This is a genomic window from Paenibacillus salivarius (assembly GCF_051307165.1).
Classification (GTDB): Bacteria; Bacillota; Bacilli; order Paenibacillales; family Paenibacillaceae; genus Fontibacillus.
On sequence record NZ_CP195592.1, the window covers coordinates 3,393,358 to 3,624,043 of the forward strand.

Annotated in this window: 232 protein-coding genes, 1 tRNA gene, 1 pseudogene and 3 riboswitches (1 of these 237 cut by a window edge); of the genes and pseudogenes, 29 read left to right on the top strand and 205 right to left on the bottom strand. The window is 48.1% G+C overall.

What is annotated here, in order from left to right:
• The 33 genes from ACSFXJ_RS15460 to sucC all read right to left on the bottom strand — a co-directional run.
• Positions 1-796: the 5' portion of a MinD/ParA family protein gene (locus tag ACSFXJ_RS15460; RefSeq protein ID WP_435921230.1), read on the bottom strand. Its footprint begins 95 nt before the window's first position; 796 of the gene's 891 nt are visible here — the first part of the coding sequence; the start codon lies at positions 794-796; its stop codon lies off the left edge, out of view.
• Entirely contained in the window at positions 793-2,172 is a 1,380-nt protein-coding gene (gene flhF / locus ACSFXJ_RS15465; RefSeq protein WP_435921231.1) for a flagellar biosynthesis protein FlhF, read from the bottom strand. Before flhF ends, ACSFXJ_RS15460 begins: the two co-directional genes overlap by 4 nt.
• On the bottom strand, positions 2,169-4,205 hold the full coding sequence (flhA, locus tag ACSFXJ_RS15470) for a flagellar biosynthesis protein FlhA (RefSeq protein WP_435921232.1): 2,037 nt from the start codon (positions 4,203-4,205) through the stop codon (positions 2,169-2,171). The genes flhF and flhA overlap by 4 nt, the downstream gene beginning before the upstream one ends.
• A gap of 23 nt (positions 4,206-4,228) precedes the next feature.
• The gene (gene flhB / locus ACSFXJ_RS15475; protein WP_435921233.1) at positions 4,229-5,317 is read right to left on the bottom strand and encodes a flagellar biosynthesis protein FlhB; all 1,089 of its coding nucleotides are present in this window, start codon (positions 5,315-5,317) and stop codon (positions 4,229-4,231) included.
• Between the two features lie 17 nt (positions 5,318-5,334).
• Positions 5,335-6,123 (bottom strand): flagellar biosynthetic protein FliR, encoded by a 789-nt coding sequence (gene fliR / locus ACSFXJ_RS15480; protein ID WP_435921234.1) that lies wholly within the window; start codon positions 6,121-6,123, stop codon positions 5,335-5,337.
• 12 nt (positions 6,124-6,135) lie between these two features.
• Positions 6,136-6,405, bottom strand: coding sequence for a flagellar biosynthesis protein FliQ (gene fliQ, locus ACSFXJ_RS15485; protein ID WP_435921235.1), 270 nt, complete (start codon positions 6,403-6,405; stop codon positions 6,136-6,138).
• A gap of 53 nt (positions 6,406-6,458) precedes the next feature.
• Positions 6,459-7,223 (bottom strand): flagellar type III secretion system pore protein FliP, encoded by a 765-nt coding sequence (fliP, locus tag ACSFXJ_RS15490; protein ID WP_435921236.1) that lies wholly within the window; start codon positions 7,221-7,223, stop codon positions 6,459-6,461.
• A complete protein-coding gene (locus ACSFXJ_RS15495; protein WP_435921237.1) occupies positions 7,220-7,765 on the bottom strand; it encodes a flagellar biosynthetic protein FliO in 546 nt (181 codons plus the stop codon). The genes fliP and ACSFXJ_RS15495 overlap by 4 nt, the downstream gene beginning before the upstream one ends.
• Positions 7,766-7,770: 5 nt before the next feature.
• Positions 7,771-8,136 (bottom strand): response regulator, encoded by a 366-nt coding sequence (locus tag ACSFXJ_RS15500; protein ID WP_435921238.1) that lies wholly within the window; start codon positions 8,134-8,136, stop codon positions 7,771-7,773.
• Positions 8,137-8,163: 27 nt separating this feature from the next.
• On the bottom strand, positions 8,164-9,396 hold the full coding sequence (gene fliY, locus ACSFXJ_RS15505; protein ID WP_435921239.1) for a flagellar motor switch phosphatase FliY: 1,233 nt from the start codon (positions 9,394-9,396) through the stop codon (positions 8,164-8,166).
• Positions 9,386-10,384 (bottom strand): flagellar motor switch protein FliM, encoded by a 999-nt coding sequence (gene fliM / locus ACSFXJ_RS15510; RefSeq protein WP_435921240.1) that lies wholly within the window; start codon positions 10,382-10,384, stop codon positions 9,386-9,388. The genes fliY and fliM overlap by 11 nt, the downstream gene beginning before the upstream one ends.
• 44 nt (positions 10,385-10,428) lie before the next feature.
• Entirely contained in the window at positions 10,429-10,899 is a 471-nt protein-coding gene (locus tag ACSFXJ_RS15515; RefSeq protein ID WP_435921241.1) for a flagellar basal body-associated FliL family protein, read from the bottom strand.
• The gene (locus ACSFXJ_RS15520) at positions 10,896-11,120 is read right to left on the bottom strand and encodes a flagellar FlbD family protein (RefSeq protein WP_435921242.1); all 225 of its coding nucleotides are present in this window, start codon (positions 11,118-11,120) and stop codon (positions 10,896-10,898) included. The genes ACSFXJ_RS15515 and ACSFXJ_RS15520 overlap by 4 nt, the downstream gene beginning before the upstream one ends.
• A 59-nt stretch (positions 11,121-11,179) precedes the next feature.
• On the bottom strand, positions 11,180-12,001 hold the full coding sequence (gene flgG / locus ACSFXJ_RS15525; protein ID WP_435921243.1) for a flagellar basal body rod protein FlgG: 822 nt from the start codon (positions 11,999-12,001) through the stop codon (positions 11,180-11,182).
• 93 nt (positions 12,002-12,094) lie between these two features.
• Positions 12,095-12,478, bottom strand: a complete 384-nt coding sequence (locus ACSFXJ_RS15530; protein WP_435921244.1) for a TIGR02530 family flagellar biosynthesis protein — start codon at positions 12,476-12,478, stop codon at positions 12,095-12,097.
• Positions 12,475-13,020 (bottom strand): flagellar hook capping FlgD N-terminal domain-containing protein, encoded by a 546-nt coding sequence (locus tag ACSFXJ_RS15535; protein WP_435921245.1) that lies wholly within the window; start codon positions 13,018-13,020, stop codon positions 12,475-12,477. The genes ACSFXJ_RS15530 and ACSFXJ_RS15535 overlap by 4 nt, the downstream gene beginning before the upstream one ends.
• A gap of 18 nt (positions 13,021-13,038) precedes the next feature.
• Positions 13,039-14,430, bottom strand: coding sequence for a flagellar hook-length control protein FliK (locus tag ACSFXJ_RS15540; protein ID WP_435921246.1), 1,392 nt, complete (start codon positions 14,428-14,430; stop codon positions 13,039-13,041).
• An 18-nt stretch (positions 14,431-14,448) separates the two neighbouring features.
• Positions 14,449-15,378, bottom strand: a complete 930-nt coding sequence (locus ACSFXJ_RS15545) for a magnesium transporter MgtE N-terminal domain-containing protein (protein WP_435921247.1) — start codon at positions 15,376-15,378, stop codon at positions 14,449-14,451.
• A gap of 35 nt (positions 15,379-15,413) precedes the next feature.
• Positions 15,414-15,857 (bottom strand): flagellar export protein FliJ, encoded by a 444-nt coding sequence (fliJ, locus tag ACSFXJ_RS15550; protein ID WP_435921248.1) that lies wholly within the window; start codon positions 15,855-15,857, stop codon positions 15,414-15,416.
• A 10-nt stretch (positions 15,858-15,867) separates the two neighbouring features.
• Entirely contained in the window at positions 15,868-17,187 is a 1,320-nt protein-coding gene (gene fliI / locus ACSFXJ_RS15555) for a flagellar protein export ATPase FliI (protein WP_435921249.1), read from the bottom strand.
• The gene (locus tag ACSFXJ_RS15560; RefSeq protein WP_435921250.1) at positions 17,174-18,031 is read right to left on the bottom strand and encodes a FliH/SctL family protein; all 858 of its coding nucleotides are present in this window, start codon (positions 18,029-18,031) and stop codon (positions 17,174-17,176) included. The genes fliI and ACSFXJ_RS15560 overlap by 14 nt, the downstream gene beginning before the upstream one ends.
• Positions 18,024-19,040, bottom strand: a complete 1,017-nt coding sequence (gene fliG, locus ACSFXJ_RS15565; protein ID WP_435921251.1) for a flagellar motor switch protein FliG — start codon at positions 19,038-19,040, stop codon at positions 18,024-18,026. Before fliG ends, ACSFXJ_RS15560 begins: the two co-directional genes overlap by 8 nt.
• Before the next feature lie 11 nt (positions 19,041-19,051).
• Entirely contained in the window at positions 19,052-20,650 is a 1,599-nt protein-coding gene (fliF, locus tag ACSFXJ_RS15570; RefSeq protein WP_435921252.1) for a flagellar basal-body MS-ring/collar protein FliF, read from the bottom strand.
• Positions 20,651-20,682: 32 nt separating this feature from the next.
• A complete protein-coding gene (gene fliE / locus ACSFXJ_RS15575) occupies positions 20,683-20,964 on the bottom strand; it encodes a flagellar hook-basal body complex protein FliE (RefSeq protein ID WP_435925779.1) in 282 nt (93 codons plus the stop codon).
• A gap of 58 nt (positions 20,965-21,022) precedes the next feature.
• Complete coding sequence (gene flgC, locus ACSFXJ_RS15580) at positions 21,023-21,472, bottom strand: flagellar basal body rod protein FlgC (protein ID WP_435921253.1); 450 nt, start codon at positions 21,470-21,472, stop codon at positions 21,023-21,025.
• A 5-nt stretch (positions 21,473-21,477) separates the two neighbouring features.
• Positions 21,478-21,885 (bottom strand): flagellar basal body rod protein FlgB, encoded by a 408-nt coding sequence (gene flgB, locus ACSFXJ_RS15585; RefSeq protein WP_435921254.1) that lies wholly within the window; start codon positions 21,883-21,885, stop codon positions 21,478-21,480.
• A 377-nt stretch (positions 21,886-22,262) separates the two neighbouring features.
• Positions 22,263-23,666: an ATP-dependent protease ATPase subunit HslU gene (hslU, locus tag ACSFXJ_RS15590; protein ID WP_435921255.1), complete on the bottom strand. Its 1,404-nt coding sequence runs from the start codon at positions 23,664-23,666 to the stop codon at positions 22,263-22,265.
• 19 nt (positions 23,667-23,685) lie between these two features.
• Positions 23,686-24,228, bottom strand: a complete 543-nt coding sequence (hslV, locus tag ACSFXJ_RS15595) for an ATP-dependent protease subunit HslV (RefSeq protein WP_435921256.1) — start codon at positions 24,226-24,228, stop codon at positions 23,686-23,688.
• A 78-nt stretch (positions 24,229-24,306) separates the two neighbouring features.
• Positions 24,307-25,626 (bottom strand): methylenetetrahydrofolate--tRNA-(uracil(54)-C(5))-methyltransferase (FADH(2)-oxidizing) TrmFO, encoded by a 1,320-nt coding sequence (trmFO, locus tag ACSFXJ_RS15600; RefSeq protein ID WP_435921257.1) that lies wholly within the window; start codon positions 25,624-25,626, stop codon positions 24,307-24,309.
• 33 nt (positions 25,627-25,659) lie between these two features.
• A complete protein-coding gene (gene topA / locus ACSFXJ_RS15605; RefSeq protein ID WP_435921258.1) occupies positions 25,660-27,765 on the bottom strand; it encodes a type I DNA topoisomerase in 2,106 nt (701 codons plus the stop codon).
• 73 nt (positions 27,766-27,838) lie between these two features.
• Positions 27,839-28,927 carry a DNA-processing protein DprA gene (gene dprA / locus ACSFXJ_RS15610; protein ID WP_435925780.1) on the bottom strand — a complete coding sequence of 363 codons (1,089 nt, stop codon included), beginning with the start codon at positions 28,925-28,927 and terminating at the stop codon, positions 27,839-27,841.
• A 110-nt stretch (positions 28,928-29,037) separates the two neighbouring features.
• Positions 29,038-29,967, bottom strand: a complete 930-nt coding sequence (gene sucD / locus ACSFXJ_RS15615; protein WP_435921259.1) for a succinate--CoA ligase subunit alpha — start codon at positions 29,965-29,967, stop codon at positions 29,038-29,040.
• A 57-nt stretch (positions 29,968-30,024) separates the two neighbouring features.
• Positions 30,025-31,185: an ADP-forming succinate--CoA ligase subunit beta gene (gene sucC, locus ACSFXJ_RS15620; RefSeq protein ID WP_435921260.1), complete on the bottom strand. Its 1,161-nt coding sequence runs from the start codon at positions 31,183-31,185 to the stop codon at positions 30,025-30,027.
• Between the two features lie 386 nt (positions 31,186-31,571).
• On the opposite strand from sucC, the gene ACSFXJ_RS15625 reads away from it, so the two are divergent.
• A complete protein-coding gene (locus ACSFXJ_RS15625) occupies positions 31,572-33,158 on the top strand; it encodes a YifB family Mg chelatase-like AAA ATPase (protein ID WP_435921261.1) in 1,587 nt (528 codons plus the stop codon).
• 162 nt (positions 33,159-33,320) lie between these two features.
• On the opposite strand, the gene ACSFXJ_RS15630 is transcribed toward ACSFXJ_RS15625, so the two are convergent.
• The 8 genes from ACSFXJ_RS15630 to ACSFXJ_RS15665 form a co-directional block, all read right to left on the bottom strand.
• Positions 33,321-33,734: a YraN family protein gene (locus ACSFXJ_RS15630; RefSeq protein WP_435921262.1), complete on the bottom strand. Its 414-nt coding sequence runs from the start codon at positions 33,732-33,734 to the stop codon at positions 33,321-33,323.
• Positions 33,727-34,032 carry an EscU/YscU/HrcU family type III secretion system export apparatus switch protein gene (locus ACSFXJ_RS15635; RefSeq protein ID WP_435921263.1) on the bottom strand — a complete coding sequence of 102 codons (306 nt, stop codon included), beginning with the start codon at positions 34,030-34,032 and terminating at the stop codon, positions 33,727-33,729. Before ACSFXJ_RS15635 ends, ACSFXJ_RS15630 begins: the two co-directional genes overlap by 8 nt.
• Before the next feature lie 18 nt (positions 34,033-34,050).
• The gene (locus ACSFXJ_RS15640) at positions 34,051-36,096 is read right to left on the bottom strand and encodes a flagellar hook-length control protein FliK (RefSeq protein ID WP_435921264.1); all 2,046 of its coding nucleotides are present in this window, start codon (positions 36,094-36,096) and stop codon (positions 34,051-34,053) included.
• Positions 36,097-36,159: 63 nt separating this feature from the next.
• The gene (locus ACSFXJ_RS15645) at positions 36,160-36,777 is read right to left on the bottom strand and encodes a ribonuclease HII (RefSeq protein WP_435921265.1); all 618 of its coding nucleotides are present in this window, start codon (positions 36,775-36,777) and stop codon (positions 36,160-36,162) included.
• 312 nt (positions 36,778-37,089) lie between these two features.
• Positions 37,090-37,953 carry a ribosome biogenesis GTPase YlqF gene (gene ylqF, locus ACSFXJ_RS15650; protein ID WP_435921266.1) on the bottom strand — a complete coding sequence of 288 codons (864 nt, stop codon included), beginning with the start codon at positions 37,951-37,953 and terminating at the stop codon, positions 37,090-37,092.
• Between the two features lie 46 nt (positions 37,954-37,999).
• Positions 38,000-38,623 carry a signal peptidase I gene (gene lepB, locus ACSFXJ_RS15655; protein WP_435921267.1) on the bottom strand — a complete coding sequence of 208 codons (624 nt, stop codon included), beginning with the start codon at positions 38,621-38,623 and terminating at the stop codon, positions 38,000-38,002.
• A gap of 100 nt (positions 38,624-38,723) precedes the next feature.
• The gene (rplS, locus tag ACSFXJ_RS15660) at positions 38,724-39,068 is read right to left on the bottom strand and encodes a 50S ribosomal protein L19 (RefSeq protein ID WP_435921268.1); all 345 of its coding nucleotides are present in this window, start codon (positions 39,066-39,068) and stop codon (positions 38,724-38,726) included.
• A 235-nt stretch (positions 39,069-39,303) separates the two neighbouring features.
• Positions 39,304-46,872, bottom strand: coding sequence for a pullulanase (locus ACSFXJ_RS15665; RefSeq protein WP_435921269.1), 7,569 nt, complete (start codon positions 46,870-46,872; stop codon positions 39,304-39,306).
• A gap of 324 nt (positions 46,873-47,196) precedes the next feature.
• Between ACSFXJ_RS15665 and ACSFXJ_RS15670 the strand changes: the two genes are divergently transcribed.
• From ACSFXJ_RS15670 to ACSFXJ_RS15685, 4 genes are all read left to right on the top strand, one after another.
• Positions 47,197-47,868, top strand: a complete 672-nt coding sequence (locus ACSFXJ_RS15670) for an SOS response-associated peptidase (RefSeq protein ID WP_435921270.1) — start codon at positions 47,197-47,199, stop codon at positions 47,866-47,868.
• Between the two features lie 210 nt (positions 47,869-48,078).
• Positions 48,079-48,462 (top strand): hypothetical protein, encoded by a 384-nt coding sequence (locus tag ACSFXJ_RS15675; RefSeq protein WP_435921271.1) that lies wholly within the window; start codon positions 48,079-48,081, stop codon positions 48,460-48,462.
• 608 nt (positions 48,463-49,070) lie between these two features.
• Positions 49,071-49,147 (top strand) — tRNA-Pro (locus ACSFXJ_RS15680).
• Between the two features lie 127 nt (positions 49,148-49,274).
• Positions 49,275-50,195 (top strand): tyrosine-type recombinase/integrase, encoded by a 921-nt coding sequence (locus tag ACSFXJ_RS15685; RefSeq protein ID WP_435921272.1) that lies wholly within the window; start codon positions 49,275-49,277, stop codon positions 50,193-50,195.
• 117 nt (positions 50,196-50,312) lie between these two features.
• Here ACSFXJ_RS15685 and istB read toward each other — a convergent pair whose 3' ends face one another.
• From istB to ACSFXJ_RS15785, 20 genes are all read right to left on the bottom strand, one after another.
• Positions 50,313-51,098, bottom strand: coding sequence for an IS21-like element helper ATPase IstB (istB, locus tag ACSFXJ_RS15690; RefSeq protein ID WP_435921273.1), 786 nt, complete (start codon positions 51,096-51,098; stop codon positions 50,313-50,315).
• Positions 51,095-52,306, bottom strand: a complete 1,212-nt coding sequence (gene istA / locus ACSFXJ_RS15695) for an IS21 family transposase (protein WP_435921274.1) — start codon at positions 52,304-52,306, stop codon at positions 51,095-51,097. The genes istB and istA overlap by 4 nt, the downstream gene beginning before the upstream one ends.
• 137 nt (positions 52,307-52,443) lie before the next feature.
• Positions 52,444-53,565: an Ig-like domain-containing protein gene (locus tag ACSFXJ_RS15700; protein ID WP_435921275.1), complete on the bottom strand. Its 1,122-nt coding sequence runs from the start codon at positions 53,563-53,565 to the stop codon at positions 52,444-52,446.
• Positions 53,566-53,576: 11 nt separating this feature from the next.
• On the bottom strand, positions 53,577-53,921 hold the full coding sequence (locus ACSFXJ_RS15705) for a hypothetical protein (protein ID WP_435921276.1): 345 nt from the start codon (positions 53,919-53,921) through the stop codon (positions 53,577-53,579).
• A 94-nt stretch (positions 53,922-54,015) separates the two neighbouring features.
• Entirely contained in the window at positions 54,016-54,675 is a 660-nt protein-coding gene (locus tag ACSFXJ_RS15710; protein ID WP_435921277.1) for a hypothetical protein, read from the bottom strand.
• 116 nt (positions 54,676-54,791) lie between these two features.
• Positions 54,792-55,376, bottom strand: coding sequence for a hypothetical protein (locus ACSFXJ_RS15715; protein ID WP_435921278.1), 585 nt, complete (start codon positions 55,374-55,376; stop codon positions 54,792-54,794).
• Between the two features lie 559 nt (positions 55,377-55,935).
• Positions 55,936-57,180 carry a phage portal protein gene (locus ACSFXJ_RS15720; RefSeq protein WP_435921279.1) on the bottom strand — a complete coding sequence of 415 codons (1,245 nt, stop codon included), beginning with the start codon at positions 57,178-57,180 and terminating at the stop codon, positions 55,936-55,938.
• Positions 57,180-58,772, bottom strand: a complete 1,593-nt coding sequence (locus ACSFXJ_RS15725; RefSeq protein WP_435921280.1) for a DNA packaging protein — start codon at positions 58,770-58,772, stop codon at positions 57,180-57,182. The genes ACSFXJ_RS15720 and ACSFXJ_RS15725 overlap by 1 nt, the downstream gene beginning before the upstream one ends.
• Before the next feature lie 15 nt (positions 58,773-58,787).
• Positions 58,788-59,171, bottom strand: a complete 384-nt coding sequence (locus ACSFXJ_RS15730; protein WP_435921281.1) for a hypothetical protein — start codon at positions 59,169-59,171, stop codon at positions 58,788-58,790.
• Positions 59,172-59,216: 45 nt separating this feature from the next.
• Positions 59,217-60,533 carry a hypothetical protein gene (locus tag ACSFXJ_RS15735; RefSeq protein ID WP_435921282.1) on the bottom strand — a complete coding sequence of 439 codons (1,317 nt, stop codon included), beginning with the start codon at positions 60,531-60,533 and terminating at the stop codon, positions 59,217-59,219.
• 2 nt (positions 60,534-60,535) lie between these two features.
• Entirely contained in the window at positions 60,536-60,721 is a 186-nt protein-coding gene (locus tag ACSFXJ_RS15740; RefSeq protein WP_435921283.1) for a hypothetical protein, read from the bottom strand.
• Positions 60,718-60,906 carry a hypothetical protein gene (locus tag ACSFXJ_RS15745; RefSeq protein WP_435921284.1) on the bottom strand — a complete coding sequence of 63 codons (189 nt, stop codon included), beginning with the start codon at positions 60,904-60,906 and terminating at the stop codon, positions 60,718-60,720. Before ACSFXJ_RS15745 ends, ACSFXJ_RS15740 begins: the two co-directional genes overlap by 4 nt.
• A 278-nt stretch (positions 60,907-61,184) precedes the next feature.
• Positions 61,185-62,048, bottom strand: a complete 864-nt coding sequence (locus tag ACSFXJ_RS15750) for an SU10 major capsid protein (protein WP_435921285.1) — start codon at positions 62,046-62,048, stop codon at positions 61,185-61,187.
• A 25-nt stretch (positions 62,049-62,073) separates the two neighbouring features.
• Entirely contained in the window at positions 62,074-62,487 is a 414-nt protein-coding gene (locus ACSFXJ_RS15755) for a hypothetical protein (protein WP_435921286.1), read from the bottom strand.
• Between the two features lie 142 nt (positions 62,488-62,629).
• Positions 62,630-64,003 carry a hypothetical protein gene (locus ACSFXJ_RS15760; RefSeq protein ID WP_435921287.1) on the bottom strand — a complete coding sequence of 458 codons (1,374 nt, stop codon included), beginning with the start codon at positions 64,001-64,003 and terminating at the stop codon, positions 62,630-62,632.
• Between the two features lie 380 nt (positions 64,004-64,383).
• A complete protein-coding gene (locus ACSFXJ_RS15765) occupies positions 64,384-65,040 on the bottom strand; it encodes a hypothetical protein (RefSeq protein WP_435921288.1) in 657 nt (218 codons plus the stop codon).
• 112 nt (positions 65,041-65,152) lie between these two features.
• Positions 65,153-65,458 carry a hypothetical protein gene (locus ACSFXJ_RS15770; protein ID WP_290408403.1) on the bottom strand — a complete coding sequence of 102 codons (306 nt, stop codon included), beginning with the start codon at positions 65,456-65,458 and terminating at the stop codon, positions 65,153-65,155.
• Positions 65,451-66,107 (bottom strand): hypothetical protein, encoded by a 657-nt coding sequence (locus ACSFXJ_RS15775; protein ID WP_435921289.1) that lies wholly within the window; start codon positions 66,105-66,107, stop codon positions 65,451-65,453. The genes ACSFXJ_RS15770 and ACSFXJ_RS15775 overlap by 8 nt, the downstream gene beginning before the upstream one ends.
• 147 nt (positions 66,108-66,254) lie before the next feature.
• Positions 66,255-66,449, bottom strand: coding sequence for a hypothetical protein (locus ACSFXJ_RS15780; RefSeq protein WP_435921290.1), 195 nt, complete (start codon positions 66,447-66,449; stop codon positions 66,255-66,257).
• 41 nt (positions 66,450-66,490) lie between these two features.
• Positions 66,491-66,895: a hypothetical protein gene (locus tag ACSFXJ_RS15785; protein ID WP_435921291.1), complete on the bottom strand. Its 405-nt coding sequence runs from the start codon at positions 66,893-66,895 to the stop codon at positions 66,491-66,493.
• A gap of 173 nt (positions 66,896-67,068) precedes the next feature.
• On the opposite strand from ACSFXJ_RS15785, the gene ACSFXJ_RS15790 reads away from it, so the two are divergent.
• Positions 67,069-67,296 carry a helix-turn-helix domain-containing protein gene (locus ACSFXJ_RS15790; RefSeq protein ID WP_435921292.1) on the top strand — a complete coding sequence of 76 codons (228 nt, stop codon included), beginning with the start codon at positions 67,069-67,071 and terminating at the stop codon, positions 67,294-67,296.
• 365 nt (positions 67,297-67,661) lie between these two features.
• Here ACSFXJ_RS15790 and ACSFXJ_RS15795 read toward each other — a convergent pair.
• The 4 genes from ACSFXJ_RS15795 to ACSFXJ_RS15810 all read right to left on the bottom strand — a co-directional run bounded on the left by ACSFXJ_RS15795 (position 67,662) and on the right by ACSFXJ_RS15810 (position 71,074).
• A protein-coding gene (locus tag ACSFXJ_RS15795; protein ID WP_435921293.1) for an IS3 family transposase occupies positions 67,662-68,806 on the bottom strand; the annotation gives its coding sequence in 2 pieces (ribosomal slippage) (positions 67,662-68,533 and positions 68,533-68,806; 1,146 coding nt in all).
• Positions 68,807-69,045: 239 nt separating this feature from the next.
• Complete coding sequence (locus ACSFXJ_RS15800) at positions 69,046-69,168, bottom strand: hypothetical protein (protein WP_435921294.1); 123 nt, start codon at positions 69,166-69,168, stop codon at positions 69,046-69,048.
• A gap of 347 nt (positions 69,169-69,515) precedes the next feature.
• On the bottom strand, positions 69,516-70,337 hold the full coding sequence (locus ACSFXJ_RS15805) for a glycosyltransferase family 2 protein (protein ID WP_435921295.1): 822 nt from the start codon (positions 70,335-70,337) through the stop codon (positions 69,516-69,518).
• A 35-nt stretch (positions 70,338-70,372) separates the two neighbouring features.
• A complete protein-coding gene (locus ACSFXJ_RS15810) occupies positions 70,373-71,074 on the bottom strand; it encodes a class I SAM-dependent methyltransferase (RefSeq protein WP_435921296.1) in 702 nt (233 codons plus the stop codon).
• Between the two features lie 233 nt (positions 71,075-71,307).
• On the opposite strand from ACSFXJ_RS15810, the gene ACSFXJ_RS15815 reads away from it, so the two are divergent.
• The gene (locus tag ACSFXJ_RS15815) at positions 71,308-72,231 is read left to right on the top strand and encodes a polysaccharide deacetylase family protein (protein ID WP_435921297.1); all 924 of its coding nucleotides are present in this window, start codon (positions 71,308-71,310) and stop codon (positions 72,229-72,231) included.
• Here ACSFXJ_RS15815 and trmD read toward each other — a convergent pair.
• The 19 genes from trmD to ACSFXJ_RS15910 form a co-directional block, all read right to left on the bottom strand.
• Complete coding sequence (gene trmD, locus ACSFXJ_RS15820) at positions 72,216-72,980, bottom strand: tRNA (guanosine(37)-N1)-methyltransferase TrmD (RefSeq protein ID WP_435921298.1); 765 nt, start codon at positions 72,978-72,980, stop codon at positions 72,216-72,218. The two genes, ACSFXJ_RS15815 and trmD, sit on opposite strands and share 16 nt — an antisense overlap.
• A 2-nt stretch (positions 72,981-72,982) precedes the next feature.
• Positions 72,983-73,501 carry a ribosome maturation factor RimM gene (rimM, locus tag ACSFXJ_RS15825; protein WP_435921299.1) on the bottom strand — a complete coding sequence of 173 codons (519 nt, stop codon included), beginning with the start codon at positions 73,499-73,501 and terminating at the stop codon, positions 72,983-72,985.
• Positions 73,502-73,730: 229 nt separating this feature from the next.
• The gene (locus ACSFXJ_RS15830; protein ID WP_091226369.1) at positions 73,731-73,961 is read right to left on the bottom strand and encodes a KH domain-containing protein; all 231 of its coding nucleotides are present in this window, start codon (positions 73,959-73,961) and stop codon (positions 73,731-73,733) included.
• A gap of 22 nt (positions 73,962-73,983) precedes the next feature.
• Positions 73,984-74,256, bottom strand: a complete 273-nt coding sequence (rpsP, locus tag ACSFXJ_RS15835) for a 30S ribosomal protein S16 (RefSeq protein WP_435921300.1) — start codon at positions 74,254-74,256, stop codon at positions 73,984-73,986.
• A 61-nt stretch (positions 74,257-74,317) separates the two neighbouring features.
• On the bottom strand, positions 74,318-75,694 hold the full coding sequence (gene ffh, locus ACSFXJ_RS15840) for a signal recognition particle protein (RefSeq protein ID WP_435921301.1): 1,377 nt from the start codon (positions 75,692-75,694) through the stop codon (positions 74,318-74,320).
• A 46-nt stretch (positions 75,695-75,740) separates the two neighbouring features.
• The gene (locus ACSFXJ_RS15845) at positions 75,741-76,094 is read right to left on the bottom strand and encodes a putative DNA-binding protein (protein WP_435921302.1); all 354 of its coding nucleotides are present in this window, start codon (positions 76,092-76,094) and stop codon (positions 75,741-75,743) included.
• A 230-nt stretch (positions 76,095-76,324) separates the two neighbouring features.
• The gene (trhA, locus tag ACSFXJ_RS15850) at positions 76,325-76,972 is read right to left on the bottom strand and encodes a PAQR family membrane homeostasis protein TrhA (protein ID WP_435925781.1); all 648 of its coding nucleotides are present in this window, start codon (positions 76,970-76,972) and stop codon (positions 76,325-76,327) included.
• Between the two features lie 70 nt (positions 76,973-77,042).
• Complete coding sequence (gene ftsY, locus ACSFXJ_RS15855; protein ID WP_435921303.1) at positions 77,043-78,044, bottom strand: signal recognition particle-docking protein FtsY; 1,002 nt, start codon at positions 78,042-78,044, stop codon at positions 77,043-77,045.
• Between the two features lie 24 nt (positions 78,045-78,068).
• Positions 78,069-81,641, bottom strand: a complete 3,573-nt coding sequence (gene smc, locus ACSFXJ_RS15860; protein WP_435921304.1) for a chromosome segregation protein SMC — start codon at positions 81,639-81,641, stop codon at positions 78,069-78,071.
• 612 nt (positions 81,642-82,253) lie between these two features.
• Positions 82,254-82,949 carry a ribonuclease III gene (rnc, locus tag ACSFXJ_RS15865; RefSeq protein ID WP_435921305.1) on the bottom strand — a complete coding sequence of 232 codons (696 nt, stop codon included), beginning with the start codon at positions 82,947-82,949 and terminating at the stop codon, positions 82,254-82,256.
• A gap of 12 nt (positions 82,950-82,961) precedes the next feature.
• Positions 82,962-84,200 (bottom strand): beta-ketoacyl-ACP synthase II, encoded by a 1,239-nt coding sequence (gene fabF / locus ACSFXJ_RS15870; RefSeq protein WP_435921306.1) that lies wholly within the window; start codon positions 84,198-84,200, stop codon positions 82,962-82,964.
• A 109-nt stretch (positions 84,201-84,309) separates the two neighbouring features.
• Entirely contained in the window at positions 84,310-84,543 is a 234-nt protein-coding gene (acpP, locus tag ACSFXJ_RS15875) for an acyl carrier protein (protein ID WP_009222968.1), read from the bottom strand.
• Between the two features lie 71 nt (positions 84,544-84,614).
• Positions 84,615-85,364, bottom strand: a complete 750-nt coding sequence (gene fabG / locus ACSFXJ_RS15880) for a 3-oxoacyl-[acyl-carrier-protein] reductase (protein WP_435921307.1) — start codon at positions 85,362-85,364, stop codon at positions 84,615-84,617.
• A gap of 28 nt (positions 85,365-85,392) precedes the next feature.
• Entirely contained in the window at positions 85,393-86,346 is a 954-nt protein-coding gene (fabD, locus tag ACSFXJ_RS15885; RefSeq protein WP_435921308.1) for an ACP S-malonyltransferase, read from the bottom strand.
• 34 nt (positions 86,347-86,380) lie between these two features.
• Positions 86,381-87,367: a beta-ketoacyl-ACP synthase III gene (locus tag ACSFXJ_RS15890; protein WP_435921309.1), complete on the bottom strand. Its 987-nt coding sequence runs from the start codon at positions 87,365-87,367 to the stop codon at positions 86,381-86,383.
• Positions 87,364-88,365, bottom strand: coding sequence for a phosphate acyltransferase PlsX (plsX, locus tag ACSFXJ_RS15895; RefSeq protein WP_435921310.1), 1,002 nt, complete (start codon positions 88,363-88,365; stop codon positions 87,364-87,366). Before plsX ends, ACSFXJ_RS15890 begins: the two co-directional genes overlap by 4 nt.
• 20 nt (positions 88,366-88,385) lie before the next feature.
• Positions 88,386-88,958 carry a transcription factor FapR gene (fapR, locus tag ACSFXJ_RS15900; protein ID WP_435925782.1) on the bottom strand — a complete coding sequence of 191 codons (573 nt, stop codon included), beginning with the start codon at positions 88,956-88,958 and terminating at the stop codon, positions 88,386-88,388.
• 388 nt (positions 88,959-89,346) lie between these two features.
• On the bottom strand, positions 89,347-89,520 hold the full coding sequence (rpmF, locus tag ACSFXJ_RS15905; protein WP_018750828.1) for a 50S ribosomal protein L32: 174 nt from the start codon (positions 89,518-89,520) through the stop codon (positions 89,347-89,349).
• 52 nt (positions 89,521-89,572) lie between these two features.
• Positions 89,573-90,091, bottom strand: a complete 519-nt coding sequence (locus ACSFXJ_RS15910) for a YceD family protein (RefSeq protein ID WP_435921311.1) — start codon at positions 90,089-90,091, stop codon at positions 89,573-89,575.
• 148 nt (positions 90,092-90,239) lie between these two features.
• Between ACSFXJ_RS15910 and ACSFXJ_RS15915 the strand changes: the two genes are divergently transcribed.
• Positions 90,240-91,475, top strand: a complete 1,236-nt coding sequence (locus ACSFXJ_RS15915) for a nucleotidyltransferase (RefSeq protein WP_435921312.1) — start codon at positions 90,240-90,242, stop codon at positions 91,473-91,475.
• Position 91,476: 1 nt separating this feature from the next.
• Here the strand turns inward: ACSFXJ_RS15915 and ACSFXJ_RS15920 are convergent, their stop codons facing one another.
• Positions 91,477-92,505 (bottom strand): SepM family pheromone-processing serine protease, encoded by a 1,029-nt coding sequence (locus ACSFXJ_RS15920; protein ID WP_435921313.1) that lies wholly within the window; start codon positions 92,503-92,505, stop codon positions 91,477-91,479.
• 110 nt (positions 92,506-92,615) lie between these two features.
• Here ACSFXJ_RS15920 and ACSFXJ_RS15925 point away from each other — a divergent pair, with 110 nt between their 5' ends.
• On the top strand, positions 92,616-93,845 hold the full coding sequence (locus ACSFXJ_RS15925) for a nucleoside recognition domain-containing protein (RefSeq protein ID WP_435921314.1): 1,230 nt from the start codon (positions 92,616-92,618) through the stop codon (positions 93,843-93,845).
• A gap of 19 nt (positions 93,846-93,864) precedes the next feature.
• On the opposite strand, the gene coaD is transcribed toward ACSFXJ_RS15925, so the two are convergent.
• The 7 genes from coaD to gpmA form a co-directional block, all read right to left on the bottom strand.
• Complete coding sequence (coaD, locus tag ACSFXJ_RS15930) at positions 93,865-94,368, bottom strand: pantetheine-phosphate adenylyltransferase (protein ID WP_435921315.1); 504 nt, start codon at positions 94,366-94,368, stop codon at positions 93,865-93,867.
• Positions 94,369-94,400: 32 nt separating this feature from the next.
• Positions 94,401-94,964: a 16S rRNA (guanine(966)-N(2))-methyltransferase RsmD gene (rsmD, locus tag ACSFXJ_RS15935; protein ID WP_435921316.1), complete on the bottom strand. Its 564-nt coding sequence runs from the start codon at positions 94,962-94,964 to the stop codon at positions 94,401-94,403.
• Between the two features lie 470 nt (positions 94,965-95,434).
• Complete coding sequence (gene tnpA, locus ACSFXJ_RS15940) at positions 95,435-95,908, bottom strand: IS200/IS605 family transposase (RefSeq protein ID WP_148450401.1); 474 nt, start codon at positions 95,906-95,908, stop codon at positions 95,435-95,437.
• 198 nt (positions 95,909-96,106) lie between these two features.
• Entirely contained in the window at positions 96,107-96,883 is a 777-nt protein-coding gene (gene murI / locus ACSFXJ_RS15945; RefSeq protein WP_435921317.1) for a glutamate racemase, read from the bottom strand.
• A 111-nt stretch (positions 96,884-96,994) separates the two neighbouring features.
• Positions 96,995-97,390, bottom strand: coding sequence for a hypothetical protein (locus tag ACSFXJ_RS15950; protein WP_435921318.1), 396 nt, complete (start codon positions 97,388-97,390; stop codon positions 96,995-96,997).
• Between the two features lie 199 nt (positions 97,391-97,589).
• The gene (locus ACSFXJ_RS15955) at positions 97,590-98,303 is read right to left on the bottom strand and encodes a glycoside hydrolase family 73 protein (protein ID WP_435921319.1); all 714 of its coding nucleotides are present in this window, start codon (positions 98,301-98,303) and stop codon (positions 97,590-97,592) included.
• Positions 98,304-98,376: 73 nt separating this feature from the next.
• Positions 98,377-99,126, bottom strand: coding sequence for a 2,3-diphosphoglycerate-dependent phosphoglycerate mutase (gpmA, locus tag ACSFXJ_RS15960; RefSeq protein ID WP_435921320.1), 750 nt, complete (start codon positions 99,124-99,126; stop codon positions 98,377-98,379).
• A gap of 115 nt (positions 99,127-99,241) precedes the next feature.
• On the opposite strand from gpmA, the gene ACSFXJ_RS15965 reads away from it, so the two are divergent.
• Both ACSFXJ_RS15965 and ACSFXJ_RS15970 read left to right on the top strand, forming a co-directional pair.
• Entirely contained in the window at positions 99,242-99,715 is a 474-nt protein-coding gene (locus ACSFXJ_RS15965; protein WP_435921321.1) for a hypothetical protein, read from the top strand.
• Positions 99,716-99,884: 169 nt separating this feature from the next.
• On the top strand, positions 99,885-100,559 hold the full coding sequence (locus ACSFXJ_RS15970) for a tetratricopeptide repeat protein (protein ID WP_435921322.1): 675 nt from the start codon (positions 99,885-99,887) through the stop codon (positions 100,557-100,559).
• 102 nt (positions 100,560-100,661) lie between these two features.
• On the opposite strand, the gene ACSFXJ_RS15975 is transcribed toward ACSFXJ_RS15970, so the two are convergent.
• The 8 genes from ACSFXJ_RS15975 to ACSFXJ_RS16010 form a co-directional block, all read right to left on the bottom strand.
• On the bottom strand, positions 100,662-103,808 hold the full coding sequence (locus tag ACSFXJ_RS15975) for an MMPL family transporter (protein ID WP_435921323.1): 3,147 nt from the start codon (positions 103,806-103,808) through the stop codon (positions 100,662-100,664).
• A complete protein-coding gene (locus tag ACSFXJ_RS15980; RefSeq protein WP_435921324.1) occupies positions 103,805-104,254 on the bottom strand; it encodes a MarR family winged helix-turn-helix transcriptional regulator in 450 nt (149 codons plus the stop codon). Before ACSFXJ_RS15980 ends, ACSFXJ_RS15975 begins: the two co-directional genes overlap by 4 nt.
• A 155-nt stretch (positions 104,255-104,409) precedes the next feature.
• Entirely contained in the window at positions 104,410-104,844 is a 435-nt protein-coding gene (locus ACSFXJ_RS15985) for a GNAT family N-acetyltransferase (protein WP_435921325.1), read from the bottom strand.
• 18 nt (positions 104,845-104,862) lie between these two features.
• A complete protein-coding gene (rpiA, locus tag ACSFXJ_RS15990; RefSeq protein ID WP_435921326.1) occupies positions 104,863-105,534 on the bottom strand; it encodes a ribose-5-phosphate isomerase RpiA in 672 nt (223 codons plus the stop codon).
• A 203-nt stretch (positions 105,535-105,737) separates the two neighbouring features.
• Entirely contained in the window at positions 105,738-106,418 is a 681-nt protein-coding gene (locus ACSFXJ_RS15995; protein ID WP_435921327.1) for a DsbA family protein, read from the bottom strand.
• A gap of 81 nt (positions 106,419-106,499) precedes the next feature.
• Complete coding sequence (locus ACSFXJ_RS16000) at positions 106,500-107,762, bottom strand: MFS transporter (RefSeq protein ID WP_435921328.1); 1,263 nt, start codon at positions 107,760-107,762, stop codon at positions 106,500-106,502.
• A gap of 87 nt (positions 107,763-107,849) precedes the next feature.
• Positions 107,850-110,195 (bottom strand): RNA polymerase recycling motor HelD, encoded by a 2,346-nt coding sequence (gene helD / locus ACSFXJ_RS16005; RefSeq protein WP_435921329.1) that lies wholly within the window; start codon positions 110,193-110,195, stop codon positions 107,850-107,852.
• A gap of 241 nt (positions 110,196-110,436) precedes the next feature.
• Positions 110,437-111,459, bottom strand: coding sequence for an FUSC family protein (locus tag ACSFXJ_RS16010; protein ID WP_435921330.1), 1,023 nt, complete (start codon positions 111,457-111,459; stop codon positions 110,437-110,439).
• Positions 111,460-111,628: 169 nt separating this feature from the next.
• Between ACSFXJ_RS16010 and ACSFXJ_RS16015 the strand changes: the two genes are divergently transcribed.
• Positions 111,629-112,144 carry a hypothetical protein gene (locus tag ACSFXJ_RS16015; RefSeq protein ID WP_435921331.1) on the top strand — a complete coding sequence of 172 codons (516 nt, stop codon included), beginning with the start codon at positions 111,629-111,631 and terminating at the stop codon, positions 112,142-112,144.
• Positions 112,145-112,208: 64 nt separating this feature from the next.
• Here ACSFXJ_RS16015 and ACSFXJ_RS16020 read toward each other — a convergent pair whose 3' ends face one another.
• Positions 112,209-113,270 (bottom strand): AI-2E family transporter, encoded by a 1,062-nt coding sequence (locus ACSFXJ_RS16020; protein WP_435925783.1) that lies wholly within the window; start codon positions 113,268-113,270, stop codon positions 112,209-112,211.
• Between the two features lie 503 nt (positions 113,271-113,773).
• Here ACSFXJ_RS16020 and ACSFXJ_RS16025 point away from each other — a divergent pair.
• A pseudogene (locus ACSFXJ_RS16025) lies at positions 113,774-114,625 on the top strand (bifunctional 3-deoxy-7-phosphoheptulonate synthase/chorismate mutase); the annotation flags it as partial.
• 19 nt (positions 114,626-114,644) lie between these two features.
• Here the strand turns inward: ACSFXJ_RS16025 and ACSFXJ_RS16030 are convergent.
• Positions 114,645-115,727, bottom strand: a complete 1,083-nt coding sequence (locus ACSFXJ_RS16030) for a lactonase family protein (RefSeq protein WP_435921332.1) — start codon at positions 115,725-115,727, stop codon at positions 114,645-114,647.
• A gap of 150 nt (positions 115,728-115,877) precedes the next feature.
• Between ACSFXJ_RS16030 and ACSFXJ_RS16035 the strand changes: the two genes are divergently transcribed.
• Complete coding sequence (locus tag ACSFXJ_RS16035) at positions 115,878-116,240, top strand: LytTR family transcriptional regulator DNA-binding domain-containing protein (RefSeq protein WP_435921333.1); 363 nt, start codon at positions 115,878-115,880, stop codon at positions 116,238-116,240.
• A gap of 75 nt (positions 116,241-116,315) precedes the next feature.
• Here ACSFXJ_RS16035 and ACSFXJ_RS16040 read toward each other — a convergent pair whose 3' ends face one another.
• Positions 116,316-117,311, bottom strand: a complete 996-nt coding sequence (locus ACSFXJ_RS16040; RefSeq protein ID WP_435921334.1) for an aldose 1-epimerase — start codon at positions 117,309-117,311, stop codon at positions 116,316-116,318.
• A gap of 105 nt (positions 117,312-117,416) precedes the next feature.
• Positions 117,417-118,661 (bottom strand): MFS transporter, encoded by a 1,245-nt coding sequence (locus tag ACSFXJ_RS16045; protein WP_435921335.1) that lies wholly within the window; start codon positions 118,659-118,661, stop codon positions 117,417-117,419.
• A gap of 149 nt (positions 118,662-118,810) precedes the next feature.
• On the opposite strand from ACSFXJ_RS16045, the gene ACSFXJ_RS16050 reads away from it, so the two are divergent.
• The 4 genes from ACSFXJ_RS16050 to ACSFXJ_RS16065 all read left to right on the top strand — a co-directional run bounded on the left by ACSFXJ_RS16050 (position 118,811) and on the right by ACSFXJ_RS16065 (position 124,501).
• Positions 118,811-119,725, top strand: a complete 915-nt coding sequence (locus ACSFXJ_RS16050; RefSeq protein ID WP_435921336.1) for a C40 family peptidase — start codon at positions 118,811-118,813, stop codon at positions 119,723-119,725.
• A gap of 192 nt (positions 119,726-119,917) precedes the next feature.
• On the top strand, positions 119,918-120,808 hold the full coding sequence (locus ACSFXJ_RS16055; protein WP_435921337.1) for a molecular chaperone DnaJ: 891 nt from the start codon (positions 119,918-119,920) through the stop codon (positions 120,806-120,808).
• A gap of 69 nt (positions 120,809-120,877) precedes the next feature.
• A complete protein-coding gene (locus ACSFXJ_RS16060; protein ID WP_435921338.1) occupies positions 120,878-121,930 on the top strand; it encodes a LacI family DNA-binding transcriptional regulator in 1,053 nt (350 codons plus the stop codon).
• Between the two features lie 129 nt (positions 121,931-122,059).
• The gene (locus tag ACSFXJ_RS16065; RefSeq protein WP_435921339.1) at positions 122,060-124,501 is read left to right on the top strand and encodes a GH36-type glycosyl hydrolase domain-containing protein; all 2,442 of its coding nucleotides are present in this window, start codon (positions 122,060-122,062) and stop codon (positions 124,499-124,501) included.
• Positions 124,502-124,557: 56 nt separating this feature from the next.
• Here ACSFXJ_RS16065 and ACSFXJ_RS16070 read toward each other — a convergent pair whose 3' ends face one another.
• Complete coding sequence (locus ACSFXJ_RS16070) at positions 124,558-126,033, bottom strand: DHA2 family efflux MFS transporter permease subunit (RefSeq protein ID WP_435921340.1); 1,476 nt, start codon at positions 126,031-126,033, stop codon at positions 124,558-124,560.
• Between the two features lie 132 nt (positions 126,034-126,165).
• Between ACSFXJ_RS16070 and ACSFXJ_RS16075 the strand changes: the two genes are divergently transcribed.
• Entirely contained in the window at positions 126,166-127,416 is a 1,251-nt protein-coding gene (locus ACSFXJ_RS16075) for a methyl-accepting chemotaxis protein (protein ID WP_435921341.1), read from the top strand.
• Between the two features lie 47 nt (positions 127,417-127,463).
• On the opposite strand, the gene ACSFXJ_RS16080 is transcribed toward ACSFXJ_RS16075, so the two are convergent.
• Positions 127,464-129,167, bottom strand: coding sequence for an ABC transporter substrate-binding protein (locus ACSFXJ_RS16080; protein WP_435921342.1), 1,704 nt, complete (start codon positions 129,165-129,167; stop codon positions 127,464-127,466).
• 154 nt (positions 129,168-129,321) lie between these two features.
• Between ACSFXJ_RS16080 and ACSFXJ_RS16085 the strand changes: the two genes are divergently transcribed.
• A complete protein-coding gene (locus ACSFXJ_RS16085) occupies positions 129,322-130,185 on the top strand; it encodes a helix-turn-helix domain-containing protein (protein ID WP_435921343.1) in 864 nt (287 codons plus the stop codon).
• 82 nt (positions 130,186-130,267) lie between these two features.
• On the opposite strand, the gene ACSFXJ_RS16090 is transcribed toward ACSFXJ_RS16085, so the two are convergent.
• Positions 130,268-131,779 (bottom strand): glycoside hydrolase family 43 protein, encoded by a 1,512-nt coding sequence (locus tag ACSFXJ_RS16090; protein ID WP_435921344.1) that lies wholly within the window; start codon positions 131,777-131,779, stop codon positions 130,268-130,270.
• Positions 131,780-132,004: 225 nt separating this feature from the next.
• Between ACSFXJ_RS16090 and ACSFXJ_RS16095 the strand changes: the two genes are divergently transcribed.
• Entirely contained in the window at positions 132,005-132,898 is an 894-nt protein-coding gene (locus ACSFXJ_RS16095) for a sigma-70 family RNA polymerase sigma factor (RefSeq protein ID WP_435921345.1), read from the top strand.
• Positions 132,899-133,000: 102 nt separating this feature from the next.
• The gene (locus tag ACSFXJ_RS16100) at positions 133,001-133,456 is read left to right on the top strand and encodes a carboxymuconolactone decarboxylase family protein (RefSeq protein WP_435925784.1); all 456 of its coding nucleotides are present in this window, start codon (positions 133,001-133,003) and stop codon (positions 133,454-133,456) included.
• 47 nt (positions 133,457-133,503) lie between these two features.
• Here ACSFXJ_RS16100 and ACSFXJ_RS16105 read toward each other — a convergent pair whose 3' ends face one another.
• From ACSFXJ_RS16105 to ACSFXJ_RS16135, 7 genes are all read right to left on the bottom strand, one after another.
• Positions 133,504-134,133, bottom strand: a complete 630-nt coding sequence (locus tag ACSFXJ_RS16105; RefSeq protein WP_435921346.1) for a GGDEF domain-containing protein — start codon at positions 134,131-134,133, stop codon at positions 133,504-133,506.
• 29 nt (positions 134,134-134,162) lie between these two features.
• Complete coding sequence (locus ACSFXJ_RS16110; RefSeq protein WP_435921347.1) at positions 134,163-137,123, bottom strand: hybrid sensor histidine kinase/response regulator; 2,961 nt, start codon at positions 137,121-137,123, stop codon at positions 134,163-134,165.
• Between the two features lie 191 nt (positions 137,124-137,314).
• On the bottom strand, positions 137,315-137,959 hold the full coding sequence (locus tag ACSFXJ_RS16115; protein WP_435921348.1) for a class D sortase: 645 nt from the start codon (positions 137,957-137,959) through the stop codon (positions 137,315-137,317).
• 152 nt (positions 137,960-138,111) lie between these two features.
• A complete protein-coding gene (locus ACSFXJ_RS16120) occupies positions 138,112-141,945 on the bottom strand; it encodes a collagen binding domain-containing protein (RefSeq protein ID WP_435921349.1) in 3,834 nt (1,277 codons plus the stop codon).
• 279 nt (positions 141,946-142,224) lie between these two features.
• Positions 142,225-143,585 (bottom strand): IS1182 family transposase gene (locus ACSFXJ_RS16125; protein WP_435921350.1). Its coding sequence is split into 2 segments (ribosomal slippage): positions 142,225-143,015 and positions 143,015-143,585, totalling 1,362 coding nucleotides; the frame shifts between segments, so codons are not numbered across the junction.
• A 156-nt stretch (positions 143,586-143,741) separates the two neighbouring features.
• Positions 143,742-144,911, bottom strand: a complete 1,170-nt coding sequence (locus ACSFXJ_RS16130) for a response regulator (RefSeq protein WP_435921351.1) — start codon at positions 144,909-144,911, stop codon at positions 143,742-143,744.
• A 155-nt stretch (positions 144,912-145,066) separates the two neighbouring features.
• Positions 145,067-147,259: an alpha-galactosidase gene (locus ACSFXJ_RS16135; RefSeq protein WP_435921352.1), complete on the bottom strand. Its 2,193-nt coding sequence runs from the start codon at positions 147,257-147,259 to the stop codon at positions 145,067-145,069.
• Positions 147,260-147,807: 548 nt separating this feature from the next.
• Positions 147,808-147,898: riboswitch (cyclic di-GMP riboswitch) on the top strand.
• Between the two features lie 100 nt (positions 147,899-147,998).
• Positions 147,999-148,085: riboswitch (cyclic di-GMP riboswitch) on the top strand.
• Between the two features lie 95 nt (positions 148,086-148,180).
• Between ACSFXJ_RS16135 and ACSFXJ_RS16140 the strand changes: the two genes are divergently transcribed.
• On the top strand, positions 148,181-148,834 hold the full coding sequence (locus ACSFXJ_RS16140) for an anthrax toxin lethal factor-related metalloendopeptidase (protein WP_435921353.1): 654 nt from the start codon (positions 148,181-148,183) through the stop codon (positions 148,832-148,834).
• 61 nt (positions 148,835-148,895) lie between these two features.
• On the opposite strand, the gene ACSFXJ_RS16145 is transcribed toward ACSFXJ_RS16140, so the two are convergent.
• The 3 genes from ACSFXJ_RS16145 to ACSFXJ_RS16155 all read right to left on the bottom strand — a co-directional run bounded on the left by ACSFXJ_RS16145 (position 148,896) and on the right by ACSFXJ_RS16155 (position 158,612).
• On the bottom strand, positions 148,896-155,090 hold the full coding sequence (locus tag ACSFXJ_RS16145) for a MucBP domain-containing protein (RefSeq protein ID WP_435921354.1): 6,195 nt from the start codon (positions 155,088-155,090) through the stop codon (positions 148,896-148,898).
• Between the two features lie 149 nt (positions 155,091-155,239).
• Positions 155,240-155,327: riboswitch (cyclic di-GMP riboswitch) on the bottom strand.
• Positions 155,328-155,594: 267 nt separating this feature from the next.
• Positions 155,595-156,677, bottom strand: coding sequence for a DUF4349 domain-containing protein (locus tag ACSFXJ_RS16150; RefSeq protein WP_435921355.1), 1,083 nt, complete (start codon positions 156,675-156,677; stop codon positions 155,595-155,597).
• Between the two features lie 156 nt (positions 156,678-156,833).
• The gene (locus tag ACSFXJ_RS16155) at positions 156,834-158,612 is read right to left on the bottom strand and encodes an ABC transporter ATP-binding protein (protein ID WP_435921356.1); all 1,779 of its coding nucleotides are present in this window, start codon (positions 158,610-158,612) and stop codon (positions 156,834-156,836) included.
• A gap of 142 nt (positions 158,613-158,754) precedes the next feature.
• Between ACSFXJ_RS16155 and ACSFXJ_RS16160 the strand changes: the two genes are divergently transcribed.
• Positions 158,755-159,675: an AraC family transcriptional regulator gene (locus ACSFXJ_RS16160; protein ID WP_435921357.1), complete on the top strand. Its 921-nt coding sequence runs from the start codon at positions 158,755-158,757 to the stop codon at positions 159,673-159,675.
• 724 nt (positions 159,676-160,399) lie between these two features.
• On the opposite strand, the gene fabF (ACSFXJ_RS16165) is transcribed toward ACSFXJ_RS16160, so the two are convergent.
• On the bottom strand, positions 160,400-161,638 hold the full coding sequence (gene fabF / locus ACSFXJ_RS16165; RefSeq protein ID WP_435921358.1) for a beta-ketoacyl-ACP synthase II: 1,239 nt from the start codon (positions 161,636-161,638) through the stop codon (positions 160,400-160,402).
• A gap of 152 nt (positions 161,639-161,790) precedes the next feature.
• Here fabF (ACSFXJ_RS16165) and ACSFXJ_RS16170 point away from each other — a divergent pair, with 152 nt between their 5' ends.
• On the top strand, positions 161,791-162,627 hold the full coding sequence (locus ACSFXJ_RS16170) for a helix-turn-helix transcriptional regulator (protein WP_435921359.1): 837 nt from the start codon (positions 161,791-161,793) through the stop codon (positions 162,625-162,627).
• Positions 162,628-162,908: 281 nt separating this feature from the next.
• On the opposite strand, the gene ACSFXJ_RS16175 is transcribed toward ACSFXJ_RS16170, so the two are convergent.
• The 22 genes from ACSFXJ_RS16175 to ACSFXJ_RS16280 all read right to left on the bottom strand — a co-directional run bounded on the left by ACSFXJ_RS16175 (position 162,909) and on the right by ACSFXJ_RS16280 (position 175,983).
• Positions 162,909-163,460 carry a GNAT family N-acetyltransferase gene (locus ACSFXJ_RS16175; RefSeq protein ID WP_435921360.1) on the bottom strand — a complete coding sequence of 184 codons (552 nt, stop codon included), beginning with the start codon at positions 163,458-163,460 and terminating at the stop codon, positions 162,909-162,911.
• Positions 163,461-163,556: 96 nt separating this feature from the next.
• Positions 163,557-164,081, bottom strand: coding sequence for a GNAT family N-acetyltransferase (locus tag ACSFXJ_RS16180; protein WP_435921361.1), 525 nt, complete (start codon positions 164,079-164,081; stop codon positions 163,557-163,559).
• Between the two features lie 14 nt (positions 164,082-164,095).
• Positions 164,096-164,908, bottom strand: a complete 813-nt coding sequence (locus ACSFXJ_RS16185; RefSeq protein ID WP_435921362.1) for a phosphotransferase family protein — start codon at positions 164,906-164,908, stop codon at positions 164,096-164,098.
• A complete protein-coding gene (locus ACSFXJ_RS16190; protein ID WP_435921363.1) occupies positions 164,905-165,801 on the bottom strand; it encodes a hypothetical protein in 897 nt (298 codons plus the stop codon). Before ACSFXJ_RS16190 ends, ACSFXJ_RS16185 begins: the two co-directional genes overlap by 4 nt.
• 18 nt (positions 165,802-165,819) lie before the next feature.
• A complete protein-coding gene (gene yqeK, locus ACSFXJ_RS16195; RefSeq protein ID WP_435921364.1) occupies positions 165,820-166,938 on the bottom strand; it encodes a bis(5'-nucleosyl)-tetraphosphatase (symmetrical) YqeK in 1,119 nt (372 codons plus the stop codon).
• Positions 166,922-167,767, bottom strand: coding sequence for a class I SAM-dependent methyltransferase (locus ACSFXJ_RS16200; RefSeq protein WP_435921365.1), 846 nt, complete (start codon positions 167,765-167,767; stop codon positions 166,922-166,924). The genes yqeK and ACSFXJ_RS16200 overlap by 17 nt, the downstream gene beginning before the upstream one ends.
• Positions 167,764-168,330 (bottom strand): histidine phosphatase family protein, encoded by a 567-nt coding sequence (locus tag ACSFXJ_RS16205; RefSeq protein ID WP_435921366.1) that lies wholly within the window; start codon positions 168,328-168,330, stop codon positions 167,764-167,766. The genes ACSFXJ_RS16200 and ACSFXJ_RS16205 overlap by 4 nt, the downstream gene beginning before the upstream one ends.
• A 22-nt stretch (positions 168,331-168,352) precedes the next feature.
• Positions 168,353-168,904, bottom strand: coding sequence for an N-acetyltransferase family protein (locus ACSFXJ_RS16210; RefSeq protein WP_435921367.1), 552 nt, complete (start codon positions 168,902-168,904; stop codon positions 168,353-168,355).
• Between the two features lie 37 nt (positions 168,905-168,941).
• Positions 168,942-169,451: a GNAT family N-acetyltransferase gene (locus ACSFXJ_RS16215; protein WP_435921368.1), complete on the bottom strand. Its 510-nt coding sequence runs from the start codon at positions 169,449-169,451 to the stop codon at positions 168,942-168,944.
• A gap of 120 nt (positions 169,452-169,571) precedes the next feature.
• Positions 169,572-169,919: a hypothetical protein gene (locus tag ACSFXJ_RS16220; protein WP_435921369.1), complete on the bottom strand. Its 348-nt coding sequence runs from the start codon at positions 169,917-169,919 to the stop codon at positions 169,572-169,574.
• Between the two features lie 7 nt (positions 169,920-169,926).
• Positions 169,927-170,076, bottom strand: a complete 150-nt coding sequence (locus tag ACSFXJ_RS16225; RefSeq protein WP_435921370.1) for a hypothetical protein — start codon at positions 170,074-170,076, stop codon at positions 169,927-169,929.
• On the bottom strand, positions 170,073-170,420 hold the full coding sequence (locus tag ACSFXJ_RS16230) for a hypothetical protein (protein WP_435921371.1): 348 nt from the start codon (positions 170,418-170,420) through the stop codon (positions 170,073-170,075). The genes ACSFXJ_RS16225 and ACSFXJ_RS16230 overlap by 4 nt, the downstream gene beginning before the upstream one ends.
• 2 nt (positions 170,421-170,422) lie before the next feature.
• Entirely contained in the window at positions 170,423-171,016 is a 594-nt protein-coding gene (locus tag ACSFXJ_RS16235) for a GNAT family N-acetyltransferase (protein WP_435921372.1), read from the bottom strand.
• Positions 171,017-171,033: 17 nt separating this feature from the next.
• Entirely contained in the window at positions 171,034-171,501 is a 468-nt protein-coding gene (locus ACSFXJ_RS16240; protein ID WP_435921373.1) for a hypothetical protein, read from the bottom strand.
• Between the two features lie 16 nt (positions 171,502-171,517).
• Complete coding sequence (locus tag ACSFXJ_RS16245) at positions 171,518-171,919, bottom strand: hypothetical protein (RefSeq protein WP_435921374.1); 402 nt, start codon at positions 171,917-171,919, stop codon at positions 171,518-171,520.
• 24 nt (positions 171,920-171,943) lie between these two features.
• Positions 171,944-172,237: a hypothetical protein gene (locus ACSFXJ_RS16250; protein WP_435921375.1), complete on the bottom strand. Its 294-nt coding sequence runs from the start codon at positions 172,235-172,237 to the stop codon at positions 171,944-171,946.
• A gap of 179 nt (positions 172,238-172,416) precedes the next feature.
• On the bottom strand, positions 172,417-173,343 hold the full coding sequence (locus ACSFXJ_RS16255) for an AraC family transcriptional regulator (protein ID WP_435921376.1): 927 nt from the start codon (positions 173,341-173,343) through the stop codon (positions 172,417-172,419).
• Positions 173,340-173,507: a hypothetical protein gene (locus ACSFXJ_RS16260; protein WP_435921377.1), complete on the bottom strand. Its 168-nt coding sequence runs from the start codon at positions 173,505-173,507 to the stop codon at positions 173,340-173,342. The genes ACSFXJ_RS16255 and ACSFXJ_RS16260 overlap by 4 nt, the downstream gene beginning before the upstream one ends.
• 36 nt (positions 173,508-173,543) lie before the next feature.
• On the bottom strand, positions 173,544-174,065 hold the full coding sequence (locus ACSFXJ_RS16265) for a hypothetical protein (protein ID WP_435921378.1): 522 nt from the start codon (positions 174,063-174,065) through the stop codon (positions 173,544-173,546).
• Between the two features lie 71 nt (positions 174,066-174,136).
• Positions 174,137-174,661 (bottom strand): hypothetical protein, encoded by a 525-nt coding sequence (locus tag ACSFXJ_RS16270; protein WP_435921379.1) that lies wholly within the window; start codon positions 174,659-174,661, stop codon positions 174,137-174,139.
• Between the two features lie 95 nt (positions 174,662-174,756).
• Positions 174,757-175,476 (bottom strand): HEAT repeat domain-containing protein, encoded by a 720-nt coding sequence (locus ACSFXJ_RS16275; protein ID WP_435921380.1) that lies wholly within the window; start codon positions 175,474-175,476, stop codon positions 174,757-174,759.
• Between the two features lie 3 nt (positions 175,477-175,479).
• Positions 175,480-175,983: an HIT family protein gene (locus tag ACSFXJ_RS16280; RefSeq protein WP_435921381.1), complete on the bottom strand. Its 504-nt coding sequence runs from the start codon at positions 175,981-175,983 to the stop codon at positions 175,480-175,482.
• 104 nt (positions 175,984-176,087) lie between these two features.
• Between ACSFXJ_RS16280 and ACSFXJ_RS16285 the strand changes: the two genes are divergently transcribed.
• On the top strand, positions 176,088-176,255 hold the full coding sequence (locus ACSFXJ_RS16285) for a hypothetical protein (protein ID WP_435921382.1): 168 nt from the start codon (positions 176,088-176,090) through the stop codon (positions 176,253-176,255).
• Positions 176,256-176,259: 4 nt separating this feature from the next.
• Here the strand turns inward: ACSFXJ_RS16285 and ACSFXJ_RS16290 are convergent, their stop codons facing one another.
• The 4 genes from ACSFXJ_RS16290 to ACSFXJ_RS16305 are packed head-to-tail and all read right to left on the bottom strand — an operon-like array spanning position 176,260 to position 178,799.
• A complete protein-coding gene (locus ACSFXJ_RS16290) occupies positions 176,260-176,883 on the bottom strand; it encodes a GNAT family N-acetyltransferase (protein WP_435921383.1) in 624 nt (207 codons plus the stop codon).
• Positions 176,884-176,911: 28 nt separating this feature from the next.
• Positions 176,912-177,259 (bottom strand): N-acetyltransferase family protein, encoded by a 348-nt coding sequence (locus ACSFXJ_RS16295; protein ID WP_435921384.1) that lies wholly within the window; start codon positions 177,257-177,259, stop codon positions 176,912-176,914.
• 26 nt (positions 177,260-177,285) lie between these two features.
• Positions 177,286-177,927 carry an HAD family hydrolase gene (locus ACSFXJ_RS16300; protein ID WP_435921385.1) on the bottom strand — a complete coding sequence of 214 codons (642 nt, stop codon included), beginning with the start codon at positions 177,925-177,927 and terminating at the stop codon, positions 177,286-177,288.
• The gene (locus ACSFXJ_RS16305) at positions 177,924-178,799 is read right to left on the bottom strand and encodes a serine/threonine protein kinase (protein ID WP_435921386.1); all 876 of its coding nucleotides are present in this window, start codon (positions 178,797-178,799) and stop codon (positions 177,924-177,926) included. Before ACSFXJ_RS16305 ends, ACSFXJ_RS16300 begins: the two co-directional genes overlap by 4 nt.
• 89 nt (positions 178,800-178,888) lie before the next feature.
• Here ACSFXJ_RS16305 and ACSFXJ_RS16310 point away from each other — a divergent pair, with 89 nt between their 5' ends.
• Complete coding sequence (locus ACSFXJ_RS16310) at positions 178,889-179,203, top strand: DUF3889 domain-containing protein (RefSeq protein ID WP_435921387.1); 315 nt, start codon at positions 178,889-178,891, stop codon at positions 179,201-179,203.
• A 27-nt stretch (positions 179,204-179,230) separates the two neighbouring features.
• On the opposite strand, the gene ACSFXJ_RS16315 is transcribed toward ACSFXJ_RS16310, so the two are convergent.
• The 43 genes from ACSFXJ_RS16315 to ACSFXJ_RS16525 form a co-directional block, all read right to left on the bottom strand.
• Positions 179,231-179,605 carry a VOC family protein gene (locus ACSFXJ_RS16315; RefSeq protein WP_435921388.1) on the bottom strand — a complete coding sequence of 125 codons (375 nt, stop codon included), beginning with the start codon at positions 179,603-179,605 and terminating at the stop codon, positions 179,231-179,233.
• Between the two features lie 87 nt (positions 179,606-179,692).
• Entirely contained in the window at positions 179,693-180,151 is a 459-nt protein-coding gene (locus tag ACSFXJ_RS16320; RefSeq protein WP_435921389.1) for an NUDIX domain-containing protein, read from the bottom strand.
• A gap of 18 nt (positions 180,152-180,169) precedes the next feature.
• Positions 180,170-180,703 (bottom strand): GNAT family N-acetyltransferase, encoded by a 534-nt coding sequence (locus ACSFXJ_RS16325; RefSeq protein WP_435921390.1) that lies wholly within the window; start codon positions 180,701-180,703, stop codon positions 180,170-180,172.
• 39 nt (positions 180,704-180,742) lie between these two features.
• Positions 180,743-181,435: an HAD family hydrolase gene (locus ACSFXJ_RS16330; RefSeq protein WP_435921391.1), complete on the bottom strand. Its 693-nt coding sequence runs from the start codon at positions 181,433-181,435 to the stop codon at positions 180,743-180,745.
• A 125-nt stretch (positions 181,436-181,560) separates the two neighbouring features.
• A complete protein-coding gene (locus tag ACSFXJ_RS16335; protein ID WP_435921392.1) occupies positions 181,561-182,241 on the bottom strand; it encodes a class I SAM-dependent methyltransferase in 681 nt (226 codons plus the stop codon).
• A 151-nt stretch (positions 182,242-182,392) separates the two neighbouring features.
• Entirely contained in the window at positions 182,393-182,875 is a 483-nt protein-coding gene (locus ACSFXJ_RS16340; protein WP_435921393.1) for a DinB family protein, read from the bottom strand.
• 16 nt (positions 182,876-182,891) lie between these two features.
• Complete coding sequence (locus ACSFXJ_RS16345) at positions 182,892-183,329, bottom strand: GNAT family N-acetyltransferase (protein WP_435921394.1); 438 nt, start codon at positions 183,327-183,329, stop codon at positions 182,892-182,894.
• A gap of 64 nt (positions 183,330-183,393) precedes the next feature.
• Complete coding sequence (locus tag ACSFXJ_RS16350) at positions 183,394-184,131, bottom strand: metallophosphoesterase family protein (RefSeq protein ID WP_435921395.1); 738 nt, start codon at positions 184,129-184,131, stop codon at positions 183,394-183,396.
• 54 nt (positions 184,132-184,185) lie between these two features.
• The gene (locus ACSFXJ_RS16355; protein ID WP_435921396.1) at positions 184,186-184,677 is read right to left on the bottom strand and encodes a hypothetical protein; all 492 of its coding nucleotides are present in this window, start codon (positions 184,675-184,677) and stop codon (positions 184,186-184,188) included.
• Between the two features lie 296 nt (positions 184,678-184,973).
• Complete coding sequence (locus tag ACSFXJ_RS16360) at positions 184,974-185,282, bottom strand: LysE family translocator (RefSeq protein WP_435921397.1); 309 nt, start codon at positions 185,280-185,282, stop codon at positions 184,974-184,976.
• A gap of 35 nt (positions 185,283-185,317) precedes the next feature.
• A complete protein-coding gene (locus ACSFXJ_RS16365) occupies positions 185,318-185,752 on the bottom strand; it encodes a hypothetical protein (protein ID WP_435921398.1) in 435 nt (144 codons plus the stop codon).
• Positions 185,753-185,789: 37 nt separating this feature from the next.
• Positions 185,790-186,188, bottom strand: a complete 399-nt coding sequence (locus ACSFXJ_RS16370; protein ID WP_435921399.1) for a DUF6508 domain-containing protein — start codon at positions 186,186-186,188, stop codon at positions 185,790-185,792.
• 24 nt (positions 186,189-186,212) lie between these two features.
• Positions 186,213-187,148 carry an acetamidase/formamidase family protein gene (locus ACSFXJ_RS16375; protein ID WP_435921400.1) on the bottom strand — a complete coding sequence of 312 codons (936 nt, stop codon included), beginning with the start codon at positions 187,146-187,148 and terminating at the stop codon, positions 186,213-186,215.
• A gap of 600 nt (positions 187,149-187,748) precedes the next feature.
• Entirely contained in the window at positions 187,749-187,976 is a 228-nt protein-coding gene (locus ACSFXJ_RS16380) for a DUF5316 domain-containing protein (RefSeq protein WP_435925785.1), read from the bottom strand.
• 64 nt (positions 187,977-188,040) lie between these two features.
• Complete coding sequence (locus ACSFXJ_RS16385; RefSeq protein ID WP_435921401.1) at positions 188,041-189,066, bottom strand: NAD(P)-dependent alcohol dehydrogenase; 1,026 nt, start codon at positions 189,064-189,066, stop codon at positions 188,041-188,043.
• Between the two features lie 253 nt (positions 189,067-189,319).
• A complete protein-coding gene (locus tag ACSFXJ_RS16390; RefSeq protein ID WP_435921402.1) occupies positions 189,320-189,787 on the bottom strand; it encodes a VOC family protein in 468 nt (155 codons plus the stop codon).
• A 17-nt stretch (positions 189,788-189,804) separates the two neighbouring features.
• Positions 189,805-190,221, bottom strand: a complete 417-nt coding sequence (locus tag ACSFXJ_RS16395; protein WP_435921403.1) for a GNAT family N-acetyltransferase — start codon at positions 190,219-190,221, stop codon at positions 189,805-189,807.
• A 145-nt stretch (positions 190,222-190,366) separates the two neighbouring features.
• Positions 190,367-191,572 carry an S-layer homology domain-containing protein gene (locus ACSFXJ_RS16400; protein WP_435921404.1) on the bottom strand — a complete coding sequence of 402 codons (1,206 nt, stop codon included), beginning with the start codon at positions 191,570-191,572 and terminating at the stop codon, positions 190,367-190,369.
• 113 nt (positions 191,573-191,685) lie between these two features.
• Entirely contained in the window at positions 191,686-192,702 is a 1,017-nt protein-coding gene (locus ACSFXJ_RS16405) for a serine hydrolase domain-containing protein (RefSeq protein ID WP_435921405.1), read from the bottom strand.
• A gap of 18 nt (positions 192,703-192,720) precedes the next feature.
• The gene (locus ACSFXJ_RS16410; RefSeq protein WP_435921406.1) at positions 192,721-193,497 is read right to left on the bottom strand and encodes an alpha/beta fold hydrolase; all 777 of its coding nucleotides are present in this window, start codon (positions 193,495-193,497) and stop codon (positions 192,721-192,723) included.
• A 71-nt stretch (positions 193,498-193,568) separates the two neighbouring features.
• The gene (locus ACSFXJ_RS16415; protein ID WP_435921407.1) at positions 193,569-194,054 is read right to left on the bottom strand and encodes a hypothetical protein; all 486 of its coding nucleotides are present in this window, start codon (positions 194,052-194,054) and stop codon (positions 193,569-193,571) included.
• A 125-nt stretch (positions 194,055-194,179) separates the two neighbouring features.
• Positions 194,180-194,383 (bottom strand): zinc ribbon domain-containing protein, encoded by a 204-nt coding sequence (locus ACSFXJ_RS16420; protein ID WP_213654923.1) that lies wholly within the window; start codon positions 194,381-194,383, stop codon positions 194,180-194,182.
• A 128-nt stretch (positions 194,384-194,511) separates the two neighbouring features.
• A complete protein-coding gene (locus ACSFXJ_RS16425) occupies positions 194,512-195,360 on the bottom strand; it encodes a formylglycine-generating enzyme family protein (protein WP_435921408.1) in 849 nt (282 codons plus the stop codon).
• A 195-nt stretch (positions 195,361-195,555) separates the two neighbouring features.
• Positions 195,556-196,194 (bottom strand): glycoside hydrolase family 11 protein, encoded by a 639-nt coding sequence (locus ACSFXJ_RS16430; protein ID WP_435921409.1) that lies wholly within the window; start codon positions 196,192-196,194, stop codon positions 195,556-195,558.
• A gap of 36 nt (positions 196,195-196,230) precedes the next feature.
• Complete coding sequence (locus ACSFXJ_RS16435; protein WP_435921410.1) at positions 196,231-197,295, bottom strand: polysaccharide deacetylase family protein; 1,065 nt, start codon at positions 197,293-197,295, stop codon at positions 196,231-196,233.
• A gap of 292 nt (positions 197,296-197,587) precedes the next feature.
• Positions 197,588-197,950 carry a DUF3139 domain-containing protein gene (locus tag ACSFXJ_RS16440; RefSeq protein WP_435921411.1) on the bottom strand — a complete coding sequence of 121 codons (363 nt, stop codon included), beginning with the start codon at positions 197,948-197,950 and terminating at the stop codon, positions 197,588-197,590.
• 17 nt (positions 197,951-197,967) lie between these two features.
• Positions 197,968-198,369 carry a hypothetical protein gene (locus tag ACSFXJ_RS16445; protein WP_435921412.1) on the bottom strand — a complete coding sequence of 134 codons (402 nt, stop codon included), beginning with the start codon at positions 198,367-198,369 and terminating at the stop codon, positions 197,968-197,970.
• A gap of 40 nt (positions 198,370-198,409) precedes the next feature.
• Positions 198,410-198,691 (bottom strand): hypothetical protein, encoded by a 282-nt coding sequence (locus tag ACSFXJ_RS16450; RefSeq protein ID WP_435921413.1) that lies wholly within the window; start codon positions 198,689-198,691, stop codon positions 198,410-198,412.
• Positions 198,684-199,076 carry an RDD family protein gene (locus ACSFXJ_RS16455; RefSeq protein ID WP_435921414.1) on the bottom strand — a complete coding sequence of 131 codons (393 nt, stop codon included), beginning with the start codon at positions 199,074-199,076 and terminating at the stop codon, positions 198,684-198,686. Before ACSFXJ_RS16455 ends, ACSFXJ_RS16450 begins: the two co-directional genes overlap by 8 nt.
• 78 nt (positions 199,077-199,154) lie before the next feature.
• Complete coding sequence (locus ACSFXJ_RS16460; RefSeq protein ID WP_435921415.1) at positions 199,155-200,216, bottom strand: DUF1835 domain-containing protein; 1,062 nt, start codon at positions 200,214-200,216, stop codon at positions 199,155-199,157.
• Positions 200,213-200,653 (bottom strand): GNAT family N-acetyltransferase, encoded by a 441-nt coding sequence (locus ACSFXJ_RS16465; protein ID WP_435921416.1) that lies wholly within the window; start codon positions 200,651-200,653, stop codon positions 200,213-200,215. Before ACSFXJ_RS16465 ends, ACSFXJ_RS16460 begins: the two co-directional genes overlap by 4 nt.
• Positions 200,654-200,858: 205 nt before the next feature.
• Positions 200,859-201,941, bottom strand: a complete 1,083-nt coding sequence (locus ACSFXJ_RS16470) for a glycoside hydrolase family 11 protein (protein ID WP_435921417.1) — start codon at positions 201,939-201,941, stop codon at positions 200,859-200,861.
• A 320-nt stretch (positions 201,942-202,261) separates the two neighbouring features.
• Positions 202,262-204,589, bottom strand: a complete 2,328-nt coding sequence (locus tag ACSFXJ_RS16475; protein ID WP_435921418.1) for an ABC transporter permease — start codon at positions 204,587-204,589, stop codon at positions 202,262-202,264.
• A 1-nt stretch (position 204,590) separates the two neighbouring features.
• On the bottom strand, positions 204,591-205,295 hold the full coding sequence (locus tag ACSFXJ_RS16480; protein WP_435921419.1) for an ABC transporter ATP-binding protein: 705 nt from the start codon (positions 205,293-205,295) through the stop codon (positions 204,591-204,593).
• 281 nt (positions 205,296-205,576) lie between these two features.
• Complete coding sequence (locus tag ACSFXJ_RS16485; protein ID WP_435921420.1) at positions 205,577-206,002, bottom strand: hypothetical protein; 426 nt, start codon at positions 206,000-206,002, stop codon at positions 205,577-205,579.
• 9 nt (positions 206,003-206,011) lie between these two features.
• Complete coding sequence (locus ACSFXJ_RS16490) at positions 206,012-206,593, bottom strand: GNAT family N-acetyltransferase (protein ID WP_435921421.1); 582 nt, start codon at positions 206,591-206,593, stop codon at positions 206,012-206,014.
• A gap of 248 nt (positions 206,594-206,841) precedes the next feature.
• A complete protein-coding gene (locus ACSFXJ_RS16495; RefSeq protein WP_435921422.1) occupies positions 206,842-207,702 on the bottom strand; it encodes a hypothetical protein in 861 nt (286 codons plus the stop codon).
• Positions 207,703-207,839: 137 nt separating this feature from the next.
• On the bottom strand, positions 207,840-208,472 hold the full coding sequence (locus ACSFXJ_RS16500) for a hypothetical protein (protein WP_435921423.1): 633 nt from the start codon (positions 208,470-208,472) through the stop codon (positions 207,840-207,842).
• Between the two features lie 378 nt (positions 208,473-208,850).
• On the bottom strand, positions 208,851-209,897 hold the full coding sequence (locus ACSFXJ_RS16505; protein ID WP_435921425.1) for a DUF418 domain-containing protein: 1,047 nt from the start codon (positions 209,895-209,897) through the stop codon (positions 208,851-208,853).
• A 28-nt stretch (positions 209,898-209,925) separates the two neighbouring features.
• Positions 209,926-211,860 (bottom strand): ABC transporter permease, encoded by a 1,935-nt coding sequence (locus ACSFXJ_RS16510; protein WP_435921427.1) that lies wholly within the window; start codon positions 211,858-211,860, stop codon positions 209,926-209,928.
• Positions 211,835-212,605, bottom strand: coding sequence for an ABC transporter ATP-binding protein (locus ACSFXJ_RS16515; RefSeq protein ID WP_435921428.1), 771 nt, complete (start codon positions 212,603-212,605; stop codon positions 211,835-211,837). Before ACSFXJ_RS16515 ends, ACSFXJ_RS16510 begins: the two co-directional genes overlap by 26 nt.
• 395 nt (positions 212,606-213,000) lie before the next feature.
• Complete coding sequence (locus ACSFXJ_RS16520; protein WP_435921429.1) at positions 213,001-214,008, bottom strand: sensor histidine kinase; 1,008 nt, start codon at positions 214,006-214,008, stop codon at positions 213,001-213,003.
• Positions 214,005-214,709 carry a response regulator transcription factor gene (locus ACSFXJ_RS16525; protein ID WP_435921430.1) on the bottom strand — a complete coding sequence of 235 codons (705 nt, stop codon included), beginning with the start codon at positions 214,707-214,709 and terminating at the stop codon, positions 214,005-214,007. The genes ACSFXJ_RS16520 and ACSFXJ_RS16525 overlap by 4 nt, the downstream gene beginning before the upstream one ends.
• A 1,017-nt stretch (positions 214,710-215,726) precedes the next feature.
• On the opposite strand from ACSFXJ_RS16525, the gene ACSFXJ_RS16530 reads away from it, so the two are divergent.
• On the top strand, positions 215,727-217,028 hold the full coding sequence (locus ACSFXJ_RS16530; RefSeq protein WP_435921432.1) for an IS1380 family transposase: 1,302 nt from the start codon (positions 215,727-215,729) through the stop codon (positions 217,026-217,028).
• Between the two features lie 373 nt (positions 217,029-217,401).
• Here the strand turns inward: ACSFXJ_RS16530 and ACSFXJ_RS16535 are convergent, their stop codons facing one another.
• On the bottom strand, positions 217,402-218,199 hold the full coding sequence (locus ACSFXJ_RS16535; protein WP_435921434.1) for a hypothetical protein: 798 nt from the start codon (positions 218,197-218,199) through the stop codon (positions 217,402-217,404).
• Positions 218,200-218,380: 181 nt separating this feature from the next.
• Complete coding sequence (locus ACSFXJ_RS16540) at positions 218,381-218,845, bottom strand: VOC family protein (protein ID WP_435921435.1); 465 nt, start codon at positions 218,843-218,845, stop codon at positions 218,381-218,383.
• Between the two features lie 203 nt (positions 218,846-219,048).
• Here ACSFXJ_RS16540 and ACSFXJ_RS16545 point away from each other — a divergent pair, with 203 nt between their 5' ends.
• Positions 219,049-219,423 (top strand): hypothetical protein, encoded by a 375-nt coding sequence (locus tag ACSFXJ_RS16545; protein WP_435921436.1) that lies wholly within the window; start codon positions 219,049-219,051, stop codon positions 219,421-219,423.
• 384 nt (positions 219,424-219,807) lie between these two features.
• Here ACSFXJ_RS16545 and ACSFXJ_RS16550 read toward each other — a convergent pair whose 3' ends face one another.
• From ACSFXJ_RS16550 to ACSFXJ_RS16625, 16 genes are all read right to left on the bottom strand, one after another.
• A complete protein-coding gene (locus ACSFXJ_RS16550) occupies positions 219,808-220,038 on the bottom strand; it encodes a hypothetical protein (protein ID WP_435921437.1) in 231 nt (76 codons plus the stop codon).
• A gap of 36 nt (positions 220,039-220,074) precedes the next feature.
• Positions 220,075-220,707: a hypothetical protein gene (locus tag ACSFXJ_RS16555; protein ID WP_435921438.1), complete on the bottom strand. Its 633-nt coding sequence runs from the start codon at positions 220,705-220,707 to the stop codon at positions 220,075-220,077.
• A 122-nt stretch (positions 220,708-220,829) separates the two neighbouring features.
• Positions 220,830-221,219 (bottom strand): hypothetical protein, encoded by a 390-nt coding sequence (locus ACSFXJ_RS16560; protein ID WP_435921439.1) that lies wholly within the window; start codon positions 221,217-221,219, stop codon positions 220,830-220,832.
• Between the two features lie 399 nt (positions 221,220-221,618).
• Complete coding sequence (locus ACSFXJ_RS16565) at positions 221,619-222,914, bottom strand: IS110 family transposase (RefSeq protein WP_435921440.1); 1,296 nt, start codon at positions 222,912-222,914, stop codon at positions 221,619-221,621.
• A 490-nt stretch (positions 222,915-223,404) separates the two neighbouring features.
• On the bottom strand, positions 223,405-223,629 hold the full coding sequence (locus tag ACSFXJ_RS16570) for a hypothetical protein (protein ID WP_435921442.1): 225 nt from the start codon (positions 223,627-223,629) through the stop codon (positions 223,405-223,407).
• 10 nt (positions 223,630-223,639) lie between these two features.
• Positions 223,640-223,837, bottom strand: coding sequence for a hypothetical protein (locus tag ACSFXJ_RS16575; RefSeq protein ID WP_435921443.1), 198 nt, complete (start codon positions 223,835-223,837; stop codon positions 223,640-223,642).
• 44 nt (positions 223,838-223,881) lie between these two features.
• Complete coding sequence (locus tag ACSFXJ_RS16580) at positions 223,882-224,562, bottom strand: hypothetical protein (protein ID WP_435921444.1); 681 nt, start codon at positions 224,560-224,562, stop codon at positions 223,882-223,884.
• Positions 224,563-225,177: 615 nt separating this feature from the next.
• The gene (locus ACSFXJ_RS16585; RefSeq protein ID WP_435921446.1) at positions 225,178-225,711 is read right to left on the bottom strand and encodes a hypothetical protein; all 534 of its coding nucleotides are present in this window, start codon (positions 225,709-225,711) and stop codon (positions 225,178-225,180) included.
• A gap of 130 nt (positions 225,712-225,841) precedes the next feature.
• On the bottom strand, positions 225,842-225,964 hold the full coding sequence (locus ACSFXJ_RS16590) for a hypothetical protein (RefSeq protein WP_435921448.1): 123 nt from the start codon (positions 225,962-225,964) through the stop codon (positions 225,842-225,844).
• Positions 225,965-226,043: 79 nt separating this feature from the next.
• Complete coding sequence (locus ACSFXJ_RS16595) at positions 226,044-226,457, bottom strand: kinase (RefSeq protein WP_435921450.1); 414 nt, start codon at positions 226,455-226,457, stop codon at positions 226,044-226,046.
• A gap of 176 nt (positions 226,458-226,633) precedes the next feature.
• Positions 226,634-227,356: an endonuclease/exonuclease/phosphatase family protein gene (locus ACSFXJ_RS16600; RefSeq protein WP_435921451.1), complete on the bottom strand. Its 723-nt coding sequence runs from the start codon at positions 227,354-227,356 to the stop codon at positions 226,634-226,636.
• Positions 227,357-227,479: 123 nt separating this feature from the next.
• Complete coding sequence (locus ACSFXJ_RS16605) at positions 227,480-227,905, bottom strand: NUDIX hydrolase (RefSeq protein ID WP_435921453.1); 426 nt, start codon at positions 227,903-227,905, stop codon at positions 227,480-227,482.
• Positions 227,902-228,306, bottom strand: a complete 405-nt coding sequence (locus ACSFXJ_RS16610) for a hypothetical protein (RefSeq protein ID WP_435921454.1) — start codon at positions 228,304-228,306, stop codon at positions 227,902-227,904. The genes ACSFXJ_RS16605 and ACSFXJ_RS16610 overlap by 4 nt, the downstream gene beginning before the upstream one ends.
• A gap of 606 nt (positions 228,307-228,912) precedes the next feature.
• Positions 228,913-229,488, bottom strand: a complete 576-nt coding sequence (locus ACSFXJ_RS16615) for a dihydrofolate reductase family protein (RefSeq protein WP_435921455.1) — start codon at positions 229,486-229,488, stop codon at positions 228,913-228,915.
• A 16-nt stretch (positions 229,489-229,504) separates the two neighbouring features.
• Positions 229,505-230,080: a histidine phosphatase family protein gene (locus ACSFXJ_RS16620; RefSeq protein ID WP_435921456.1), complete on the bottom strand. Its 576-nt coding sequence runs from the start codon at positions 230,078-230,080 to the stop codon at positions 229,505-229,507.
• 14 nt (positions 230,081-230,094) lie between these two features.
• The gene (locus tag ACSFXJ_RS16625) at positions 230,095-230,601 is read right to left on the bottom strand and encodes a nucleoside deaminase (RefSeq protein ID WP_435921457.1); all 507 of its coding nucleotides are present in this window, start codon (positions 230,599-230,601) and stop codon (positions 230,095-230,097) included.
• Between the last annotated feature and the right edge of the window lie 85 nt (positions 230,602-230,686).

A 230,686-nucleotide genomic window follows, 5' to 3' on the forward strand; every position in this document is an offset into this window, starting at 1 on the left:
CCAATCGCTTGATATCCCGGGCAGCCGCACAGCCTGGGAACTCGGCGGTAAAAGGGGTTTGCTTTTTTACCGCCTGCATGACATGCGCATCGTCACTCAAATACCCAAGAGTCGGAATGTCTATGTCCATAAACTGTTTGGCAACCAATGAAATCTTGTTTGACACCTGCCGTGCTTCTTCTTCTCCCGTGACCCGGTTCACCACCAAGCGAAAGGATACGTCATTTTGTATACCATGTACGACCTTGATCAGTGCATACGCGTCGGTGATGGATGTCGGCTCCGGAGTCGTCACGACCAAACATTCGTCGGCTGCAGTAATAAATTTCAAAGTTTCTTTGGAAAGGCCGGCCCCGGTATCGAAAATGATCAAGTCCATCTCGTCCGTTACTTTTTCAATCTGGGACGTGAAATAGTTGAGATCACTTTCCGATAGCGTGAACAAATCCGCCAAGCCGGAGCCTCCCGCTACAAACGGAAGGCCGTTCGTTCCCGACTCGATGATTTCCATGATATCCCGTTCGCCTTTTAACAAATGATAGAGATTGAACCTCGGCCGGACTCCCATCAAAACATCGATATTGGCCATTCCGATATCCGCGTCGAAAATGAGCACTTTTTGTCCCATCGACTGCAGCGTTAGCGCGAAATTCAATGTGAAGTTGGATTTGCCAACTCCGCCCTTGCCGCTGCTTACCGTGATGACACGGGCAGAGCCTTTCTTTTCCGGTTTCCGGTCAAGTGAGCCGTTCCAAGAAGATACGAGTTGTCTTAATGCTTGTGCCTGGTCCGTCATGAGAAGCGTTCTCCCAATATCAGACTCATCATCAATTCCACATCGGCAACGAGCAAGTCATCGGGTACGTTTTGTCCGTTAGCGATGTAAGAAACCTTAAGCGGGTATTCATGAAGCAAATTGTACATCGGTCCAACGCTTTCGGTTTCGTCGAGCTTGGTAAAAATCACTTTATCCAGTCCGTAGCGGCTGAAATGTTCCGTAATCTTCCTCATGTCCTGCGATTTGGACGTGAGGGACAACACCAGATACGTTTCGCTGTTCTCCTCTTTGCCGAACATGCTGTGCAACTCGGCAACATAAATCTCATTGAGATAATTTCTTCCTGCGGTATCCATTAAAATCAGATCACAGTGGGAAAGACGCTGAAGCGCTCTCTGAACATCTCCCGGCGATTGTACGACTTCGAGCGGCACGTTCAAAATCGAAGAGTACGTTCGCAACTGTTCAATAGCGGATATCCGGTACGTATCTGCCGTAATGAATCCTACCTTTTTACGGGCCCGGAAGATTTGGTCGGCTGCCAGCTTGGCGATCGTCGTCGTCTTGCCGACGCCGGTAGGGCCTGCGATATAGACGATCCTCGTCGTATCGCGGATTCCTGCTCCGATCCGTTCCTTCAAAAAGGACTCCACTTCGGATCTCAGGATTTGTTGCAATGCTTCGGGCGAAGCGGTCTTCCCGGATTCAACCCACTCCTTGTAAGCGGCATCCACCCACATCTCAATCAAATCGCCGGACAACTCCTGGCTTTTCAGCCTGCTTTTTATTTCAGGCAAAGGTTCGGGCAAATCGCGGTTCTCATGCTGCTGCTTCGCCAATTGCCCGATCCAGGCTTTCATTTCCCGGATTTCTTCCAGCAAACGCTCTTCCTTTTGATGTAGAGATAAATGTGCCGTCTCCTTGGGGGGAGCAGGAACGCTTCTTTGTTCCAACGAAGCTTGCCGGATCGCCTCGTTAAACCGGGTGGCCGCTATTTCGTCCAGCGACTGGACCTCTACTCGCTCCTGAGATCCTGCCGCTTGAAGGGGCTCTTCCGAATCGGTCGGTAACGGAGGAGATGGAGGCGGAGCCGCCTTCGGTCCTGCGGATGAAGCCCCCAGCATTTCCGAGGATCGCTTGTACACATCCGGCAATGCTTGACGAGCCATCGGGGCGACGGGAGAACGAGCCGGCTTCGGGTCGGGCTTGGCCGCCTTTTCCTCTTCGCCCTCCGTTGCGGCGATAACTTCGATTTTCTTTTTGCCGAACATCCCCATGAACCCGCCGACCTTGATATCCTTGGTGCTCAAAATAACAGCGTCTTTACCAAGGTCGGTACGAATTTTGGACATGGCATCCGGCATGGTGTCGACGATATAGCGTTTTACTCTCATAGATTCACCACTCCGACACTCTGAATTTCAACATTGGGTTCAAGTTCACTGTAGGACAGCACCGGGATATCCTGCATGCTTCGCTCGATCACTTGACGCAGATACATTCTGATCGTCGGCGAAGTCAGGACGATCGGCTGTTGTCCGGACTGCAGAAGGCGGTTAATTTGCTCCGAAAGCTTCTGGAACAACGTCTGGGTAGATACCGGATCAAGCGCAAGATAACTGCCCTGCTCCGTCTGTTGAACACTCTCCGCGATTTTCTTTTCCAACGTCGGCCCTACGGTAATTACGCGCATCGTTTCTCCTTGACGGCTGTATTGCTGCGTAATTTGCCTGGAGAGCGCCTGCCTTACGTATTCCGTCAATACTTCCGGATCTTTCGTATAAGTCCCGTAATCGGCAAGCGTCTCGAAAATGGTCACCATATCGCGGATGGAAATCTTTTCGCGAAGCAGTTTGGCCAGTACTTTCTGCACATCCCCAATCGACAGGACGGATGGAATCAGTTCGTCGACAAGAACCGCGTAGTTCTCCTTGAGATTGTCGACCAGCGCTTTCGTTTCCTGTCTTCCAAGCAATTCGTGAGCGTGCTTCTTGATCAATTCCGTCAAATGGGTGGCGACGACGGATGGCGGATCCACAACCGTATATCCGGATAATTCGGCACGGTCCTTCGTCGATTCGTCGATCCAAAGTGCCGGTAGGCCGAACGCCGGTTCCTGGGTCTCAATCCCCGTAATCGACTCGTCATCCACCCCGGGACTCATCGCCAAGTAGTGATTAAGTAATAATTCACCGTCACCGACGACATTTCCTTTAATTTTGATGACATATTCATTCGGTCTTAGTTGAATATTGTCGCGTATGCGAATGACCGGTACGACCAGCCCGAGTTCAAGGGCGCACTGCCTTCGAATCATGATGATGCGGTCAAGCAGGTCTCCGCCTTGAGCCGTGTCCGCGAGAGGAATAAGTCCGTAACCGAATTCGAATTCGATCGGGTCAACCTGAAGTAAATTGATAACACTTTCCGGGCTTCGAACTTCCTCGATCTGCTGTTCTTCCTCCTGGATTTCCTGCTCGATTTGCTTTCGATCCATATTCTTTTGCATTCGAATCGCGGCGAATATCAATAATCCGGCAAACGGGAGGGTTGTCCATGGACCGATCGGCGTGAACAATCCAAGTAACGTTACGGTACCCGCTACGATATAAAGCAGTTTAGGGTACGCAAACAGTTGTGAAGTAATATCGTCCGCCAGATTCCCTTCCGAGGAAGCGCGCGTCACGATAAGGCCGGCAGCCGTGGAAATCAAAAGCGCCGGAATTTGGCTGACGAGGCCGTCCCCGATCGTCAATAGGGAGTAGGTACTAAGCGCATCGGCAAAACTCAACCCATGGATGGTCATCCCGATAATAAATCCGCCGATCAGATTGATCAGGAGAATGACAATACTCGCGATCGCATCCCCTTTTACAAATTTACTCGCACCGTCCATCGCCCCGTAGAAATCGGCTTCGCGTTCAATTTTGCTGCGCCGTTCACGAGCCTGCTGTTCGTTGATCAAGCCGGCGTTAAGGTCCGCGTCGATACTCATTTGCTTACCCGGCATCGCATCGAGCGTAAACCGTGCAGCGACTTCGGCTACGCGTTCCGAGCCTTTGGTGATTACGATAAACTGCACAACCACCAAGATCAGGAAGACGATAAATCCGATAACGGGCTGTCCGCCGGAAATCCATGATCCGAAAGTCGCTACCACGTGACCTGCGTTAGCCTGTCCCAGAATCAGTTTGGTCGTCGATATATTAAGCGCCAACCGAAACAGGGTCGTAACGAGCAGCATCGCCGGAAAAATGGAGAACTGCAACGCTTCCTTCGTGTTCATCGCTACGAGCAAAATGATCAATGCCAACGATATATTTATGACGAGAAGTATATCGAGGAGCAGTGTCGGGATCGGGACGATCATTAGCAGAACAATACCGATAATACCGACTAGGATGAATAAATCTTTGTATTTCTTCACCGGTTCTTCCTCCGATCCCGATCTTATTTCACTTTACCTTGCAATTTGTATACGTAAGCCAAAACTTCGGCAACAGCCTGAAACAAATCGCCCGGAATCGTATCTCCGATTTCCGCTCTTTGAAACAGCGCCCTTGCCAGCGGCTTGTTTTCTATGGTTACAACGCCGTGCTCCTTGGCGATCTCCTTGATCCGGAGAGCGACAAAGTCCTGGCCCTTGGCCACGACCTGGGGAGCTTCCATTTGCGAGCCGTCATACTTGAGCGCAACTGCGAAATGCGTCGGGTTTGTAATGATGACGTCCGCCTTCGGCACTTCCTGCATCATTCGCTGCAGGGCCATACGGCGCTGTCTTTCGCGGATTTTGCCTTTGATAAGCGGATCGCCTTCCATTTTTTTGTATTCGTCCTTGATATCCTGCTTGGACATCCGCATTCCCTTTTCATACTCGTATCTTTGATAGATATAATCGAACACCGAAAGTACAAACAAAGCTATTCCGATTTTCAATCCCAAATTCATCGTCAGTTTCGCGGTATAGTGGAACACTTCTTCGACAGGGATCTGGCTGAGCTTCGAGATTTGGGATCGCTCCCCCCAAAGCGTCGAGTATACAAGATAGCCGATAATGACGATTTTCAAAACGGACTTCAGAAACTCGACCAAGGAACGCATCGAAAAGATTTTTTTGAAGCCTTGGATCGGATCCAACTTGTTAAACTTCATCTTCAGTGGTTCACCCGTCAGCAAAAAACCGACCTGAATATAATTGGAAACCACGCCCATAACGATCACGACGAGAAATATCGGAGCCAGCAACAAAAGGATTTGGACTGCATATTCACCGAACATCGTCATTACGTTCTCACTCGTTACATCTGTTGTCAAACGGTGATAGAACACATCGGTGAACAAGGCGACCAGACGTTCCTTGATATACCCGCCGAAGACCATCAGACACAGGAAGGAGGCCAGCAAAACTACCGCGCCCGCAAGTTCCTGGCTTTTCGCGACTTGACCCTTTTTTCTTTCGTCCTGACGTTTCTTGGGCGTCGCTTTCTCCGTTTTTTCTCCGGCAAACATCTGTAAATCCAATGGATACCGATACGTCACGAAACGATCCTTCCTTCCTACGACGGCCGATTCCCGAGCGCACCGAACAAATTGTGCAAAGCATTGAACATGGTTTCGAAGAGATGCTCGAACGCATAAATAAAACCGGGTATCAAAATTAACAAAACGGCAAAGCCCAGAAGGATCTTCAAAGGTATGCCAATAACAAATACGTTGAACTGCGGAGCCGTTTTGGCCAGAAAGCCGAGCGCGACATCCGCCAAAAACATGGCCACCACGAGCGGCGCCGCCATTTGCAAAGCAATGGTGAACGTATTGCTGAATGTACTGGCCAGAAAATCCCCAAGATTCCCATGATAGATTCTCTGAAATACATCATTGGAAAGAGGGATCCAGTTGTAGCTGCGAATCACTCCGTCGATCAGATAATGATGACCGTTGATGCTAAGAAAGACCAGAACCGCGATAATATATTTGAAATTACCGGTTATCGGTGCGGTTGTTCCCGTCATCGGATCCAGAACGTTCGCCATACTCAAACCCATTTGCAAATCGATAAAGGAGCCCGCCATTTGAATGACCGTAAAAAACAGGTTTGCCACGAACCCCATGAGAAGTCCGATCAATACTTCCCGAAAAATATATAAAATGTATCCCAAATCGCCCGGTAAAGTTTGATCCGTTCCTTGAATCATCAAGATAATGAAAGCGATCATCGCCGAAAGCCCGATCTTGAAAGGAGCCGGAACGCCTCGGGTTGAAAATATAGGTGCTGTTACAAAAAACGCCGACATTCGACAAAAAATAAGCAAGTAAATTGAAAAACCGTGCAGTAAGGTCTCCATAATTTCTTAGCCCTAGCCGATATAATTAGAGAGATTGTTCAGAATGCCATACGTGAAATCCACGAGCGTCGAAAGAATCCACGGCCCAAACAGCAGCAAGGCAAGCAGCACGGCGACGATTTTGGGAACGAAGGCAAGCGTTTGCTCCTGAATCTGGGTTGTCGCTTGAAAGACGCTTATGATGAGACCGACAACCAGCGCAATCACCAGCATGGGGGCGCTGAGCTTCAAAATGGTATAAACGGCTTGTCCGGCCAAACCAATAATAAACTCCGAACTCATACCGTCTCCCCCTCCCGTTTTCAAATTAATATAGTCCACCACATGATTTCAGGTTATGGGTTAAAGCTGACCAGCAGCGATTTCACGACCAAATACCAACCGTCTACCAAAACGAACAGCAATATTTTAAACGGCAGCGAAATCATGACGGGAGGCAGCATCATCATACCCATGGACATGAGCACACTGGAAATGACCATGTCGATAATCAAAAACGGAATGAAAATCATAAAGCCCATCTGAAAAGCTGTCTTTAATTCACTGATGGCGAACGCCGGAACCATAACGGTGAGCGGAATGTCTTCATAGCTCTTCGGCCTTTCCATCTTCGTGTAGCTCATAAATAATTGAAGGTCCTTATCCCGCGTATGCTTGTACATAAATTCCTTCATCGGCACGGCAGCCTTGTCCAGCGCCTCGGTTTGGGATATCTCTCCTTTGATATAAGGCTGCAGGGCAACCTCATTGACCGTTGAAAGAGTCGGGCTCATGACAAAAAGGGTCATAAATAGGGCCAAACCGACAAGCACCTGGTTGGGTGGCATTTGGTTCGTCCCCAAAGAGCTGCGCACAAATCCGAGTACGATGACAATTCGGGTAAAACTGGTCATTAAAATAAGGATGGCCGGAGCGACGCTTAAGACCGTGATAATCAAAATCAAGGATAGCGAGCTCGTGCCGGATGCTGAACCCGACTCCCCGCCAATCTGAATGCCAATGCTCGGAATCGGGTCGACCGGTTCGGCGGATGCGACGGTAACCGCAAGTACGCTCCATAGCGCTAGGAGTAAGGTCACAATTAGGACTTTGTTCTTCATGAATCCCTCAACCGATCTTTAGATTGTTGTTCGCCATCCTTCAGCAGCTGCTCCATCTGGCGTTTTCGATTCGGCATATTTTGCAGTTTCGCATGAAACACCTCATGAAAAGATGTCTCCTGAAGTTCCTCGGATTCAGGCGGCGGCTCTTTACGGAATCGGGAGACGAAACCGGACAACATCGTAGCCACACCGTCAAACTCCGTCCCCACATTCTCAAAAGCCTGCTGCAACTGAACCACTTCTTCGGGATCGGAAATTTTGTCGATTAAGGTAATATCCTCGCCTACGCCGACAAGATAGATACTGTTTCCGATTTCCACCACCTGCAGAGACTTGTTGGGCCCCAGGCCCACTGCCCCCATCGTGCGGATCGCATTGTTTTGCGAAAAGAACCGGTTCTTCTTCCCAAGGAAACGAATCAAAAAGATAATCAGGAAAATGATGATCGCAAGTACGACGATGACCGTAACCAGGTTTCCCCATATACTGACATCCCCGCTGCCAAAGTCTGGGACGTCCGTTTGTGATAAGGTCATCATTTCCCTTACAATCCGAGCGTTTTATTGATGGCTTCGATAACCCGGTCGGACTGGAACGGTTTGACGATAAAATCTTTGGCCCCCGCCTGGATCGCATCGATAACCATGGCCTGCTGACCCATTGCCGAGCACATGATGACTTTAGCGTTCGGGTCCAGCTTCTTGATTTCTTTCAATGCGGCGATACCGTCCATTTCCGGCATCGTGATGTCCATCGTGATCAGGTCCGGACGCAATTCCTTGAATTTCTCGATCGCTTGTGAACCGTCCTGTGCTTCGCCAACGACTTCAAACCCGTTCTTGGTCAAAATATCGCGGATCATCATTCTCATAAATGCTGCGTCGTCTACGATTAGAATTCGGTTTGCCATTGATTTAAAATCCTCCCTAAACTTCTACTATTGTAATTTTTGAATGCGGTCCCATTGACTGACTATATCCGTGACGCGAACACCAAAGTTTTCATCGATGACAACAACCTCGCCTTTCGCGATCAGTTTGTTGTTCACCAAAATGTCCACCGGTTCACCGGCCAGCTTGTCCAGCTCAATAATCGAACCTTGGGACAATTCCAGGATATCTTTGATCTGTTTCTGGGTCCTCCCTAATTCTACGGTGACTTTAAGGGGAATGTCCATCAGTAAATTTAAGTTGTTTGCGTCAGCTGCTCCAAGCCCGGCATTCCCAAGGTTGGCAAACTGTACAGGCTGTACGTTCACGTTCCGCCCTGGCGCCGATCCATAGTGTTGAGGCTCGTTGTAAGGACGGTCTTGCGGCGGATAATAATATCCCTGCTGCGGCTGCATCGGCGGTTGCATCGGAGGCTGCATCATCGGCGGAGCTGCCGATACCGGCGGCTGCTGATAAGCCGGAGCCGGCGGTTCATATGCAGGAGCCGGAGCATCGTAAAGCGCGGATGATGCCGCTGCCGCCACTTCCTCGACGGTTTCAGCCGAAGAGCCGTTGATCAGACTATCCACCATTTCTTTCGAAAATTTCACGGTCAACAGCTGCATGATCGTGGAATCAATAAGATCTCCGATCGTCAGTCTGAACGAAATTTTTATGAGCGTTTCCTCGGACGGCAAACTTGCTACGCCGGAACCGTCCGTCATGTTCAGAATGTCGATTCCCGGCGGGGAGATATTAACGAACCGGTTGAATATCGTCGACATCGATGTGGCTGAAGAGCCCATCATCTGGTTCATGGCTTCCTGAACCGCGCTGATATGAATCTCATTCAGCTCCTCGTCGGCAGGATTCCCTTCGCCGCCGAGCATCAGATCGGCGATGACCTGCGCATCCCGCGTCTTGATGACCAGGGAGTTCATGCCTTCGAAACCGTCCACGTATTCCACGTGAACCGCCACATGCGGCTTAGGGAACTCCGTTTCAAACTGGGAACGCGTAATAATAGAAACTTTAGGGGTCGTGATATCCACCTTTTTATTAAGCAGGGTCGACAATGCCGTTGCCGCACTTCCGAACGTGATGTTCCCGATCTCGCCCAGAGCATCCTGCTCAAGCGGGGTCAAATAATCGGATACTGTCGGTTCAGGGGCCGAGTCTGCGCTCGATTGTTTCAGCAAGGCATCAATCTCTTCCTGGGACAAATAATCTTTACTCGTCAAGTTCCTCAACTCCTTCGCTGACAATTTCATCAATTTGAACGGCTATCCGGTCTTTCAAAGTACCCGGACTTCCGATGTATTTCAACCGGTCGCCAACCCGAATAGACAGTCCATCCTGAACCGGCTTGTTCAGAGAAATCACATCGCCTACAGACAATTCCAGAAATTCCTGTACCGTGATCTGCGATTCGCCGAGTTCCGCGATAATCGGAAGCTTGGCTTTGTTCACGCGATGCCGGAGCGCATCGACTTCTTCCGGAACACGGGATTTTTTCTGGGATACGAACCAATGGTGTACCGACAATTTGGGCATGATCGGCTCAATGACCACATGCGGAATACAAAGATTGATCATTCCCGACGTATCCCCGATTTTAGTGCTCAACGAAATAAGCGCAATCGTTTCATTCGGAGAAACGATCTGCATAAATTGAGGATTCGTTTCCAACGCCTCCAGACGAGGTTGAATGTCGATCACCGTTTTCCAGGCTTCCTGCAAGCTCTCAAAAGCACGGCTGAAGATTCGCTCCATGATAATCGTCTCGATTTCGGTCAAAGAGCCGATTTTGGACGGTGCCGTCCCTATACCGCCAAGCAATCTGTCCAGCATGGCGAAGGCCACGTTAGGGTGAACCTCCAATACCATTCTGCCTTCCAGCGGCTCGGCTTCGAATATATTAAGAATCGTCATTTTCGGAATCGAACGAATAAATTCATCATAAGGCAGCTGCTCTACTTGAACGACGTTAATCTGCACAAACGTTCTTAACTGTGCCGAAAAATACGTGGTCAAAAAACGGGCAAAGTTTTCATGGATCCGCGTCAAACTGCGAATATGGTCTTTCGAAAACCTCACCGCTCTTTTGAAATCATAAGTTCGGATTTTACGCTGCGTTTCTTCCTTTTTCAATTCCTCGGCGTCCATTTCGCCGGACGACAACGCGGCGAGCAAGGCGTCGATCTCATTTTGCGACAATACATCTACCAAACAATTCACCCCCTTGAAAGAAGTTCGATTTTATCGATATATTCTTAGATCGTTGTCATAACAAAGTACGTGATATCGATTTGAATCAGTTTCCCTTCCGGCAGTGTCTTGTTGATCAGATTGGTCAACTTGGAGCTCAAATTATCCTTGCCTTTGGCTCCTGTCAGTTCTTCCGGCTTTGTATCGGCCAATGTTTTGATAATGATCGGTTTCACTTTGAAATCCTTGATTTTGTCGAAAGCCTCTTTGGAAGTTTCCTTGTCGAGTTGGAAAGCGAAATTCATCACTACGACATAGTTTGGATCCGACAGGTTTGTCTTAATGTCATCGATCGTCGAAGTAACCTTAACGATTTCATCGGCTGACAAGTGCTTCGGTGCTACATCTTCTGTAGCGGCCTTTACCTCACCGCCGGAAGCAGGACCGGTCATTTGATTTACCAGCAAAAAGGCGGCCAGTACGATCAAAGTAATCGCGAGCATAATCGTAATTAGCCATGGCGCCATCTTTTTCATGACAATTCCTCCGTTTGTTGCACTTTAATAGTTGCTGCGTGGATACCGATTTCGCCATAGTACTCATTAACCATCGCGATCACTTCGGCCGCCTTCTCCAGCACGATTATACGTTTGCCTGTTATGAGCGTTACGTATGTATCGGGTGTCTCCTCCACGGTTTCGATCATCATCGCGTTAAGCCACATTTTCGAACCGTTTAGTTTGGTTACTGAAATCATGATTAACCTCCTGCGAAAGACAGGGGAAGGAAGGATCCCCTCCCCCGCTATCCTTTAACCTAGCGCTTCAGGTTGACGACTTCCTGCAACACTTCATCGGATGTGGTAATAATCCGGGAGTTTGCCTGGAAACCGCGTTGAGCGACGATCATCTCCGTAAATTCGCCGGTCAAATCGACATTAGACATTTCAAGCTGTCCGGCAACAATAGCACCTGTTCCAGCCTCGGCGTTATTAGCCGTCGTATATTCAAGTTCTCCCTCAGGGGAGGCGTTCAGGGTTACCCGGTAGAGATTACCACCGATTTTCTCCAGACCTTCCGGATTTACTACCTTCGTTACCCCGATTTGGGCACCCGGCTCCGTCTCGCCCGTATCCAGCTTTTGTACGATTGTACCATCGGCCGAAATCGAGAAAGCCGTAACGTTATCGCCAATCGGTTCGAGAATTTCCCCTCCGGCATCGCATACGAGCAAGCCGTCGGAAGTTACGATTTGACGGGAAGCATCAAGGTGAAAATCCCCTGCCCGAGTCAGGAATGGAATTTCCTGGTCAGGAGACAATTTGACGAGGAAGAAGCCGTCCCCGTCGATCCGCAAATCCAGCGGATTGTTCGTCGTCATCGCGCTGCCGGCGGTGTGCAACGTATCGATCGAACCGATCGACACCCCGAGACCGATTTGCTTGGCGTTGATACCGCCGCTTTCGCCATCCACAGGCGCTGTAACGCCGGAAACCGTCTGACTCATAATGTCTTTGAACATAACGCGGCCGGCTTTGAAACCTACGGTATTGACGTTGGCGATGTTGTTGCCGATGACGTCAAGCTTCGTTTGAAACCCGCGCATACCGGAAACCCCTGAGTACATGGATCTTAACATTCACTTATTCCTCCCTGGAATCCTGATTTATGATTGGACCGCATCAGTCGTTCTGCGGGCCGGAGTGGCTTTCCGAATCCGGGCCAGCCACGATTACGAAATAATTACGGCGCTGTCAATTTGGGTAAACACATTATCTTTCATGCTGTTTCCGTCCATCGCCGTGACGACGGTCCGGTTCTTCACATTCACGATAAGGGCCATATCCTTCATTAATATAAGTGAATCTTTGGCGCCTTTGGCTTCGGCGCTGTTGATGGCCGACTCGATTTGACTCAGCTGTTCCGGTTTAATCTCGATGCCTCTTTGTTCCAACCTCTTCACCGCATGGTTGCTGAACTGCAGAATCGAATTGCCGAGCAACTCTTTGAAACTACCGTCCTGCGTCTTAGTCGAAGAGGCATTCCTGCCCGGTGTTAACGTTCCGGGTTGGATGCGTCCGGGATAAAGAGCGCCAATGCGAATGGGATCACTCATGGTGTATCCGCTCCCTGCTCCGACGGTACGCTTGCAGAACTCGCATCCGTCTCCTGGCCGGTCTCGGTTACAGGTTCAGGCGCATTTTCAACCTGAATGACTTTGGAAAGTTCGATTTCCTTGTCGCCGACCTTTAGATAATGAACCCCGCTGCGGACGATAACGGAATCTACCAAACCGCTATCCACGGTTTGAATGACTTCGGCTTGTCCTGTGTTAATATCATAGTTCCCCGTCTTGGTTTCTCCGGACCAACTGACGATTTTACCAATCAAGCCTGAACTGCTTCCTAGAGATTGGCTCATTGCGGTTAACTGATCTTTGATGTTGGCAAGCTGTTCGACAGAAGTAAATTGGGCCATCTGAGCGATCATTTGCGTGTTATCCATCGGTGACAACGGATCCTGATATTGCAATTGAGCTATCATCAGCTTCAAAAAATCATCCTTACCCAATTCGCCGCCATTCTTCTTGCTTGCCTTGGTTACATTTTCCGTGGAATAGTTAGGCCAATTCACCCCGGTTGACATAATATCGGCCATGATCTTGCCTCCTTTCCGTTAAGCTTTAGCAACAAAGGAACTTCCCGTTTCTCTGCTTCTAACTTCGGAAATCCAATCGTTCCATTCTTCGTTCAAATCATTGATTTCCAAAAAGTCTTCTTCCGGAAGCATCTCCCGGCGTTTGCCGTTCTGCTGCTGATTTGCACCGTTTCCGGATTGTCCTCCATCATGGTACATATGGGATGACAATGAAGCGTTTTGGGTTACCTCGAGCTTCCCGACTTGCAATCCCTGAGATTGCAGCGCTGCCCTCAGTTGTGCCATTTGCGCCTCCAGCGACTCCTTGGCAAAGGAATGTTCGGTCATAAATTGAGCTACCATGTGTCCGTTCTGCATCGTGATTTTCACATCCACCTGTCCCAAATGTTCGGGAAAGAGTGAGATTTTCGCTTCGGACAAAGAACCGGATTGGATGATTTCAAGTTTGCTCACCAGGAATCTTCCCATTTCCTGACCGAATTTCTCCACGGGAACCGGGGGGGCTGACGCTTTTAAGGGAGCTGCCGCTCCTTCTCGAATCGCCAGTTGTCCGGCCGTGACGATATTTCCGGATTGCAACGGATTATTGCTATCCGCGTTTTCCGCGCTTGCCTCCGATCCGGATTCACCGTTTTGCACCAATGCGTTCATGTTCGCCTGAACCGTATTGGCACCGGAGTCCGTTCTTGTAGCGGCTTGGAGAATCGACGGATGGGCTGCGGATTTCACTGCCGCTTCGTAGACGGTACCGGCTTGCGCCGCTTCCTTGCCGTTAACAGCTCCTTGCCGCTTCGTCATTTGCTCCGTTGATTTGCCTTCGCCGTTCAACTGAAAAGCGGATGTCATAATTCCTTGCAAGGAATCCATCAATGCTTTCGCTTGAGATGGGTCCGCCATCAGCCCAGAGACCGCCTTTGAGCCTGCGGCCGCATTTGCCAGTTGAAGCAAAGCGTCCTGCACGGCAAACCGTATCGTTTGCGGATGTTCGGCAATTTCAGGAAGCGATGTTTCTATCCCGTCATTTTCCGCAGCTTGACCGGATCCCCCGAACTGCAAGAATGATTGCACGTTTTGAATCCATGCTTGCAAATCAGCCAACAATTCCGGATGATCGGCGAGAGCCTGGTCCAATTGATCCAATTGCTCCAGCAATCCTTGCAAAAGCGCTCCGAGATCGGTGACGCCTTCCTCCGTGGTTTGTCCTTCGGCCGCTTCAATCAGTCCCGAAAGGAGTGCCAATTGACCGGACAGTACTCCTTGCTGCGACTTTCCTTCACCGGCAAGCATGGCAACCAACGTCTGGTCGAACGTAACGCCATTCCCTTGAACGGAACCGCTTTTGCCGACAGAACCGTACCAAAGCCCGGATGCGGAAGATCCCGAAGAAACACTCGATAAAGTCTGACTCATATTTTCACCTCCTTTCTCTTATTTTCCGACCAGCTGGTTCACGATTTTGACCGTAAGCTTTTCATCCGCTTTCGTCATGGCGTCCAATATTTTGGACCGGGTGGTGCCATCCACCGCTTTTAATATTTTCAGCGCCTTGTCCGGGCTGATTTTATAAGTCTGAATAATCAATTTCGATGCCGCATCGGCCGACATGGAGGAGAATGTTTGCGCAAGCTGCTGATCGTCCAATGTCGAGCTCGTCGTTTGCGTCTGGGCATCTCCCGCCGCTTCTTTCTTAAGCCGGGATTGCAATGCCGCAATCGCCAAGTCTTCAGCCGGTTTGGCATCTTTGAGCCTGATCGAAATCGCGGCCGCTTTTTCCGGGTCCATCTTCTCCAAAATCGCGACCTTGCTTTCGTTGCCCATGACGCTAAACATCTGAAGCGTTTCTTCCGTCGTCAGCTTATCGAAAATCGCCGCTGCTTTACTCGGACTCATCTCGGAATAGATTTGCGCCAATTTTTTGACTTCCTTTTGATAGGCCGCTTGCTCTTCTGCCTGCTGTTCCTCTTGGGCCGTTTGCTCAGCGGTATCCAATTGGGTCTCCAATTCTTTGACCTTGCCCTCCTGCTCGGCAGCTTTCTGGTTTGCTTCATCTAATAGGGCCGCTTGCTTTTCGACCTGTTCCTTCAATTCCTTTACTGTAGCTTCCGTGCTGGCCTGCTGTTTCTTCTCATCGACTTTCTTCTCTTCCGTGCCCGGAACTTCCGGGTCCGGAATAAAGTTTTTGACGATCGGGATTTTATTCCCCAAGTCGAAAATCGCATCCCTGATATTGACGTTAAACAACGTCAAAAGTACGCCCAGCAGTACGACAGTAAACAGAATCGGAGTCATAAAGAATAGGAAACGGGAAAACCCGCCGCCGGATTCTTCCAACTCTTCTTCCAATTCAGTCTGTGCCATCTCCATTCCTCCTTCGCAAACCGATCCCGACTCCTTTAACGGGCTCTCATGGCGAACCGGACTGTTGCCATTTCATCCAGTTCGTTTTGTTCCCGAAGAAGCATTTCCTGCTGAAATTTGGCTTTTGCCTTTTCTTTCGCTTTCAACCATACTTTTTCATCCAGCATTTTACCGCTCAAGATCGTCTTCTTGTGATCCACGTTCACTTCCGCCCGTCGCACGTCTCCGATTTTACGGATAATGCTGTCTTCGATATAATCCATATACCGCTGAAGCTCCTGCAGCTTGACCATAGAGGCGCAACTTTCCATTTCGTCCAGGATCATCGCATGAATTCGGGCTTTTTCTTCCTGAAGCTGTTCCAGGGAGCATTGCTCGGATTGAAGTTCTCCGATTGCGGCCGACAACATCCACTCAGCCTGGGTTTTCTCATTGGACTTCAAGTCCACGACTTTCTGGTATACGTAGCGGAATTTCATTCCTTACCCGTCATCTCCTTGCAAACTCGGAAATTAGTCTTTCCTGGGACTCCGACAGCGTCACTTTTTCGTTCACTTTCTGTCTGGTGTAGCTCCAAATGCTTTGGATATAACTAAGGGCTTCATCAATCTCGGCATTGCTGCCCTGCTGATATGCGCCGATATTCACGAGATCCTCGGATTCCCTATAGACTGCGAGCAGACGTTTCAAGTTCTCGGCCGCATCGTTCTGCTCATCCTCAACGATATCCTTCATCACCCGGCTGATGCTGGCCAGAATGTCGATCGCCGGAAAATGGCCTTTATTCGCGATACCGCGATTCAAAACGATGTGTCCGTCAAGTATCCCCCGCACCGCATCCGCGATCGGCTCGTTCATATCATCGCCGTCGACGAGAACCGTATAGAAAGCGGTAATCGAACCAACCGGGCCGGTTCCGGCGCGTTCCATCAATTTCGGCAATGCCGCGAAAACCGAAGGGGTATAACCGCGCATCGCGGGTGGTTCGCCGATCGCGAGACCGACTTCCCGGAGCGCCATGGCATACCGGGTCACCGAATCCATCATCAGCATGACATTCAGACCTCGGTCCCGAAAATACTCGGCGATCGAGGTGGCGATGAGTGCGCCTTTCATGCGAATCAATGCCGGTTGGTCGGAAGTTGCCACGATGACAACCGAACGTTCCAGGCCTTCCGGCCCCAGATCGCGCTCGATAAAATCAAGCACCTCACGTCCGCGTTCCCCGACAAGAGCGATCACGTTGACGTCGGCAGATGTGTTTCGGGCAATCATCCCCATCAAAGTACTCTTCCCGACCCCCGAACCGGCAAAAATCCCGACCCGCTGGCCTTTGCCGATCGTCAGCAATCCGTCGATGGCTCTTACTCCGATACTGATCGGCTCGGCTACGCGAGGCCGGTTCAACGGATTCATCGGTTTGTTCAATGTAGAGTAATGTCCCATCCTGGAAGGCAGGACAGACCCGTCCAACGGTTGCCCGAGGCCGTCAAGCACTTTACCGAGCAATTCCGACCCTACCTGGACGGTCAAGGGCTTTCCTGTGCCGACAACATCGCAGCCGGGGCCGATCGAAGTAAGTTCCCCGAGCGGCATCAAAAGCACCTTATTATCCCGGAAACCGACCACTTCCGCCTGTAAAGGCTGTGATGATTTGCTCGGATAGATATAGCAGACATCTCCGATGCTTGCGTCCGGCCCTTCGGATTCCACCATCAGCCCGATGACTTGGGTCACTTTGCCGTTAATCCGGACCGGATCCACCTGCCGAAGATGATCGAGATAACGCCCCAAATCAATGTTCGTCATTCGTCATTCCCCGTTCATCGGTCTGCCGCGAAATGCGCAGCAGTTCCTTTTTGATTTCCGCGAGTTGCGTATCGATTCTGGCATCCACGCTTCCGAACGAGGAGCGGATAACGCAACCCCGGTCTTGTACGGTAGGGTCCGGCAAAATCTGAAGTTCTGCCTGGGAATCGATCACCAGGCTAAGCTCCTCGCGGGCGGATTGCACGAAATCAAACTGGGAAGGCGCAACGCATAAGGTCAAGATGCCTTGCTCCCTTTTACGCGCCAAACTGCTCTTGATCAATTCCACCGTGAATTCCGGTTCGATGGACAATTGTTTATCGATAATTTTTTCGGCAATGGAACAGCTAAGGGCTACTAAAAACGGTTCGGCTTCCTGAATGATCCGTTCCTTTTCCACATATGCTTGTTTCAATACCGAGCTGGCTTCATTCATCATTTCGTCGATTTTGGATTTCAATGCGATTTCAGCCTGCTGTTTTCCTTCTTCAAAACCTTCATTGAACGCTTCGGATTTTACGGCTTCCACCAAATGCTCGTCCTGCTCCCTGCGTTCATTCCACCAGGCTTCGATCTGCTCCTTGGCTTCAAGCAGCATTTGTTCGGCCTGTTCAGAGGCCGCTCGGACCTGGCTTTCCGCGAATTCCTTGGCATCGCTCAGCATCTGCTGCCTTGCTTCCTCTGCAGCCGCATCCTGGGCCGATTTAACGCGGTCCCATGATTCTGCCGCAGAATTATCTTCATCTGATCGTTGTTCCTCGAGTGTCTCATACGTTTTGGCTAAATTGAGCTGCTTAAGAATGTCTACCGGCACGTATTGGGATACTTTGATCAAATTAGACAATGATGTCATCTCCTCCGCCGCGGGCAATTATAATCTCACCGGCATCTTCCAATCTACGGATCGTAGCTACGATGCGGGTTTGAGCTTCTTCCACGTCACGCAGCCGCACGGGCCCCATGTATTCCATTTCTTCCTTGAACGTATCGGACATCCGTTTCGACATATTTCGGAAAACCGCCTCGCGGACTTCTTCGCTCGCCACCTTGAGGGCAAGCTGCAAATCCGCATTTTCGATATCGCGAATAATCCGCTGAATGGAACGGTTGTCGATGTTGACGATGTCTTCGAACACGAACATCCGCTTTTTGATTTCTTCGGCCAGTTCCGGATCCTGTATTTCCAGGGAATCCAGAATGGTGCGTTCCGTACCGCGGTCGACGCCATTCAAAATTTGAACGATCGCCTCGATGCCGCCTGCAGTCGTATAGTCCTGCGTTACCGTTGCCGACAGCTTTTGCTCGAGAACTCTCTCGACTTGAGAAATCACTTCCGGAGAAGTGCTGTCCATCATCGCGATTCTGCGGGCGACCTCCGCTTGTTTCTCCTGAGGCAAGGAGGACAAGATCACCGCCGCTTGCTCAAACTGGAGATAGGAGAGAACGAGAGCAATCGTCTGGGCGTTTTCGTTTTGAATAAAGTTCAAAATCTGGTTCGGATCCGCTTTGCGGGCGAAATCGAACGGCCTTACTTGCAGGGTTGCCGTTAGCCGGTTAATGATATCGATCGCTTTGGATTGACCAAGCGCCTTCTCCAAAATTTCCTTGGCGTACGTAATGCCACCCTGCGTGATATATTCCTGGGCGAGACAGATCTGATGAAACTCGGCCATGATCATGTCTTTCTCCGTACTGTCCACTTTTCGCACATTGGCGATTTCCAGCGTCAGTTGTTCAATCTCATCCTCACGCAAATGCTTGAAGATCTGGGCCGAAACTTCCGGGCCCAATGTAATCAATAAAATAGCCGCTTTTTGTCTGCCGGTTAAACCTTGATTCGTTGTTTTCGACAATGCGTTCACCTCTATTCGTCAGCCAGCCATGTGCGAAGCAGGTTGACAAATTCATCCGGCTTCTTCTTGGCCAGTGTCTCCAGCTGTTTGCGCACTTGGTTCTCATTCGTAACGGATTCCAGATTAATCGAAGGGAATTCCGGCGTAAGCGGCAACGGGATATCCTCTTCCACTTGCTCTTGTTGTCTGCCTCTTCTGCGAATCAACAAGAAAATAATTCCTGCGATCGCCAGCAATGCGACAGCTCCAACGCCCCATACCACAGGGCTTGAGAGGCTCAAGCCAGAAGATTTTTCTTCCGAGCTGTGAAAAGGTTGAGCGAAAACGGAAACTTTTCTCTTCAAATCATCGTCTGTATAAGTAGCACCTGAATCTGCAAGATAAGATCCGACGACATTCTTCAAAATGTTCTCGATTGCCGTCTGAATCGTAGAATCCAAAGTTTGTTGTCCATTCGGTGGTTCAACTGCAACATTAATGGTTAAATCTTTTATAACGTATGGACTGGCCACGATGTCCTTGGTAATTCGGTTGACATCGTAATTGATCGTTGACGAAGATTCTTCGGAAGTGGAACTTCCTCCTTGCGAATCGCTTGCAGGGTAGTTGGTCACGTCGCTTTGACCCGTGCCTGCCACGCCGCTGTCGGGACTCGCCTGTCCGGTATAGCTCTTCTGGATTTTCTGGGCGCTGATTTCTATGCCCTTCATGTTCTCCGTGTCGACTGGAGTAACGAGATTTTCCTTTTGGCTAACCTGATCGAAATTCAGCTTCGAGGTTACCAAAACCTCGACCTTGTCCTGCCCCATCAGCTTGGCAAGGAATTGCTTCACGCTTTGTTTTACGTCGCTCTCGAACTTTTTCTGCAGAGCCATATTTTCCTGCACGGCCGATGTCAGCGATCCCGCCGAGCCGCCGACTCCGTCCTGCCCCGTAGGCAGAAGCATGGTATCGTCGCTGGAAGATAAGGAAATATTCTCGACCGGCAAATTCGGCACCGATGTTTTCACGAGATTGAAATAGCCGTTGACCGCTTCCTGATTCGGGCGATATCCCGGTTTGAACGTCAGAACGACGGATGCGGATGCTTTTTCCTGCTCGTCGGGACTAGCGAACACATTGTCTTCCGGCAGGTTGATCAGCACTTTTGCATCTCTGACCCCTTGCATTCTTTTCAGGAGCTGTTCGACTTCGCCGCTCAATGCGCTTCTGTATTTCACGCCGAACTCGTTGTCCGTCATGCCGATTAGGGACGAGCCTTCATTAAAGGAATCCCAGCCGATCGAACCGTTTCGTACGATCCCTTGCGATCCTACATCCACTTTGATGCGGGACGCTTCTTTACTCGGGACCGAAATGCTGCTGCCGTCAGCTCCCAGCTTGTAAGGAATACCGCCGGTCTCCAAGTAGTTGATGATTCCTGCCGCATCCGTCGAATCGAGATTCGTAAAGGCGACCTCATACTCCGTCTTGGAGAACTGTATCGTCAGAAGAACCACAGCCAACAAAATGATGGCAAGCGTCGAAATCAATAAAGTTTTCTGTTTTTTGCTAAAATGATTCCAGTAGCCGGTAAATTTATCCCGGTACTGGGCAATTCTTTCGTTCACAACGTCACCTCATCCGAAGCATGCTAATTTGTTTAAATTTGCGTACGCATTATTTCTTGGTAAGCCTCAATCACTTTGTTTCTCACTTGCGTAGTCAACTGCAAACTTAACATAGCCTGCTCAGAAGCGATCATCACTTGGTCGGCGCTAACTTCTCCCAAAAGGAATTTACTGTTCATCGCCTGAACGTTTTGTTCCTGTGCGGCTACCCCTTCAAGGGCATCAGCCAAATAGGAACCAAAGTTTTTAATGGATTCTGCGGGCGTAGAGGCAGAAGGTTTATTTATTTGCGCAGCCCCTTCGAGCGCATTCATCTGATTCAAATTCATCGCTTGTATCAAAGACCAACACTCCTAACAACTGATTTGGTTTCTACTTTCCGATTTGCAAAGCTTTGCTGTACATCGCTTTGGAAGCATTCAATGCGGTAACGTTCGCTTCATACGACCGTGTTGCAGACAACATGTCCACCATTTCCTTCAGCACATCTACGTTCGGCATATACACATAACCTTCGCTATCCGCATCCGGATGTGTCGGGTTGTATACCGGCTTAAGCGGGGACGTGTCTTCTTTAATTTGCGTCACTTTAACTCCCCGGCTCGCCTGGCCGCCTCCCATCGCAGAACTCAGGGCCGCCCCGAATTCCGTCTTCATCGGTTCCATGACTACCATCTTGCGGCGGTATGGCACGGCTTTGCCGTCAACTACCTGTGCCCGTGTCGTCTCGGCGTTCGCAATATTCGAGGAGATGACATCCATTCTCAGACGTTGGGCAGTCAATGCGGAAGCACTCGTACTGAAACTGTTACTGATATTCAAGATTTTTATCTCCCTTCTACCGCAGTGCGTTTCATCTTGATCTGGTAATTGACTTGTTCTATGTAGGCGTTGTAGCGAAGCTGGTTCTCGGCAAGCTGAGTCATTTCGCTATCAATATCTACGTTGTTTAAATTGTTGTTCATCACGGTAGACTGTTCCGTCTGAACCGCCGGTTGAGGAATTTGGGTCGATGGTCCTATGCGGAAATGTTTCTCATTCGTCCGGCGTCCTTCCAACGCCTTAGTCCCCCCGCTCATCTCATTTTGCAGCAAGCTTTCAAAAGCTACGCTAGAGCGCTTGTAATAAGGGGTATCCACGTTCGCAATATTGTTGATAAGCACCTCTTGTCTAAGATTTGCCGCTTGCAAAGCGGATTCCAGTCTTTGAAACCCGATCCCGTTCAATAACTGCATTCTGTCTCCTCCCAGACCCGTAAAATTGCTAATACAAGGTATTCAACAAGCTCGCGGTAATTCCTCTTTTTTCGACAAAATCACCCGTAAGTTACGTCTTTCGAACGTCCTATTGTTGAATAACATAGTAGAATGTCATATATCCTAAGTTTCATAGAGAATGAAAATTATTACAATAAGAAAAAAGCACTATCTTTGACGATTTTAGCGATATTTTTAGCATTAATGTAAATATTTTCATGAAATATCTGAAATTTCGACAAAAATTTAAATTGTTAAATTTTGATTAAAATAATCGGAATAACGACTAAAGGCCGTAAAACCCAGTTTTTACATTGGGTCTTACGGCCTTTTCGTTGAAATATGAAGGTCCTATTTTACAAAATATACTGGCTTAAATCGCGATCTTTGGCGATATCTCCGAGTTTTTCCCGAACATATTCGGGAGTAATCGTCATTTTCTCCAAGGTCAGTTCGGGAGCTTCGAACGAAAGGTCTTCCAAAAGCTTCTCCAGTATAGTATGAAGTCTTCTTGCACCGATATTTTCGGTATTGGCGTTCACGTTCGCGGCAATGGCGGCAATTTCCCGGATTGCCTCGGGCGAAAACTCGATCTCGATCTCTTCTGTGCGCAGCAATTCGGTGTATTGCTTGGTCAGCGCGTTTTTAGGCTCCGTTAAAATCGATACGAAATCATCCAGCGACAAGCTGTTCAGTTCCACTCGGATCGGAAACCGGCCCTGAAGCTCAGGAATCAGATCCGACGGTTTGGCAATATGAAACGCCCCGGCAGCGATAAACAAAACATAATCCGTTTTGACCGGACCATATTTCGTCATGACCGTAGAACCTTCCACGATCGGCAAAATATCGCGCTGAACGCCCTCGCGTGACACATCCGGCCCGGATCCTTGACCACGACTTGCCACCTTGTCGATTTCATCGATAAAAATAATTCCCGATTGCTCAGCTCGCTCGATAGCTTCTTGGGTAAGATCATCCTGGTCGATCAATTTCGCCGCTTCTTCCTGGGTCAACACTTTGCGGGCTTCCTTGATCGACAGTTTTCTCTTTTTCGTCCGGCGCGGAATCAGGTTCCCGAACATTTCCTGCATATTCATGCCAAGCTGATCGTTCCCTTGCCCGGCAAACATATCCATCATATTCGGCGCGTTATCCTCCACATCGATTTCGACGATGTCGTTCTCCAACTGGCCGGACAGCAATTTAAAGCGAACCTGCCGGCGCCGTTCGGCCAGATTTCCGTCCTCTTCCGTTTGTTCCTGTGCCGGCTTGTCTCCGGCATTCGAATTGCCGAACAGCATTTCAAAAGGATTTCGGACATTTTTGCCTTTGTTTTCGGACGGTACGAGAATATGCACCAACCGTTCATTAGCCAGTTCCTCTGCCTTATCCTTTACCTTCTCGGTACGCTCCGCTTTCACGGTTCGGATGGCAACCTCCACCAGATCGCGGACCATCGATTCGACGTCTCTCCCGACATAACCGACTTCCGTGAACTTGGTCGCTTCCACTTTCACGAAAGGAGCGCCTACCAGCTTGGCCAGCCGGCGGGCGATCTCCGTTTTCCCTACCCCTGTGGGGCCGATCATGAGTATGTTTTTCGGTACGATTTCATCCTGGACTTCTTCGCTGAGCAAACTGCGGCGGTATCTGTTGCGGAGCGCCACAGCGACGGACTTTTTGGCTTGCTTCTGCCCGACGATATATTTATCCAGCTCGGCGACAATTTGTCTTGGCGTCAAATTCGCGTTTGGCATGTCCATCGTCCCTCCCTAATCACAATTCTTCGACTATGATGTTACCGTTCGTGTACACGCAAATCTCCGATGCGACTTTAAGCGCTTCATAGGCGATTTCTTTCGCTTCCAGTCCGGTTGCATGGCGTTTTAAAGCCCGGGCTGCCGAAAGCGCAAAGTTCCCGCCAGAGCCGATCGCAAGCACGTCATCGTCCGGCTCGATGATTTCGCCGCCTCCGGAAATAAGCAGCATCCCCGACTGGTCCATGACGATCAGAAGCGCCTCCAGCTTACGAAGAACCCGATCCTGCCGCCAATCCTTGGCAAGCTCAACCGCCGCTCTTTGCAAGTTTCCGTGGTGCTCCTCCAGCTTTCCTTCAAATTTCTCAAACAACGTGATGGCATCCGCCACAGACCCGGCGAACCCGGCCAATACCTGGCCTCTGTACAACCTGCGTACCTTTTTGGCCGTCTGCTTCATAACGACGCTTTCGCCGAAGGTCACCTGTCCGTCTCCCGCGATCGCTCCTTTGCCGTTATGGCGGACCGCACAAATGGTGGTAGCGTGAAAACTAGGAACCATGAATATCGCTTCCTTCCTTTCGTAATTCACCAAATGACACGAATCATCGCCTTTATCATGTTATGTTCAGATTCGAGACTATAAACCCTCGCTTTGAATAAAAGAAGACAGGCTGTCCAACGCCCGGCGGGCGAGCGCCTCATTCTTCTCGGCTTTTTTACGGTAGCGGGTATCCAGCTTCGGGAACAGCCCGAAATTGGCGTTCATCGGCTGAAAATGCTGAAAGTCGGCCGTCGTGATATAGCGCGCCATACTTCCAAGCGTCGTATCTTCCGGAAATACGATGCCTTCCTTTCCGGCATAAGCCAGCGCGGCATTGATGCCTGCAATGAGGCCCGAAGCCGCCGATTCCACATAACCCTCAACCCCGGTCATTTGTCCCGCAAAAAAGAGCGTACCGCGCTCTTTCAACTGATAAGTCGGTTGCAACAGTTTAGGCGAGTTGACGAACGTATTCCGGTGCATCACTCCATAGCGGACAAATTCCGCATTTTCCAGCCCGGGAATCATCGAGAATACCCGTTTCTGTTCTCCCCATTTCAAATGGGTCTGAAAACCTACCAAATTGTACAGCGTACCCGCGGCATTATCCTGGCGCAGCTGAACGACCGCGTGCGGAAGCTTGCCCGTATGCGGGTTTACAAGTCCGACCGGCTTCATCGGCCCGAACAGCGCCGTTTGTTTGCCCCGGCGCATCATAATTTCGATCGGCATGCAGCCTTCGAAGTAAACTTCTTTTTCAAATTCCTTCAGCTGCGTCACCTCTGCGGTGATCAAAGCGTCATAGAATGCGTCAAACTCCTGCTCCGTCATCGGGCAGTTCAAATAAGCGGCTTCTCCCTTGTCGTACCGGGAAGCCAGATACACCTTGCTCATATCGATGGATTCCTTCTCCACGATCGGAGCGGCGGCATCATAAAAGTAAAAATAATCTTCCCCGGTCAGTTTCCGGATTTGCTCGGACAGGGCCGGCGAGGTCAGCGGGCCTGTCGCGATGATTACGATTCCGTCCTGCGGGATCTCCTGGATTTCCTCATTCACAACCTCAATGAGCGGATGTTCATGGAGCGTCCTTGTAATCTCGCCGGAAAAACCGTCCCTGTCGACGGCAAGAGCTCCGCCGGCCGGCACGGCATTGCGGTCGGCGGAGCCAAGAACGAGCGAATTCAGCATCCGCATCTCTTCTTTGAGTACGCCGACAGCGTTGGTTAACCCGTTTGCCCGCAAAGAGTTACTGCAAACGAGCTCGGCAAACTTATCGGTATGATGAGCCGGCGTCTTGACGACCGGACGCATTTCGTATAAGGTCACGGGTACGCCCCGGCTCGCGAGCTGCCAGGCGGCTTCACTGCCTGCCAGCCCCGCGCCGATAACGGTTACCCTGTTTGTTTCTGTCACTTTGAATTCCCCCTAGATCTGGCTGTGTATCAATCATTCATCGGTCGCGTCGTCATCCTGCTCCTCGATCTGCTCCACAAAGTCGCAAGAAGTGCACTGCAGCTTTCCTCCCTGTTTGTTTCGCTTCTCAACGAGCATAGAACCGCATTTCGGGCAAGGCTTCGGCGAAGGCTTATCCCAGGACACAAAATCGCATTCCGGGTAACGATCGCAGCCGTAGAATATGCGTCCCTTTTTGCTGCGGCGCTCCACGACATGCCCTTCCTTACATTTCGGACACGTAACCCCGATATCCTTGATGATCGGCTTCGTATTCCGGCAGTCCGGAAAGCCGGAGCAGGCCAAAAATTTACCGAACCGGCCAAGCTTGTAAACCAGCGGTTTACCGCATTTCTCGCAAATCTCGTCCGAAACCTCGTCTTCGATTTCGATTTCTTTCATTTCTTCCTCGGCAACCATGAGACGCTTTTCAAAGGTTTCATAAAAGTCGCCCAAAACCCGGACCCAATCCTCCGAGCCTTCCTCCACATGGTCGAGATCATCCTCCATGTGTGCGGTAAACTCCACATCCAGAATTTCCGGGAAAAATTGTTCCATTTGTTCAATGATCAATTCGCCCAGCTCGGTAGGCATAAACTTCTTGTCCTCAATAGCCACATAGCCTCGCTTCTGGATCGTTTCCAGCGTTGGGGCATACGTACTCGGACGGCCGATTCCAAGCTCTTCGAGCGTCTTCACGAGTCTGGCCTCGGTATATCGCGGAGGCGGCTGCGTAAAGTGCTGCTTCGGTTCGATTTCTTCCTTCTTTAGCCGGTCGCCCTTTTGAAGCGGCGGCAAAAACTTTTCGTCTTCGTTAACCGTCCCGTCGTCGCTGCCTTCCACATAAACCTTCATAAATCCAGGGAAGCGGATTTTGGACCCGACGGCACGGAACACGGCATCGCCGGCGGCGATGTCCACGGACATCGTATCCAAAACCGCGGATGACATTTGGCTGGCCATAAAGCGTTCCCATATCAGTTTGTACAGTCGGTACTGATCCCGGCTTGTAAAGGCCTTGACCGATTCGGGATCGCGGAGTGCGGAGGTCGGACGGATCGCCTCATGGGCGTCTTGTGCGCCCGCAGCCTTTTTGGAATATTGTCGCGGCGTTTCCGGCACATAGCTGTCACCGTATTTATCCGTGATATATTCTTTCGCCTCATCTTGGGCTGTCGTGGAAATTCTCGTGGAATCCGTACGCATGTAGGTGATCAAACCGACCGTGCCTTCTTTCCCGAGATCCACCCCTTCATAAAGCTGCTGGGCTACCGACATCGTTTTGGCCGCGCGGAAATTCAGCTTGCGGGCCGCTTCCTGCTGCAAGGAGCTCGTCGTAAACGGAGCTGCGGGATGGCGAAGCCGCTCCTTCTCTTTTACCTCGGAAACCTGAAATTCCGCCTTTTCGATCGAGCTCAAAATATCCTTGACCTGGGCCTCGTTGCCAAGTTCCAGCTTCTCGCCCTTGTATTTATGGAATTTGGCTTCAAACGGCGTGTTTCCGGTTTGGAGCTTAGCGGTAATGCTCCAGTATTCTTCTGGAATGAATGCCGAGATTTCGTTCTCCCGGTCGATAATGATTTTGACCGCTACCGACTGAACCCGGCCCGCGGACAATCCTTTTTTTACCTTTTTCCACAAAAGCGGACTGATTTTATAGCCTACAAGCCGGTCCAGAATCCGTCTGGCCTGCTGGGCGTTAACCAGGTCCATATTAATCTTTCTCGGGGTTTTAAAGGCATCTTTGACAGCCTGCTTCGTAATTTCGTTGAATACGACGCGGCAGGTTTCCGTCTGATCCACGTCGAGGACATGGGCCAAATGCCAGGCAATCGCTTCTCCCTCGCGATCCGGGTCAGCCGCCAGATATATTTTCTTCACCTTTTTGCTGGCATCTTTTAATTCCTTTAAAACAGAACCCTTCCCACGGATCGTAATATACTTCGGATTGAAGTCGTTCTCCACCTCAACTCCGATTTGGCTTTTCGGCAAATCGCGAACATGACCCATGGAAGCTTTGACGATGTATTTGCTCCCTAGGTATTTGCCAATCGTTTTCGCCTTGGCAGGCGACTCTACGATGACGAGTGAATCCGCCACAGGTTCATCCTCCTCTCAAACGACACATGCATGTATATAGTCTTAATAAAAGCCACTCTCGGATAGGAATGGACTATATCATCTTATAAACGGAGCCGGGTAACTGTACCACCGCTTTTTTCATGATTAAAGATAACAGAACTGAATGTAAAAGTCCAAAATCCCACCCGGACGAGTTCATCAATTCCTCAAAAGACAAGGCTCCCTGCTCCAACATATGGTATATGCGGCGCTCGTCCATTGTCAACTCGTTTATTTCTGCCAAAGTCTTCGTTTCCGGAAAAGGCTCCTTGATCCAGGCTGCATATTCCTCCAAAACATCGCCGGGTTCCAGCACCATTTTCGCGCCCTGTTTAATCAGCCCCAGCGTTCCTCTGCTCTTCGGGGAAGTGATCGGACCGGGAACGGCGAACACGTCCCGGCCTTCCTCCAGCGCCTGATCGGCCGTAATCAAGGATCCGCTTCGCAAGTCGGCTTCAACGACGACGGTGCCGCGGGATATTCCGGCAATAATGCGGTTACGCTGCGGAAACATGCCGGGACTGCTTTTGGTCCCGATTGGATATTCGGAGACAAGCAGGCCGGTTTCGGCGATTTGGCGATAGAGTGCTGTATGCTCTCTGGGATAAGCCGTATCGATCGCCGTCCCGAGTACGGCAATCGTCGGTCCTCCGCTTTTTACGGCCGCCTCATGGCTTATGCCGTCTATCCCTCTGGCCATCCCGCTGACGATCGCCACGCCATGTCTGCATAACTCCTCGGTCAGCCATATGGCGATTTTACGGCCGTAAGCGGTGGGAATACGTGTCCCGACCATCGCGACGGACAGGCGGGAGAGCAGCTCCACTTTACCAATCGTGTAGAGCACCCAGGGCGGTCTGCTTGTTTCCTTCATTAATATAGGATATGCCGGATCGAAGAACGTGACTGGCCTTATCCCCTTCTTATCCATCAGTTCCAGGCGTTCCCCGATCCAATCCGCCGTAAACCGCTCGGTGAGGCGAAGTGCCAATTCCGCGTCGAGCCCTCGCTCCATCCAATCTCCGGGGCTGAAACGGAGGGCGTGCACCCAGTCGTCATCCTTCGAGATGATTCGAGAAATTCTTTTCCACCCGAGTCCCGGACTTTCATGCAGACCGATCATTATCGCCCGTTGATCCATGTCCATCGTATCGTCTCCTTTGTCGTAAAACTCAAACAAAAAAAAGCAACCCTCCATCCGAAATCGGACAAAAGGTTGCTTACCTGTTTCTTCATTATACCAGAATTTTCTTAATGTGTCGTACAGCTGTTCAAAATTCCCCGTTCCTCAAGCACGGAGACCAGGGTAGCTCCCATTTCGGACGGCGTCGGCGCAACGCGGATTCCGCACTCCTCCAGCTTGGCGATTTTCTCGCTGGCCGTGCCTTTGCCTCCGGAAATGATGGCGCCGGCATGGCCCATCCGTTTGCCCGGAGGGGCTGTTACGCCGCCGATAAATCCGACAACCGGCTTCTTCATATTGTCGCGGATCCATTCCGCAGCCTCTTCCTCCGCGGTCCCGCCGATTTCGCCGATCATGATGACGGCAAACGTATTTTCATCTTCATTGAACATCCGCAAAATATCGATAAATTCCGAGCCCTTGACCGGGTCGCCGCCGATGCCGACCGCGGAAGACTGGCCGATGCCGCGGGTCGTAAGCTGATGAACCGCTTCATATGTGAGCGTTCCGCTTCGGGATACGACGCCGACATGTCCCGGAAGATGGATGTAGCCCGGCATGATTCCGATTTTGCACTCCCCGGGAGTAATCACGCCCGGACAGTTCGGACCGATCAGAATCGTCTTTTTGCCTTCCATAAAGCGTTTAACCTTAACCATATCAAGCACCGGAATGCCTTCCGTGATACAGATGACAAGCTCCATTTCCGCTTCGACCGCTTCAAGAATCGAATCCGCGGCAAAAGCCGGCGGAACGTAAATAACGCTTGCCGTCGCGCCTGTCGCTTCCTTTGCTTCTTTGACCGTATTAAAAACGGGCAGGCTGACGGTTTCACCGTTTTCAAGCCCGATCTCTACCGTGGTGCCGCCTTTTCCCGGCGATGTTCCTCCGACCATTTGCGTGCCGTAGTCCAGCGCCCCTTTGGCATGGAACAGGGCGGTTTTCCCCGTAATCCCCTGGGTAATGACTTTTGTATTTTTATCGACCAAAATACTCATGCTTAAGAGCCTCCCCTTCTTGGATAAGGTGATTTCGTTAAGAAACGGATATGTTCGTCAGGATACGAGGGAAACGATTTTTTGCGCTCCGTCCGCCATGGAATCCGCGGATACGATGGCCAGGCCGGATTCGGCAAGAATCTTCTTACCAAGCTCCACGTTCGTGCCTTCCAGCCGGACCACGAGCGGACGGTCCAGTTCGACCTGCTTCGCCGCCTCGACGACCCCTTCCGCGATCACGTCGCATCTCATAATGCCGCCGAATATATTGACAAAGATCCCTTTGACATTCGCATCCGACAAAATGATTTTAAACGCTTCCGTCACCTTTTCGGCCGTCGCGCCGCCGCCCACGTCCAGGAAGTTGGCCGGATCGCCGCCGTAATACTTGATGATGTCCATCGTGGCCATCGCAAGGCCCGCGCCGTTAACCATACAGCCGATATTGCCGTCCAATGCGATATAGCTGAGATCGTACTTCGAGGCCTCGATTTCCTTCTCGTCTTCCTCTTCCAGATCGCGCAGCTCCAAAACGTCTTTATGACGGAATAACGCGTTGGAATCAAAGTTCAATTTGGCGTCCAGCGCCATAACGTTTCCGTCTCCGGTCACGACAAGCGGATTGATTTCCGCGATGGAGCAATCTTTATCGATAAACGCTTCGTATAATGACAGCATAAAACCGGCCGCTTTATTGACCAGCTCTTTCGGAATATTGATCGCAAACGCCAAACGGCGGGCCTGAAAAGCTTGCAGCCCGATCGCCGGATCGATCACTTCTTTGAAAATTTTCTCGGGCGTATGCGCCGCTACTTCTTCGATTTCCGTACCGCCCTCTTCAGAAGCCATCATGACGACGCGTCCGGTTCCCCGGTCGACAACGACGCCGACGTAGTATTCCTTTTTGATATCGCATCCTTGTTCGATGAGCAGGCGTTTGACTTCTTTGCCTTCCGGCCCCGTTTGGTGAGTGACCAGCACCTTACCGAGAATTTCGTTCGCAAACTCGCGGACCTCATCCAGGTTTTTTGCCACTTTGACGCCACCGGCTTTCCCGCGGCCCCCCGCATGGATCTGCGCCTTGACGACGACGACCGGGCTGCCTAGCGCTTTCGCCGCTTCCACGGCTTCATCAACCGTAAATGCCACTCGTCCTTCAGGAACGGCTACTCCGTACTGCTTCAGGACTTCTTTTCCTTGATATTCATGGATATTCATGCTTGGAATCCTCCTATCAACAGGCGGTATTGGAAGTATAATATATAGTAAAACCCAAATTATTGTATCATGTTTTTAAAACGCTTTCCTTAAAAAGTTCATCATTTATACACAACTTTTTTATATCGATATAATCTCATTCCGAGATTGATTACGAGACGTGACGCTCTTTTTCTTGCAGGGATCGACATTTTTCCACAACCGGGACTTGAGTGAGATAATGACTTGCTTTTTTTCCCAAAGCCATATTCAGTCTGCGCAATATTGACTTTTTCGGGCGAAACTTCTAAGATACGGACAAAGAGCATACGGAAAATATGGAAGCACCTTTTTTCCTCCGACTCGGCGGTACTACGCCGCTTTATTAAGGAAAAGGGGTGTTTTTTGTGTACAGCAAATTATTCAGCGCTTGTTTGTACGGGGTCGACGGGGTTTTGATCGAGGTAGAAGTGGACTTATCCAATGGCATTCCGCAGACCCTGGTGGTCGGCCTGCCGGATTCCGCGGTGCGTGAGGCGGTTGATCGGGTCCGAAGCGCCATTAAAAACTGCGGGTTTTCGTTCCCGCTGCAGCGGGTCACGATCAACTTGGCGCCGGCGGACCTAAGGAAAGAAGGGACTGCCTTTGATTTGGCGATCGCGCTTGGACTGCTGTCCGCGAGCGGGCAAGTCCTCCTGCCCGAACACCATAAAATTTTGGTTATCGGAGAGCTGTCGTTGGACGGTGCTTTGCGTCCGGTACCCGGCGTCCTGCCGATGGCCGATCTGGCTCGCCGCGGCGGGTTCGATGCCATCCTCGTTCCCGAGGAAAATGTGCCTGAAGCACAGCTTCTAGACGGAATTACTGTTTACGGGCTCTCTCATTTAAGCAGGCTGGTTCCCGGCTGGAGAACCGATGCAAAACAGGACGAACAAATCGTGCTTCATTCGCTAATGCATTTGGAGCGGAAACGAAGTGCGGACGAATCCTGCGGATCAAACGTTTCCCTGCCGCCTTTGCCGGAGGATTACAGCGATGTGCTCGGCCAGCGGCATATCAAACGGGCACTCACGATTGCGGCTGCTGGAATGCACAACATCTTACTAATCGGACCGCCGGGAACGGGCAAAACGATGCTCATCCGCCGTCTGCCCGGTCTACTTGCCCCGCTCTCCCCAGACGAGTCCTTGGAAGTCACCAAAATTTTCAGCGCCGCCGGCAAATTAAAGCAGCCGGACAGCGGACTGATCACCGTTCGTCCGTTCCGTTCGCCGCATCATACCATTTCCGGAGGCGGACTGATCGGCGGGGGAAGCATCCCCAAACCCGGCGAGGTCAGCCTGGCCCACCGAGGCGTATTATTCCTGGACGAGCTGCCGGAATTTTCGCGCCATGTTCTGGAAGTGCTGCGTCAGCCGCTGGAGGAACGCGTCGTCACGATCAGCCGCTCCAGAGCGTCGTTTACGTTTCCGGCGCATTTTTTGCTGGCGGCAAGTTTGAACCCTTGTCCGTGCGGGTACCTCGGATCCGAGCCCCCGCAGCCGGTATGCGTCTGCACTCCGTACAGGATCGCCCAATACCGCGAAAAAATATCCGGCCCGCTGCTGGACCGAATTGATATGCATGTGGAAGTGCCTCGTCCCTTGAACTGGCAAAAAGATCGGAGCCCGCTTTCCACGGCTGAAATGAGAAGCGAGGTAGCCAAGGCCGAAGTAATCCAGCTTGCCCGTTACCAAGGGACCGGCATCGCCCGTAACAGCGAGCTGTCCGGAAGCGCCTTGCGCCGCTTTGCCCACCTTCATCCGGAAGCCGGCAGGCTGTTAAAGGCTTCCTTTGACTCCCTGGGCTTAAGCATGCGGGCCTATGACCGAATTATCAAGCTGGCGCGGACGATCGCCGATCTGGAAGGAGCGCCGCAAATCATGGCGGCCCATGTCGCGGAAGCGATCCAATACCGCTGTCTGGACCAGCGGAACCAGGATTTTGTGTCTTGATTCCGTTGATCCGCTAGCACGCGACTTTCTTTCATGGATTTTCTCCCGCTAATTTAACGAAATATCACCTCAATTGAAAAATCGGCAAAATCAAATTATTTATCGGGAGAAATTCCTTCTAAACGGACAGTGCGGGGAATCCGCCGAACGATATTCACCCGGTTAAAACGCGGCCATGATGTGGTTTATATTTTCCGGCTCCCCGTCTGGTTGTAGGATGATGCCGATCATGTCGAAGCGGATTTTGGCGCCGCTCTTATTTGCCATGTGGAGATATACGGCTGCGGTCTCGCGGACCTGCCTGATCTTGCGCGGAGTCATCGACTCGGCCGGGGTCCCGAAAGCCGCCGACTTTCCGTTTCGGCTGCGTACCTCGACGATGACCAAACTGTCCCCCTGCATGGCGATGAGGTCCAGTTCGCCGGTACGGCAGCGCCAGTTCCGCTCCAGGATCGCATACCCGTTAGCGACCAAGTAATCGGCCGCAATTTGTTCGGCCCGCCGTCCCCGGGCTTTACGATCGTCTCCATACGGCTTACGGGTCGGCGCCGTTTTTCCGGTATCCTTATTATTCACGTTTCAGTCCTCTTTCCGCCAGCTTGTCGGAACGGTAGATGAAGCTTAATATCTCCGCCACCAGCGTGTACAACTCCGGAGGGATTTGGCGGTCCAAATCCAGCTTGGAGAGTACCTCGACAAGGGCGGCGTCTTCCTGGACGGGAATATCGTGCTCCCTGGCCAGCTCGAGAATTTTTTCCGCAAGCAGGCCGGTGCCTTTCGCGGCTACGACGGGAGCTTCATTTTGCAGCGGCTCGTATTTCAGGGCGACGGCCTTTTTCAATCCGGGCGGGCGCTCTTTGTCTTGTTCCATCATACCCGGTAGTCCACTCCTTTATATGCATTCGGGGCATAAGACAAGGAAGAGCCCAGCTCCGGCCCGTTCTTCTCGCCCTGTTCGGCCGGAAGCAAAGGTTCGGCCTTCATCTGTAACAGCATATATCCTGCGGATTCCAGCGCCTCTTCGATTTCCGGTTGTCGGGATTCCAGGAAGGCCCCGACCGCTTCCTGCTCGCTGAATATTTTCAGCAGCACCTTTCGGTCCGCCACCTGCACGTCCACCATGATTTGGCCCAGCGCCTTCATCTGCAGATCGAACCAGAGTCTGCAGTTCGACGGATCCAATTCGCCTTTGCGCCCGCGCCGGGATTCGATTTGGACCGAAGCGGTCTGCTCCCCGTCCGGGCCGATGATCGGCAGGAACATGGTGACCTGCGCAAACGGGGCGGTCCGGTCCGTCGTCAACAGCAGCTGCTGGCCAGTAAGCTGGTGCAGGATTTGCTTGGCCGCCTCCTGTAAAGGGGCGGGTAGCTGATCCGCTGCGGCGATTTGCAGCAGCAGGCCTTTTAAGGTATCGCGGGCGGATGTTCCTTGAACCGCCGCGGGTTCCGTTCCCGGCACGGCGGCATCCGCCTGTGCCGCTGCCATGCCCGTGGCCAAAGGCGCCGCCTCGGGTGCGGCTTTGGCCACGGCTCCGGCGCCTGCGGCTGCGGCATGGTTTGCCGCCGCGCCGCTTGGCGCTGCAGGGGCGCCGGCCGCGTCGGCGCGCGGCGGCGCGGTTCCCGGCGCGGCCGCAGGCCCGCCGCCGGGCAGGGGGCCGCCCGTGGCGGCCCCGGGCGCAGCGCCTGCGGATGCAGGCTGCGCCGCACTGCGCGCGCCCCGCCTCCGGCGTGGCCGCGCGCAGCACCTGCTGCTCGTGCTCCGCACCGAGCAGCTTGAGCACGCGTCCCACCCACGGCTCCGCCATGGGGGCGAGACGCGACTGCGGCGAAGGCCCTGCGGGCTCTTCGCCCCTAGCCGCCGCTCCGGCGGTGGCGGCGGCATTCCCCCGCGCCGGCGCTTCGCCGCCGGCGGCCGCGTTCCCGGCCTCGCCCGAGGCGGAGGCCGGACTACCCGGGGCCGCGCCGCCAGGCTGCGAGGCCCCTTTCAGCTCGTCAAGCACCTGCTGCAGCTTGACAAGCAATTGTCCCAAACTTCCGGTATCCGTCTGGACCAAGGCTTGCCCTAATCCGGCCTGAGCTTGTGCCTGCGCCGACCCTGCCGCCCCCGTTCCTGCGGAAAGCGGCCCCGCGGCTCCTGCGGACCCCGTATTTGAACCTGCCGGAACAGCCGTTGTTATTTCCCCGGTACCAGAGGCACCTAGGGAACCCGAAGAACCCGAAGAACCCGCAGCCGCGCTTCCGCCTGAGGTGCCCGTTCCTCCGGGTCCTGCCGGATGTTGCCCCGATCCTCCCTGGATGTTCGTTTCCTTCGCTCCGGCAGCCCCGGGATTTTCGGGCAAGCCTTGCTGAAGCAAGCTGCCAAGCTGCTCCTCCAGCGAAGCCAGCAACGTATGCAACGGCGGACCAAAAACGGCTTGATGCAGTCCCGTCAAAGTCTCCGCCGTCAAAGGCAAGCCCCGGTTGAGCGCAATGCTTGCGGCATGGACCCATTCGCCCAGCGGAATGGTGGGTAGCTTGGCCGCCGTCAGGGTCAGTAACCGGGAAGCATTCTCCTTCGTTAAAGGAATTCCGTTCGCTTGCATCAGTTGCAGCATTTCCCGATTTGCGGAAGTGTCCTCCAGACCCAATGCCTCCAAGGCGCTTGCCAATGATGCGGGCGATAATGCACCCGTCTGCGACGTTTGGATCGGTTTCAGCTTCATCAACCCGTCACCGGTCTGAGGCTGCACCTGCAGCAGCGTCGTTTGCCCTTCGCGAAGCGGAGTTTCCAGGGCGGCATGCAGCTTGACCCCCTGAACCTGAATTACCGCTTCCTGTCCGTCCTCCGAAACGCTAAGCACGGTTCCCCGGACAACCTGTCCCGCTTTCAATTCCAGTGTTTTCGGCGCACCCGGCTTGACCTCTCCCATCATATTTCGAAGCAATGGTCCGATATTCATGATTTCACTCCCACTTCCGCCCATGTTTGATATGGAAAACCCGCCTCGTTATGGGCGGGTACGTTATATCAAAGTTTGTTCTTCTATATATAAGTTCCGCATAAAGCTTTTGCGATGCATCGGAGTCGGTCCCAAAGCCAGAATCTGCTCTCTGTGCAGTTTGGTCGCATATCCTTTATGTATCCCGATCCCGTATTCCGGATAAAGCGCATCCCATTCCCCTTTACAAAGCCGGTCCCGGGTTACCTTGGCAATAATCGACGCAGCCGCGATCGATTGGCTGGTCGCATCTCCCTTGATCACCGACAGCTGTGGAATCGGCACATCCACCTTCTCGGCGTCGATCAGCAAGTAGTCCGGCCTTACGGCCAGCTTCTCTACCGCTTGCTTCATCGCTAGGCGCGTTGCCTGCTTGATATTGATCCGGTCTATTGTTTCCGCATCCACGAATCCTATGCCGACCGCAACAGCCTGTTCCATAATGACGTCATAAAGCTTTTCCCGCTTCTTTTCGCTTAGCTTTTTCGAATCGTTGACTTCTTCGAGTACCCATCCTTGAGGCAAAATAACGGCGGCTGCAACCACGTCACCGAACAAGCATCCCCGGCCTACTTCATCAATTCCCGCGATGTTTTGGTAAGATTGCCAATATTGATTTTCATACATCAGCAGATCGCTCATATTTCCTCCTTCATATTCAAACCTTTCGCATAAGTTTACTTTCGTTGTCAATTTTCATCAAGGTTAATTCTGGTAACTCTGGCACCCGGTTCTATATAAAATCGGAAAGTCTTAAATTTTAACTGCCTCACTTTTATTATCGGCATCTTCCTTCTATTTTTGAAAGGATATTTCTCGCATTCCAAAGATTCTACGGAAATTATGACTTACGGCGCACTTCCATTATCCTACTTTTCTCGAAATAAGAAAACCGTCTATCGATCTACGAAATAAAAAAGCGCAGAATCCGAGGATCCTGCGCTTTCCCATAAATTAATACGGTGCTTCGAGCGAATATCTGCCTAATTTCCCCGACCGGAGCTCCCTGAGTAAAATACCCGAGGCTTTTTCAAGGTCGACACGCCCCCCGCTGACAATGCAGCCGCGTTTGCGCCCGATCTCCTCCATCACGGCAACGATTTCATTCGGATTTTCAAAATCCTCCGGTTGTTCTTTCAGGTCAAAGCGTTCCTTTAACGGGTCCCAATAATACTTCGCCAAATATTTCACGCCGAAAAAAGCGATATCTTCGACATTTAAAATCTCTTCGCGGATCGCCCCCGTCAACGCCAGGCGATATCCGACATTCTGATCTTCAAACTTAGGCCACAGGATCCCCGGGGTATCCAGGAGCTCCATTTCCGTCCCGACCTTGATCCACTGCTGTGCCTTGGTTACACCCGGACGATCCCCGGTTGCCGCGATATTGCGGCCGGCCAGCCGGTTGATTAGCGTCGATTTGCCGACATTCGGAATTCCTACGATCAGAGCCCGAACTGCCCGCGGATTAATTCCTTTGGCCAACTGCCTTTCGATTTTTTCCTTCATCAGTTCTCTTGCCAGCACGGGAATTTCCTTTATCCCTTGTCCGCTTGAAGCGTCCGCAGGAACGGCCAGATGACCTTCCTGTTTAAAATGATCGATCCATTGCCTCGTGACCACCGGGTCGGCCAGATCGCTCTTGTTCAATACGATCAGCCGAGGCTTCCCCTGCAAAATCTCATCGATCATCGGGTTTCTGCTGGATAACGGCAGGCGCGCATCCACCAGTTCGATCACCACATCGATCAGTTTCAGCTTCTCCTGAATCTGCCGGCGCGCCTTGGTCATATGTCCGGGAAACCATTGAATTGTCATGCCTTCTCACCTCTAGTTCCCGATTAGATCCCCAACCGGATGTCAGTTAATGTTTAATGAATTCGACATCTTTCAGAGGCCAGAACACAAGGTCCGCACGTCCGATAATGTCACTGTAAGGCACAAATCCGATTCGGCGGCTGTCCGTACTGTTGGAGCGGTTATCGCCAAGCACGAATACGTGTCCCGCCGGGACGGTGCCCTCCGTAACTATATCATTCGGAAAATTGCTTTCCGTATTATACAGTTCATTATTATTATGTTTTTCATTCAATACATCTTGAATGTAATTTTCTTCAACAACTTGCCCATTTACGGTAACCGTATCCCCTTCAACCTTGACGGTATCGCCGGGAACTCCGATCACCCGTTTAATAAAGTCGCGTCCTTCGGTCGGCACATGAAACACGATAACTTCCCCATGCTTCGGACCACGGATGTCATAAAGGATTTTGTTCACGATAATCCGCTCTCCCGTATGGAAGTTCGGCTGCATGGACGGCCCGTCAACGATGAACGGAGCGAAGAAAAGCCAGCGAATCAGGAGAACGAGCACGACGGCGATGACGATGGCTTTCAACCATTCCAAGGCCTCGCTTTTTTCCTTCTTGGGCGGGTCCTGCGATTGTTCCGATTGAACAGGTTGCTCAGAATGTACTTGATGCTCCATGGATCCTGACCTCTCTTTGTCTATAAAATATGTAGCGAAACCATGTTTTTAAAAATAGTAAAGGGGCTTGATCAAACAAGCCCCCCTGATCGTTAATAAATTAACGACGCATTTCTTTAATTCTCGCTGCTTTACCGCGAAGTTCACGAAGATAGTACAGCTTCGCACGACGCACTTTACCACGGCGAGCCACTTCGATTTTATCGATTTTCGGGGAATGAAGCGGGAAAGTTCTTTCCACGCCTACACCGTTGGAAATTTTACGAACCGTAAAAGTTTCGCTGATTCCACCGCCACGACGCTTGATAACAACACCTTCGAACAATTGGATACGTTCACGAGATCCCTCAATAACCTTAACGAACACTTTCAAAGTGTCACCAGGACGAAAGCTCGGAATATCTTTGCGAAGTTGTTCCTGCGTAATCGCTTGAACGATATTCATCTATGACTCCCTCCTTCCACTCAGGTGTTCATGCCTCTTCCGGAAAACCCGATGTTTTCCCTCATCATCCGCAGCGGACCACCGAATTCACAACAAAAAGAATTTTATCATATCTGGCCGTACATAGCAACATTTTTTAATGCGCTCTACTGGCGGGGGGACCCGTAGAACGCCTCTTCTTCTATTATAATATAACCTTACTTGCCGAATTATTAAGCATAACTCAAAAAACCGTTTACTCTACCTCCAGTTTATTGAGCAAATTCAACATCGCCTGGGCACTCTCGGCACGGGTCGTGTTGGATTTTGGCGCGAATTTTCCGTTGCCTTGCCCGTTCAGGAGTCCAAGGGCCACCGCTTCATTCACATCGTTGACAGCCCATTTGGAAATCTGCGTTTGATCCGACATCCCCGAAGGTCCCGCAGTCGTAAGTTTTCCCCCGTGCCATTGATATGCCCGGACCATCATCACGGCCATTTCTTCACGACTGATCGGTGCGTTCGGAGCAAAGTGCTCTTCATCCTTCCCGTTAACAAGACCGTTTCGGAAGGCTGTCGCCACCGCCGGCGCGTACCAGGCGGCATTATCTACATCCTTGAACGTCGACCCGTTTTGATTATCCAAGTTCAAGGCCCGAACGAGCATAGCTACGAATTGAGCCCGTGTCAACTGCTGTCCCGGACTGAATTCGGTCTCGCTTGTTCCGTTCACCACATGTCTTGCCGCTAGCTGCTTCACGCTAGCTTCAGCCCAGTGGCCGACGAGATCGGAGAAGGTTTTATTGTATTCCAATACCGCGTATTTTCCGAGCTGCGTGACATCGGCTACCAACTTGCCGTTCAACAGCTTGCCGCCCGCATACTCCAGTTTCCCTTCTTCCGTGATCCGGTACAGACCGGCCAGCTTGGCATCGATTGACGGATTCAGATCAAACGTTAGTGTAATTGGCGCTTTGACCAGCTCCGTTTTAAATATGGACCCGTCTTTCGTTTTTACGGAAAGCCCCAGTTCCACCGCTTTGCTTCCAAGCTTTACTTTTGCAGCGTCCTTCACGCTCGCCAATAAAGAATTGGACTCGGACGGTGCGAGTTCCCGCAACAGGAATGAAATCATCGCATCCCGGGATTTGACCGCCTCCTCCTGCTGCCCTAACGCTTGAAGCACCGAGGCCGGGATCGTAACCGCAAGTCCGGCTTTCTTCAGTTCAAGCGGTTTGGAACCGAGAATTTCTCCCGCATTCAGAGGAAGAAGCACTTCCTCGATTTGAGCGCCCAATTCAATCGTAACTTTCTCTTGTCCGGTCTTCAACGTTTGTTCATCGACAACCCTTTGCCCGCCTGTGACAGGAGGTTTGACGGAAGTTTCGGTCTGGCCGCTGCCAACGTTGCCGGAACCGGAATTGCCGCCGCCATTCGACGACACCGCTGCAAGAATAACCGTGCCTCCATCCGTCATCGACGGAAGCGTAACCGTTACTTTTCGGTCCGAACCGACCTGATACACTGTTCCGCTGTACAAATCTTTCACTTTGCTGCCCGCCGTAAACGGCACGGAGAGCGAAACCTTCTTGGCATCCGTCTTCACATTGATTGCCGTAACGACATGGACACCGTTGTATTGCTTACCGAATGCCAGATATCCTTCCGCATTGGATGCGGCTATGGAGGTCCGCGTTCCTTTGGAGAATACCTTCGAATAATCGGAACGGATGTTCAGAAGCTTCTGATAATGCGTTAGCAGCTTCTTCTCCGCCTCGATTTGATCCCACGGCATATCTCCGCGGTTTTCGCTGAATTCGCCTTTGCTCATGTCCCCGGCGTTTTTGCCGGAACGGCCAAGCTCTTCTCCGTAGTAAATGATCGGCTGGCCTTTGGACGTGATTTGCAGGGCCGCGGCCGCCATCAGCTTGGCTTTATCCCCATCCACATAATTGGACAGGAAACCGTCCTCGTCATGGCTGCTCAGGAATTGCCCCATCATCTTCGTGTTGTCCAGTTTCGCTTCACGATCTGCAAGATACGCATCTGTCGCCTCGACATCGCCGTTCACGAATTTTCTGGCTTCGTTTTTGAACCCGAAGTCCAGCAAACTGTCCATCTGACCGCTTTGCAGCTGGCCGCCGTCGCTATCAACCGTGGCTCCAAAGTATTCTCCGATCATTTTAAAGTCGGGGTCAATCTCCGTGAGCGCATTTTTAAACGCCTTCCAGGTCGTATCATCCACATGTTTGACCGTGTCGACCCGGAAATAGTCGATCGTGTCTCCCCGGTTCGTTTTTGCCCGCTCAAGCCACCCTGCCTGCCATTCAATGATTTGTCCGCGGACCGCAGGATCTTCGGTTATCAGATCCGGAAGGCCGGCAAGTTCCCCTTTAACCGGGTCGGTATCCGACGAGACTCCATCGGTCCGGAGCATGCCCGCGAAACGGTCCTTATCCTCCTGGGTAACGCCAGGTGCATTGTCTCCGGGCTTGAGGCCATAGCCGGTATGGTTCAACACGACGTCTACCATAATTTTGATGCCCCGGTCATGCGCTTTATCGATCAGTTCTTTGAAGGTGTCCAGATCTCCCAAATGCTCGTCGATCTTCGTAAAGTCCTTGGCCCAATACCCGTGATAACCGTACTGAGTGCCGTTGAAATCCATGCCTTTGTTGTAATCGATATTATCTACGATCGGGGTTATCCATAGCGTGTTCACGCCGAGATCCTCGATATAGTCCAGCTTGTCGATCAAGCCTCTGAAATCGCCGCCATGATAAGCTTCGAGATGATTTTTGTCCACATCCGTATTGTTTGTCGGGTCTCCATCCATAAACCGGTCCGTCAGGACGAAGTAGATGCGGGCTTCATCCCAGTCGAAATCGGCATTTCCGGTTTGAACGCGTTTTACCGTTACTTTTGCCGTTCCAGTATGCTTATTGCCGTACTGGTCAACAAGCGTGACCGGAACGTCTTTGCTACCGGCGCTCACCGAATCCTTCACGGCGATGCTCTGCTCAAGAAGCTCCGTATCCAGCTTCACCTTGGCCGGTCCGCCCAAAGCCGTTAGATCGATGTATGCATCCTTGAAAGTGACGTTGTCGGTGGTTGAAACATCGACTTTCAGCACTGCGTTCTCTTTGGCCGAAATGGTTCCCGGGGTAACTTCAGCCTTCACCGTCACCTTAGGGATCGAATAGACCACTGCCGACTTGCCGTTCACGGTATTTTTCGGATCCGTAATCTCTTTAGTAACACCATTGAGGGTTACGGCAAACGTGTACTCGTACGTTCCAGAGACCGCTCCTTTCAGGGTGTAACTGAACCATTCCTTTTCCGGAACATAAGTCATCGTCTCCGCTTTGCCGTTAATGTTTACCTTGACCTCGGAGATCGTGTCCATTGTTCCTTCCCGGAATAGCTTGTCGTCCCTGTACAGGAACGTAATATTCCCGTCTTCCAGAACCGGACCGCTTATGCTAGGCAAAATGTCCAGTTCCCGAACCATGCTTGTTACATTAACCTTCGTAAATTGTTCGCCCGGAACGAGCTGAATGATCCGGTCGTCCGGGATATCCTGTTTCGCCGTATTCCAATCCGTTCCTTTGCGCAGGACGAAGCCCACGCTTGTGGCCTCCGGAGCCACCTCGATCATTACAGAGGCTTTACCGTTGTCGAATTTTTCAAAATCGATCTGATCATTTTTAACCCCGGTATTCCAAACCCAAAGGTTCCAATCCTTGTAATCCCCATCCTGACGAATATAGTTGAACTGCACGTACCGCTTATCGTCTACAGGATCGGCGCTAATCGTTACCGTAATATTTTTTTGGAATCCGCCGTACGAAACCGAGATTTCCGCCGTTCCTTCGGCAATCCCTTTAACCAATCCGGCAGTGGTTACGGTTGCGACTTGAGGGTTGCTGGACTTGTATACTGCCTGTTTCGTTACCGTTCTCTTGCTTCCGTCGTCATAATTCGCGAAAACGGCCGTCTGATGCGTCTTTCCGATTTGCAGGGAATAACTGTCTTTATCGACCGACAATCCGCTCAATACGGCTGCCGCCGCATCCGTACGGATAATGACCGCGGTGAGCGGCTCGATGGTAATGGAGTTGTTCGTCAGCGTAAAGCCGGATTTCGACGTTACCGCATCTTTACCCGCTTCGTCATTGTCAACCACGACCGTTCCTGAAGTGAGATCGTCCGTCAGGGTCAGCGTTCTTTCTTTGCTGTCGGCGTTGACAAATACATAATAGTTCCCGGTCCCGTCCGTAGCCTTATTCTTATAAGCGATGACCAGGTCTTGCGCCTTCACTTCCGGAATTTGCAGCAAGGTTACGTTCGTATCGACCAGCGCCTGATCACCGAGCCGGAAGGCGTCCGTCGATTTTCTGAGCTCGATCAGCCCGGCCGTATATTCCTTGGTTTTCACATTTTCCGGATATGATGCCGCGTCCGTGGCCTTGGTCCAATCGAACATGTTGACGGCATCGGAGGAGTCATAGGAATCATGAACGAAATAGCCGAAAGTATTTCCGTTCTCATCCTTGAATTCATGATATTTTTGCTCCGGAATGCCTTGAGCCTTCCATTGTTTCGTTCTGCCGTATTCCTGACCGGCATGAAGGAAAGCCGTCCCTTGGGAAGTCAAGGTAAGCAAGTTGCCCAAACGGAGCCGTTTCAGGATTTCCGCTTCATTGGCGGGATCGGAAGGGTCTCTCTTGGTCGCTTGGGCGATAATATCATGCAATGTCAGGTTATCATGGGCTTCAATGTATTGAACCATGTCGCCGGGATCATCCGCAGGAGTATTTCCAGGCTGTGCCTTAATATTGTTAAAAATCGTCTGGATATCGCGGGCGCCCCCGGTAATAAATCTCGGCTCGCCCTCGCTTCCGAAACCGGATTTCAATTCATTCCGGAACTCGTCGGAGAAAACGCCGACGTCATCCGTCTTATCCATCCAGTCCTGGTCCGCGCCTTTGCCTGCCAACGACGGATCGGAAGCCGCCCCTCCGAACGTTTTCCATCCTTCGCCAATGAACAGCGCCTTCGGGTTGATTGCAGCTGCGGCATTGTACGCATTCTGGATCGAGTCATAGGTTGCGTCACCCATCATGTCAAAACGCATGCCATCGATTTTGTATTCCTCAAACCAGTATTTGACCGAATCGATCATGAGCTTCTCGGCCATTTTGTGGTTGGTGGCCAAATTGTTGCCGAAGCCCCCGATGAAATTGCCGTTTGCATCCTGGAACGCATAATAGTTCGGCACGATGTCGTTCAGGAAATCCGCTTTCGCCATATGCGTGTAGACCACGTCAAGGACGACGCCCATCCCCGCATCGTGAATCGCGTCGATCATCGCCTTCAACTCTTTGATTCTCAGTTCGGGATCCGTCGGATCTTCGGAATAGGCCCCGTCCGGTGAGAAGTAACTGTGCGGGTCGTACCCCCAGTTATATTCATTGTTTTGAGTTGAATACGTGTCCTCCAGATTCTTCATTTCCGCTTCATCCCCGTAATACCAGGCCATGACCGGAAGAAGCTGGATGTGCGTGACGCCCAAAGATTTAATGTAGTCGAGCTTTTTGGTAAAAGCGTCGAACGTTCCCCAGGTTGCGTTGTGCAAATCGCCGGAGATGGAATCGTCCGAAGTAAAGTCACGGACATGAATTTCCCAGATCACGGCATCTTCCCTTTGCTCATATCCGGGGATATCCGCAAAATCGAAACCTGCCGGATCCGTTTTACTCAAATCGACGATCGCCGCCTTGCCGACGATATCTCCGTCCGGTCCTGCTTCGCCTTTGGTGTTTACGCGGAATTCAGCCATCGATTTGGCGTACGGGTCCAATACCTTTTTGGTTTGGCCTGCATTCGTCACTTCATACTGATAAAAATATCCCGCAAAATCCTGAATGCCGTTTTGTCCGGGATTCAGCGAAAGCGACCATACTCCTTTGTCCCCTTTGACCAGATCGAGCGGGGAGCCAACCTCCAGCGTTGCATTATCCTTGTTGTAGAATTGGACGGACACTTTCTCGGCGAGCGGTGCCCACAGTTTTAAAATGGCTCCGCCATTTGCTTGATAAGTCGCCCCCAGGTCGTTGCCATCGTAGGAGTACATGGCATCAAGCATTCTCCAGCCGCTGGCCGCGTTTACTGTCTTCCCGGCATACGTGACTACCAACGGCACGTCGTCCAGAGTAAACTGCGCGGCAACCTCCACCGTTGTCGTTCCGGTGATTTTAACGCTGTCAATCGTGACATCACGGCCGTCTTTCGTTTTGATCCGGAGCTCCTGCTTCATGGCATCCGTTTCCAAACCGTCCGTTGCCGTCATCCCAAGCAGCAATTTTCCGGCAGACAGCACTTCCGCCGACACGAGTCCGGTCGGAACTTCTCCGTAAGGAGATACGTAAACCGTGTTGTCCCCTTCTTTTATGAACAGATGATTGTATCGATCCATCAGCGAAAAGCTCTTATCCCCGCCATCTTTGCCGTTATCGCCTTTGGAAGGATCCATCATAAGGAATCCAATCTTTTGCGCATTGCTTTTTAACTTGATGTCCACATATGCGCCGTAGCTGTCCCGTTGTCCGGCCGGGAACATCGTCGCACCGGTCGGCCAGCCGGTGGATTCGGATTCAACATCTCCCCACAGCCATATACCGTATACATCATAATTTTGATCTTGTCTCGAGTAGTGAATTCTGATCGTATCTGCCGGAAGGGTGACCGGTTCATAACTGTAAACCTGATCCGAGCCTTCCTTGAGCCATACCTCGTTCATTGCCGGTGAGGCAAGTTCGAATTTTTTGTCTCCGCCATCCTTGTTACCGCTTACACGGTCAACAACGACAATGCCTACCTTTTTGGCAGAAGAGGCTAGCGGAATGTCGACATAAGCACCGAAACTATCGGTTTGTCCACCGGGGAACGCGGTCGCTCCGCTCGGCCAGTTCGCGGATGGAGCCGCAACATCGTCGAAAATCCATAGCCCCATATTGCCGTAATTGCCGTCCGTTCTTTGATAATGGACCCTCAAATGATTTGCAGGTATAGGCGACGTTACGCCCGGGGTTACAGGGATGCTGTATTCGGCCGTGACGTTGTGGTTTACCGCATCGTATTTAAAAGTAACTTTCAAATCTTCTGTTAGCGTCAACGGCTCCCTTCCCGAAGGATACACCTCACTGCCCGGAACGCTTCCCAGGGCGACCTGAAATTCATGATCCCCGGCGTAGACATCCGCAGTTACGGAATAGACATTGTCGTAATCCGAATCCTTCATGATCAGCTTTGCATCCGCAGCGGACCAGTTGGCGGCCTCGCCGATTCCGTGCTGGAAGCTGCCAATCACTCTTGGAAGCTTATCGACCTCTATCGGAGTGTAATATGTAGAATCCGCGATCCGATGGTTATTATGGTTGTAATAAAAAGTAACTTCCGAATCCTGATTCAACGTAATTTGAATATTTCCATTTGCCGCAGCCCCGTTGGGATTGCCGTAATTGGCGCCGCCATAGCTTTCGGTCCGATCGCCGTCTATAGCCACCTTATATTCATACGTTCCTGCTGGCAGTGTACCCGTAAACTTGTACTCGCCGTCTCCGACACTTGTCATTTCCGTGGCCGCCGCTCCCGGATCCCAGTCCGCTGTCGCGCCTAAAGCCTTTTGGAAATCACCGACCAAAGTCGCTTTGACGGGGGCCGCGTTGGCCGCTGCAGCAGGCGGAATGCCCAGCATGGACAAAACCAGTGAGATCGACATGAGGATCGACCAAATTCGCTTGCTAGTTGCACCCATTCTCAACTTGTTTAGCCTCCTTCGTTATCATGTAATAATGATGCATTTAGCGCAAACGCTTGCACAAATGAGTTTAAATTTCCGCAGATACCATTACGACAAAAGCGGACAGCGATCGCATTTCGGCATCTCCGTGAAATTATAAACCATAAATTGTAATCGTTTTCTTGGAAACGTTTGCACTTCTCATTTTATTCATCCGGCACGGCTCCGTCAACAGCTATTTTAATTAACTTGCCTATTTTAATGAGACTCCCTCTTGTATATCATTTTAAAGATTCGTGATTTGCTGTTAAAATGAGGGTATTAACTAATCCGAGGTGCGATCCTATGTGCGGCCGGTATACCATTTCGATACCCTTCGAAGAATTAATCATTCGTTTTTTAGTGGAAGAGTCCACGCTTTCAAAATATATGCCGAAGTATAACGCCGCTCCGATGCAGTATATTCCTGCCGTGATCGGAAGCAAAAGCGGAAACCGCTTAGGCGAGCTGCGATGGGGCTTGGTTCCTTCCTGGGCCAAGGATGACAAAATCGGGAGTAAGATGATTAATGCCCGTGCGGAAACTTTAACGGAAAAACCGGCATTTAACCGGCTGTTATCGTCTCGCCGTTGTCTCATCCCCGCTGACGGTTTTTATGAATGGCAGCAGCGCGGCGGGTTGAAGCAGCCATATCGTATCATCTTGCGAGACGAGAGTCTTTTTTCTTTCGCCGGCCTTTACGATATTTGGAGCGATTCCGAAGGAAATAAACTGGCTACCTGCACCATCATTACCACGGAACCGAACCGGCTAATGGCCGACATCCACAATCGTATGCCCGTCATGTTAAGAGCTGAAGACGCGGCCGAATGGCTGGACCGGGAGAACACTAACGTATCTTCGCTTTTAAAGCTGCTGCGGCCGTATGATTCGGAAAAAATGAGAGCCTATCCCGTTTCTCCCGCCGTCGGAAATGTACGCAACGATTCTCCGGAACTGCTGATGGAGGTTAAATGAAATCAAAGGAGTAAGTGAACCGAACGCAGACATTCGTATGGTTGAAAAAAATGCTCATTTATCGGGGAAATCCAGCAAGGAAAAGCACGAGCGGATTTCGCCAATCAATAAGGTAATAATCAGATTACTTCAGAAGAGAAAGAAATTAAATATATAGCGCAAGCCCTAAGACTATGGTACGATATGGAAAAAACATAAGAGGTGTTTTCTGTGTCAAAGTTTCTAGACGTCGTAGGAAAGATTACGATTGTCGCAGCAATTATTTTAGGGATCGTTTACGGAGTTAAAAGTGATCCAATCGCCGAAGCGCTCAGAATTGACGACGATGCGTTTCGTTGGACTGTCGCGATTGCTTGGTGGGTCAGCGGAATCATTTCGGGCGCGTTGCTCATTGCTTTCGGGATGATGCTTAATTATCTTGAGGAGAATAACTCTTTTCTTCGAGAACTTGTTAGAAAATCTCGCGAGATGGAAGCCGTAGCGCCTAAGAATGAGAATTACGAGAATTACGCTAAAGAAGCAAATCGTAAATTCAGGGAATCAAAACCGGCGACCAGCAAGCTAGCCGGATATAAATTTAAAGCGAATGATTAATCAACGCAAAAAGGGTGCAGACTCAACGGTGTTTACTCCGCGAATCTGCTCCCTTTTATTAATGAAGGGTAAAATTTGACGAATACAATTATTGTTAATGTTCAAGGGAGTGATTATAGATTCGTTACGAAAATATTCTTAGAGAAATACCCGTATTAGGGATAATTGTCTATGGTTTGATGTGCTTTCTTTCAATTACGTTTTTTATAAAAGAAATGAAGAAACCAAGAGAAAAACACCGTGTTTTAATCATCATAGGTTATAGCGCGCTTTCAGTCGGTATGGTTATTATCTTTATAGACGCGCTAAAAATCGCACTTCCAAACCTTTAAAGATAATACCACAACTTACCTCCTCTCTAATTGGGGGAGGGTGCGCGGTTTTTATTATCAATAACCAACATAATTATGCCTTGAATATGCGAAAAACCATCGCATGGGTCCCCCTTAAGTTATTGCAAGCGTGCCCGCCTATGCGCTATAATTGCGGTAAATACGATAACTTGAGGCGCAAATCCTTCGCTAAGGCTATCGTACAATGTGCGTAGAAACGCTGGACTTACATATGGACTAACGCAATGATACCGGCGATGATCGCACTTTTGGGATCGGGGTATGGCGCAGTCAGGTAGCGCGCACCCTTGGGGTGGGTGAGGCCGTGGGTTCGAATCCCGCTACTCCGACCAGTCAATAAGTATCAAGGGTTTATAAGCTTTTTTCATTGTTAAATTAGATTGTGGTCGAAGCATGAAACGTTTTTACCACACTAAACCACTATCCACAGATATTTAATATCTGAAGGGAGTGGTTTTTTTGATACTGAAATTTGCTATTAAGGATTTTATCGAGGATCGAGAACTAAAGAATGTTTCTCTGCACACTTTGGACCGTTATAGAAGAACATTGGAGGAATTTCAAACGTTTGCAGCTGAAGAAGGGATTTTAAATATTGAGGATTTGACCGGAAACTTGGTAAAAAAATATCTGGTGTATTGTCAAAACGAGAAAGAGAACAATCCTACAACTAAAAATTCTAAGTTGAGGGTACTTAAATCATTCACGAATTATCTTGTTGAATGTGAGTACATTACTGACAAACAAAATCCATGTAAAAAGGTCTATTATGCAAAGGAAGATATTAAGATAGAAGTATTTAAAGACTATCACATTAAGCAAATGCTTTCCTATTATCGTCAAATGAACGAGAAATCTAAAACTTATTATGGTTATCGTGATTACGTGATTATACTGTTTCTTATGGCAACAGGGCTGCGTGTTGGTGAGCTAAGTAATTTAAGATGGAATGATATTAGTTTTGATGGTAAGACTGCAACAGTGTTTGGTAAGAAGCGTGAACAGTCATCAATTCCATTAGTTGATAAGATATTACAAGAACTTGCCCAATTTAGAATATATTGCACTCAACACTTTAAAAAAGAACCTGAATTTGTTTTCCCCAATCGTCACGGAAAACAGATGACGCCAGATTCTATCAAATCAGTATTCAAGAGACTTCAAAAGGTGATGAACTTTAAGGATGTGCGGCTCAGTAGTCACACGTTTAGGCATTATCTTGCTCATACGATGATAATGAATGGGGCTGATGTCTTCACTCTACAAAAGATGTTACGTCATGCGGATCTTGAGATGAGCAAGAAATATCTTGCCCTTTGGGGAACAGCACTCGCTGAGCAAAATAATAAATATAATCCTCTCAATAATATCAATATTTAATGAAGGGGATAAAATGATAAACTAATAAGAAAGGGCTCCCCAAAAAAGTCAGAATCGACTTCAGTGTCAACATCGGTTTAAAATTCCCCAAAAGTATCGGTCTAAAATTCCCCAGTTTCATCGGTCGGCTTCATCGTCCTCTGTAGGTTCAGGGCGGAAGAAGCCGGCCTTTTTCTTCTCCTTAATACGGTAGCTCTCTCCCTTGATGTTAACGGTACTGGAGTGATGGAGGAGGCGGTCGAGGATGGCCGTCGCCAGCACCGTATCGCCGAATATATCACCCCAAGCGCCAAACGTCTTGTTAGACGTAAGCAGGATAGAACCGCGCTCATAACGCTCAGAGACGATCTGGAAGAAGAAGTGGGCAGCGGTCTCGTCCATCTTTCGGTACCCGATCTCATCGATGATGAGCAGGTCGGGCTTGGTGAACATCCTCATTTTCTGTTTGATCGTGTTGGTCAAGTGAGCCGTCTGTAGTGTCTGCACTAGGTCATGTGCTGTGATGAAGTAGACGGAATGTCGCTTCTTTATGGCCTCAAGGCCCAACGCTACAGCGAGGTGCGTCTTACCTACACCAGGCGGTCCGAGGAAAATGAGATTCTCTTGATGCGCCACGAAGCGAAGCGTTGAGAGGTCGCGGATCCTGCGCTCATCGACCGATGGCTGGAAGGCAAAATCGAACTGGTCCAGCGTTTTATGGAACGGTAGATGAGCGAGGCGCGTCCTTGTTTGGATGTACCGGTCGTGCTTGGCAATCATTTCTTCAGCCAATAGCTTGTCCAGGAACTCCAGATACGGTATATTCGCTTTAGACGCTTCTTCGGCGTGCTGATGGATGATTTCCGGTATGCGAACCCACCCAAAGTGGCGGATCGCCGCCTCCAGTCTCTCTTGCAGAATCATTGGAGCACCGCCTCTTCCATGAGCGAGTCATAGACCGATAGCGAGCGCTCTGACACTTCTGGTGCGATTTGGCTGACATAACGAGGCGTGGGCTCTCCAACCGGACGACTCGATGTGCTGCGAATGCCCTCGAAGTGTTTTTTATTGCTTATAATTTGGTGTCGTCCCATGGATTTGGTATGCTCGGCGATGAGCTGTCTGCCGCAGTAGAAGCGCAGCGTGCCGTTCCTCTCATCCTGCACCTCCACGATAGAGCCCACGTAAGCAAACGGGACAGTATATCGGTTCGCCTCATACGAAACGTAGCAGTCGCTGGATACTCTTCTCTGATGCCGCTCGGCGTAAGCAAAGGCGACGTCATTTACAGGACTGAGACACTCTTCTTTCCATAGCTCGCGTGGCACCCTGAACGTCGTGCCGTGCAGACGATTATTCGCGACCGTATCGAGCCATTGCTTGGCCTGCGCGTTGAGATCTTGCAATCCCGTGAAGGTGCGTATGCGCGGCCAAAAGTTCTTTCGCACGTAGCCGACACCGTTTTCTACTTTACCTTTGGTTCTTGGCCTATAGGGTTTGCAACGGCGAAGCGTGAAGCCATAGTGCTTTGCAAACCGGGCAAACTGCTCATTCCAGATCGCCTCGCCGCTTTCGTCCTGTCCGGTTACGACTGTTTTCATATTGTCGTAGAGACAGCTTTGGGTAATTCCGCCGAAGTACTCGAAAGCTCTCGTATGACAGCCCATGAGCGTGTCCAGACGCTCGTCCTCGGTGAACTCTAGATACATTGCTCGGGAGTAGCCAAGCACCATGACAAATGCGTAGAGACGCTTCAATCGGCCGTCGTGGTCTACTCTGAAGTGACCCCAATCTACCTGCGACTGCTCGCCAGGCTTCGTCTCAAACCGCTCGGTCGCCTTAGACTGAACCGCTGGTCGAAGCGGTTGCATGAAGACGCGAAGAATGGTACTGCTGCCCGTATAGCCCTTCTCTCGGATCTCGTCTAAGATGACGCTCGCATTGAGACAGCCTTCTTCCATACGGTTCCGTATGTATTCCTTGTAAGCGTCCAGCTTGCCGGCTGCCGGATTTCGTCTCACGTAACGGATGTGCTCCTCTACCTGCAAATACTTTCTAACCGTCTTACGGTCACGTCCCAGCTCATCTGCGATCTGGGTGACGCTCATGCCCCTTGCCTTCATATCCTTCATCTTGAAACACTCCCCGTTCTTGACCAATCTCGACTCTCTCCCTTCGGAGAGTATGTCGGCAATAGGTGGGGAATTTTCAACCGATGATATTGGGTATATTACAACCGATTTTCACATCAGGGAGCCCATTTCATTATTTACAGTAAACTCTTCACTCGAATCCGCAACCACGCTAACACAGCCGGATCACTAATCAAACTCACTTTCAATTGAACATATCCTGTGTTTATACCCTTAATTGTGCAAGAGACACCTGTTTGACTCTGAATCGTTGCCAGCGCTGTTGAAGATGCTTGGTCATCTGCAAACAATTGCCATTGTACAGGTTCAGTTGTAATTACTGCAGAACCTAGCGTAACCACAGCATCATAAGTTTTTGTGTAACCTTTATTTACTTCGCCTGGCGTACTGCTTTGGCTTGTGATTGAGATCATAAAGTTCGGTTGTGCGTTCGTTACTGTAACTCCAATTGAATCGTAGATTTTTTCAAATCCAGCATTGTAGGCAGTTATCGTCACAATACCGGCTGAAACGCCTGTTACAACCCCTAAACCGTCAACCGAAGCAATCGATTCATCTGACGATACAAACCGAACTGGTGCGTTATTTGCACTTGTCCAGGTGAGTTGATAAGTACCTCCCACTGTCAGATCAAAATCATTGCTTGTTACGTCAACTGGACAACTTAAACCGCCAGCAATGCCATTTACTAAATCATCTTTGACGTTATCAATTGAATCAACCTTACAAGTTAAATGGACCATTCCAGGTTTAGAATAGTTATCAATCCCCGTCACTTTCCACGCTTGATCATTCAATACAAACCTAGCGCCGATTTCAAGGTCATGATCTATTGAGTAATTACTACAAATTAGAGTTATTTCACCATCTGGGATACTAAGTACCCTTCCATCTATTACCCCTAAATTGCTTGTATTTATGTAGCAATTTAGAGTATAGAATCGACATGAGGAATTGACTGTGATTGTATGAGGTAGGAATCGCATGATTCCTTTGTATTTGTTGTACCGTTTATCGTTAACCTCTGAAATGACCATATACTTTTTGCCCTTAAAAACAACAATATCACCACGGTTAAATGGTGATAAGGAAGTAATACGGCGATCATCGTATATTTGCTCCAGGTTTGTGTTGGTGATCAAGGCTTTAACTGGATTATCATTTATTAAAACATCACTGCCCATTTGATCAAGTAGGAAAGCAAAATCATCAGTGTTATTTTGAAATAGATTAAACATTATCTCACTCCTTAGCGACTAAACAACATGAACGTATTGCCACCGTTGTCTGATTCATTAATGGAGAGTGATCTGATTTTCCTAGTAAGCTGGTCTATTCTATTCTGTAAAGAATCAGCAAAATCTGAAACGGTAATATCATCCTCTTTATAAGACTTCATTAAAGCAGGATTATTTGCAATAGATTCAAGGACTGATAAAGCTGCAGAATAAATTTTTCTTTTCTCTGTTCTGGAAGTGGCATCATATTCAGCATTAGGGTCTGAAACGCCTTCTTCCGCAAGGTAAATAGCTAGTTCATCCGGTGTTAGAGAAATGCCTTTTGTTTCGAGCTGCAGGCGTTCTATATTTGTCATTTTAATTGCTCCTTTTTTAAAGTGAATAGCGATTCATTATTGAATAGTAAAGAAAGAAAAAACCGCCAAGATTGGCGGCTTCATACAACTCATTTTAAAAAACCCCTTTAGTGTCTACATAAAAGGAAATACTTGTCGGTATATTATTTTTATATAGTTGGAAATCTAATCTCATATTTTGTGTTCCTGCTGTAATGGAAGAAGAGAGTTTAGCATCTCCAGTAATCTCTTCACCTTGTTGTATGGGATCATCTAAAAATCGTTTCACTTCATAACTAAATGAATCGTTTATAGGAATAAATGAATATAATTGACCTCCAAGCGTGTAATATTTTCTCCCTTGAACATTAAAATCTGCTGTAATTCCTGTCAGTTCAAGTTTAATACTTTGAGTAGATTTATTTTTAACCGTAATATTTAAAGTTACATTATCGCCATTCTTTTCTAATGAATTCAAAGTAATTTCCACACCGTCATGAGTCTTACTTTTTGGAAGGCTTTCATACTCCTCAATCTGGATAGTGCTACCGGTTGTTACTGAAAAACCGGTTTTCTGAGTAAACTCTTTTAAGGGTATGTATAATCGATCGTTAATAGAAACAATAGGATCGTTAAATTTAGTTTCAGATCCATTAATAATAATTTTGCTTTTACTTGGAATAGCCTTTAAAAAGTTATCCGCAGCATAGGATACTCCACTAAAGAAAACCGCACCGCAGAGAAAAGCCGAAACAATTTTGATATTATTCTTCACTTCCACAATCCCCCAAACCTAATATTTGCCATTATTCTATCATTATCATCAATATAGGTCTATGAGATTAGGTAATATAATTGAGTTGTGGTCTAAAATAATCGATATAGAAAGTATTATTTTACTAATAAGTTATCGCTTAAATCATGCCATCCTGTTACTTTCCCATCTTTAAACTGAACGACTGAACTATCATAATACCAGGATTCATGACCTTCAATAATTGAACTAATCCCGGTAGGAGTTCCCATTACTTCTTTTACTCTTTCGCTTGTGTCACCTTTTGAAAAGTACTCTGTAGTAGTTTCTTCGGCGTTCGTTTTATCACGATTTCTAACTGCATCATACTCACTTGATTGTTCTGAAACAGGTGTAGAAATAACATTTTGTTTTATTATTTCTAATTGACCTTGAATTGATTCCAAAACGTTATTTGTTATTTCTTCATTTTGTTCAGAAATCATCTGTTCAATTTCATTCTTATAGTTTTCCATTGCTTTAGCAGCACCATCATAGCCATCCATGTTTCTCCATCCATCAGAGTACAAAACCTGTGTTTCTCCTGTTATTCTGTTTATTTTAACTGGATACTTTTGGTTTAATTTATCATATTTATAAACCCCAGGATAGATAAATAACCCAAATGCTGCAATGCAGACAGCAACAAATAAATAACTAGAGATTATTTTGATTATTTTCATATAATATGACCACCTCTCTTCCCCATCGGCTGGGGTATTTACTTACATAGCCCATTAATAAACACCACTATATGATCACAAATTAATATTACCATGTAAAAGAGAGCACAAGATTAGATTAGATTTTTTTTCGTTCATGTGTAATTAGATCAGCTAGCGGCCTTTATTAGAAATTCGGGGTATCTCCCTTTCCCCTACGACATTCATCTATCCATCACAGTATCAAAATAGTGCAAATTAGTTGCCAGAACCCCCAATTTACCATAATTTGATCAAAAATTAGACCACACCCTACACTAGACTGTTGTCTGTAATGATATACAATGTATCTTATATGGCACTTAGGCAGCCATGACAAGTAGAAGCAGTGGGAAATAGAGAACTGCTTAAAAATGTAAATTTATGTATATTGAAAGCAGTTGTTTAGTCTATTATATACAATTGGCACCTGATACTAAACATATAATAACATGCGCGAGATTTTTGACTAATACTAAACAATATAAGTCCTTTATTCACAACATCATTATAAATCATTCACTCCATCACACTATGATAATTATTCAATCCTTTCCATCTCACCTTGCACATCTGTTACATATGGATTGTACTCTAACAATGTTTCCAGGCTTATTCCGTTAATCTCATACAGTGCTTTTAAATTATCTGTGATTTCCTTGTCATTGCTTGGTCTCGCATACTGGAATACAATTCCCAAAGTATCAAATTCATCGTCAGTAAACTTTACACCGTTTGAAGCAAGCAATGTTCTAAACTTCTCGAATCTTTGTTCAATTCCTTCCCGCAAGAACTTGCTATTTAAAGCCCCTTTAAGGTCAGCTAATTGAAATAGTAGCCGAATTGAAACTTCACTCAAATTTGATATATCCGTCTTACTCATACTAATCGCTGGAACATGGGCAATATCCAATAAAGCACTGGTCAATGTTTTATATAATGTTTCAAACGCTTGATAATCAAACTTATTTTGAGCAAAGAAAAAATCAGCATTATCATCAAGGACAATACCGCCACCAATAATATCTTTTGGTATTCCATCGCCTTTAAGTTGCTGCCCTTTCACTACCGGAATACCTGAAATGTAATGATAATAAGCATCGATTGCCTTGCTCAGTAAATCCTCCATATTATCAAGTATAGGTAGAATGTCGTATAAGTCTGATCGTCCTAAATAGTCGATTTCATCCTGATTATGATAAAGAATAGGCAATCCGCCAGGATTGTTATGGCTTGCTATTAATCTTACTTCCCCACCTTCATTTGTGTATCTTTCTACCGTATCGGGTAAATATACATTATAGTAATCGATATTATCCACACAATAATGCTCAACTAGTGAAGTATATTCCCCATGATGATTAAAGACTGGATGACATTCTGCAGGATCTAGCACCTTTGATTTAATCTGTTTGCTGTTATCTAAATAAACAAGTTCCCCTACATAACCGTATTTGGTCATTTTGTCTAAAATATCGTAGTCGATCTGATTATACTTACCTCGCTTATAGATTCGTTTTATTGCATCCGTTACCGCTTTATCGCCTGTTAAAGTGATTGGATTTGCCATGACATAGCCAACACCAAAATTTAGGATTGTCTTAGCATATTGAAGGACTATTTTCCTTGGCTCATACACCTGACCGTTGTAGTTATAATTTGGCTTATTCAGTATTTTATGTTTTCCACTTATATAGTCTTTAATATATAAAATCTCATTTACCCGCTGCTGATTTCTAAATTTGTTGACCTCTTCAACAAACCAATGTTCCTTATTGTTATACATTAAACCACCTCAACATAGTATTTATTTGCTTTAATTCCCTGCAATGCGTACATGAATGAATCGACTAAATCATCATGATTGGATCGAGATTTATTTTCTGTTTTATTTCCTTTTTCAACGAATGTTTGCATTTGCTTTAACGTCTCTTTGCAATTAATCTGCACTAATTGACATTCAAACATTTCTTTAGCGTCCGTCACCGCTTTATTTTTTGTAACTGAATTACTGTTCCATCCAAGTTGAAGCCTGGATTTACCTTTGTCAAAGTACCGCATTTTAAACAGATTGAGATACGGATGTTCTCCCTCTCGTAATCTCTCTAAAACACTTGTTCCAAATCCATTTCGCTCAACGACAATAAAAGAGTAATTATATAATAGTCCAATCTCTCGGACTATTTCAGCAAACTTATATACTGGTATATCATTCCGATAAAATGAAGCATATTGTTGACCATCCGCACCAAAAACAGACATTGTAGAATAGTCGTTCCCACTACCTGACGCAACATCAACACCTGCAAACATTCGCTGTTTTGGCTTCGGAAAATTAAAAATTTCTAACCCCTTGCCTATGTATTGTTTTAAAACATCTGGAAAATTATCATGCTTTAAGATTTCATCTTTCGGTAGTGGAGGAAGTACATAATTAATAGCATCGGCAATTTTAGTTTGATCGAATACTGATCTACCCGTATTAATAAACGCTTGTATGTCTGTAGCTGGATACTCCTGATAAAATTGATTCTTCTCCTTATCTTGCAATATGTATTCACGCCACATGAGCATATTCAGGGAACATCCAGATTCATATAGTTGTTTCTGTTCTTTGCTTAGATCCTTAGCGCTTAATCGCTGACCTTTATTAGTGGATTTATACCATTTAACGGCTTCCTTAATGTCATAGGCGAATTGATTTTCGTAAGCGGAGGAATAGAAGGGGAAGAAAAATGCTTTATATTTACTTAATCCTTTAGTTGCCCTATCATACAGTTGCTGAAAGTCATTAAATCCGTTTGCAGTGGATTCTAATACGATTTTGCTTCTCTCTGTTTTCTGTAAAGAAGGTTCTAAGGATAATAGAATTCCATTTAGATCATCATAAAATGCAGCTTCAGAAAGAAGGACATACATCAAAGTCATTCCTCTACCTAAGTCCTTATTACCAGTGGTTGTACTTCGAATTGTACTTCCATTACTTAGAACCAATTCGTCACGGTTATCTCTAACAGTTGAAGGGAAAATATCATATTTATCATATTCGTCCCTTGGCAAATACTGATTCATCCGCTTTAGTTTCACAAACAGATCCTTTGCGCTATCGCCTTTATAAGACACAATTAAATAGTTTGTATTTGGATTAGTTACTGCCATCCACAGACAATAACTAAGCGAGGCTACGGTAAAGCCAAGTTGACGAGGCTTCAGAATTTGCGAGTATTTACCCGCATTATCTATAAAATATTGTTGCTGCTCATTTAATATAAATTGCACAAGATCCCCATCATTATTCACAATTTTAACGAAGTTTCGACAGAATAAAGGAAACGAGTTCATAATTTTTTCTAGCTTTTGTTTTTTTGTTAAAATCATTTACATTTTCCTTTCTTAGATTTCCAAATCATCATCTTCATCATCTTCTACTTCAAAGCCTTTCACAGCTTCCTTAGCATATCCCTTAATCTCCTTACCGATTTGAAGAAGCAACTTGATACTCTTCTCATCACCCTCTTTTGCCTTGACAGAAAGAGAGTCATATATTTCTTCTAAATCGGTATCAAATCGAGTATTCAATAATATAGCTACTAGGTTTCGATACTCTTCTGACTTTTCCCAAGCGATATATCCGTTCTTGGTCTTAGACCCAACCATTTTTAAGAACTCTGTTTCATTCTTTGGATGTTTAGTTTGATCAAAATTTAGATTGAATTTCCACTGAAAGTACAAGCGTTTTTTATCTGGAACGCTCCGTAATGCTTCATATATGTTCACTTATATTCCTCCTTCTAAAAATAAAAGAGCGACTATATTAGCCGCTCACGCAAAATCATATTTTAATCCCTCAAATTTAACATCACCAGATGCCTTGACGTTTATATTTCTACCCTCTATGGTAATATCCCCGTTACTTTCGGCTTTTATAGTTATACCCAGATCACCAAGTACAACTTGCCGAACAGCACCGTCATTACTTTTATGATATGTAATATTTAAATTAGTAGGTTCCTTTTTAATAATCGCCTTCGCGCTGTTTGTGGTTGCTCCATCACCCCTGCCCAACTCCATCACAGGATATGAGTCAACGCCTTGACCATATAGATACAATTTAAATTTATCGACCGGATCATATGTAAGGTTATAAAATGGGTATGCAGTAGTTTCCGTTGTCAGCATAGTTTTGCTTGCATCCGTCCAATACAGCAGATTACCATTACTATCTTTAGCCTGCTCTCTACCCGTTATTGTGCCTGTGGTTAATTTCATATAATTATCACGGATATGTACATAGTCTACACTGTCACCAATACTATCAGATTTATCAATGGTTTTAAGAGCATTCACCGTGAGATTATTAATAAAACCATCATCAACAGTTAATGCTCCTGCTTGAATAAACTTGGCATCCAGAGAGCCTATACCTTCAATATCCCAATTATTAAGATAAAATTTCCGAGACTCCGAATCTAACAAGGCCGTATTTATACCATCTGTTATTTGCACCTTTTTCAACTTTGCCTTTCCGGCCATATCTGCGTTTAGTTTGTATTGTCGTAATCGTTTTGTATCTTTTATTAGATAATCATACCTGTTAATTTCACATTTATAATTCCCATAATCCAACTGATAGACGATACATTTACCGCCTACTTTCTCATCTGCCACATGCTTGTATGCACCTAAAATAGCATCATGAGGACGAGTCCTCTTATTAAACATTTTGGATATATACTCTAAAGCTTCACCACTGTTTGCTCCTGCTGCTCCCAAATCGTTGTCCCTGATTCTTTCTTTAGATGTTCTAAAGTCCAACAAATTACTGATTGTATAAACCCAAAACTTACCGTTTCGATCAGATGTAAACACATACATACCGATTTCACCATCATAAAAATCGTAGGCATCTCTTGTTATTTGCTCTAAATCTTTGATTTCTTGGTTACTTTGATCAAACTGTTCAAAGACATATTTAACGGCAGCTCCATGTCCCATACCTACAACTATCTTATTATGATATGCTTTAGCTTTTTCATAATTGTCGTGGATATGATAAGTTAATCCATCTTTGCTTGTTGTAGATACTCGGGTATCACTGTAAACCCACAGCTTACCCGAGTATCCCATATAAACAATCATGCTCATAGGTACACCTTTATGTAATCAATATCCTCAGCCTTAAAAGTGACAGGCTCCTTATCATCATATGTAAAGTTTAATTCATAGCCCTTTGAAAGGGCCTCTATCGCTTGTTGGACTTGCTCAGTTGTATAGTTAGCCCATCCATAAGCTTTCCTACCATCTAGGAATTGAAATGATAACTTCATAGCATAACCTCAAAACTAGCGATTTCACCAGCTTTTATAATTACCTCAGTTCCATCATGATATTTAAACTGCAGATCCTCGCCATTTAGGATGCCCTTAACTGTTAGTTCAACCAGTTCATCAGAAAACTTTTCAAATCCTGTTGTTTTAGTTCCGTTTTTAAGTGTGAATACAATTTTTTTCATTTTTCATTTCTCCTTTTTATTTATCTATTGTCATGACTAACTATGTAATTTACATACTTGCTATATTGTTCTTCCGACAGATTTAACCGACCATTCTCATGACCGCATATGTACGACACCGATTTATTCATATAATTTGCAATCTCAGTTAGGGTAACTTTCCTGGTGATTCTCTCCAATCTCCATTTTGTTCTATCATCCACTTCTGACCCTCCTTCATAATTGAAATGTTTAATTTAAATAAGAGAGTGGGGAATGCCCACCCTCATGGTTATGTATTATTTAATCTCAAACGATGCAGCAGCCTTACTGTTAAGCAACTTCAAACCAAATTGAGTTTCAAGATATACCGACTGTTTAGAACCGCTAACTGGCTCAACTTGTCCATGGAATGGAATGAGGATTCCAAGTTCCAAGTATTCAGGATTTACCACAAACAACTTGTTTGCAATCTTCTCTGTCAACACAAAACGTACTCGCCCAAACGGGGAGACATACTCTTCTACATCAACCCCTGCTAGATTATCCTTAGCAAAGTATTGGAAGTTTTTGAAGTCGTTCAGTTTCAGTTTCATCTGCGCCGGCAAGTAGCAAAGCATATTATCACCGCTACCAGCGTTATACATGGTTTCGATTGTTTCAAGGAATTTTGTTTCAGTGAATGTTGCATTCTCAACTCTGTTTAACGAATTGATTTGTTCAAGGATACCAGCAGTTTTATATGTCTTTGTTGCAGCTTCAAAATCTTTAACCCCATTGATTAGACGATCTTCCATGGCCAGTTTCAAAGCTTTAGTTTTATTTGCAACATCCTTTGCCAGCAGATCATTAATACCTACCGCTTCACTATGCTGCGCTGTATTGCTCACGCTGGCAGTTGCACCGACCAATTCACAGTAGTTACTCATTGGTGCAAGTGTATCATCGACTCGTGCTGGAGCGTCTGCACTCTCTCCCAATGTTACTGCCGCTGCTTCATTAATTGCTTCCTCAATCCAGTTCATTGTAGGACTTGTTGCTTTTGTTGTTTTGTTAAGCAGTAACGTTGTAAATGGTGTTTTAACTGGTGTTGTTTGAATCAAAACATCCTTCAAATCAACGTTTTGACCTGGAACAAAATTTGCTGTAGTAAACGTACTCATTAATTAACATCTCCTAATATATGTATTATTTAAATAAAGCCTTGATCATGCCGACTGTATCCCCTGTGGAACGAGCATGATCAAACGCATTTTTTTGCTTATGATTATCTGGCACATAATTATTACTTAGCTTTCTTGTTTCCAATACCGCATTCAATTTGTCAATCTTCGCCTGGACTTCCTCATCATCGCCAACTCCAACAAAATCCATAAAATCAATCAATCCAGCCTTCTCCAAACTTGAAACAAGCTTCTGATGTTTCAACTCGGCTTGAAGTTCTTTAATCGTTTTTTCCTGTTCTGTCTCTTCCTTTGGTTTGAATTCAAGCAATTCATCCCTTTCAGCAATTACAGGGGCTAATTGCTCGGCTTCCCATGTTGCTTTTTGATCAGCAATAAGTTCATTAATATGTTGCTGTTGTTCTTCGGTAAACTCCATTACTAACACCTTCCTTTTTAAGTTTAATTTTGTAATTCAAAAATGAAATAAAACAGAGAAAAAGAGACACCCCATTAAGAGGTGTCAGAGAGGATTGGAGGTATAAATTATGAAAATAATGCTAGATAAGAGAAATTCTTCCCTATACTATATATAAATACCAGTTTTTAAAAACCCGACATTTTCTGAAAGTATTCAGAAACTTTCTTGGAAATAGATGTTTAAGTGTTCGGTTCATTTTCTCTGTATCCATTCGTAAGTATTCCGCATTCTTCTTTGCATCAGATCCATGATATAGCCATGCGTTCAATATGTCATAATGCTGAGGCTTTACCAGCTTCACTTTCTCAGCGTTTTCCTTAAATTCTTTAAGCAATATGTAGAGTTCTGATCCTGGTTGATTGCAATACGTTTCCCAAAGTATGTAAAAATGATTGATTAGTGCCAATATATGTACTTGATTTGTAAAATCAATATGTTCAAAGATTTTCTGATTAGTTAGTTGGACTAAGTTAGAATCAACTTTTTTATTACTTGCTGATCTTCTAACTTCATATGTCGTTTGCTGCTTCAAAACCTGCTTAATTTCATTCGCTGTGCTGTTAAGTAGCTTCTGCTTGCTTGATCCTCGCGGCATCTGCTTAGCAAGATCGTACAACCGCACCATCTCATCATGTAACGCCTTTTGTTCATCGGTTAAATCCTCATATGTAACTTTCAATTCATTTACATCAGCCCAAACAGGTCTATCTGGGTACTTTTTTGATCGCTTAGAATAAATCTTATAGCTCTTAGAAATCTCCTGAGATATTTCATCTTTTGTTTTTATGTAATCATCTATCGAAAATTCCTCATCATCTTCAGGAGCATCTTTAAGCATATTCTCTACACTCTGGTGTTTCTTCTCGAATCGCTCCTGTGCCCTGTCTTCTCTTCTATATTTCTTATCAATAATCACCGCAAGAACATAATCGGCACATAGATCAATAATTTGTATGAATTTATCAGACCAATCCTTATACAAATAGCGTGAACTATAATCATCAAAGTAATCGACCAAAGGAATGTAATCATTCTGGTTGATTTTCATATCTCCAACAGCATTCTTTAACTGAGCAAAATAGCACTCCATAATATAAGAAATCAGTTCCAAACGTTGACTTATTGTATCAAGCGCTTGATTTTCTTTTAAATTCAAAAACTGAGTAATTACTTTCTTTATCTGATCTAGCGATATATTCAATTCAATCCAATAAAGTGGCTTGCTTCTTTCTAGGTTCTTACGTGGTTTGTTTCGGCGATAAATAAGTAATTCGCAACGTTCATGAACATAATCAGGAACTAAATCATAATCTATGTACTGCCACATTAAACCGATATTCTCCTCTGGTCTAAGTGTGCGTAATGCTTTATGGCTTGGATTTGTAGCTTCAAAATGTTTAGCTTTACGGTTGTAGCGGTACTGTGTGTTTGGTGTGTTTGGTGTGTTTGGTGTGTTTGGTGTGTTCAATGTCAAAAATATAATCTCCTTTTAATTTATAATATAGTTGGCGTTTCATCTTTTTCATCTTTATTACCATCCTTTTCATTTAGATTTAATCAGGTGGGACTTATCTGGTTCGCCCTTTCAGGTAATTTCAAATTCAAATTAAAATAATAAATCATAAAACAAAAAAACTTTTCAAGCGTTAGCGTCATGATCTCCAAAATGGAAGCAAGCAACGCGCGCGCCATTTTAAATACTGAATCTACTTATCTACTTATCTACTTATCTATAACTATTAACTACACATCAATCTCTACTGGAGTTATTGAGGTAGAATGTTGGAGATAATGAGATTCTATGTTGTTTATTTTGAGGAACGTTCTTGGATAATTTGCAACTGGCTAAAATCCTTATAGTTTCTCAAAATTTTCGTACTGTAAAAAGTAATGATTATTATACTTTGACCAAATCAAAGTTCCATCTGCTTCATAACCATAGTCCAGTTTATGTTTATCAATTTTAATAAGTTTTTTCTTTTCTAACATCTTGTAATGCTTAATAATCGTGTTCTCACTCATATTGATTTCTTTTACCATATTTTCTATGGCCTTGTAGCAATATTGTTTACGTAAGTCCTTAAGATTTATATAACTCGTTATGTAATAAAGGAGCCTAACCTCCTTTCTATTTAACTTACCGTCTTTCAAGGCATATAATATCTTTGCTGGTAGTTGTGTATAGTACTGATCTTCTTTCCTGTTTTGAGTATCAAACTTATTACGATTCAAAATAAATCGAATTGGTTTGTTCTGTTTCAACTCATCGATAGGTTCCAGTAAATAATTATGTACATATAAATTTAAAAACGACTTTTTAAGCGTCTTATTATCAGCAATGCGTGTGTATTGTTTTATATCATGGTTGGCTGCCTCAAAAGTGTAACGGTCTCCACAATGCCAGGTTGTGAGTCTTAAATAAAGTATTAATGCGAAATCATTCTCTGTTAAATTCGGGTCACGAACTGCATCTGTAAAGATTTGAATCTGTTGTTTTAAGCTTTCGAACAATATATCTTTTCCCCTCCCATTTAATTGATTAGCAGGGCCATTAAAGACCCTGCGTGTTATGTTATATGTTTAGTCTCTTCAACATTTTATGTTATGTAGTTTCTATTTCGGTTTATTGTTCTCTGTATACCATCGAGTAACCAAAGTACGGTTTAATACTAATGTTTGAGTAATCAGTAAAAATACGTTCAACATCCAAGGTAATTTCTTTTTCTTTCAAAGTATCATCTGAATCAATTACATTTAGAGAATCATCATTAAATTGCTCAAGTAAGGTTGGATCAACGTTTGAAGCCACAAAATTATAATCACGCTCATTAAATCTTAGAAATTCCCCCGTATCCTTGTTCTCAACAGTAAAGTAGATTTCGCTATTAAAACCTAATTTGTTGTACTTGCTAAAAAACCATTTACTCATTCTTATAATCCTCCTCAAAGTTAAAAAAATTATATTTCCTCAAAAATTGTTCAAAGTCCCCGTACATATCTTCTTGTTTTTTCGATGGTTCAAGATACGGATCAGAACCAAATCCAAAATCACTATCATATGGCTGCAAGTAATAGAACAACATTTTCAATAGTTGATATTGTTTATCCTCGCTACCATGTTGTAACAAATTCGCAAACATCTGAAGTAACTTTTCATTTACATTAAAATCACCCCCCTCATCGAATATTAATGATTGATACCGTTCAATTAACAACTGCTTATCATGCTTCTCTCTAAGGTAATTAATAATTCCATCGTGTTGTCTTACTACCTCTGACCTTATATATTTATTACCTTCATCATCTTCATCTTCATATTCAACAACTTCATATTCATCCGTTAGTTCAAAAAAGATTTCCTGAACTAGTGTTTTCTCTGAAGGAAAAAGTTCCCTTCCAAAAAAGCCCTTCGGTATTTTTGGGAAAATCTTTGTTAATTGATCCAGTCTCATTGGTGGTATCTTTCGTTTTTCACGAAGCCATGCATTAATGTTTTGCGGCGATGTTTCCATTTTCAAAGCAAGCTCCTTGTATTCAATTCCAAATGTTTCACATATAAATTGCAAACCGATTGCCAAATTACTCACCCTTTGTTTTATTGAATAAAACAACTTGCATTTAATATATCACCTTCATTAAATTAATGCAAGTATTTTGTTTTATCAAATAAAACAATCCCACAAAATTTAACCGGTAAGATTTTACCGGTTAAGAATAAGTCATATTCATACTTCTTCAACTTTACATAGCATCCAAATCGAATAATTTTTCTGTCCTTTTTCGTCAATTATGTACTTCTCTCCACCATCCTCAAACATATCATTGTTGTCTCTGTAAACCTCATAGGTTTTACCAATAGTTACGTCTATAGGATGCTTACACTCAAGGATAATAATAGATTGTTCAGTTTTAATTGCCATTTGATAATCTCCTTTTTTTGGTTGTAAGTACAGATTCAGTATCATACAGTTTGTGTATAAAGTAAAGAAGTCATTAATTTAGATTCTGGATGCTGTTCCTTGACTATAAATAACTTAGCAATGCCAGATTTAGATTTATTAAATCGTTGAAGTTTACCCCAGTTGATCGGCTCCATAAATAGATGTTCTAACGCCTCTTTAGTATCCATTGCAAGTAGTTCATCAAGCGATTTACTTGGGTAATGGTAAGCTCCGATTTCCTCGGCCAAGTGAAGCATCTTAAACGGTTTCTTCGGATCACTCCATAATTGACGGGCTTCAAATTCATGGATGAACTTGTTACAGTCCTCTTCCGTTTTTAGGAAGTGTTCCAATTGTTCGATGATTACGATTGCCTTCGGACTGATTTCGCAATACTCCAGGATTTGATTGATAAGTTTTGTCATTGTGGTTACCTCCAAATTTAATTTATCCATAGGGAAATAAAGGAAAGTATGGACATTCCTAAAAATAATTGATATAATCGTTTTGCGGTTATAGTCGTTTGTTGTATATACACAATATAAGACTATGGTCACTAATTGTCAATACTATATTTTATATTTGTGGAGGGATTTTTTTGAAGCAGTATTATTTGAAAAGCAATCTAGAGGATATATTAACTAAAAAGGACATCACACCATACAAATTAGCTAAGGACACAGGGGAGCGTATTGGAACAATTTATAAGCTGGTAAATAATAAGGATCTGGACAATGCACGGTTATCTACTACATTGTTGGCGAATATTTGCGGATACCTGGAGATTACATTAGGGGATTTATTAGAAGTTGTTGAAATGAATTAAAGTGAATATATACAAATACATATAAACGAAAAAAGCCCACTCCGAAAAATGGAATGGGCTTGATTTATACTCAAAATAGACCACAACCTATATATTTAGGTACGACCACTTTACAAAAATATAAACCACAACTATACTTGTTTTAAGAAATATCGTTGGATAGTGGACATTAACTAATAAGCCTTAAATTACTTGATACGTAAAGGTTAACACAGTTTAGTTACCTTGGGGTGGGTGAGGCCGTGGGTTCGAATCCCGCTACTCCGACCAGTTTTAACTTTGAATATTCTCTAAATAACAAAAGCCCTTATTCCTATTGGGACTGACCCCCGTTTGTGAGACAGGGATCAAAACACCTTACAAGTCTAAGCAGCCAGTTGCCGGAAATGAACCGGTGACTGGTTGTTTAGTTTTGTTTGAATGCGAATTGAGTTATAGTAAGTAATGTAGTCTCGAACGGTCTGTTCGACGATTGCCGTCGTCGTACAGGTTAAACCTTCGAGATAGAACGTTTCAGACTTTAGTGTGGAATGAAACGATTCGATGGGGGCATTATCAGCGGGCGTTCCCTTGCGGGACATGCTCATGGTAATGCCTTTTCCTTTTATAGCCGCCTGATAAGCCTGAGACGTATAAACGCTGCCTTGATCGCTATGGAGCATCATACCCGGTACAGCTGGTAATTGGTTTAACGTGTCTAGAACAAGAGTCGTGTCTTGCTTGTCTGCTATACTGTAAGCCACAATCTCTCCATTAAACAAGTCCAAAATACTCGACAGGTACAATGTTTTTCCGCCAAACGGCAAATACGTAATGTCTGTTACGAGTTTTTGCATGGGGACATCGGCCTGAAACTGACGCTTTAACAAGTGTTCTGCGATGTAAGCTGGCTGCCCTGTAGGTTTGCGTTTCTTCACTTTGACACGACATTGGAGCCCCTCTCGCTGCATAATCCGCTGCACGCGTTTATGGTTAATCTTACATTCCATCCGAAGTAATGCCGTAATCTTCCGGTAACCATATCGAAATTTATGTTGAATGCAAAGTTCCCGGATTTTCTCCACCGTTGGTTCTGGACATTTTGCCTCCATAGTTGCTTTCCAGCGATAATAGGTGGCTCTTGCAATGCCAAGCCACGCACAAGCCTGCGTCACCGTGACTTCTTCTCGAATAGACTCGATCCAAGCAACAACGACTTCTGGTTCCACCTCCTTTCCAACTCCATGTACTTTTTTAGCAGGTCCAACTGCTGCTTTAAAAATCGGTTTTCTGCCTGTAGCTTTTCTAACTCTGAAGAGTGTTCTGGCCCCTTTCCATAGCTATATTGCTTACCCACAGGCTGCTCCAGCCGATGCACGTCACCTTCCCGGTACCACTTCATCCACACCTTCAGCTGTGTCTTATTCCGTATCCCGAGTTGCTCCATGACCTCACGAACCGGAACTCCTTCTAATCTCATTTCAATGGCTTTCAATTTAAGTTCGAATGGGTAGCTGACTCTTGTTGCCAATGCAAAAACACCTCCAAGGTTATCCCCATATCTTACGACATGGTTTAATTCTCTTGAAGGTGTTTTAATTTGTCTCACGCTTTGGGGTCAGTCCCTATTGTAGGAACAGGGCTTTTTCTCATCGATATATATTTTACGGCAATTATTCGTTAGGCAGTACTTCGCTAAGCAGTTCCTGCTCCGTTTCCAACGGATCGATCAAGTAATCAAACATGATGAAAACCTCCTCAAAATGAATCCTAATGACGTCGTGCATAAAAATTAAAAATATCGTCAACCGTCAACATGAGTTCTTCTTCAAACTGCTCATTATTATCCATCTGCGTCTGTTGTTCTTCACGTGGTTCATGATGTTCGTCCATGATTCCTTTCCTCCCGCAAACAACCATTCGTATTGCTATTCACTGATTTATTACCCAAAATATCCGCAAATGTAACCGGATTAATAAAATTTAATGACTTTTAGACGGCACAAATCCGGTCGCAAAGACAACGGATGCCGCTTCTCCGGCTTCCACCCCACGATTGCAACTATTTCCCAGAAAAATAAGCGAGATTATATATCGTTCCGAAGTCGTCAGGAAAATATTCACCATTACACGCAAACTTCCCGAAATCGCCTCCCATACGTCCAATTTTTCAGGTAGCCCCCTAAAAACAGCATAGTCCAGCATATTCGCCGCGAACGAAAGTGTTACCCTTGCCGTATCTACAAAGCGATAAAATGCCGTCTCGGATCGAACAAAGTTTCCCTCTCCACGATTTCCGAAGGGTTGTACCCCCGAAAAAAAATTTCGTAGGCCGAGCTTCCGACATTCCATTTTCGGCGGAACCTCTCCGCATTGAGAATAGACATTTTCGTATACGAAAAAGGCATTTTCCGAAACGTTCCCTGACCTTCATGATGCACGAAAATATCTTCGGCCACCCATAGCCGATAGCCGCCGATCCGGGCCCGGATGCTGTAATCGTCGTCCTCGTAATTCCCCGGATAAAACCGTTCGTCAAAACCGCCGATTCGTTCCACTACGCGTCGGGAAATCAGCATGCAGTAACCCGTCAGCTTGTCGGTGTAAAAGCCCTTCCCCGAAAACATTTCTTTCCTGCGGACCGCATATGCATCGAGCTCATCCAGGCTAGCCGGTCCGTCGTCCGACACTCTTTGGAATAAAGGGATCCGGAAAGAAACCGGACCTGTTATTCCAATCTCCGGATCGCGCCGGAAACACTCCAAAAGGCCTTCCAGCCAGTTCGGGGTAACCACGGTATCGTTGTTCAGAAGCAAAATATAATCCCCTTTCGCCGCAGCAAGCCCCTGGTTCACGCCGGCGGAAAATCCGCGATTCGATGCATTGAAAATGATCGTGGCCCCTTCAAACGCGCCTAAATATTCCGACGTCCCGTCTTGCGATCCGTTATCCACAAAAATAAATTCATACGGCTCCTTCGTATGGCGAGAAATGCTATCGATGCATCGGCATGTCATTTCCAGCCCATCTTTGCATAACATCACGATCGAGGTTAGTCCCACGGCAAACTCCTCCCAAGTCACAAAATCCATTATACCTATAATCCCGACGAGTCCAGAATATAAGGCAACAAGCCCTCCGGCATTTCGGCTTCATCAACAATAATGCCCAAACCATTGTTGGACTGGAGCTCGTGATACTTTAACGGCAGCTCCGTCTCCCTCAGAAAATCCTCAATCGCCGTCAAAACGCCATTCCTCGGACCAAATTCATGTAGCGCATGATGCATATGATCATTAAATCCCCCTTGCTCCAGCAATCCCGTAAAGTCGGGCATCACTCCTTTTTTGTCGTAAGGGTGAAGAAACTTGTCCGGAATCGACTCCGGAGCATGGTACATATCCCTTCGTCCATAGGGCCAGCCCGTGTCATGTATGATCGTTACCGGAAACTTGGCCCCTTCCTTCAGGCACATTTGCTCCACAAGCCTCAATTCGTGGTAAACCGTATACCAGTTAGGATCGCTATCCAACAAAATCATATCGTAGACACCCAGCAAAGGCATCGCGTCCAGACTTAACTTTTCGATGAGCCGCACAGCGTTTCCGTAATATTCTTTCAAGAAAGGGACATCGTACTTCGGCTGCGGTTCGATCACTACGCATCGAGATCCCGTGTAACGGCAATAGTCCAGCAGCTTAAACGTATTAAATCCCGAAAACGAGCCTACCTCCACGATCACCTTAGGACGAACCGTTATGATTATCGGCTTGATCACTTTTTCCCAGAAACGGTGCATAGGCTTCCTCCGCATTGGTTTAATCCCAAATAACATATCGTATGTTCAATAAATTCCGTCCTATTCTCTGTCCACGCAAAAAAACCATGTCTAAAGGCAAATGCTCCTCCTTTAGCCTTGGCGGTATTCGACACTATTTTAAATCTAGTGAACTTGAGAACAAATCGTAACCCTTTTTCATCTGGAATCGTTAGTATAGATATATAAGAGAGAGGATAGGAGATAAAGTAGAAATGAAGAGAAGATATTCGAATTATGCAATATTTTGCCTGGCTATTTTAATCATTATATATGCGGCCGCGGTGACCCATCCCAGCACCGTATTGTCTCGAAAGGCTTGCACCTCGTGGGGCATGGTCAAAAATAAGATGTTCACCCTATCCCATAGTAAGCACGAAGAGTATCCCAAGCTGCCTGAAGGCTTTTCCGTCGAGCCCGGTACGGCCGAACAGGTTCCCGTACTTATGTATCACTACATCACTCCGAAAGAATTCAATAAAGAGCCGGGCAATAAATCCGTTATTAATTTGGAAGCCTTCGAACAAGGGATGGATTATCTCCATGAACAAGGGTACTATTCGGCTTCGCTTAGCGAATTGGAACAATACGTCCGGGGACAGATCTCCCTGCCTGCCAAAAGCGTGGTTATTACATTTGATGACGGCTATCAAAACAATTATATTTACGCATATCCGATTCTCAAAAAATACGGATTTAAGGCTACTATTTTTATAATCGGAAGTAAATTGCAGGAACAAACTCAAGCCTTTGATCCCGCAAAAAAATCGTATCTATCAAAGGAAGAAATGAAATCCTCGCGCGATGTGTTCGAGTTTCACAGCCATACCTACGATTTGCATCACAAAGGCTTCGAGAAATGCGGAGTAGAGGCAGCCGCGGGACAGGACTCCTCGTTAGTGGAAAATGATATCGCACTGATGAAAGAAAAAGTGGTCGACACTCCTTATTTCGCCTATCCGTTCGGAGAGAAGACCCTGCAAATGATTTACTATCTCCAGGAAAACGGTTACAGAATGGCTTTCACCGTTCACCAGGGCTTCGTAAAACCCGGGGATCGGTTGATGACCTTAAATAGGCTGACAGTCGTGTCGAACACGAAGCTGGAGGAATTGCTCAATCCTCAATCTTCCCGATGATGAGCCTTTATTTCCTCCAGCCATTTCGAATCTTTCGGGGATAGTTCAAGCTTTTCCAGCAGGTCGGGGCGGCGCTGCAGTGTACGCCGTAGCGCTTCTTTTCGCCGCCAATCCTCGACATTGGCATGATGTCCGCTGAGCAAAATATCCGGCACCTTCCAGCCCCGAAACTCCGCCGGCCGCGTGTAATGCGGGTATTCCAGCATTCCGGTGCTGAAGGAGTCGGTGACGGCGCTCATTTCATTCCCCAGCACGCCCGGCAGAAGCCGGGTAACGCTGTCGATGACGACCATCGCAGGGAGCTCGCCGCCGGTCAGTACGTAGTCCCCGATCGATAATTCATCGGTTACAAGGTGTTCGCGAATCCGTTCATCATAGCCTTCATAGTGGCCGCAAATAAAAATCAAATGCTCCTCGGCAGCGAATTCCTCCGCCTTCGTTTGGGTAAAAGTCTCGCCTTGCGGGCACATCAAAATAACCCGCGGCGAACGGGCTTTTTCCCCTGCATCCCCATGCTTCCCGTCCAGTATGGCTTCCACCGCGGCGAAGATCGGTTCCGGTTTGAGCACCATTCCGCCTCCGCCCCCATAAGGGGTATCGTCTACGGTCCCATGCTTATTCCCCGAATACTCACGGAAATTGATCGCATTCAAGGAGACGATGCCTTTTTCCCGGGCTTTACCCAAAATACTGCTGCCGAACACCCCGTCGAACATTTCCGGAAACAGGGTAAGTACGTCTACGCGCATCGTTATAACAGCCCTTCCATCAAACGGATTTGGACGCGCTTGGATTTGACGTCGACATCGAGGACAACGTCATCGATGACGGGCAGCAGCAGTTCCTTCCGGGTAGGAAGCTTGACGACCCAAACATCGTTGGCTCCCGGGCGGAGAATTTCTACGATGACGCCGATCTCTTCCCCATCTTCATTCACGACGTGGCAGCCGATGATCTCATCAAAGTAGTACTCGTTTTCCGGAAGCTCCACCCGATCCTCTTTCGATACTTTCAATTCGAAGCCTTTGAATTTTTCAACATCATTGATGTTACCGTATTCGTTGAACTTCACGATATACATTTGTTTATAGGGACGCGATGAGGCGACCGTGACTTCAAGCTGCTCCCCCCGTTCCGGATTTACCATGAGCAGCTTCGCCTTCGGGGCGAAACGCACCTCTGGAAAATCCGTGGACAGCAGCACCTTCACCTCGCCGCGAATACCGTGCGTATTTACGATTTTTCCGACTGACAATAAAGAATCCGGCATGATGACCTCCCAAAATGCTTGTCAGGCTTTATTTGCGAGACGATACTTCCGTATCTTTCGCATCAAAGCCGTATTTATACTTCATCCGTTCATATCATGCAAATAAAACAAACCAGCTGAACAAGACAAGCCGGCATCCAGAACCCGGCCGCTTGTCCATTCCATTTCCTACAGCTTCAGCATGTACGAAAGCGGGCTAGGACAAATCCTAGCCCGCTTTCGTATATCTTTAAGACATGATGTCCACGGTAACCCGTTTGTCCATCTTAACGGCTGCCGATGTCACAACCGTGCGGAGCGCCTTGGCGATTCTCCCCTGCTTGCCGATCACTTTCCCTACATCATCGGGATGTACCGAAAGCTCATACACAATCAGGTGTTCCTTCTCCACGACCTCCACACGGACATCGTCCGGATGATCAACAAGAGCCTTCGCAATAACGCCGACTAATTGTTCCATTAAAGACCCTCCGAATCAGCAATTATTTCTGCTGCTTAAGCTCATGAAACTTCTTCATTACGCCGGCTTTGCTGAGCAGGTTGCGGACGGTATCGGATGCTTGCGCACCGTCTTGCAGCCATTTCAATGCCTTCTCTTCGTCGATGTTCACTACTGCCGGTTGAGCAACCGGGTTGTAGAAACCGATCTCCTCGATAAAACGGCCGTCACGCGGGGAACGGGAATTCGACACCACGATACGATAGAAAGGAGCTTTATGAGCGCCCATGCGTTTCAAACGAATACGAACTGCCACGAAATTCACCTCCTTTAAAGAATCCAAACTGTTATATTTCATCCGGCAAAATCAAAACCTATTACCGGAACGGAAATCTCATGCCTTTGCCCGCTTTGCCGAGCTGTTTCATCATTTTGTTGCCTTTGCCCTTCGGGCCCATCATGTCGGAGAACTGCTTCATCATCCGGCGCATTTCGTCAAACTGCTTGATCAAGCGGTTGACGTCGGCAAGCGTGGTTCCGCTTCCCGCGGCAATCCGTTTGCGGCGGCTGTGATTGATCATGTCCGGGTTCTGCTTCTCCTCTTTGGTCATGGAATGCACGATCGCTTCCACCCGGCCCATTTGCTTCTCGTCGACCTTGATGTCCTTCATTTGCTTCATTTTGCCCATGCCCGGAATCATATCCATGATCTGATCCAGCGGACCGAGCTTCTTCACCTGCTCCATCTGCTCCAGGAAATCGTCGAACGTAAATTCCGCATTGCGCATTTTCCGTTCCATTTCCTTTGCTTTCTCGGCATCGATGTTCGATTGCGCCTTCTCGATCAGGGAAAGCATATCGCCCATGCCCAGAATCCGTGAAGCCATGCGTTCCGGATGGAAAGGCTCAAGCGCATCGATCTTCTCGCCGAGCGCGGCGAATTTGATCGGGCAGCCCGTGACCGCCTTGACCGACAATGCCGCGCCGCCGCGGGTATCCCCGTCCAGCTTCGTCAGCACGACGCCGGTCAGTTCCAGCTGTTCGTTAAAGCTTTGAGCCACATTGACCGCATCTTGACCCGTCATCGCGTCCACGACAAGCAGCACTTCGTCCGGCTTGGTGACTTCGTGAATTTGGCGAAGTTCTTCCATCAGCGCCTCATCGACATGCAAGCGTCCCGCAGTATCGATCAGCAAATAGTCGTTGCCGTTATCTTTGGCGTGCTGCAATGCCTGCCGTGCGATTTCCACCGGACTGTTGCCTTCCGGCAGCGTAAAGACAGGCACCTTGATCTGCTCGCCGAGCACTTGCAACTGCTTGATGGCGGCCGGACGATAAATGTCGCCTGCGACCAAAAGCGGCCGATGGTTGCCCTTCAGGAGCAGCTTGGCCAACTTGGCCGAAGTCGTCGTTTTACCGGCCCCTTGAAGACCCGCCATCATGACGACGGTCGGCGGCCGGTTGCTTTTGGCCAGCTTGGCCTGGCTCCCGCCCATCAGCTCGGTCAATTCCTTGTTAACGATGTCGATAATGACCATGCCTGGCGTAAAGCTGTCCATGACCTCGCTGCCTACGGCTTTTTCCTTCACTTTGGCGATAAAATCCTTGACTACTTTAAAGTTGACGTCCGCCTCCAGCAAAGCCAAGCGAACTTCGCGCATCGCTTCGTTCACGTCGTCTTCGGATACCTTACCCTTGCCGCGAAGCTTGCTGAACACGCTCTGCAATCGATTCGTCAATCCTTCAAATGCCATTTTTATGGTCACCTCCGTTCCAATGTCGTAAGCACGCTCCGTTTGGCTAAATCTGTTCAGCCTGACGCAGCAGCTGCTTTGCCGTCTCTTTATGTAAGACAGACATCCCGCTGTCCTCTAGCAATTTCTCCAGTTTGGAAAACAGTTCGCCCCTTGCCTCGTCCCTGCGAAGCAAGCCGAGCTTCTCCTCGTACACTTCCAGCATCTCTTCCGCCCGCTTGATGTGTTCGTACACCGCCTGACGGCTGATTTCAAATTCCGAAGCGATCTCGCCCAACGAAAAATCATCGAGAAAATAATATTTGAGAAACGTTTGCTGCTTTTCCGTCAGCAGTGTTTCGTAATAATCAAACAACAGGTTGATTCGGTTCGTCTTCTCAAGCCTATTCTCCTGACTCATGTGGGCACCCCCTCCGTCAAGGAAAAACACTTTACAGCGCATCAACGCTCCTTATCATACCGAATGCAGATGCCCTTGTCAAGTAATTTCCCTTAACATCTATTCGACATAATAAATTTTACCTTCTCCAGCCTCGCTTGAAAATAAAAAAGCGGCACCGGACATATGGAATATCCTGTACCGCCATTTTAAGATCGTAGCATCCTCCGCCGATCGTAGCATCCTCCGCCTCAACGGCCTGGAAGCAGATACAGCAATATCGCGAAGAAATGGGTCACGCTTCCCCCGAGCACGAACAAATGCCAGATGGCATGGTGATAAGGAAACGCCCGCCATACATAAAATATCGTTCCCAGCGTGTAGAGAATCCCGCCGGCCACCAGAAGCACCATTCCGTTGTAAGGCACAGCCGCGGTTAGCGGGCTCCATGCGATCACGATCAACCATCCCATGATGAGATAAAAAATCGTGGACATGAACAAAAATCTTTTCACGAAAAACGCTTTGAACACCACGCCGACGAGCGCAATGCCCCAAATCGCGCCGAACAAGCTCCAGCCGAGCGGTCCACGGATCGCCACCAGCAAAAAGGGAGTATATGTTCCGGCAATGTAAATATAGATCGAGGAATGGTCAAAAAACTCGAACAGATCTTTGACTTTGCCCTCCTTGAAGCTGTGGACCAGGGTCGAGCACAAATAAAGGAGCAGCATGCTGACCCCGTAAATCGTAAAACTGACCACATGCCATGCCGTGCCCTTTAAACTGGAGAAAACGATCAGCAGCACAAGACCCGCCACGCTCAACAATGCTCCAATGCCATGGGTAATCGCGTTGGCGATCTCTTCCCTGCGCGGATACGTATGCGTATTTGCCATCATGTTCACCCCTCTCATCAATATCTTATTCATTCGGTAGTCACATCATATGGCCGTTCGCCCAGTTCAGTTACTCGTTCGTCCCTTCGGCGTCGTCTTCCTCCCGGATCAAGCCTGCAAACAGACCGTGTACAAACTGCTCGGAATCGAATTTTTGCAGGTCTTCCATCTTTTCGCCGAGACCGACCAGCTTCACCGGTAGGCTCAGCTCTTGGCGGATCGCGATGACGATCCCCCCTTTGGCCGTGCCGTCCAGCTTCGTCAACACGAGGCCGGTCACGCCGCTCTTTTCGCCGAACAGCTTGGCTTGACTGAGCGCGTTTTGACCGGTCGTGGCGTCGAGCACCATCAGCACCTCATGCGGAGCTCCCGGAATTTCGCGCTGAATGACGCGGTAAATTTTGTTCAGCTCTTCCATAAGGTTCGATTTGTTCTGCAAGCGGCCCGCCGTATCGCACAGCAAAATATCCGCACCGCGCTGCTTGGCCGCCTGGACCGCGTCGAACATTACCGCGGCCGGATCGGAACCGGCCTGCTGCTTGATGACTTCAACGCCGACCCGATTGCCCCACACTTCCAGCTGCTCGATCGCTCCCGCGCGGAACGTATCCCCCGCAGCCATAATTACATTTTTCCCCTGCTGTTTGTAATAATGAGCAAGCTTTCCGATCGTCGTCGTTTTACCTACGCCGTTCACGCCAACGAACAAAATGACCGTGATGCCGTCGGGATTCAACCGGATGTCGTTGTTTTCATCCCCGCGCAGCAGCCCGACCAGCTTTTCGGACAGAACCGGTTGCAGTTCCGCCGGATCCTCGATCTTCTGTTTTTTTACCTCAGATCGGAGATCTTCAATCAGGTTCATCACCGTATTTACGCCGACATCGGCGCCAATCAATATTTCTTCCAGCTCCTCGAAAAATTCTTCGTCGATCTTTTTCCGCCGGGTTACGAGTTCCGATACTTTTTCTACGAACCCCTTGCGGCTTTTTTCGAGTCCGTCCTTAAACTGTTTCGTGACCGATTCGGTTTTGGACGCAATGCTCTCTTTTAGTCTTTTAAAGAAACTCATAGGTTCCCTCCTAATTGGTATACATCAAGCGATTTCCATCGTTTCTTCGTCTTCCAGCTTCACGGAGACGAGCTTGGACACGCCGCCTTCTTCCATGGTCACCCCATAGAGCACGTCCGCTTCCTCCATCGTGCCTTTGCGGTGCGTAACGACGATGAATTGGGTTTGCTCGGAAAATTCGCGCAAATACTGCGCAAACCGGGCGACGTTCGCCTCGTCAAGCGCGGCCTCCACTTCGTCCAGTACGCAGAAAGGCACCGGTTTGACCTGCAAAATGGCGAATAGCAGCGCCATCGCGGTCAACGCGCGTTCCCCGCCGGAGAGCAGCTGCAGATTTTGCAGCTTCTTGCCCGGCGGTTGCGCTACGACATCGATCCCGGTTTCGAGCAGGTTTTCCGGATCGATCAGAATGAGATCGGCCCGTCCTCCCCCGAACAGCTTGGAGAACACGATGACAAATTCCCGGCGAATCGCGTCAAAGGTCGTTTTAAACCGTTTGGACATCTCGTCGTCCATTTCCTTGATCACCTGGTACAGCGTCGTCTTCGCTTCAACCAGGTCGTTCTTCTGCTCGCTGAGGAACTGATAGCGTTCGTTCACCCGCTGATATTCCTCGATAGCCCCAAGGTTGACGTCGCCAAGCAGCGTAATCTGCCGTTTCAGTTCCTTCACCTCGACCTGGGTCGCCTCCACATCCTCCGGAACGGTATAAAGCATTTTCGCCCGTTCATAGCTCAGCTCGTAATCATCGCCAAGTTTGCGCAGGATATTGTCCAGCTCGACATCGAGGCGGTTCGCCTGGATTTCGGTCTGGCGCAGCTGCTCCTCGACGGCTTTCAAGCCCAGGCGCTGCTCCTTCGTTTCGCTCTCGCCTTCTTCAAGCTTTTTCGTGAGCACGGCGCGGGAAGCCCGTTCCAATTCGAGCTGCTCGCTTGCGCGCTCCTTTTTCAGCTTGAAGTCGTTCAGCTCCTCGCGCTGGTTGACGGCTTGCATTTCGTTCTGCGCCAAATCCGCTTCGATCGATTGCATAATCTTACGGTTTTGAGCAAGCTCCTGCCCGAGAATTTCGCAATCCTCCTCGGACCGCCGCAGCTGCTCGCGAAGCGAATAGCATTCCTGGTCCAGTTTGCCTTCCCGCACCTTTAATCCGGTGAGCAAATCCTGGAGCTCTTCCTTCGCCGATTCGTTCGCTTTGCGCGCAAATTCGGCCGCCTGAATCGACTGCTGAATCGATTGTTCCTCTTTTTCCAATTCCAAAAGCAGCGCTTCGGCCGCCGCCTTCGCTTTATCGAAGTCTTCCATTTCCTTAATATATTGGCCCTTTTCCTGGCCGTATAACTGGAATTGTTCGGACACATGTCGCCATTCGCTGTCCACTTGCTTTAGGTCGCCGGCAATCGATTGCTCTTCCGTACGCTTGCGATCTCCCGCTTCGCGCAGCTGTTCCAGTTCCTTTTCCGCATCGCCCATCTGCTCGCGGACATCCTTTAAACCGTTCCGCAGCTTATCCAGCATTTGATCGCTTTCCGCGATGTCGGCGGCGAGCTGATCGAGCTGGCGTTTGCGGCCCAGCAAATTGCTGTTCTTCCGATGCTGGCTGCCCCCGGTCATCGAACCGCCGGCGTTGACGACGTCGCCTTCCAGCGTGACAATCCGGAAGCGGTATTGGCAGCGGGCCGCCATCTTGTTCGCCCGTTCCAGATCGGTGGCGAAAATGACATTACCGAGCAGGCTGCCGACGATGTCGGCATAGCGTTGTTCGAAGCCGACCAGCTCCGCACCGATGCCGACAAAGCCTTCGGCATCTTCAAGCTGACGCTTGTCGGCCGGGGAGATTTGGCGCGGACGGATGACGTCCAGCGGCAAGAACGTTGCCCTGCCGAGCTGGCGCTGCTTCAGAAACGCGATCGCCTGCCGGGATACGGCTTCGTTCTCCATGACGATATGCTGCATCGCCGCACCAAGGGCCGTCTCCACGGCGATCTCGAGCTTTTCCGGAACGCGGATCAGCTCCGCCACGGCCCCGTGCACGCCGCTCAGCACCGATTTGCGGGATGCCTTAAGTACTTCCTTGACTCCGAGGGCAAAGCCGTCGAAGTCTTCCTCCATCTCCTTCATCGTGTCCCGGCGGGATACGAGGCCTTCGCGCTTCTGCTCCCACTTGCGGATCCCGTTCTGGCTCTCTTCTGCCAGCTTCTGGAGCGACTGGTGCCGTTCGCTTGCCGCGATGTACTTGTTCCGCAATTCGGCGATTTCTTTGCCGAGCGTCTCCAGGCTATGCTCCAGCTCTCCTTTTTTCCCTTTCAGCCGTTCAAGCTCGTCCCGCCATTTGGTCCCTTCTTCTTCCGATCGGGCCATCCGGCGCTGCACGCCTTCCTTCTGCTGATCGGCGGAGCGAATCTCGCCGCGCGTATGGGCCATCCGGTTCATAATTTCCAAGAGCTGCCCCTTCAGGCTTTCCTCTTGCGCCTGGCTGATCCCTCCGGTAACCCCGACAAGCTTCGCCTCTTCGGCCGACAGATCGCTACGCAGCTCGGTGAGCTGCTTTTCGATGGCGGCGAATTTGCCGGCCAGCTCTTCCTTCTCGGCCGAACGCTGAGCATAGCGTTCCTCGCTTACGGCAAGCGATTGCCGCAGCTGTTCGCGGTTTTGGGTCAGGTTTTTCGCCCGCTCCTTCAACACTTCGCCGAAGCCTTCGCTTTTCTCAAAGCTTTCGCTGTATTCAAGCAATTGGCCTTGGAGTTCCTCGATACGTTCCTCCACCTGGCGAAGAGCCTGCCGGTCGCTTTCCAGCTTTGCATCATGGGCCGATACGACCGTAGACAACGCCAGCTGCTCCTCTTGCAGCTTGTTCAGCCGGCTATTGGCTTCGCTCCATGTTTCGTGAATTTGCTCGATTTGATGGACATACAGCGAAATTTCTTTGTTCTTCAGCTGTTCGCGAAGTGCTTTATATTTATGAGCCTTATCCGATTGCTCTTTCAGCGGCTCGATTTGATCTTCCAGTTCGCTGACCAGATCGTGGATACGCAGCAAATTTTGCTCTGTCTCGTCCAGCTTGCGCCGGGCGTCTCTTTTACGGGTTTTGTATTTGACGATCCCGGAGGCCTCTTCAAAAATCCCCCTGCGATCCTCGGACCGGGTGCTCAAGATTTCCTCAATCCGGCCTTGGCCGATGATCGAATAAGCTTCTTTACCGATTCCCGTATCCATAAAAAGCTCGGTAATATCTTTGAGCCGGCAAGACTGTTTGTTGATCTGATACTCGCTCTCCCCGCTGCGATGAACCCGCCGTGTGACGGTAACCTCGCTGAAATCCAGCGGAAGCGCATGATCGCTGTTATCCAGCGTCAGGGAGACCTCCCCGTAATTTACCGCTTTGCGCGCATCGCTACCGGCGAAAATAATGTCCTCCATTTTCCCGCCCCGCAGCGATTTCGCGCTCTGTTCGCCAAGCACCCAACGAATTCCGTCGGAAATGTTGCTCTTCCCGCTTCCGTTGGGCCCTACCACCGCGGTAATTCCCCGGACGAATTCCATTTCCGTCTTGTCGGCAAAAGATTTAAAACCTGCTAATTCGATCCGTTTCAAAAACATACGTTCAAGATCACCTCTAGCGACTATTGTACCATACATGCGACGCGCCTGTCTCCGGACGTAAAGACCAGAATAGCGGCGGTAATCGTGCGAATTTTCCGGTATGACATCCTCTTAAAGGATGCGATGTTTTGATCGTCCGCCTGCCCCAATCCTCACTTTTCCGTCAAAGACCTCAGGAAGACTGTACTTGATCCAACTTGCAGATGTAATAAGCATTTACAGAAGAGCATGAGGCCGACCGTCATGAACGAACAACTTCGGATGAATACATCCGTTATAGCCACAAATAATGTGTACAGCATCCGAGTGGATAAATCCGTAATCCGTGCCGGCGGGAAAATAAGGACCTTTTCTACCCTTATGCTTGAGAAATGAAGTCCCTTGTTATAAATAAGAACCTTTAATGGCGCTATTTCGGATGAATGTTCAAAAACAAGTCCATTTCGGCCTTCATACAGCCAAATAAGAACGTTTTTGTCCTCTATTTTCACGGAAAGGATCAGAATGCCTTGAATAAGACCATAAAAGGTTCTTATTTCCTTCCAAGTTGGCATAAAAAGCCCCAGCCGGACATAATGTCCGACCGGGGCTTCTGTTTGCACTATATGGCTACCCTTCCTGTTTCAGCCTTTCCAAAGCAACGGCCGCCGCTTGCTGCTCGGCCTCTTTTTTGGAACGGCCCATACCACGACCCAGGCCTCGCCCATCCATGAACACTTCGGATACGAATTCCCGCTCGTGAGCAGGACCCCGTTCCTCGACGATCCGGTATTCCAGCAGTCCCATGTTATGATGCTGGGTCAGCTCCTGCAGCTCGGTTTTGTAATCGGTCGTCTGCAGTTTGCCGTCCAGCGTAATCTGGGAGAACACATACTTGTGAAGGAAATCCCTGACCGCCTGAAGGCCTTGATCCAAATAGAGAGCCCCGACAAAGGATTCAAAAACGTCGGCCAACAACGCAGGACGCGTCCGGCCGCCCGTCAATTCCTCCCCTTTGCCGAGCAGGACGTACTTGCCGAATTCCAAGCTTTCCGCGAAACGGACCAGAGAAGGTTCGCATACGATCGCTGCCCGCAGCTTCGTCAGTTCCCCTTCCGGCCGGTCTGGAAAAATCCGGTATAAATGTTCCGACACCGTCAATTCAAGCACCGCATCCCCAAGAAACTCCAGCCTTTCATTGTCCTCATGCTGGTTGAAACGATGTTCATTCACATAGGACGCGTGCGTGAAGGCCTGTTTCAAAAGCTGCTTGTTTTGGAATGCCAGTTGGAGTTTATGTTGTAACTGCTTCAGATCTCCACTCAACAGACCGTCCCCTTATGCTTCGAATTTCTTCAGAATGATCGTGGCATTGTGCCCGCCAAATCCGAAAGAGTTGGACATGGTGACACGCACATCCGCTTTTCTGGCCGCATTCGGGACGTAATCCAGATCGCATTCCGGGTCCGGATGCTCCAGATTGATGGTCGGTGCGATGACACCGTGCTGTAAAGTCAGACCGCAGATGACGGCTTCGACGCCGCCGGCCGCGCCCAGAAGGTGCCCTGTCATCGACTTCGTCGAACTGATCGCAAGCTTGCCGGCATGTTCGCCGAAAGCCCGTTTGATGGCGATCGTCTCGGACCGGTCGCCGACCGGCGTCGAAGTACCGTGCGCATTGATGTAATCCACCTCGGACGGGTCGATGCCCGCGTCGCGGATCGCCATCTTCATGCAGCGTTCCGGTCCGTTCGGATCCGGCTCCGTCATGTGGTGGGCATCGCCGCTAAGGCCGTAACCGATCACTTCGGCGTAAATCTTGGCGCCGCGTTTTTGAGCGTGTTCGAGCGATTCCAGAATCAGAATGCCCGAGCCTTCGCCCATGACAAAACCGTCGCGTTCCGAATCGAAAGGACGGCTCGCCTTCTCCGGATCGTCATTGCGCGTAGACATCGCCCGCATCGCGCAGAAACCGGCCAGGCCGGTAGGACGGATCGTTGCTTCCGCGCCGCCGCAAATCATCACATCGGCATCGCCCCGTTGAATGAGCTTGTATGAATCGCCAATGGAATGAGTTCCGGTCGCGCACGCAGTCACCGCAGTACTGTTCGGGCCTTTGGCTCCGAACAGGATCGATACATGCCCGGAGGCCATGTTCGCGATCATCATCGGGATAAAGAACGGGCTTACGCGTTTCGGACCTTTTTGCAGCAACACATTGTGCTGATCTTCCCACGTGCCCAGACCGCCGATTCCCGAGCCGATCATGACGCCAACCCGTTCGGGATCGGCCTGCTCGGCAATGTTCAATCCGCTGTCCTTGAGGGCGCTTGTGGCCGCAGCCACGGCGAATTGGACGAAACGGTCCATCTTTCTTGCTTCTTTACGATCGATGTAATCTTCGGGATTAAAATCCTTCACCGAAGCGGCAATCTGGGTCGGATATTCGCTTACATCGAACGATTCGATCTTCGATACCCCGGATTTCCCCTGAACAAGATTGTTCCACAGCGTATCCAGATCTTGTCCCAGCGCCGTTACGGCACCCATGCCGGTAATAACCACTCTATGCTTCAAACACACTCACCTCGTATAGACTTCATGTGTAATAAACTTCGTACAACCTCCTAAGATGAGGAGAAGTCCCGCCTGCTTGATAAGGAGGTACGGGACTTTAGAAAAGACATTAGGTATGAGATTGTATGTAGTTTACAACTTCACCTACGGTCGTAATCTTCTCTGCATCTTCGTCGGAAATTTCAAGGTCAAACTCATCTTCAAGTTCCATGACCAATTCCACAACATCGAGCGAATCAGCACCCAAGTCATCTTTAAAAGAAGCTTCAAGCGTTACTTCTGCTTCATCCGCACCAAGGCGATCCACCACGATGCGTTTTACGCGATCCAAAATATCGGACATCCGGTTCACCTCCTCTTTGGTATTATACGAGAATTAAAAGTAAAATGCCATAGACGAAAACAATGCTTCAATTACATGTACATTCCGCCGTCAACATGCAGCGTCTGCCCCGTCATATAGGATGCGCTGTCCGAGGCGAGGAATACGGCCACCTTGGCAATTTCCTCAGGCCGGCCAAGCCGGGCAAGCGGAATACTGCTAAGCATTCCCTGACGCAGTTCCTCCGAAAGCTTGTCGGTCATGTCGGTTTCGATAAAACCGGGAGCGATGCAGTTCACCGTAATCCCCCGGGAAGCGAGCTCCCGTGCTGACGATTTCGTCAGCCCGATCACACCCGCTTTGGCGGCCACATAGTTAGCCTGCCCTGCGTTGCCCAGTACGCCGACGACGGAAGAGATGTTGATGATTTTGCCCGAGCGCTGCTTCATCATCGGGCGCGTGACGGCCTTTATGCCGTTAAAGACGCCTTTCAGATTCGTTTCGATCACTTCGTCGAACTCTTCCTCTTTCATTCGCATCATCAAATTATCCCGCGTAATCCCAGCGTTATTCACCAAGATATCGATGCTGCCCCAGTTTTCGAGAACCCCTTTGACCATGGCCTCGAACTGTTCGCTGCTGCCGACATGCCCCTGAACCGCGTAAGCCTTGACTCCGAGAGCCTCGATTTCACGGACGACGGAATCGGCGGCCTCTTTGTTCCCGGCGAAGTTGACGGCGACGTTCGCCCCCGCCTCGGCCAAAGCCAAAGCGATGCTGCGTCCGATGCCCCGCGACGCGCCGGTAACGAGTGCGTTTTGCCCATCAAGCGCTTTTGTCAATTGAGCCCTCCCCTTCCCAACACTTGTATTAGGTATTTGATTGGAGCTTGCGCAATTCTTCGGCGGTTTGCTCCAGACTTTCCAGTCCGCTGACATTGAACAAATGCAGGCTCTTGTCGATTTTTTTGATCAGCCCGGTCAGCACGCTGCCCGGTCCAAACTCGACGAAGGTATCCACACCTTGGGAGACGAGCCAAACGACGCTGTCTTCCCATAATACAGGGCTGTACACCTGTTCCACAAGCAGTCCGGCAAAATCGGCCGCATTTTGCGCCGGACGCGCCGTCACGTTCGCGACAACAGGCACGGAAGCGTCCCGGAATTCAACTTCCGACAGTTTCCCTTCAAGCCGCTCTGCAGCCGGACGCATCATTGACGAGTGGAACGGCCCGCTTACTTCAAGAGGAATGGCGCGCTTTGCACCGATCTCCTTTACGCGCTCCGCCACTTTGTCGACGCCCGCCTTGCTTCCGGATACGACGATCTGTCCCGGACAATTGACATTGGCGAGCTCAACCACGTCGCCGCCGCTCGTAATTTCAGCGCATAAGCCGGCAAGCGCTTCACGGTCGGCGCCAAGCACCGCCGCCATCGCTCCCAATCCGCCCGGCACGGCTTGCTCCATAAACTCGCCGCGGGCGCGAACCGTCCGGACGGCGTCCTCGAACGAGATCGCCCCGGCGGCCGTCAAGGCACTATATTCGCCAAGACTGTGTCCGGCCATATAATCGGGTTTAACGCCTTTTTGCGCAAAAGCTTCATAAAGAGCCACGCTGGTGGTGAGCAAAGCCGGCTGCGTATTCGCCGTTTGCTTCAGCTCCCCTTCAGGTCCTTCAAAAATCAGCTTCGTAAGCGGAAATCCGAGCTCGGTATCGGCCGTGTCGAACAGACGACGGGCCTCCGCCAAGCCGTCATAAATATCTTTGCCCATTCCGACGCTTTGGGAACCCTGCCCCGGAAAAACAAATGCAATTTTTCCCATCGAACAAATCAAGCCTCCTTCAAAACAACTTCTTTTACCAGACGAGTACGGACGCGCCCCATGTCAGGCCGCCGCCGAAGCCGACAAGCAAAACCGTGTCGCCTTCCTTCATCCGGCCTTCTTCCGCCGCTTCAACGAGCGCGAGCGGAATCGACGCCGCAGACGTGTTCGCGTATTTGTCCACGTTGATGACGACCTTTTCCTCCGGCAAATCAAGACGCTGCATCGCGGATTGAATAATCCGGATGTTGGCCTGATGAGGGACGAGCAGGTCGATGTCTTCCTTGGTTTTGCCCGCTTTGCGCAGCACTTCTTCCGTGGCCGAGCCCATCACGCGAACCGCAAACTTGAACACTTCCCGGCCGTTCATGTAAATAAAATGCTTGCCGCCTTCGACGGTTTCCCGGGATGCAGGCATGCGGGATCCGCCGCCCTCCAGTTTAAGAAGCGGGCCTCCGGCGCCTTCCGCACCCAAATCGAAGGAGAGGAACCCGCGGCCTGCGGGAACTTCGCCGAGTACGACGGCCCCGGCTCCGTCTCCGAATAAAACGCATGTGTTCCGGTCCGTATAATCCGTAATTCTGGACAGCGCATCCGCTCCGATTATGAGTGCATTTTTATACATGCCGGTTTGCAAAAAGCCGTTCGCCGTCGCCATGCTGTACACGAATCCCGAGCATGCCGCGGACAGATCGAATGCCGCCGCTTTTTTCGCTCCAAGCTTATCCTGGAGGATGCAGGCGGTCGAAGGAAATGTCATATCCGGCGTTACCGTAGCAACAATAATTAATTCAATATCCTCGGGTGCCAGGCCCGCCGATTCCAGCGCGCGGACGGCCGCCTCGTAAGCGAGGTCGGATGTCGCTTGCTCCGGTGCCGCGATATGGCGCTCCCGGATCCCCGTGCGCGAAACGATCCATTCGTCGTTGGTATCCACCATTTTTTCCAAATCCGCATTGGTCAGCACTTTTTCGGGCACATATTTCCCATAGCCGACAATCCCGATAGAACGTAAACTCATCTTTCTGCTCCCCGCTTCCCGCTGATTTCCTCAGATATGCTCTCCGTCAGACGGCTTTGAATCGCCGTCCGCGCCTGGCGAACCGCGTTCTTGATCGCTTCCCCGTCCGACGACCCGTGTCCTTTGACGACCAGGCCGCCAAGGCCCAATAACGGTGCCCCGCCATGTTCCTTGTAGTCGAGCGTCTGCTTAAGCCCGCGCATCGACGGCATCAGCACCGCGGCCGCAAGCTTGTTCTTAAGCGACTTCGTAAACTCCGTCTTGAGCAGCGAAAACATGGCTCCGGCCGTGCCCTCCAACGTTTTGAGCAAAATGTTGCCCGCAAACCCGTCGCAAACAAGCACATCGCACGCCCCCGTTAAAATATCGCGGGCCTCCACGTTGCCGATAAATTCGATCGGCATCTCCTCAAGCAGCGGATAAGCCGCTTTCGTCAGTTCGTTGCCTTTCATCGCCTCGGTGCCGACATTAAGCAGGCCTACGCGCGGCTTGGCGATGCCATGAACCTTTTGACGGTACACGCTGCCCATCAAAGCATATTGGGCCAGATGCTCGGGCTTTGCATCCATATTCGCGCCGAGGTCGAGCGCCAGTACGCCGCGCCCGTCGATCGTCGGAATCATCGGTGCCAGCGCCGGCCGCTCGATGCCGTCCATCCGGCCGACCACGAGCAGGCCCGTCGTCATCAGGGCACCCGTGTTCCCCGCGGAAATCATTGCAGCAGCCTGGCCCTCCCGGACCAAGCGCCCGGCGACGACCATCGAGGCATCCTTTTTACGGCGTACGGCCTTGACAGGCTCATCCTCCGCCTCGATGATTTCCTCCGCATGATGGATCTTCACGTTGGCCGGTGCGTTCGTCATATGCGGCTCAAGCGCTTCTTTGCGGCCGACCAGGATGATTTCCGTATCGCTCCATTCCCTGGCTGCCGCGAGAGCGCCTTCCACCGTGCTCTTCGGAGCATGGTCGCCGCCCATCGCGTCAATCGCGATTCGCATCCATATTCCTCCTTCACATATCAAATGTCCCCGGCGGTCGAACGATAGATGACAAAATTGCCTTGGAACACCATTTCTTCACCGACATAAGTAAAAACTTCGACCTTTGCCTTGCCCTTGTTGCCCGACATCGGTCGAACATAGGCTTTGGCGATGCATTTCTCGCCAAGATGAACCGACCGGATAAACCGGATATCCGCGGAAAACGTCAATGCGATCTCGTCATTGATCACAGCGACAGCCAGCGAGTTCGCCTGAGCGAACACGTGATGTCCGCGGGCGATGCCTGTCCGGGAAAACACATGCTCCTCGCGGATTTCGAAAATGGAGATTCCGCTCTTGTCCAACTGCAAATCCACGATATCCCCGATCACTTCATGCAACGGCAAGGAGCGAACTTGGTCGTAAGACCGTTCGGCCATCAGCTTCATGCGCTCCCTAAGTTCGGGAATGCCCAGTTCCAGCCGGTCCAGCCGGATCGTCTGAATGCTTACTTTCAGCTGCCTGGTCAGCTCCTGATCCGTAACAAACGGATTATCTTCTATGATTTTCACGAGCTGCTGCTGCCTCGCTCTCTTAGGTAAGCGTTCGATGGGTATCCCCCCCTTTTGCGACAGGCAATATATAAAAATGCCACTTCATTTTAGAACCTGGTACTAATGCTAAGTATAGAGCATCTCCCTTGAAAAAGAAAGTGGAGAACGCCTGAATGCATATCGAAAGGCCTTTCGCCTTGTCTACGGATTCTTCTCACAAACCTTTTCACGGCAGGCAGCGCATTCCGCATGCGTCAGGCCCGCCAACCGGATTAACCGGGGAATCGGGCGTTGATACTGCATTTTATGCGCTGAATAATTGAATTTGAATCTATGAATAGATTTAATTGCAAGAAATTTCAATTCAACATAGCCCATGTTGTTAAAAAAAATAGCACCTCATCGGAATGAGATGCTATTTGAGTTCCGAGTCATCATCCAATGATTATTGGTTGATGATTTCTCTCGATTTGTATGTTCCGCAAACTTTGCAAACGTGGTGAGCAAGCTTCAATTCTCCGCATTGTTCACATTTTACCATGCCCGGCACAGCCAATTTGAAGTGCGTGCGGCGTTTGTCGCGGCGCGTTTTGGACGTTCTCCGTTGAGGTACTGCCATGGTTCCCACCTCCTTATTCAAGTCAACCCGGGTTACGGTTTGTTTACATCAATTAATCTTTTTTGAAAAAATCACTGAGCGAGGCCAAACGTGGATCAATCCGTTCCGTATTGCAGCCGCAATCCCGCTCGTTCCGATCGGTTCCGCAAGAAGGGCATAACCCTTTGCAGTCTTCCTTGCACAAGGCCGCATACGGCAGATTCAGAAGAAAGGCCTCTTCAACGAACGGCACCAGGTCCACCTGATCCTCGGCCACCCACTGAACGTCCTCGTCTTCACCCTGCGCTTCCGCCTCGGGATGATCGCTTTGCTTGAAGCTTTCTTCAAATTCGATATCGACTTTGTGAACCAAGGGCTTCAGACACCGCGAACAGGACATGTCCAATTCGCCGGCAAGTCTGCCGGTCACTTTCACGACGCCTCCGCTTTCGGATTCAGCTTGCAAATCCACTTGCAGCGGCCCGGCTCCGGAAATATCCTTCCGTCCCTTGACTACACGGCTCACATCCAGGACCTGATGGAACTCCACCGGTCTGTCGGTTGAGGCCAACTGACGAAAATGTATAATCACGAATATCACTCCAAACAAACAAAAATTATTATACCGATTTAAAGCAAGTTTTGTCAACCGTCCGGCGGGATTTCTTCTGATGATGCAAGTTTTAACCGCCGATATGGTATATTCATATCAATATACCAAAGTGCAAAGGTGATATCCATTGAATATCGTCGGATTGATTGTCGAATATAATCCGCTCCATAACGGGCATGCCTATCACTTCGCGGAAGCGAAGCGGCTCTCCGGGGCCGAAGCGGTCGTCGCCGTCATGAGCGGGGACTTCCTCCAGCGCGGGGAGCCCGCGATCGTGAGCAAGTGGGCAAGAACCGAAATGGCGCTTTCCCTGGGCGTAGATGTGGTGATCGAACTGCCGGTAGCCTATGCGGTGCAACCGGCCGAATGGTTCGCTCACGGCGCTGTCGCCCTGCTGGAAGCGACCGGCGTCGTGACGCACTTGTGCTTCGGCAGCGAGGCCGGAGCGCTTGAGGCGCTGGAGCCGCTCGCCGCGCGGCTGGCGGACGAGAGCGCCGCCCTGAAGGCGGCGGTGGCCGAGGAGCTCGCCACGGGGGCGAGCTACCCCGCCGCCTACGCCGCCGCGGCCGCGCGCACCAGCGCCGGCGCGGACGGGGAAGCCGCCGCTGCGCGCGCGATCCTGATGCAGCCCAACAACAGCTTGGGGCTGCACTACATGATCGCGCTGCGGCGGCTTGGCAGCGGCATCGCCCCGCTCACCGTGCGGCGGCGGGCCGCGGGCTTCCACGACGCGGCGCCGACGGACGCCGCGATTGCCAGCGCCACCGCGGTGCGGGCGCTGATCGAAGGCGGCGGGCTGGACGCCGCCGCCCCGTATCTACCGCCGGCGTCGGCGGCGGTATTGGCCCGCGAATTCGCCGCAGGCCGCGGGCCGATGACATGGGACAGCTTGGCGCAGCCGCTGTTCCATCGTTTGCTCCTCTGCTCGCCCGAGGAGCTCGCCGCCCATCATGAGATGACCGAAGGGCTCGAATACCGGATCAAAAAAGTGCTGCCCGAGTTGGAGCAGCCTTCTGTCTCAGCTTTGTTGGACAAGCTGAAAACAAAGCGCTATACCCGGACCAAGCTGCAGCGCACCCTGCTGCATGTATTGCTCCAGCATGACCGCACGCTGCTGTCTCCGTCCGCCTTGGCCGGCGGGCCAGGGTATCTGCGGGTGCTTGGATTCAGCGAAACAGGCAGGCTGCTGCTAAAGCGGATGAAAAAAACCGCGTCCCTTCCGATCGTCACCCGCGCGGCCTCTTTCGACCATCCGCAGCTCTCGCTAGACCTGCGTGCATCGGCCGTTTATGCAAACGCCATGTCTCGGCCAAGCGTCCGGGAAATGTTCCTGGATTACCGCCAGCCTCCGATCAGGTTATAACTCAAGCCGCCGGGGATAGACCCTCCAAATAGTCGAGCGCGTCGCCAACCTGCTTTACCGGGACCAGCTTCATGCGGCTTTTGATCTCGTCGGCTTTGGCTTTGGCCTCTTTATAATTGTCTTCCGGTACGAAAAATATATCCGCATGCTCCCGTTCGGAAGCGACGATTTTGAATTGTACCCCGCCGATCGGGCCGACGCTTCCGTCTTCGGACATCGTTCCCGTTCCGGCGATCCGGTACCCCTTGCTCAGGTCGCCAGGGGTCAACTGATTATAAATTTCGAGCGTAAACATGAGGCCTGCGGAAGGTCCGCCGATTTGCGTATCGGCAAACTCCACCTCTTTGTCCGGTTCTTTCGGCTCGACCTTTCTCACTTCTCCGACGCTGACGCCGAGCCCGGCTTTGGGCTGTCCGTTTTCCTCGCCGATTTGCACCAGCTCAACTTCTTGCTTGATGCTCTTTCCTTTGCGTTCCAATTCAACCGCTACTTTGTCTCCGGCCGACTTACCCGTTAACGCCCCGGCCATTTTCTCGAACCTGTCGATCGTCTCGCCGTTTACCTTTCGGATCACATCCCCGGGATGAAAATCCCCCTTCGGCGCGATAGTTTTGGAAAAACCGACGACAAATACATACTCCGGAACGACGTCGAAATCAATTTTCGCCTGGTTATACGCCGCCATAACGGCGTTGGATTGCGAACTGCTCATATAATAACGCTGCTGCGTTTCATATTCCTCATCATTTCGATCGGGTTCCTTGCGAATAATTTCGGCATGCTTTTTGAACTGGGTCGTAATCAGCATCGCAATATTCGCGTAGCTGACCGATACCGTCGTCAGCATGAACGTCCCTTTTTCCTCGGGATCGCCTCCCTTTACGCTGACCATCGGTTTGATTTCGTCCGCCGATCCGGGCTGATGGATCATGTAGGGCGTGGGCATGTAGACAACGACATAAATTAATACCACAAGCGATATAAAGTATAATCCCGCCTTTATGGCAGTGGATCTTGATTTCCATACCATGAAAATCCCCCTCTCCCGCGGAGCGTCTTCCCGGCTAAAGGCATGTACTCCGCCAGCTTTGCATATCTTGTACCAGTTATCCCATTTCTAATGAAGAAGGTGACGAACCCATGCACAGCGAGCGCCGTACCGGCGGCAGCCTCCAAGCGACCTTCCTGTTCGGGCTTTCCGCCCTCCTGATCGCTTTCTGTATCGTTTATGCCCCGAGCGAAGCTTTCCAAGCCTCCGGACAAGGGCTTGCCATCTGGTGGAGAATCGTTTTCCCCGCCCTGCTGCCCTTTCTGGTACTGTCCGAAATATTGCTTGCCAGCGGTTTTGCCCATGGAGTCGGCGTCCTTCTGGAGCCTTTGACCCGCAGATACCTCGGCCTCCCCGGGCCGTTCGCCTGGGTGCTTCCGCTGGGGCTGACAGCCGGCTTTCCCGCTGCCGCCCAGGCTGCGGCGACACTTCACAAGCAAGGCAAAATTTCCGCGAAAGAGGCGGAAAGGATGGCGGGGGCCGCCCACTTTGCCAGTCCGATGCTGCTCGTTGTCGTCATCGGAACCGGGTTTATGGGTCGTGAAGAGCTCGGCCTTCTGCTGCTGGCGATTCATTGGATTTCCGGAATCGCCTCGGGGGTCACCATGCATCTGCTGGCCTCAAGCCCGCGATCACGCCGCCGGCTGTCGGAGAATCAGCAACCAAGCTTGGAACCGAAAAAACCGGCGCTATCCCGGTTTCGAAAAGCCGCGATTCATATGGAGGAAGCCCGCCGGGAAGACGGACGCGGCTTCGGCAAACTGCTCGGCGATGCCGTGTCCTCGTCCGTGCAGACACTCATGACGACAGGGGGATACATGCTTATTTTCGCGGTCCTGGTTCATGTGCTTGCTTCCGTTTTACCCGGCTGGATCCCCTCCTTCGGTTTGTCCGGATTGCTGGAGGTTCATTTGGGTTCACATGCGGCAGCACAAATCCAGGCGCCTCCCGCGATCCTGTGCGCCCTCATCGGCGCCATCCTCGGGTGGAGCGGAATGTGCGCATATCTGCAAGTCAGATCCCAGCTTAAACCGGCCGGAATCGGTACACGCACTTTTGTATTATACCGGTTAGTACACGGTGCTTATGCCTATGTATTCACGCTATTGCTTTGGCGTCCGCTATCCGGATGGCTCCCGGGCATTCTCCCCGCATCCGCCGTTGCTGACCTGTCGTCGACCTCTGCCGATAGGGCGACCGGCTTGGTGCCCGACTGGAAAACCATTGCGGAGACGGTTCAGTTCCAGTTCTGGCTGATGCTCATTCTCTGCGCGGCCATTTTGGGCTTATCCTTGTTCAGAACCGCTCGCAAAACAAGGTGAAGTTATTGACTGCCTACTTCTAATTGCTGAATTTTACTTTCAGCGCCTGCTCCACTTCCGAAGGAACGAGATCGCTGACGTCGCCATGGAAGCTGGCGATTTCTTTTACGATGCTGGAGCTTAAATAGGAATACTTCGGATTCGTCATCATAAAAATCGTCTCCACCTCGCTGTTCAGCTTATGATTTGTCGAGGCGAGCTGAAGCTCGTATTCAAAATCCGTCACCGACCGGATGCCCCTAACGATGACATGCGCATGCTTGTAATCCATATAGTTCACCAACAGATCGCGGAAGCTGTCGATCTCCACATTCGGCAAATGGGCTGTAGAGGAACGAAGCAATTGTTTTCGCTCTTCCACCGTAAATAGCGGATTTTTGCTGAGATTGTTCAATACAGCGACGATCAGGACATCAAACTGTTTGGATGCGCGCTGAATGATATCCATATGACCTTTCGTTACCGGATCGAAGCTTCCGGGATAAACCGCGATGCGCGGCGTTTTTTGCTGGTGTTCCATCATTCATCCTCCTCGTCCGGCCTCCTCAGACCGGACTAATTCAATTGCGTTTCATAGTTGTAAATCGATAGGGTGGTTTCTCCGTATTCAGCCTTTCGCACTTCCGAAAAAGGACCGAACCGGTCCGGATACGCAAAGGACGACTCGTATTCCAAAACGATAGTCGCTCCGGGGTTCAGCAGATTCAGATGATCCATCGCTTCCATCAGCTTGTCCCCATGCTTTAAACGGTAAGGCGGGTCGAGAAATACGAGATCAAATTTCGCTTCGCGTTTGGCAAGTGCTTTCAATGCCCTTTCCGCGTCATTTTTATATACTTCGGCCTGAGTTTCAAAGCCGGCCGTTTTCAGATTGGATCGTACTACCTCTATGCTTTTAAAATCCAGGTCGATAAATACCGCTCTATCCATTCCGCGGCTCAGCGCCTCGATCCCGAGGCCCCCCGTCCCCGCGAACAAATCCAGCGCGGTACCTCCGTCAAAATAAGGGCCGATGATGCTGAACAAAGCTTCTTTCACCTTGTCCGTCGTCGGCCTAGTCCCCATACCCGGGACCGCCTTCAGCGTTCTCCCCCGGGCACTGCCGGATATCACTCTCATGCTGTTTCCCTTCCTTTTCCCTCAAATGCCTGTCGATATCGTACCACATTCCTATATGGAATGAAAAATGGGATTCCCGCAAAAATTTTAGAGCCGATGTATAAACGCCTTCAGATCGGAAACAATTGAACTATCGACATCACAAATGTCGTAGACAACCGCGGAGAAGACTTACGTTTCCCCATAAGCTCTTCGTCCGGTTTCTCCTCTCCCATGATGGGCGCCCCGCAAGGGGTGCCCGGACAAAAGCCTTTGTAGCCAGGTTTTCTACGAAGGTTTTTGTCCTTTTTTTATGGATTGATGACCAATTGATATCCAAGTCCACCTCAATCATAACCACCCGTCCAACGGGTGGTTTGCTCTTGGGGTATAACCCCCTGTTGCCAAACTGCGCCTAAAGACGCTAGCCTGACAATAAAATTGTTCAGGCTCAGTGTTATTTGTCACTTTCACTTACCAGTTAAACTGGTTTACTTCTTCTTGCTGCTGTTCCTGCTGAAGGGATCTTCATACTCTTTCACGCTCAGTTTATCAATTGCTTGATCATGTGCTTCTTGCTCACGTATATATTTTGCGACGGTGGCCTCATTTAAGCCAACAGTACTGACGTAATATCCTTCCGCCCAAAATTTCCGATTCCCATACTTATACTTTAAGCTCGCGTGTTTCTCGAATATCATCAACGAGCTTTTTCCCTTCAGATATCCCATAAATGATGATACTGAGATTTTTGGGGGAATTGCTACTAACATATGTACATGATCCGGCATCATGTGGCCCTCTATTATCTCCACTCCCTTGTATTTACACAAACGCTTGAAAATCTCGATCAAGTCTTTTCTCACTTGATTATAAATTTCTTTCCGTCTATACTTCGGGGTGAACACAATGTGGTATTTGCACATCCACTTCGTGTGAGCTAGACTATAGCTCTTGTTTGCCATCTAAGACCATTCCTTTCATTATTGAGCCTGAACATCTCAATTTTATTGGAATGGTCTTGTTGGTCAAACCCTTGATCCCTCCACCCGCATAGCGGGTGGTTTTTTGTTTCGCACGCTTCGCGAGCTCAACTGGCTAAAGCCGCAATAAAAAAACCGCTCAAGAGAGCGGTCAAGGATGGCTGTACGGCCATTTACCAACTATACTTCATCTAATATTTTTAAAAGACGATGATAATTTGAAATCGTGAATGTATCATCAACTTTAACATCGGATTTAAAAAACAGGATGTCGCCCGAGCCTTGGTTCACCTGATTTTTGTTTTCGAGTATCCGTTTTAAATTTTTTGCGGTTCCATAGCTTCCCGAGATGAAGTCGACTCCTTCAGGAAATACCTTCTTCAACGTTCTTTCAAAGTAAGGAAAATGGGTGCATCCGAGAACTACCGTACCGTACTGATGCAAATCATAAACGGATAGTTCTTTTTCCAAGTAAGGCATTACTTTATTCTCATCGAATTCAAAATTTTCAGCGAACTGAACAAGTCCCGGAAGCGGTAAACTGTCAACGATTTCACCATGATCTATCCGATGAACCAGATCATTATATTTCTTTTCTTTTAATGTGAGCCGTGTGGCTAATACCAACACCTTCTTCTGCCTTCCCTCCCACTTCTCAACCGCCGGTTTTACGGCCGGCTCAATACCCAGTATGGGGAAATCGTATTGGTCCCGAAGCTCTTCAATAACGATGCTGGTGGCAGTATTACAAGCAAGAACCAATGCTTTCACATTTTGTCCGGCTATAAATTCTGCGGCATTCAAAATATACTTTCTCACGTCTTCCTTCGATTTCTCTCCATAAGGAACATGTGAAGTGTCTGCATAATAGAGGTAGTCTTCATTTGGCAAGAGTCTCAACGCTTGATGAAGTACAGTTAAACCGCCTATGCCGGAATCGAAAAATCCTATCCTCATCGTTTCACTCTTCTCTTTTTTATAAAAATTTTATCATTTATGATGACGAAAAAAAATAACCGGAGGGTCTCCAGTTATTTTAATGCCAATCTTCTTTTTTGGTTCGGCCGTTTACACCAGCACCGGCTGTGCGATCAAACCGCGCTGGAGATCCAGCTCTTTTTTTACATTGGTAAATACGTCTTCGAGCGAAGGGCCCCAAAGAAGATTCTCCTGCTTCAAATAGGACTTTACCTCCGCACAGCTTTGTTCGAAAATTTCAATATAACCGCTTGCTTTCTTTTCCATTTGCTCGATGGCTTGCTTGATCAAGGATATATAATCATGATAAAGTTCGGATTGAAAGTTTCGGGATTCCGGGGACAGATCGGACCAAGTAAAGGCGCCGCCTTCCACACATTCGGATGAGCCCTGGACATATTCTATGCTGCAATGCACGAAGATAAAAATACGAAGCCGCTCTTCCAGCGATTTGTATCGTTCCTTTAACAGCTCAATCGACTCCATTTAAGCACACTCCTTTCGAAATACAGCCTGTCCGGCGGAAAGTGGGAGTCTTTTTTGCGGTTTCTCGGCGTTCTTACTTCCAAGTATAAATCTATTTCGACAAATTGTATAGGAACAATTTACAAAAACGTAACTTTTACATTAAAAAATTTTCATTTATAGAAAAAACTCCGTCCGGTAGGAACGGAGTTTTTATGCATTATTTGGATTCGTTTTTGTCGAACAATCCTCTGCGATGCATAATGGTAATAATGCGGTAAAAATCATAGCTTCCGGTTTCCGTCTCATTGATCAAAGGCTTGCGCTTATCATAGTTTACCGCGGCTTGGACCGCCTCTTTAGCCCAGGCCGGCAGCTTCATTTCCGCTCTTTGTTCCAATTCTTCGATTTTCTCCGCTTGACGGCGCACCGCCTCCTGCAACGCCTCAAATTGCTTCTTCTCTTCGGCTGTCATCGGATCATCCCCTCCCTGCGTATCGAACCTGAATAGATCATATTTCTCCATCAGCGAGATCAATTTGCCCGCATATTCGGGATCCGTCGCGTAACCGGCCGAAGCCACAAGATAAGCCGCCTGTCTTCCGGTGCGGTGAAGAAGTCCGGCATATCTGGAAGTTTGGAGCAATCTGGAATGGTCCGCAATGGATTCCGCCCAAGAACCATATTTCCGGAATCGGGCGTTCTCCCGCCGGGCTACGCCGCCCCGGTACTCGGTTGTCGGCATAAGAACGCTGCCGGCGGGGCCGGTCCCTTTGATTCCGAACAAATTGTTGGCCTTCCGGGTAAGCTCACTGTTTCCCCAATTCGACTCCAATGCGGCTTGGGCGATGGTCAGGGAAGCCGGAACTCCGCTTTCATGCCAGTCTTGAACCGCATCCTTAGCAATCGCAGCGATAAATTCAGTCCTGTTCATCTCATCACCTCTGATTCTATGATATGAACAGATGCAAAAAATCGATTGGACATCCTCACTGCATCATATAACCTTATTCCATAATTTTATCGGGATCGGCCGCTTTCTCGAGTTTATGCTCCACTTTTCTTTCATTGCCAAGATAATATTTTTCAAGCGGTTTTAGGCGTTCATCAAGCGTATAGATCAAGGGCGTAGCCGTTGGGATATTGACGTCGACGATTTCCTGGGCGCTTAAATTGTCCAGGTATTTGATCAAAGCTCTCAGACTGTTACCGTGAGCGGCGATAATCACTTTTTTGCCGGACAAAATCTGCGGTTTGATTTCCCGTTCCCAATAATCCTCGACTCTCACAATCGTGTCCTTGAGGCTTTCCGTTAACGGAATAAACCTGTCCGGGACGTCCTTATATTTCACGTCGTTCCGGGGGTACCTCTCATCCCCCTTCGTCAATGCAGGCGGATGTACTTCATAACCCCGACGCCACAGATGCACTTGTTCTTCACCGTACTGTTTAGCCGTGGCCAATTTGCTCAGACCCTGAAGCGCACCATAATGGCGCTCGTTCAGCTGCCAGGTTTTATGCACCGGGATCCAAAGCAGATTCATCGCATCCAAAACAAAATACAGCGTTTTGATCGCCCGTTTCAGATAAGATGTATAGGCCACATCAAACTCGAAATTTTCTTTTTTCAACATGATCCCGGCTTCCTTTGCTTCCTCTACCCCCTTCAGGGATAAATCCACATCGGTCCAACCCGTAAACAGATTCGATTTGTTCCATTCGCTCTCACCGTGTCTGATAAGTACCAATTTGTACATGTATATCCATCCTTTCCTATCTCGTTTACCCCCGTCGGATCGAATATCCAAATTTATGCCGGGCATTCTAATCTCTGAAACCACAACCATGTTTAATAAGGGAGGATTATTATCCGTGTTTAACAACGTTTCTCCGCAAGTCCATGAAATCGAGCAGCACATCAGACAATTGGAACAGCAAACCCGCCAAGCATCCGCCATGTATCAACAATTGTTGGAGCAAGAGCAGCAAAATGCGTCCCAATTGGAGCAATTGGCCCAACGCGAACGCAAAACCGCGCAAACGATCCAAATGGCGCTGCAGGGACATCAAACCGCCATGCAACACTATCAGCAGATCGTTCAATTGGCCGGACAAATCGAACATAACTCCCAGTCCGCCATCGGCAGCAGCTTCGGCAGCACCGAATATCGCCAGCCTGAAATCGGCCTCCGTTCTTTCGGCAGCCGCGGTTTCGGACAAACGGCAACCGGGCAGCAAGGCTCATTCGGGCAAGGTTCGGTAGGCAGCCAATTCGGACAAGGTTCCGCTGGCAGCCAATTCGGAGCAAGCAACAACGCGGGCGTACAAATGCGGGGATACCAATAACAAACGATAAACTTGAAGCCGCCTTTACTAGGCGGCTTCTTTGCTTGCCCGAAAAATCCGCCATACTTTTTATTAATACCCCAAGAAAGTAATTCCTATTTATCTGACCGTGGTTTGATTGTTCATCTGTGATATAATGGGAAATTATGTACAAAGGATGGTTTAAACAATGAGCAAGGTTATGTTATTTGTCTTTTTATCATGGTTAACGGGAAATCCGCTGATTGCGATCATTATTCTACTTGCTATCATATACTTCCTGGATCGGAGATTCGTCGGCGTCTTCCCCAGCATTTCGAAACCGTTCCGGCGGCAGCGTCAAGTTTCGAAGCTGCGTCAACAACTGGCAATGAGTCCGTTCGATGTGTCTTCAAAAAGGGAGCTTGCCCGTTTGCTGCTTGAGAAAAAGAAATTCAAGGAGGCTTGCGAACTTTTGGAAGAAGTCAAGCCGCATTCGGAGTTATCGGCGGAATACTGGGACGACCTTGGGACCGCATTGCTCGGACTCGGCCGGCTGGAAGAAGGGGAAACGCATATTTTGCACGCTTTAAGTCTTAATGAACGGGTCAAATACGGGCAGCCTTATCTGCATTTGGCCTCCGCCTTCCGGGATAAGGACCCCGAAAAAGCGCTCAGGTATGCGGCCAGTTACGGGGAAATTCAATCCTCCTCCAGCGAAGCCTGCTATTTGCTCGGCAGCCTGTACCAATCGCTGGGGCGCAAGGAAGAGGCTAAACGGGCTTTGAAGGAATCCCTCGCCATTTACCGCAGCTTACCGAAATACAAAAAACGCCATGAGCGGAAATGGGCCGTACGCAGCTATTTTAAGTCACTTACGATATAGTGTATGCTCGACAATCAATTTATCCAAAAAAGAGGCGCTCGCCTCAAGCGGTTCGTCGTCGCTTGAGGGAGCGCCTCTTCTTCGTATAGTCTATTGCAGGTGTTACCGGGAATTGCCGGACCCGGCGTTGCGCCGGTGGAACGGCCACCAGTTGAGCCCGCCGAACATTTTTACCATCACCGGAATAAAGAACGGCAGCACGATCACGGCATACAGCGCAAGACCGGTAAGCACGACCGTCGCGATTTGCAGCATGGAAAGCACGCCCGACGGGTACATCGACGCCATCGTTCCGCCCAAAATAACGGCGGCGGACAAAATGACCGTACCCATATTTTTCATGGAGTGCAAAATCGCGTCTCCGATGTTCCATTCCTTGTTTTCGTTAAAGCGGTCCATCAGGAAGATGGAGTAATCCACCCCGAGGGCGACCAGGATGACAAAGCCGAAAAACGGCGTTGCCCAGCTGACTCCCGAATAGTGCAGCAGATCGACGAATACCCATTCGGTGAAGCCCATCGAAGCATAAAATGTCAGAACCAGGGAGGCGATCAGATAGATCGGCATCACCAGGGAACGAAGCAGAACGACAAGGATAATGAAGATCCCGGCAAGCATCAGTACCACCGTCCGCGAATAATCCGCATTGGAGATCGTCTTCAGGTCATTAAACGTACTGGATACGCCGCTGGCCGCGATTTTCGCGTTCTCCAGCTCCGTCCCTTTCACCGCTTTTTCCACCGCTTGGATAATCGAATCGACGTTCTCGATCGCTTCCCTGCCGTAAGGGTTGCTTGAGAAAACGACGTCCATGGTCATTACTTTGCGGTCCGGGGACAAGTACGTATCGAAAATTTGCGTCATTTGCTCGTTCTTCATCGCTTCTTCCGGCACGTACCAGCCGCTAAGATCCCCATCGGCCGTACCGACTTCATTCAGGTAGTCCTGAGCCGTTTCCAAGCCGCCAGAAACCTGCGCCAGACCGTCCACGCTCTGGTTCAGTCCATCCGTCAATTGCGAAATTTGACCCGAGAACTGGCTGAACCCGGTTTGGATTTGTTGCTGCCCTTGCTGAATTTGTCCAAGACCGGTTACCACTTCCGGAATTTTGCTGACGATATGTCCCTGTCCCGAGGCCGCTTGGTCCAGACCGGTTTCCAGCTCGGTCAGCCCGGCGATCACTTGATCCAGTCCGCCGGCCAGCTGCTCGCTTCCGCCCGCGGCGGCCTCGTAGCCTTGGTTCGCTTGATCCAATCCTGCGGTAATCTTGGAGAACTCCGTTTCCATTTGCGCAAGGCCTGCGGAAATTTGCGGCAACCCCTTACCGGTCTCCGTCACGGTCCCGCGGATCGTTAGGTAGTCCTCATCCGCGGCCAGTTCCGGATATTTGCTTTCGAGATTTGCAAAACGGGAGGTCAGCCCGGACAGCCCTTGCGCCGCCGTATCCAATTGCTCGCGGATTTGGCCGATCCCTCCGCCGAATTGGGTGAGGCCGCTACCGATCTGCTGATAGGATTTCAGCAATTGATCATGCGCTCCCGCCAATTCCTGTGCGCTTTTCTTCACCTGCTGGAGTCCCTTTTTCAATGCTCCCGCCCCGTTCGAGCCATCCTCGATCCCTTTCTCGATCGCGGACAATCCGCTTTGAAGCTGAGCGATTCCATCCTTCAGCTTGCCGGTGCCTTCAGCCAGCTTGCCGGTGCTTGCCGCGGCTTCCTTCAGCTTGGGTTCGTTCTCCGTCAACGACGTGCTGGCTTCGGCAAGACCGGTCTGGATTTTCGCAAGTCCTTCGTGACCTTGCCCCAGCCCGTCGCCTACCGTTTTCACTTGGCTGTTCAGTTCAAAATCCTTGATTTCATCCCCTGTCGGGCGGCTCATGCTGCGCACGCTGGCGACGCCTTCCACGCCCGTCACCTCACGGCTGATTTTTTCTGTCAGTGCCATATAAGCGGCCGTGTCCATCGGCTCGTCGTTTTGAATGACTACCTTGGTCGGCAATGATTCACCCGGTTCAAAGCTTTCGGATATGATATTGTACGCTTTCACCGACTCATACTCGTCACCGATTTCTTCCATGCTGTTAAACGATACATTTCCGCTGTAACTGATCAGGAACGGCACGGTCACCGCAGCCACGATCAGCAGAGCGGCCCAAGGACGCTTCAGCGAGAAGGAGCCGATTGCGCCCCAGAACCGGTTTTCCTTATGTTCAAGCGAACCTTTCAGCGGCCAGAACAGCTTCGTTCCGAGCACCGCCATAAAAAACGGCACGATCGTCACGAGCGCGATCAGCATGACCGCGATCCCTACGGCTACCGCCACGGCGGACCGGTACAGCATAAATTGCGACAATCCGATAGCCGAAAAGCCGACCAGAACGGCGAGCCCCGAGAAGAAGACCGTTTTCCCGGCCGTCCGGTACGTTTGAATGATCGCTTCCCATGTATCCGCCCCATGTTGCAGCTCTTCTTTAAACCGGCTGATCAGCAAAATGCAGTAATCGGTTCCGATCCCGAACATGACCGCCACCATAAAGATCTGGGTATAAGTCGAGATCGGAAAATCGACCGTATCGATCAGGAATGCGACGATCGATTGGGAGACGATATAGCTGATTCCGACCGTCAGCAGCGGAACGAACGGCGCAATGACCGAGCGGAACACGATAAATAGGATGATCAGGATGAAGATGACCGTAAAATATTCCGATTTTTTCAAACCCTGTTCCGAGCTGACGACCATGTCCTCGTTAATCTGTTCTTGCCCCGTCAAATAATGCTCGATGTTTACCGTATCCAGCGCCTGATGAATATCCTTTTCCACGTCAGGCAGCGGCCGTTCTCCCACTTTGACGGAGAGGGAAGTCAGCATCGTTTTGCCGTCGGCCGAGATCATCTTCTCCGCCGCTTCCGGCGTCGAAAAAGGATCGGTTATGGACACGATGCCAAGCTGCGCCATTTGCCCGCGCAATCCGGTCAAAGCCGTTTCGACTTCTTTTTTCTCCGCATCCGTTATCGCTTGATCCGAGTGAAAGACGAGCGCGATCTGCGTCTCTTTCTCCCCGCCCTTTGCATCCGAAATGTCCGCCAAAATCGCCGAAGCGGTGGAGGACGAATATCCTTCGGGAACGGTGATATCCCCTTTTTCCCGAACCAAATCCGCCATCGGCGGCGCCGTCAAGACCAATAGAACCGCCGCGGCGATCCATACCAAAACGACGGCCCAGCGCGCTCTCAATATCAATTTCAAGACTCCCCACTTCCTTCTCCCAGTAATTTGGCGAGTTTCTCGAAGGCACCGAGAAATCCCTCCACTTCCTCTTCTCCAAAATGGCCGAGATAGGCGGACAATGTCTCTACAATTTTAGCCTGCGTCCTCGTATAAATGTCCATCCCTCGTTCGGTTACGGACAAGTAAACGACCCTCCGATCGTCTTCATCCCGGGTTCGCTCCAGAATCCCCTTATCGGCGAGTCTTGTAATAATAGCGGTAATCGAGCTCTTCCCGACGACAAACGCCTCAGCCAGCTCCGTGGACGTGACCCTTCCGTGCATGATGATGTAATCGATAATCTGATACTGTTCCATCGTCATATCGTCATGCAGCACTTCCCGGATTTCGCCATGCATTCGTTTGCTTACCGTAAAAAAAGCAGCCATATAACGTTCGATCAGCCTTTTTAAGTCCTGCTCCAACCCAGCTCCTCCCATCCGTTTTCTCTCTTGTCCAATAAAGTTCTACTATAAAACAGTTTCACAATAGAACTATATTAAATTTGTGGGCTCCCGTCAATGAGTGCCATCGGCATAAAAAAACGGCAAACCCCGATAATCCGGTGCTTGCCGTTCGTTTAATTTTCTTCCTCGGCTTCCGCCTCGTAAAAGCAGCGGAACATCTCCGCGCCGCCGGCCTGGCCGATAAATCCGCTCACGCTGAATCCGATGTTGCGAAAGAAATCCGCCCCTTCATCGTCGGTAACCGCGGTAACGGTCTGCGGCTTTTTAAGCAAAAGCATGTCCAAAATCATGCCTCGCCCATAACCCTTCAACCGGTCCTCGGGTCGAACGGCCAGATGCAGGATGTTTAACTGCCCTTGATTATCCTGCTCGACGCCGATCAGGCCGATCCTTTCCCCTTCATCTTCATAAGCGTACAGCTCGGCGTTCCGGGAAGAACCATATGTTTTCCAAGCCTGTTCCTCAAGCTCCGGTTCGAACCCGACCGCATATTCCATCAGTTCACGGATCTCCGGCTTCGGAGGAAATTCGGTAATTTGTACAAGCACGGCAAGTCCTCCTTAGCTTTATTTCTCGATCACTTCGGTGCGGCCATCGTCATATCCGATGACCACCGTATCCGCGATGCCGACGAACAAACCGTGATCCACCACGCCGGTGATCCTGCTAAGCTCTTCGCTGAGGCGTGCCGGAGACTCGATGATCCCGAACGAGGCATCCGCGATATAGTTTCCGTTGTCCGTGACATAAAGCTCTCCGTCGCGGGTCCGCATCTCGAACGGTACGCCATAACGGCTTTGCAGCTGGCGAAGCGTCCATTCGTAGCAGAACGGTACGATTTCGATCGGAAGCTTGAATTTCCCCAAATGCGGCACCGACTTGCCGCTGTCCGCGATGACGATAAAACGGTCGCTGTTGATGGCCACGACCTTCTCCCGCAGCAGGGCACCGCCGCCTCCCTTGATCAGCGACATGTCCGGATCCACTTCATCCGCTCCGTCGATCGCTATATCCAGCCGATCCACTTCCGATGCTTGAATAAGCGGAATCCCATACTTCTTTGCAAGCTCTTCCGACGCGTTCGAGGTTGCAATCGCCCGAATTTGCAGTCCATTCGCTACTCTCTCGCCAATTTTCTCAATGGCGTAATAAGCCGTGGACCCCGTACCCAAACCGACGATCATCCCGTCCTGGACCCATTCGGCAGCCCGGTAACCCGCTGCTTGTTTTGCATTCATTGCTATAACGCCTCCCGAAAGTGTAATTGCCAAAATGCTCTCCCATCCAAATTATCCGGAGGAAAACAGTACGAAAATCTATGTAACAAACAGTCCCGATGACTGCGAATCAGCTAATATCATATCAAAAATCCCCGTAAAAAAGAACAGCGAACCGCGATTCCCGGGACAAGTCCCAAAGCCGCTTTGTTCGCTGCAATTGATTACCGGTTTCCGATGGCGTCCTGAATTCCTGCAAAGGAAGCATCCTCAGCCATGACCCCGTTGACAAACACGGTCGGCGTCCCGTCCACCGCGTGGTTCTCCGCGATTTCGATATCCTTTTCGATATTTGCCGCATATTTACGGTCATCCAGTTCCTTGATGAACCGCTCAAGGTCGGCACCCTGAATGTTTTCTTGAACGAGCCGAACGATAAAGTCCCTGTTTGCCCATTCGTCACGCTTGTCCCCCTGGTGCTTCATCATGAGATCGAAATACGTCCAGAACAGGTCCTGATCCTGCTGGTACAGCGTTTCGCCGGCCAAGGCCGCCAGGGTTGAATCCGGCGCGAGGAAAGGCATATCGATATAGTAATAAACAGCCTTTCCGGTATCCAGGTACTCCCGCTTCAGTTCGGGGAGCACTTCATCCTTCCAATGTTTGCAAGCCGGACACTTGTAATCGGCAAACTCCACGATTTGGATATCCGCATCCGGATCGCCGATATAGGGCTGGTAGTTTAGGTTAAAATCGTCAGAGCCCGCCTTTTCCACTGGTACACCGTCATCAAAGTCGCCTGCCGCCTTCTTGTCTTGGCTCAAGTAATTGACGGCAAGCAGAATCCCCAGCAAAATCACCGCGATTCCGAGAAACCACCCTATCCCCCCACGTCGATTGTTCATTCATATTCCCCCAGACATAAATCATCCATTTCTCACAATTGTAGGAAATGTCTGAGGCGGGCGGCTAGGAAATAAATCACCTTAAACTTGCCGGATAGGACGAGGCATTTTGCCCTTGCTTTTGGATTTCGGTTCGCCGCCTTTCCCCTTGTCCGGTTCCGGTTTGACTTTGATCAGCTGCAGGATGACCGCGACGAGGGATACCGCTCCGATCACGATAAACATCATCATATGGCCCGAGTTCATGAGAATCGTAATGACGGGAGGGCCAAGGGAGACTCCGATAAATCTCATGCTGCTGTATAAGGAGGTGATCGTTCCTCTTAGTTCTTTATCGATTCCTTCCGTAATCAGCGCGTCCGAACTAGGCAGAACGATTCCGATTCCGGCGCCGCATACGAACAAGCAGGCAATCACGTAATAAATATTGTTGAAAAAGCTGATTCCGAACAATGCGGCTGTCGCCAACACGAGTCCGGCCACCCCGCTCCATTTCATCAAAGGTTTGTTTTTGCCGATTTTTTTGCCCGTCAAATACGACGCCAGACAAAGCGCAGCCAGCGGGATCGCGAGCACAAGCCCTTTCAGGACGCCGTCCAATCCGTATTTCGTCTCGAGTTGGTCCGACAAATAAAACAACACTCCAAACAATAAGAACATGCAGATGCAACCGATGGCGAAAATCGCGTAGATCCAACGCCCCTTGGAAGCCAGCACTTTCTTCACGGATTTCAAAAAAGGCTTCAACGGCTTGACCTCATGCTTCCGTTCAGGCTCCTTGACAAAAAACAGGACAAGCAGCAGCGAAACGAGACAAAGGACCGGAATGGACAGAAACGGAGCGTACCAAATCCAGGCACCCAGCAATGCGCCGAGAATCGGGCTCAGTACCTTACCAAACGTATTGGCCGTTTCAATAATTCCCAGGCCGTGGCTCACATCGTCTTCATCGCTGAACATATCGCCGACAAGCGGCAAAACGATGGGGAATGCGCCCGCTGCGCCAACCCCCTGTAAGAGGCGGCCTGCAATGATAAGCCAATATACGAATGCACCGTCCCCGAACCATGGGGCAACGCCTGAAATCGCGCCGCCGACCCCGGCGATCAGGAGGCTCGGAACGATGATTTTTTTGCGGCCCCACTTATCGGAAAGATATCCGGCGACGGGAATAAGCAATATCGCAACCACTGCATACACCGTAATAATCATGCTGACTTGAAAAGAAGACACATTCAGTTTGCGGGATATTTCCGGCAAAACCGGGATCAGCATGGAATTGCCTAATGTCATGATGAGCGGAATGGATGCAAGCGCAGCGAGATCCCCTTTTTTTTCGTCCATCGTTCCTTCGGCCACCCTTCAATATCGTAGCAATCGCAATGTAATATTGAGTAGTTTGGTTGGAATTCCGAAAAATATACCCACGCCTCAGAAAGTCTGAATGTACGCGTCTTTCCCGGCCTCACGGATAAACCGGCTGGGCTCCCCGAGGGAATAAATGTGCAGCAGGTGCATCGCCCGCGTACATGCGGTATAGAATAATTTTCTCTCCGTCTCCCGCGTATATTTCCGGTCCGAACCGTCGTAGATCAGCACCGCGTCGAACTCGACTCCTTTGGCCAAGTATGCCGGAATAATGTGGATCCCTTTTTCAAACGACAACGTCGTTTTCTTGATCAGTTTGACCGGCAGGACCCCGGAGAGTTCGTTGTACGCTTCCAGGCTTTCCGCCGCGGTTTTGCAGATTACCGCAATCGTTTCGTAGCCTTCCGACCGAAGCGCTCCGATATCTTCGCGAAGCCGGCCATGCAGGTCGGCAATGCCCGATACCGTGATCACTTCGGGTTTCTCCCCCGGCCGGTTAAACGGAACAATCGCCTCCCCCCCGGGGATCATGGCGCGGGTAAATTCCACGATCTCGCGGGTTGACCGATAGCTCTGCACAAGTTGAATGAGCTCGCTTTGGCCCTCCCCGTAAAGATCGGCGAGCACATTGGATTGCTGAAGAACCGAAGCGTGCGCATAAATCGCCTGGTTCAAATCCCCAAGCGCCGTCATCCGCGCACGCGGAAACAATCGTTTCAGGAAGTTAAGCTGGAATGGCGAGTAATCTTGGGCTTCATCGATAATGACGTGGCGAATCGCCGTATTCGACCTGAATCCCATGACCAGCTCTTTGAGATAAAGGAACGGAGTCGCGTCTTCATAAAAGAGCTCACCATCTCCGATTTTTTCAAGCGTTTGTCCGCAAATGGCATCCCAGTGTTCCGGCAGCTCGCTGCCGCCGATTTCCGAAATCAGCGCAGGCTCCCGAAACAATTGGGCATACAGCTTGGTCACATCGATAAAACGGAGGGACTTCACCCATTTCCGCAACGGCTTCAGCCGGTCGCTGACGACCATTTTGGCCAAAATTGTTTTTTCCACCTCATAATCGCTGAACGAATCATGTCTCCGCTGCTGGTTTCGCCGCATCCGCTGATAGGCCCGCTGGTAGTCTTCCGTATCAAGCAATTGAATTTGCTCCTCCACCCAGGGTTCATTCAGTTCCCGCTTGCCGAAGGCGGCGATTTCCTTAAGCAGCCATTCCTTCAGCAACTCGCAGCGGTTCGCCAGCCGGATGCCCGGATCATAGCCGTAGAACATTCCGGCAATCGCCTCCGCCGAGACAACCTCCTTGCCCTGAAAACGGACCGGCTTGAATTTCATGTGGTTGCGTTCGAGTACGGTTTTGTAACGGTTGATTACATCCAGGAACAAAGAAGATGATTTGTAACGGATGCCGCCGATCCGCGCGCTGTACGCCTCATCTTCTTTTTCGGAAAGCACGTATTCCATTTGGATAAAAGGATCCTCAAGCTGGAATTCCCGGCCCAGGCGATGCTCCAAATATTCCTGAAACGTCGTTTGCAGCATATTTTCCTCGCCAAGCTCCGGAAGAACGGTCGATACATAGCTGTTAAACATCGGATTTGGCGAAAATAAAATCATTTGATCGGCCTGCAGCGTTTCGCGGTGTTTGTAGAGCAGGTAGGCGACCCGCTGAAGGGCCGCCGACGTTTTGCCGCTGCCTGCCGCTCCCTGCACGATCAGCATTCGGCTTTTGTCGTTGCGGATAATCCGGTTTTGCTCTTTTTGAATCGTGGCCACGATACTTTTCATTTGCGCATCCGAGCTGCGGCTGAGCACTTGCTGGAGAAGCTCATCCCCGATCGTTACGCCTGTGTCGAACATCACTTTGATTTCGCGGTCGCGGATGACGAACTGCCGCTTCAACGACATCGTGCCCTCGATCGTTCCCGACGGGGTTTGGTAGGAAGCCGGTCCCGGAACACTATCGTAATATAAATTCGAAATAGGGGCGCGCCAGTCATAAATCAGGAAGTTCTCATCCCGTTCGTCCAGTAGGGAGGCGATCCCCAGATAAATGGCTTCCGGACTTTCACCGTTCTCGGCGAAATCGATCCGGCCGAAATACGGCGATTGCTTCAGCCGTTTCATCTTGCCAAGGGCGGCAAAGGCGTGCTGATGGCTTTTTTCGCGTTCCGACAACACTTGCGATTGCTGGCGCAAGCTTGTTGACGTTTCCCCGACATCGTCGGCTTCGCTGAAATTGACGGTGACTTCATCCCAAAATTCTTTGCGCATCGAGACGACATCCTCGCGCACGTTTCCGACTTCCCCCTCGAGCCGGGATATGTTGGCCTCGATCCGGTTCGCCACAACCTCGACCCGCCGTTGTTCCTCCTGCCAGGCATGATCCGTTCCGTTCAAATTGATCGCTCCTCTTGTTAAACTATATGTGGGCCATCCCAGTTAAACAGTACCTATTGACACCAATCAAGTTATGTGATATAATTCGATCAGGATATTTATGTTTAACTTCATTTTTACAGTCCATCTTCTATTGTATCCATTTTATGCGATGATTTCAATATTCTGATCTCTTTTTTAAATCAAGGGGTGTCCGATGCAGGCTTCTGCCGTATCGGACACCCCTTTCATATGTTCTACTTCATTCTTCCCCGGGAGCATGGCTGTGATCCGCCAACCGGTTCAGCCGCTCCAACTGATGCCCGTATTCGTACATTTCCGCCGATACGATCGACAGCCTGAGCACCCCTTCGCGCTGCAGCGCATAGCGGTCCAGCATTTCCCGCAAAAATTCGTCGTTCTCCTGTTCGAATTGGCTGGATTCCAGCACGTTCGGCTTCAATTTATCGTCGAACTTCAACATGATATGCTCGTGAAATTTCGTGAGCTTTTCAAGATGCTGGTCAAAAACGTGATTCAGCTCGGGCGTGCGGTTTGCCTGGAAATAATGCTGCTCCACCGCATCCAGCACTTCGTATCCCTTGCGAAGCGTTCTCAGCATCTGTTTGTAAACGACGATTTGCCTCGCATCGCTGAACTTCGGCGTCTTCAGTTTCTTTTGATCCTCTTCCATCAGCTTGTATTTATCGTCCAATGAATGGATCGCGTCCTCCAGCTTGCGCTTCTCCTCGCGGAATACCGTTTCCTTCATTTCATCGGAAATCGCCGTCCTTAGCAGCAATGACAATTTATCGAACGTTTCCCGGATCTGATGGATGTATTGGACTTTCGGCTTAGGCGGAAAAACAGCGACATTAATGATAAACGCGGAAATAATGCCTATCAAGCTGAGACCGAACCGGTTAAGCGCAAATTCCCACTGCCCTGAAGCCTCCATGACGGAGACGACGGTAACCAGCGTAATGCCGATCGTATCCCCCATTTTTAATTTAAGACAAATCATAATAACCAGGATACATACGAGCCCTACCGCGATAGGTTCGTTCGAGAACAGCATCCCTCCGATCATCGCCAAAACGGCGCCCAAGGTGTTTGTCTGAAGTTGATCCATCAAATATCTCCATGACCGGTAAATCGTCGGCTGCATCGCAAAGATGGAAGCTACGGCGGCGATGACCGGCGGAGACAGTTCAAGCCAACTCGTTGCATAAAGAGCCAGCACGACGGCTAGTCCCGTTTTGAGCATTCTGGCGCCAAACGTCACGTCGAATTCCTCCTGATTGTTCGCTATATAAGTTGCATGATTAAACAAGATGCGGGGCATGGTTCCTATGATCATTTTTTACCCGTTACTGAAATGATTCCGCTCATTTTGTCAACAATATAGGAATGTAAGGCCCAAATTATTCTAAACGAAGAGGTGGAAAAAGTCTATGAATCAGCTGAAAGGCCTTGCTGCCGGCGGGCTTGCTTTGATGCTCGCCCTGGCTCCCGCCGTAACGGGTTCCGTATTCGCGAAAACTCCCGAGGGTGTCCGGCAAATGACGGAAACGACGGAGCCCGGCCAGTCCCATGAGAATCGCAATCACCCTCCGTTACGTCACTTCCGCGGGGGCCATATCGTTAAAGATACGGCAGACCTGCTTGGCATGGAGCCAAAAATCATTGTGGAACAGTTGAAAAAGGGAAAGACCCTGCTTCAAATTGTTCAGGAAGCCAAAGGTTGGAGTGAAGGAGAATACATCAAGAAATTAACCGAAACGGCATCCGCCAATATCGACAAAGCCGTCGCGGAGGGTAAAATCGACAGCGAGAAGGCCGCCAAAATCAAAGCTTCCTTGCCCGATAGATTGAAGGTGATCATCCACCGCACCTGGAAACAGGAAAAGCCCGGACACCCGGCGATGGACCAACCGCATAACCAGATCCATTGGCTGCATCAGCATTAAACAAAAAAGGGGTAACCGATAGTAGTTGACGACTACCGGCTCCCCTTTTTTCAGTAATACGAGGTTATTCCTCGTTCACGGCCATCTTTGCTTTCCGCTTGCCCCCACTGACGGGGACCTCCAAAATATCGAGCAAAAACATGAAGATCGGCACGCCCACGATCAATCCCCATACGCCGAAGAAATGCTCCGAGACGAGCAAGATCAGGAAGGTATAAAAAATAGGCAGATGCGTTTTGTCGGACATGAACTTCGGGTTGAGAAAATAGGTTTCCACCGCATGTACCACGGCAATCATCACCAGGACGTAAACGATTTTGACGAGTCCGCCGATTTTGAAGGCGATCGCGCACAGCGGGATCAAGGATATAATGACGCCCATGACCGGAATCAGGCCAAGCAGGAATATCATGATCGCGAGGGCGATCAAATTCGGAAACCCGAACAGCCACAGGAAAAGCGTCGACAACACCGAGTTGACCAGTGCAATCAAAAATTGAACCTCGATCACTTTGCCGAAGGAATGTACGAATTTTTTGCCGAAGTATTCCAATTCCACAAACAGGACGGATGCCCGGCTTGCCTTGAATTTCGCGGTGAAATTCGTGACCTTTTCTTTCTCCAGCAGGAAGAACAAGCTGAGGACGATCGCCACGAACAAATTCAGGCTCCACTTGCCGATATCGGAAATCGTGCCGAGAAGGAACGTAAATCCGCCTTCAATGTAGGTAGTAAGGTCAATATCTTTGAGGGAATCGACCAGGAAGTTCCAAACGAGATTATCCGGCAAATCGGAAGGCGGGTTGTCGTAAAACGAGATCACCTGGTTCACAAGATCGGTCAACTCGGCGATAAAAACGGGAAGATAGTAATATATTGCGTAAACCAAAAGCGAAATCATGACGGCGTAGATCAGAAGGATCGTTATTTTTCGGTTGATTCGGACGAACCGTTCCACATTGCGCGTAATGAAATTGTGCAGCCGATTGATGAGATAGGTCAAAATAAACGTAATCAGGATCATGTTCAACATGCTGCGGGAATAGTACAAAACGAGAATGACAAACAATAAAGCCAAAACTCTTCTCACACCGGGTATTTGAAACAACTCTTTAAAAAACGTCATCATCGGCAACCTGCTCTCTCTTTAAACTTACATTACAACTCCTATGTGTTAATCTTAAGCGAGCATAGGCGCCAAAAGCAAGCAGCCAGGCTCGGACATTTTCGCGTTGGAACGAAAAAATAACTCATCCCGGCTTTAAAGCAATGAAGCTTCACAGTTGCCTCGCTGGCCTGCAACGCCTTGCTATTTCAAAATGTGCGGCATATAATCTCGAATTAATTACGTAATGTACATGCGAAATGACGATGACGGAGAAAAGTAAGCGGATGCGTCCGAACAGGGACGGTGGTGCCGGTAGACTGAGAGCACACCGATGGAGCCGTACCGCCGAAGTTCGCTCCCGAGTCGATTCCTGAACCTTTTTTTATAAAAGCTGTAGGGAAATCCGGCCGCACACCGTTATCCGTGCCTAAAGCCGAGAAACCGAGAAGGTTGTCTAACAAGGGTGGTACCGCGGAGTAATCCGTCCCTTGATTAGGCAGCCTTTTTACGTTATCCGGGAAAAAGAACATATCAAAAGGAGTGGTACCATGAGCCAAACCGTTCAGAAAAAAGAGCTGATTGTCAGCCGGAAAACCAAATCCGAGGATACCGTCATCGAGGCCAAAAACGCCGTCATCGGCGGAACCGCCCAGGTAATGATTGCGGGGCCCTGCTCTGTCGAATCCTACGAGCAGCTGCGAACCGTTGCGTCGGCTTTGAAAGAATCGGGAATCAAGGTCATGCGAGGAGGTGCGTTTAAACCGAGAACATCACCGTACGAATTCCAGGGGCTTGGAATCGACGGCTTGCGGATGCTCAAAGAAGTCGCCGACGAATTCGGACTCGCGACGATCAGCGAGATCGTTCATCCCGGCCATATCGAACTTGCGGAGCAATACATCGACATCATCCAAATCGGAGCCAGGAATATGCAAAATTTCGAGCTGTTGAAAGCTGCGGGAGGCGCCAATATTCCGGTCCTGCTGAAACGTGGCATCGCCGCCACGCTGGAGGAATTCGTATATGCGGCGGAATATATCGCGGTAAGCGGAAATACCAGAGTGATGCTGATCGAGCGCGGGATTCGCACCTATGAAAAGTGGACGAGAAACACCCTGGATATTACCGCCATACCGCTTTTAAAACAGGAAACGCATCTGCCCGTCCTGGTGGACGTTAGCCATTCCACCGGCCGTAAAGACATTTTGCTGCCGTGCGCCAAAGCCGCGCTGGCCGCCGGAGCCGACGGCATTATGGTCGAAGTCCATCCTGATCCGCCGAACGCCTTGTCGGATGCCGCGCAGCAGCTTACGATTCCTGAATTCGAAACCCTCTGGAGAGGAATCCGGGATTCCGGACTGTTTACGGTTTAATCGAAGAAAACACAGTAGCTTACAGCCATACCGGCTGAACGCATACCGGCTTGGATACTTCGGCCGTATGACCCGTGAATTGCCACTTCCCGCTTTCTTTGTCGATGCGGAACAAAACGAGATTGTTCGAATCCCGGTTGGCGACGATCGCGTATTCTCCGTCGGGAGTCAACGCGAAATGGCGCGGATGTCCGCCTTCGGTTGAAACAAAGTCCATCTTTGTCAGCTTTCCGGTTTCCTGATCGATGCGGAATTGAACGATGCTGTCATGCCCCCGGTTCGACCCGTAAAGATAACGGCCGTCTTTGGAGACGGCGATCTCGGCGGTCGTATTCTCGCCGTCGAATCCGTCCGGCAGGGTCGAGAGCGTATCTATGGCCGTTAAACTTCCGCTTTCGGCATCGAAGGCGTAAGCCGTGACCGAGTTGCCGACTTCGTTGATCGTATACGCAAAGCGCCCGCCCGGATGAAAAGCGAGGTGCCGCGGTCCGGAGGCCGGAGGCGTTGAGGCGTCGCTTTGGGGAATAACGGCACCGGCCGCTTCATCGAGCGCATACGTCCGTACCAGATCAAGACCCAGATCCGCGACCAGCATATACCGGTTGTCCGGCGTAAACCAGGCGGAGTGAGGGTGCGGCCGGTCCTGTCTTGCAGGGTCCGCCCCGTGCCCTTCATGCTGCCTTTCATCCGTCAACCCGGCGGGCATCCCGTCTTCGGCTAACCGGATCAGTCCTACATTGCCTCCGTGATAGCCGGAAACCGCCAGAAACTTGCCGCGACGATCCCTTTGAATATGCGAAGTCGAAGGCTGGATCGTGGTTACCCGCTTCTTCTCCGCTAATTTCCCGGTTGCCGGCTCGATCGAAAAAGCGACCACTTCGCCGGTTCGGTCCCCCGCGTCGGTTTTCCCTTCCGAGATCGCGTAGAGCAATGCCTTTTCAGGATCGACATTAATAAACGTCGGATTTTTCATCCCTCCGGCGGCATCCAGGCGACGGAAATTTCCCGCAGCCGTATCTAGCTCATATACATATACTCCAGGGTCCGACGCTTCGGCGTAAGAACCGACGAATAGCAGTAAACGTTGTTTGGTTTCGGACAAAGTGAAAGCCTCCTTACTTTTATATGTAATCATCGAATCCTTTATATTCTTCCGCAATTTGTTCAAAAAGTCCAGCACCTCTACACAAATGCGTAAAAATATGGTATACTGCAAGCGCTTCCACAACATCTTCTAAAGGGGGAATTTGGAATGATGAATGTCGGACCGGAAGAAAAGGACGTGTATGCGGATCTTAATCCGCACGACACCTATTTCTTCAAAATCGGAGCCCACGGGCTCGTGTGTTTTCACGGCAGAAATTACAGTATAAAACAGAGACTCTCTGCCGAGCAAACCTCCAAACTCATATCGGACTCCTCTTTTTACCGGATCAGCACCAACTGTTATGTCAATCTGTTCAAAATCTCGGAAATCCGGGACAATGTCGTCCTGTTCCGCGATGAGACGCACGGGATCAAGACGATTCACGTGCCGAGACGTAATCTGGAACAGATCAAACGACTCCTGCCCGTATCGAACCGCCGGACTCCGGATGTCGATCAGGTCGTCTAGCCTTCGCGGCACAAAAAAAGCAGCCCGTCCGTCAGCGGATCGGGGCTGCTTTTTTTGTGCGTTGCATGACGTTATTTATGCTTTCAAATAAAGGCGCGCGGTTTCCTCCCAGACTTCGCCCGGCTCAAGGCTGAACAAGCCGATTTGCTCCGCAGGCAGATCCACTTTCGGCGCGTTGACGAGATTGATTTGCGGTTCCGGGCAGAAAAATCCTTCCGTCGCTCCATTGTTCCAAATCATCCATTGCTTGTACGATGTTCCCACGTCATAGACCAAGGTAACACCGAGTTTCGTATCGGTAAGCTCCATCCGGTTTCTGCCGTTTTGCGGGACGGCCGTATAATGGTTATCCATCGGTCCGAAGAACGGGTTCACTCCCCCGTCCCGAAGCTGCTTCTCTTCATCGGTCAGCGGCTGGAACGAGCCGGTGGGCAGCATGCGTTCATTCAATTCCCAACGCTCCCCGATGGTCGCCTTCACTTTATAATCCGCCGCTGCGCTGCCTTCGGCGAAAGGAGCATTGACCGCCGTATGGAATGCCAGCAGGCAAGGCATTTCCTTGTCCCCGTCATTGCGGACGAACAAATGCTGCGAAAGACCGTTCTCGCCAAGTTTGTAAGTCAGTCTTACCGTATAACGGAAAGGCAAGTATTTATATGAATCATGCTGCTCATTCACGGTGATTTTTACGGTTACATAGCTTTCTTGCTCCGTATTCCCGAATTCTTCCACCTGCCAAGGGGCCGTGTGCAGAAAACCGTGAAGGTGGTTGCCCGTCGCCGGTTCATTGACCGGAAAACGGTATTCTTCCCCTTTCCAAGGAAACACCCCGTCTTCATAGCGGTTCGGCGGAAACAGCACCGGAATGCCGTAAATGCCCGGGTTCGCTTTAAAATCCTCGATTCCTCCCTCCGCCGGTTCGCGCAGGAAACGGTAACCGTTTTCGGTATCGCGGAAAGCGATCAGGTTCCCGCCGACGCCCGGAATCAAAATCGCCTCATATTTTCCGGCTTGCAAAAATACCGCCGGTTCCCCTTGAAAGGTTCCTTCGAATGCTTTCAATAATGTCATTTGTTATAATCTCCCTTCAAGCGCTAATCATCGCTCAACTCTGGTATGGATTATACCAAAACGGCGTTCCAAAAGTCACCATCCCAAGTCACGTTATTACAATCTTCATTCGTCCCGCAAAATCCGGCGCCCCAGCGTCATCGCCAATGCGACCATAAGCAAGCCTACCGCCAATTGCATTCCGAACACCTGGGACCATTTCGGCCATGGTTCGATCCATTCGTACATTTTCCCGCCGATCAGCGGACCAAAGAAGCAAGCCACCCCCGTTATCGCCGAATACATCGCCATATACATCGGCCGCTCCGCCTTCGGGGTATCCCCGATCATGAAATTGAACGCGAGCTGGTTGAACCCCCCGATTCCGATTCCCAAAATTGCATGGGCCAGGAACAAAACAGGCAGCATCGGTATAAACGAGAGCAGCCCCCAGGCCAAAATCGCAGCGGCGATCATCGGCATCGTGCTCAAAAGCAGGCGCCGGTTGCTAAACCGGGCGTTCAGGCTGCCCCAGACATAGAAGCTCGCCATCATACATAAGGTTTGCGTGACGTTAAGGAGCGAGATCGTCTGGTAGTTAATGTTTAGAAGCTCCAGCATGACATAGGAATACATGGGAACGACAAGGTATTGCAGAAACATGAAGCCTGCGATAAAGCCCGTCGATTTCATGAACGATTTGTCCAGTAGGGGCTTTCGCAGCATCGGCATGAACTTGTTTTCTTCCGAACGCTCGAACGGGAGGTCCGGATAGAAGAAAAACATCACGATATTCCCCAAAATGCAAATCCATGCCGCGATATATAAATAGAGGAAGCCTTGCCCGCCCGGATAATGGTCGAGCATGACCCCGCCCATATACATAAACAAGGTCCCCAGAGCATTGATGATCGTGTTCCGGATGCCGAAATAACGTCCCCTGACCCTTGCGGGAACCAGATCGCTGATCAGCGAATTCCAGAGCATCGCCACAAACGTGTTGAATAAGAAAGCGGTAATATAGAAAACGAGAAATGCCGTTACCCAATAGCGCTCAGGAAACAAAAACGGCACCAGCCCCGTGGCCCCCCACAAGATGCGCTGAATGGTTCCGAACGCGACGAACGCCCATTTTCGGCTGCGTATTTTTTGAATGTAAAAGGCAACGAACAACTGCCCGATATTAACGAATGTCGTTATGGCCAATATAAATCCGAGTTGACCCGAAGTCGCCCCCAAATATAACACAAACCCCGTAAGAAACTGTCCTTGCAGCAATGTCTGGAAAATTACGGAGGGCACTCCCTCCCACGTAGCGATCGACAGATTTCTGCGATGCGTCGACGTTTTACGGTGTGTGCTCTGCTTCATGCTCAAGCCGCCCCACATGCTGATGTTGACACACTCCTTCAGTTGATGTTCAAACCTTCAAAACAAACGTATTCGTTTGCATATAAAAAACTCAAATTCAACATACTTCAACATATCCTTAACTTACATGATAGGAGTGCAACTTGAACATGCGCAGCATCACCATCGACATGAACAAGATGACCAGACTTATGCTATCGGGAGTCCTGTTATTGGCTTGTACAGCCTGCGGTTCTCATTCGAACGGGCCTTCCGCAAAGTCAACGCCGCAGGCGGGCAAGCATCCGATCCTCCGTTCGGATCAAGGAGGCGCTCCGGCAGACACCGATTGGATCCCCCTTTCCAAGGCCGCCGAATCGCTCGGTTTACGCCTGGAAGAGACGGACTCGGCTGCCTTATTAGGGTTTACCGATGTGATGTTCCAGGTTGAACCGAGTCAGCGTTCGGCGGTTTCCTTCGGTAAACAAATTTCGTTGTCCCAGCCGCCGATCCGCCAGAACGGCAAGATTCATATGACCTCCGAGGCGCTTGGAGACCTTCTGCAAACGAATGTCCGTTATGATCGCGCCACGGGAAAACTGCGGATCGATTCGCTGGCGAACAACGGCTTAGGCCGGGATCGGAATAAAATTAAGCAACCCAGCTATAAGCGCATGAACATTCTCAGCATACCCGCCAACCGGAGTGAGCTTGTTTCCTACGCAAGACAATATCTGGGAGTCCGTTATGTGTTCGGTGCGGCACCTTACGAGCAGTCCAGAGCTTTTGACTGTTCCTCGTTCACCCAACACGTTTTCAAAAAATACGGAATCAGCCTTCCCCGTCTGGCGAGAGATCAGGCTGAGCGCGGCCACCCGGTGTCCAGATCCGATTTGCAGGTCGGAGACCTCGTCTTTTTCTCGGTTCCGGGAAGGTTTGAAACCGATCGAATTCCCGGCCATGTCGGCATTTACATCGGCGATGGCAAAATCATTCATACCTGGGGGGAACCGGGGGTACAAATCAGCGACGTCGACAGCGGTTACTGGAAAGATAAGATTCTGTCCATGCGCCGGGTCCAATAAGAAGGTTTTTAGGCCTAAAACCTATATTCGCCAAGGGATGAGCGTCATTCCTTGGCGATTTATGTTCTCCGTTTCCGGCAGGCAGTCTATCGGATTTCCTTTCGCTTCAAATACAAAGTATAATAAATGCTAGAACCGCTTTCCATATAAAATCTAGTACAAATGTGCACACGGAATTAGAGGAGATTACCGATGGACGAATTGAAAAAAGCTTACGAAACTCTCGGGCTTTCCGAGAACGCTTCCAGAGAGGAAGTTGAGAAAGAATTCGAACGATTGCTCCGCAGATCCCGTTCGAAGCAATCCGACAGCGATGAGTACGAGCAAAAGCTGAAGGCTTACAAAACGATCGTCGAATATGAAGGACGCAGCAAGATCGACGAAATGAGCCGGGAGCGCTTCGGAAAATGGGGGAAATTTGCCGGCACCGCCGAAAAGGTCGACGATTTTTTCCGCATTAACAAGGGCCGGATCATCTTCGGAATGATCGCCGTCATCGTCGTGATTGCCGGAACGGTGGCATTCATGAATCACCGTGAGGAGCAAAAACGGCTAGCGGCCCTTCCTCCGGTGGATTTGTCGATCATGTTCCTCGGCAACTATACGTCGGATCAAGAAAAAGGCGGCGACGAAGGGCTTGAACAAGCGATGACCCAGCAGATTCCTGAATGGAAACGGCTGGAGGTAACCGTTACCTACCTTCCGCCCCTTGGCGAAACGTCGACCACATATGATATGGCTTTCATGCAAAAAGCGTCGGCCGTCGTTGCGACGGAGAAACCCGATGTTTACATTTTGGACAAGAACTCCTTTGAATGGATCGGCGGAAGCGATATTTTGGAAAGCCTGGATGAAGAAGTGGAACAAGAGCTGAAGCCCCTGGTGGATGACAGCTTGCTCATCAAAGGCACGACGGAGGACAATCCCGAAGAGCATATTTACGGCATCAAGGTTTCCGATACCGAACTTGCAAAGCAGCTGCCTCTCTTCATGGAGGATATGTTTATCACCATACGGCTCGATTCGGATAACAAAGACAAAGCGGTTCATTTAATAAAACGTTATCTGGAGTCAAAAAAATAATTGATTTACCGGGCACCTTCAACTACAATAGAGGCATAAACGCGCGTTTACAAGAAAGTAGGGAACGACATGCGTAGCGAAGATATTGCCAAATTGGCCGGGGTTTCCCGCAGCACGGTATCCCGCGTCATCAACAATTATCCTAACGTTCCCGAAGCGACCAAGGCGAAGGTGCTCCGAGTCATCCAAGAGCATCACTACGAGCCCAACAGCTTCGCCCGGGCGCTGGCCGGCAAGCGGACCGACACGATCGGACTGTTCGCCATCAGTATGAACGAGAAGGAAGACGCGAGCCGCATATACCAGAACAGCTACTTTGCCCCGATCGTCGATATGGTTGTCGACACGGCCAACGCCCGCGGATTCTATTGTCTGATTCATACCGTATATTCACCGGGTGATTTTCAGAAAATCAAACAGGCGTTTCAACAGAAACGCATCGACGGAGGCATCCTTGTCGGCACTCAGAAAGATATCGAGCTGGTGAGAGAACTCGTCAGCCAGGAGGCGCCGCTCGTCCTTGTTGACTATGATATTTCTGAAATCATGTCCGAACGGCTGAACAAAAATCATCTGGCGGTCATCAACTCGATGGATTACGAGGGAACGGCGGAAGCGATCGAATACTTGATCGGGCTGGGCCACAAAGAGATCGGCATCATCAAGGGAAGAATGAACACTTTCTCGGGTCGCGAGCGGTTTATGGCGTTCGAGAACACGCTGAAGAAGCATGGACTGCCCTTGGTGGAGGATTTTATCCTCGAAGGCGACTTTCTGAAGGAAACCGCCTATCTGGAAGCCCGGAGATTGGCCGTCAGCGGCCGTTTACCGACCGCCCTGTTCAGTTCCAATGACGATATGGCCATTGCGGCCATGGAAGCGTTTGCCGAACTTGGAGTCAGCGTTCCCGACCAGATTTCGCTCGTCGGCTTCGACGATGTGGAGCTGGCTTCCAGAATCCATCCCAAGCTAACGAGTGTGAAGCTGCCGATCGGCGATATGGCCAAAGCGGCTGTTGAGAAGGTCATCGGCTTGTGCAATGCCGACGAACCGACCTTCAGCACGGTCAGTTTTCCCTCCCGGCTCGTGGTTCGGGATTCCTGCAAACCGGCCGGATCGTAAGGAAGTGCTGCCCGCTGCTTGGATAAGCAGCATGCGCCTCTCCCCCATTCCCTTGAACGGGACGGGACGAGGCGGTATCTTTTCTCGATAATAAACGCGCGTTCACAACCGAAAGGAGAGAATTTATTCATGAAATTCGGACATTTTGACGACGTTCGCAAAGAATATGTCATTAATACTCCAAAAACCCCTTACCCGTGGATCAACTATCTCGGCAATGAACAATTTTTCGGACTTATTTCCAATACGGCCGGTGGCTATACGTTTTACCGCGACGCGCGCTTGCGCCGTCTGACACGTTACCGGTACAACAATATCCCGCTGGATACGGGCGGACGTTATTACTACCTTCGCGATCACAGCAATGATGACTTCTGGACGCCGGGATGGATGCCGGTTAAACGCGACCTTGATTTTTACGAGTGCCGCCACGGCCTCGGCTATACTTCGATTACCGGTGAGCGCGGCGGCATTTCCGTCAACCAGCTCGCTTTCATTCCGCTCGGCTACAACGGCGAGGTACATCGCCTGACCGTGAAAAACACCGGCTCCGAGAACAAAACGGTATCCCTATTCTCCTTTGCCGAGTTCTGTCTCTGGAATGCCCAGGACGACATGACGAACTTCCAGCGTAACCTGAGCACCGGCGAAGTGGAAGTCAAAGATTCGGTCATCTATCACAAAACGGAATATCGCGAGCGCAGAAATCACTATGCTTTCTACTCCGTAAACCGTAACATCGACGGTTTCGATACCGACCGCGAGTCGTTCGTCGGCTTGTATAACGGTCTTCATGAGCCACAGGCCGTCGTTCAAGGCAAAGCGAACAACTCCGTGGCCAGCGGCTGGTCCCCGATCGGCTCCCATGAAGTGAAGCTGACGCTTGCCCCGGGCGAAGAGCAAAGCCTGATTTTCATCCTCGGATATGTTGAAGTTCCTGAAGAGGAAAAATGGGAAGCTCCTAGCGTGATCAACAAGAAGCCGGCTCTGGCGATGATCGAAAAATTCGCGACCGACGCCGATGTGGACCGCGCTTTGGCCGAACTCGCCACTTATTGGGACGGTTTGCTGTCCAAGTATCAAATCAACAGCGGCGACGACAAACTGAACCGGATGGTCAACATCTGGAACCCGTATCAATGTATGGTTACGTTCAACATGTCCCGTTCCGCTTCCTATTTCGAGTCCGGCATCGGCCGCGGCATGGGCTTCCGGGATTCCAACCAGGATTTGCTCGGCTTCGTGCATCAAATTCCTGAACGCGCAAGAGAGCGGATTCTCGATATCGCCGCTACGCAGTTTGAAGACGGCAGCGCATATCACCAATATCAACCGCTCACCAAGAAAGGCAACAACGAAGTCGGCAGCGGATTTAACGACGATCCGTTGTGGCTCATTCTCGGCACCGCCGCTTACATTAAAGAAACCGGCGATGTAAGCATTTTGGACGAACAAGTTCCGTTCGACAGCAACCCGGACAACACGGCAACCCTGTTCGAGCACCTGAAACGTTCCTACTATCATGTCATCCATAACCTCGGGCCTCACGGTTTGCCGCTGATCGGCCGTGCCGACTGGAACGACTGCCTCAACCTGAACTGCTTCTCCAAGGAGCCAGGCGAATCGTTCCAAACGACCGAAAACATCGCAGGCGGTACCGCGGAATCCGTCTTTATCGCAGGTTTGTTCGTTTATGTTAGCCCGGACTTCGAAGAAATTTGCCGGATGCGCGGCCTTGATAACGAAGCGAAGGAAGCGGCCGGACATGCGGAAAAAATGCGCGCCATCACGCTGGAACACGGCTTTGACGGCGACTGGTTCCTGCGCGCTTATGACCACTACGGCGAAAAAATCGGCAGCAAGGAAAACGAAGAAGGACAAATCTTCATCGAGCCGCAAGGCATTTGCGTTATGGCCGGCATCGGCGTAGAGGAAGGTTTGGCCGACAAGGCGATGACTTCAGTTAAGGATCGCCTGGATACGAAATACGGTATCGTGCTGCAGCAGCCTCCGTATTCCAAATACTATTTGAACCTGGGCGAAATCTCGACGTACCCTCCGGGTTACAAAGAGAATGCCGGTATTTTCTGCCACAACAACCCTTGGATCATGATCGCCGAAACGGTGCTCGGTCATGGGGACAGAGCTTTCGAAGTGTATTCGAAAATCGCTCCGGCTTACCTGGAAGATATCAGCGAAGTTCACCGGATGGAGCCATACGTGTACTCGCAAATGATCGCCGGTAAAGACGCAGTCCGCCACGGCGAAGCGAAAAACTCCTGGCTGACGGGTACGGCTGCTTGGAACTATGTGGCCATTACGCAAGCGATCCTCGGTATTCAAGCGGACTTCCGCGGCCTGAAGGTTGATCCTTGTATCCCGGCTGCATGGGACGAATACGAAATTACGCGCGTATTCCGCGGCGATACCTATGTTATCAAAATCAGCAACCCGAACCATGTGTCCAAAGGCGTGAAGAGCATGACTGTCGACGGTAAAGACGTCGAAGGCAATATCATCGCTCCGATCGGCGACGGCGGCGTACATCAAGTTGTCGTAACTCTCGGCTAATACACACATTCGTCAAACGGCCCCCTCGCTCTAACTGCGAAAGGGGCCGTTTTTAATTACTTTATTTGACCTTCTCTGTTAATCTTCACCTTTTTGATGAAGAACGAAAGAATAAACGCCAGGGCAGTGATCCAGGTCGCGATGACAAACGCATAATCAATCCCGTCGATCGTCGCTTCCTTTGTGATGTGGAGCATCATTTGGGCATTTTCCGGTGCTTTCGGATCGATTCCGGCCCCCATGACCATTTCGGTGATACGGTCCTTCGTACGCGTTGACATGACCGAAACAAGCAAGGCTGTTCCGAGCGCTCCGGCTATCGTCCGAAGCGTGTTGGACATGGCCGTGCCGTGGGCGTTGAGTCTGGCGGGGAGCTGATTCAGCCCGGCTGTTTGAATCGGCATCATGAGCATGGACATCCCGAACATCCGGACCGTATAGATGATGATCAGATGCGTGTACGAGGTGCTGTCCGACAAATTGCTGAATTCCCATGTCGTTACGATCGTAATCGCCAGACCGACTATAGCCAGCCATTTTGCACCGATACGGTCGAAGATGAATCCGGTTATCGGCGACATGATCCCCATGAGAATCGCTCCGGGCATAAGCAGCAATCCGGAGTCCATCGGCGAGAAGCCGCGGATGGTCTGCAAATAGATCGGCAGCAGAATCATGGCTGCGTACATCGCCATCGTAACCACGACATTGATCACCGTTGTCAGGGAATACATATTATACCGGAACACCCTGAATTCCAGCATCGGGTGCTTGCTTTTCAACTGCCGCCACAGAAACAGCACGAGCGCGACCGCTCCGATCACCAGGCTCGCCAGCACTTCGGTCGTCCCCCATCCTTCGCTTCCGGCTTCACTAAAGCCGTACAGGATTCCTCCGAAACCGAGGGTCGATAAAATGATCGACGCGATATCCAGTTTCGGCCGCGAAACATCAAGAACGTTTTTCATGAAAATGAAGCCAAGGATGATCGAGATAATGCCGAACGGCAGGATGATCCAGAACAAGGCGTTCCATGGGTGGTGCTCAACGATCCATCCCGAAAGCGTCGGACCTACAGCCGGAGCAAAAACCATGGCGATCCCCATCGTTCCCATCGCTTGCCCGCGTTTTTCAATCGGGAATATGGTCAAGAAAATAACGGACATGAGCGGCATCAATACGCCAGCTCCGCAGGCTTGAATCAACCGACCGATCAGCACCATGGAAAAATTCGAACCGATTCCGCAAACCAAGGTCCCGACGGAGAAAAGAATCATCGAGGAAATGAACAGCTGCCTTGTCGAGAACCGTTCTACCAAAAAGGCACTGACCGGAATCAGTACCCCGTTGACCAGCATAAATCCGGTCGTTAGCCATTGTATGGTCGTGGTGCTCACATTCAGGTCTTTCATCATGCTCGGCAGCGCCACATTCATCAGCGTCTGATTCAGGGTGGCTACAAACGCCCCGATGAGAAGCGCCGTTACGATCGGCCATCTTTTAAAAGTGTCGTTGGTTTGTGTGTTATTCATGGCTTTAATATCAACCACCGCAAGGATGGTTATGCATCATTAATTTCTCATCATTTAGTCCTACCCCAATTTCCAATCAAATGGTATACTGATGGTAGATATATCCTACTACTTAAGGAGTGAGTGATACATATGTCATGGTTCAACGGACTTCCCCTTTCCAAGAAGATTTCGGCCGCTTGTTATCTCGTTGCCTCTCTGTTTGCTATTCCGGGCCTTATCGTATTCGCTCTGGTCGGCAAACTTCTTGCGGGAGCCATTCTTATCGTTGTTTTGGCAGCGCTTACGTATCCGCTTACCCGCTATCTGCAAAATGCGCTCACCTCGTCATTTAATGACATTTCCAACGCTTCCGTGAAAATCGCCAAAGGCGACTTCACCGCGCGCATTATGGAATCCGGTGGTCTGGAGGATCTGAACCGCTCCTTTAACAGCATGGTTGACAAGCTTCGCAAAATATTGCAGGAGACCTCCGAAATTACCCGCAAGGTTATGGATTCCAGCCGTTCCATATCCGAACGGAACCAGGAGCTCATCAGCGTCATGACTCAAGTAACCCATTCTTCCAACGAGCTTGCGCTCGGGGCCAATGAAATTTCCGAAGAAGTGGGAAGCATGAAGGACTCCATCGGCGAAATCGAACTCAAAGTAAGCAATTATACGGATTCCACGCACGAAATGAAGAGCCGCTCCGGAGAGATGTTGAAGCTGGTGGAACAAGGACGCGATTCCGTATCCATGCAAGCTGACGGAATGCGCCGGAATATCGAAGCGACCTCCAAAGTGGCGGAATCGATCGACGCGCTTGCCAAAAACGCCCGGGGAATTACCAAAATTACGGCTACGATCTCGGAAATCGCCGAACAAACCAATTTGCTGTCCCTCAACGCTTCGATCGAAGCGGCCCGTGCCGGCGAGCATGGCGCAGGCTTTGCCGTCGTTGCCCATGAGGTCCGCAAATTGGCCGAGGAAGCAACGACCTCTACCAAGGAAGTGTTTAACCTTGTCCGCAGCATCGAGCAGGACGTCAAGCTTGCCGGAACAAATATCAAGATCAATGAAGACGTCGTCCGCCAACAAAATGAAATGATTCGCGAGACGGAGCAAATTTTCTCGGAAATCGTTCAGAGCGTGCAGTATATTACGGAGCAAATCGCCGCCTTCTCCAAAGAAAGCGAATCGATGCTGGAAAGCGCGCATCATATTTCCTCCGCGATTCAGAACATCTCGGCGATTACGCAACAGTCCGCGGCCGGTACGGAGCAAGTATCCGCCTCGATGAACGAGCAAATTACCTCGATCCAGGCGATGGCCGACGAGGCGGAAGCGATGAAAAACGCGGTGTTCCAGCTTCAAAAGACGATTCAAATTTTCAAATTTTAAGTCAAATGAACCTTGCCCATCGAGAACGGGGCAAGGTTCATTTTAATTTATTGAATCTCCTTTCCGGTGAAAAGAGAGACTCTTTCTTTCACAAGCTCCGTATATTCTTTCTCCATCTTCTCGGCTCCCGCTTTATTAAGCTCGGCAATAAATTCATCGTAGATTCGGTCGAATTCACCCGGTTTGGCCAAAACCGCTTCCGGAATTTTTTTGTAGACAATGTCCTGCGTTTTTTGATAGATGACTTGATAATCTCCGTCCGTCGGAACTTGCATGTTGTACAAAGCGCCCCATTCTTTGACGGGAAGTTCCTTTTCGCTTGGGAACAGATCCTTCCAAGTCGTCGCACCGTATGCCGCTAAAGCCTCTTTTTCGGCCTCGGAATAACTGGATACAATTTGATCTGGGAAGTTCGTCGTGTAATAATTGTCGGTCGAATCTTTGACTCCATCCCCGTAGCGAACCCCGAAAATCGAATACAATCCGATACCGGTCTCTTTGGAGAAATTCGTCGCATCGTTCACCTTCCGGTCAAGCACATCCGTAGGAATCACGCGCTTGCCATCCTCGATGTTGTAATGTTTTCCCTCAAGCCCCCAGTTTCTCAGTATTTGTCCTTCCTCGGAGGAGAGCCAATCCAAAAATTGAATGGCGCGCACCGGATCCTTGCAAGCGGTCGTAATGCTGATACCGTACCCATCGACGCCGATGGATTGCATAGCATGAACCTTATATTGCTCGTTCATCGTCACGGGGAAATGCCCGTAGGTGTAATCGTCTTTACCTGCCGTTTTCAGAGCGTTCTCTGCATCCTGGTATTCCCACTCTACCGAAGTGAGGCCGAGTACGCGGCCGCTGGCGATTTTCGCTTTGTATTGGTCTTCCTTTTGCACGAAGGAGTCCTTGTCAAGCAAACCCTCATTGTACATATGGTTCAACCAACGGAAATAATCTCTTTCTTCCGGACGTTTGTAGTGAAGCATAGCTTCATAAGTATCCGGGTTTACGTAATATTCGCCATCCCCCGGTGCTCCTGTCGTGTTGACGGCCTGATTTGTAACCGTTATCAACATTTTCCAGCTGTCCGCATTTAGCGTGAGCGGAATGGTCGGATTCCCATCTGTTGTCGGATGTTTAGCCACATATTGTTTGAGTACGTTTTCAAAATCCTGCACGGTTTTGATTTGCGGATATCCAAGCTCTTTCAATACGCGGAGCTGGACCTGGAATCCGCTGGTCGCATCGAAAACCTGCTCATCCACTCCGACATTCGTCGGAATCGAATAGATGGCCGGATCGTCATTGCTGTATTTCATTCGGTTCATGTTCTTTTCCATGACCTTCTTAATATTCGGAGCATGTTTATCGATCAGATCCGTCAAATCGATAATCGCGCCGGCATCAACCAGTTTGCCGAGCTCGCCCTTGGCATAAATCAGGTCGGGATAATCCCCGCTCGCAGCCATCAAGGCGATTTTGCTCTGTCCGCCGCCGCTTCCGACATCGTATTCGGCTTCAAGCGTAACGCCGGTTTTTGCGGTAATTTGTTTTCCGACGTCATCTTGCATTTTGTTCCAGTTTGGACTGGCATCGGCACCGAAAAATGAAAACGTGATCGGGCTTGTGGGATCCCCGCCAGATTCATCCTTACCGCCTGCCGTACCGTTACCTGAACTTCCGCATCCCGCCGTGATCAGCAGCAAGCTTGCAAGAAGCAAGATTCCAAGCTTTTTTCTTTTCTCGCGAATCATCAAATATCTCCCCCTAACAAGTTAAAAAGAATTAAAAACCATATTGTTTCCGCCTTTTACATTTAAAGTTTATCTCGCAGGTTAAAATCAAACCTTGATTTTTGAGTCATTCAATAGCACGATATAGACATAAAAACGTAAATTGGGAGACCCTATGAATAACGTATATTTGAACTGGTTTACATCGGATGAACAATTCCCGTTTTATATTCAGTACGGAGGTCACGAAGAAGATACTTCCCATCATCGGCATGCGGACTTCTCCGAGCTGGTCATCGTGCTGAACGGCCATGCTACCCATGTCGTCAATAGCGAGGAATCCTTTATCAAGAAAGGGAATGCATTCGTCATCAACGGCAGGACCGCGCATTCTTACAAAGACCCGCATGATTTCAAAATTTGCAATATTATGTTTAAATCCGAGATGCTTAAATCGGCCGGGCAGGATCTCAGAATATCCAATGGGTTTCAAGCCCTGTTCATCCTGGAACCGTTCTATCGAAATATCCACGCATACAAGAGCAAGCTGAACATGTCGATTTCAAGCCTGGAATATGTGTCCTCGCTCGTTTCCGTGATGATCGAAGAGTATCAAAATAAACTTCAAGGCTATCAGACCATGCTCGCTTCGCGATTTATGGAGTTGGTCGTCTATTTATCCAGACAATACGACAACCAGGAGAAAGGCGTGGATAACAGCCTGATGCATCTTGCCAACGCGATCTCCTATATCGAAGAGCACTATCTGGAACCCGTATCCCTGGACACGATCGCATCCAAATCGGGCATTTCGGTCAGACATTTAAACCGTATTTTTCAAGCCTATTATCAAACGACTCCCATTGCGTATTTACAGCGCCTTCGGGCGGAAAGGGCATGTACGCTGCTGAAGCGGACCACACTTCCGGTTACTCAAATTTCGTTCGAGTGCGGGTTTAACGACAGCAATTATTTTGCACGGTTATTCAAAAAGCTCTATGGAGTATCGCCGAAATCATACCGAAAGCAGCATTCGTGAGCCAAAAAAGGCAGCAGGCTCAAACGAGCCGCTGCCGGTTTCAAAAAATGCCCTTCTCCACACGCTTGGCGAAAATTGAAGTTCAATCCGTAACCAAATAATCGAACCAATCGAACTGAGCGGGTGCGGAAGATCCCTTATCGCAGGCGGAATACATCGCTACAATGACACCGGTAAACCCGCCGGAAACTTCCGTGGAGAGAAAATGAGATTCGCCCCATCCCATTTCGACCCTCTCCGTGTCTTGCGTCCGTAATGAAAAAACGAATTTTTCCGGTCTTGCCTCTACTTTTAATAGAATCGGGCCAGCCGGGCATTCTCTCGCCTCTTCCGTTTTCATCGAGCCGACGGTTTTGCGGAATACCGCCATTTTGCGCCCATCGACGAGTTTAACGGCAAGATCGTAGTGAAATTTATCATTTTTAAAAACGCTGATTCCGGCTTCCTCCCCATTGGTTTGCGGTTCAAATTCCATCACCGTCTCGAGGTCGCAACGAAAATGGCAGAGGCGCCTGCCAACAAATGCGGGAGATCCGGTATCATCTAAGGTTGTTTCGTTTCCACGCAGCGTCAGATAACCGGGCCGTTCGTCCAAGGACCAGCTTCCCGGCTTGGGGTTCCGCAAAAAGATCCAATCCATGCCCAACCGGGAAAACTGAAAGTCGTCACGAATCGGCTTATCCGGCCAGCGAACCTCGGGCAAACTCGGTGCGTCCATCACCATTTCCATCCGCGTGTTTTGCCCCAGGATCGGCCAGCCGTCGTCCGTCCAGGTCACGGGCGCGAGGAAAACCTCCCGGCCAAGATGATGACCCATCGGATAGGAAACCGGGCGGATTCCCAAACAAACGGACCACCAGGTCCCATCCTGGATCTGTATGATATCCGCATGTCCTGTCGCGTGAATGAGGCTGCTTCTGCTTCGGTTCGAAAGAATCGGATTATAGGGACAAGATATAAAGGGACCATACGGATTTTCGCTTCGGGCAATGGTCACCATGTGCCCGTATTCGGTGCCGCCTTCGGCGATCATTAAATAATACAGGCCGTTTATTTTATATAAATGAGGGGCTTCGGGATGCGCACCGCCGGTTCCGCTCCAAATCAAGCGGCTTTCCGTCAGCATTTCGCCGTTGGCTATGTCGATTTCACATTGATATATGCCGTTTCCTTCCTCCCCGTCGCGAGCGGATTGAAAATAAACCCGCCCGTCGTCGTCGAATAACAGAGACGGGTCGATGCCGTTCTGCTTAACCAGAATCGGATCGGACCAAGGACCTTCCGGGTTTCGGGCTTTGACAAAAAAATTGCCGTTTGCGCTGACGTTCGTAGTGACCATATAAAACCATCCATTATGATAACGCAGCGTGGGCGCGTAGATTCCCCCGGAGCTCCAGCAGTTTTCAAGCGGCAATTGCCGCTCCGTCGTCAGGCAATGACCGATTTGCCGCCAATGAACAAGATCCTTGCTATGAAAAATGGGAACGCCCGGAAAATACTCGAATGTGCTGGTAACCAGATAATAATCGTCTTCCACCCGGCAAATGCTGGGATCGGGATAGAAACCTGAAATTACGGGATTGGTATACTGCAAAGAATACACTCCTATTCGAACGAATTTTCATATGTTATGTTTGCGTAAGCATATTCATCATTCTATACGGCTTTTCAAATACAAACCTTGATATTCAAGTCATTAATATAGCATGATTTAGACATTTACATTTCTTGGGCAGAGCTCGATTTCTTTTGGTATAGTAGATGATGGTACACACTCTAGTGATAGTGCTCATGCAATCCTGAGGAGGTTTCTTGCCTAATGAACCGTTTGGAGCAATTTTACCTGGATCATCGTACTTCCTTGACGGCGATGGCCTACAAGCTGACGGGGTCCTGGGCCGAGGCGGAGGATATCGTTCAGGAGACGTTCCTTACTCTGTTCGAAAAGGACACCGCTCTGGAACGCGTGGATCATCCTGCGGCTTATTTCAGGCGGGCCGTCGTCAACCGCAGTTTGAACGCCCTGCAATCCCCGAGAATGTCCCGGGAAACATATACGGGCACCTGGCTCCCCGAGCCTGTTTTTGAGCCGTCATCGCCTTCTAAGGAAGAGGACCCGCTGTTGCGGGAAGAACAGATCTCCTATGCGTTTATGGTCATGCTCGAAAAGCTTTCTCCCGAGGAGAGGACCGTCTTCGTGCTTCGGGAATCGTTCGCCATGGACTACTCGGAAATCGCCGAGATTCTGGGTAAAAACGAGGTAGCTTGCCGGAAACTGCTCAGCCGTGCCCGGCAAAAAGTCGGGGCATCCGATGAAGTTAAATCGTCGAAGGTTCCTGCCGTGTCCGACTGGGTTCAGGCGTTTATTAAAGCTTCGAGAAACGGAAACTTCAGTTCCCTCTTTGGAATGATCCGCGAGGATGCGGTGATGTGGTCGGATGGCGGAGGAAAAGTGCGGTCGGCGATATTTCCGATCTTGTCCAGGGAGCGGATTATCGCTTTTTGGAACGGCATTTCCCGCAAGGGCTCGTTGCAGGGTGAATGGATACCGATGCTCATGAACGGCGAGCCCGGTATTATGTTATATCGCGACGGGGTTCCCGTAAAAGCGGTTATGGCGGAATGCCGCAACAACGGGGAAATCAGTAAACTTTACCTGATTACCAATCCGGACAAACTCGCAAACGCCCCGGCCTTTTCTTCCGTAAAATAAATTTTTCGTTTTTTTTGATTTTCCGGTCACAAATCCCGTTCCTTCATTGTCTAATTTGTGATGAAACAAAATCATCCGAATTTCATGGTGGAGGGATTAATGATGAACGTCAGAATGAATCATTATACGGCTAACCCGGAAGTATACCGGGCGATGAGCCAAATGGAAAACCGCGTCAAGGAGAGCGGGCTGGACCGGATCACGTACGAACTAATTAAGATCCGGGCCTCGCAAATTAACGGCTGCTCGTTTTGCCTGGATATGCACGTCAAGGAACTGCGCAAGCTGGGGGAAACCGAGCAGAGAATCGCCCTAATCTCCGTCTGGAGGGAGTCCCCTTGTTATACGGACCAAGAAAAGGCGGTGCTGGAGCTGACGGAGGCCGTCACCCGGATCTCGGAGCGTGGCGTTCCCGAAGAGATCTTTAACCGTATCCGGACATTTTACAGTGAAAAGGAAACGGCCGATCTGATTTTTGCGATCAATGTCATCAACTGCTGGAACCGGATCGCGATTTCTACCGGAATGTTTCCGGGATGCTTCGATAAACAATCGTAATCAAAAGAGCCCGGGCATTGAATGCCCGGGCTCTTTTTGAAAAAGGATTATACGCTCTTCAATTTCTTCGCGCCGCGGTTTGCGTAAACGCAATAGGCATTTTTCCCTAAACGTTTGGCATGGTACATCGCAATATCCGCTTCTTCCAGCATACGTGCAGGATCCACTTCTGATCCAATGCACATGCTGATCCCAATGCTGCCTGTTACGGAAATGTCCCGATCCTGAATATAATAAGGCTTGCTGATCTTATTTAGAATCAATCCGGCCATAATTTCGACTTGATTCGGGTCGCAATTTTTCATAATGAACAGGAATTCGTCTCCTCCCATCCGGAAGGCAAGCTGGTTTTTGTTCGTGATCTGTTTCAGGTTCTGGCTCACTTCCCGCAGCAATTGGTCCCCCGCAGAATGACCGTAGGTATCGTTGATTTCTTTAAAATAATCCAAGTCCAGACTGAGTAGCGCCAAATTTTCTTTTCCTTTGTAGTTTTTCCAAAAGTTATTAAAGCCGTTCCGGTTAAACAGGCCTGTGACAGGGTCGACATACGCCAATTCCCGGAGGGCATTTCTTTCGGCAATGAGGCTTCTGTAATGGATAATGACAACGAATGTGCCCACCACAACCATTCCGAGCAAAATATAAAATAAAAAAGGCAAAGGAATCGTCATTTTCATCACCAACCATGCTATTATCTTAAAGAAAATCACCCTGCTTCGTTTTTCGGAATAGAAAAGGACACCGTGGTTCCTTCGCCTTGGATGCTGTGAATGTGCAGTCCTTGGCCATAGATTTGCTTCAATCTCCGATCCGTGTTGATAAGACCGATGCCCCCCTCAGTATGGGTTAGCAACTGATCCAGCTTTTCTTTGGCGATGCCCATCCCGTTATCCTCAACGGAGAACGTCAGATGGTCGTCTTCATCCGTGACTCGGATCGTCACCGTTCCTCCGCTTGCTCGAGCCAATATCCCGTGTCGAACCGCATTCTCAACCAAGGTCTGAATCGAAAATGGAGGTATTTCCGCTTGCAACGATTCCGGTAATTCCCACTTGATATCGATTCGATCACCGAACCGTTCTTTCTTGATATAAAGGTAGGAACGGACAAGTTCCAATTCCTCCTCGAAAGGAACCACCTGCTGCAAATTTTTGAGGTGAAAGCTCATATGCAAATAATTGCCGAATTCATCAAGCAGCTTGGTCATCCGCAAAGGATCGGTATCGCTTAGGGAAGCGATGGAGTTCAACGTATTGAACAGGAAATGCGGCTGAATTTGGGCGTGCAGCCATGCAGCTTCCATCCGAAGCCGCTCTTTAACTGAATGCTTCAATTCGATTAACGAACCGACCCGGGCTCTTAGATCGACGGAATCCACGGGTTTGTTCACGTACTCGTTGGCTCCCGCCGCAAATCCGGCATGGATGTCCTCAGGCCGGCTTCTGGCCGTCAGCAGCAGGATCGGAAGCTCGGATATCGGGTACTTGTCCCGGATCATACGGGTCAATTCATAACCTGACATCAAAGGCATCATCACGTCTGCAATCACCAGGTCCCATTCGCCGTCATTCAATTTTTCCAACGCTTCTTTGCCGCTGGCAACCGGATGAATGTCGTATCCATCATTTGAAAGCAGGTTGCTCAAGATTTTTAAATTGACAGGATCATCATCTACCGTTAGGATTTTTGGTTTATAAGCTCTCCCCGGTATAGATTCACCACGATCCGTAAGAGCAGGCAATGGAGGCATCATTGCATCGTTCGGACGTACCGGTTCTCCGGATGCCGCAGTTTCTTCAAAAGAGCGATGGGAATGGAAGAAATGAGCGTTTGACGGTTCCTGCAAATCTTCTCCGAGCTGTAGCGTGAAGGTAAAGACGGAACCTTGGTCGGGGACGGAATCCACTTCCAGCGTTCCCCCATGAAGCTCAATCAATTGTTTGCAAATGTTTAGCCCCAACCCAAGGCCGCCGCCGGCCATCGCCCCCTGCTCTCCTTGTTCGTATCTCCGGAATATCCGCTGGCGGGTTTTCTCGTCCATCCCCATCCCCGAATCTTTGACTTGGATGACCGCCAAACTCCCCTCGGCGTATGCCTCAACGGAAATATAGCCTTGATTGGTATATTTGATCGCATTATGTACAAGATTGAACATAATTTGAACGAGGCGGTTTTCATCGGCCGTCACGGCCGGAAACTGCTCAGGGACCCGATTCATCAATTCGATCGATTTCCCCTCCGTCATGTAGCGGAGCATGTCAAACACCCCGGTAACGACGCCTTGAAGCTGCACATTTTGTTTGTTCAAGCGCATATTTCGCTCATGGAGCAAAGCTGCATCCAGCAAATCGTTCAGCAACAAGGACATCCTTTGCCCCACCGTTATGATAAGGCGCAAATTATCGCGGTTATTATCGCTCAGCTTGTCCGATTCACGATCCAACACGGTTTGCGCCATATTGATCATGCCGTGCAGCGGGTTTCTCAACTCGTGCGAGGTATTCGCCAAGAAATCGTCTTTCATTTTGTCGGCCGCACGAAGATCGTCCGCCAGTTTGGTCGCCTCAATGGAAGTTTGCATGAAACGGATAAACCAGTAACCCGCAAATCCAAGAAACGCAACGATAAGATCAACCGGATAATAAGGCATATCAGGCCAGAAACGGGCTTTTAGAAACCCTCCGACCACAATGTTAATCGTAAGCGCCATCGCCGACAAAAGTATGAAAAATGCGGCCTTTTCCCCTTTACGGAACACAATCAAGCTGATTCTGGAGATGATGAAGACGGAACCCAACAATACCGCCAACAGTAACTTCCGGGAAAATTGTACATATTCCATCGGCAATAGGATCGCCGTCAGGATGCTGATAGAGCAAAAAACAAGATAAATTCGGGTGGTCTTCTTCAATTCCCGGTGTCCTAACAGCGACTTCGTGCAAAGCATTAAAAATACGCCGACGCCCATATAAATCAAAATCCGGATTTTCGAAGCCCATTCGAAATTAAGCGGCAGCCAAGTCAAAAGGAGTCGATCATCTTCGGTGAGTACGGAAAGTGTAGCCACAAAAATTAATCCGGTAAAATAAATCAGACCCTTATTTCGGTATCCAAGGAAGAACAGGATTATCGCATATATCGCATGCAGAAGCATTACCACGCTAACGATAACTTGCATCGTCTCGGAGAAAAAATGTTCCTTCGACACGGCTTCCGCAGTCCCGAACAACATGGATTGATAAATTCCGCCAGTCCCCGGATAAGAAAAATTGGATACTTGAACGATAATTTCGAGTTCGTTGGCACCGGAATGAAAAAAGACGGTATATGGAATATTCTGCTCCGTATTTTCCTTTTTGATTTCGGAGGGGCTGCCCATTTGCTTCAGCATGTCCCCGTTGACGAAAATCCGTGACGAGGAGTAGGCACTGAGCATCCGAAGCCCGTAAAGCCGGTCGGTATCCGAAACCAGTACGCGCAGCCGGTAAGTGCCGTATCCAAACTCCGATTTCAGGTTGCCGTTCCACTTCCCCGGGACCTGAATCCACGTTTTGTTACTTTCCCATGAATCGTCAGGAACATTGGAATCCACGAGACGGCCGGGATAAAAAGCCCATTCTCCGTTCAAATGAATCGCCCGGTTATCGTTGAAGTTCCAGTCCCGCAAATCCAGAATCCCCTGCTGGATGGGTGGATGAGGCGGCGGAACCCGAAAATTAAACCAAAGCATGCGTAACCCGAGAAGCACAAGGAGAAACACGGTCAAAACAATAAACATTCTTTTTTTCGAAAACTTTTCCGACATTGCGTTAACAGATTGAGGCAAAGAAATTCAATTCCTTTCGATGAACGAATCGTTTAAGATTCCAGCTTGGCTTGGACAATAAGACGGTGAGTAGGATTTTTTAAAGGATGGCAAGTAATTAAAGTAAGTATTTGGTCACTGTCCGACCCGTTCAGAACGGAAACGTCGGTCGGCTTTACGACTTTCTTTTGATACACCGTATAGTTATAAGTTTCGGTTGCAGTCCTTATTTCGATCTTATCCCCGATTTCGACTTCATTCAAGCGGTTGAACAACCGTCCTCCCGTTCTGGCCCGGTGAGCGGCGATCGCAGCGTTTCCGTTTCCGCCCAGAGGCGCGGTTTCGGACATATGGGCCGCGGCATGCTTCATGTTTTTTTTCGTCGCTCCTTCCAACACGGGGAGCTTCAGGTCAATCTTTTCAATCTCAATCGTTGCGATCGAATCTCCGACCTCGGCCAAAACGTTCGCCGAATCGGCAAGCGCCTCCTCGTCCGGCTCTTCCTCCAATATACGTGAAACCTCGGAGTAACTCTCGGCCAAATTCGCCGGAATATCCTCGCTTTGTGATGCGGTTTGAGCGGATTCGGCCTCACGGAGCAAATTGGCCTGCTCCACATCCGCTCTCCATTCGAACCACTTGGGCGCTAACAATACGATCAAACCTAAAATTATGAGGAAATAGGATAGTTTTCGCATGGATCACCTTCGGAAATATCTATATTCATAATTTAATATAGTTCAGTGAACTAGACAAATTCTGAACAAGCCCGAGTGTAAGGCAAAAAAAGAGCGTTTCCGAACATCATGGCTCGGAAACGCTCTTCGTTTTAACAAGTTGCTTTTCAAGCTTACGCTTTCTTTCTGCGATGCTTCAGTCGCAACGCGAGTCCCAGTCCCATCAGGGCGGCACCGGCCAATTGCAGCGGCAAATGGCTGGCTTCTCCCGTTTTAGGGAGCACCTTCACCCCATTGGCTCCCGACTTACCTTCATCGGAACCTGAGTTATCTTTGACTTGCCCTTGCGATTCTCCTCCGTCATCCTTTACCCCATGCTTGGACGGATCCTCTTCAGGCGTCGTGCCTCCATTCGACGGGTTCGAATCGGAAGGAGGCGTGACGACCGCTTCACCCTCATCCGCTTCTTCTTGTTCATCGGAAGGCGTTGTCGGCGGGGTCAACGGAGTTTCCGGCTGCCCGGAATCGCCGCCATTCCCCGGATTGCTAGGATTTCCCGGGTTTCCTGGGTTTCCCGGATTGCCCGGGTTTCCTGGGTTTCCTGGGTTTCCTGGATCTCCTGGATCTCCCGGATCACCTGGATCTCCTGGATCACCTGGATCACCTGGATCTCCCGGGTCTCCTGGATCTCCTGGGTCTACTACAGGTTTCTTGCTATTCAATACCGTGAAAGTATAAGTATCGTTCGTTTGGACGACATTTGCATCAATCGTGATCCGATACTCTTCTTCTTCCATAACGTAACCTTCGGGTGCTTTCGTCTCTTTCAAGACGTAGTCCCCGTACGGCAGTCCGGCGAAAGTTGCCGTACCGTCCGCCTCGGTCGTCAATGTTAGAGGCGCGGATTGCTGATTCGCATCCTGGAGAACAAAAGTGGCTCCTCCCAGCACGTGGGTAGTATCCTCTTTATCCGCCTTCACAACTTTCAAATGCCCGACCGGTTCAACCGGATCGGTTTGTTTTGCATTCTCGACTTCAACGCGTTTTACTCCTCCGCTTTGCTGCAAGGTGCTGTCGATCACGACTTGAAGCCCTGCGGGATTAAGTACATAACCAATCGGCGCTTCCGTTTCCAGCAAAGTATAAGTGTCATAACGCAGTTTGGCAAATTCGACGGTACCGTCGGCTTCCGTCGTTTTCTCCCCAATGACTTCGCCTTTGCTGTTCACCAATTTGAATTTGGCGCCAGACAGCTTGAGGGCCGAATCGTCCGCGTCCACTTTGGTGATTACAAGGGCTCCCCGAACTCCGGAACCCGTACCGGAACCGGAAGACACGCGAATTTCGATCGATTTCTCGGTTTCGCGGGTGCCAACCGAAACGCCTTCGCCGATAAATTCGACCTGATTGGTCACTTTCTCACGGTCGACGGAAACCGCAATTTCCGAAGAATATTTCAGGACATACGCGCTATAGATTTCCGAAGGGAGCACAAGCTCGAAACTTTGGCTTCCCGTTTGGTCGTCTGTTAGGAACGTCAATTGATACTTATCGCGCTCCAGCAAATCGCCTTCCGAAACATTCCCCGAGTTATCTACATTTGCCTTATAAAGCTTGAAGGAGTCCTCGATCAAAATTTGATTCGGGCTCGGCGTGTCTATAATTTTGCCGTTTTTCACATAGGACTGTCCTTCGTTAATTTTGATCGTCCAATTGATGTTGTCTCCGTCGCGAACCCCCTCCTTGCTCACGTACACTTCACCGTTCGGAATGGATACCGATGCGTCCCAATTCCATGGTCCATTCGAGCCGGTTAGTGTAGCCCTGTTAGGTATAGATTTCGCGACCAAAATTTGGTCCAGCTTCGTGTCAAAAGTGATCCAGCGCGGCGAATCGATGTTGCCGAGATCAATGGTAAGCTTACCGTCGACGTAAGTGATTTTGCTCGGGTCGAGCGGGATTTCCGTCCCTTTTACCGGATTCCCGTCTTTGTCAACGGTCATGTGATAAACATGAACGCTGCCGCCCACCAAGGTTTGGCCGCTCTGCAGCACGTCCGTCAATACCGCGTTGTCAACGGTATATCCGTTATAATTGGCGTATACGGTCCAGGTGAGTTCCTTTTTGGAAGGCTTGTATTCTCCTTCTTTTTTCCCGTTCTTCACCGTATAGTCATTCGGATAAAAACTCGCCTGTTTCTTTACCGGCTGATCGTATTCGCCTTGCTTTTCAACCCAATCGAGCTCCGCCGTATTCAGGTAAGTGGACTTTCCGGGAGTAAAAATCGTTTTGTAGGTAATCGTATACTCCTCGTTAAATGTCCCGGCGAAGCTGAGCTTGAAGCCTTCCCCCGGTTTTGGCGCATGAACGGCAGGGTTAATCGCAGCACTTGAACCCGATGATTTAACCTCAACGCTACCCGGAACGAACGTCAATCCGCCTCCGGTAAACGTATCCTCGATTTCAAGATTGGTCATCGGCTGTTTGTCGCTATTCACGACAATTTCCCAAGTAAGAACCTTTGTGCTGTAATCGGTGAAAATCAACGACTTCACACCGATGCCGCTTTTAAACGTATAGCGGGCTGAATTTCTAGTTTCCCTTTTATTTAATGATGAATACACATCATTGGTCACCGTGAGATCTTGATATAAACGGCCGATCGCCTTTGTTTTGTATTCGATATTATAGGCGGAATCAATGCGGTTTCCGAACCGCAACGTAAATCCGTTCTTCCCGCCAACGGAAGAATCTTTGACCTCTGCAACCGAATATTCATTCGACGGTACCTCGGTGCCGTCCAGCCGGTACACTTCGACAGGTCCATCCAAGAGAACCCCGTTGTTAAAACGGTCTTCAACCACTGCCTCAGCAGGTTCAATCGTCTTTTCCCCGTAATTGTACTTGATTCTCCAGGCTACCGTTTGGCTGACTTGATCGTAGGTCCCGTTCAGCGCTTCCTTTGAAACGAGCGGCACGCGCGTTACGTTTACGGTCTTGTCGGCATTGGCAGAAACAGCGTTGTCATCCGTCACTTTTGCCTGGTTCTTGAAACTCGTTTTAACTTCATCCTTCACAAGGGTCGTGTACTTGATCCGGTATGCCGATTGAACCTCGGTATCGTGAAACTGAATTTGAAAGGCTTTACCGCCGGCATCGGGAATAACCGTGAAGTTCCCCTCCGATACGGTGATTTCCGCGCCTTCGTCCGGTTCCCGATCCACATTGGCATTCAGCCTGTAGACCTTAACGGAAGCCGGGTCCAGTTCCAATCCATCCTCGAATCGGTCCGAGACCACAGGACGCGACAGTTTGTCCAGGTTCGTGTTCACATCCAGCGTCCAATCAATTTTTTGTTCTTTATATGCCGTTCCGTCTTTCTTCAGCAGCTTGCCGCCGAACGGCTCGAACATCACTTTAGCCACTTGCGTTCCGCCGCGGACTTCGAAGGCGATCGGAACTTCCACGCTGCCTTTGATCTTTGTCTGGCTGAATTCCGTATTGATTTCCATCGTTCCTTTGACTTCGGAATTATTCACGTTCGGGTTAAACACGATCGTGACATGTCCATCGGTTTCCACCGTGAATTCCCCGATATCGGTACCGTCATCGATGACCAGCGGGCTGACAATCTTGTTGTAGATGGTAAACTCCTGCGGAATATCGAATTCAAACTTGTCCCCGGCTTGATAGGTATGGCTGTTATCCAACGCCCATTCGTATTCGATCCGAACCGGATCTCCAGGCTTGGAGCGGTCCGTACGGTTTGGGTTGTAAACCGCATCGATTACGGTATTGTTTTGATCCAGCAGCCTAACCTGCTTAATGATGCTTTCCTGGTTCAGTGCCATCAGCATGGCGGGGCCGTACGTGGCATCCGTGACGCTTACCGTACCGGCCGAGGGCCCGGACGAGGCATCCTGATTAGCGGTGACCGTCCCTGCTCCCCACAACCCCTGGAGAAGAAGGATTAAGGCCATCGCCAGCGCAAACATTTTTTTCTTCATTGTTCGGTTTCTTCACCTTCCTTTGTTTAACTTGATTTCCCAGAGTGAACAGGCCCAAGCCGATTGTCCGCTCCATTCGACAATTCCCGCATCGCCGCCTAATTATAGTAAATGCTGGAACTGGACAAATTCTCTACAATTTATAATAGTTCGCCATCATGAAAAGGAATAAAAAAAAGAGCCTAAGAGGCCCTCAGATTGTCGAGAAACCCACGTCTTTGAGACGGTGGGTTTCTCTTTTTTATTTGCAGTGTACTCTCAAGGTTTATAAAGAGGGGATCATCCCCACTTTTCCAGGCGATCCAGATGGATCGCCATCTTCTTCATGTTCTGCACAGCGGCCGTCATCAAAGCTTGTTCTTTGACGTTAGCCAATCCGCGTAAACGGCAATAGCGAAACCCATGGAGCTCTTTGGCATCCGCGAAGCTTCGCTCAATCGTTTCTTTTCGTTTGCGGTACAACTGTTTGCCGTCACGGCTCAGCCGGTTGTTTCGTACCCACTCTTTGCTGTCCTCCCATACGTGACGGGTCAACACCTTTCGGTGGTTACGGGAATGAGTGCATTGCGCAAGCATAGGACATTGTTTGCAATGCTCCGGGTCCGACGCATACTGTCGGTAACCCTTTCGGTCGGTCGTCCGGTATGTCAGACGGTGCTCTGCTGGACAGATATAAGTGTTGTTTTCGGCGTCGTAAATAAACTTCCACTTCGGAAATAGGCCTTGCTTGGGGTGAAATCTCCGGTGTGCAATCACTGCAAAAATTTTTCGTTCTTGTAAACCACGGCAAATCGGCGTCGTTAAATAACCCGAATCCAGCGCTACAGCTTCTACTCGAAAACCAAAACGTTCTCTCTGACGGTCTAAACGAGATAAATACGGAACCGAATCATGGACATTTCCCGGCGTGATGTGGACATCGGTAATGAGATTGTATTTGAGATCCACCGTCCGGTGGTCGAGATAAAAGAACCCTTCTGGCTTTCCGTCACGAACCATATAGCCGCTCTCTGGATCTGTGGTGCTCACTTTAATTTCCTTGGTTTCACTCACTTCCTCTCGCTCTTTTAGGGCTTTTTTCCATGCGCTTTACGGTCCTCCGTGACGGCTCCATTGAGTTCGTCAATATAGTCCTTGGTGTTTTGCAGAACTTCCTGCTTGGTATATTGGTGCTTGTTGGCGTTGGCTTTCACATGAGTCGAATCGGTGATAAGTACGCGTCCGCCCACCATTTTATGTGAAATGGCTTGGAGAACGATTTCATCAAAGATCTCTTGAAAAATATCCGTATCCTTAAAGCGAGTTCGCCGGTTCCAGCTAATCGTCGAATGGTCTGGGACTTTATCGGTCAGGCCCAGACCCAAAAACCAACGATAAGCCAAATTGGTTTGAACCTCTCGTTCCAACTGGCGTTCGGAGCGAATGCCATAAAAATAGCCGAGAAAAATCATCTTAAACAGGATGACTGGATCAATGGCCGGGCGTCCATTGTCCGCACAATACAGGGGCTGAACCTTTTTTTCAATAAAAGAGAAGTCGATATACTTGTCTACTTTACGCAGCAAGTGATCTTGTGGAACCAGTTCTTCGATCGAAACGAATTCATAGCTTTGTTGTTTTTCCCGATTAGATCTCAGCACCAAAAACACCATCCGTTCATGAGTAGTTACATATATTATACAACATTAACGCGGTGCCGTCTTAAATTAATTGAATCAAAAGAAGGCCGTCGAGACTTTCTCGACAGCCTGAGAGCCTAAGAGGCCCTTTCCTTTTACAACTTTCAATTTTCTATGTCAGCTTCCCACGGATTGGATCCGATCGTCCGAATGAAAATTTCCCGCCCAGTTTTGGTACCATTCGGATATGTACCCGCTCGGCCGTACGTTTAATTCTTTTTCCAGAACATGAGTCAATGCCTGGTATTGGCGCTCCACCAAATCCTGATTTCGTTGCGATGCGAAAATTTTCATCAGCTCAAAATGCGCCTTCTCTTCTTGGGGATGCAAGGCCAGCATATTTTGGTAGCAAGAAGTCGCTTTGTCCAAAATATGATTATTCACATACCAATCCGCAATGGCGTATGACGCGTCGAGCCAAAGCTGCTTGTAACGCTGGCTTTCGGCTTCGGACCACCAATAACCGTACTCCTGCAAATAGTCCCCGGCATATTTTTTCATGAGTTCCAAATAATCGTCCAAGGTGTTGGCGGAGACAGGAGGAAGCGACATCAACTCGTTCTCCCATTCCTCGATATCCAGACAGGTTTGTTCCAGCTTTAAAATATAACCTTCCGTCGTATTCGCAATCTGAATATTTTTCCCGAAAGGCTTCAACGTCTTGCGAATATGATAAATGGTCGTATAGAGTTGAGAATAGACTTTTTCCTGTTCGTAACCGGACCACAGCAAATCCGTCAACGTGGATTTACGAACCAAACGGCCCCGGTGCTGGAGTAAAAACAAAAACAATTCCTGGGCCTTGGTCGTTCTCCATTGCAAGAGCGTCCTTTGACCCGGCTCCAATTCGACGCTGAATTGTCTGAACATATTAATTCGGAAACTGGAAGCCGCTTCTTGATCCACGGTATTCACTTGCTTGGAATCGATGTTTTCCCGGATCCGGTTCATCGTCTTTTCGAGGCGCTCCATGCGGAGCGGCTTAAGTATGTAATCCAGTGCATTGAGTTCGAAAGCCTTGACGGCATACTCGTCATAAGCGGTTACAAAGACAACATGCGTCTCCGGCCTCAATTCCAAAATTTGTTCGGCTAATTCTATCCCGTTGAGTTCAGGAAGATGAATATCAAGGAATACAATATCGGGCTGACGATCAATCGTTTCCTGCCGGCCTTCAAAGGGGTTCGTATATTTACCAATGATTTCTATATCCATTGCCAGCTTCAGCAATTGTCGTTCCAAATAATCCAAAGCCAGCCGTTCGTCATCCACCAGGATTACTCTCATAGACTAGACTCCTCAACCTCATTTATCTATATTCATTATTTCCTTGGTCTTTCTCTAAAGGATAGCATATTTTGCCGCTATAAACCAAAGAAATCTCGAACGGTGACGTTCAAGATTTCTTTGGTTGCATCTATGATTCTACCGGACTTGCAGCTTCAACGGACAGCCTTTAGTCTCACCCACATGCTGGCAAAATCGCCGTGAAGCATGGAAACCGGCAGCCCGGCAGCCATCAAACGGTCCCCGCCGAAGATTTCCCCCGACGTCTCCAGAAGGTAGTCCTTATCCGGATCAAGACCCTGCAATTTCACGTTTTTCAGAGGCGCATTCGGTTCGGCCAATACTTTGAAGTAGAACCAAAGCGCTTCATTCCGGTCGGGGCTGACGAACATCCACGATGTTTCGTTGCCTTCGAACGGACTGAGCAAGCGGTACAAATCCCCTTGCTGCACCAAACCGCGGATTTCCTTATAGGCAGCGATTTGACGCTTGGCGATCTCCTTCTCCTGGTCCGTAAACTTCGTTAAATCCAGTTCATAGCCGAAATTGCCGGACATCGCCACATCGCCTCTGAATTCTAGCGAAGTCGTCCGCCCGACCTGGTGATTCGGCACGGCGGAAACGTGCGCACCCATCGTGGATACAGGATAGACAAGACTTGTTCCGTATTGGATTTTCAAACGCTCCACGGCATCGGTATCGTCACTCGTCCATGTCTGAGGCATGTAGTACAGCATACCGGGATCGAATCTGCCTCCTCCGCCCGAGCAGCTTTCGAACAAAATATTCGGGAATTCCGTCGTTAATTTCTCGAGCAGCTCGTACAGCCCAAGAATATAACGATGCGCCGTTTCCTTTTGCCGTTCGGGAGGGCACAAGGCCGAACCGATTTCAGTCATGTTCCGGTTCATATCCCATTTAACGTAAGAGATCGGCACCGTCCTAAAAATGTCGCTAAGCCGTTCATGCAAATAAGATCTTACGTCCTCCCTGGACATATCGAGGACAAGCTGGTCCCTGGCTTCCGTCCTGCGGCGGTCTGGCACATGCAGGCACCAATCCGGGTGGTTGCGGTACAAATCGCTGTCCGGGGATACCATTTCCGGCTCTACCCACAGACCGAATTGAAGACCGGTTTTACTCACCCGTTCCGCCAGATCTTTAAGTCCTTCAGGCAGCTTGCGGCGGTCCTCGAACCAATCACCGAGCGAGCTGTTGTCCTTGTCGCGCCGGCCGAACCAGCCGTCATCCAGAACGAACAGCTCGATACCGAGTTCGCTGCCGGACTTCGCGATCGCTTCGATCTTATCGGCGTTAAAATCAAAATAGGTCGCTTCCCAATTGTTGACCAGGATCGGCCGCTCCCGATCCCGATGTTGTCCGCGGCATAACCGGGTGCGGTATAGACGATGATAGGTCCGGGACATTCCGCCCAAGCCTTCATTCGAGTACACCATGACCGCCTCCGGTGTTTGGAAGCTCTCGCCAGGCTCAAGCAGCCAGGAAAAATCGAACGGATTGAGACCGATTTGAAGACGTGTCATCCCGAACTGCTCGACTTCCGCTTCCGCGACGAAGTTACCGCTGTAAACGAGGCTGAAACCGTAAACCTCTCCCTGGCGTTCATTCGCATCCGGACGCAGCAGTGCGATAAACGGATTTTGCTGATGCGAGCTGGAGCCTCTACGGCTCGATATGCCCGTCAAGCCGGGGGCAAGCTTTCTCCGTTGGACATGCCGCTCCCTGGCCCAGGCGCCCGACAAATACAAGCAATCGAATTCCGAATCCCGAAAATCGAGCGAAGCGCTGAGCGCCCGTTCCAGTTGGACGTTTACGTTACTTTCGTTGACGAATCTAGCCGATCTTGAGATGGCGCTTTCTTTTTCAAATACCGTATAACTCAAAATCACGCTTACTCCCGCAAGCTCATCCCAAAGCTCCAGCTCCAGCGTTTCGGCTTCCCCGTCCTGCTCGGCATAAACGGCAGGCAGGCCCGTTAACTGCGGCTTCCCCGGAATGATCCGATGCGATTTGTAAACAAGCTCGGTTGCTCTCGTCCCGTTCGCAAGCTTCACTTGATAGGCCGGGCTGCGGAAGTCGCTCGTCCCGTATTGCGGATATTCCTGCGGCAGCGTATCGAGAGAAATGGACTTGTCGTCAGATACCGGGTTCGGACTGAACGAGGCTCGCTCCTGAAAAGTCAGCATGCCCGCCAAATGACTGTCATGCCGAAGTTTCGGGCCGTAGTATACATGGGCGGCATAACCCCGGACAAGTTGAATAATGTAGCTCGAATGTTTAGTTTGCAGATGGAACAGGTCATGCTGGTCATCGTAAAAAATCGGCATGAGTAAATCCTCCTGAAATATTCTAAAATCGGTAATGTCTCACCTTATTCTACTATGTTAACCAGAAGGAGTAACGTTAATAAAGTGATCTTCTATATGGACTTTTGTGCTCTCTTGCAAAAAATAGTTCCTCCTCCCCATCCCGTCAAATAACCCCGGATTTTCTCGTTCTCCCCCCAATCTCCGTCCCGGTTGTTCTGCAGCATTCTACATATGAGGATGCAAAAAAACGGCGCAAATTATAGCATTTTGCTTATCTTCTATCACTCTACCGGTTTTCGGAACGATGCCGGAAGAAATATCTGCAACTTTCCATCCCTGCCTTACGGCCGGACCTCGTTTGTTAACAAGTCTGGAAGACTATACTTTATCCCGAACCGGCTTGAAATATAGACGAATAGTAATAATTTTGAGCGGAAATTCAGGGACTTCCAATCCACCGTCAAGATTACGACAAATTCTTGCAAAGAACTGTTGACTATCTAGTCTATTAGACTTATTCTATTAGTAGCTAGATTGATATATTTACCAAACCTTTAATATCTTCTTATTGATAAAGGCAAACCTATCGAAAGATAGGGACGCAAAGCTACAGGGGTTAAGGCGATGAAAACTTCGCTATGCCAGCCAGTTACCGATAGAGAGGCCCAACGTTTACGTTGTTTGGCGACTTCTTACTTCGGTAAGAAGTTTTTTTGTTTACTCAAATTTGCTAGTATATCAATTTTATCCATTTTCATATTGAAAAAGGCAAATCCATCGAAAGATGGGGACGCAAAGCTATAGGGGCTACCACGGGAAACCGTAACGCCAGCCAGTTGCCGATATGGAAGATTCGCGAACATACGCATGTATTTCGTTCTTCCTGACTCGGTTAGTCACTCAACCATGCTGAGTAACTGATATCCAGGGGGAATATATATGAAACGTGTATTGTATTTCGCGATGGCGATTTTTTTGGGGATGAATCTTCTGACCGCTCAAGTATATGCCGATAGCAGCCATGATCTGGTCGGGGATATCGCCGTTCTTCCTCAAGGGGATTATAAACAAAGCGAAGCCGATAAAATGTTGGATCGTCTTTCCCAAATTCCTTCGACTTTGCTGCAAGGTTTGAAAGACCAAGGCGTCAAAATCAAACTGGTGAACGGCAAAATTACCGACGAGCCTGAATTTGCACAATATAAAGGCGTGACTCCAAGAGGTTGGGAAAACACGGGACTGACCTGGGACGATGTACCGGGCGTTAGCTCGAACGTTGTCATCGTCAGAATCGGATACAGCAACAAAGGCAAAGGCCATAACGGTCAAAACCTGGAGCTGCACGAAACATTCCATGCTATTGACCGGCTTGTCCTGAACAACGTCAGCTCTTCCCCCGAATTTTTGGATGTTTGGAAGAAGGAAGCAAACAACGATTATGAGGGAGACGGTTATGTATCGGTTTACTCGACCGAATATTTCGCCGAGACGGCTACCTTGTATTTTTACAGTGAGAAGACTCGCAATCACCTGAAAGAGGCAATGCCTTTAACGTATGATTTCTTGGACAAGCTGTTTGCGAATGCCGAATAGAGTAAAAACAAAGCTCCCTTCCGGTCAGTTGCGCTAACCGAAAGGGAGCTATTTTCATGTTTTAAGGATAGACGCGGTTTGGAAGAACTTCTTCCCAAACTTCGACGGTTGCCTCTTCTTCTCTGGAGTATTCATGATGATTTGTGGCTTCAAGGATTTCGTAATAGTACCATTTCCCATAAACGTTATCCGGCCACAATTTGGCATCCTCATGAATTCCGTCCTTATCGACTTTTCTGTTCAACACGCTGTTGATGAATGCGGCGGCTTCAGCCCGGGTAATGTACTGATCCGGTTTGAATGTTCCGTCCGTGTATCCTTTAATCCAGCCTTTGTTGGCCGCGGAGACGATATATTTTTCCGCCCAGTGCCCGGTGATATCCGAGAACGTATTGTTCGGCTGTTCGTTCAGCTTGTCGAAGCGGGAAGCGATCGCCGCAAACTCGGCTCTCGTAATATATTGTCCCGGTTTAAAGGATCCGTCGGGATATCCTGTAATTACGCCCGCATTTTCCATCGTGGCGATGTGCTTGTTGGACCAGCGCGTTCCTGCCACATCAGAGAAAGAATGGGTCGTTTTCAGGTATTCCTTGCGGCTTTCATCATCAAGCAGCCTGTAGAAGATGGCAGCCACTTCTTCACGGGTAATGTTATTCAGCGGCTTCACGGTACCGTCGGGATACCCGTTGATATAGTCATAATGATTTTCCGTCTCCAGCTTAGGCGGCACAGCCGGCAGCGGTGGTAACGCAGGCAACGGCGTTATGCTCGAGGAGTTATTGTTATTGTTGGATGAACCGTTACCTCCTCCCGGGTTGGACGAATTTCTAGTGTAGTAGAAAATAAACTCTTGGCCTTCAAGTTCCGTGAACGTGTAGGACGCCGTAGTTTTCAACGGGGTGTAGCCCGAAATGGAAACCGCCGTCAGAGTTTTCGTCTCGCCCGGTTTACCCGTTACCGTTGTCGGTGTCGCAAGCTGCTGAGTCGTACCGTTCAGCAGGTACTTCACGGTGACTTGCCGGTCGGCCGGAGCATTTTTCGTGTAATAGAACGCGTAACTTTGGTTCGGTTCGCCGTTAAGCATATACACGTCATTTGCTTTTTCAGGCGTGTAGCCTTGAACTTCCTTCGCGGTAAGTTTTACGCTTTCCTCAACCCGGCCTTTGATGATAGTTTCCTCGGCCAGTACCGCATTCGTTCCTTTTTCCAGATAAGATACGGTGAGCTGCACCAGATCGACAGGCTCGCCCTTGTTGTAATAGATCGTGAACTCTTGTTCAGGATCGAACGAAAGCTCGAATCCATATTCCAACTGTTCCGGATAATAAACGGCATCGGTGACTGAAATCGGTTGAGGATGGACGATGAGCGTTTTTCCCCCAATTCCCTTTTCGACCGTCGGGTCGATCAGAGCCTCCATCGTCTCTCTGTCCACATGGTGGATAGTTACGTAAAGTTCCAATTCGGATTCGTCTACCGAATAATTGAAGACAAATTCCTGAATCGGATCTTCGTTGAACGTATAAGTTGCTTCATATACGTGCGGTTTGTACACCGCGCTCGTTACCGTATCCGTGTAATCCTGAGCCTGAAGCGTGATGGTTTCCCCTACTTTGCCTTCACGTTTGTCTGCAGGCAGCAGATCCTTACCGGTAATTGTATCAACGTATCTTACCGTCAACACCCGATCATTAACAGGAGCGTTTTTGGTGTAGTAGAACACGTGCTCGTTGCCTTCCGCTTTAAACGTGTACTCATACGTCGCTTCTTCCGGGGTGTAGCCCGGTACATCGACCGCTTTGAGCGTTACCGTTTCACCGGTAGCTCCTTCCACGCTTGTCGCTTTGGAAAGCTCGTCGCCTGTCGCACGGTCCACATACTTCACGGTCACGTTTTGCACGTTCGCCGTGTAGTAGAAGATGTGCGCTGGGTTCTCTACTTCCAGCGTGTAGTCCACTGTTGCTTCGCCGACTACGGTGTAACCCGCGATCGATTTGGCTTCCAGCTTCAGCTTTTGGCCAGTTACTCCATCCTTGGTTTCAGGTTCGGACAATACCTTTTCCGTGCCTTCTTCCAAGTACTGCACGACCACGCTTTGCTTATCAGCCGTGTAGTAGAACACATACTCGTTGCCTTCCGCTTTAAACGTGTACTCGAACGTTGCGTTTTCCGGGGTGTAGCCCGGAACTTCAACCGCTTCGAGCGTTACCGTTTTACCGGTAGCTCCTTCCACGCTTGTCGCTTTGGAAAGCTCGTCGCCTGTCGCACGGTCCACATACTTCACGGTCACGTTTTGCACGTTCGCCGTGTAGTAGAAGATGTGCGGCTTGTTGTCCACGCCCAGCTTGTAGTTCACCGTCGCTTCGCCGACTACCGTGTAGCCTGCGATCTCTTTGGCTTCCAGCTTCAGCGTTTCATCGGTCACGCCGTTCTTGGTTTCAGGTGGGGACAATACCTTATCCGTGCCTTCTTCCAAGTACTGCACGACCACGCTTTGCTTATCAGCCGTGTAGTAGAACACATACTCGTTGCCTTCCGCTTTAAACGTGTACTCGAACGTTGCGTTTTCCGGGGTGTAGCCCGGAACTTCAACCGCTTCGAGCGTTACCGTTTTACCGGTAGCTCCTTCCACGCTTGTCGCTTTGGAAAGCTCGTCGCCTGTCGCACGGTCCACATACTTCACGGTCACGTTTTGCACGTTCGCCGTGTAGTAGAAGATGTGCGGCTTGTTGTCCACGCCCAGCTTGTAGTTCACCGTCGCTTCGCCGACTACCGTGTAGCCTGCGATCTCTTTGGCTTCCAGCTTCAGCGTTTCATCGGTCACGCCGTTCTTGGTTTCAGGTGGGGACAATACCTTATCCGTGCCTTCTTCCAAGTACTGCACGACCACGCTTTGCTTATCAGCCGTGTAGTAGAACACATACTCGTTGCCTTCCGCTTTAAACGTGTACTCGAACGTTGCGTTTTCCGGGGTGTAGCCCGGAACTTCAACCGCTTCGAGCGTTACCGTTTTACCGGTAGCTCCTTCCACGCTTGTCGCTTTGGAAAGCTCGTCGCCTGTCGCACGGTCCACATACTTCACGGTCACGTTTTGCACGTTCGCCGTGTAGTAGAAGATGTGCGGCTTGTTGTCCACGCCCAGCTTGTAGTTCACCGTCGCTTCGCCGACTACCGTGTAGCCTGCGATCTCTTTGGCTTCCAGCTTCAGCGTTTCATCGGTCACGCCGTTCTTGGTTTCAGGTGGGGACAATACCTTATCCGTGCCTTCTTCCAAGTACTGCACGACCACGCTTTGCTTATCAGCCGTGTAGTAGAACACATACTCGTTGCCTTCCGCTTTAAACGTGTACTCGAACGTTGCGTTTTCCGGGGTGTAGCCCGGAACTTCAACCGCTTCGAGCGTTACCGTTTTACCGGTAGCTCCTTCCACGCTTGTCGCTTTGGAAAGCTCGTCGCCTGTCGCACGGTCCACATACTTCACGGTCACGTTTTGCACGTTCGCCGTGTAGTAGAAGATGTGCGGCTTGTTGTCCACGCCCAGCTTGTAGTTCACCGTCGCTTCGCCGACTACCGTGTAGCCTGCGATCTCTTTGGCTTCCAGCTTCAGCGTTTCATCGGTCACGCCGTTCTTGGTTTCAGGTGGGGACAATACCTTATCCGTGCCTTCTTCCAAGTACTGCACGACCACGCTTTGCTTATCAGCCGTGTAGTAGAACACATACTCGTTGCCTTCCGCTTTAAACGTGTACTCGAACGTTGCGTTTTCCGGGGTGTAGCCCGGAACTTCAACCGCTTCGAGCGTTACCGTTTTACCGGTAGCTCCTTCCACGCTTGTCGCTTTGGAAAGCTCGTCGCCTGTCGCACGGTCCACATACTTCACGGTCACGTTTTGCACGTTCGCCGTGTAGTAGAAGATGTGCGGCTTGTTGTCCACGCCCAGCTTGTAGTTCACCGTCGCTTCGCCGACTACCGTGTAGCCTGCGATCTCTTTGGCTTCCAGCTTCAGCGTTTCATCGGTCACGCCGTTCTTGGTTTCAGGTGGGGACAATACCTTATCCGTGCCTTCTTCCAAGTACTGCACGACCACGCTTTGCTTATCAGCCGTGTAGTAGAACACATACTCGTTGCCTTCCGCTTTAAACGTGTACTCGAACGTTGCGTTTTCCGGGGTGTAGCCCGGAACTTCAACCGCTTCGAGCGTTACCGTTTTACCGGTAGCTCCTTCCACGCTTGTCGCTTTGGAAAGCTCGTCGCCTGTCGCACGGTCCACATACTTCACGGTCACATTCTGCACGTTCGCCTTGTAGTAGAAGATGTGCGGCTCGTTTTCCACGCCCAGCTTGTAGTTCACCGTCGCTTCGCCGACTACCGTGTAGCCTGCGATCTCTTTGGCTTCCAGCTTCAGCGTTTCATCGGTCACGCCGTTCTTGGTTTCAGGAGCGGACAATTCGTTTTCCGTCCCTTTCTCCAGGTACTTCACCACCACGCTTTGCGCGTCGGCCGTGTAGAAAAATGTATGAACCTGATTCGGTTCCGACGTAAACGTATAGTCCACTTTATCCGGTGCAACGACGCTATAACCCGCAACCGGCAAAGCTTCCAGAGTTACTTTTGAACCAGGGAGACCTTTTTGTATCGTGGATTCCCTAATTTCCTTATTCGAGCCCTTCTCTACATATTTTACCGTCACCGTCTGTTCGACCGCTTCCGCATAACCGAACCATACGACAGGCGAAGGATTGGTTACGGTGATGGTCACAGTTCGAGGGCTATCGCCGACTTGATGCTTGAAACCGTCAACCGTTTTTGCCTGCACGGAATGTGTAGAGCCGATCTGTAATGCTTCCTTGCCGTTTTGATCTTTGAAGGTTTCACTATAAAGCTGTACTGCGTATTCCGGTGCTTCCACTTCTTTGCCTTCGGCATTGACCGGTTTACCGTTCGCATTGACCTTATAGCCCTTCACGAGAATGGAACCTTTGCCGACACTTACTTTCGGCACCTCAAATTCCCTCGTAACGTTCCGGTTGTTTACGTCCGTGTAATCAATCGTTGTCGTTCCGTTCGTAGGGTAGAGGACGTCAGAAACCGGGTTTTTGGATTGATCCATGATTACTGTGTAAGTAAAAATAGCGGGCTCGCCCTCGGCAATATTGCCGACGTCCCAAGTAAACTTCTCAGCGGCTGCGTCCCAAGTAACCGAACCTTGGGATACGGTGTAATCTTCCGGACTAATTTTCGCGCCCTTCAGCTTGAGATTGAACATGTCTCCCATCGGGTCGATCACTTTTGCGTTTTGCGCCGCGTAGGAGATTTTTCCGGCCATTTCACGGAAAATAGTGTTCAATTCATCGCTGCTTGCGGAAAAATAACCGTCGCTCTGAACATCCTTCAGCACTTTAATCGCATTGCTGTTGTTGGAAACATCCAGCCCGACCGAGAAAATTTTAAGCCCCGCCGCTTTGGCGATTTTTGCTTCGGAAATCGTGCCGATGCCGTTATCCTTTACTTTGAAATTATTAAGACTATAGGTGTCGTTTTTGCAAAAACCGAAGAAACAATCATAGTCTACAAAAGCAAAATTTCCGCCAGTACCAAGGATTTTTCCATAATCAAATTTGTTTATGGAGTAATTATAGCTGTTATTCGGCCAACTGAAACTTGAAGCTTCCGTTCCTTTATAGCTGTACGTAGGCTCCCCGTCGCTTAATACGACGATAATTTTATTTTGAGCCGAACTACCGGCCAAAAGTTCACGAGCTTGTTTCAGCCCCGCCTGAATATTGGTTCCACCTTCGGCATTAATGCCGTCAATGGCGCTCTTTAAGGATTCCTTCTGCGTTGCTCCTTTAAAGTCGGACACGAGAGACGATGTTTTATTGAAGGCAACAACAGCAATCTTATTGGAAGATTCGGGCAACAGCAAATTATCCACGAATTTCTTAGCCGCTGTTTTTGCATTAGCCAATCTATAGTCCTTATCCCAATAGCCGTCCCTATTGTCCATACTCCCGGACTTATCGATCACCAGCACGACATCCGAGCTTGTTTTAAGGTTTTTCCCCTCGGCCTTGAGCGTAATTTTCCACTCGCCGGGGTTCCCCGTTGGTTCAGCGGTTTTGCTCAGCTGGATCGCGCCGGGATTCGGCCAGACCGGGTCTCCCGAAGTCGTTCCTGCTCCCAGGGCCGTCAAAGGACTCGCAAAGAGCGATAACATGCATAACCAGGAAAATACAATCTTTAACCCGCGTTTCATAGGTTCCTCCTCATTTTTTCATGAAATTCCTCCCTTTCAGGCACTGGTTTTCTACCCTCCTTACTGTTGGGTATTTATATATCTCACGGACAAGTCCGTTGAGAACCGGGGAAAACAAAAAAGGCTGCATAAACAACGTATAGTCATTGTTATGCAGCCGGACGGTCATCAATCCATCGATTATTAGACTCCAAGGCTTTGCGACCTAATCTTTCGATTAGTGTGCCAAATATGAAGTTGTTATAGTTACAAAGTCCTGTTTCGTTTGATATGTAATATATCACTATTAAGTATTTCCAATATATTGTATCTGAAAATCGTTGTCAACTGATGAGAATGATAAATATATCATATTTTTGGGAGAAGACAAAGTGTATAATTTTTCGCCATACTTTTCGACGTTATGTTGCATGAATAGACAATCGGTCTGAAGACCTATCTATCTACTCGAACAAAAAAGCCGGAAGACGGCCCTTTCGCCGCCTCCGGTCATAAAGAATCTATTTATCGGAAATCATCATCCTCTTCCTCGTCATATGATTCTCTATTCGTCTTTTCCAGGGATCTTTCAGCCGAACGTTCCGAATTACGGGATCCCCCCTGACTCGATCCTTTCCTCCGAGCCAGCCAGACAATAACCCCAATGACAACCGCAATCGCAAGTACCGGAAGTGCGCCGGCAATAATTACGACGATCCACTGAAACATGACGGAAATGACTTCAACGCTGCCCGTTAATGCATTTTGAGCGCGTTTTAAAAGAGGTGCTTGAGCTGCATTTTTTTGAACCAGCGAATTGTCATCGGGTTGATACACCCGGATTTCGATCGTGGAGAACGATACATTGCTGTCAATATAACGCATGCGTCCCTTGATCTGTTCAATTTCCGTCTGAATTCGCTCGAGTTCGTTGACATACTCGACCAATTGGGTTGTTTTCGTTGCTTCATCGATGAATTTCAAATATCTCTCTTCTGTTGCCTGTTTGACTTTGAGCCGGGATTCCAGGTCCACATATTCCTCGGATACATCCTGTCCTTGAATGCTTTGCTGCAGGGATTCGGGTTTGATGTCCTCAAGACGGTCCAAGAATGAGGAAAATCCGGACGCCGGTACTTTCAAAATAAAGGTTCCGCCAAGTTCATGAGAGCTTTCCTGCTCCGAGAATTCCATGATATATCCGCCAGCCAGCGTAATCAAATTGCGGATTTCGGATTGGGCCTTTGCGTAGTCCGCCACTTCCATCACCACATTCGCGCGGTAAATCAGCTTTTTATTCAGGCCCGTGGCCGGATCGGCCCCCTGAAAACCACTGCGATCAGCGGCAGACCGGGCCGCTTCTTCTCCGGATGGGAGGGCGGCGCTTCCTGCCGAACCGTCGGCAGTCGCCGCTTCACTTTCCGCCGCAGGTACCTCCATACTCTCGGTTTTGGAGTCGCTGACAGCCTTATCCGCGGAAGAAGACGTGCTTTGATAACTCCCTCCGTCCGCATCATCCGCCGAACCGCCGCTTCCGCACCCGCCGAGCAGTATGGTCAAGATTAGCGTTAAACTGAATAATACCGCCCATTTCCTCCATTTTTTCATGAAATCGCCCCCTGTTTCAGATCATTGTTTGGTTAAAAGTCGATCCGTTTGAAATTCTGACGATTCCAATGTTTGGAAGGTTGCACATATTCTCTTATGCAAGCAAAAAGACACCTCCCGTCTTGTATAACTTTAGAGGCGTCTTTTTCATTTCATTCACAAATTTTTCAATTTATAGAACTCGCCTTTCAACGCTAGCAATTCATCGTACGTTCCCGTCTCCACGATGTTTCCCTTCTTCATGACGACGATCCGGTCGGCGTTCTTTACCGTGGAGAGCCGGTGGGCGACGAGGAACGTCGTTCTGCCCTTCATCAGCTGCTCCATCGCCTGCTGCACATGTCGTTCCGACAAATTGTCCAGCGCCGACGTCGCCTCGTCAAGGATTATGATTTTAGGATCGCGGATCAGTGCCCGGGCGATCGCGATCCGCTGGCGTTGGCCGCCGGACAGACGGCCGCCGTGCTCGCCGACCGATGTCTCCAGGCCGTCCGGCAAGGCGTCGATGACATCCTGCAAATTGGCCATCCAGATCGCCTCCCGGATTTTATCCTCGGTAATATCGGGCAATCCGTAGGTAATATTTTCCCGGATCGTTCCCGAGAACAAGATGTTGTTCTGCAGCACGATCGCCAGGGATTGGCGGTATCTCGACATGCTGAGCTCGCTCATCGGGATGCCGTCGATCTTGATGGTACCGGATTGCGGTTTGTAAAAGCCGATGATCAGATTCAATATCGTCGACTTGCCAGACCCTGATTCCCCCACAAAAGCGATCGTCTCCCCCGGCTTGACATTCAACGTGAAGCGATCCAGCACATGGCGGTCGGAATCTTTGTATTTAAAGCTCACGCCCTCAAAAGAATAGGACCCGTGGATAGTGTCGGGCTTCAGCCGCCCTTTGTATTCTTCGGTCTCCTGGGACAGCAGCACTTCGGTAACCGAATGCAGCGATTCCATACCTTTGACCAGGTTCGGATACACGTTCAGGATCGAACTGACCGAGCCGGTAATCATGTTGAAAAAGCCTTGATACATGACGATGTCGCCGATTTCCATGTACCCCAGATGGGATAAAAACGCAGTAAAAAAAAGACAGCCTACCTGGAACAATTGAAACACGACCCAGCTCGAGGAACCGAAATACGCTTCGACCACGTCGAGCCGGTGTCCCCGTTCCCGGATATTTTGCAGGGCCGAGTCGACCTTGCGGATCTCCACATCCTCCAGACCGTGGGCCCGGGTAACCGGGATCATTTCCACCGTTTCCGACACTTTGCCGGACATCTCCTCAATGTTGCGGCGAACTTCCCGGTTGCGCTGCGACATTTTGGAGCGGAAGAAACGAACGAGCATGATCGAAGCCGGTGCCATAAACACAAAGAACAAGGCTACGATCCAGCTGTTGTACAGCGTTAGTCCGATCACGATGATGAGGTTGATCGCCGCCGGAATGATCGACATCAACATTTGCCTGGACAAAAAATCGATCGCTTCGACGTCGCGAAGAATTTTAGACTGCAGCCGCCCCGCGTTCATATCGCCGTGGTAACTTAGCGAAAGCTGCTGCATTTTGCGGACTAAGGTACTCCGCAGCCCCGCTTCCACGTGTCGTACGGCTTTGGATATGTAGCTGATATGGAGCGTGTGCATCGGGATATTTTGCACGATCAAAAAGGCGATCACCCCCAAATTGATCCAAAACTCGGCCATCGAATGCCGCTCCGGATAACTTACGATGTTGATAATATTGGCCGTAATGATCGAGAGCACCCACGTGGGAGAATGCTTGATCGTATAGAACAACGCAGACATGGCCACATTGCCGGCATGATCCCGGTATAATCGGGCCAGGAGACTGAATGGTTTGATTTTTGCTCCCCGTTCGCTTTCGAACACCTTGGAGTAATCCAAAGTGGATTCGGTCTTTGCCATAGGATTCACCCGCTTTATCGCTTATGATAAAAGAACAACAGTGTTTAGTATAAATCCCCGGGCCCGCTTTCTCTATAACATATTCGGTCCCGTTACTACATAACATTTAACCAAATCGGACATCAAGGAGCTGTTTTACACCATGAGCGCTATGAATATTTATCCGGAAAAGCTTTTTCCCCACTTCAGATCGGAAATCTGCCTGTTCTCCCCGCATACCCGGCATGTCGGGAAAGGATGGATTTGCGGACGTCACGTTCACCATACGATGGTGGAGCTGATGCTCGTCCTAAAAGGCAGCCAGACAGCGATTCTCGGCGGAACGGAATTTGAACAGCGTGCGGGTGATCTCATTGTCGTGTCGCCGATGCAGGTACATGATTTTCAAACACGGCAGTCGGAAGGGGCTGTTTTCTTTACGATGCATATCCATCCGGAGGATCCGGAGTTTCTGCAGCTGATGGGAGTGCACAACGAAGGTTACTATCCCGCAGGACATCCGTTAAATGAACAAATAGTGCCCGGGATGCAACGGTTAATGGAGATTTTGTTCCGGAAACCCGAAGCGAAAATCCGGCTGCTCCGCGAGCTTTACACGATACTGGGGCATTTGCAGGACCATTACCTAGATGTGGTTAACTCGACGTTCGCTCCGGTTCCTTTCGAACTTCCGGCCAAGATTGCGAAGGAGATTCAGTCGATGGTCCTGAAACGGGAGGAAGCGGGCGAAACGGTTTTGGAGAAATTCGGGGATCCCGCCGGAGACTGGCTGGAGAATATTTCCCGCAGACTCGGCTTGAGCCGGAGACACTGCCACCGGATTTTCAGGCAAGCGTTCGGGATGCCGCCGCGCGAATACATGATGGTGCTTAAACAGCAGGAAGCCATGTATATGCTGGTGACGAGCAACGATTCGATCGAGACGATCGCGTACCGGATCGGCTACGAGAACGTCCAGAGCTTCAGCCGCCAGTTCACCGCGTGGATGGGATGTACGCCGAGCATGTACCGGAAGAACCATGCGGACCAATGCAACCAGCTCACCCCGATGGATGCGGTGTGATGAGACCGGTGAGAATGTTTGTTGAGAAATAGGGAGCATATGCGTAGTAATGTGTGAGAACGTATGGCGACAACCGGAACTGAGCAGCTTGCTCGGTCAATTTATCCATTTGCCGGTTAACCGGCAAATGGATAACTAATGTATACGTCGGCGTAACTAAAAAATAAATGCTGGGTCTTTGTAACGCACGACTGATTACGGAAAATGCATAGTCACTTGTAACCATTGTCTGATTCCAGGCAACCTGCACGGTCACTGTAGGCGTTTCTCAACCACAACTGTCCGGACAGCGCGATGGGCGATCGTACACCGCTACTGCGGGATTGGAAGCAGGATAAGGCAACGGTCGACCGTCTAACCAACACTATTACCACGAACCAGGGACGGCTTTACTCAGATCGGGCCAGAAGCGAATGTTTGAAATGCTGTAACGCTTGCCATAGCCGCTAATCGGTAGAAAAACTGCGTTTTCCAACTCTAACGGTTGTAGACGCTCTTATTTAAGCTAATTCGCCAAAAACGCACCTTCTCCAGACAAATAGCACCTGTGGCAACCGTTAGAATTTATTTCGAAGCGATTTCGGTGAAATAACGTCTGTGGCAAGCGTTAACGGCAAGACTTGCTCGACTTAAGCTTTGTACTAGCTTTGAACTAGCTTTGAACTAGCTTTGAACTGGCTTTGAACCGACACGACACGATCTCGCCACCCGCCTTCACGCCCCCTTACGGCTCATACCGCCGGAGCAAGATAGCCGCATTGTGCCCGCCGAACCCGAACGAGTTGGAAATGCCGATGTTGAGCTCGGCTTTCCGCGCCCGGTTCGCGACAACGTCGAGATCGCAGGCCGGATCGGGATGCTCCAAGTTGATCGTCGGCGGAATGACGCCATCTTCTAACCCCCGAATCAGCGCGATGGCTTCCGCGCCGCCTGCCGCGCCAAACATGTGGCCGGTCATCGATTTGTTGGCCGTCACCGGAATTCTCCGGTCAGCCGCTCCAAAAAGACGATGCAGCGCTTTCGCCTCCGCAAGATCCCCGACCTGGGTTCCGGTCGCATGCGCGCTGACGAAGTCGACTTCCTCCGGCTTGATTCCAGCCGACTGCAGCGCGTGCTTCATCGCCAGGTATGCCCCCGTGCCTTCGGGATGCGAGGCTACTACATGGTAGGCGTCGGAGCTCGCACCGTAGCCGATCACCTCGGCACGAACCGGCGCTCCCCGGCGGAGGGCGTGCTCCAGCGATTCCAGCACAAGAATGCCGGCGCCTTCGGCCATGACGAATCCGTCGCGCTGCGCGTCAAACGGCCGGCTGGCCCGCTCCGGCGCCTCGTTTTGCCTGGACAGCGCCGTCGCATTGCCGAAGCTGGCCAACGACAACGGATGTACGGCGGCCTCCGTACCGCCCGCGATGACCACATCCGCCTCCCCGCTTCGGATCAGGCGAAACGCTTCTCCGATCGCGGTGTTACCGATCGAGCATGCCGTCACCGGCGACAGCGTCGGCCCCATCGCCCCGAAGCGGATGCTGATTTGCGCGGCCGCCATATTGGAGATCATCATCGGGACGAGGCTCGGACTGACTCGGCCGGGACCGCGGCTTTGGTAAGCCTCTACATTATCCGTCAGCGTCTGAATCCCCCCGATGCCGGTTCCGACATAAACGCCGAAGCGCTCGCGGTCAACTTTTTCCGATTCCAGACCTGCATCGTTCATCGCTTGTTCAGCGGCATAGAGGCCGAACTGGACAAAACGATCCATTTTCCGCGCCTCTTTGCGTCCGAACAGCCCTTCCGCATCAAAATCATGAACCTGACCGGCAATCCGCGTCGTAAATCGTGACGTATCGAAACGGTCAATCAAGGTGACTCCTGATTTTCCTTCCTTCATCTGCCGCCAAAACGTATCCGTATCATTGCCCAAAGGGGAAACGATCCCCATTCCCGTAACAATCACTCTCTGCATAAAAAGTCCTCCTTATCGAACCGGACCATGAAAGCATGCCTTCCGGTTCATTCTGATCTTGCCCCTATTTTACTCCTGCGTTATCCTATTACAAGTTTTTAGTTATCCTAGTATAATGAGTTATAGAATACGCAAAAACAGGAGAACACGACATGCAGACTGAACCCAGGCTCAAAGCACTGTCCGAATTTTTGAAAAATCAGCGTTCCAAGCTCCACCCGAACGCCGTGGGCCTCCCGCTGGGAACTCGGCGCCGTACGCCGGGGCTTCGCCGCGAGGAGGTCGCTCAACTGGCCGGGGTGAGCACGACCTGGTACACCTGGCTGGAACAAGGCCGCGACATCAAAGTATCGGCTCCCGTCCTGGATGCCATTGCCGGTGCGCTGCGTCTGAATAGCGATGAACGGAAATATTTGTTCGACCTTGCGCTCGACAACGGATTCCATCCGGAGTTGGCTAATGAGAAGGAAACCGTGATCAGCCCTTCGCTGCACAAAATTTTAGAGGAGCTGAAGTTCTGCCCGACGCTCATCTCGGATCGTCACTGCCATATCGTCGGCTGGAATCCGGCGGCTTCCCAGGTATTTCTTGATTTCCGGAAGATTCCCGAAACGGAGCGAAATTTGATCTCCCTCTTGTTCAGCAAAAAAGAGCTGCGCAGCCTTGCCGTAAACTGGGCTCACTTCGTCAAGGGGTTCCTGGCGATCTTTCGGGCTTACTACGGTCAATATGTAGCCGACCCGTGGTATTCCGGATTTATCGAGCAAATGTCGGCAAAGTACCCCGATTTTCAGGAACTATGGAACCAAAGCGAGGTCAGTGCCGCCCCTGAGGTGATGATCGAATTCCGCCACGCCAAAGCCGGTAAAATGCTGTTCCATCTTTCCTCCCTTCAAGTCCAGGGGGACACCGATCTGCGGATGAGCGTGTACACTCCCGCACCTCAAACGGATACGGAAGTGAAGCTGAGAAAATTGCTGGAGACATGAACCCCGTTAACGCCCGCTAACGAAACTGAGGCACCTTATTTGCCACCAAAGGACGCGTTTTAAAATCTAAGGAAACTACATCACGCTAATCCAGTAATTTTGATGCAAAATACCAGTTATTGAGGAAATAACGTTACTCCGTTTCCTTAAAATCAAATATGAGCGAAAAAACGATCAATAAGAATATATAGTTTCGTTAGCGGGGACGCGGTACAGCGATTGGAGCACCCGACTGAGAATAGAAAAAGGAGGCTCCCTGGGATCAGGGAACCTCCTTTTCGTCATTTGCGCTTGTTCGCCAAGTACTCCTCCGCCAAAACGCTCATCACGACGATGTCGTGGTACCGGCCGTGCTTGAATACTTTTTGCCGCAGCCTTCCTTCCTCCTTGAACCCGCAGCTGAGATAGCAGCGGTAGGCGCGTTCATTGAAGGAAATAACCTCCAGCTCAATCCGGTTCAGATTCAGCTCTTCAAACGCAAAGCGCAGCAACAGCTGAATTGCTTCGCGACCGTAGCCTTGACCTAGCCTGTCTTTCCGTCCGATAACAATGCCGAGCACGGCGGAACGGTTTTTCCAATCGAACTTGAGCAAATCGATCTGGCCTATGTAGTCCAAAGAGTCCTTGTCCGCCATCACGAAGCCCTTGCTGTTCGATGATCCGTCCAGCATGCTTTGCAAAAAAGCTTCCGAGTTCCGGTACGTTTGCGGATACAAAAAGATATCGCTTAACGTATCCGTGATTTCTTCGTCATTGACCCAACTCCGGATATGGGGCAAGTCCTCCATCCGGTATTCGCGCAGCGTAATCCGTTCCCCGATCACATGCGGCATATAATCACCTTCTTCATCCGACTTGTTCTTCTCGTCTTTCTTTCTTTCTTTCTTGCGAAGCTCATACTCCTACCGATTTCAGAGCCTATTTTTCCGTTAGTCAAAAAAAGCGGGCGGATACAGCAGTTCTCCACGAACCCGACCCAGCGTTCCGGCTTGCAGCTCGCAAACCATAAACACTTTGTCCGAGACCTCAAACTGCCGAAGCTCCAAACCATGCTGTCTGGCAGGGACAAAACCAAACCGCGGGTAATACTCGGGATGGCCGATCAGCAAAACAAGTTCGTATCCCTGCTCTATTGCCCCGCCAATCGCAGCCTTGATCAGCTTCCCGCCGACGCCTTGCCTTTGCAATTCCGGTTTGACGGATACAGGAGCCAAGGCCAGCACCTCATGCTCCTTAAGGCCGTCGTCGCTCTTTACCTTCGCCTTGCTCAACATCAGATGCCCGGCCATTTTCCCGTCATCCGTTTTCGCCGCCAGCGACAGGCCGGGTACATATCCCTCCGAGGCCCGGATTCGGGCGATAAGGTCGGACTCGTCACGGCGTCCGCCAAAGGCGGATGCGACCAAATCGTCGATCGCGTCGTAATCGGTCACTTTTTCTTCGCATATATGCATGTCTAATTTACTCCTCATTGCAGCTTACGCAATTCATTGCGGACCAGTCCAACTAGCGCCAGCTTTTCCGCTTCAGGCACCCATTCCGTCAATCGGGCCGCGGCGACCGGTACCATCCACCGCTCCACATCGGCGCGAGAAATTCCGGATATTTTGAGATAATGCTTGAAATATGCGTTTTTCAGGACCGAACGAACGAGCTGAATGATTCGCTGCTGAAATGCAGGGATTCCTTCCGGCATGCTCCCATGGCCAAGGAGCAGAACGGCCCGCGCCACGTCTCCTGCCGGATTGCCGGACATCGCGTTCATCCAGTCGATCACCCATTTTTGCTCTCCGAACAGGATGTTATCGGGGTGAAAATCGCCGTGACACAGCTGATTCGCAGGCTGAAGCGTTTCAAGATACTTCAGAATTAGCTGTTTCTCGCCCTCCTCCAGCAAGGGGGCATGGGTGATCGAATCCCTTAGCGCATCCTGTTGGTGTCGCCCCAACTTGGCCGGTTGCCGGTGCATCCGGGCATGAAGCTCAGCCATCAATCTGCCGCAAGCGGCAGCCGTCCATGGTTTGGACGATATTCGCTTGAGCAGCGTCATGCCTTCCGCGTAGTCGAATACAATCCCTATTCGGCCGTCGAACTCCACTTTTCCATACATGCGCGGCACGGAAAGTCCGAAGGAGGATACAAGCCCGGCAGCTTCGTACTCCTCTTCAATGGCTGCTGTCGGGAAGCCCGCACGGTAAAGCTTCAATATTTTCCCGGGTTCGTAACGGTACACCTCCGCGGTTCTCCCCTGTGCGATCGGTGTTCCCAGATTCAACATCATTGCTCCCTCTTTTCCGCAGATCCCCTCATGATTTCCGCTTGCGGAATGACGTAAGTTTTCAATATTTCACGAAGTTCCGCTTTGCTTTTCACCGGATCATAAGCCGTATTGTTGATAATTCGTTTATGGATCCGCAGGCCGCCCATGATTTCCAGAGCGAGTTCGCGTTTCCTCCGGAGCACCTCGACCGTACCTTCCACGCCGGTTAACCCTCGGCTTTTGGCAAAGCTTTGATCCTGTTCCGTGTAGTAATGGATAAAGCCCTCCGACCATTCCCGCGGCCGCTCCTCCACCGCTTTGCGAAACGAACGGTCCACGTCTTCCTGATCGATGTAAATAAGAAGGGGGTCCAGTCCGGAAACCGCCTGCTCCAAGCGTTCGACGTAACGGATCAAAGTCTCTTTGGGAGCATTTAACTTCACCATACCGACAGTTAGCGGATTTTGGATAAAACAGCATTCGAAGACCCAGCTTCCTTGCCGCTTCCCCGCCTCTGCGCCGAATTTCGCCCACTTTTCCGCGATCAGATCCGCGTTTTGATCCAGAGGCAGTTCATAAATATCATTGCTGAACAACAAATTGACCAGTTCGTCCGGAACCTCGTCAGGCCGTGCGTTCTTCATCTTCCGGTAAGGAATGAACACATGGTCGCCAAACCGATACGCCGCTTCTTCCAACAACTCGCGGTAAGCTTCATATTCAGCAAGCAAGCCGCGGTATTCCTCGGGACTGTAACAGGCTACGCCGTCATAATCCGCCGGGTGGTCGAGATCGCCTTCCATACATAAACGAGCCTCTACGCCCAGTTCCGTTAAAATTTCGGCTGCCCATTTCGCATGCGTCGATTTTCCCGATCCCGGGAGGCCTTCTATCAAAACTAATTTGCAGGTCAATCCGGTCACAATCCTTTCTTACGTTCGAGCAAATAAAATATAATCCGTCACCGGCGGCGTTATGTCCTCCTGCCGTAACCCCGTGGCAATTTGACCGCGATGATAGCTGCCATGCTGGCACACATGCGTCAAGATATCGACCACCGAATTGGAATAAGGATCTCCTTTGGTGCTGCGATAATTGACGATGTCGTGAAAATCCCGGTCCTGAAGCGAGGCAATATACCGGGTATACCCGACCGCATTGTTTTCCATCAAACGCTTGCAGTATTCCAAACTGACCGGCGCTTCCGGCCAAATGGCAACCTTCTCCCCGTCATTCCCCGTTAATCTTGACAACCACGTCGCTTCCGCCCCTAAAATATGGGCAAAGAGCCGGAGCGAAGCCTCCGGTGGCGTATCTACGGATTCCAGCCGCAGCATGACTTCCGCATCTGCCCAAGCCATGTGCTCGAACATCCGCAAAAAATAATGCTTCAGCGGATTCGCCTCCTGAGGTTGCCGACCCAGCAGCTCCAGCCTTGCCTCAATAAGCCATGGATGAACAAGCTTCATTTTGTCGCGCTGGCTCCAGACATGATCCAAATAAGCGAACACCGCACGGTCCAAATCGCCGTTATCCGCGTGACCGCGGACATCATTCAAATAATCATGCTCCCCGGGCATATCCCATGAAACCTTGTCGGCGATAAACACGACTTTATCGAACAAAGTGGCACCCGGTTTTAGCGTCGTGTGGCATTCGATGGCCATCAGGATCTCTGTATCCGCAATCCCAAAAATCCGTTCCGCCATCGCCCGCGACAATTTTTGATGCAAGATGCGCGCATACCGGGGCTCCTCCTCTAAAATGTCAAGGTGAAGCGCCTCGGCAACCTCCAGCATTCGGCTTACCGGTATCACATTGATAATATCGTGAAGCAACGCGGCTTGTTCCGCTTTTAACGGATCCGCGCCATAAAGCCTTGCAATCCTGACGGCCTGGCTGGTCACTTTTAACGTATGATCCCAGGTATCATTGTCCTCGTGCCGCTTGAAAAAAGTGCCGACATCCTGCAATAGGCTGCCGGTCAACTCCAAGCCTGCCGCGTAAGGCTCCAGTACGCTTCCCTTTAACCGCTCATTCCCATGTTCCATCGTTCGTTCCCTCGCTATCCTTGCTTTTTTTTCTGGCCACGATGATCAAATGTTCCGTCGCGTCCCTGTATTGGGGGGCTTCGCTCATTTCGCTGGCTGCCTGTACGAGATGATCGTAGACCTTCCGGTCTTCCGCAAACAGCCGTTCCACTTCCGTGCTCATCCCCGCCAAAAAGCTCTCCGCACCGGAATACGATACGATATCGAAGCCCCCGAGCTTCACCTCTTCAAGCGCGATGGGAGGGGTCGTAAAATAACAATCGGTAAAGCCCTGATATTCATCCAGCTTTTGCTCCTGCAAATACATGTAGATTCCTTCGGGATCCCGATACGATTCGCTGAATTCGGTCACGCCGGCTTTAAGCACTCCCCATGAATTGATATAGGAAAAAATAGCCGTCCCGCCCGGTTTCAAAATTCTTTCGGCATGACGGATAATTCCGAGACGCTCCTGTTTTTCCAGCACGTGATAAAGCGGTCCGAGCACAAGGGCACCGTCAAAGGCTTCCGAATCGAGAATATGCAAATTCCGCGCGTCCTCGCATATGTAAGCTTCCGCCATTAACCCCTGTTCCCCGGCGCGTTTCTCGGCGATCGCGAGTTCGTGTGCCGAAATGTCGAGCAGCGTCACCTGATACCCCTGCAACAGAAGTTCAATCGCGTATTTTCCCGGTCCGGAGCCGATATCGCAAATACGCCCCGAATCCGGCAAGTACCTGTCCATGAGCCGCATTGTGGACAACCTCTCGATCGTGCTGTATGGACGATCCAACCGTTCCCACTCCTGCTCCGCGTTGCTATCGTAGTAATTCTTTACAATTTGACTCACGACATATCACGCTCCCAATGTCTGGATACTTTCTTCATTCTCATCCCGTCAAACTCAAGGCGGTAAATATCCGGCATCGTCGTTTTTCTCCAAAAGCCGAAATCGAACCGGGGATCAAAATCGTTCATCATCAAGGTCATAATGTCCCCATGGGTTCCGATGACGATCGTTTGCCCTTCGCGTTCTTGCAGCAGCTTCCGAACGATCCGGACCGCCCTTGCTTGCGCCTCTTCGGAAGACTCTCCGCCCTTAAAAGAGAACCCGGGATGGTCGTATACTTTCTGCTTCGCCTCGGCAAAGGTTAGCGGTTCATACTGTCCGATCGCTCTTTCCCGCAAATCCTCGATCTGCTCGATATCCATGCCTTTGCGGTCCGCCAGTTCCCCGATCGTTTCGATGGCTCTGACATACGTGCTCGACACCATATGGTCGATATGTACGCCCGACAGCAAATCAGCTACCCTTGCCGCATCCAGACGACCTTGGGGAGACAAGCCTCTTGCCTTTTCTAGCCCCTCCACATAAATCGATTCCGCATGCCTGACAAAATAAATGACGGTCATCTACAACTCTCACGTCCTTCCGCTACAGGAGCATCCCCATTCCGATGACATCCACATATTTCCCGTCCTGGAGCTTGATCTGTTTTCGCAGCAGGCTTTCCTGGATAAAGCCCATTTTCCGGTAGAGCTCTATGGCCTTCGTGTTGTTCGCAAACACCTCCAGACTGATTTTCTCAATTTGATGGTGCTTTACGGCCCAGCCAATCAATGCTTGCAAAAGCGCTTTGCCGATTCCGCCGCCCTGATAGTCCCCCCGGACGCTCATGCCGAAGGTTCCGGTGTGGGCGATTCTCTGTTTATGGCCACTGTGAAAATCCAAAAATCCGACGACCTTCTCATGATCTTCGGCGATCAGAATCAGACTATTTTCCTTCCGCATGGTTTCTTCGATCCACCGGCGCTCCGACTCCACGGTCAAATCGAACTCCTCCGGTACGGTAAGTAAATAGGATTCCGATGCGATCACCATTTTGTTGTAGGCGAGGATTTTCTCCGCATCCGCCGCCACGGCGGTCCGGATCTCAATGATGCGATTATATTTATCGACGATCTTGATCGGTTCAAGCCATCCCATACAGCATCATCCTTTCACATGAAATTCGATAGGCGCGTTACTTCCCGATAGAAAAGGTTTGCGAAATGAGCGGGAATTCTCCCGATAATCCGTCAATTTCCACGAAGCTCTTATCCGAGCTGTACGATATGCCATGCTTGGCGTAAAGCTTTTTCCAAAAGCCTACGGCCGGAAGATTATGTTCCAGCTGTTCCACGCAATAGGTTCCGGGATGCCGCTCGAACACCTTCATGACCGCTTCCTCCGCGACGTGCTTACCCCTGAATTTTTTCAGCAAAAATAGTTCTTGAAGCGTGAATTCCACATTATCCGGCGTAAAAGGCGGCGAGCATACGAGTACGAATCCGGCCGGTTGTTCTCCGACCCGAATCAAATAGGGGTACAACTCTTCTCTCTCCAGATACAAGCCGTTGCTGCCGATATCGTATTTCCCGTCCTCTTGAACGTCCTCCCCCGTGTATGAGGATAAATCATATAGATTGAGATTGTATAAATTCAAAAGGATGTCCTTGTCCGCCGCCGTGATCGGCGTAATCCGAATATCCATTTCTATCACGCTTCCCGTTGATTTTTCTTAACAAGACAATATCCTGTATTTTCCTAGAATACAAGCGAAAAATTCACTATAGAACCAAAGAACCGATGCGTTTTCTGCACCGGTCCTGCTCTATCTGTCCGTATTTTTTTCTTCGATTCCCTTATATCTCATTCCGGCGCCTGCAAGCACGGAGGCATTGCTCAGTTCTTGGATGGGATCGTGCTGATTGCTTTGGATCTGCACCACGGTGACGTATAATTTGGACGCGAACATGGCCACCCCGAACAATACCGGAAGGAGCAATACCAAAGGAAAGCTGCCGATTTGAAAAATGCCGAATATGATCCACAACACCAACGGATACCCGAACAGCAGCGAAATCGTCAAGATCGCGTAAGGCGAAGTGAGCCAGGGGTATTTCCGGTTCGATTTTTTGATCAGCTTCCTAAGCTTCTCCCGCCCGCCCAGTTTCGTCAAGGTGATTTCAACGCCTTCTGCCGCGGAAGTCCCCTGTTTGGACAAACTCTTTCAGTGAACGTTCAACATGCTCGGTCAAAGCCCTTTTCAAACGTAGCGTTTTGGGACGCATGTTCTCGGGGAACAGCTCTTCCATTAACGGTTCCAGTTCTTTCATACGCTTCCTCCCCAGCGGCTGATTAAAGAAACAGCCAGCAAAATAATGAAAATGAGCAATAATCCTGCAGCGAACCCCTTGAAATACGTTTTCAGGAACCCCGCCGAGGTTGACTTTCCATTCCTAAAAATCGACGCGACCCAAACAGCGAACATTGCGGCCAGAGAGGCGGCCGATGAGAATCGGATCAATTTCAGAAGATAAGTCCGCAGCGGCAATTGTATTGTTTCTACTAATGATGAACCGTTATATCTGATCACTTCCGTATCCTTAATGAATACGATTCCAATCAACATCCCGATCAAGAAAACGTATATCCCCGTTTTGACCACCCGTTTTTCCATATTTATAACCTCCTTGATTCCACCCAATCCATTTTGTCAATCCGATAATAATGGTACGGTTCCCCGTCGATTTCCAGAATGCCCTGATGGATAAACCCGCATTTTCCCAGGACTTTGTTCGAGGCTGTGTTATGGGTTAATGCGACAGCACTCAGTACCTTGGCGTCTGTCTTTTCAAACAAAAAACGGATCAATCCCAGAGCGGCTTGCGTCGTATAACCTTTTCCCCGGTAACGCTTTGACATGGCATACATGACTTCCCGATTCGGGTCTGGCAGCTCCTCTTTTGGTCCCGTACAGCACCAGCCAACCAATTCTCCTGTCGCTTTAGTCACGATGCCCAGGCGTAATCGAAGATCCCCAATGTTTCCTCCGTCGGCCACCGCATGAAGAAACTGTTTGTTTTCCGGAATTTCATACTGGACAAGCCATTCCTGCCGCTGCTCTCTCGGTACGTTCCATCCAGGCAAAAACTCGTAAATTTCCTGCTGCCAAGTCAACGTATGAATCGCATCCAAATCCTCCGCACGGTATTCCATTAAAATAATGTCTTCGCATTCGATGCTAAAGTAAGTACCATTGTTGTTCTTCGTCATGCTGTTGTACTCCTTGATTAAATGTCGTCTTTAATTTGGCGGTATGTATTTAAACTGGCAAGGATATGTCCCGCTCCGAATATGAGACTGCTTAGCAGTAACGTCCAGCTATGCAGAAGAAGGGACGCAAATCCAAAATACAATACGGGACTTACGGCCATAGGAACCGGAATCCCCCATTGCGGCGAAAACAGTACACCCAACTTCCTGTCATTTTTCAAATACCTGAACCACCCGTAATAATAAAAAATCAATAAGACCGCCATGGCGGTCAACGATAGGATTTGGTCGTATTCCAGTGTACGAATCTCATAAAAAAACGGTATGATCATGACCCCGAGTCTGCCGATTCCCTCTGCAGCCGTGACAACGATACCCGATTTTTCTTGAAGTGCCCGAGGATTATCTTTAGGCGGCCACTTTATGAACAACAGACTAGGCCAAAAAATGACAAGCGGGATCCAAAAATTTGTATAATAAAACAACCGACATTCCTCCAACCTATGTTGTTGATGCGCGGTCGCGTATCAGCCATGTTTTGGCGTCTTCGGGATCTTCGTAAAAGGAAATCTTAAATTCGATGCCTGAATTTTTCAGACCTCTTCTCAACCTCCATTGATTGAATCTGCTTAATCCGACAATGGACATCCGGTCCACATATTCGGATATATTTCCAATATTGGTTATGAAGTGTTCCAACACGATGGAGGTCAGCGAAGTCTTATAGAAATCGACCCAGATTTTCAGCTTCTTCCCTGTCGAGATAATAAACTCTTCCTCCCGAGCCATAATTTCAAACAACTTCGCTGTATCCTTATATTTGCTTCCATACTTTAAGCAGTGGATTTGTCCGCCTTTGTAGTAGTATGGAAAAACAGAGCCTCCCGGAGATTTCACGATCATTTGAACACAGCCTCCCGTTAAGCGTTATTCGCTAATCAAAGTAAGACCGCATGAAGGACAAACCCGAGTCATATTTGTGACTTTGCATTGACAAGCAGGGCATTGCTCGATGCTGATCTCCGTAGAGGAGGATGCTTTTAAATCTTTGAAAATCATCCCGCTCGGTTCGTGAGTATCCGCATACCGCTTTTGCAGCAACTGCTCTATGTTTTTCAAGGACTCCGTCATTTCGGAATGATTGATTGCGGATTTGATAACCGCATACAGAATAAATAATGAGATCATGAAAAGAATCAAATTAAACAACAAAGCAGCCATACAATCTCCTCCGGTAAATTATCGTATTTACCCCGAGTGCTACCCGGCCTCTTACAAAAACAACCCAGCCTGAGATTGCTCCAATCTTTTGGCTGGGTCATTAGCGGTCTGAGCTTCCTTCCATGATTATACATCCGCCGCTCCGGTAGCGATAGTCCTTCCGGCACAAACATCAGAGCTCATTCCGTGATACGGATTCTCTTTTTTATGGGGATATACAGATCAACCTTGGCTTTCCCTTCCGGATCTTCCGCCGGATTGTTCATGCAAAACTCGAGACAATGTCTCTCATCCGGCTCGTAATCGCTCTCGGGCAGCCAGGATCCATATATATTTTGATAGGCTAACGAGAATCTGTCGATCGTATCATAGTACTGAAAAAGGCCGTAAAGTCCGCCAGGCAACGTCTTAAATTGAATATCCGGACCGCCGTTTTGAGCAAACCCTTTCGGTATGGTGATACAAGCATCATACCTGCATTCATGCTCTTCCGTCGAAACCGGATCATCCAGCGAAATGCCGATAAATTGCTGATCGGGCGGAAACAATTGATTCCTCGCCGACCACTCTCCAAGCTTGTTCCAGGCCAGGTAAGTTTCCAGATAACTTCCTACATGTCTTACGTAAGCTACCTCCAAATCGGGTAGTTCGTTGATGGAAATATTCATATCCCATATCCTCCTCAAGAATGAATGTTGCTGCCTAATCTCAGGATAATTGGATGGGATCGAAGATTCTTGCGGTTTATTGCCTTCCATCGACGGGATCTTGCGGATAAATTCGGGATTGCTTCTGACTTCGCTTGGCGTATGGTTGAAATGTTTTTTAAAAATATGGTTAAAGTTCGAAACGGAATCAAACCCGCACAGGGACGAAATTTCAAGAATCGATTTATCCGAAGTCGTCAGATACTCCACGGATTTGTTCATCCGCAGCTGCGTCAAATAAGCGTACGGAGGCATCCCAACGATCGCCGAGAAAATCCGCGAAAAATGATACTTGGAGAAAAATGAAATTTCCGCGAGCGTATCCAGCGCCATTTTCCGGGACAGATTCTCCTCCATATATCGGGTTACTTTTTCGATACGGTCTTTGTATGTATTCATAGCCAACCGGACCACACATCGAAGCGGTTCCCGTCGTACATTGGGATTGCGGATACGCTCAATTCGCGTTCTTTCAAAGTATGGTAGGTTTCTTCGATGTGATCCGTTTTGTACGACAGCACGGGCAAATAAACACAATCGATATGTCCTACGATATTCCCCATAAAATACCTCCCCTACGAATCAGTTATCTTTCATCTTTATGAACTTAGTGCGTGGATCAAATCGGCTAATGTCGGAGCAAACAATCCGTTCGGATCTTCTTCCAGATTGCCGAAGCTCCCGTAATCCGTGTCGATCCATTCCACCGCTCCGGTTTCATTGTTAAAGACTAACAGGATTTGACCAATATTGGCGTCGATTTCACCGATCCAAAAGCGCTGTCCGAAATCATATCCGCCGGTCCACGCTTGGAAAGCATACAGGATCCGCTCTCTTAAATCCATGCCTTTTTCCGGTCCCTTCAACGTAACCCGGAGTTTGAATTCTTCGTTAAACTCAAACCAATGGCCCCACTTTTCCGTGGCAGGTATTCGGGACGATGGCAGAACCCCTCCTATTTCATCAAAAAAGGAACTACCGAAGTACGTCTTCAAATCTTCGTGAAGCTGAAAACTCAATTCCTTCTCGACAAACGTGAAGTCTTGAAATTCATTATTTTCCTCGAATGGATTCGTAGGCTTCGCTAGGAAATACTCGCAAATGGTATTTTTAAGATTCATGTTCCGCTCCTCTTCAGGTAAATAAAGTATGTTGGACACTACTATTCAGTTCCGTAAGACACGTCGTATCCTCAGTCATTGCAAATGATGCATCCGAATAATGAAAGATAAACGCCGTGCTCCTCACATTTCGGATAACCGTATGGGATGGTGGGACAAGGATCCCCATCCTCAATCTCGGACCATTCCAGATAATTATCGAGATTGACGCTTCTTTTCTCAAAAGTGCGGATAAGTAGGTTGAATCGAGACAAACATCTTTGTACCATTTCCTGATTAGGTTCATAATCCAGCCGATCCCATCCCAGACCTTCCATGGCGGAAGCAATCGTCCGGAGCAGAAATTGCTTTTCCGCTTCAAAAGAATCTATCGTCCATGCCATTTCATCAATATCAAACCCCACCGTCCCAATCCCGACGCAGGCCTGATCCCTTTGAGCGAGCCAGATCACCATTTCTTTTTCCCGGTCGGTAGCAGCCAGAATCGATCCGCTTAAAACAAGGACTTCCATAAAAACGGAAGTCAATCCATTGGACATATGCAAATCTTCAACGGAGTAGGCGGGGTCTTTCGGCAAAGAAATACAATTTCCCATCTCTGTTCACTCCTGGATATCAGCTTGTACCAATTTGTAGGGATAATCAAAGTAAGCATGGATACGATGTCCGCCAAACGAAACGCGTTGCTCCTTCATCCTAAGCCTACCGCTTGCGTTTTTCCGATCCGTGCAAGCGCACGCTTAGCGGCTGATTTGCTATTGTGCATGCCTTGCTCCAGCACTTCTTGTAACTTCTCTCTAGCCGGTATGTATCCGTGGTATCCAAATATATCGCAAGCTCGTTCCTGGACATACATATCTTCATCATCCAAGTAACACAGCAGGGTGTGAAGTTCATTGTACGGCGTCAACGCCATGAGGCTGTATATATGCTGGCATCTGACTTCATCGTCCAAATCGGATTCCTGCAAGATGAGATTAATTTGCCCGATGCTTGCAAGATCCGCGGCGATCCAATCGATATTTTCGGATTGTTTGGACGGATAGTCCTTCTGTAAGTCATCCCAATCATTTTGCGGATCCGTCTCCAATGCGGCTATTAATGATCCGACGCTTCTAAAACCAGGGGAAAGATCGGTTTCTTCATGATTCAAATAACATATTCTGTGACTTAAAGGGCCTCTGCCATAAATGCAAACATAGTTGGAATTGTCATCGGTCCAGATCGGGAGCAGATCTTGAAACCCATCCAAATCGGACATAAATTCCAGCATCTCGGCCATCTCTTCTTGATTCAACAAACGCAGGAAATAGTCCCTCGCTTTTTGAACTTGGGAATGCTCGTTTAAGGTTTTCGTAATTTCTCCGGGTAATGCTATATTCAGAGATTTAAAGATTTCATGATAAGGCATGTTTCACGCTTCTCTCCCTTCGGATTCCAACCCTTCCCTGAGAATCTCTATTCCCGACAGGACTTCCTTCATGTTCTCATCCGTATTCATATGATTTCTTGCATGAAGAAGGACGGGTCTCAACGATTCTACGGAATGACCGAAAGAGTACATCCATTCATATCGAGGAACCATCCAGAGATGGAAATGGTGAGTCGTATCCTCGTTATAAAAGTAATACACCTTTTCAATCCCTAATTTTTCACGTTGTACCTTTCTAATTTTGTGAATCAGTGATATGTATTCCGCTTGCTCCTCGGCCGTTAATTCATCCATTGCGTAAAAGTGCCTTTTGGAAGCCAAGATAACCAAACCGCGAATCGGATAAGCTACGTCTTGATGGACATGAAAAAGTTCCGACTCAAAAATGACCCCGCCTGTGGGCATGATTAATCCGCTCGTTAATGCGCAGCTCAAACACTCTGCCTCTACCGTTCTTCCGTCTGCCATCGTAATTTGCCTGGGCATAATACCTCCTAATTATAAAGACCGCCGGTTCTCGTTAACTTTCTCCAAATGAAATCTGTTATAATCATAGTACCTTAATTGGCCTGGGAAAGAGAAGGGAAAGAATGAATTACAAAGACTACAACATGTTAAAAGAAGGCCGATACCAAAGCGTCGGGATACTGGAAGAAAAGTATGTGTTTGAAATCAAAACGGGGATCGCGGATGTGCCCGAATATTATCAAATTACGAAAGAGGAATTCGATACCTACGACCTGTGGAAGGACGAATAAAGAATTAGCTATTCCGAACAATAGGGAATTTGCACTGCATTACGATAAACTCCATATCTTGTCCCTGTACCTTGCTCAAAAAATGCTTTCCTTGCGTAAATCCCGCACGACTGTAAACCTTAATCGCCCGTTCGTTAAATGCAGCGACAACGAGTCGGATTCGGGAGCTATTGTAGCGCTCACAGACCCATTGAAGACCGCTGCGCACAAAGTCCACCCCAAATCCATTGCCTGTAAACTCCGGCCGGAGTCCAAGTCCTAAATCGATATAACGGTCGTCTTCGTATATTCCCGCTTGATAACCTCCCGGCACACGCGCCGAGTTACCTGTACATATATATCCCGCCAGCTCCTGTTGATCATTTAATGCATAATAATAATCCCCGTTCAGAAATTCCATAATGCTTTCATTGCTGCCGTCCATACTATAAAGCGAGTAGGGCTTTTCATAAGTCCAAGCAGCGATGATGGAGGCGTATTCCTCGGTCATAGAATAAAATTGAAAGGCTCTCCCCTCTACGCTCGACACCATTGTCAACGACGTTCCGACCATTCCTATTTCTTTAAACCCAAACCGTTGGTATAGCTTCATCGCTGCCTCATTATCCGGAGCAACGCTCAAAGACAATTTGGAAATGTTCCTGGTCTTGGCCTCCTCAAAACAAATGTTTGATTAGGGAGGTTCCAATCCCCCTTCCCCTATATTGCGGTAATATGGCCATTCCCAATTCAGGCGTATCATTTCCGGCATACCCGAAGCCTTGATTTTCTTCGCTAAAAAAACGGGCGGTAATCGAACCTATAGGTTCCCCTTCGGGAGTAACCGCGATAAATCCGAAATCCCCTTCTCTTCCCCATCCTTCAACGTACTTGGAAATGTAGGGATCCTGAAGTATATCTCTGCTGAACGGCTCCCCGCCTTCGGGCACAAATAAGGATTCATACAGCATCTCCCATAAAAATGGAACATCATCTTGTGTAACCGGTCTAATCGTATATTGCATTACCTAATACACCCCCATATATGACCTCAGAGCATATGGATATCGATCTCCGAAATCGAACTAACGACGAAGTCCGCCAACGATAAATCCTGATTCCCCGAGTTTGGATTGATAAATCCGATACATCGCATCCCTGCACTCTTTGCAGCGACGACTCCATTCCTGGAATCTTCGAGGACCACACAATTTTCAGGTCTGACGTTCATCAGCCGGGCCGCTTCAAGATAAATATCCGGAGCCGGCTTTCCTTTTGCCATTTCTTCTCCGCTCGTAATGCAGCAAAACTCTTCGAACAAGTTGAATTTCTTCAGGACACTTTCGATAAACACCCGTGGTGATGAGGAAGCAACCCCAGCCGGAATCCCCGCCCGATGAAGCTGTTTTATAAGTTGTCGTATTCCATCGATAGGTTCAATTTCGAGTCTATTTAAGTAGTCAAGTTTTTTCGTAAGCTGATAGTCGATGATTTCCTCGACCGAATGAGAGAGGTTATGTTTTTCTCTAATGAGCGCCCACATTTCCGGATTCGTCATCCCCACATAAGGCTCCAAATCTTTCTGACCCAGCTTGACTCCCAAATCATCCAAAGTCATGAGATCCACTTCAAAGTGGATAGGCTCACTGTCGATAATGACACCGTCCATATCAAAAATAAATGCTTGCATCATTCCATTTCACGCTCCCTTTCCCTTGCCGCATTCCACGCCCGGACAAATTCATCCAAAGACGGGTATCTATTGCCTCTTTCAGGGTCAACCGCTTTTAATGCGACTTCATATAAATCGGCTCCAGCTTCCCACTTCGAAAACGCTCGATCCAGTTCTCCGCCCAGTAACGCAAACGCGGTTGCGCCCATATTGAATACATTCGTGATCTCATCGATTTCCGCGCCTAGAGCGAATTCTTCCGGCGACATAAATCTGGAGGATCCCCACATTCTTCCCATGTTGTTGATGAACGGCCTTTTCTTGTACAGATCAATATCGCAGATTTTCGTTTCGTTCGCCTTGAAATCGTATACGATACTACCGTCATAGAAATCAATCGCGACATATCCTTTTTGAATCACATGAACATGAAAGGCAAAGATTTGTTCTAAAGAGGCAAGTCTTTGTTCCACCGGGAGTTGCCGGTATTTAAAATACGGGGACCTTGGATCGGTATACTTCGCAGGAGGAGGAAACGACCAGTGCGGGTGTAGGTCTTCCCCCTCAAACCATTCAAATACGGCTACATACCCGTCAGGTAAGGAAAAACGATCCAATAGCGAGACTAAATTCGGATGATTCAAGTCTTGATATACCTGTACGGCTTCTTTAAGCGTTTGGATAGCTTCCACCGGTTCTCCCTTGAAATTCACCGTTCTAGCTCCCGCATACTTGATGAATTTCTTGGTTCCATGATCGTTAACTCCAAATGAAAGGTTACCAGAATCCTGCTGGTCAAAAACTTTGAAAACCTCCCCTAACTCCGTTAACCACCCGAAATCATGAGGCTCCTTTAACTGAAAAGATACATGATGGATGTTCACTTCGTTCATCTAATCCTTCCCTTCCTTCACCCCTTCTTACATAATACCTGTCGATAAGGAAATCCTTAAAAAGATCACAACTTTCTTAGGAGGAGAATATGCGAAAAATAATTTTACCCATCGTTCTGAGTTTAATGATATCTTTGACCGCTTTAAATGCCTATGGTGCAGCTGAGCCAGCTTACGCAAAGTGGGGAAAAATCGCCATGACGGAAACCGGGAAGAGATATCAGGCTTCCATTATCGATTACAAACATCTTGGCCGTACTCGAATCGATGAGCACATGAGTGAAGAGAAATTTAAATTGTGGTTAAAAGATTCCGAAAAGGAGTTTGGCGTGTACGTTACCATCAAGTTCAAGTCGGATACGGAGGAAATCATATCCATACTGTTCAGTGAATCGAATCCATGAGCCTGATCTTAACAATCAGGTTCTTCTTCACCCTCCAAAAGAAATGCGGTAGCCATCCGGATCCTGAATCGTGAACTCGCTAAAGAACTCGTTCAAATCCGGCCCTTTTACGATAGGGATACCTTTATCTCTAAACTCTTCCAATAATGATCTCACATCGCCATAGCAAAAAGCATCAAAATACAAACCTCCCTCCGCCGCCGAGAAGGGTCTGACATCTTCTTTGCGCTCCGCCTGGTGCAAAATAAATATGACCGATTCCCGAATCATATGTACATGCTGAACTTCAGGTCCGCCGATCAGTTCATAGGTAAATCCGAGTTTTTTATAAAACTCGACCGATTTTTCCAAATCGCTGACGAGCAATACCATAGTAGGTCCCGACAAACTCCTATGATTCATAAGGAAATCCACCTCATTTCAGTTCCTTTAAGGCCAAAAACAAATGGCTTCTTTCTCCTGGGATCCGATTGTTGATCCGTCATCATGTTAATTCACGTCTCCCAGATAGATGGGTGACTTCAAATCATTTGTAATCACGGTTCCCAACACTTTCGGGTAAAGCCTGATTTGCTCTAAATCCTTCAAATCCACCCACTCGACCGCCACTTGGTGGCAATCCGGATTGGTTCCGTTCGTCGGCATGAAATCGGAATCCTTTAGCCGGCACCGGAAGTAAAACTCCACTTGATGAATATCCGAATTGATTTCGGAAAATTCATGGTTTTTACTGATATATTCTCTCATATGCACCAAATCCCCGACTTCAACCTCGGCTCCTATTTCTTCCATGCATTCCCGAATGACGGCTTCGGTTAATTGTTCACCGGGCTCTTGGCCTCCTCCGGGAAATAAATAAAAGTGCCCACGGTCGTCTTTATTTTTCGTCAATAACACTTTTCCGTCCCGAATAATGATCGCTTTGGCGGAATTTCGAATCGGTTTCATCCCTTGAATATCCTCCGTTTATGCTAAGTTATTATCTTGCAGCTCTTTTACGAGATAAATAATCAGGTCGTCATCCACCATGACCGGTTTCCCCGGTTTGACTTGAACATTTTTATAGGTCAATCCTTTTCCATCCAATACATAGCCTCTCGAAGTATACATTCTTTGCGCGTTACCGTAATCCTCGTAAAGCCCGACTCCCAGTCCGACGTATTTGGAGGTGTTCGTCGCGATGTGCTCCAGTTCATCGAATAAACGGGTTGCGATTTTGTTTCTGCGATATTCCGGGAACACATTCAAATCGTTAATTTCGGGGATCTGTTCATCGCGAAAAAAAGAATACTCCGAACGATATAGCAAATGACAGCACCCCGCTAACGTCTCATTGAAAAAGGCCATGAAAGTGACCCTTGATCCCGACCGGTTTTCTTCCAGGCAGTTCATAAAATAATCTCCCGGCCGATACCAGCGATATCTCTTGGCAAATTCCCGGTCCAGCAGTAGGGCATCTTCTTTGGTTTCTAATCTTTGGATACGTATTCGGTTCTCCATCTTCCCCTCTCCCTATTTGGATTATGTTTGACCCTCGAATCAAATGATTTCCAGCAGTTCCTCGAGCTTTCGCACCATAAACTTTGGCCGAACCTCGTCCGGGACTTCAATATTTTTTTTGTTGTAAAAACAAAAATCGATCCCCGCATTGCACGCACCTGCGTAGTCGTCGGTCAATGAATCGCCGATAAATAGCACCTCGTTGCCGGAGACTCCCAAATCATTGAGCGATAAGTCGAAGATCCCTTTATCCGGCTTCCGGATCCCCGCTTCATCGGAGACCACGATCGATGCAAAATAATGATCTATTTTTCCTGCGCCTAACCGCAACCTCTGGGCCTTCCCGATTCCATTCGAAATGATCCCTAGTTGATATCGTGCGTTCATGGAGATCAGCAATTCTTGCGCACCTTCTTCAAAAATGCAAGTATTGCAGAAATAATCCCAATATGTATTGGATAGCGTTTCATGGTAGGAGGGCTCCATGTTCAATGAATCCCGGAAAGAACTGATCAGCACATCTTCTATACATTGGTGGGGACCGCTTTTGTTAACGAAATCCATCCAGTGCTTAAAATTATGCTGCGTAAAGACCTTCCAAAACGCTTCCCATTGTTCTTCGTCGTCCACGGATAATTGATGCTGCCGGAGCGTTCTTTTCATGCAATCCACTTCACTTGAAGAATAATCCAAAAGCGTATTATCCAAATCAAAAATGATTGCCTTGTACATCAAAATCATCTCCACCGGATTTTAGATCCCGTTATTCAACCGCTCTCTGGCATGCAACAATTTCGTATGATTCTGATCTGGCCCCGGTGATTTTTGGCTGCATATACAGCATAACGGCATAATGTTTACTTTTTAGTCGCTTTCCAAATATACTTATAATCCCGCAATCCGATTCTTCCGTTAATCCTGCTTTCCGCTAATTGCTTCTCCAATTCGCTTCTCATCTCTTCCAAAGTATAATCCGGATTGCCGGGTATTCCGGAAATGAACTTTGCAAATTCGTATTCATCAGGAAAGTAACAAACCGCATTCTTGTATTCCGTAATTTCCACATTCGTAAACTGATTCTTGATTAATCTTTCCTTAACGGTTTCCATCGCACCCGAGTGAATCCCGAACACGACACCGCCGGAGCGTAAAATTCTCGAATGATTCAGGATCGAAGTCGGGCCTCGTCGGTCATAGATCAAGTCAAATTGTTCGTCCGCAAAAGGAAGTTCCTGCTTTGTACTGGCATATACAAACCGTACATTCGGAACCTGAGATTCTTTTAACAAGGACTTTGCAATATTGATCATTTCGAGGGAGTTATCGAATCCAATGATTGATTTTGCATGTTTGGACATTTTCAAAGTAAAGTCACCATGTCCGCAACCCGCATCCAAAACGGACTTACACGCTGGAAGCAACTTCATTAATTCCTCTTCATAGATCGTCTCCGCATATTCACCTTCTACCGTAAATACGGCATTGCTCCTGTAGCCCCCGTTCCGCCGGGCAATCATGTCATACCAATCAATTCCCATGCTTCCCCTCCACTCCGCCGTGTACCGGCATATTTATCGCGATTTTCCGTGACTTCAATGATCAAATCTTTGTTCATCGTTTTTGTTACGCTTGGATACGCTTTCAGTTTCGTCCTCCGGGATCTTGTCCTGATCCATAAAAATTCGTGATTTAATTTCGCGATCCTTCCGATTTCATGAAACCCTTTCTAATAAAATTTGCGGATACCGGTTGCATCCCGATTTCCCGAGCCCATACCGACAGCTGTCCAATGTGATGGATTTCGTGAGCGATGACATGTCTTAAAACTTCACCCTTCATCAGAGGTTCCTCTATCCACGGTACCTTGACCGTTTCGTATTCCATAGCGTCGTTCCAACCGGCTAAATAGGCTTCCATCCCTACGCGGTATTCATCGGAAAACCGCTTTACTTGCTCCACAGTCCTATAGTCTTCAAATAGGGGGTCCGTAACGGGTTTATTGTCGATCGCCTGAATCCAACTAAATTCGACATCTATAATGTGAAATAACGTTTCCAGGATGGAGCCGACGCCTCCGGTACGTTTTCGGACAAGCTCTTCCAACGGCACTTGGCGGCACCATTCCAACCACTGATCTCTGACTTCCCAATTGTATTTAAAAAGATATTTCATCCTATTCCTCCGTTTCTTAAACCAGGTTAAATTTTTTTACAAATCGGTACCCGTTTATTTCGAACCCACGCGCCTTATAAAACGCATGTGCTTTTAAGCGTTCTTCCTTGATCCCGCTGGTCAGAACGATGGTGTTCGAACCTTGTTCCCTTGCCCATTCCTCGACATATCGCATTAGCGATGTCCCAATTCCTTTCCCTTGGTACTCCCGCTTCGTAACCAATGCGGAAATATATGTCGCACATCCGTCATCCTCATAATAGTGAGCCAAATGAACCCCGATCATCCCGACGACGGCACCTGATGCTTCCGCCACGAAGGTAAAATACATGGGATTGGACTGGATCCGTTCCATCCGGGGCATCATGTTTTCCCTAGAGGTTGGATATCCTAAATCCTCCATCAGACTTGTAAGGGAATCAAGGTCTTTAGCATGGTATTTTCTAATAATCATCCCTATTCCCCCTATTGTGAATTAATATTGCAAAGCAGCGGTTGTTTCTCCAAATCCCTACTCCTCATCCAACCCGGCCGGTTTTCAAAGCTATCGCATAATCTTCCCTTCCGTTATATTTGGCCATGGAACTCGCCATTTCCCAATCATAGCGGACCATCACATGTTCAATATTCCAGTACTCACCTTTCTTCCGGGCAATAACATATTCGGCATGGGGAGAGCCGGATTCCATAATATGCGGAAACGGAAGTTCATCTTCATAAGCCGGCAATCCCACGCTTCCCGCATTGACGATCAGCTTCCCGTCCGGTAAATATACAGATTTCTTAACATGGCTATGTCCGCAAAAAATATAGTTTTGTACGATGTCCTTCAGTTCCGACAAGAGCTGATGATGACTTTTCACCCTAACACCGTTTCCGTCCACTTCTTCCAACAAATATCGGTCATTACAATATGGCGTCCCGTGACAAAACAAAAGGTCTTCATATACCCACTGATTTCTAAAAGAACGGATCCATTCTTCCATTTCTTCGTCCAACAGCGGCTTAACAAAACGGAAGGTGGCGGAACTGCTGCTTTCTCGCAGCAGGATTTGATCGCAGTTTCCCATAATATGAACGATAGACGAATGTTCTCTTAACAACTCGGCTGTTCCCGACGGGTCAATCGGACCAAAGAGGCTATCCCCCAAATTTACGATGCTTTGGATTCCTCGGGATGATATATCTTCTAAAACGGCCTCCAAGGCCAAACGGTTACTATGAATATCCGAAATAATGGCGATTGTCTTATCCACAAGGCTTCTTCTCCTTCATCATCCAGCATGACTGAAACAAGTCCATGAATTGTACTATTCGGTTTCAACGAACTCGGACAAACGTGCTCTTATCCATTCGTTCATACGGGTTACGGTTAACTCCGAGTAGAGCACATATTTATCGTACATTGTTTTTACATCGGTAAATAACTGTTTGTCCATTTCTAAATCCGAGGGGCTTACCGGTTTGTCCGATGGGGTTCGCTGTTCTAAAAACCGTTCAATATCGTCCAGTAATGAAGCCAACTCCACATCGCGGAAATACAACACTCCGGTTTTAATTCCCTTCCAAGACCTTAGTTCACGAATGTTATAATCGGCAAACCAGTAAAATTCCTCAACGGTCTTCGCGTGGTTATGAAAAGAATAGAACAAATAGAGACCCTTCTGGGCATCCGTTAATTGATTATACATCTCAAGCTTGGTTTGTAGGTCTTTTCCCCGGACAGCGAACAGCATGGGCCGGATGCACAACCAGCTTAGCTCAGAGCTATTTAAATCTCTTGCGTCGAGCTTTGCTTTCATTGATTTCCCCTTTCAATCGGATTCCGAGTCCCGATTTTCGGATCCTAAGGATATCAAAACAGTCATCGGAACAATATTCAAGGGGGATTATTTCTTTATTTGTTTTCTAACTCCATAGCGCAAAACCGCCAAACGCAAAAATAACGACTCCTGATATTCGATTAATCCAAATCAGCGGCAGATCCTTCACCATGAACTTTTGAATAAAATGAACCCCGTTGCATAATATCAACCACCATAATAAAGACCCGCAAAACATCCCAAACACGACAAGCAACCGTGAAATTAAATCATGGCTAGCGTCCGTGAGCCCGATCTGGGGGAGAAGAGAATAGCGTGCGCAATCCCAAATAACATAAAAAAATTCCCCCGAATAATTGAAACCTGCTGGATTGCTCAACTAAATAATTCATAATAAGGGTCAGCCCTAATCCTGCGATACACCCATAAACCGCATCGGCGGTTGCCGCACCGAGCCCGGAAATGAACCCGATCGATCTACCCTGTACCAATGTGCGACGAATACATAATATTCCGATCGGTCCGACCGGAGCCGCGATTAAAAATCCAATCGTAAATCCTTTTAACAGCGCAGTCAGCAGCATGAAAGGTTCTCCCTATTCTACTTGGTCTATGCATATCAATCGGTTTCCAAGTCCAAAGCTTCGATGGTTCTAAGAAAATCATGCTTACTTACAACCTTATAGCGATTATGGCTGTTCTCCTTAAATAGGGTCATGTAATGCTGATCGTCCGTTATTTCTAACCCAAGATTTCTATCATCCTGATCAAGATATATGCGAATTGCGTATTCGCTTTTTGAAGAAAAGTCCTTCACCTTTTTTACTTCCGCACTCGCTAAATCAGCCAAAATGTCGTTCATTATTTTTTTATCCGTAATGGTCGTTCTCGCATTGTCCGAATACCTCTCAATCGAAATTTTCATGATATGATCTTGGCTTATTTCATCCAACATTTCTTTTTGAACGGAAGTCGATTTCCCCCTATCCAGGAATAGAAGTACTCCAACGATCACGATTACGGCAGAAAGTATAACAATTAAGGTCTTTTTCATCGTATCCGATCCTACTTTCTACGGTCTTGGTTGTCATTCAGTCCATACATTCCGCTAATTCTTTAAGTCTAAGTAGAATATTCGAAATATGGCCTTTTAAAATCACATGAATAAATAATCCTTCGTTAAACCGGTCACCTCGAATATAACTCGTCATTAATTTTCTCAGCGTTTCTATATCGGCTTCGGCTATTTTTTCTCGGATAGGGCGATTCGTATCTTTGAATTCTTCATGGTCCGAAATCCACTGTTTCCAATCGAAAACCAACAAGAATCCGACATCATCCAGTTCTTTTCGGAAATTTCTTACTTCGTCACTTTCAAATCGATATCCGTTTTTTTCGATATAGAAAACACTGCCGGAATTCTGAAAATATTCAAGATAGTTAAGCAACGAATTAATCTCTTTTTTTGTCACGTCTCCTTGATATGGCATAACCAAATCCTCTTTTTCATGTTCTTATCTCAGTGCTCCATCCGGCAAAAAAGCATGCACCCCTTTGACGCCATTCACAATTTGGGTTATCCGCAAATCAATCACCGCGCTTCCGAGCGCAATCGTTTCCACCCGGCTTAATCCAAAAAGTTCACCCATCAGGTTTAACATTCCGTCCAGTGCCAATACGGTCGCTTCATTTAAATCTTCATGGAATCCAAAGGTAATCCAGCCTGTTGGCGTCTTTGCACGAGGTATAGAGATGCTCATATCATCGATAACCGAAAATGTGATTTCCGCCATCTCCATCGGGCATTCTATCGCCTGACAGCTCACTTCGCCGTCCCCTTGCGCCGCATGACCATCGCCGACGGATACCATGGCCCCATCAACGGAAATAGGCAAAAACAAGGTACTCCCGCTAACGAGTTCCTTGCAATCGATATTGCCTCCGCAATAACGGGGCGGCCAAGTTTCGTGATATCCGGGTTCATCCGGCGGCATCCCGAGGATCCCCATAAAAGGCCTCAACGTCACGGAGAACTTCCGGCCATTCACCTCACAGGTACCTACCATGGTTTGGTTATTTAATTTCCACTCGAGATTGATTTCCTCGCAGTCCAAAAGATTCAATCTTTTATTTTGCCAATTCGGATATCGTCCGGCGGAAGTAAAACCATAGGGTCCCGGTACAATTCGATTTATGGTTATTGCCAATACCATCCCCTTCTTGGCTCCATTGATCTTTATCGGACCGCAAAGCGCATGACCCGTATCGATTCCATCCCTTCGCTGTACGGGTTTAATTCTTTCCCCTTGATTTGAAGGGGTCCCCCACCCCGCATCCAAGGTGCGAAAACGTATCGTATCGCCGGAATTTATGGTTAATATCTCTTGATTCTCTCTTGAAAATGAACCATGAATCGTCCCAGGTTCCGGATGAATATCATAGATTGCCATGGAGATTCCACTCCCTTCTTTTCACCAAAATCGATGTATGATTTCATCATTGTACTTTAACCTCGCAGATCGTAAAACGTCATTTCGAATTAGTTCATCAAGCTGTTTATAATATTTTATTTCAAACTCCTCGAAATTGGAAATATATCCATTTCGAAGTTGGAGACCATTGCAGAATAGATAACCTTTTTGCCCCTCCTCTCTTCCATCGTTCCAATCCGCAATAAGCAATTTTTTTCTTTTTTCTCCTTGAGCGAACTCTATCGTTGAATTTTCATGAAGCTGCTCTTGATGGTGCTGAAAATATAAAAGTCCGCATTCTATGCACCGATAGATAGGCTCAATTAAGTCCTGATCCGATAGGATGTGCCCTTTATGCGGAAGAGAATCGGTTTGATCGACGAGGTATGCTCCGCAACGACAATGGATATACAATGAGTTTCCCTCCTGAAGTTTCAGTTTTATGCAACTTTTTTCACTTGCAACGAATTCAAAAAAGGCCCTTCTTCAAGCACCTTGGATTGTTTTCGCGAGGAACCAAAAAATATTTAGTAATACCAATCCTTCATCCTTGCAAGATATTTAAATATAGGCTTCTGTTTAAGTTGTTAAGTAAATAATCAGTGCAATGATCAGAAACGGAAGACCGAATAAAAATAGTATGGATGAGTGCTTGTTCCGAAACGTTCGGTCTTCATCCGTTTCTATGTTCTCGTTTGCTCTTGTCCGATCCCCGCTTATAAAAGCTCCCGAGAGGATTCCCGAGAGTATCCATAATACAACGCCAGCTCCTCCGGTTACTTTCAATGCGAACCCCCAATCGTCTATAAATCCGAAAAGGAGGGCCGAAAAACCGCGAGAACCGTTCCAAAAATGAAAGCTCTGATTTCATTCACTCCTTCATGCTGATGATTACTTTTCCGATGGCACGGCCTTCCCCGAAATAAGCAAGCGCACGAGCCGCATCACGCAAGTGGTAGTTACGATCTATGACCGGAATAATCTGGCCTGCTTCAACAAGAGTACTCCAGACCAATTGATCGTTATGGTTCGGTTTATGTACAAGCACACCAAATTTTTTCTTTTCACGCCATGCGAACCATGGCGCCGCCAGCAGAACTTGCAGGATTCGCGGCATGGGGCCGCCAACCATGACATATTTTCCGCCTGATTTGAGTGCCTTCTTAATCGCAAAGATCGATCGGGTTCCGACGACATCGACGATCAGGTCGTATCGAATGCCGCTTGCGGTGAAGTCTTCTTTCGTAAAATCCAAAACATGATCCGCTCCTAGCGAACGAAGTCGATCCAATTTCTCGGGCTTATCCACACACGTCACTTTGGCACCAAGCATTTTGGCATATTGGATTCCGAATGTACCTACGCCGCCGCCCGCCCCGTTGATAAGTACCTGATCCCCTTTTTGAATTTTTCCCATATCGCGTAACCCTTGCAAGGCTAGAACCGCTGCTTGCGGAATAGCTGCAGCTTGCTCAAAGCTCAATCCTTCCGGTTTATGAGTCAATGCATGTTCGGCAGCACAGACAAATTCCGCAAATCCGCCCCAGCCGCAGCCGGAAATATCCCCGAAGACTTCGTCCCCCGGATGAAATCGGCTGACGGCAGCCCCCACAGCTACGACCCGCCCCGCAACATCAGCACCCAGTACCCGGTATCGTGGCCTGCGAAGCCCGCCAAGGCGGTTTATAAACGGTTTGCCGCGCAAAAGATCCCAATCCCAGGAATTTACCGATGCGGCATGAACTGCGATTAACACTTCATGGTCCTTAGGCACGGGAATCTCCGCCTCACCCAGTCGCAGAACTTCAGCAGTTCCATAAGCTTCGTACATCAGTGCCTTCATGGTCCCCGATCCCTGATTCACTTCTCGCTCATTCGTGTCGGACTCCGTCTTCATGGTTTCCCTCCCATTTCGAATTGCTTAAAGAACTTCTTCCCTTTGGTGCTGCTGCATTTTTTTTAAGCACTTTTGAAAATCCCCGGAGGATTAAAATGGCCACACCCGCAAACAATGGTTATTTTCGCATATACTTGCTTATTGGGGCGTCATCCCAGATTTGCACTTCGATATACCTATCCGGCCCCTTGTCGCCATGCTGGTTCCAGTCCTGCGGCAAGCCATATTCATAGATCAGTCTATATATCTCTTCTTAATCATCTCTATTCTTGGTGAGGTTTTCCCATTCTTCGATTGATAATTTTTGAGTTATCTTCTTTAAATCTTCAGGGACATGTATAAAACACATGAATTCCAAGCTGTTTCCGTCCGGATCATTAAAATATACAGAAGCATTTCCTTGATCAGGCCGAACAAATGGGCTCACCGAATCTCTTTTTCCAAAAGGGACAGGGTCTATGTCTCTAGATCGAAGCCAATTCAGGCTATCCTTAAGTTCTTCGTAACTCACCCGAAATGCGATATGCCTCAATGACGGGTGATAAGAAGTTTTCACTTCTTCTCCTTGCCAAAGACCAATCCAGCTCTTTCCTTTTTCGATCCAAAAAAAAGCGGTGTCTTCATCTTTCCAGGCAAGTTCCAGACCAAGTTTTGAATAGAAGTCCATGGATTGACGTAAATTGCTCACCGGTAAATGTGCTTCATATAAACCAAGTTTCATCGCAAATCCGTTCTCCTTTATAGATCCTTTTTCAAGTAATAATGATTGCTTCCAAGGGGCGCATTTTCGATCTTCGCCATTTCCCGATAACCATATTTCTTGTAAAAATCAGGAGCCTGAAAGCTAAATGTATTCAATTTAACAAACGTACAGTTTTTTGATTTCGCTATGTTCTCCGCTTCCTCCAAGAGCCTTTTACCAAGCCCTTGTTTACGGCAATTCTCTTCCACCCATAAAATATCGACTTCCATCCAATTCCAACACACTGCGCTATTAAGACCCGCAATGATGTCTCCGTTCTCATTCTTCAAGCATAGATTGACTTCTTCATAGATACCGTTCGGGACATGGATGGCATTATATTCAATAAGTTTGTTTCTTATATAATTCGCTTCTTCGTTCGTTCCTTGATAGATGGGTTCGTTCTTAGGCATATTATCCTCCACTTTATCCGCATCCCCCTTTGCCTCTAAAAAGAATAATCACACCTTTTAAAGTTATCCGTAATTATACCTCTATTTCATGATTCTGTAAGCCAAAAGTTCCTTATTAATGAAATATCAACAAAAAAAGAGCAGCTTACCAGCCGCTCTCTTCCATGATTTCTTTCATTTCCGGGTCCATTACATGAATCATTACTTCATTATTTCCGTCCTCTTTCAGCAGCTCCGGGTACCGGGCTTCGCCACGGACATGGAAGGTCTTCAAGCCCGTCACGTCAAAAGTGACTTGCCCCCCGCCGTTCACGAACTGCTCAAAGGTGTACTTGGTGCTTTGGCCGTTAATGGTCACGTAAACGTCCAGGATTTGCTCCGATTCGATCTGAATGGCCACCTTCGTCAAACGCTGTCCCGGGTTCAGGGACCACTCGGGAGACTCATCCAGGACGATGTTGCTCTCCGGCTCCGAATAAAACAGGTTCGATCCGAATCCGGTCGAACTGCCGGGAGACAGGTAAGCACCGGATAAAGATACCTCCGGCTTCACATAAGCATAATCCTCGCCTGCCGCCGCCAGCATCCGGTTCAAAATAGTCACGATCTCTGCCCGAGTCACTTCTCGATTCGGATACATGGAGCCGCTGGCGTCGGGCGTGATGATTCCCAGTTTCATAAAACGGTAAAGCGCCTGGGCCTTTACGTAGTGCATATCTCCCCCGGCCCAATCCAGCCAGTCCCCATCCTGAATCAAAGCAAGCTTCGGAGTCATCAGGGACAGCGTTTTGTCGTACTGCTCAAATGCCTTATCCGACGTAAATTTGATCTGCGGAACGTCTTTTACACGGGCTAGTTCCTTCATGGCATCTTTGGTTTTCAAATCCGAGATATCGGGTCCTTCCATACCGCCAAACAGCGCATCCAACGTCATCAAGACTTCCCAGCGAGTCATATTCTTTTCCGGCATGTACGTGTAACTTTCATCGTAATAATTTTGCACGTCGGCCGCGTAAATCGGACTGATGGTGCTGTACAGCTCGGCGAATTCGCGACTGGCCCAGTGGTCCGCCGGCACGCCGGGGATCGTCACGGTCTCGGAATTCCGGAGCAGAGGGAATAGGCGATAAACCATGACCGTAAACTGGGCTTTGGTTACCGGATCGCCTGGACGGAAGGTACCGTCGGGAAAACCGGTCAATATGCCGCGGCGGTTCATCTCGTCAATGGACGACTTTGCCCAAGCGTACTTGGGATTGCTATCCACATCGCTGAATCCTGCAAGAACGGTCGTAATCCCTGCCGTCAAAAAAACGATGAAGGCCATGCAAGTCAAAAGCAGCTTTTTCAAATCGGATTAACTCCTTTGTTATGTATTCTCTGGATGACACGAAACGTTAATCAATGATTCGCTAGAGTCCATTAGGACTATTGTATCAGAAAAAGAGAGCTGTCCTTCATATTTCATAGAAATAGTTCATCAATTTTACCCGCTATCATACCGGCACCTTGATTGATATTTCCTAGGATATGAGCCTGTGCCTTCCCGTTTGAATATATCGAAGATTGCATGGTTACGCCCGGATCGCTTCCCATGACAAAATATTTAAAAACGTTGTTATCCTGCATTCGAATCCATACGCCGTATCCGTAAGAAGTGTTCTCGTTCACTTTTACATGCGGCGTCAGTAAAAGATCCGTATATTCCGCAGACAACAACTCATGATGAAGCAATGCTTCCCAAAACCGGACGAAATCGCGAACGGTCGTAAATGCGCCTCCATCCGGCCCGCCTATGATCGGAACAGCGAAAATATTGCTCCTCCAAGCATGCTCCCCATCGATATATCCGAGTGCGGTTCGTTCAGGGAGTTGATCCATTCGAAAGTATCCCGAATCTGTCATTCCCGAAGGCTCGAAGATATGTTTCTCCACATAATCCGTGAATCGCATCCCCGTAACCTGTTCGACTACCAAGCCTAACACGATAAAGCCTGCGTTATTGTAGGAGAATCTCTCGCCAATTTTAAATTTCATCTTTTCATTTTGGAACAAGGGCAAAAAATCTTTGGGAGATTGAAGGGAATACGTCGGCAGCTCCCTCCAAAGATCCTCGAAATCATGCATAAACTCTTCGTCAAAATAATCGGGTATTCCTGAGCTATGAGTCAGCAAATGATGGATTGTAATTTCCGGATCAACATGAGGAAAAGGGATATCCAAACAATCCTTCAAATAAGTATCCAAGGACAGCAAGCCGTTTTGAACCAGTTGGCAAATCGCTACAGAAGTGAAAATTTTGCAGCCCGAGGCGATTCCGAATCTTGTAGAAGGAGTATTCTTGATCCGTTCGGAACGGTTGGCGTAGCCATAGCCTTGTTCAAAAACCTCATTCTCATTTTGGACGAAGATCGCCCCTGAAAACGGCAGCTTTTCATTGTGCATATCGATTATTTTTTCAACCGATGTAGTGAAATTCACGTATCTCCTCACCCTTCCTTACATAAGTCTGCAAGATTTCGGCAGTTCTCCGTCCCGGATCCACGATTCCACCATTAAATTGAAATCGTCAGGAATAGCTAAAGGCGCTCCATGTCCGATCTTGGGAATGAACACTCCGGTACAGTTGGAGTTTGACGCTACGATGTCTTTTGCGGAATGTATCATTACCGCTTTTTCCTTCTCTCCCACTGTGATCAAGATCTTTCCCTTCGCGAATCTGAAATCGTAGGGAATTTCAAATGACATGTTTTCTTCCAAAACGCGAATAAGCGTATCGGGTCGGGTTTGGCAGCTTTCTTCGTAATATGTTTCAAAGTATTCTTCGCTTAAATATAGCGTTTTCGCTTGCAGTCTGGAGAACCATCTTTTCTTAATAAGCGGTAACGTAAATCTGAGCGAAGGTTTAATGAACCTTTTCATGTACGGGATGGGCCTCACTAACGCGCTATTAATCATTGCAAAATCTATGACATCGGGTTGCATGCTTAGCATTTGAACTATAACCTGCGAGCCTAGCGAAAACCCGATAACGATGACCTTTTTCCCCGCCGCTTTGGTCTCAATCAATTTGAGTAATTGCTCCGCGCTATTTTTAATGGAAAAAGGGGTTCCATCCTGATGCGCCCCATGTTCAGGCAAGTCCGGCACAATACAATGATAGTGAGAAAAATATCGAACTTGTTTATCCCACATCCAACCGCTGACTCCCCCGCCATGCAAAAATAGCATCAGAGGAGCACTCTCATCCCCATATTCCCGATAATGAATCGCCACATGTTTCACCTCCCGTTTCTAGATGGAAAATCCCCTCCAGCTCGGTCGTTTGTGATCAAGCCGTTCTTTTTCTATACGCTTTCCGACAATAACCTTAAGATCTTCGCTCTAAGCTCGGGACTGGACTGATCCAACATTTGATCTAATCTTGCCGCATATACCGCAACATAAGAAGGATCGATCTTGGCGTCCTCCTCAAAAAAGCCCTCCGGGTATGAATTAACGGTCAAATCCCTTTCATCCACGGCTCCCAAATACTCGAACAAGTATTGAAAAGTCTGATTTCCCATCAGTTCATCGACGACCTGTTCGATTCGCTCCCGGCTTACGCGATCTACGATAATGACGGGACTGCTGCCGCACCAATACGCTCCGTTCAGGCAATGCCCTTTTACCCTGTAATCCTCTCGGATCGATTCGATGCATTTGATCGTATAGAAATTCGAAATCCATTTCGTAGAATCCGGAAAAGTGACGACGACATCGACCTGGGAATCCTCCGGATCTTCGATCCAGGCTTCCGCACCGATTCGGATATGACGTTTCAACGTAAACATGTTCTCCCCCTTAGAACAATTTAAAATGAATTTGCAAGCGAAGATAGAGCAAGAACGATTTAGAATGAATTTTAACAAAAAAGCAGCCCTGCGCCCAATGGCACCGTGGCTGCCTTCGTTGCCGGTTATCCGAAAAACAAATCGAGAATGTTCGATCCCGCCGACGATTGCTTATTGTAAAACTCCGAGTATCCGCAATTTCCGCAGTACACTACAATAAATTGATTGTGCTGAATATCGAACATTTTGGAGAGGCCCGTGCCGGTCATGGCGACCTCCTTCGTTTTGGCGTCTCTGCTCCCGCATTTGATGCATCCTTTATCGTTCATTATTTTTCACTCCTCCAATATTATGATTTCTAATACGTAAACGCCGTATGTAAAGTTGCGAAACCGATCGGCAAAATCAAAAACCGCCCTCCTGCAAAGGACGGCGATTTGAATGCATGTTTATTTGACTATTCACCGCGGACGAGGCGGAATCCTTGATCGGGACCATAGCCGTTCGCATCGAATTTGCCGCGAAACGAAATTTCCGTGTTGCTGACGTCACCGATCCAGCCGCCTCCCTTTACGACCCGGTAGGAGCCGCTTTGACTATCCAGGCTGTTCTCGTCGTACCAGTCCCAGCACCATTCCCTCACGTTTCCGGACATATCGTAAATGCCCAGCTCATTGGGCTTTTGGGTCCCGACCGGCTTGGTTTTATTATGATTGTTTTCGATGATCGGCCAGTTCCAGTCTCCGGACAAGTATTCGTCCCCGGCGTTTCTCCAATACCATGCTACGTCGTCGGCCTTGTTTCCGCCGCTGTAGGTGTAATCCTTGCTCGACTGCCCTCCGCTAGCGGCATATTCCCACTCCGCTTCCGTAGGCAACCGGTAGCCGTTGGCTCCTTGATTTATCGTAACCGTCCATTTGAGTTGATCGATTTCATTTTTATTGTTCGGATCCTGACGTTCTTTGTCTATGTTATAAAACGGGGTTAAGCCCTCTTTTATGCTTCTTTGATTACAGTACTCCAGAACCTGGTACCAACTCACCATTTCCACCGGCAGATTTTCGCCGACAAATTCGGAAGGATTACTGCCCATGATTTCCACCCATTCTTTTTGAGTGACCTCGTATTTCCCGATATAGAAGCCGGATAGGGTCACGCTTTTACCAGAGAAGTTGGATTTGGCGCTTTTCAAGGTTCCGCCTTCCACGAATACAAAATCATTCTTTTTTTGAGCCTGGCCCTGTGAACATGCGCTGATCAAGAACAAAGCGACTATGAAGAATGACAACATGATTCTTTTTTTCATAAATGGTATCTCCTTATGCGAAAGGAAAATGATAGACTAAAAAACTTTGCGCGTCCCGACGGGAACGCTGAAGGCCGCTCGTCTGGCGAAAACGGCCCCCAAACGTATCCGAATAGGCAAGATCGAGCCGGAACGGTTATAGGCTCGTCCCATTGTTTAAATTTATCCTCGTTGTTACCGCTTACAAAATGACGATTACCAAACCGTCACGTTGGAGCTGCCGCTGCTTTGATAACCTTCTGTCGCCAACACCTGATAAGACCAGCTGCTGCCCAGATTCATCCCTTTTCTTTTCCATGCGTTCACATGGTTGCTGAAGGTGATGGCGGAATTGACCCCGGTTTGTCTCTTGGACTGTCTTACGCTCCAGTACTGGGCGAATGTTTGGGTACCGTCAATGGAAGGCGCGTTGTATCTCATTGTCGTATAGATGTCGTAGGTGCCTCCATCGCTGGTCACCGTACCTTTATACGTTCCAGTAGGACGGTAAGTCCCCCAGCTATCGACAACATAATATTCAATCAGGGAGTTTCTCGTCCATCCGTAGAGCGTCAAATATCCGTTGCCGGAAGGTGCCCAGACACCCGCGTTATAGTTAATCGTCCGGTTTGGCGAGCCCGTATTCCAGCCTTTGCCGACAACGAAATTCCCGGTATTTTGCCAGGTCACGCTGTAGTTGCCGCCGGAGCCGTTAACCGCATTGACCGTTCCGCCGCCATCCGTCCAATTTTGCCAATAATCCGTCGCCGCGCTTGAGCTTGTCGCAAACCCGCCCAAACTTAACAGAGAAGCCGCCAGAGCCAACGTCAACATTTTCTTACCGAACTTAAACATGATTATCCCTCCTGAAATTTTAATAGAATATAAAAATCATTGAATCTCCAAATAATCAAGATATGCATCCCACGTCCCGTTATCGGCCGTCACAACCAGTTGAATCTCTTGATTTCCGGTTCCATGGCTGACATTGTTGATCGTATATACCGCCGGGTAACTGTCTCCGAAGTAGAAGGTTCCCTTGGTTTGACCGCCGATCACTAAATCAACCCTGGCCATATTGGAGTTATTCGATGCGCCGCGAAGCTTAAAAGTATGCGTACCGCTTGCAAAATATTGCGTGAATTTCACCGAGTCATTGTTGGCATAAAGAGCTACGCCATTGAACGGGGAGCTGATATTTCCGGTGTACTGCCCGCTTTTGGTCATATTCTCGGCTTCCACTTTCGTTGCGGTTCCGCCGCCATTGTTACCGTCAGGCGCAACGGCCCGGCCGGTGCTTGTCGAGATCATGCCGGTGCAAAGCCCTCGGCTCTTCAGGTTCTGGGCGATTTGCGGAATCGCTTGAACCGTGGTTTGGTACTGGTCGTGCATCAGGATCACGTCGCCGTTCTGCATTCTGCCCGCAGCGGCTACGATCTGAGCCGTAGAGGCCCCGTTCCAGTCCTGGGAATCCACGGTCCACAGCACTTCGGTAAGGCCGTTCTGAGCTTCGACGGATTTCAACGTCGCATTGGTTTCGCCATACGGCGGACGGAACAGCTTGGGAGCGGATCCCGTAGCCGACTGTATCGCCTGCTGCGTACGCGTGATTTCCGAAGACATTTGCGCGGAGCTCAGTTGGGTCATGTGGGGATGCGACCAGCTGTGATTGCCGACCCACATGCCCGCGGACACCTGGTCCCGAACCAAAGAGGGATAATTCTGTGCATTCTGTCCAAGGTTGAAGAAAGTTGCCCGCAAACCGTTTTGCTTCAGCGCGTTTAGCAGCGTCGTGGTGTTCCCCGGATTCGGACCATCATCGAAGGTTAAGGCTACATACCCGCTCGAACAATCGGCGGCGAGTGCAGAATTGCCAGTCGTCAATAACGATCCGGTAAATAACGTACTGAATAGGGCTACCGCCGTTACCGCTTTGAAAAGCGTTGACTTGAACATCTTCCTGCCTCCTCTAAAATAAATTCAGAATTCCCGGCTACTTAGCGATCCCTCCCTTATGACCCAGATTTTGTAAGCGGTTACAAATATAATTCTATCATTTGTTCCATTTTATTCCATATACAAAAACTAAGATTCTATCGTTAAAATTTTATATTTTTTGATGAATATAACAAAAGACCCAGTCTAAGGTTTCTTATGATCCTTAAACTGAGTCTTTAGCCAGTTAAGTATACGCTCTCCAAAAGGCGTCACTTTTCCTTGTTTGCGTTATGAACCATTCCTTTTTTCATCAATCTACCACAGGATCATAGTGCTTCAAATCTTTTTCGGTCATATCTTTTTCTTTGCCTTCCTGAGTCAGTCTATAACTAACCTGAATTACATCATTATGCGCAAAATAAACGTATTCAACCTGGGGTTCATCCTTAAAAACGACGACCGCATAGAATGAAGGCAATTTCTTTCCCCAGACGCCTTGTACGGATTTTATTTCTTCCCTTTTATAACTTTGATCTTGGAGCAAATAATCAGTTACTCTTTGTGCATATATACGTTTATTTGCTTGGACATAAGCAAAAGGCGTTACGATAAGTAAAATTAGAAAGATCAAAGTGGCGATAAGGATTATCTTTGTTTTTTTATTCGGAAACATATTTACTCCTTGGTCAGCTATCTCAATACAAAATCAATCGATTTTACGAGCTCCGTTCCGACTTTAAAATGCAGCGTATACTCACCTGAAGGCCATTTCAAATTTTTCAATCTCATTTCATAGGCCGCTAAATCTTCGGTAACCCGAATTTTCTCCTCTTGGAGTACGGCAATTTCTCCTTTTTCCGTTACATAGAGATTTGCGCCCAGCAGATTCTTTTTGTATTTCTTATCGGGGAAAATGGCCAGTGCAATAAGGGTACTGTCATTCTTAAATTCGGTACCACGATCTTTGAGCTTCGGAAATTCATCGCTGGTACTCTTCCCTATTTGGAGGTCATAAGTCCTGTTTTGCTCGGTTAAATAAAATACACCTAAAAAGCCGGCTATAAATACAAAAGAAACTACTAATAGCAGCAACGCGTATTTTTTATTAATCGGGATCCCCTCTTATAAGTTTTTATGGAGTTGGTGTAATATTTAACAACTTATAATTACCAAATATCTTCTTCTCGTATTGAATAAAATACTCCCGATCCTTTTCAATTAATTTGCTTGTTTCCTCAGGTATGCCGATGGTTCTGGTGCGGCCGGACATATTAGTAATGGTCATGTCTTTAGCATCTACTTCTTGGACAACCGCAAGCTCACTGGTATGTTCGCTAAAGTAAATCCAGACAAAACCCGTCAAAATGGTGACGACTATTAAAAAACCTACCTTTCTCTTCGATTGTTCACGCATACACGACTTCCGTTCCGGCAATAAAATCATGGATTGCTCTTTTATCCTCGCGAAGACCGACCATAAACGCGCTGACAATGGTGCCGATGCCGAAGGTAACCGCATAAATCAAGCCGGCAATAACGTTCCGCAGTAACATAGTTCCGATTCCCGGCGGTGAATGGTCGCTCACTTTCCTGATTTTAATCCTGCAAATGCGCTTCCCGAGCGTGTATCCGCCCCATACAACAGGCAGAAGCAATGTGTATAAGAACGACAAAATATTGGTTACTAGATTTTCATCAAGACTTCCCGTGATAATATAAGACAGTACGGCCAACGGGATGCCCACAAGGATCCCATCCAGTATCGAAGCCCATAATCTGATCCAAAAACCTGCTTCCATCGCTTAACACGCTCCTTTAAAAGTACTTCATCTGAAGGATTCAAAAAGCCGGATATATTATCAAAAATATGCAATGCCTCATGATTTATTTCCGGCCTGTTTGCGCCTGATGCTGTAATATCTCATCGCTGCAGGAACCCCCTTAATTTCCAGGGTACCGTTATAAATCAGCTCTCTCAACCGGTATTCGAAATAAGAATCCCCGATATATTGATCGCAATAGCCGATCGCCTCTCCGATCAAACGGGCCGCTTTCAGAAAGCCATCATTACCTGCGGGAGGCTTCAGTTTATCAAGCTTCTCCAACAGATAGTCGTCATAATAATCAGACGGCACCCCGATCACCGCATCTTCCCGCCAAATACGCAGCGTTTGAGTCTGCTCCGAGATTGCCTGCCATTCCATGGCCAACCGCAGAACGTCCGCAGGGCTCAGCAAAACGCTGTCTTCCATACGGAGGAGCGCTTCCTTCAGCTTGTCCGTCGGAATCTCCCCCGAATGCAAATAATCGATCCTGGCGTTTGGCCGGTTAAAAAGCTCCTCGCATATCGCGCAAGCATCGCATACCGCAAATGAATTACGTCTGTCGCGGAGCAGGTGAAAAACGTGGCGCATCCCCGTCTGCTCGCACCCATTGTTATCGGCCCAAACGATCACTTTTGCCTGTTCGGGAATTTGTGCCAGCTTATTCAGAAGCTCACCATACTCTTCTTCATACTCGGTGTAAACCTCGAGCGCTTCCGTAATATGATCGCGGAACCAGTCGCTCCTTGCCTTTCTTCCTTCCGGTGAATCCAAATTCCCTAGCGGACCGATCGCGTAATTTTCCCAAAGCGTAATTACTTTGTGCGAATCCGACCAGCCAAGACCTTTCAGCGCCTGCTTCATGCTTCCCGCAAAAGAATCGCCGATCACGATATGGACATGGGTGCTGGTCGACGCGGGATCCCAGTATCCCTTTTTATCCTGGAGTTCCATCAAGCCGTCATAGAGCTCAACCAGCCTGGCAACCACGGATTCTTGCGGTTCGGCCTGTTCTTTCAACCTTTGGATTTCCGCCAAAATAAACCCTAAATACGATTTCGACTCCTCGTATCCCAGACCATCCAGCGACTTTTTAATCGATAGAATATCTCTCATTCACATGTAACCCCGCTTAATTTTTTTATGAAATACTTCGGCGATTCCTCGTATCCTTGCCGGTGATAGAACCGGTGGGCATCCGTTCTCCTGGAATGGCAGTGCACTTCGATCCGGTCGCACCCCCGCTTGACCGCATATGCTTCGCAATACGCCTCCATTTCAAGGCCAATCCCCTGACTTCGAAACCCGCTATCGATCGAGAAATAGCTGATTCTCGCAAAATCCCCCTGAAGCGCGATTTGAGGGATGATATGTATAGACATCAATCCGATAACCTTGTTCTCCTGCTCATAAACCAGCAGTTCTTCGTCGGGATGCTTTATGAACTTTTCAAGCTTATCTTTTAAAAACAATTCCGTATGTTCATACCCCAATTGGTTTAAAAGGTTTTGAATGGCAACCTCGTCGCCCATCACCGCTTTGCGTATACCCATGATTCAATTCTCCTATCATCTGCTTCACTCATCTTCTATACAAAACAATAGCTTATTCCATTATTATACATCTAATATCAGGGGGGCAATAGTACCGCTGCATGGGCTTTCCAATCCCTTGGTGGATCCCAAAACCGGATATGCAAAATCCCGGCAGGAAGCTCCCGCCGGGATTCTATTAGAATTCGATTACCACTACGTCGTTTTAATTAATCTCCAAATAATCAATGAAAGCATCCCAGGTTCCGTTATCGGAGGTGATCACGAGTTCGACCTCTTGATTTCCGGTCCCATGACTCACATTATTTAACGTATAGACCGCCGGATAGCTTCCGCCGAAGTAGAAGGTCCCCTTCGTCTGACCGCCGATTTTCAAATCGACCCTGGCCATGTTGGAAATATTCGACGCGCCGCGGAGCGAAAAATTATGGGTTCCGCTCGAGAAGTTTTGCGTAAATTTCACCGAATCATTGTTGGCGTACAAGGCGACACCGTTGAACGGCGAACTGATATTTCCGGTGTACTGACCGCTTTTGGTCATGCTCTCGGCTTCTATTTTCGTCGCCGTGCCTCCACCGTTATTACCGCCGCCGGAGCTGCCGCCAATCGTTAACGTATTGCTGTACACATCGGCAGTGCCGCTGCTTTGGTAACCCTCGACGGTCAGGGCGACTTCATACATTTTGCCCATCGTCATTCCTAGGCTTTCCCATTTTTTGAAATGCTCGCTGACGGATATCGTGCCGCTCGTGCGCTTCGACGTCCGGACACTCCAATATTGCTTGAATGTGGCGGTACCTTTAATGGAAGGCTGATTGACTCTGGTGGTTTCGTAGATGTCGTATGTGCCGCCGTCTACGTTAAAGGTGCCCTTTGATGTTGCGCCGGGCGGACGCCAGCTGCCCCAGCTATCGACAATGTAATATTCGACGAGCGGATCCACTGTCCAACCGTAAACGCACAGGTAGGAATTCCCGTTGGGCTGATAGTTGGCGCCGTAATTAATGGAGATATTCCCGATTTGCTGATGCGTTTGGGTCTCGTTGAATCTTTTCCCTTTCCGGAATAAGGCGTTATTGATATTGCTCCACGTGGCGCTGAACGCCCCGCCGCTGTTGAGTGTCATACTTGTGGTGCCGGAATCCTTCCACAGCTCATAATCGTAGCCGTCATGCGTGCCCGTTTGGTTGGAGGTAATCGTGGTAGCCGCCTGCGCGCTGACGGCAGGCAATGCAAGTGCAAGACAAAGAAAAATGGCGGTTAATAACCTGGTTCTTTTTCGTTTCATTGCTACTTCCTCCTTTTAAATAATAGTAGCATTAGTCTCACGATGATGCTGTACGGCTCCCTACAAGACACGTCTCTCCAGCGATCACTTCCTTTCGGCTCTATGATTGTAAACGCTTACAAAACCTATTTTAAGATACAATTCCTAAATATTCCATTTCACAAATTTAACATAGTATCGAGAAAAGTTTAGATGTTTTGGTTTTATTTGGTATTTTGTTCGTGCGTCACATGCAAACAACCCGGCCCCTCAGATCGGTGATCTTGGGCCAGGTTGTTTGACAAAGGTGGAGATTTTCAACGTTAAAGGCGAATTCTCGTCTACTCTATACTTTTTAACGATTCGATCATGTTGATTCTGGTTACTTTTCTCCGAAGCAGCAGGTTGGAGAGTACGGTAAGCAAGAAGGCAAGAGCAACGGAGATCAGCAAAACAAACAAATTTAATTGATCCGGGATTTGCTGGTGGGTGCTTGACAGTGCCTTGATAACCAAGGAATACATATATCCGCTAATCGGTAACGCGATGATGACCGCAAAAGTGGTGATCATCATATTTTCAAAAAAGATGAGCCGGTTGATTTTTTGTTTTTGATAACCCAATACCTTAAGCGTGGCAAGCTCACGATTCCTTTCGTAAATGTTTATGGAGGAGATCGTAAATATGGCGCCAAAGGAAAGGATGACGGCACAGATGATAAACATGATGAAGAGGAAGCTATTTTGCTTCAAAATATACTGGGCGGATTGCTTGAGATCATTCTTGTCCGCAATGGTTTCCACATGTTCATCTTGTTCAAAAAAGCTGCGAACGCCCGTCAGATCTGCGGTGCTTTCGGCCTCCACAATCAGCGAGGTTGGATTGTAGCCGATGCCAAAGCTTTTCAAATAGTCCGGCGTACAATAAAACGACGGGTTCGAATACTGATTGGTGATTTGTAAAACCTTCATATCGACGGATTTTTGAGGCTCCCCCGGAATGTTGAACCTGATCGAGATGGTATCCCCTTCCACAATCCGATATTCGTCCGCGTACGATTTGGGTACCAGCACCCCATGGTCTTCCAACGATACCCGTTCGTCATTTTCATCAAAGAAATGAATGAGATTGTTTTCTTTTTCGGTGACAATTAATGTGGCGTTTTCGATGTCGCCCTCTTTCATGAATTCCACGGGATAGGTGGATAAAAGGTAACTGTCACTAATGCCGGAGGGCACTTGAATCGAATCGGAAGACACGTCCCTCGCATAGTCCACTCTAAAATCATACGTATTCACATCTTCAATTTGGTTCGCTACTTTGAGCAGGGAGGTTTGCGTGCCAAATGCGGTGATCAATAAAACGGTGCTTACGATCACGCCGACCGAGCTCGCCAAAGCTTTCTGTTTGTTTAAAAATATATTTCGCAAAATGAGCTTGCGGCTGTAGGAGCTATGTCTCCAAATTCCAGGCATGCGTTCCAACAAGATCTTCTTCATCTTTTTCGGGGGTTTGGGACGCATCGCCTGCGCCGCACGTTCTTTCAATATGGTCCGGCCGCTGAAGTAACAGGACAGGATTCCAAATGCGCTGGAAACAAGGATGGGGGGAATGACGGAAACGAGCGAAAGCTGGAATGTAATATCGGGCAGCGAGTAGGACCTTGCGTTCGATGTCGTTACGAATGGGACAAAAACAAATGCGGCAAGGGCACAACCCAGAATCGAACCGGCTATCCCTACAAGCACTGGATATATCATGTAGTGAAGCATGATATTTCTGTTTTTTACACCCAGGGCCTTCATGATCCCCACTTGATTTCTTTGGGAATCGATAATCCTTGACATGGTCAGAAACAGGATAATGGCCTCGATCGCGAAGAGAACCAAAGGGATCACCCTGCTCATCAATTTGTTGTTTTGCACCGTTTCGTTTAATTTTGAATAACTGAAGGAACGCTCTTTGGTGACTTGGCTTACATAGGGGAGTTGTTTGGAGTTTGCCTCAATGGATCGGCCTAATTCGTCTATATCGACGCCTTCATTCGCATCAATCAGGATTTCATTGTAGTAAAAACCACCTGCGATCTCAGGTATCGTTTCTTCGGAGATATATGCAACACCGTAGTTGATATGGTCTTGGATTTCGTTCTTTTTGGCGTATTCGACGTTTTCGCCCAAGCCGCTAATGGTAAACGTGAAATTGTTGTCATCCGTGCTTACGCTGATTTGATCGCCGACACGTAACTGATGCTCTTTCGCATAATGGGAATCCAACAAGATTTCGCCCTTCTTGGAAGGGATGCTTCCCTCGATCATCGCATGCGTATTGATTTCTTGATTTACGGGAAACGAATGAATTTTCAATGTCGCTTTATTGCCGTCAAAAGCTTGCGTGGCATCGAAGGAATAACGTCCTTCAATTTTTTTAATCCCTTTAATTCCGCTTAGCCCCGCCACCTCCTCTTTGGAAATTTGATCGTAATATACATTCAAATCGCTTAGATTGTGTTCTTGAAAGTAAGCCTTCGAGTAATCGCTAAGATTATCGCTTAACGTGATCAGCCCCGCATAGAAAAAAGCCCCCACCGCGATCACCAGAACAAAGGCGATAAATTGCCCGATCGATTGTTTTATATCTCTAATGAGTTTTAAAAATAGTAACTTCATATCACCACTCAATCCCTTCGACGCTTTGTTTTTGCTCATTGATCGTGATGCTTTCGATCTTTCCGCTTTTGACCTTAATGATTTTGTCGGCCATCGGGGCAATCGCGGAATTATGCGTGACCAGGACGACGCACTTTTTCGTTTCCTTGTTCAAATCTTGAAGCAGCTTCAAAACCGACTTGCCCGTCACATAATCCAAAGCCCCGGTTGGCTCGTCGCAGAGCAAGAGCAAAGGATTTTTCGCTACGGCTCTGGCTATGGCGACCCGTTGTTGTTCTCCCCCGGAGAGTTGGGAAGGAAAATTACGGATACGGTCCGTCAATCCGACTTTATGTAAAATATCCTTTGCGTCCAGCGGCTTCTTGCTTACTTCGGTCGCAAACTCAACATTCTCCAACGCGTTTAAATTCGAAATCAAGTTGTAGAATTGAAACACGAAGCCGACTTGCTCGCCTCGATATTGCGTTAATTTTTTTTCGTTGAACTTTGATATTTCTTTATCGCCGACAACCACTTGTCCCGATGTGGCCGTATCCATACCGCCCAGGATGTTCAGTATCGTACTTTTTCCGGCACCGCTGGCACCCAGAATTACGACGAATTCCCCTTCCGATATGGAAAAATCAACGCCATCCAGCGCCCTGATCGACACTTCGCCTATTTTGTATTCTTTCGTGACCCCTTTAAATTCGATTAACTTTTTCACTGATTACATCTCCCTGTAAAGTATTTTGAAAACTTGGTTTTAACTTGTCCGGTCGCCCTTTGGCTGCGGATGAAACACGCCTCTTCCCAATCCTCCCATCTCTGGATCTATTTATCCGAGCAGTCAAGTTAATCATACGTAGGCCAAAGAAGGTAAACAACGGACCGCAGCCGCGCCTGCAGCTGGACCATAGTCGGGTTCCGGAGCAGTACCTTTTTATCGTGGAGGGATGAAAATGCAAATAACCGACCCGGTATCGGATCGGTTTGTTTTGTGTTTATCTAAAAACGGTGCGCTTCCGCTTGAAGCGTCTTCAAATAGCTCTCTATGACTTCATGATCTTGTTCCTTCTGCGGTTTCAGCGAATAATAAAAAGGTCCGTCTTGGTACTGGATCGGGGACTCATCGGGTTCCTTACCGCTAAAAGAAACCGGACTCGTTGAAATTAACAGCTCTATGCCGTTCGTGAAATAAACCGTACAAGTCGGTGACGTGAAATGATCGTCGTATTCCTGGATCCTCTCCACTTCCCATTCCGGAAGACGAGGCATCGCCTCCACATGTAAAACCTTTGGAATATCGGTGTATGGAATCAACGCTCTGGACGTATCGTCTTTGAAAAAACCGATTTTATATAAAATCGTTCCGAAAATCAGCAAACTCAATAAAAAACATGCGGCTGTTGCGCCAAGGATTATTTTTTTCATGGTTGGCCCTTAATGTTCAATATAGAAATTTAACCCTGTCTTAGGGTCTAAAACAAATTCATCCCTTAACAGACCATAATACACCAGGTCTTCATACTGGCCCCATTTTCGAACATGCTGTCTTAATCGGCCCTCATATTTCATGCCTATTTTCTCCATGACTTTCCCCGAGGCAGGATTCTTTCCGAAATGACGCGCAAAAACCCGGTCTAAATTCAGTTCTTCAAAGGCGTATGTTACCATTCCTTTTGCCGCTTCGGTGCAGTATCCCTTGTTGTTGTACTTTTTGCCAACCCAATAGGCAAGCTCGCCATGGGCAAACTTCTTGTTAAGGCCCAGACTTATAGCACCGATCAAATATTTTTCCGTTTTATGTACAATGGCCAACTCGAGCGATCGATCTTCATGAAAGTTTTCTGCATGAGTTCCGATCCATTGTTCTGCCATTCCGTCTTCATATGGATGCGGGATATATAAGGTCATTTCGGCAATGTACCTATCACCGACTAATGCTTGAACCGCTTTGGCATCATCCAAATTGAAAGGCCGTAATGTTAGTCTTTCTAAATGAATGGTTGGCATCTGTTTCATGTTTCTCCCCCTAGGCATGGCATTCGTGAAAATGACCAACTAACTCTCAATGCGTGAGCCTCACAGTATTCACCAAAATTTCCACCATGGCTTTTTAATGACAACCGGCGTAATATACTGATTGGTTTGCGGGTTATAAACGGCAAGCGAATGCTTCTGGGCAAGCGTGAGAATGAGATCTTCGACATACTTCGCTCTGGACCATACGCAACAAACCAGTAATGCAAGTTATAAGTTTACCTAAGGTGTTATTTACTTGAAAAAAAACCTGAGAGACCTTTTACTTTCTCATTCTCCAACCAGTTTTGAAAATACTCACTCCTTATCATCTCTTTTACAAATTGTTTATCATCATCACTAATCAAACTAGTTAATTTTTTCCTCACTCTTAAGTAACTATTGGTTACATTGGCAAGATACATAATGCTTGCTTCAACCGCTATAAAGACAAGAGTAATGATGCCAAACAAAGAATTTCCGGAATTTAATGAATAATTGTAGAGACCCAATGGAAATGAATGAACGCTGTTAGATAGATAATTATAAACGCCAGATTCCAGAACTTTTTCTATTGGAGATCTTGTGTTTTTCATTCTGTCAAAATAGAATGCTTTGTTTCCTTTAAGTAAGTTTTGTTGATCCTTATTATCCAAAATCATAAAAAACTTATTCTTTTTAATACTACGTATAGCATACTTTTGACTTAATAAGGAAACTTGCCAACTCTCATCGCTTTCGGTAAAATCAAATTTACTTAAAATCTTTTGTTTATCCTTACTCTTATGTAAAATCATTAAATCAATTCTAAGACGTAATTCTTCCTCAGTAATATTGGACTCGCATATATATTGAAATACGTTATGAGTTTCAATAATTGTTCTCGCAATATTAGCAATTGCACTCGCATCAAATGTCTCATAATTCCCATCTCTTTCACTCTGTAGCAATTTTAATAAACTTATAGCATGAAGTGTGATTTTTTCAAATATTTTTTCAGCTTCAATGGCCCTTAATGTCGTTGCTGACATTTCGTTCTCTATCGTTGATAATCGCTTGCATATTTGAACCAATTGACTAAGATTTTTAATTCTAAATTGATAATCACTCATGTTCGGATCCTCATTTTCGAAAGTTTTAACATAACTTCTAGATTAAATCTTAAGCTTTTGTTGTCTGAGCTTCCTCCACAATTATACTTCTGATAATCAAGGGGCTAAAGCTCAACGTGAACATGGTGTTATGCGAACTAGTCTTTACAAGTTGGCTTAATATAATCAATAAATCTTGAAGCAACAAAAGCTAGTACTACGATTTCAAAGGCTTTTGAGATAACTACATGAATCATATATAAAAATTGAATTGAATTTTCATTTGTAATACTAGTTTTGTATTCTTCTATTGTATTACTCACTGGTAAAGAATAGATAAGAGAGAAACTAAAATAAATGGACTCAAAAAGTGTTATATTCTCAGCACCAGAAACAATCCCCCAAAATGCATAAATTAAAGCAAATACTAAATGAGGTATAGTAATAAAATAAACTAAATAAAAAAGCAGTCTAAATCTCTCAGCTGTTATATTATTAGTACTCTCAAAAAGTATTTTTCTTATTCCCCTAATCGCACTAGTAATCAAAATAAAAAACAAAACTAAACTTGAACTAGTAATCGTTGAATAGAATAATATCCATCCCCAAATATCATACATATTATAAAAAGTCGGAAATGCAAAGTATGCAAAAACTGCAAACAATAATTGAAACAATGGGGAAAGATATAAAAATAGTTTAAATGGCCTTCTGAAAAAAAATACAATAATAACTGGAAGAAACACAGCCAGCAAGCCTAAAAGCAATGATAATATACTATGTAATATCATTATCTTCACCCCATAATTGATCTCATATATTTCCTATACGATTTTAAAGCCTAAAGTCTTCGCTTTTCTTCTGAATTTTCATTCTAAATTTGAAGTTATTATCAAATGTTTAGACAATATATTTCACTTTAAAATCTCTTCTCCACCTGAAATCAATCTTTCCTAAATACGAGAAACCAGCTTACTGGCAACTCGGTAATTATAATTTTGCAAGCGAAAGAGAAGCAAAAATAGACTTATCGAAAAAAATAAAATGAATAAAAAAGCAAGCCCTCATTGTTCGATGAGCTTGCCTTTTTCGTGTAGGGGCAAATTAGCATTTAAGTTCAATTTCATTATTTCAGAAAGCCGCTCCTTTACTCTTTCTTTATACTAATCTCATCCCTTCCTCATCGGCACGATCTCCCAATACGTCCCGCATCTCCACAACCATTCCAACGGTCCGAAGCGGAACCGCCGCATCCAAAGGTTACTCACAATGATCTGGACCACCACGATCCCAAGGCTCACCAGCGTTGATACAACATAGGACGTCGTTTCCATCCCCAGGAAAATCTTCTGAATTCCGATCAGAAGAACAGTCTGTCCGATATAATTACTCAGCGCCATCCGCCCGTAGGCTTCCAATGGCTGAAGCAACCGTGCTCCCACACGGGTATTGTTCAGCAGCAGAATCGAGGTTAAGTAAAAAACGGACACGATCGGCCCGGTCGCGACACCGAGATGCGCCACATTAAAAGCCGCCTGCAACACCGGCTGGGTTTCCATATCCTCTACCGCGTACAGGAACGTCGGCATCGGCTCGGAAGGGGCAGCCCACCACATGGCTCCGATCCCGATCACCGTTCCGATCAGAGATGCAACCCAAATTCTACGCAAGGAGGACAACCCTTTATGAATGGCTTGGATCAATCCGTATTGACCGGCCGCCAGGCCGAGTACGATCAGAAAAGGGATGGTCAGGAACTTTACCCCCGCCCCCGCCGCGAGAATCAAACCGATCAAGCCGATGCCCAGATTGACCCTACGTGGAGCATAGTACAAAGGAAGCACAAGCAAACCGAACGAGGCATAGTAGAACAGAGCTTCCCCCGATTGAAAGAATTGGTGAATCACGCCGATCGCAAGCAGAAGGATCAACCGGCGGACGTACAGCCTTATCCGGGGCTTACCGTGTTCGTTTTTTGCAGCGGACCGGGAAAGGAAGATAAAGAATCCAAGTCCGAATAGAAAGGTGAAAATCGTATAAAATCTGGCCTCGACAAAGAAATACAGGCCCCTCTGGATCCAAAACTCGGCGGTATTTTCCGGCGTCCGGATGAGCCACAGCGACAATACATTGACGAAGGGGAGCCCCAAAAGGGCAAATCCCCGGAACAGATCCAAAAAAGGATATCGTACGTTGGTAGCGGCAGGCTGGTTCATGACTATTTTCCTCTCATACATGCGGCCTCTACACCATCGTTTTATTGACCGCTTTGATATAACGGGCTCTGACGATCAGAAAATACAGGGTCTGGACGGCGAGAAATGCCGCCGATGCGGTCAATACAGGGACATAAACCGGGCTCAGCGAATTCATCATCTCCATGACCGGTCCCAGCACGACCAGCGACTGAAGCGCCGCCACCGCGATCGGGATAAAAAACAAAACGGCAATCTGAATGGTCGCCGAGACATTCATCTCGCGGCCGCTGAGCCCGATTTTGGACAGGGAGCGATACATCACCGCGTCGGCGGCCAGCTCCGTGTGCAATTTGAAATAGAGAAAGCTCGCCGAGGAAACCGAGAAAATCAGAGCAATAAATACACCGATAAAACTAAAGAGCGAAAAGGTTTGTTTAAAGGAATAGTAATTTTCCGCCCGGGATTGAAGAAAACCTCCATGATCTCCGCTTCGGTTCCACTCGGCCAGCTCAAGGCCCAGCTTCGTTTCCGGATCCTCTTTGCCTGGAAACTTGCCAGATGCGGGAGCTATAAAGACTGTGGTATTTCGAATGTAATCTCCCCAGGCCTGATGTTCCCGCTTCAGCCGCTCAAACTCCTCATCCTGGATGACCAGCAGCTTCCCCGTATAGGATAGAGAAGCGACTTTTTCCGTACGTGAAACAAACCGGAACACATACGTTGAGTCAGCAATTCGAACATCCATGGTATTCCCTTGAGGGGGGTATTTACGTTCCCTTTCCGGAGTTTGTACCAGTACCGATTCGGTTTCGCCGAGTTGATCCACCGGGTCGATGTTCATAACCGACGCCAGGCGATTAAACTGCGTTCGCGAGATCAGCATCGTCCTCTCTTCGACCGCCGCGTAGCTGTTGTCTGCGATTAAATCCACCTTTGCTACGCGATATTCCACGCCTTCCCCGCCGAGAGATTTCTCGATGTAGGCAAGGTCTTTCTCGGCCTTCTTTTGATCCCCGTCGCTGTAAGACGTGTATCTGAAATTGAACGGGTTTCCCTCATAGGAATCCCTGATCGCCTTCTGGGATGCCAAAACAAATCCGGTGCTCATGCACGCCAAAGCGACGACGACCGTCACCAGAAAAAGCATGCGAGCATTATCCTTCAATTTATAGCTCATCTCGGAAATCCACAGCAGATTGGTGCCTTTCCAGGCGGTGCCGCGGCTGCGCTGCAGCTTTTTGACGATCCAGACGGACAGCTGGGAGTAGAAAAAGTACGTCCCGGCAATCCCGGTAACGGCCGCGATCAAAAGTCCGATCTCATCGAGTTTCTTCCCATGGAGAGCCCAATACCCGGTCGCGAGCAGGGCGATGCCGAGCAGGAATGTAAAAACGTTCGCTTTCGGCTCTTTTTTCGGCTTGCTGCTTCCTGTGAGCAAATCCAGCACTTGGCGTTTCCGGATAAACATTAATGTAAACATGGAAATAAACAGAAACAGCAGAATAAACGCTCCGGCGGTCAACAGGATCGCTTTTGCGGGCCAGTAAAAGGGCAAGTCGTCCATATCGATCACTTTGGTGCTAACGAGCAGAAACACTTTGGACAATATCAAGCCAGCCGCGATTCCCGTCACGATGGCCACGGCGCCTATCAATAGATTTTCCAGGAAGATCAACAGGTTGATTTGCCGGGATTCCGCACCCAGAATCGTCAAAATACCGAATTCGCGGTTGCGCGATTTCAGAAACACGCTGATGGAGTACAGCACGAAAAAGAAGGCGAACACATAGACGATGACGGTCGCGATCGTCATCCCGGTCCGGGTCATGCTGCCCATTTCGGAGCTCGCGATTTTCGGGTGGAACGCAAATACGGCATACGTAAAAAAAATCATGACCATAAACGAACTGCTCAGCAAATAGGCGACATAAGCGCGCGCGTTCCGGCGGACGTTGTTAAACGCGAATTGAGGAAAGTTCACTCGTATTCCCTCCCCAGAACGACAGCATATCGATGATTTTTTGGAAAAAAGCCTGGCGGTTCTCGCCCCGGTGAATTTCCGCCGCCAGTTTTCCGTCCTTGATAAAAACGATACGGTTGCAGTAGCTCGCCGCGACCGGGTCATGCGTGACCAGCATCAGCGTCGTTCCGTCTTTTTCGTTGATCTCGGCCAGCGATTCCATAACCGCCCTGGAGGATTGGGAATCCAGCGCGCCGGTCGGCTCGTCCGCCAGAAGCAGCAATGGGGCGCCAATGATTGCCCGGGCAATCGCCGTCCGCTGCCGTTGGCCTCCAGAAATTTCGTAGACGCGTTTGTTCAAAATGCCGTCGATGCCAAGCTTGGAAGCCGTTTGCTTCAGCAGGCCGTCCACTTCTTTTAACGGGCGTCTGTCCAGCGTGAGCGGCAGGACGATATTTTCGGCGACCGTGAGCGTATCGAGCAGGTTGAAATCCTGAAAGACGAAGCCAAGCTGTTTGCGGCGAAAATGAGCCAGCTCTCTTTTTTTCATGAGATACGGATTCTGTCCTCCGATTCGGACTTCGCCCGAGCTGGGTCGATCGATGGTCGATACCATGTTCAGCAAGGTGGTCTTTCCGCTCCCCGACGGCCCCATAATGCCGACAAACTCCCCTTCGCGGATCGTCAGATGAATATCGGTCAGGGCGTGCGTTGCCACTTTGCCCGCGTAAACTTTGTTTAGTGCTTTCACTTCAAGAATATCCAAAGCTTCAAGCAGCTCCTTTCTGTACCTTGTTCAAATTATACCTCAACTTTACGCCAGATCGCCTTTGGGCTGCCATCGGTATAGGTGAACCGAACCTTACATTTGGGATAAGGTTGCGTTCGCATTATTGTTCGTATGGCGCTCGCATGATGCTTGCATGCTGGTGAAAATAAGACCCTTTTATGTCCTTATTTCTGCAAATTCGCTTCTTCCCCTCAAAATAACGACGCTTTTGGGCCTTATTTGCTGGCAAACTCGGTAAAAAGCGCCTAGTTGCCCTTGAAAAGCAAAAATAACGGACAAAAATGTCCTTATTTATTTAACCTTCGTATTTTCGGGCCCGATAAGGCCCTTTTTGGTCGCTATTTTTCACCGCTAAAAAAGACACACCCTTCTCAGGATGTGCCTTCATTGATGTTATGCGCTTTGCGCAGAGTTAAGCTGACCGTTGTCCCTTCACCGGGCGTAGACTTCAGCTCCACGTCATGGCCTAATTTCCTGGCGATTTCCCGCACGAGATACAGGCCCATGCCTGTCGACTCCTGGTACTGCCTTCCCCGCTCTCCCGTAAAATACGGATGAAACACCCGATCGATATCCTCCGGAGCAATCCCGATGCCTTCGTCGCGAATATGCAGCTTGATGTGCTCCCCGGCATCTTCCGCGGTCAGATGCACCGATTTGCCGGGTCCGCCCGAATAATTCACCGCATTGGTCAAAATCTGGCCGAGCATGAATCGGAACCATTTGGCATCCGTAAAGACGCGCACCTCTTGACCCACCTCAAACCTCGGCGTAATTCCTTTGCGGATGAACAGCGTGCGATTCTCTACGACGGCTTCTTTTGCGGCTCCGAGCAGGCCGACGGGCTCGACCGCAAAATCCTGTTCGAAATGCTCCAATCGGGCGGTATACAGGACCATGTCCAGGCCTTTTCGGAGCCGGTCCAGCTCCTCGCGGATGCTTTCGGCCGGCTCGTCCTCCACGTCGGAGAGCGTCAGCTGGATCACGGAGATCGGTGTTTTCATCTGATGAACCCAACGGTTCATGAAGGTCAGATGCTGCTCGGTCCGGCTATGATCCCGGTGAAGCTGTTCGCGATACAACCGCTCGAATTGTTCGAGCCGCTCGTGAAAAGCCTCGGGCAGCGCAGCCTCCCCCAGCGGCGGGTTGAACAATTCCTCCGGAGGATGATCCGCGGAAAGCGATTTATACATCGCCCGATGCGTAACATATCGATATCCGAGATAGACCGCCAGTACCGAGCCGCTTAACAGAATACCGTATAGGACAATCCTGAACGGGCGGCCTTCCCCCGTCAACCCGTAAACGAACGGGACAAGCAGCATTTGAACCGTAAAAAACAGGATCAACGGCAGCTGATCTTTCCAGAACAGCTTCATACCGGAGCCTCCTCTTCCGCAACTATCCGGTACCCGGCACCCCGGACCGTTTCAATACGGGCTCCCGCTCCCAACTCTTTCAGCTTCCGGCGCACCCTCGTAATATAGACGTTCAGCGTATTGTCGTCGATAAAATGCTGATCCTCCCACATCATATCCAGCAGCCGTTCCCGGCTGACGACCCGGCCGGCTTTTTCCATCAGCATCGTGAGCAGCTCGGTTTCTTTTTGCGTAAAATCGGCCGTACTCCCTTCACAGGATGCCATAAAGCGCTCCGGATACAGCACGATTCCCGCATACTCGATCGTCCGCTCCTGCTCCCGCCCGGTAGCGTATGCGCCCACGGCCCGACGGAGCTGACTGCGAATTTTGGCCATCACAATCTCCATGTCAAACGGCTTCGTCATGTAATCGTCCGCCCCGTTTTCCAGAGCCATCACCTGATCCATCTGACCGTCGCGCGCGGAGATAAAAATGATCGGACACAGCGACTTCGCCCGAATCTGCCGGCACCAATAGAACCCGTCGAACTTCGGGAGATTTACGTCCAGCAACACCAAATCGGGGTTCGTTTCCAGGAACGTATCCAGTACCCGGCTAAAATCCTCGACAATCCACACGTCAAAGTCATATTTCATCATGGACGAGCGCAGCTTGTTCGCAATTTTCATGTCGTCCTCTACGATTAGGATCGTATACATCTAAATCCAACTCCCTTCCCAGCGGAGCATTCCTGTCTTATTCACTATACCGAAAAAAAGTCGGAGAAGGAAACCGAGTTTATCGTTCAAATATCAAAAAGACAGCCCTCGGATGAGAACCGCCTTTTGACAAAAAGGAATTCTCTTGTAAAAATTCAAGTTCAAGATCCCTTAACCTTGTCCTCTCCAAAATAAAATCCTTTAAGCTGTGCATCGAAGAAACCTTTTAAGTTTCCTTGATGAATCGAATAAATAGCTTGCCTATTTATAAAGTCCGTTGTTGTGACATATATTGTTTCCAAATATATTGAATTAGCAGTTCTGTGTTCATTTTTAATTTAAAGGAAATCCCTGCGCTAATGCTGCTGTTTGGCGGGATCCGGTTTACCTTCATCATTTCCGATTCAGGTACGGAATTTATCCAGCTGACAATACGCCGAATATCGTCTTGGCTTATTTCTACATCGATCCAGTTGATGAATGCGCCGTCTCCTTTTTGCTTATACTCTACCTTTAACATCTCGGTGCTTGATATTTGTTTTATATGAAGATGCCTTAGGCCAGATTTACCTGTGACATTGTTCAAACCAACGAATAAAAAAGGTATTGCACCCATGAGAATAAGCAGAATAACACTTGTTCTTGCTTTCGTGAATTGGATTTTGATCGTAGTCCCTCCATTTCATCTAAAAAAATGGTGTTAACTTTCTTTGCTATTGAGATAACTTAATGGTTGAAACCATTTCCGAAAAAATACCGAACTCTGTGCTTCCCTTTTCCATATCGCCGCTTACTACCAATAAAGATCTATCCTTATCTTCAAAAATCACAAAAACTTTTGTCATTGTTACGCCGTTATCTATAAATTCCATACGGACTTGGCGGGCTTTCTGGCTATTTATATTCATCCTGAATTTCGAAAGTAACATCGTCTGAAAAACAAGAAAAGGGCTCCAATTCTTTGGTAGAATGGTGTTTGTCCAGAACATCACCTACAAAGAAAGGAGCACCTTTTAGATGAAGTCTACCACACCCGTCAGCAAAATCAAGACCGAATTTACCTTGCAAAACGCCTCAAATGTTGGAGGAAGCAAAATCTTTCTGGAATATCTCGAAAAAATCAAGCTCGGTAAGGCTTTGCAGAATTTAAATTGTACCAAGCAAGGCAATTCCCTGTTCCCTGTTTTCCGCATCCTGCTCTATCTCATTGTCGGCTGGATACTCGGATGCGAACGCCTCTTTCATTTCCGCAGGCTGCAACATGACGCGCTCATCCGGCGGTTTCTCGGCGGGCGCTGTCCGCATCACACCCTGCTGTATAAGGAACTGGATCGACTCAGCAAGACCCGCCCAACCTTAACGCTGGATTTGCGAAAGCTGAATCAGCAGATTATTGCACCCTGTCTGCCTTCTGAACTCATCGTGGACCTAGACTCCACGGTAGAAACGGTATACGGTCACCAAGAGGGGGCGGCAGTCGGCACGAATCCCCACAAACCCGGACGTAAAAGTTACCATCCGCTGATGGCGTTTGAGGGCCAGTCGCGCCTGTGCCTGAATGCAGTACTGCGTGCTGGGAATACGCACGCTTCCACCGATGCAGCCGCCTTCCTCCGTCAGATCTTTGAGTTGCTTGGTGACCGTCCGGTAAAGTACGCCCGGTTTGACAAGGGATTTGGCGGCGAAGACTTCTACAGCCTATGGGAAGCCAAGCGAATCGGGTATGTCGGGAAATTGAAATGGACGCAGCGACTTCAGGCCGAAGTAGGGCGATGCCGCTACTGGAAGCGGTTTGTCGATGAGGATTGGGTCATCGAGGGGATCACCCTGATCTACCAAGCCACCTCATGGAAGAAACCGCGCCGCGTTGTGGTGATTCGTAAAGCGCAGGTGTTTGACGGCGATCAAGCTCGGCTTCTCCTCGATACGGACTGGCATTACGAAGCGATCGTCACCAATCTCGAGTGGGAGCCGATCGACCTTTGGCGCTTTTACAACCAGCGTTGCTGCATGGAGAACTATATCAAAGAAGCCAAACGCGGCTTTTCCATCGATCGAATCGCTAAAGGTGACTTTACCGCTAATGAAATCGACCTGCTCATCAAGCTGCTCGCCTACAATCTCTACGAGAGATTCAAGCGAGACTGTTGCGAACCGGTCCATCAAGGGTATACGATTGCCCGGTTCCGTCTAGAGTTTTTCCACTGTGCAGCTACGATGATTCAGCATAGCCGACAAGTCGTTCTGAAACTGGCTAAAGATTTCGCGAACCGCTGCGCCTGGCAACGTATCGCCGCCAAAGTCGCTGCCTTAGAATGACGTTTACCACAAATTAACATGGAAACCGTTTAGCCCTGTCTTATGGGGAGGGGGAAAGACTACCCTCTTTTCAGAATCGTCGCGTAATCCAACTGGGTATTTCCCTGTTTATTACAGTTGTTGCCCACTAATCCTGCTACAAACTGGCCACCATTATGGGCTTTCGAAATTCAGGTTCATTTGTTACTGGCTATTTTTTGATTCCCCAAGGTCTTCTATGTATGATTCAATGTATCTATTATATTCTTCTATATTTTCGCAATCCTCTGTCTTCATCAAAATATCGACGAAACGACCCAGTCATGGGCTCTTATCTTTGCTGGGTCGTCTTGATTCTGGGCTTATCCAAGATAATATATTGACAACCAAAGAGTCATTCCATTTCGATGCCGAGCTCGGTAGCCCGATTTTTCAGTTTTTGCATATACTTTCTCTCGTTTTCCCGAGCGGCGGACAGAAGTTCATTGGCGCTTGTTATTTTAGACATATCGCCGCTATCGATCGCAGCCACGATCTCCGAAAAGGCTTGCACTTGCGAAGATAGAGCCTGAATCATGATTTCGTGGGTTTCTTGAAATTCTTGATCGATAGTAAAAGAGATATCTTCAAAAGATTCTTGAAGATTGACCGCCTCAGGAAGAGCATCCTCATATACGATAGTTCCAAAGTCCAAGTCTGTAATTTCCCCATTGACGGACATTGCCCTCAATTCGTCCCATGCAGCCGCAAATTGCCCAACCTCTGCAAGAGTAGGTGAGACCGTACTGATATAGTTCTCGAAGGATTTGTTTTTTTTGGCCTGCTCGATACCTTTCGGTGCATCCTCATTATCAGGGTGAATTTCGAGCGCACTCTCAAAGGCTTGAATCGCTTTATCGTATTTACCTTCATCAATTGCTGTTTTTGCATCCTCAACCAAATTTTCGGCTTCTTTGATTTTGGCTTCTGCCGCCGACTTTTGCTGCAGCGCTGTCTCGTTGTCCGAATCCAGTTCCAACGCTTCATTATAAGCAGCAATCGCTGCCGTATAATCCTTAGACGTTAACGCCTCGTCTCCTTTGGCGATGGCATCTTTCACTTTTTCACCGTTGCCGCAAGCCACCATCACCAACATCATGACGCAAACGAGAAATGTCATCATAACGCCTTTTTTCCATCTGCCTTTACTCATCTTTCTTACAACCCTTCCAAATATATTATGTCGAATGAACTGTCGATACTTGTATATTTGTTTTCTTCACAAGAAACGCCCCAACCTTTGATAGCTATCTTAGGTTGGGGCGTTTCTTGTCTAAGCTTCTTGCATCGAACCATCATAAATACCTGTGCCTCATATTGCATCTGTGGATCAACTATCTCCCATGTAATCTATCCCATTCCTTCCAAGACATGATTTTAAGATCAGGCCTCGGCTTGTCATTTAACATAGCAATAAATTCGACAGAGTGCCCATCCGGATCATCAAAATAGATAGAAACTGCGGGCATAAATGGGAATACCATTAAATCCTCGGAACTATTGCCGTAGAAATTGGTTGATTCAATTCCAAGTTTATTTAAGTAATCCCTTGCATTGATGATATCGTCTAGGTCAACTCTAAAAGCGAAATGCTGTCGCTTTATATCTTTAGTAGGATAATTTTCTCTAATACCAAGCATGGCTTCTCCAGGTTTACCGACCCAGTAAAACTTCGACTTTCGATCCCGATCCTCATGTAATGGGATTATGTTCAACAATCTCTCATAAAACGCTGCAGAAAGCTCATAGTTACTCACATTCAAATGTGTTTCAAACAAACCCTTGATCAATTGCACCATTTCCTTTCTTCGTACTCTTTACAACGAAGGTACTCATTAATAACTGCTAATTGTAACATTATACAACTTAACTAGCCCCTATGTTCATATACGAACGACACGTTTCCTATATTAAAATCAAACTATCACCCTGCTCTATTTGCCCGTACCATTCTTAAAAACTGCAATATACTATATCAACCTTTGAAAAGGAGTGATACTAGTTGGCAAATAGTGATGTACGTCTTGCACTTTGGTCTGGCACCAATTTTACCGGTCGCCGGATCCTCTTCAGACGTGGAGGGGTTGCGGTTCGTGATCTGGGAGCCTTTCGGTTTGACAATGTGCTTTCAAGCTTCCGACTCAGAAATGTTGTGCAAAGGAACCAAGTAACACTTGTATTGTTTTCGGGAATTAACTTTCAGGGGTCCTTCCGGGTGTTCCGTGGCAGTCAAAATGTGGCTAACTTGGGCAACTTTAATTTTAACAACGTCACATCTTCGTTTATTTTGGTAGGCCGCAATCTCACTAACACGGAAATAGCTCAAATTCAAAGCACTGGAAGACCGCCCCAAGACATTGTTATTATAAGACAATAACACTAAATAATATGGTTATTTTTTAAGCACAACATAGACCCAGGATTCCTTACTCGGGGACTGCCCCCATAAAGTAAGACAAATTAAAAACACCTTCAAGAGAATGTAACCATGTCATCAGATATGGAGACAACCTTGGAGGTGTTTTTACGTCGGCAACAAAAGTAAGTTTTAACTATACGCTAAACTGTTTTAAATGATGGTCCAGATGTTTGTGGCTGGGTTGTTTATTTCTCGGGTCCATTTTTTTGAAAAGTAATTATTTTTTGTATTAATGTTTCTTTCTCCACATCAAAGTCTCTTTCATCTACAATTATGGTATTTGGAATCGTGGACATATTCCGAGGAAGCGGAACATTTGCGAACCCGAGAGGGTTAGTAGTTTTACCAATCTATTTCATTATATATGTCTTTCAAATACCGGTTTTCTATTACAGCCTTTTCAAATAGTTCTTCTGAGTTACTGAATTTTTGAGTAAAACTATCCTTATTTCTTGTAAAATAAACTCCATTTTGATTTCGGCTGATCCAGTAATCCAACTGATGATGATAAATCAAAAATTCTTCTCCCCAGCTTACTCTCTCTTTTAATTCTTGAAATTCTTCATTAGTCATGGTTTTGAATCCTTTCATTAGTTACAATCATCGTTTTTATTTCTTCAATTCACTAAAAGTATCGAATACTTTACTTCTTTCTTCAAATATCATAGATGCCATTTGCCAATCCTGATTCAACAGAGATTTCTCTTGTTCATCAACATCATCATCATTCTCATTAAGAATACATATTGAACAATCAGTTCCCGTGTACGCAACAAAACGGGTTGAACCAACACTTCCAATCTCACTAACACTATCTAAAAAGTCTAGTTCATCAGATATTGAAGATTCTGTTGATATTGAAAAAAGATATAGACCTTGAGGTGAATCTGTATCTAGTGAGTCTAAAAAATTCTTACTGGTTTGGCTTTCCCCTATAAAGAAAAAATCTATGCCAGCATTATTTAATGCATCAACAATATGATAAGATCCCTGCCAGGAGTCAGGAATATTTAAGGAAAATCCCAGTCTAGGATTAGTATATATTGTATATTCTTCTTCTACATTCACATAAGAATCAGTTGCTTCCGATGTTGAAGTATCAGTAGTTGAGTTAGTTTGTGACTCTTTCGTCTCGAGCGGATCAATGGAGTTAATTATTTCATGATTAGATGATGGATTTGAACAACCAAGGATCGTAATTATTGTTGAAAATATTAGTAATGCAGATACTAATCTCGACATTTTCTCCTCCTTGCTTAGAGTTCCATGAAATCACTTTATCGAATTATCTCCCGGGCCGCAGCTGTTTGTCCGCATAAGCGCGAGCATCATGTAATGTGAAGTTCTATGACACGCCATTTTCTTTATATTACTAATAAAATTATACCTACTAGTAATGGGCCAGACAAAGCCAAGATCCAAGATTTCTTTCTAATTTGAAGTTGCTGTACCAAGTAAAAGGATAAAGAACCTGTTATGAAAATTGGATAGGCTGGTGGAAAACTAATTGATGATAAAATTCCTAGGAGTAGAAAGCTTGTTAAACCGACCAGAATTTTTGAGGAAACTCTGTTTTTATCAAGAATATAAAAAACAATTAATCCAAGAAAACAAAAAGCGTAGTTATACAATGCAACAAATAGTAACTGTACTTTTATATAATCGTTATTGATCTTTACCATTACAAAAAACAGCAGCGTTGCAATGAATAACGAAAAACCGGCACCTTTAAGATATCTTAAAAACATAGTCATTCATCCCTCCCACTATAAAGTAATGTTTTCTCCTGTTTTCTCACAAAATCTCAATATTTCAACTTTGACAGCTTGAGCGGTAATATCGGAGAATGTAGCCTGTGCACGGACTAGAGTCAGAGCGTAGGCGGGAATAGAGCTTAGGATGTCAGATTCCAAAACTGTGGATGGTTCGGTATGATCGCACAGTTGGATATCCACATTCACCCTTGGGGTTTACCCTCCCATGTCACGCTGGGTCTATGCCCTCACATTCCTTCGTTCTACCTCTCAAGGGGTGGATGCCGATTCTTGCTCCTTTACGGGGTCGATGCCCTTATGGAATGTAGTCCTTCGGCTGCTCCAGTGCTTCCGTTGTCTAAGCTAAATGATAACGAGAGTTAACAGGTCATGCTTTGATTAAGCTGCCACTTGCATCTGAGCCTGACGAACCGGTCCCAATACATCATTTGCATCATATTCTTTCTGTTTGGTTCCCAGCGTAAAGAGAATACGGACTAGCCTTCCACATAACGCGATAATCGATTGTTTCTTCTTTAACGGGTTATGGCTTCTCGTCGTATAGTAATGGTGCAGTGCCTTGAACGCAGGGTTCTTGGCGACCATCGGCATTACGGCTCGAAACAACAGGGCTCGGAGACGTGACCGCCCTCGCTTGCTTATTCCAGTCCTGCCCTTTCTCTTGCCAGAGCTATTCTCTTTCAAGTTCAGACCGGCCAAACGAATGATTTGCTGCCCATGGTCGTAGTTGTGAATATCCCCAACTTCAGCCAGAAACCCTGCTACCGTCACCACTCCGATGCCTGGCACCGACAACATCTGTGCAGTGCCCGGAATACTTTCGAGGATCTCCAGCACCTTTGCCATGGTTGTCTCGAGTTGTTCACTAAACAGGTCGTATTGCTGCAACAAGACGGCCAGTTCAATTCGAGCTGCTTCTACGCCTTCCGTAAGACCGATCGAGGTGGAGGCTGCAGCCACGAGTTTCTCCGCTCGCTTTATCCCCACTCCACGTTTCACATCTGTCTTCCAACGCTCCAGGACGCCTCTGGAGCCTTTTGCCACAATCTCAGCAGGCAGCGGAAACTCTCTGAGCGTCATAAGCGATGCCTTGCCTTCCCAGACTTTGAAGACGCCTGTGTACTCCGGGAAGAAGCGGTCGAACCAATTGACGATACGACCCTTAACCTGCGTAAGGCTAACCGACATCTTTTCTCGGAGATTCATGAGGATCCGGAGATCTGCATACTCTTTTGTCGGTAGATTCGGTTCAGAGTACTTGCCGTTTCGAATGAGATCCGCAATGACTTTCGCATCCTTGTAGTCGCTCTTCGTCTGTGAGTTGTCTTCTAGCTCTTTGCTTTTGTTGACGTGGTGCGGGTTAACGACGACGATTTTAATGCCTTGCTCCTTCAGGTACGCTGCTAACGGGAACCAGTAGTGCCCGGTGGGCTCAATTCCAAAGACGATCTCCGTTTTGGCATGGGCTTCTTTAAGCTCCTTCATCCAAGTCGCAAGCTTCGTCAGCCCGCTTGCATCATTGTGGAACGTACAGTCTTTTCCGAGTTCAATACCGCGGAAATCTACTGCTCGGGCCACATGAATCTTCTTCGCGATGTCTGCTCCTACTACGAGCGTTGAATCGGTAATTTGTGTTATGCGTTGAATCTGTTTCTGCTTAAGTTTATACTTCATGTTGAGTGCCTCTTTCGTATGTGGGATTTGTTCTTGCCGGAACGTTTCCCAGTATACAAGAGGTGCTTTTTTTGTTCAAAGCTCAAATTACTTCATTACAGGAATGGCTCCTTACATAAATAATGGACATTATACAATAACTCACAAGCTCAGAGGCATAGGTGATGTTTTTGAAATAGTAGATTCAAGCGGATAGCCTTGCGAAACTAGCTGCTTCGTGGCAACTCTGTTGGGTCGTAATGTCCTCGGGTTCGTGAATACTAGAACGTTATAGGAAACAGCGCAAAACTAATATACTAAAAACACAGCTTTCACGTATTACCAGGGTGAATATCTCGAAGCGTGATTACGATGTTTTGCAAAGTCAGTTCTACCTTTAGTTTCTTATATTAATTTCCGTTTACATTGTATATCTCGTAAAATGGTATTCCTTTATTTAGTCCGTTGATTAAATTGATCAATCCTTCTTTTCCGCTAATACCATTTTAATTCATTGATTTAATGCTTCTTCCATTGCACCAATTGCCTCAGATAGTGGGATAGACCAAATTCCAGCCCTATTGTTATCAAACTCTGTCTTCCAAGTAGAGTAACCTTCAGAAAAATCCGGCACTTGTTTATCTTGACTTAATATAGCAATTAAACTTTCTTTTAAAGCTATTTTTCCATATGGCAGATGACCAATATTATCTTTAGTTCCTTCTGGCGACTTCATATTTAAACCATTAATTGCTATATGTACGATCGTCTTCTTCAATTTTCAGAATTGTAACATTCGATTCCTCTTCACCTGGGCGTGTGTGATAAGACCATACTTGACCCGCTTTAAAGGTGTCATCTATGTACTGTTCTTGTTTTGTTGTACAGCTTACTAATAACAGAACTACAAAAAGAATAATGAATCTCAGCTTTATTATTTTCATTTTTAGATCTCCTGATTGATGATATTGCGCTCCCTTTAGATGCGCTAGTTTATACAAAAAATTTTATTCATAGCCTCGAGATCAATTATGCTATTACCTTGTTTACTTAAAACTTTTACAGAGTTTGAGCGTCTCCAAACCAAGTAATTATCGTTTTGATCGAAACTAATTATATCGTCTGGAAAGTCCTCAATTTTCTTTAATCCGAAGTGCTTACATAACTCGCTATATTTATTATCGTCGATAATATCATAAGTATCTCTAGTCCTTACATCTAATTCATATTCAAAAACCGTATTCCATTTTTCTTGATTTAGCACTTTCAATATAGCTGCTTCTTCAATATGTGTCTCAAAGTTATTACATTGGATCTCATATCCTAGATAGAATCTCCCCTGCTCGTCAATCGAAAATGTCTCCTGGTATAATGTGTCTGCACATACATAATGACGAACAATAATATCATCTTCAGGTTCAATGATAATGAGACCCTTCTCATTAACAAAGTCTCCTCGACAAGGTTCCTTTTGGAGAATACCAAACGCAATCGGCTCCAAATATGCATGCTCAACATATCCCCCAAATCTCTTCTGAAAATCAATAAGTTTGAAAGTAGGTTGAATTTTTAGAGCCTCAAAAGCCTTTAATATTTCTTTTTCGTCTTTCACAGATTCTTTCCATTTACATTTAGCAAGATATTCTAAACTCCTCTTAGATAATGTCACTTCTCGTCATCCTTAATCATTTTAATTTTAAATATCCACGCACAAATGCGAGACACTTAGGTGTGTTTCAGCTAACATTCTTGTATCCACGAAATAACCCAGCCATAGATAGCTCTTATCTTAGGCTGGGTCGTTTATTGACTGAGCTTCTTCCATGATTATACATCTGTCAACCAAGGGGCGATAGCCCCGCAGCGTCCGGTGTTAGAAAACGTTCCAATCTTCTTCGATTAATCTGACGGGTACTGCCCCTGCTTACTATTGAAATAATCCCAGCAGACTAAGGTTGCGCTATCTTTCACACCCTGATTTACCAAATAATCCAAGATTGTTCTTAACCCAGTTTGCAGATTTTCAGCTTTTATAATGGTGTCGTATAAATTACGATGATTAGTATAGAATTTATCGTCGGTATCCATTACTCCATCGGATTTGATATCAACTAACTTTCTTGTATTCACGAATCCGAGAGGCTTAAGGCAGCGCAAGCTCCCGGGTGGGCTCGCCGATTAGCTAGCAGGTTCCTTTGCCTGAATCCCACTCCCCCCACAAACCTAGGGCTGACCAAAGAGCCGAAGGGCTCCGCATAGTAAATGCAATAGAAATATACTTGCATTAAAAATTATTTACTACCTGATCGTTTTGATCATAGTATTGATAATTGTCAAAACGGTATTCATCATTATTAGTTTGTGGAAGATCAATCCAAGTCACACTTGATTGAATAGGTTTTATAGATTTCTCAACTAATTGATTATTAATCTCTACGGATATTTTTGCAATTTGATTATCTTGATTAGTAACAATCATTATTTTTCTGTTTGATGCTTTATTCATATCAGGTAAATAAAAACCCAATGTCCCCTCATTAGTCACTTCAATATGAATCCACTCATAATTTCCTTTATTATTTCTCTTGAACTCAATATATCCAGGTAGATTGTCAGCCAATATACCTACTATTCTAGTTTCATTAATATCTTTTACTTCCAAAACTGAGATGGATCGATGTTCATATCCATCTATCGTGTGAATAACTTTCTCAATTAGTTCCTCATTGTTACCGTAATATTGTTGTTTTGATGAATTAAATAACAGAACTAAAAAAGTAACCAGTACTAATACAATCGCAATGAAGTATTTCTTCATGTCAAAATGTCTCCTTGGAAATGCTTTACGCTGATTTCTTATAACGTTCAGGCATTCACGAACCCTCACCGGCTTAAGATCCGAAGGATCGGCTGCGGCGAGGTTAAGTGTAAGGTTCTTGCTATATGTTCTAATCCAAACACAGCATTGCTCTCACGTTTGAGTTATCATGTTCATCTACTTCCTGACGAGTTAAAATTCCTTCTATTTCATTATCTGTGTATTCTTCAATATGCTTGTAAATTCGCTCCATAGTTTTTGCTCCTAAACAAAATCTTTACTCATAGCTGATTGCACCTTCTTTGAGTTGCTTAACAGATTGTATTAAGAAGTTATCCAATAATGACACAATCAGCTGTACATTTCGGTTTTTCGGCATTAAGATAAAAGTCTTCTGCTTTCCAATATCGATTTTTAAACTTGTCTATCACTTTCTGAGCTTTCACACTTTCCCGCGAAAATCGAGTCTCCCTGGGACAATCCAAGTATAATGTAAAATCCAGGTAGTCCCTCCATTCCTTCCTCTGTAGAAAAACTCCTTCAACAATAATTATACAAGTATCAGGAATAACTGTATTTTGTATTACATGCTGATCAGAACTAGCATCATAAACGGCAAGTGAAATGGTCTTATTATCCCGTAATTTTTTAAATAGATTATGGTGTAAAGATTCAATGTCCCATTGCAAAAAGTAGTATTCAAACCATTCATCATGTCCGGTGTTATAACGTTTACCACGGCTCAACAATATAATCATCTAAATGAAAAACTAACACCTCGTTAATCCTTGCGCGTAAAATATCTTTCAGCTTGTTCGTCAGAGTTGTTTTTCCAGAACGACTTAATCCATCTAAGCCAAGTATGTATCTTTGTCCTGTACTCCAATAGATTCTTTTTCTGAAGTATGGTCATGAACTTTCCTCAATTCTTCAATTGCATATTCAATTCAACTATGAGTGGCATGTGATCACTGGCACTTATCCAACTAGCGTACTCCCCAACAGTTACTTTTGTGATTAGAGCAATTAATTCTTCTGAAAGAAAACAGTAATCAATATGATATGGTCTATCTTGTTTCCGATACATGTAAAGAGTTGGTTGACTTTCTTGACCGTGATTCTCGTTAAAATAATGATGATAAGCGCTTGTTATCTGCTTTTCTTTTAAAAAATTCACTACATCTGAATAGTTAACGTTATTCTTTGGATGATCCCAAATTGCATTGCTGTTGAAATCACCGACCAAAACCGTATCTCTTCCGATTTCATTTTTATAATAATTTATAGCATGCCATACCTGGCCGATATATTGGTTTTGACGATTGACTTTATCATCCATCGCCCAAATTGCAAATAATATAAAATTGTCAGGTCCGCTAACGGATATGGGTATGACATATTTAAAGGCTTCATTATATTTCTCATGCAGCTTAAACTTGTAATTTGTAAATGAAAAAATGCCAATGCCTTTAGATTCATTATTACCAAACCAAAGAACGTTCTCTTCCGGACATGGAAATCCATCTAGCTGTAAGCGCTCTGGATTTTCACATTCCTGAATAATTAAGACATCCGGTTTGTATTGAGAAATATATGATATCTTTTTGCGAAAAGCCATGTTGCAATTCCAACTGGCTATTATCATCGCATAGGTCCCCCCCAATTAACACTTGTTCCGCCTTTCGCCTAACATCTCTGTGTTGTTCCCGACGTCGAGAGGCTTAAGCAGCTAAACCTTCAAACGCATCAATCGGCTCGGATGATGCTCTCAAATATTCTTCTTATCCGTAAACTCAACACAAAAAGGTTGCAATTCAGGCTTTAGGCAGTACTCTATTCTTTGTCTAAAATCTTTCCATTCTACTTTTTTGAGTGCTTCTTCGATCGGGAAAAAACCTACATCCAAACTTTCAGGTGATTTAGTTAATTCTCCACCAATTGGCTTTGCTAAAAATAATGTATTGCAAATTGAATTTCCTATGTTCTGAAATATCCCACAGAATTTTATAATTTCGATATCTATTCCTGATTCTTCTTTTGTTTCTCTAATGGCTGCTTGACTTAAGGATTCACCTTCTTCTACTTGACCACCCGGCATCTCCCAGCCTCTTCTGGGGCCTTTTATAAGTAACATTTCATTCTTGTCATTCAGCACAATGGCTGCAGCAGAGAGTATATGTTTAGGTGGGTTCATTCTTTCGCTCCCTTTTTGTTTTTTAAACGTGTTTTTAAATGTGTATCGCAGGTTGCTTTCTCCAAATACCCTTGTATATACTTCAATACTTCTTTGTTATTCTTTACTGCAATTCTCTTCTCTGAGTAAATCTCGGTTAATTCTAAAATATCTTTTAAATTTTTCTTATCAAAGTCCTTATTCCATATAAATAGCATTTCGTATAAATTCTTTAACGTTTGTTTATAATTCCATGGCTCTATACCAAGTCTTGATTTAATAAATCTTTTAACCACTCTATAATCCCTTAAAAATCTATTAGGTTGTATTATAAAAACCAGATCTGCCTTCTCAAAACTCTCCTGTCCCCATTTATAATGTACCCCTTCGATTATCCATGCTTCTGTATTCAAGATCTTCATTAAATTGGAATCTCTTATTTCAATCGGGAATCTAAGATTTTCTTCACTTCTATCCCATACCAAATTGTCAAGTTCATAGTAATTTACTCCATACCTCTTTGATATTTCTTTAGCTATATAGGATTTACCGCTACCACAAGCTCCAATAATGCGGATCTTGATACTGTTCTCCTCCTTGAATTAGCGACCTTGGTCTGAATGGCCTAATGTGTGTAATCATAATCTCTTAACGATAATTCTCGAATGATTATACTACTATCCTTTATTCTCATAACTTGCTTCGGTTTATTATGTATCCAACCCTTATTTAAACAGTACTCAATATAAAAGAAGTATTATATTTCACTGAGTAAGCTCTAAATAAAACCTCATAGGGTTTCTCATCTATAACACAAATAAATTTACTATGTCCTACTATAATTGGTATTGGTTTTTTTTTGAATACTTTCATTACTCACCTCAAACTACTTACTGCAAATATGTCTGATAACATTCCGTGTTCACGACGCGACCCAGCCTTAGATAGCTAATATCTTAGACTGGGTCGTGTTGTTGTTTAATCTGCTTCCTTAATTATACATCTGACAACCGAGGGCGATGTCACGGTCATCTTATCGTCTTGTAAACGAGTCCTATGGCACCAGAATCAAAGGTTTTGTTTTCGATAAGTTTAAGATTGACCTTCTCCTTGAGACCTTGGAACAACGGCAAGCCGCTTCCGATCAGGACGGGAGAAACCGTAATTTTATACTCATCTATTAAATCAAGCTGCATAAGGTAATGTGCGAACCTTGGACTGCCGAGAATAACCATATCCTTGCCTGGCTGCTGTTTGAGGTTCTTGATCTCTGCCTCAACATCTTCTTTCACCAGTCTGGAATTGTTCCATTCTACTTTCTCCAGCGTCGTGGAAAAAATGACTTTGTCTGTCTTTTCGATCCACTCGGCATGATTCCGTTCATGCTCCGAAGCTGCTGGATTCGAAGGCACGGAAGGCCAGTAACTGTACATCATCTGATAAGTCCCGCGTCCCCAAAGGACAGTGTCCGCAGTACTCAGAATTTCCTTGGCGTGTTTTTCCAAGTCAGCATCGTAGGAAACCCAGCCAATGTCCATTTCACCATTCGGCCCTTCTACAAAACCGTCAAGCGATGAGTGCAGAAATAAAACGAGTTTTCTCATTTTCAATTCTCCTTTGTCATGAAAGATCATCATTCCACAATCTTGTGACTTCTTTTAATTCTAAGTCTTCAAAAAGCATTCTATAAATATCCGGTTTCTTTAATTGATGCAAAAAATCCAAGCCATAAGCTGGATCAAAATGATTCATCATCAAAGTCATTACAACACCGTGGGTCCCGACTGCTATCTTCTTCCCTTTATGCTCTTTTAGTATGGGTTCTAGAACTGCGATTGCTCTTTTCTGACATTCAGCATTAGACTCTCCACCCATTAAGGCATAATCAGGGTCATTAAAACTCTCTTTAATACTAGACATTAACTCTGCATTTTCAATAGGATCTGCCGCAAAATGACGCTCTCTAAGATCTTCAAATATTTGAACATCTATGTTTAAGTGCTTGGCCAATCCCTCAACACTAAGAATTGCCCGTGTATAAGGGCTTGATATAATCATGTCTATTCCTTCATCTATTAGTATCTTCGTTACCTTTTCTATATCGACCTTTCCTTTTGGGGTAAGCGCTCTTGTTCTTTCATCTCCATCAGTATATGGTGATTCTCCATGCCTAACCATATATATAGTTGTCTTCATACGGCCTCCCTTATTTATTTCGCTTCCCATTCTGTATTTATAATTCCACGTCTAATATTCCATTCTTTCAGCATTTTCCTTTGTTTATTCTCTAAATCCAGACTTGGTGATGCTATGTAATTGATTGTATTAAATTGATTTATGAAATGAGGGCCTTCTTTCATTCGTCTTATTGCTCCATATTCATCATCATCAGCTGCCCAAACGACTTGTTTAATTCCTGATAGCAAAATGGTACACGTACACATTGGGCACGGCTCGCAAGTTGTATATAGAGTCAAATCGTTTTTCTTAAATCGTTTATTAGGTGTATCTAACAAGATGTGTCCAGCCTTCCTGATTGCATCCACCTCTGCATGTGCGGTGCAATCCTCCTGGGTGAATACTCTATTTCTCCCTCTACTAACTACTTTGCCTTCATTATCAACAATCACTGCCCCAATTGGATATGTCCCTTCACTCTCTGCTAACGTTGCTTCTTCAAATGCTAATTCTAAATATTTGAGATGATCCGTAATCATGAAGATTATCCATCCTTTTTGTTTTTATAGCATTGCAATTATTTCAGCTTAAGTTGTTGTATTCGCGAAACGCCCCAGCCTTATA

Coding starts and splice junctions, on each gene's coding strand:
- ACSFXJ_RS15920 (WP_435921313.1), bottom strand. CDS start 92,505: ATGGTATGGAAATCAAGATCCACTGCCATAAAGGCGGGATTATACTTT.
- ACSFXJ_RS16135 (WP_435921352.1), bottom strand. CDS start 147,259: ATGCCGATTTTTTACGATGACCAGCATGACCTGTTCCATCTGCAAACT.
- gpmA (WP_435921320.1), bottom strand. CDS start 99,126: ATGTACAAATTGGTACTTATCAGACACGGTGAGAGCGAATGGAACAAA.
- fliI (WP_435921249.1), bottom strand. CDS start 17,187: ATGACGAACATTGATTTGGGGCGTTATCTCGATCATCTTCGGCAGGTG.
- ACSFXJ_RS16500 (WP_435921423.1), bottom strand. CDS start 208,472: ATGATATTACATAGTATATTATCATTGCTTTTAGGCTTGCTGGCTGTG.
- ACSFXJ_RS16160 (WP_435921357.1), top strand. CDS start 158,755: ATGAGCGCTATGAATATTTATCCGGAAAAGCTTTTTCCCCACTTCAGA.
- fliP (WP_435921236.1), bottom strand. CDS start 7,223: ATGAAGAACAAAGTCCTAATTGTGACCTTACTCCTAGCGCTATGGAGC.
- ACSFXJ_RS16215 (WP_435921368.1), bottom strand. CDS start 169,451: ATGGATATTCGGATTACGCCGATCACGGCGGCGGACAAGGACATCCTT.
- ACSFXJ_RS15970 (WP_435921322.1), top strand. CDS start 99,885: ATGAGCAAGGTTATGTTATTTGTCTTTTTATCATGGTTAACGGGAAAT.
- sucC (WP_435921260.1), bottom strand. CDS start 31,185: ATGAATATCCATGAATATCAAGGAAAAGAAGTCCTGAAGCAGTACGGA.
- istA (WP_435921274.1), bottom strand. CDS start 52,306: ATGAAGGATATGAAGGCAAGGGGCATGAGCGTCACCCAGATCGCAGAT.
- ACSFXJ_RS16015 (WP_435921331.1), top strand. CDS start 111,629: ATGAATCAGCTGAAAGGCCTTGCTGCCGGCGGGCTTGCTTTGATGCTC.
- ACSFXJ_RS16250 (WP_435921375.1), bottom strand. CDS start 172,237: ATGGCTGCTTTGTTGTTTAATTTGATTCTTTTCATGATCTCATTATTT.
- ACSFXJ_RS16205 (WP_435921366.1), bottom strand. CDS start 168,330: ATGACCGTCATTTATTTTGTCAGGCATGCGGAATCGATTTATGTGGAG.
- ACSFXJ_RS15640 (WP_435921264.1), bottom strand. CDS start 36,096: ATGAATATCGGACCATTGCTTCGAAATATGATGGGAGAGGTCAAGCCG.
- ACSFXJ_RS15670 (WP_435921270.1), top strand. CDS start 47,197: ATGTGCGGCCGGTATACCATTTCGATACCCTTCGAAGAATTAATCATT.
- ACSFXJ_RS15755 (WP_435921286.1), bottom strand. CDS start 62,487: ATGGAGTTTACCGAAGAACAACAGCAACATATTAATGAACTTATTGCT.
- fliJ (WP_435921248.1), bottom strand. CDS start 15,857: ATGAAATTCCGCTACGTATACCAGAAAGTCGTGGACTTGAAGTCCAAT.
- ACSFXJ_RS16210 (WP_435921367.1), bottom strand. CDS start 168,904: ATGGGATGGCTTGAACCGATCAAGATCGTCGATAAATATAATCGCATC.
- ACSFXJ_RS16120 (WP_435921349.1), bottom strand. CDS start 141,945: ATGAAGAAAAAAATGTTTGCGCTGGCGATGGCCTTAATCCTTCTTCTC.
- ACSFXJ_RS15810 (WP_435921296.1), bottom strand. CDS start 71,074: ATGCACCGTTTCTGGGAAAAAGTGATCAAGCCGATAATCATAACGGTT.
- ACSFXJ_RS15520 (WP_435921242.1), bottom strand. CDS start 11,120: ATGATTTCAGTAACCAAACTAAACGGTTCGAAAATGTGGCTTAACGCG.
- ACSFXJ_RS16275 (WP_435921380.1), bottom strand. CDS start 175,476: ATGCCTTATCATGAAATCTTTAAATCTCTGAATATAGCATTACCCGGA.
- ACSFXJ_RS16050 (WP_435921336.1), top strand. CDS start 118,811: ATGCGCAGCATCACCATCGACATGAACAAGATGACCAGACTTATGCTA.
- rsmD (WP_435921316.1), bottom strand. CDS start 94,964: ATGAGAGTGATATCCGGCAGTGCCCGGGGGAGAACGCTGAAGGCGGTC.
- ACSFXJ_RS15635 (WP_435921263.1), bottom strand. CDS start 34,032: ATGATGGAACAAGACAAAGAGCGCCCGCCCGGATTGAAAAAGGCCGTC.
- ACSFXJ_RS16170 (WP_435921359.1), top strand. CDS start 161,791: ATGCAGACTGAACCCAGGCTCAAAGCACTGTCCGAATTTTTGAAAAAT.
- ACSFXJ_RS15830 (WP_091226369.1), bottom strand. CDS start 73,961: ATGGAACAATTAGTCGGCGTTATTGCGAAGGCTCTTGTTGATCATCCG.
- ACSFXJ_RS16265 (WP_435921378.1), bottom strand. CDS start 174,065: ATGAATCTTAAAAATACCATTTGCGAGTATTTCCTAGCGAAGCCTACG.
- ACSFXJ_RS16300 (WP_435921385.1), bottom strand. CDS start 177,927: ATGATGCAAGCATTTATTTTTGATATGGACGGTGTCATTATCGACAGT.
- ACSFXJ_RS15500 (WP_435921238.1), bottom strand. CDS start 8,136: ATGGCAAACCGAATTCTAATCGTAGACGACGCAGCATTTATGAGAATG.
- ACSFXJ_RS16530 (WP_435921432.1), top strand. CDS start 215,727: ATGAAGTCTACCACACCCGTCAGCAAAATCAAGACCGAATTTACCTTG.
- ACSFXJ_RS15705 (WP_435921276.1), bottom strand. CDS start 53,921: ATGACAAATATAGAACGCCTGCAGCTCGAAACAAAAGGCATTTCTCTA.
- fliE (WP_435925779.1), bottom strand. CDS start 20,964: ATGAATGCGCTCGAAGGGGCTGCGCAAATAAATAAACCTTCTGCCTCT.
- ACSFXJ_RS16325 (WP_435921390.1), bottom strand. CDS start 180,703: ATGGAGAACCGAATACGTATCCAAAGATTAGAAACCAAAGAAGATGCC.
- ACSFXJ_RS16525 (WP_435921430.1), bottom strand. CDS start 214,709: ATGTATACGATCCTAATCGTAGAGGACGACATGAAAATTGCGAACAAG.
- ACSFXJ_RS16615 (WP_435921455.1), bottom strand. CDS start 229,488: ATGAGAAAACTCGTTTTATTTCTGCACTCATCGCTTGACGGTTTTGTA.
- ACSFXJ_RS15955 (WP_435921319.1), bottom strand. CDS start 98,303: ATGAACAGGACTGAATTTATCGCTGCGATTGCTAAGGATGCGGTTCAA.
- ACSFXJ_RS16370 (WP_435921399.1), bottom strand. CDS start 186,188: ATGCCATATCAAGGAGACGTGACAAAAAAAGAGATTAATTCGTTGCTT.
- ACSFXJ_RS16565 (WP_435921440.1), bottom strand. CDS start 222,914: ATGAAGTATAAACTTAAGCAGAAACAGATTCAACGCATAACACAAATT.
- ACSFXJ_RS16540 (WP_435921435.1), bottom strand. CDS start 218,845: ATGGTGCAATTGATCAAGGGTTTGTTTGAAACACATTTGAATGTGAGT.
- ACSFXJ_RS16490 (WP_435921421.1), bottom strand. CDS start 206,593: ATGAAACAGATGCCAACCATTCATTTAGAAAGACTAACATTACGGCCT.
- flhF (WP_435921231.1), bottom strand. CDS start 2,172: ATGAGAGTAAAACGCTATATCGTCGACACCATGCCGGATGCCATGTCC.
- fabF (WP_435921358.1), bottom strand. CDS start 161,638: ATGCAGAGAGTGATTGTTACGGGAATGGGGATCGTTTCCCCTTTGGGC.
- ACSFXJ_RS16235 (WP_435921372.1), bottom strand. CDS start 171,016: ATGACGAAGAACAACAATGGTACTTACTTTAGCATCGAATGCGAAGAC.
- ACSFXJ_RS16505 (WP_435921425.1), bottom strand. CDS start 209,897: ATGAACCAGCCTGCCGCTACCAACGTACGATATCCTTTTTTGGATCTG.
- ACSFXJ_RS16450 (WP_435921413.1), bottom strand. CDS start 198,691: ATGCGTGAACAATCGAAGAGAAAGGTAGGTTTTTTAATAGTCGTCACC.
- ACSFXJ_RS16085 (WP_435921343.1), top strand. CDS start 129,322: ATGAATAACGTATATTTGAACTGGTTTACATCGGATGAACAATTCCCG.
- ACSFXJ_RS16460 (WP_435921415.1), bottom strand. CDS start 200,216: ATGAGAGATATTCTATCGATTAAAAAGTCGCTGGATGGTCTGGGATAC.
- ACSFXJ_RS16310 (WP_435921387.1), top strand. CDS start 178,889: ATGCGAAAAATAATTTTACCCATCGTTCTGAGTTTAATGATATCTTTG.
- acpP (WP_009222968.1), bottom strand. CDS start 84,543: ATGTCCGATATTTTGGATCGCGTAAAACGCATCGTGGTGGATCGCCTT.
- ACSFXJ_RS16345 (WP_435921394.1), bottom strand. CDS start 183,329: ATGATTATTAGAAAATACCATGCTAAAGACCTTGATTCCCTTACAAGT.
- ACSFXJ_RS15785 (WP_435921291.1), bottom strand. CDS start 66,895: ATGACAAAACTTATCAATCAAATCCTGGAGTATTGCGAAATCAGTCCG.
- ACSFXJ_RS16225 (WP_435921370.1), bottom strand. CDS start 170,076: ATGAAAGAACTGGAACCGTTAATGGAAGAGCTGTTCCCCGAGAACATG.
- ftsY (WP_435921303.1), bottom strand. CDS start 78,044: ATGAGTTTCTTTAAAAGACTAAAAGAGAGCATTGCGTCCAAAACCGAA.
- ACSFXJ_RS15530 (WP_435921244.1), bottom strand. CDS start 12,478: ATGAGTGATCCCATTCGCATTGGCGCTCTTTATCCCGGACGCATCCAA.
- ACSFXJ_RS16055 (WP_435921337.1), top strand. CDS start 119,918: ATGGACGAATTGAAAAAAGCTTACGAAACTCTCGGGCTTTCCGAGAAC.
- ACSFXJ_RS16045 (WP_435921335.1), bottom strand. CDS start 118,661: ATGAAGCAGAGCACACACCGTAAAACGTCGACGCATCGCAGAAATCTG.
- ACSFXJ_RS15700 (WP_435921275.1), bottom strand. CDS start 53,565: ATGTTTAATCTATTTCAAAATAACACTGATGATTTTGCTTTCCTACTT.
- ACSFXJ_RS16455 (WP_435921414.1), bottom strand. CDS start 199,076: ATGGAAGCAGGTTTTTGGATCAGATTATGGGCTTCGATACTGGATGGG.
- ACSFXJ_RS15815 (WP_435921297.1), top strand. CDS start 71,308: ATGAAGAGAAGATATTCGAATTATGCAATATTTTGCCTGGCTATTTTA.
- hslU (WP_435921255.1), bottom strand. CDS start 23,666: ATGCCAAACGCGAATTTGACGCCAAGACAAATTGTCGCCGAGCTGGAT.
- ACSFXJ_RS16305 (WP_435921386.1), bottom strand. CDS start 178,799: ATGAACGAAGTGAACATCCATCATGTATCTTTTCAGTTAAAGGAGCCT.
- istB (WP_435921273.1), bottom strand. CDS start 51,098: ATGATTCTGCAAGAGAGACTGGAGGCGGCGATCCGCCACTTTGGGTGG.
- ACSFXJ_RS16395 (WP_435921403.1), bottom strand. CDS start 190,221: ATGCCTAAGAACGAACCCATCTATCAAGGAACGAACGAAGAAGCGAAT.
- rpmF (WP_018750828.1), bottom strand. CDS start 89,520: ATGGCAGTACCTCAACGGAGAACGTCCAAAACGCGCCGCGACAAACGC.
- ACSFXJ_RS15740 (WP_435921283.1), bottom strand. CDS start 60,721: ATGAAGTTATCATTTCAATTCCTAGATGGTAGGAAAGCTTATGGATGG.
- ACSFXJ_RS16625 (WP_435921457.1), bottom strand. CDS start 230,601: ATGATTACGGATCATCTCAAATATTTAGAATTAGCATTTGAAGAAGCA.
- ACSFXJ_RS16590 (WP_435921448.1), bottom strand. CDS start 225,964: ATGGAGCGAATTTACAAGCATATTGAAGAATACACAGATAATGAAATA.
- ACSFXJ_RS16295 (WP_435921384.1), bottom strand. CDS start 177,259: ATGCAATATACGATTAGACCGGTTACACAAGATGATGTTCCATTTTTA.
- ACSFXJ_RS15540 (WP_435921246.1), bottom strand. CDS start 14,430: ATGAGTCAGACTTTATCGAGTGTTTCTTCGGGATCTTCCGCATCCGGG.
- ACSFXJ_RS16255 (WP_435921376.1), bottom strand. CDS start 173,343: ATGAATACATACAAAGACCGTATCGAAAAAGTAACCCGATATATGGAG.
- flgB (WP_435921254.1), bottom strand. CDS start 21,885: ATGCAGTTATTGAACGGGATCGGGTTTCAAAGACTGGAATCCGCTTTG.
- ACSFXJ_RS15545 (WP_435921247.1), bottom strand. CDS start 15,378: ATGGCACAGACTGAATTGGAAGAAGAGTTGGAAGAATCCGGCGGCGGG.
- ACSFXJ_RS16575 (WP_435921443.1), bottom strand. CDS start 223,837: ATGAAAATAATAAAGCTGAGATTCATTATTCTTTTTGTAGTTCTGTTA.
- rpiA (WP_435921326.1), bottom strand. CDS start 105,534: ATGAATGCAAAACAAGCAGCGGGTTACCGGGCTGCCGAATGGGTCCAG.
- ACSFXJ_RS16080 (WP_435921342.1), bottom strand. CDS start 129,167: ATGATTCGCGAGAAAAGAAAAAAGCTTGGAATCTTGCTTCTTGCAAGC.
- ACSFXJ_RS16550 (WP_435921437.1), bottom strand. CDS start 220,038: ATGACTAATGAAGAATTTCAAGAATTAAAAGAGAGAGTAAGCTGGGGA.
- ACSFXJ_RS16130 (WP_435921351.1), bottom strand. CDS start 144,911: ATGAGAGTAATCCTGGTGGATGACGAACGGCTGGCTTTGGATTATTTG.
- ACSFXJ_RS16355 (WP_435921396.1), bottom strand. CDS start 184,677: ATGAAAGCAAAGCTCGACGCAAGAGATTTAAATAGCTCTGAGCTAAGC.
- ACSFXJ_RS16185 (WP_435921362.1), bottom strand. CDS start 164,908: ATGATGTTGAATCTGGGAACACCGATCGCACAGGGGAGAACCGCGGAG.
- ACSFXJ_RS16335 (WP_435921392.1), bottom strand. CDS start 182,241: ATGGGAATTGATTGGTATGACATGATTGCCCGGCGGAACGGGGGCTAC.
- ACSFXJ_RS16115 (WP_435921348.1), bottom strand. CDS start 137,959: ATGCGAAAACTATCCTATTTCCTCATAATTTTAGGTTTGATCGTATTG.
- ACSFXJ_RS16465 (WP_435921416.1), bottom strand. CDS start 200,653: ATGGGTATACGCAAAGCGGTGATGGGCGACGAGGTTGCCATTCAAAAC.
- ACSFXJ_RS16620 (WP_435921456.1), bottom strand. CDS start 230,080: ATGAAGACAACTATATATATGGTTAGGCATGGAGAATCACCATATACT.
- ACSFXJ_RS16320 (WP_435921389.1), bottom strand. CDS start 180,151: ATGAAACCGATTCGAAATTCCGCCAAAGCGATCATTATTCGGGACGGA.
- ACSFXJ_RS15925 (WP_435921314.1), top strand. CDS start 92,616: ATGCACAGCGAGCGCCGTACCGGCGGCAGCCTCCAAGCGACCTTCCTG.
- fliR (WP_435921234.1), bottom strand. CDS start 6,123: ATGGAGACCTTACTGCACGGTTTTTCAATTTACTTGCTTATTTTTTGT.
- ACSFXJ_RS16585 (WP_435921446.1), bottom strand. CDS start 225,711: ATGAAGAAATACTTCATTGCGATTGTATTAGTACTGGTTACTTTTTTA.
- ACSFXJ_RS16610 (WP_435921454.1), bottom strand. CDS start 228,306: ATGAAGATCTTGAATACAGAAGCATGGATAATCGAAGGGGTACATTAT.
- ACSFXJ_RS16385 (WP_435921401.1), bottom strand. CDS start 189,066: ATGAAGACGGAGTCCGACACGAATGAGCGAGAAGTGAATCAGGGATCG.
- ACSFXJ_RS15745 (WP_435921284.1), bottom strand. CDS start 60,906: ATGAAAAAAATTGTATTCACACTTAAAAACGGAACTAAAACAACAGGA.
- ACSFXJ_RS16520 (WP_435921429.1), bottom strand. CDS start 214,008: ATGAAGCTGTTCTGGAAAGATCAGCTGCCGTTGATCCTGTTTTTTACG.
- ACSFXJ_RS15645 (WP_435921265.1), bottom strand. CDS start 36,777: ATGAGCGATCTGCTGATGTATGAAAATCAATATTGGCAATCTTACCAA.
- ACSFXJ_RS16560 (WP_435921439.1), bottom strand. CDS start 221,219: ATGACTATGTTTTTAAGATATCTTAAAGGTGCCGGTTTTTCGTTATTC.
- ACSFXJ_RS15535 (WP_435921245.1), bottom strand. CDS start 13,020: ATGGCCGATATTATGTCAACCGGGGTGAATTGGCCTAACTATTCCACG.
- ACSFXJ_RS16150 (WP_435921355.1), bottom strand. CDS start 156,677: ATGAAAAAATGGAGGAAATGGGCGGTATTATTCAGTTTAACGCTAATC.
- ACSFXJ_RS16095 (WP_435921345.1), top strand. CDS start 132,005: ATGAACCGTTTGGAGCAATTTTACCTGGATCATCGTACTTCCTTGACG.
- ylqF (WP_435921266.1), bottom strand. CDS start 37,953: ATGACAATTCAATGGTTTCCCGGACATATGACCAAGGCGCGCCGGCAG.
- ACSFXJ_RS15845 (WP_435921302.1), bottom strand. CDS start 76,094: ATGAGTCAGGAGAATAGGCTTGAGAAGACGAACCGAATCAACCTGTTG.
- ACSFXJ_RS16155 (WP_435921356.1), bottom strand. CDS start 158,612: ATGGCAAAGACCGAATCCACTTTGGATTACTCCAAGGTGTTCGAAAGC.
- ACSFXJ_RS16555 (WP_435921438.1), bottom strand. CDS start 220,707: ATGTCGAGATTAGTATCTGCATTACTAATATTTTCAACAATAATTACG.
- ACSFXJ_RS16180 (WP_435921361.1), bottom strand. CDS start 164,081: ATGCATATATGCGAAGAAAAAGTGACCGATTACGACGCGATCGACGAT.
- trmD (WP_435921298.1), bottom strand. CDS start 72,980: ATGCGCGTAGACGTACTTACCCTGTTTCCGGAAATGTTCGACGGGGTG.
- smc (WP_435921304.1), bottom strand. CDS start 81,641: ATGTTTTTGAAACGGATCGAATTAGCAGGTTTTAAATCTTTTGCCGAC.
- ACSFXJ_RS16470 (WP_435921417.1), bottom strand. CDS start 201,941: ATGAAACGAAAAAGAACCAGGTTATTAACCGCCATTTTTCTTTGTCTT.
- ACSFXJ_RS16065 (WP_435921339.1), top strand. CDS start 122,060: ATGAAATTCGGACATTTTGACGACGTTCGCAAAGAATATGTCATTAAT.
- ACSFXJ_RS16285 (WP_435921382.1), top strand. CDS start 176,088: ATGAATTACAAAGACTACAACATGTTAAAAGAAGGCCGATACCAAAGC.
- ACSFXJ_RS16535 (WP_435921434.1), bottom strand. CDS start 218,199: ATGAGTAAAGGCAGATGGAAAAAAGGCGTTATGATGACATTTCTCGTT.
- ACSFXJ_RS16175 (WP_435921360.1), bottom strand. CDS start 163,460: ATGCCGCATGTGATCGGGGAACGGATTACGCTGCGCGAATACCGGATG.
- ACSFXJ_RS16280 (WP_435921381.1), bottom strand. CDS start 175,983: ATGCCCAGGCAAATTACGATGGCAGACGGAAGAACGGTAGAGGCAGAG.
- ACSFXJ_RS16040 (WP_435921334.1), bottom strand. CDS start 117,311: ATGACATTATTGAAAGCATTCGAAGGAACCTTTCAAGGGGAACCGGCG.
- ACSFXJ_RS16415 (WP_435921407.1), bottom strand. CDS start 194,054: ATGTTTACGTTGAAACGTCATATCCGAATCGGTGCGGAAGCCTGGATC.
- coaD (WP_435921315.1), bottom strand. CDS start 94,368: ATGATGGAACACCAGCAAAAAACGCCGCGCATCGCGGTTTATCCCGGA.
- ACSFXJ_RS15725 (WP_435921280.1), bottom strand. CDS start 58,772: ATGATTTTAACAAAAAAACAAAAGCTAGAAAAAATTATGAACTCGTTT.
- ACSFXJ_RS16420 (WP_213654923.1), bottom strand. CDS start 194,383: ATGAACGATAAAGGATGCATCAAATGCGGGAGCAGAGACGCCAAAACG.
- ACSFXJ_RS15780 (WP_435921290.1), bottom strand. CDS start 66,449: ATGGCAATTAAAACTGAACAATCTATTATTATCCTTGAGTGTAAGCAT.
- ACSFXJ_RS16360 (WP_435921397.1), bottom strand. CDS start 185,282: ATGCTGCTGACTGCGCTGTTAAAAGGATTTACGATTGGATTTTTAATC.
- ACSFXJ_RS16140 (WP_435921353.1), top strand. CDS start 148,181: ATGAAACGTGTATTGTATTTCGCGATGGCGATTTTTTTGGGGATGAAT.
- fliQ (WP_435921235.1), bottom strand. CDS start 6,405: ATGAGTTCGGAGTTTATTATTGGTTTGGCCGGACAAGCCGTTTATACC.
- dprA (WP_435925780.1), bottom strand. CDS start 28,927: ATGGATCAACGGGCGATAATGATCGGTCTGCATGAAAGTCCGGGACTC.
- ACSFXJ_RS16375 (WP_435921400.1), bottom strand. CDS start 187,148: ATGGCAATCTATGATATTCATCCGGAACCTGGGACGATTCATGGTTCA.
- rimM (WP_435921299.1), bottom strand. CDS start 73,501: ATGCCGGATTCTTTATTGTCAGTCGGAAAAATCGTAAATACGCACGGT.
- ACSFXJ_RS15515 (WP_435921241.1), bottom strand. CDS start 10,899: ATGAAAAAGATGGCGCCATGGCTAATTACGATTATGCTCGCGATTACT.
- ACSFXJ_RS16495 (WP_435921422.1), bottom strand. CDS start 207,702: ATGAGTGATTATCAATTTAGAATTAAAAATCTTAGTCAATTGGTTCAA.
- ffh (WP_435921301.1), bottom strand. CDS start 75,694: ATGGCATTTGAAGGATTGACGAATCGATTGCAGAGCGTGTTCAGCAAG.
- ACSFXJ_RS16605 (WP_435921453.1), bottom strand. CDS start 227,905: ATGAACCCACCTAAACATATACTCTCTGCTGCAGCCATTGTGCTGAAT.
- ACSFXJ_RS15495 (WP_435921237.1), bottom strand. CDS start 7,765: ATGATGACCTTATCACAAACGGACGTCCCAGACTTTGGCAGCGGGGAT.
- ACSFXJ_RS16475 (WP_435921418.1), bottom strand. CDS start 204,589: ATGAAGTTACTATTTTTAAAACTCATTAGAGATATAAAACAATCGATC.
- plsX (WP_435921310.1), bottom strand. CDS start 88,365: ATGCGAATCGCGATTGACGCGATGGGCGGCGACCATGCTCCGAAGAGC.
- rplS (WP_435921268.1), bottom strand. CDS start 39,068: ATGAATATCGTTCAAGCGATTACGCAGGAACAACTTCGCAAAGATATT.
- ACSFXJ_RS16070 (WP_435921340.1), bottom strand. CDS start 126,033: ATGAATAACACACAAACCAACGACACTTTTAAAAGATGGCCGATCGTA.
- ACSFXJ_RS15890 (WP_435921309.1), bottom strand. CDS start 87,367: ATGAGTTTACGTTCTATCGGGATTGTCGGCTATGGGAAATATGTGCCC.
- ACSFXJ_RS16440 (WP_435921411.1), bottom strand. CDS start 197,950: ATGTTTCCGAATAAAAAAACAAAGATAATCCTTATCGCCACTTTGATC.
- ACSFXJ_RS16145 (WP_435921354.1), bottom strand. CDS start 155,090: ATGAAACGCGGGTTAAAGATTGTATTTTCCTGGTTATGCATGTTATCG.
- ACSFXJ_RS16000 (WP_435921328.1), bottom strand. CDS start 107,762: ATGGACGAAAAAAAAGGGGATCTCGCTGCGCTTGCATCCATTCCGCTC.
- ACSFXJ_RS16600 (WP_435921451.1), bottom strand. CDS start 227,356: ATGATAATAGCCAGTTGGAATTGCAACATGGCTTTTCGCAAAAAGATA.
- ACSFXJ_RS16430 (WP_435921409.1), bottom strand. CDS start 196,194: ATGTTTAAGTTCGGTAAGAAAATGTTGACGTTGGCTCTGGCGGCTTCT.
- ACSFXJ_RS16365 (WP_435921398.1), bottom strand. CDS start 185,752: ATGAAAAAGACCTTAATTGTTATACTTTCTGCCGTAATCGTGATCGTT.
- ACSFXJ_RS16330 (WP_435921391.1), bottom strand. CDS start 181,435: ATGTACAAGGCAATCATTTTTGATTTGGATAATACGCTTTTGGATTAT.
- ACSFXJ_RS16340 (WP_435921393.1), bottom strand. CDS start 182,875: ATGAAATATCTTTTTAAATACAATTGGGAAGTCAGAGATCAGTGGTTG.
- ACSFXJ_RS16105 (WP_435921346.1), bottom strand. CDS start 134,133: ATGAAAATGACGATTCCTTTGCCTTTTTTATTTTATATTTTGCTCGGA.
- ACSFXJ_RS15770 (WP_290408403.1), bottom strand. CDS start 65,458: ATGAGTAAATGGTTTTTTAGCAAGTACAACAAATTAGGTTTTAATAGC.
- ACSFXJ_RS16260 (WP_435921377.1), bottom strand. CDS start 173,507: ATGGGGAATATCGTAGGACATATCGATTGTGTTTATTTGCCCGTGCTG.
- ACSFXJ_RS16100 (WP_435925784.1), top strand. CDS start 133,001: ATGAACGTCAGAATGAATCATTATACGGCTAACCCGGAAGTATACCGG.
- ACSFXJ_RS16315 (WP_435921388.1), bottom strand. CDS start 179,605: ATGAATCATAGGAGTTTGTCGGGACCTACTATGGTATTGCTCGTCAGC.
- sucD (WP_435921259.1), bottom strand. CDS start 29,967: ATGAGTATTTTGGTCGATAAAAATACAAAAGTCATTACCCAGGGGATT.
- ACSFXJ_RS16270 (WP_435921379.1), bottom strand. CDS start 174,661: ATGGGAAATTGTATTTCTTTGCCGAAAGACCCCGCCTACTCCGTTGAA.
- trhA (WP_435925781.1), bottom strand. CDS start 76,972: ATGGCAAATACGCATACGTATCCGCGCAGGGAAGAGATCGCCAACGCG.
- ACSFXJ_RS16435 (WP_435921410.1), bottom strand. CDS start 197,295: ATGTTCAAGTCAACGCTTTTCAAAGCGGTAACGGCGGTAGCCCTATTC.
- ACSFXJ_RS16570 (WP_435921442.1), bottom strand. CDS start 223,629: ATGAAGTCGCCAGAAGGAACTAAAGATAATATTGGTCATCTGCCATAT.
- ACSFXJ_RS16020 (WP_435925783.1), bottom strand. CDS start 113,270: ATGACGTTTTTTAAAGAGTTGTTTCAAATACCCGGTGTGAGAAGAGTT.
- hslV (WP_435921256.1), bottom strand. CDS start 24,228: ATGGTTCCTAGTTTTCACGCTACCACCATTTGTGCGGTCCGCCATAAC.
- ACSFXJ_RS16060 (WP_435921338.1), top strand. CDS start 120,878: ATGCGTAGCGAAGATATTGCCAAATTGGCCGGGGTTTCCCGCAGCACG.
- murI (WP_435921317.1), bottom strand. CDS start 96,883: ATGAGGATAGGATTTTTCGATTCCGGCATAGGCGGTTTAACTGTACTT.
- flgG (WP_435921243.1), bottom strand. CDS start 12,001: ATGTTAAGATCCATGTACTCAGGGGTTTCCGGTATGCGCGGGTTTCAA.
- tnpA (WP_148450401.1), bottom strand. CDS start 95,908: ATGGCAAACAAGAGCTATAGTCTAGCTCACACGAAGTGGATGTGCAAA.
- ACSFXJ_RS16485 (WP_435921420.1), bottom strand. CDS start 206,002: ATGAAAAAAATAATCCTTGGCGCAACAGCCGCATGTTTTTTATTGAGT.
- ACSFXJ_RS15715 (WP_435921278.1), bottom strand. CDS start 55,376: ATGAAAATAATCAAAATAATCTCTAGTTATTTATTTGTTGCTGTCTGC.
- ACSFXJ_RS15800 (WP_435921294.1), bottom strand. CDS start 69,168: ATGGACGAACATCATGAACCACGTGAAGAACAACAGACGCAGATGGAT.
- ACSFXJ_RS15735 (WP_435921282.1), bottom strand. CDS start 60,533: ATGATTGTTTATATGGGATACTCGGGTAAGCTGTGGGTTTACAGTGAT.
- ACSFXJ_RS16035 (WP_435921333.1), top strand. CDS start 115,878: ATGATGAATGTCGGACCGGAAGAAAAGGACGTGTATGCGGATCTTAAT.
- ACSFXJ_RS15995 (WP_435921327.1), bottom strand. CDS start 106,418: ATGAACAATCGACGTGGGGGGATAGGGTGGTTTCTCGGAATCGCGGTG.
- ACSFXJ_RS15720 (WP_435921279.1), bottom strand. CDS start 57,180: ATGTATAACAATAAGGAACATTGGTTTGTTGAAGAGGTCAACAAATTT.
- ACSFXJ_RS16075 (WP_435921341.1), top strand. CDS start 126,166: ATGTCATGGTTCAACGGACTTCCCCTTTCCAAGAAGATTTCGGCCGCT.
- ACSFXJ_RS15950 (WP_435921318.1), bottom strand. CDS start 97,390: ATGGAGTCGATTGAGCTGTTAAAGGAACGATACAAATCGCTGGAAGAG.
- ACSFXJ_RS16245 (WP_435921374.1), bottom strand. CDS start 171,919: ATGATCGTGAAATCTCCGGGAGGCTCTGTTTTTCCATACTACTACAAA.
- ACSFXJ_RS16390 (WP_435921402.1), bottom strand. CDS start 189,787: ATGAAACTTGGTTTATATGAAGCACATTTACCGGTGAGCAATTTACGT.
- yqeK (WP_435921364.1), bottom strand. CDS start 166,938: ATGGAACATGGGAATGAGCGGTTAAAGGGAAGCGTACTGGAGCCTTAC.
- fabD (WP_435921308.1), bottom strand. CDS start 86,346: ATGGGAAAAATTGCATTTGTTTTTCCGGGGCAGGGTTCCCAAAGCGTC.
- ACSFXJ_RS15750 (WP_435921285.1), bottom strand. CDS start 62,048: ATGAGTACGTTTACTACAGCAAATTTTGTTCCAGGTCAAAACGTTGAT.
- lepB (WP_435921267.1), bottom strand. CDS start 38,623: ATGGAGCATCAAGTACATTCTGAGCAACCTGTTCAATCGGAACAATCG.
- ACSFXJ_RS16425 (WP_435921408.1), bottom strand. CDS start 195,360: ATGAAAAAAAGAATCATGTTGTCATTCTTCATAGTCGCTTTGTTCTTG.
- ACSFXJ_RS16230 (WP_435921371.1), bottom strand. CDS start 170,420: ATGGAAAAACGGGTGGTCAAAACGGGGATATACGTTTTCTTGATCGGG.